The organism is Nocardia sp. NPDC052112, assembly GCF_040680135.1.
Lineage (GTDB): Bacteria > Actinomycetota > Actinomycetes > Mycobacteriales > Mycobacteriaceae > Nocardia.
This window is the reverse complement of record NZ_JBFAWD010000007.1, coordinates 1-226694: the sequence shown is the minus strand read 5'-3', so window position 1 is coordinate 226694 and position 226694 is coordinate 1. Positions and strand designations below refer to the sequence as shown.

228 protein-coding genes and 2 pseudogenes (1 of these 230 running past the window's edge) are annotated in these 226694 nt (G+C 65.8%); 126 read left to right on the top strand and 104 right to left on the bottom strand.

Going from position 1 to position 226694, the window contains the following annotated elements; genetic code table 11:
* The 7 genes in view from AB0L58_RS16150 to AB0L58_RS16120 are tightly spaced (at most 31 nt apart) and all read left to right on the top strand, a layout consistent with a single transcriptional unit that may run on beyond the window.
* On the top strand, window positions 1–176 hold the 3' portion of the coding sequence (locus tag AB0L58_RS16150; protein WP_364387148.1) for a ferredoxin. The gene continues 19 nt to the left of window position 1, outside the view; 176 of the gene's 195 nt are visible here — the last part of the coding sequence; its start codon lies beyond the left edge, outside the window; the stop codon is at window positions 174–176.
* An 11-nt stretch (window positions 177–187) separates the two neighbouring features.
* A complete protein-coding gene (locus AB0L58_RS16145; RefSeq protein ID WP_364387146.1) occupies window positions 188–1549 on the top strand; it encodes a cytochrome P450 in 1362 nt (453 codons plus the stop codon).
* A 20-nt stretch (window positions 1550–1569) separates the two neighbouring features.
* Window positions 1570–3228 (top strand): OB-fold domain-containing protein, encoded by a 1659-nt coding sequence (locus AB0L58_RS16140; RefSeq protein WP_364387144.1) that lies wholly within the window; start codon window positions 1570–1572, stop codon window positions 3226–3228.
* Window positions 3225–4211: an alpha/beta fold hydrolase gene (locus tag AB0L58_RS16135; protein WP_364387142.1), complete on the top strand. Its 987-nt coding sequence runs from the start codon at window positions 3225–3227 to the stop codon at window positions 4209–4211. The genes AB0L58_RS16140 and AB0L58_RS16135 overlap by 4 nt, the downstream gene beginning before the upstream one ends.
* Window positions 4211–4714: a DoxX family protein gene (locus tag AB0L58_RS16130; RefSeq protein ID WP_364387140.1), complete on the top strand. Its 504-nt coding sequence runs from the start codon at window positions 4211–4213 to the stop codon at window positions 4712–4714. Before AB0L58_RS16135 ends, AB0L58_RS16130 begins: the two co-directional genes overlap by 1 nt.
* 31 nt (window positions 4715–4745) lie before the next feature.
* A complete protein-coding gene (locus AB0L58_RS16125) occupies window positions 4746–5564 on the top strand; it encodes an NAD(P)-dependent oxidoreductase (protein WP_364387594.1) in 819 nt (272 codons plus the stop codon).
* Window positions 5564–6358, top strand: coding sequence for an NAD(P)-dependent oxidoreductase (locus AB0L58_RS16120; protein ID WP_364387138.1), 795 nt, complete (start codon window positions 5564–5566; stop codon window positions 6356–6358). Before AB0L58_RS16125 ends, AB0L58_RS16120 begins: the two co-directional genes overlap by 1 nt.
* Before the next feature lie 110 nt (window positions 6359–6468).
* On the opposite strand, the gene AB0L58_RS16115 is transcribed toward AB0L58_RS16120, so the two are convergent.
* Window positions 6469–7914 (bottom strand): MFS transporter, encoded by a 1446-nt coding sequence (locus tag AB0L58_RS16115; RefSeq protein WP_364387136.1) that lies wholly within the window; start codon window positions 7912–7914, stop codon window positions 6469–6471.
* 117 nt (window positions 7915–8031) lie between these two features.
* Here AB0L58_RS16115 and AB0L58_RS16110 point away from each other — a divergent pair, with 117 nt between their 5' ends.
* Window positions 8032–8499, top strand: coding sequence for a MarR family transcriptional regulator (locus tag AB0L58_RS16110; protein WP_364387134.1), 468 nt, complete (start codon window positions 8032–8034; stop codon window positions 8497–8499).
* Window positions 8500–8504: 5 nt separating this feature from the next.
* On the opposite strand, the gene AB0L58_RS16105 is transcribed toward AB0L58_RS16110, so the two are convergent.
* The 3 genes from AB0L58_RS16105 to AB0L58_RS16095 all read right to left on the bottom strand — a co-directional run bounded on the left by AB0L58_RS16105 (window position 8505) and on the right by AB0L58_RS16095 (window position 11641).
* Window positions 8505–10049, bottom strand: coding sequence for an AMP-binding protein (locus tag AB0L58_RS16105; protein WP_364387592.1), 1545 nt, complete (start codon window positions 10047–10049; stop codon window positions 8505–8507).
* 111 nt (window positions 10050–10160) lie between these two features.
* On the bottom strand, window positions 10161–10349 hold the full coding sequence (locus tag AB0L58_RS16100; protein ID WP_364387132.1) for a ferredoxin: 189 nt from the start codon (window positions 10347–10349) through the stop codon (window positions 10161–10163).
* Window positions 10346–11641 carry a cytochrome P450 gene (locus tag AB0L58_RS16095; RefSeq protein WP_364387130.1) on the bottom strand — a complete coding sequence of 432 codons (1296 nt, stop codon included), beginning with the start codon at window positions 11639–11641 and terminating at the stop codon, window positions 10346–10348. The genes AB0L58_RS16100 and AB0L58_RS16095 overlap by 4 nt, the downstream gene beginning before the upstream one ends.
* A gap of 199 nt (window positions 11642–11840) precedes the next feature.
* Between AB0L58_RS16095 and AB0L58_RS16090 the strand changes: the two genes are divergently transcribed.
* Genes AB0L58_RS16090 through AB0L58_RS16080 form a run of 3 tightly spaced genes read left to right on the top strand, consistent with a single transcriptional unit; the run spans window position 11841 to window position 15049 of the window.
* Entirely contained in the window at window positions 11841–12971 is a 1131-nt protein-coding gene (locus tag AB0L58_RS16090; protein ID WP_364387128.1) for an acyl-CoA dehydrogenase family protein, read from the top strand.
* The gene (locus tag AB0L58_RS16085) at window positions 12968–14194 is read left to right on the top strand and encodes an acyl-CoA dehydrogenase family protein (protein ID WP_364387126.1); all 1227 of its coding nucleotides are present in this window, start codon (window positions 12968–12970) and stop codon (window positions 14192–14194) included. Before AB0L58_RS16090 ends, AB0L58_RS16085 begins: the two co-directional genes overlap by 4 nt.
* A gap of 3 nt (window positions 14195–14197) precedes the next feature.
* Complete coding sequence (locus tag AB0L58_RS16080; RefSeq protein ID WP_364387124.1) at window positions 14198–15049, top strand: SDR family oxidoreductase; 852 nt, start codon at window positions 14198–14200, stop codon at window positions 15047–15049.
* Here the strand turns inward: AB0L58_RS16080 and AB0L58_RS16075 are convergent.
* Complete coding sequence (locus AB0L58_RS16075) at window positions 14991–15686, bottom strand: TetR/AcrR family transcriptional regulator (RefSeq protein ID WP_364387122.1); 696 nt, start codon at window positions 15684–15686, stop codon at window positions 14991–14993. The genes AB0L58_RS16080 and AB0L58_RS16075 overlap by 59 nt on opposite strands.
* A gap of 34 nt (window positions 15687–15720) precedes the next feature.
* On the opposite strand from AB0L58_RS16075, the gene AB0L58_RS16070 reads away from it, so the two are divergent.
* Window positions 15721–16488 (top strand): tyrosine-protein phosphatase, encoded by a 768-nt coding sequence (locus AB0L58_RS16070; protein ID WP_364387120.1) that lies wholly within the window; start codon window positions 15721–15723, stop codon window positions 16486–16488.
* 165 nt (window positions 16489–16653) lie between these two features.
* Here the strand turns inward: AB0L58_RS16070 and hydA are convergent, their stop codons facing one another.
* Genes hydA through AB0L58_RS16050 form a run of 4 tightly spaced genes read right to left on the bottom strand, consistent with a single transcriptional unit; the run spans window position 16654 to window position 20570 of the window.
* Window positions 16654–18069 carry a dihydropyrimidinase gene (hydA, locus tag AB0L58_RS16065; RefSeq protein WP_364387118.1) on the bottom strand — a complete coding sequence of 472 codons (1416 nt, stop codon included), beginning with the start codon at window positions 18067–18069 and terminating at the stop codon, window positions 16654–16656.
* A complete protein-coding gene (locus AB0L58_RS16060) occupies window positions 18066–18452 on the bottom strand; it encodes a gamma-glutamylcyclotransferase (RefSeq protein ID WP_364387116.1) in 387 nt (128 codons plus the stop codon). The genes hydA and AB0L58_RS16060 overlap by 4 nt, the downstream gene beginning before the upstream one ends.
* Window positions 18449–19624: an FAD-dependent oxidoreductase gene (locus AB0L58_RS16055; protein WP_364387114.1), complete on the bottom strand. Its 1176-nt coding sequence runs from the start codon at window positions 19622–19624 to the stop codon at window positions 18449–18451. The genes AB0L58_RS16060 and AB0L58_RS16055 overlap by 4 nt, the downstream gene beginning before the upstream one ends.
* Window positions 19617–20570 (bottom strand): dihydrodipicolinate synthase family protein, encoded by a 954-nt coding sequence (locus tag AB0L58_RS16050; RefSeq protein ID WP_364387112.1) that lies wholly within the window; start codon window positions 20568–20570, stop codon window positions 19617–19619. The genes AB0L58_RS16055 and AB0L58_RS16050 overlap by 8 nt, the downstream gene beginning before the upstream one ends.
* Window positions 20571–20718: 148 nt before the next feature.
* Between AB0L58_RS16050 and AB0L58_RS16045 the strand changes: the two genes are divergently transcribed.
* From AB0L58_RS16045 to AB0L58_RS16030, 4 genes are all read left to right on the top strand, one after another.
* Window positions 20719–21822 carry a LacI family DNA-binding transcriptional regulator gene (locus AB0L58_RS16045; protein WP_364387110.1) on the top strand — a complete coding sequence of 368 codons (1104 nt, stop codon included), beginning with the start codon at window positions 20719–20721 and terminating at the stop codon, window positions 21820–21822.
* A 150-nt stretch (window positions 21823–21972) separates the two neighbouring features.
* Window positions 21973–22830, top strand: a complete 858-nt coding sequence (locus AB0L58_RS16040) for an ABC transporter substrate-binding protein (protein ID WP_364387108.1) — start codon at window positions 21973–21975, stop codon at window positions 22828–22830.
* Window positions 22831–22879: 49 nt separating this feature from the next.
* A complete protein-coding gene (locus AB0L58_RS16035; RefSeq protein ID WP_364387106.1) occupies window positions 22880–23590 on the top strand; it encodes an amino acid ABC transporter permease in 711 nt (236 codons plus the stop codon).
* Entirely contained in the window at window positions 23587–24369 is a 783-nt protein-coding gene (locus tag AB0L58_RS16030) for an amino acid ABC transporter ATP-binding protein (protein WP_364387104.1), read from the top strand. Before AB0L58_RS16035 ends, AB0L58_RS16030 begins: the two co-directional genes overlap by 4 nt.
* A 234-nt stretch (window positions 24370–24603) precedes the next feature.
* Here the strand turns inward: AB0L58_RS16030 and AB0L58_RS16025 are convergent, their stop codons facing one another.
* Complete coding sequence (locus AB0L58_RS16025; RefSeq protein WP_364387102.1) at window positions 24604–25863, bottom strand: aromatic ring-hydroxylating dioxygenase subunit alpha; 1260 nt, start codon at window positions 25861–25863, stop codon at window positions 24604–24606.
* 185 nt (window positions 25864–26048) lie between these two features.
* On the opposite strand from AB0L58_RS16025, the gene AB0L58_RS16020 reads away from it, so the two are divergent.
* Together AB0L58_RS16020 and AB0L58_RS16015 are read left to right on the top strand one after the other, a co-directional pair.
* The gene (locus AB0L58_RS16020; protein WP_364387100.1) at window positions 26049–26636 is read left to right on the top strand and encodes a helix-turn-helix domain-containing protein; all 588 of its coding nucleotides are present in this window, start codon (window positions 26049–26051) and stop codon (window positions 26634–26636) included.
* 234 nt (window positions 26637–26870) lie between these two features.
* Complete coding sequence (locus AB0L58_RS16015) at window positions 26871–28316, top strand: ATP-binding protein (protein WP_364387098.1); 1446 nt, start codon at window positions 26871–26873, stop codon at window positions 28314–28316.
* A gap of 298 nt (window positions 28317–28614) precedes the next feature.
* Here AB0L58_RS16015 and AB0L58_RS16010 read toward each other — a convergent pair whose 3' ends face one another.
* From AB0L58_RS16010 to AB0L58_RS15970, 9 genes are all read right to left on the bottom strand, one after another.
* Entirely contained in the window at window positions 28615–28791 is a 177-nt protein-coding gene (locus tag AB0L58_RS16010; protein WP_364387096.1) for a hypothetical protein, read from the bottom strand.
* Window positions 28788–29078 (bottom strand): hypothetical protein, encoded by a 291-nt coding sequence (locus AB0L58_RS16005; protein WP_364387094.1) that lies wholly within the window; start codon window positions 29076–29078, stop codon window positions 28788–28790. Before AB0L58_RS16005 ends, AB0L58_RS16010 begins: the two co-directional genes overlap by 4 nt.
* Entirely contained in the window at window positions 29050–29391 is a 342-nt protein-coding gene (locus tag AB0L58_RS16000; RefSeq protein ID WP_364387092.1) for a hypothetical protein, read from the bottom strand. Before AB0L58_RS16000 ends, AB0L58_RS16005 begins: the two co-directional genes overlap by 29 nt.
* Before the next feature lie 392 nt (window positions 29392–29783).
* On the bottom strand, window positions 29784–30038 hold the full coding sequence (locus tag AB0L58_RS15995) for a hypothetical protein (protein ID WP_364387090.1): 255 nt from the start codon (window positions 30036–30038) through the stop codon (window positions 29784–29786).
* Between the two features lie 16 nt (window positions 30039–30054).
* Window positions 30055–30399 carry a hypothetical protein gene (locus AB0L58_RS15990; protein ID WP_364387088.1) on the bottom strand — a complete coding sequence of 115 codons (345 nt, stop codon included), beginning with the start codon at window positions 30397–30399 and terminating at the stop codon, window positions 30055–30057.
* A complete protein-coding gene (locus tag AB0L58_RS15985) occupies window positions 30399–30764 on the bottom strand; it encodes a hypothetical protein (RefSeq protein WP_364387086.1) in 366 nt (121 codons plus the stop codon). The genes AB0L58_RS15990 and AB0L58_RS15985 overlap by 1 nt, the downstream gene beginning before the upstream one ends.
* Window positions 30765–30828: 64 nt before the next feature.
* Window positions 30829–31458: an AAA family ATPase gene (locus AB0L58_RS15980; RefSeq protein WP_364387084.1), complete on the bottom strand. Its 630-nt coding sequence runs from the start codon at window positions 31456–31458 to the stop codon at window positions 30829–30831.
* Window positions 31455–32078, bottom strand: coding sequence for a 3'-5' exonuclease (locus AB0L58_RS15975; RefSeq protein WP_364387082.1), 624 nt, complete (start codon window positions 32076–32078; stop codon window positions 31455–31457). Before AB0L58_RS15975 ends, AB0L58_RS15980 begins: the two co-directional genes overlap by 4 nt.
* Window positions 32075–33241, bottom strand: coding sequence for a radical SAM protein (locus AB0L58_RS15970; protein WP_364387080.1), 1167 nt, complete (start codon window positions 33239–33241; stop codon window positions 32075–32077). Before AB0L58_RS15970 ends, AB0L58_RS15975 begins: the two co-directional genes overlap by 4 nt.
* Before the next feature lie 157 nt (window positions 33242–33398).
* Here AB0L58_RS15970 and AB0L58_RS15965 point away from each other — a divergent pair, with 157 nt between their 5' ends.
* From AB0L58_RS15965 to AB0L58_RS15950, 4 genes are all read left to right on the top strand, one after another.
* Window positions 33399–34175: a helix-turn-helix transcriptional regulator gene (locus AB0L58_RS15965; RefSeq protein WP_364387078.1), complete on the top strand. Its 777-nt coding sequence runs from the start codon at window positions 33399–33401 to the stop codon at window positions 34173–34175.
* A gap of 19 nt (window positions 34176–34194) precedes the next feature.
* Entirely contained in the window at window positions 34195–34758 is a 564-nt protein-coding gene (gene cyaB, locus AB0L58_RS15960) for a class IV adenylate cyclase (protein ID WP_364387076.1), read from the top strand.
* Window positions 34759–34873: 115 nt separating this feature from the next.
* Window positions 34874–35665, top strand: a complete 792-nt coding sequence (locus tag AB0L58_RS15955; RefSeq protein WP_364387074.1) for a hypothetical protein — start codon at window positions 34874–34876, stop codon at window positions 35663–35665.
* Window positions 35662–36345, top strand: a complete 684-nt coding sequence (locus tag AB0L58_RS15950) for a hypothetical protein (RefSeq protein WP_364387072.1) — start codon at window positions 35662–35664, stop codon at window positions 36343–36345. Before AB0L58_RS15955 ends, AB0L58_RS15950 begins: the two co-directional genes overlap by 4 nt.
* On the opposite strand, the gene AB0L58_RS15945 is transcribed toward AB0L58_RS15950, so the two are convergent.
* A complete protein-coding gene (locus tag AB0L58_RS15945) occupies window positions 36296–37294 on the bottom strand; it encodes an aminoglycoside phosphotransferase family protein (protein WP_364387070.1) in 999 nt (332 codons plus the stop codon). The two genes, AB0L58_RS15950 and AB0L58_RS15945, sit on opposite strands and share 50 nt — an antisense overlap.
* A 10-nt stretch (window positions 37295–37304) precedes the next feature.
* Between AB0L58_RS15945 and AB0L58_RS15940 the strand changes: the two genes are divergently transcribed.
* Window positions 37305–37721, top strand: a complete 417-nt coding sequence (locus tag AB0L58_RS15940; RefSeq protein WP_364387068.1) for an NUDIX domain-containing protein — start codon at window positions 37305–37307, stop codon at window positions 37719–37721.
* Between the two features lie 86 nt (window positions 37722–37807).
* Here AB0L58_RS15940 and AB0L58_RS15935 read toward each other — a convergent pair whose 3' ends face one another.
* The 5 genes from AB0L58_RS15935 to AB0L58_RS15915 are packed head-to-tail and all read right to left on the bottom strand — an operon-like array spanning window position 37808 to window position 44024.
* The gene (locus AB0L58_RS15935) at window positions 37808–39502 is read right to left on the bottom strand and encodes a class I adenylate-forming enzyme family protein (protein ID WP_364387066.1); all 1695 of its coding nucleotides are present in this window, start codon (window positions 39500–39502) and stop codon (window positions 37808–37810) included.
* Between the two features lie 19 nt (window positions 39503–39521).
* Complete coding sequence (locus AB0L58_RS15930) at window positions 39522–40724, bottom strand: MaoC family dehydratase N-terminal domain-containing protein (protein WP_364387064.1); 1203 nt, start codon at window positions 40722–40724, stop codon at window positions 39522–39524.
* Between the two features lie 25 nt (window positions 40725–40749).
* Window positions 40750–41733, bottom strand: a complete 984-nt coding sequence (locus AB0L58_RS15925) for an MDR family oxidoreductase (protein WP_364387062.1) — start codon at window positions 41731–41733, stop codon at window positions 40750–40752.
* Window positions 41734–41760: 27 nt separating this feature from the next.
* Window positions 41761–42531: an SDR family oxidoreductase gene (locus tag AB0L58_RS15920; RefSeq protein ID WP_364387060.1), complete on the bottom strand. Its 771-nt coding sequence runs from the start codon at window positions 42529–42531 to the stop codon at window positions 41761–41763.
* Window positions 42528–44024 carry a class I adenylate-forming enzyme family protein gene (locus AB0L58_RS15915; protein WP_364387058.1) on the bottom strand — a complete coding sequence of 499 codons (1497 nt, stop codon included), beginning with the start codon at window positions 44022–44024 and terminating at the stop codon, window positions 42528–42530. The genes AB0L58_RS15920 and AB0L58_RS15915 overlap by 4 nt, the downstream gene beginning before the upstream one ends.
* A gap of 107 nt (window positions 44025–44131) precedes the next feature.
* On the opposite strand from AB0L58_RS15915, the gene AB0L58_RS15910 reads away from it, so the two are divergent.
* The 4 genes from AB0L58_RS15910 to AB0L58_RS15895 all read left to right on the top strand — a co-directional run bounded on the left by AB0L58_RS15910 (window position 44132) and on the right by AB0L58_RS15895 (window position 48307).
* Window positions 44132–45280 (top strand): CoA transferase, encoded by a 1149-nt coding sequence (locus AB0L58_RS15910; protein WP_364387056.1) that lies wholly within the window; start codon window positions 44132–44134, stop codon window positions 45278–45280.
* On the top strand, window positions 45277–46545 hold the full coding sequence (locus AB0L58_RS15905) for an acetyl-CoA hydrolase/transferase C-terminal domain-containing protein (RefSeq protein WP_364387054.1): 1269 nt from the start codon (window positions 45277–45279) through the stop codon (window positions 46543–46545). The genes AB0L58_RS15910 and AB0L58_RS15905 overlap by 4 nt, the downstream gene beginning before the upstream one ends.
* Window positions 46545–47312, top strand: coding sequence for an enoyl-CoA hydratase-related protein (locus AB0L58_RS15900; RefSeq protein ID WP_364387052.1), 768 nt, complete (start codon window positions 46545–46547; stop codon window positions 47310–47312). The genes AB0L58_RS15905 and AB0L58_RS15900 overlap by 1 nt, the downstream gene beginning before the upstream one ends.
* Window positions 47313–47521: 209 nt before the next feature.
* Window positions 47522–48307, top strand: coding sequence for an SDR family NAD(P)-dependent oxidoreductase (locus AB0L58_RS15895; protein WP_364387050.1), 786 nt, complete (start codon window positions 47522–47524; stop codon window positions 48305–48307).
* An 82-nt stretch (window positions 48308–48389) separates the two neighbouring features.
* On the opposite strand, the gene AB0L58_RS15890 is transcribed toward AB0L58_RS15895, so the two are convergent.
* The 6 genes from AB0L58_RS15890 to AB0L58_RS15865 form a co-directional block, all read right to left on the bottom strand.
* The gene (locus AB0L58_RS15890) at window positions 48390–49028 is read right to left on the bottom strand and encodes a Uma2 family endonuclease (RefSeq protein WP_364387048.1); all 639 of its coding nucleotides are present in this window, start codon (window positions 49026–49028) and stop codon (window positions 48390–48392) included.
* Window positions 49029–49112: 84 nt separating this feature from the next.
* The gene (locus tag AB0L58_RS15885; protein WP_364387046.1) at window positions 49113–50249 is read right to left on the bottom strand and encodes an acyl-CoA dehydrogenase family protein; all 1137 of its coding nucleotides are present in this window, start codon (window positions 50247–50249) and stop codon (window positions 49113–49115) included.
* Window positions 50246–51448: an acyl-CoA dehydrogenase family protein gene (locus AB0L58_RS15880; protein WP_364387590.1), complete on the bottom strand. Its 1203-nt coding sequence runs from the start codon at window positions 51446–51448 to the stop codon at window positions 50246–50248. The genes AB0L58_RS15885 and AB0L58_RS15880 overlap by 4 nt, the downstream gene beginning before the upstream one ends.
* A gap of 91 nt (window positions 51449–51539) precedes the next feature.
* Window positions 51540–52322, bottom strand: coding sequence for an enoyl-CoA hydratase/isomerase family protein (locus AB0L58_RS15875; RefSeq protein WP_364387588.1), 783 nt, complete (start codon window positions 52320–52322; stop codon window positions 51540–51542).
* Between the two features lie 5 nt (window positions 52323–52327).
* Window positions 52328–53305: an acyl-CoA dehydrogenase family protein gene (locus AB0L58_RS15870; RefSeq protein WP_364387043.1), complete on the bottom strand. Its 978-nt coding sequence runs from the start codon at window positions 53303–53305 to the stop codon at window positions 52328–52330.
* 232 nt (window positions 53306–53537) lie between these two features.
* Complete coding sequence (locus tag AB0L58_RS15865; RefSeq protein WP_364387041.1) at window positions 53538–54707, bottom strand: acyl-CoA dehydrogenase family protein; 1170 nt, start codon at window positions 54705–54707, stop codon at window positions 53538–53540.
* 121 nt (window positions 54708–54828) lie between these two features.
* Between AB0L58_RS15865 and AB0L58_RS15860 the strand changes: the two genes are divergently transcribed.
* Window positions 54829–55635, top strand: coding sequence for an FCD domain-containing protein (locus tag AB0L58_RS15860; protein WP_364387039.1), 807 nt, complete (start codon window positions 54829–54831; stop codon window positions 55633–55635).
* 26 nt (window positions 55636–55661) lie between these two features.
* On the opposite strand, the gene AB0L58_RS15855 is transcribed toward AB0L58_RS15860, so the two are convergent.
* Window positions 55662–57110 (bottom strand): aldehyde dehydrogenase family protein, encoded by a 1449-nt coding sequence (locus AB0L58_RS15855; RefSeq protein ID WP_364387037.1) that lies wholly within the window; start codon window positions 57108–57110, stop codon window positions 55662–55664.
* A 58-nt stretch (window positions 57111–57168) separates the two neighbouring features.
* Complete coding sequence (locus AB0L58_RS15850) at window positions 57169–58095, bottom strand: SDR family oxidoreductase (RefSeq protein WP_364387035.1); 927 nt, start codon at window positions 58093–58095, stop codon at window positions 57169–57171.
* A gap of 152 nt (window positions 58096–58247) precedes the next feature.
* On the opposite strand from AB0L58_RS15850, the gene AB0L58_RS15845 reads away from it, so the two are divergent.
* The 15 genes from AB0L58_RS15845 to AB0L58_RS15775 all read left to right on the top strand — a co-directional run bounded on the left by AB0L58_RS15845 (window position 58248) and on the right by AB0L58_RS15775 (window position 75624).
* Window positions 58248–59537 carry an amidohydrolase family protein gene (locus AB0L58_RS15845; protein ID WP_364387033.1) on the top strand — a complete coding sequence of 430 codons (1290 nt, stop codon included), beginning with the start codon at window positions 58248–58250 and terminating at the stop codon, window positions 59535–59537.
* 119 nt (window positions 59538–59656) lie between these two features.
* Complete coding sequence (locus tag AB0L58_RS15840) at window positions 59657–60934, top strand: TetR/AcrR family transcriptional regulator (RefSeq protein ID WP_364387586.1); 1278 nt, start codon at window positions 59657–59659, stop codon at window positions 60932–60934.
* Window positions 60935–61002: 68 nt separating this feature from the next.
* Entirely contained in the window at window positions 61003–62076 is a 1074-nt protein-coding gene (locus AB0L58_RS15835; protein ID WP_364387031.1) for a dihydrodipicolinate reductase, read from the top strand.
* Between the two features lie 189 nt (window positions 62077–62265).
* Window positions 62266–63876, top strand: coding sequence for an SMP-30/gluconolactonase/LRE family protein (locus AB0L58_RS15830; RefSeq protein ID WP_364387029.1), 1611 nt, complete (start codon window positions 62266–62268; stop codon window positions 63874–63876).
* A 7-nt stretch (window positions 63877–63883) separates the two neighbouring features.
* Window positions 63884–64738, top strand: coding sequence for an SDR family oxidoreductase (locus AB0L58_RS15825; RefSeq protein ID WP_364387027.1), 855 nt, complete (start codon window positions 63884–63886; stop codon window positions 64736–64738).
* A 27-nt stretch (window positions 64739–64765) separates the two neighbouring features.
* Window positions 64766–66136, top strand: a complete 1371-nt coding sequence (locus tag AB0L58_RS15820) for an aromatic ring-hydroxylating dioxygenase subunit alpha (RefSeq protein WP_364387025.1) — start codon at window positions 64766–64768, stop codon at window positions 66134–66136.
* Between the two features lie 46 nt (window positions 66137–66182).
* Window positions 66183–68006, top strand: coding sequence for an NAD(P)/FAD-dependent oxidoreductase (locus tag AB0L58_RS15815; protein ID WP_364387023.1), 1824 nt, complete (start codon window positions 66183–66185; stop codon window positions 68004–68006).
* 29 nt (window positions 68007–68035) lie between these two features.
* Complete coding sequence (locus tag AB0L58_RS15810; RefSeq protein WP_364387021.1) at window positions 68036–68953, top strand: SDR family NAD(P)-dependent oxidoreductase; 918 nt, start codon at window positions 68036–68038, stop codon at window positions 68951–68953.
* A gap of 2 nt (window positions 68954–68955) precedes the next feature.
* Window positions 68956–70662 carry a thiamine pyrophosphate-binding protein gene (locus AB0L58_RS15805; protein ID WP_364387019.1) on the top strand — a complete coding sequence of 569 codons (1707 nt, stop codon included), beginning with the start codon at window positions 68956–68958 and terminating at the stop codon, window positions 70660–70662.
* Window positions 70662–72095 (top strand): aldehyde dehydrogenase family protein, encoded by a 1434-nt coding sequence (locus AB0L58_RS15800; protein WP_364387017.1) that lies wholly within the window; start codon window positions 70662–70664, stop codon window positions 72093–72095. The genes AB0L58_RS15805 and AB0L58_RS15800 overlap by 1 nt, the downstream gene beginning before the upstream one ends.
* Before the next feature lie 9 nt (window positions 72096–72104).
* Complete coding sequence (locus AB0L58_RS15795) at window positions 72105–72932, top strand: TauD/TfdA family dioxygenase (RefSeq protein ID WP_364387015.1); 828 nt, start codon at window positions 72105–72107, stop codon at window positions 72930–72932.
* A complete protein-coding gene (gene fabG, locus AB0L58_RS15790; protein ID WP_364387013.1) occupies window positions 72929–73690 on the top strand; it encodes a 3-oxoacyl-ACP reductase FabG in 762 nt (253 codons plus the stop codon). Before AB0L58_RS15795 ends, fabG begins: the two co-directional genes overlap by 4 nt.
* 24 nt (window positions 73691–73714) lie before the next feature.
* Window positions 73715–74314: a carboxymuconolactone decarboxylase family protein gene (locus AB0L58_RS15785; protein ID WP_364387010.1), complete on the top strand. Its 600-nt coding sequence runs from the start codon at window positions 73715–73717 to the stop codon at window positions 74312–74314.
* Window positions 74315–74325: 11 nt separating this feature from the next.
* A complete protein-coding gene (locus AB0L58_RS15780; RefSeq protein WP_364387008.1) occupies window positions 74326–75225 on the top strand; it encodes an acyl-CoA thioesterase domain-containing protein in 900 nt (299 codons plus the stop codon).
* A 15-nt stretch (window positions 75226–75240) separates the two neighbouring features.
* Complete coding sequence (locus tag AB0L58_RS15775) at window positions 75241–75624, top strand: DUF427 domain-containing protein (protein ID WP_364387006.1); 384 nt, start codon at window positions 75241–75243, stop codon at window positions 75622–75624.
* Window positions 75625–75632: 8 nt separating this feature from the next.
* On the opposite strand, the gene AB0L58_RS15770 is transcribed toward AB0L58_RS15775, so the two are convergent.
* From AB0L58_RS15770 to AB0L58_RS15745, 6 genes are all read right to left on the bottom strand, one after another.
* A complete protein-coding gene (locus AB0L58_RS15770; protein WP_364387004.1) occupies window positions 75633–76964 on the bottom strand; it encodes a 2OG-Fe(II) oxygenase in 1332 nt (443 codons plus the stop codon).
* A gap of 279 nt (window positions 76965–77243) precedes the next feature.
* Window positions 77244–78104: a mycofactocin-coupled SDR family oxidoreductase gene (locus AB0L58_RS15765; protein ID WP_364387002.1), complete on the bottom strand. Its 861-nt coding sequence runs from the start codon at window positions 78102–78104 to the stop codon at window positions 77244–77246.
* A gap of 113 nt (window positions 78105–78217) precedes the next feature.
* Complete coding sequence (locus AB0L58_RS15760; RefSeq protein WP_364387000.1) at window positions 78218–79006, bottom strand: CbbQ/NirQ/NorQ/GpvN family protein; 789 nt, start codon at window positions 79004–79006, stop codon at window positions 78218–78220.
* Window positions 79003–80622: a VWA domain-containing protein gene (locus tag AB0L58_RS15755; protein WP_364386998.1), complete on the bottom strand. Its 1620-nt coding sequence runs from the start codon at window positions 80620–80622 to the stop codon at window positions 79003–79005. Before AB0L58_RS15755 ends, AB0L58_RS15760 begins: the two co-directional genes overlap by 4 nt.
* Before the next feature lie 146 nt (window positions 80623–80768).
* A complete protein-coding gene (locus AB0L58_RS15750) occupies window positions 80769–81905 on the bottom strand; it encodes a spirocyclase AveC family protein (protein WP_364386996.1) in 1137 nt (378 codons plus the stop codon).
* Between the two features lie 4 nt (window positions 81906–81909).
* A complete protein-coding gene (locus tag AB0L58_RS15745) occupies window positions 81910–83022 on the bottom strand; it encodes an ABC transporter substrate-binding protein (RefSeq protein ID WP_364386994.1) in 1113 nt (370 codons plus the stop codon).
* A 314-nt stretch (window positions 83023–83336) separates the two neighbouring features.
* Here AB0L58_RS15745 and AB0L58_RS15740 point away from each other — a divergent pair, with 314 nt between their 5' ends.
* The 3 genes from AB0L58_RS15740 to AB0L58_RS15730 are packed head-to-tail and all read left to right on the top strand — an operon-like array spanning window position 83337 to window position 86800.
* A complete protein-coding gene (locus AB0L58_RS15740; protein ID WP_364387584.1) occupies window positions 83337–84512 on the top strand; it encodes a cytochrome P450 in 1176 nt (391 codons plus the stop codon).
* Between the two features lie 6 nt (window positions 84513–84518).
* A complete protein-coding gene (locus tag AB0L58_RS15735) occupies window positions 84519–85676 on the top strand; it encodes an acyl-CoA dehydrogenase family protein (RefSeq protein WP_364386992.1) in 1158 nt (385 codons plus the stop codon).
* Entirely contained in the window at window positions 85673–86800 is a 1128-nt protein-coding gene (locus AB0L58_RS15730) for an acyl-CoA dehydrogenase family protein (RefSeq protein WP_364386990.1), read from the top strand. The genes AB0L58_RS15735 and AB0L58_RS15730 overlap by 4 nt, the downstream gene beginning before the upstream one ends.
* On the opposite strand, the gene AB0L58_RS15725 is transcribed toward AB0L58_RS15730, so the two are convergent.
* The 9 genes from AB0L58_RS15725 to AB0L58_RS15685 form a co-directional block, all read right to left on the bottom strand.
* A complete protein-coding gene (locus AB0L58_RS15725) occupies window positions 86758–88002 on the bottom strand; it encodes a TetR/AcrR family transcriptional regulator (RefSeq protein ID WP_364386988.1) in 1245 nt (414 codons plus the stop codon). The genes AB0L58_RS15730 and AB0L58_RS15725 overlap by 43 nt on opposite strands.
* 72 nt (window positions 88003–88074) lie before the next feature.
* Window positions 88075–88284, bottom strand: a complete 210-nt coding sequence (locus AB0L58_RS15720; RefSeq protein WP_364386986.1) for a ferredoxin — start codon at window positions 88282–88284, stop codon at window positions 88075–88077.
* A 14-nt stretch (window positions 88285–88298) separates the two neighbouring features.
* A complete protein-coding gene (locus AB0L58_RS15715; protein ID WP_364386984.1) occupies window positions 88299–89069 on the bottom strand; it encodes an SDR family NAD(P)-dependent oxidoreductase in 771 nt (256 codons plus the stop codon).
* 28 nt (window positions 89070–89097) lie between these two features.
* Window positions 89098–90366 carry a cytochrome P450 gene (locus AB0L58_RS15710; RefSeq protein WP_364386982.1) on the bottom strand — a complete coding sequence of 423 codons (1269 nt, stop codon included), beginning with the start codon at window positions 90364–90366 and terminating at the stop codon, window positions 89098–89100.
* A gap of 199 nt (window positions 90367–90565) precedes the next feature.
* Complete coding sequence (locus tag AB0L58_RS15705; protein ID WP_364386980.1) at window positions 90566–91114, bottom strand: helix-turn-helix domain-containing protein; 549 nt, start codon at window positions 91112–91114, stop codon at window positions 90566–90568.
* 295 nt (window positions 91115–91409) lie between these two features.
* On the bottom strand, window positions 91410–92372 hold the full coding sequence (locus AB0L58_RS15700; RefSeq protein ID WP_364386978.1) for a carbohydrate kinase: 963 nt from the start codon (window positions 92370–92372) through the stop codon (window positions 91410–91412).
* Window positions 92359–93153, bottom strand: coding sequence for an ATP-binding cassette domain-containing protein (locus tag AB0L58_RS15695; RefSeq protein ID WP_364386976.1), 795 nt, complete (start codon window positions 93151–93153; stop codon window positions 92359–92361). Before AB0L58_RS15695 ends, AB0L58_RS15700 begins: the two co-directional genes overlap by 14 nt.
* Window positions 93150–94148 (bottom strand): ABC transporter permease, encoded by a 999-nt coding sequence (locus AB0L58_RS15690; RefSeq protein WP_364386974.1) that lies wholly within the window; start codon window positions 94146–94148, stop codon window positions 93150–93152. The genes AB0L58_RS15695 and AB0L58_RS15690 overlap by 4 nt, the downstream gene beginning before the upstream one ends.
* Window positions 94149–94373: 225 nt before the next feature.
* Entirely contained in the window at window positions 94374–95393 is a 1020-nt protein-coding gene (locus tag AB0L58_RS15685; RefSeq protein WP_364386972.1) for a sugar ABC transporter substrate-binding protein, read from the bottom strand.
* A 133-nt stretch (window positions 95394–95526) separates the two neighbouring features.
* Between AB0L58_RS15685 and AB0L58_RS15680 the strand changes: the two genes are divergently transcribed.
* From AB0L58_RS15680 to AB0L58_RS15670, 3 genes are all read left to right on the top strand, one after another.
* Window positions 95527–96582, top strand: coding sequence for a LacI family DNA-binding transcriptional regulator (locus tag AB0L58_RS15680; RefSeq protein ID WP_364386970.1), 1056 nt, complete (start codon window positions 95527–95529; stop codon window positions 96580–96582).
* Window positions 96583–96896: 314 nt separating this feature from the next.
* The gene (locus tag AB0L58_RS15675; protein WP_364386968.1) at window positions 96897–97316 is read left to right on the top strand and encodes a hypothetical protein; all 420 of its coding nucleotides are present in this window, start codon (window positions 96897–96899) and stop codon (window positions 97314–97316) included.
* 263 nt (window positions 97317–97579) lie between these two features.
* A complete protein-coding gene (locus tag AB0L58_RS15670; RefSeq protein WP_364386966.1) occupies window positions 97580–97714 on the top strand; it encodes a hypothetical protein in 135 nt (44 codons plus the stop codon).
* 166 nt (window positions 97715–97880) lie between these two features.
* Here AB0L58_RS15670 and AB0L58_RS15665 read toward each other — a convergent pair whose 3' ends face one another.
* Genes AB0L58_RS15665 through AB0L58_RS15655 form a run of 3 tightly spaced genes read right to left on the bottom strand, consistent with a single transcriptional unit; the run spans window position 97881 to window position 99537 of the window.
* Window positions 97881–98708, bottom strand: coding sequence for a helix-turn-helix transcriptional regulator (locus tag AB0L58_RS15665; protein WP_364386964.1), 828 nt, complete (start codon window positions 98706–98708; stop codon window positions 97881–97883).
* Window positions 98705–99250 (bottom strand): DUF6879 family protein, encoded by a 546-nt coding sequence (locus AB0L58_RS15660; RefSeq protein ID WP_364386962.1) that lies wholly within the window; start codon window positions 99248–99250, stop codon window positions 98705–98707. The genes AB0L58_RS15665 and AB0L58_RS15660 overlap by 4 nt, the downstream gene beginning before the upstream one ends.
* Window positions 99238–99537 (bottom strand): hypothetical protein, encoded by a 300-nt coding sequence (locus AB0L58_RS15655; RefSeq protein ID WP_364386960.1) that lies wholly within the window; start codon window positions 99535–99537, stop codon window positions 99238–99240. The genes AB0L58_RS15660 and AB0L58_RS15655 overlap by 13 nt, the downstream gene beginning before the upstream one ends.
* A 270-nt stretch (window positions 99538–99807) precedes the next feature.
* On the opposite strand from AB0L58_RS15655, the gene AB0L58_RS15650 reads away from it, so the two are divergent.
* Genes AB0L58_RS15650 through AB0L58_RS15635 form a run of 4 tightly spaced genes read left to right on the top strand, consistent with a single transcriptional unit; the run spans window position 99808 to window position 101260 of the window.
* The gene (locus AB0L58_RS15650) at window positions 99808–100107 is read left to right on the top strand and encodes a hypothetical protein (protein ID WP_364386958.1); all 300 of its coding nucleotides are present in this window, start codon (window positions 99808–99810) and stop codon (window positions 100105–100107) included.
* Window positions 100104–100295 carry a hypothetical protein gene (locus tag AB0L58_RS15645; RefSeq protein WP_364386956.1) on the top strand — a complete coding sequence of 64 codons (192 nt, stop codon included), beginning with the start codon at window positions 100104–100106 and terminating at the stop codon, window positions 100293–100295. Before AB0L58_RS15650 ends, AB0L58_RS15645 begins: the two co-directional genes overlap by 4 nt.
* A 20-nt stretch (window positions 100296–100315) precedes the next feature.
* A complete protein-coding gene (locus tag AB0L58_RS15640; protein WP_364386954.1) occupies window positions 100316–100744 on the top strand; it encodes a hypothetical protein in 429 nt (142 codons plus the stop codon).
* Window positions 100745–100768: 24 nt separating this feature from the next.
* On the top strand, window positions 100769–101260 hold the full coding sequence (locus AB0L58_RS15635) for a hypothetical protein (RefSeq protein WP_364386952.1): 492 nt from the start codon (window positions 100769–100771) through the stop codon (window positions 101258–101260).
* A 62-nt stretch (window positions 101261–101322) separates the two neighbouring features.
* Here AB0L58_RS15635 and AB0L58_RS15630 read toward each other — a convergent pair whose 3' ends face one another.
* The 6 genes from AB0L58_RS15630 to AB0L58_RS15605 are packed head-to-tail and all read right to left on the bottom strand — an operon-like array spanning window position 101323 to window position 108140.
* Entirely contained in the window at window positions 101323–102879 is a 1557-nt protein-coding gene (locus AB0L58_RS15630; RefSeq protein ID WP_364386950.1) for an MFS transporter, read from the bottom strand.
* A 12-nt stretch (window positions 102880–102891) separates the two neighbouring features.
* Window positions 102892–103728 carry a mycofactocin-coupled SDR family oxidoreductase gene (locus tag AB0L58_RS15625; protein WP_364386948.1) on the bottom strand — a complete coding sequence of 279 codons (837 nt, stop codon included), beginning with the start codon at window positions 103726–103728 and terminating at the stop codon, window positions 102892–102894.
* A 9-nt stretch (window positions 103729–103737) separates the two neighbouring features.
* Window positions 103738–104421, bottom strand: coding sequence for an SRPBCC family protein (locus tag AB0L58_RS15620; RefSeq protein ID WP_364386946.1), 684 nt, complete (start codon window positions 104419–104421; stop codon window positions 103738–103740).
* The gene (locus AB0L58_RS15615; RefSeq protein ID WP_364386944.1) at window positions 104418–104903 is read right to left on the bottom strand and encodes a (2Fe-2S)-binding protein; all 486 of its coding nucleotides are present in this window, start codon (window positions 104901–104903) and stop codon (window positions 104418–104420) included. Before AB0L58_RS15615 ends, AB0L58_RS15620 begins: the two co-directional genes overlap by 4 nt.
* Entirely contained in the window at window positions 104896–105771 is an 876-nt protein-coding gene (locus tag AB0L58_RS15610) for a xanthine dehydrogenase family protein subunit M (RefSeq protein ID WP_364386942.1), read from the bottom strand. Before AB0L58_RS15610 ends, AB0L58_RS15615 begins: the two co-directional genes overlap by 8 nt.
* Window positions 105768–108140, bottom strand: coding sequence for a xanthine dehydrogenase family protein molybdopterin-binding subunit (locus tag AB0L58_RS15605; RefSeq protein ID WP_364386940.1), 2373 nt, complete (start codon window positions 108138–108140; stop codon window positions 105768–105770). The genes AB0L58_RS15610 and AB0L58_RS15605 overlap by 4 nt, the downstream gene beginning before the upstream one ends.
* Window positions 108141–108460: 320 nt before the next feature.
* Here AB0L58_RS15605 and AB0L58_RS15600 point away from each other — a divergent pair, with 320 nt between their 5' ends.
* The 14 genes from AB0L58_RS15600 to AB0L58_RS15535 all read left to right on the top strand — a co-directional run bounded on the left by AB0L58_RS15600 (window position 108461) and on the right by AB0L58_RS15535 (window position 122857).
* The gene (locus AB0L58_RS15600; protein ID WP_364386938.1) at window positions 108461–109579 is read left to right on the top strand and encodes an XdhC family protein; all 1119 of its coding nucleotides are present in this window, start codon (window positions 108461–108463) and stop codon (window positions 109577–109579) included.
* Between the two features lie 35 nt (window positions 109580–109614).
* Complete coding sequence (locus tag AB0L58_RS15595; RefSeq protein WP_364386936.1) at window positions 109615–110331, top strand: TetR family transcriptional regulator; 717 nt, start codon at window positions 109615–109617, stop codon at window positions 110329–110331.
* 375 nt (window positions 110332–110706) lie between these two features.
* On the top strand, window positions 110707–111039 hold the full coding sequence (locus tag AB0L58_RS15590; protein ID WP_364386934.1) for a 2Fe-2S iron-sulfur cluster-binding protein: 333 nt from the start codon (window positions 110707–110709) through the stop codon (window positions 111037–111039).
* A 22-nt stretch (window positions 111040–111061) separates the two neighbouring features.
* Complete coding sequence (locus AB0L58_RS15585; RefSeq protein WP_364386932.1) at window positions 111062–112357, top strand: cytochrome P450; 1296 nt, start codon at window positions 111062–111064, stop codon at window positions 112355–112357.
* A gap of 19 nt (window positions 112358–112376) precedes the next feature.
* Window positions 112377–113678, top strand: coding sequence for an MCE family protein (locus AB0L58_RS15580; protein ID WP_364386930.1), 1302 nt, complete (start codon window positions 112377–112379; stop codon window positions 113676–113678).
* On the top strand, window positions 113675–114712 hold the full coding sequence (locus tag AB0L58_RS15575; protein WP_364386928.1) for an MlaD family protein: 1038 nt from the start codon (window positions 113675–113677) through the stop codon (window positions 114710–114712). The genes AB0L58_RS15580 and AB0L58_RS15575 overlap by 4 nt, the downstream gene beginning before the upstream one ends.
* 5 nt (window positions 114713–114717) lie before the next feature.
* A complete protein-coding gene (locus tag AB0L58_RS15570) occupies window positions 114718–115770 on the top strand; it encodes an MCE family protein (protein WP_364386926.1) in 1053 nt (350 codons plus the stop codon).
* A complete protein-coding gene (locus AB0L58_RS15565; RefSeq protein ID WP_364386924.1) occupies window positions 115767–116879 on the top strand; it encodes an MlaD family protein in 1113 nt (370 codons plus the stop codon). Before AB0L58_RS15570 ends, AB0L58_RS15565 begins: the two co-directional genes overlap by 4 nt.
* Window positions 116876–117988: an MlaD family protein gene (locus tag AB0L58_RS15560; protein WP_364386922.1), complete on the top strand. Its 1113-nt coding sequence runs from the start codon at window positions 116876–116878 to the stop codon at window positions 117986–117988. Before AB0L58_RS15565 ends, AB0L58_RS15560 begins: the two co-directional genes overlap by 4 nt.
* Window positions 117985–119265, top strand: coding sequence for an MlaD family protein (locus AB0L58_RS15555; protein WP_364386920.1), 1281 nt, complete (start codon window positions 117985–117987; stop codon window positions 119263–119265). Before AB0L58_RS15560 ends, AB0L58_RS15555 begins: the two co-directional genes overlap by 4 nt.
* 30 nt (window positions 119266–119295) lie before the next feature.
* Entirely contained in the window at window positions 119296–119898 is a 603-nt protein-coding gene (locus tag AB0L58_RS15550; RefSeq protein ID WP_364386918.1) for a hypothetical protein, read from the top strand.
* A 1-nt stretch (window position 119899) separates the two neighbouring features.
* A complete protein-coding gene (locus AB0L58_RS15545) occupies window positions 119900–120745 on the top strand; it encodes an ABC transporter permease (protein ID WP_364386916.1) in 846 nt (281 codons plus the stop codon).
* Window position 120746: 1 nt separating this feature from the next.
* Window positions 120747–121601 (top strand): ABC transporter permease, encoded by an 855-nt coding sequence (locus AB0L58_RS15540; RefSeq protein WP_364386914.1) that lies wholly within the window; start codon window positions 120747–120749, stop codon window positions 121599–121601.
* Window positions 121602–121681: 80 nt separating this feature from the next.
* Window positions 121682–122857 (top strand): amidohydrolase family protein, encoded by a 1176-nt coding sequence (locus AB0L58_RS15535; protein WP_364386912.1) that lies wholly within the window; start codon window positions 121682–121684, stop codon window positions 122855–122857.
* On the opposite strand, the gene AB0L58_RS15530 is transcribed toward AB0L58_RS15535, so the two are convergent.
* Window positions 122843–123304 carry a VOC family protein gene (locus AB0L58_RS15530; RefSeq protein ID WP_364386910.1) on the bottom strand — a complete coding sequence of 154 codons (462 nt, stop codon included), beginning with the start codon at window positions 123302–123304 and terminating at the stop codon, window positions 122843–122845. The two genes, AB0L58_RS15535 and AB0L58_RS15530, sit on opposite strands and share 15 nt — an antisense overlap.
* A gap of 97 nt (window positions 123305–123401) precedes the next feature.
* On the opposite strand from AB0L58_RS15530, the gene AB0L58_RS15525 reads away from it, so the two are divergent.
* Genes AB0L58_RS15525 through AB0L58_RS15510 form a run of 4 tightly spaced genes read left to right on the top strand, consistent with a single transcriptional unit; the run spans window position 123402 to window position 127930 of the window.
* Window positions 123402–124703, top strand: coding sequence for an acyl-CoA dehydrogenase family protein (locus AB0L58_RS15525; RefSeq protein ID WP_364386908.1), 1302 nt, complete (start codon window positions 123402–123404; stop codon window positions 124701–124703).
* Between the two features lie 29 nt (window positions 124704–124732).
* Window positions 124733–125728: a phosphotransferase family protein gene (locus AB0L58_RS15520; protein WP_364387582.1), complete on the top strand. Its 996-nt coding sequence runs from the start codon at window positions 124733–124735 to the stop codon at window positions 125726–125728.
* Window positions 125725–126915 (top strand): enoyl-CoA hydratase-related protein, encoded by a 1191-nt coding sequence (locus AB0L58_RS15515; protein ID WP_364386906.1) that lies wholly within the window; start codon window positions 125725–125727, stop codon window positions 126913–126915. Before AB0L58_RS15520 ends, AB0L58_RS15515 begins: the two co-directional genes overlap by 4 nt.
* Window position 126916: 1 nt before the next feature.
* A complete protein-coding gene (locus AB0L58_RS15510) occupies window positions 126917–127930 on the top strand; it encodes an NADPH:quinone oxidoreductase family protein (RefSeq protein WP_364386904.1) in 1014 nt (337 codons plus the stop codon).
* Between the two features lie 940 nt (window positions 127931–128870).
* Here the strand turns inward: AB0L58_RS15510 and AB0L58_RS15505 are convergent.
* The 9 genes from AB0L58_RS15505 to AB0L58_RS15465 form a co-directional block, all read right to left on the bottom strand.
* Window positions 128871–129296, bottom strand: coding sequence for a hypothetical protein (locus AB0L58_RS15505; protein WP_364386902.1), 426 nt, complete (start codon window positions 129294–129296; stop codon window positions 128871–128873).
* Between the two features lie 77 nt (window positions 129297–129373).
* Window positions 129374–129994 carry a TetR family transcriptional regulator gene (locus AB0L58_RS15500; protein ID WP_364386900.1) on the bottom strand — a complete coding sequence of 207 codons (621 nt, stop codon included), beginning with the start codon at window positions 129992–129994 and terminating at the stop codon, window positions 129374–129376.
* A gap of 93 nt (window positions 129995–130087) precedes the next feature.
* Complete coding sequence (locus AB0L58_RS15495; RefSeq protein ID WP_364386898.1) at window positions 130088–131236, bottom strand: acyl-CoA dehydrogenase family protein; 1149 nt, start codon at window positions 131234–131236, stop codon at window positions 130088–130090.
* An 11-nt stretch (window positions 131237–131247) separates the two neighbouring features.
* Window positions 131248–132393 (bottom strand): thiolase family protein, encoded by a 1146-nt coding sequence (locus AB0L58_RS15490; protein WP_364386896.1) that lies wholly within the window; start codon window positions 132391–132393, stop codon window positions 131248–131250.
* Window positions 132386–133225, bottom strand: coding sequence for an enoyl-CoA hydratase-related protein (locus tag AB0L58_RS15485; RefSeq protein ID WP_364386894.1), 840 nt, complete (start codon window positions 133223–133225; stop codon window positions 132386–132388). Before AB0L58_RS15485 ends, AB0L58_RS15490 begins: the two co-directional genes overlap by 8 nt.
* Window positions 133219–134457 (bottom strand): CaiB/BaiF CoA-transferase family protein, encoded by a 1239-nt coding sequence (locus AB0L58_RS15480; RefSeq protein ID WP_364386892.1) that lies wholly within the window; start codon window positions 134455–134457, stop codon window positions 133219–133221. Before AB0L58_RS15480 ends, AB0L58_RS15485 begins: the two co-directional genes overlap by 7 nt.
* Window positions 134457–135224, bottom strand: coding sequence for an SDR family NAD(P)-dependent oxidoreductase (locus AB0L58_RS15475; RefSeq protein ID WP_364386890.1), 768 nt, complete (start codon window positions 135222–135224; stop codon window positions 134457–134459). The genes AB0L58_RS15480 and AB0L58_RS15475 overlap by 1 nt, the downstream gene beginning before the upstream one ends.
* Window positions 135225–135244: 20 nt before the next feature.
* Entirely contained in the window at window positions 135245–136411 is a 1167-nt protein-coding gene (locus AB0L58_RS15470) for an acyl-CoA dehydrogenase family protein (protein ID WP_364387580.1), read from the bottom strand.
* 40 nt (window positions 136412–136451) lie between these two features.
* Window positions 136452–136760 (bottom strand): hypothetical protein, encoded by a 309-nt coding sequence (locus AB0L58_RS15465; protein ID WP_364386888.1) that lies wholly within the window; start codon window positions 136758–136760, stop codon window positions 136452–136454.
* Between the two features lie 109 nt (window positions 136761–136869).
* On the opposite strand from AB0L58_RS15465, the gene AB0L58_RS15460 reads away from it, so the two are divergent.
* The 9 genes from AB0L58_RS15460 to AB0L58_RS15420 all read left to right on the top strand — a co-directional run bounded on the left by AB0L58_RS15460 (window position 136870) and on the right by AB0L58_RS15420 (window position 143377).
* Window positions 136870–137340 carry a pyridoxamine 5'-phosphate oxidase family protein gene (locus AB0L58_RS15460; protein ID WP_364387578.1) on the top strand — a complete coding sequence of 157 codons (471 nt, stop codon included), beginning with the start codon at window positions 136870–136872 and terminating at the stop codon, window positions 137338–137340.
* A 71-nt stretch (window positions 137341–137411) separates the two neighbouring features.
* Complete coding sequence (locus AB0L58_RS15455) at window positions 137412–137942, top strand: carboxymuconolactone decarboxylase family protein (RefSeq protein WP_364386886.1); 531 nt, start codon at window positions 137412–137414, stop codon at window positions 137940–137942.
* 5 nt (window positions 137943–137947) lie between these two features.
* Window positions 137948–139216 (top strand): aromatic ring-hydroxylating dioxygenase subunit alpha, encoded by a 1269-nt coding sequence (locus tag AB0L58_RS15450; protein ID WP_364386884.1) that lies wholly within the window; start codon window positions 137948–137950, stop codon window positions 139214–139216.
* Window positions 139200–139544, top strand: coding sequence for a hypothetical protein (locus tag AB0L58_RS15445; protein WP_364386882.1), 345 nt, complete (start codon window positions 139200–139202; stop codon window positions 139542–139544). Before AB0L58_RS15450 ends, AB0L58_RS15445 begins: the two co-directional genes overlap by 17 nt.
* 2 nt (window positions 139545–139546) lie before the next feature.
* Window positions 139547–140764: an amidohydrolase family protein gene (locus AB0L58_RS15440; protein WP_364386880.1), complete on the top strand. Its 1218-nt coding sequence runs from the start codon at window positions 139547–139549 to the stop codon at window positions 140762–140764.
* Window positions 140751–141167, top strand: coding sequence for a nuclear transport factor 2 family protein (locus AB0L58_RS15435; protein ID WP_364386878.1), 417 nt, complete (start codon window positions 140751–140753; stop codon window positions 141165–141167). Before AB0L58_RS15440 ends, AB0L58_RS15435 begins: the two co-directional genes overlap by 14 nt.
* A 2-nt stretch (window positions 141168–141169) precedes the next feature.
* Window positions 141170–142258 (top strand): acyl-CoA dehydrogenase family protein, encoded by a 1089-nt coding sequence (locus AB0L58_RS15430; RefSeq protein WP_364387576.1) that lies wholly within the window; start codon window positions 141170–141172, stop codon window positions 142256–142258.
* 60 nt (window positions 142259–142318) lie between these two features.
* On the top strand, window positions 142319–143053 hold the full coding sequence (locus tag AB0L58_RS15425; protein WP_364387574.1) for an acyl-CoA dehydrogenase family protein: 735 nt from the start codon (window positions 142319–142321) through the stop codon (window positions 143051–143053).
* Window positions 143054–143083: 30 nt separating this feature from the next.
* Window positions 143084–143377: a hypothetical protein gene (locus tag AB0L58_RS15420; RefSeq protein ID WP_364386876.1), complete on the top strand. Its 294-nt coding sequence runs from the start codon at window positions 143084–143086 to the stop codon at window positions 143375–143377.
* A 49-nt stretch (window positions 143378–143426) separates the two neighbouring features.
* On the opposite strand, the gene AB0L58_RS15415 is transcribed toward AB0L58_RS15420, so the two are convergent.
* The 4 genes from AB0L58_RS15415 to AB0L58_RS15400 all read right to left on the bottom strand — a co-directional run bounded on the left by AB0L58_RS15415 (window position 143427) and on the right by AB0L58_RS15400 (window position 145679).
* On the bottom strand, window positions 143427–144413 hold the full coding sequence (locus AB0L58_RS15415; protein ID WP_364386874.1) for a hypothetical protein: 987 nt from the start codon (window positions 144411–144413) through the stop codon (window positions 143427–143429).
* A 69-nt stretch (window positions 144414–144482) separates the two neighbouring features.
* Window positions 144483–144989 carry a hypothetical protein gene (locus tag AB0L58_RS15410; protein ID WP_364386872.1) on the bottom strand — a complete coding sequence of 169 codons (507 nt, stop codon included), beginning with the start codon at window positions 144987–144989 and terminating at the stop codon, window positions 144483–144485.
* A gap of 154 nt (window positions 144990–145143) precedes the next feature.
* Window positions 145144–145455 (bottom strand): hypothetical protein, encoded by a 312-nt coding sequence (locus AB0L58_RS15405; protein WP_364386870.1) that lies wholly within the window; start codon window positions 145453–145455, stop codon window positions 145144–145146.
* On the bottom strand, window positions 145452–145679 hold the full coding sequence (locus AB0L58_RS15400) for a hypothetical protein (RefSeq protein ID WP_364386868.1): 228 nt from the start codon (window positions 145677–145679) through the stop codon (window positions 145452–145454). The genes AB0L58_RS15405 and AB0L58_RS15400 overlap by 4 nt, the downstream gene beginning before the upstream one ends.
* 173 nt (window positions 145680–145852) lie before the next feature.
* On the opposite strand from AB0L58_RS15400, the gene AB0L58_RS15395 reads away from it, so the two are divergent.
* The 3 genes from AB0L58_RS15395 to AB0L58_RS15385 all read left to right on the top strand — a co-directional run bounded on the left by AB0L58_RS15395 (window position 145853) and on the right by AB0L58_RS15385 (window position 148239).
* A complete protein-coding gene (locus AB0L58_RS15395) occupies window positions 145853–146707 on the top strand; it encodes a DUF5919 domain-containing protein (protein ID WP_364386866.1) in 855 nt (284 codons plus the stop codon).
* Window positions 146704–147501 (top strand): inositol monophosphatase family protein, encoded by a 798-nt coding sequence (locus AB0L58_RS15390; RefSeq protein WP_364386865.1) that lies wholly within the window; start codon window positions 146704–146706, stop codon window positions 147499–147501. Before AB0L58_RS15395 ends, AB0L58_RS15390 begins: the two co-directional genes overlap by 4 nt.
* A gap of 111 nt (window positions 147502–147612) precedes the next feature.
* Window positions 147613–148239: an AAA family ATPase gene (locus AB0L58_RS15385; RefSeq protein ID WP_364386864.1), complete on the top strand. Its 627-nt coding sequence runs from the start codon at window positions 147613–147615 to the stop codon at window positions 148237–148239.
* A 192-nt stretch (window positions 148240–148431) separates the two neighbouring features.
* Here AB0L58_RS15385 and AB0L58_RS15380 read toward each other — a convergent pair whose 3' ends face one another.
* Genes AB0L58_RS15380 through AB0L58_RS15370 form a run of 3 tightly spaced genes read right to left on the bottom strand, consistent with a single transcriptional unit; the run spans window position 148432 to window position 151033 of the window.
* Window positions 148432–149496 (bottom strand): dihydrodipicolinate reductase, encoded by a 1065-nt coding sequence (locus AB0L58_RS15380; protein WP_364386862.1) that lies wholly within the window; start codon window positions 149494–149496, stop codon window positions 148432–148434.
* Between the two features lie 19 nt (window positions 149497–149515).
* Window positions 149516–150334: an acyl-CoA thioesterase domain-containing protein gene (locus tag AB0L58_RS15375; RefSeq protein ID WP_364386860.1), complete on the bottom strand. Its 819-nt coding sequence runs from the start codon at window positions 150332–150334 to the stop codon at window positions 149516–149518.
* A 45-nt stretch (window positions 150335–150379) separates the two neighbouring features.
* A complete protein-coding gene (locus tag AB0L58_RS15370) occupies window positions 150380–151033 on the bottom strand; it encodes a TetR/AcrR family transcriptional regulator (protein ID WP_364386858.1) in 654 nt (217 codons plus the stop codon).
* Between the two features lie 178 nt (window positions 151034–151211).
* On the opposite strand from AB0L58_RS15370, the gene AB0L58_RS15365 reads away from it, so the two are divergent.
* The 4 genes from AB0L58_RS15365 to AB0L58_RS15350 are packed head-to-tail and all read left to right on the top strand — an operon-like array spanning window position 151212 to window position 154834.
* The gene (locus tag AB0L58_RS15365) at window positions 151212–152210 is read left to right on the top strand and encodes an acyl-CoA dehydrogenase family protein (protein ID WP_364386856.1); all 999 of its coding nucleotides are present in this window, start codon (window positions 151212–151214) and stop codon (window positions 152208–152210) included.
* The gene (locus AB0L58_RS15360; RefSeq protein ID WP_364386854.1) at window positions 152194–153369 is read left to right on the top strand and encodes an acyl-CoA dehydrogenase family protein; all 1176 of its coding nucleotides are present in this window, start codon (window positions 152194–152196) and stop codon (window positions 153367–153369) included. Before AB0L58_RS15365 ends, AB0L58_RS15360 begins: the two co-directional genes overlap by 17 nt.
* 11 nt (window positions 153370–153380) lie before the next feature.
* Window positions 153381–154163, top strand: a complete 783-nt coding sequence (locus AB0L58_RS15355; RefSeq protein ID WP_364386851.1) for an enoyl-CoA hydratase — start codon at window positions 153381–153383, stop codon at window positions 154161–154163.
* A gap of 23 nt (window positions 154164–154186) precedes the next feature.
* The gene (locus AB0L58_RS15350; RefSeq protein WP_364387572.1) at window positions 154187–154834 is read left to right on the top strand and encodes a TetR family transcriptional regulator; all 648 of its coding nucleotides are present in this window, start codon (window positions 154187–154189) and stop codon (window positions 154832–154834) included.
* A 134-nt stretch (window positions 154835–154968) separates the two neighbouring features.
* Here AB0L58_RS15350 and AB0L58_RS15345 read toward each other — a convergent pair whose 3' ends face one another.
* The 6 genes from AB0L58_RS15345 to AB0L58_RS15320 are packed head-to-tail and all read right to left on the bottom strand — an operon-like array spanning window position 154969 to window position 160912.
* The gene (locus tag AB0L58_RS15345; protein ID WP_364386849.1) at window positions 154969–155781 is read right to left on the bottom strand and encodes an SDR family NAD(P)-dependent oxidoreductase; all 813 of its coding nucleotides are present in this window, start codon (window positions 155779–155781) and stop codon (window positions 154969–154971) included.
* 40 nt (window positions 155782–155821) lie between these two features.
* Window positions 155822–156964: a thiolase family protein gene (locus tag AB0L58_RS15340; RefSeq protein WP_364386847.1), complete on the bottom strand. Its 1143-nt coding sequence runs from the start codon at window positions 156962–156964 to the stop codon at window positions 155822–155824.
* Window positions 156965–156994: 30 nt separating this feature from the next.
* The gene (locus AB0L58_RS15335) at window positions 156995–157411 is read right to left on the bottom strand and encodes an OB-fold domain-containing protein (protein WP_364386845.1); all 417 of its coding nucleotides are present in this window, start codon (window positions 157409–157411) and stop codon (window positions 156995–156997) included.
* Between the two features lie 11 nt (window positions 157412–157422).
* Window positions 157423–158337, bottom strand: coding sequence for a GTP-binding protein (locus AB0L58_RS15330; RefSeq protein WP_364386843.1), 915 nt, complete (start codon window positions 158335–158337; stop codon window positions 157423–157425).
* 3 nt (window positions 158338–158340) lie between these two features.
* Complete coding sequence (locus AB0L58_RS15325; RefSeq protein ID WP_364386841.1) at window positions 158341–159486, bottom strand: thiolase family protein; 1146 nt, start codon at window positions 159484–159486, stop codon at window positions 158341–158343.
* The gene (locus AB0L58_RS15320; protein ID WP_364386839.1) at window positions 159479–160912 is read right to left on the bottom strand and encodes an AMP-binding protein; all 1434 of its coding nucleotides are present in this window, start codon (window positions 160910–160912) and stop codon (window positions 159479–159481) included. The genes AB0L58_RS15325 and AB0L58_RS15320 overlap by 8 nt, the downstream gene beginning before the upstream one ends.
* A 53-nt stretch (window positions 160913–160965) precedes the next feature.
* Here AB0L58_RS15320 and AB0L58_RS15315 point away from each other — a divergent pair, with 53 nt between their 5' ends.
* The 4 genes from AB0L58_RS15315 to AB0L58_RS15300 all read left to right on the top strand — a co-directional run bounded on the left by AB0L58_RS15315 (window position 160966) and on the right by AB0L58_RS15300 (window position 164302).
* Window positions 160966–161730: an SDR family NAD(P)-dependent oxidoreductase gene (locus tag AB0L58_RS15315; RefSeq protein WP_364386837.1), complete on the top strand. Its 765-nt coding sequence runs from the start codon at window positions 160966–160968 to the stop codon at window positions 161728–161730.
* Entirely contained in the window at window positions 161727–162491 is a 765-nt protein-coding gene (locus tag AB0L58_RS15310; protein WP_364386835.1) for an SDR family NAD(P)-dependent oxidoreductase, read from the top strand. The genes AB0L58_RS15315 and AB0L58_RS15310 overlap by 4 nt, the downstream gene beginning before the upstream one ends.
* A gap of 309 nt (window positions 162492–162800) precedes the next feature.
* Entirely contained in the window at window positions 162801–163451 is a 651-nt protein-coding gene (locus AB0L58_RS15305; protein ID WP_364386833.1) for a helix-turn-helix domain-containing protein, read from the top strand.
* Window positions 163452–163492: 41 nt separating this feature from the next.
* Window positions 163493–164302: a methyltransferase domain-containing protein gene (locus AB0L58_RS15300; RefSeq protein ID WP_364386831.1), complete on the top strand. Its 810-nt coding sequence runs from the start codon at window positions 163493–163495 to the stop codon at window positions 164300–164302.
* Window positions 164303–164613: 311 nt separating this feature from the next.
* On the opposite strand, the gene AB0L58_RS15295 is transcribed toward AB0L58_RS15300, so the two are convergent.
* On the bottom strand, window positions 164614–165642 hold the full coding sequence (locus tag AB0L58_RS15295) for a ferredoxin--NADP reductase (RefSeq protein ID WP_364386829.1): 1029 nt from the start codon (window positions 165640–165642) through the stop codon (window positions 164614–164616).
* Between the two features lie 76 nt (window positions 165643–165718).
* On the opposite strand from AB0L58_RS15295, the gene AB0L58_RS15290 reads away from it, so the two are divergent.
* The 4 genes from AB0L58_RS15290 to AB0L58_RS15275 are packed head-to-tail and all read left to right on the top strand — an operon-like array spanning window position 165719 to window position 169888.
* Entirely contained in the window at window positions 165719–167167 is a 1449-nt protein-coding gene (locus tag AB0L58_RS15290) for an AMP-binding protein (protein ID WP_364386827.1), read from the top strand.
* Complete coding sequence (locus AB0L58_RS15285; RefSeq protein ID WP_364386825.1) at window positions 167145–168047, top strand: acyl-CoA dehydrogenase family protein; 903 nt, start codon at window positions 167145–167147, stop codon at window positions 168045–168047. Before AB0L58_RS15290 ends, AB0L58_RS15285 begins: the two co-directional genes overlap by 23 nt.
* Window positions 168034–169122: an acyl-CoA dehydrogenase family protein gene (locus tag AB0L58_RS15280; protein ID WP_364386822.1), complete on the top strand. Its 1089-nt coding sequence runs from the start codon at window positions 168034–168036 to the stop codon at window positions 169120–169122. Before AB0L58_RS15285 ends, AB0L58_RS15280 begins: the two co-directional genes overlap by 14 nt.
* Window position 169123: 1 nt before the next feature.
* The gene (locus AB0L58_RS15275; protein ID WP_364386820.1) at window positions 169124–169888 is read left to right on the top strand and encodes an enoyl-CoA hydratase/isomerase family protein; all 765 of its coding nucleotides are present in this window, start codon (window positions 169124–169126) and stop codon (window positions 169886–169888) included.
* Window positions 169889–170132: 244 nt separating this feature from the next.
* Here the strand turns inward: AB0L58_RS15275 and AB0L58_RS15270 are convergent, their stop codons facing one another.
* The 6 genes and pseudogenes from AB0L58_RS15270 to AB0L58_RS15245 all read right to left on the bottom strand — a co-directional run bounded on the left by AB0L58_RS15270 (window position 170133) and on the right by AB0L58_RS15245 (window position 175418).
* Window positions 170133–170531, bottom strand: coding sequence for a serine hydrolase domain-containing protein (locus AB0L58_RS15270; protein WP_364387570.1), 399 nt, complete (start codon window positions 170529–170531; stop codon window positions 170133–170135).
* A gap of 77 nt (window positions 170532–170608) precedes the next feature.
* On the bottom strand, window positions 170609–171034 hold the full coding sequence (locus AB0L58_RS15265; protein WP_364386818.1) for a group 1 truncated hemoglobin: 426 nt from the start codon (window positions 171032–171034) through the stop codon (window positions 170609–170611).
* 176 nt (window positions 171035–171210) lie between these two features.
* Window positions 171211–172269, bottom strand: a complete 1059-nt coding sequence (locus AB0L58_RS15260) for a CoA transferase (RefSeq protein ID WP_364386816.1) — start codon at window positions 172267–172269, stop codon at window positions 171211–171213.
* Window positions 172266–173222: an LLM class F420-dependent oxidoreductase gene (locus AB0L58_RS15255; protein WP_364386814.1), complete on the bottom strand. Its 957-nt coding sequence runs from the start codon at window positions 173220–173222 to the stop codon at window positions 172266–172268. Before AB0L58_RS15255 ends, AB0L58_RS15260 begins: the two co-directional genes overlap by 4 nt.
* A 247-nt stretch (window positions 173223–173469) precedes the next feature.
* Window positions 173470–173841: pseudogene (locus tag AB0L58_RS15250) on the bottom strand (cobalamin B12-binding domain-containing protein); the annotation flags it as partial.
* Complete coding sequence (locus tag AB0L58_RS15245; RefSeq protein WP_364386812.1) at window positions 173841–175418, bottom strand: methylmalonyl-CoA mutase family protein; 1578 nt, start codon at window positions 175416–175418, stop codon at window positions 173841–173843. The pseudogene AB0L58_RS15250 and the gene AB0L58_RS15245, both read right to left, overlap by 1 nt.
* Before the next feature lie 87 nt (window positions 175419–175505).
* Here AB0L58_RS15245 and AB0L58_RS15240 point away from each other — a divergent pair, with 87 nt between their 5' ends.
* The 4 genes from AB0L58_RS15240 to AB0L58_RS15225 are packed head-to-tail and all read left to right on the top strand — an operon-like array spanning window position 175506 to window position 177859.
* Complete coding sequence (locus AB0L58_RS15240; RefSeq protein ID WP_364386810.1) at window positions 175506–176339, top strand: SDR family oxidoreductase; 834 nt, start codon at window positions 175506–175508, stop codon at window positions 176337–176339.
* A 22-nt stretch (window positions 176340–176361) separates the two neighbouring features.
* On the top strand, window positions 176362–176757 hold the full coding sequence (gene pcaC, locus AB0L58_RS15235; protein ID WP_364386808.1) for a 4-carboxymuconolactone decarboxylase: 396 nt from the start codon (window positions 176362–176364) through the stop codon (window positions 176755–176757).
* Window positions 176750–177640: an NAD(P)-dependent oxidoreductase gene (locus AB0L58_RS15230; protein ID WP_364386806.1), complete on the top strand. Its 891-nt coding sequence runs from the start codon at window positions 176750–176752 to the stop codon at window positions 177638–177640. The genes pcaC and AB0L58_RS15230 overlap by 8 nt, the downstream gene beginning before the upstream one ends.
* A gap of 9 nt (window positions 177641–177649) precedes the next feature.
* Window positions 177650–177859 (top strand): hypothetical protein, encoded by a 210-nt coding sequence (locus AB0L58_RS15225; RefSeq protein WP_364386804.1) that lies wholly within the window; start codon window positions 177650–177652, stop codon window positions 177857–177859.
* A 16-nt stretch (window positions 177860–177875) separates the two neighbouring features.
* On the opposite strand, the gene AB0L58_RS15220 is transcribed toward AB0L58_RS15225, so the two are convergent.
* The 8 genes from AB0L58_RS15220 to AB0L58_RS15185 all read right to left on the bottom strand — a co-directional run bounded on the left by AB0L58_RS15220 (window position 177876) and on the right by AB0L58_RS15185 (window position 187393).
* On the bottom strand, window positions 177876–179747 hold the full coding sequence (locus AB0L58_RS15220; RefSeq protein WP_364386802.1) for a nitrate- and nitrite sensing domain-containing protein: 1872 nt from the start codon (window positions 179745–179747) through the stop codon (window positions 177876–177878).
* A gap of 83 nt (window positions 179748–179830) precedes the next feature.
* Window positions 179831–180547 (bottom strand): 3'(2'),5'-bisphosphate nucleotidase CysQ, encoded by a 717-nt coding sequence (locus tag AB0L58_RS15215; protein ID WP_364386800.1) that lies wholly within the window; start codon window positions 180545–180547, stop codon window positions 179831–179833.
* A gap of 7 nt (window positions 180548–180554) precedes the next feature.
* Complete coding sequence (gene cysN / locus AB0L58_RS15210; RefSeq protein ID WP_364386798.1) at window positions 180555–182477, bottom strand: sulfate adenylyltransferase subunit CysN; 1923 nt, start codon at window positions 182475–182477, stop codon at window positions 180555–180557.
* On the bottom strand, window positions 182477–183412 hold the full coding sequence (gene cysD, locus AB0L58_RS15205; RefSeq protein ID WP_364386796.1) for a sulfate adenylyltransferase subunit CysD: 936 nt from the start codon (window positions 183410–183412) through the stop codon (window positions 182477–182479). Before cysD ends, cysN begins: the two co-directional genes overlap by 1 nt.
* A 31-nt stretch (window positions 183413–183443) precedes the next feature.
* Entirely contained in the window at window positions 183444–184214 is a 771-nt protein-coding gene (locus tag AB0L58_RS15200; protein ID WP_364386794.1) for an SDR family oxidoreductase, read from the bottom strand.
* A gap of 86 nt (window positions 184215–184300) precedes the next feature.
* Window positions 184301–185365: a hypothetical protein gene (locus tag AB0L58_RS15195; RefSeq protein ID WP_364386792.1), complete on the bottom strand. Its 1065-nt coding sequence runs from the start codon at window positions 185363–185365 to the stop codon at window positions 184301–184303.
* Window positions 185366–185391: 26 nt separating this feature from the next.
* Window positions 185392–186519 (bottom strand): sulfotransferase, encoded by a 1128-nt coding sequence (locus AB0L58_RS15190; protein ID WP_364386790.1) that lies wholly within the window; start codon window positions 186517–186519, stop codon window positions 185392–185394.
* 1 nt (window position 186520) lies between these two features.
* A complete protein-coding gene (locus tag AB0L58_RS15185) occupies window positions 186521–187393 on the bottom strand; it encodes an SDR family NAD(P)-dependent oxidoreductase (RefSeq protein WP_364386788.1) in 873 nt (290 codons plus the stop codon).
* A 171-nt stretch (window positions 187394–187564) separates the two neighbouring features.
* Between AB0L58_RS15185 and AB0L58_RS15180 the strand changes: the two genes are divergently transcribed.
* Together AB0L58_RS15180 and AB0L58_RS15175 are read left to right on the top strand one after the other, a co-directional pair.
* Window positions 187565–188518, top strand: a complete 954-nt coding sequence (locus AB0L58_RS15180) for a LysR family transcriptional regulator (protein WP_364386786.1) — start codon at window positions 187565–187567, stop codon at window positions 188516–188518.
* 133 nt (window positions 188519–188651) lie between these two features.
* On the top strand, window positions 188652–189566 hold the full coding sequence (locus AB0L58_RS15175) for an LLM class F420-dependent oxidoreductase (protein ID WP_364386784.1): 915 nt from the start codon (window positions 188652–188654) through the stop codon (window positions 189564–189566).
* Between the two features lie 7 nt (window positions 189567–189573).
* Here the strand turns inward: AB0L58_RS15175 and AB0L58_RS15170 are convergent, their stop codons facing one another.
* On the bottom strand, window positions 189574–190290 hold the full coding sequence (locus AB0L58_RS15170; RefSeq protein WP_364386782.1) for an enoyl-CoA hydratase/isomerase family protein: 717 nt from the start codon (window positions 190288–190290) through the stop codon (window positions 189574–189576).
* 147 nt (window positions 190291–190437) lie between these two features.
* Here AB0L58_RS15170 and AB0L58_RS15165 point away from each other — a divergent pair, with 147 nt between their 5' ends.
* Window positions 190438–191970 carry an AMP-binding protein gene (locus tag AB0L58_RS15165; protein ID WP_364386780.1) on the top strand — a complete coding sequence of 511 codons (1533 nt, stop codon included), beginning with the start codon at window positions 190438–190440 and terminating at the stop codon, window positions 191968–191970.
* On the opposite strand, the gene AB0L58_RS15160 is transcribed toward AB0L58_RS15165, so the two are convergent.
* The 5 genes from AB0L58_RS15160 to AB0L58_RS15140 form a co-directional block, all read right to left on the bottom strand.
* Window positions 191971–192429, bottom strand: a complete 459-nt coding sequence (locus AB0L58_RS15160; RefSeq protein ID WP_364386778.1) for a MarR family transcriptional regulator — start codon at window positions 192427–192429, stop codon at window positions 191971–191973. It lies immediately after the preceding gene.
* Window positions 192430–192648: 219 nt separating this feature from the next.
* On the bottom strand, window positions 192649–194748 hold the full coding sequence (locus AB0L58_RS15155) for a glycosyltransferase family 39 protein (RefSeq protein WP_364386776.1): 2100 nt from the start codon (window positions 194746–194748) through the stop codon (window positions 192649–192651).
* 25 nt (window positions 194749–194773) lie between these two features.
* Window positions 194774–196885 carry a glycosyltransferase family 39 protein gene (locus tag AB0L58_RS15150; RefSeq protein WP_364386774.1) on the bottom strand — a complete coding sequence of 704 codons (2112 nt, stop codon included), beginning with the start codon at window positions 196883–196885 and terminating at the stop codon, window positions 194774–194776.
* Window positions 196886–196954: 69 nt separating this feature from the next.
* Window positions 196955–198499 carry a HAMP domain-containing sensor histidine kinase gene (locus AB0L58_RS15145; protein ID WP_364386772.1) on the bottom strand — a complete coding sequence of 515 codons (1545 nt, stop codon included), beginning with the start codon at window positions 198497–198499 and terminating at the stop codon, window positions 196955–196957.
* Window positions 198477–199181, bottom strand: a complete 705-nt coding sequence (locus AB0L58_RS15140; protein WP_364387568.1) for a response regulator transcription factor — start codon at window positions 199179–199181, stop codon at window positions 198477–198479. Before AB0L58_RS15140 ends, AB0L58_RS15145 begins: the two co-directional genes overlap by 23 nt.
* A 215-nt stretch (window positions 199182–199396) precedes the next feature.
* Here AB0L58_RS15140 and AB0L58_RS15135 point away from each other — a divergent pair, with 215 nt between their 5' ends.
* The 4 genes from AB0L58_RS15135 to AB0L58_RS15120 all read left to right on the top strand — a co-directional run bounded on the left by AB0L58_RS15135 (window position 199397) and on the right by AB0L58_RS15120 (window position 202733).
* The gene (locus AB0L58_RS15135; protein WP_364386770.1) at window positions 199397–200074 is read left to right on the top strand and encodes a hypothetical protein; all 678 of its coding nucleotides are present in this window, start codon (window positions 199397–199399) and stop codon (window positions 200072–200074) included.
* A 126-nt stretch (window positions 200075–200200) separates the two neighbouring features.
* Window positions 200201–200488 (top strand): hypothetical protein, encoded by a 288-nt coding sequence (locus AB0L58_RS15130; protein WP_364386768.1) that lies wholly within the window; start codon window positions 200201–200203, stop codon window positions 200486–200488.
* Window positions 200489–200786: 298 nt separating this feature from the next.
* Window positions 200787–201365, top strand: coding sequence for a DUF2165 domain-containing protein (locus tag AB0L58_RS15125; RefSeq protein WP_364386766.1), 579 nt, complete (start codon window positions 200787–200789; stop codon window positions 201363–201365).
* Window positions 201366–201491: 126 nt separating this feature from the next.
* Entirely contained in the window at window positions 201492–202733 is a 1242-nt protein-coding gene (locus AB0L58_RS15120; RefSeq protein ID WP_364387566.1) for an MFS transporter, read from the top strand.
* Window positions 202734–202740: 7 nt separating this feature from the next.
* Here AB0L58_RS15120 and AB0L58_RS15115 read toward each other — a convergent pair whose 3' ends face one another.
* Complete coding sequence (locus AB0L58_RS15115; RefSeq protein ID WP_364387564.1) at window positions 202741–203028, bottom strand: MFS transporter; 288 nt, start codon at window positions 203026–203028, stop codon at window positions 202741–202743.
* 133 nt (window positions 203029–203161) lie between these two features.
* Entirely contained in the window at window positions 203162–203899 is a 738-nt protein-coding gene (locus AB0L58_RS15110; RefSeq protein ID WP_364386764.1) for a GntR family transcriptional regulator, read from the bottom strand.
* A gap of 191 nt (window positions 203900–204090) precedes the next feature.
* Between AB0L58_RS15110 and iolC the strand changes: the two genes are divergently transcribed.
* The 13 genes and pseudogenes from iolC (at window position 204091) to AB0L58_RS15045 (ending at window position 216860) form a co-directional block, all read left to right on the top strand.
* A complete protein-coding gene (gene iolC / locus AB0L58_RS15105) occupies window positions 204091–205056 on the top strand; it encodes a 5-dehydro-2-deoxygluconokinase (protein WP_364386762.1) in 966 nt (321 codons plus the stop codon).
* Window positions 205053–206003, top strand: a complete 951-nt coding sequence (locus AB0L58_RS15100; RefSeq protein WP_364386760.1) for an aldolase — start codon at window positions 205053–205055, stop codon at window positions 206001–206003. The genes iolC and AB0L58_RS15100 overlap by 4 nt, the downstream gene beginning before the upstream one ends.
* A 5-nt stretch (window positions 206004–206008) precedes the next feature.
* On the top strand, window positions 206009–206890 hold the full coding sequence (iolB, locus tag AB0L58_RS15095; protein ID WP_364386758.1) for a 5-deoxy-glucuronate isomerase: 882 nt from the start codon (window positions 206009–206011) through the stop codon (window positions 206888–206890).
* Between the two features lie 58 nt (window positions 206891–206948).
* A pseudogene (locus tag AB0L58_RS15090) lies at window positions 206949–207464 on the top strand (thiamine pyrophosphate-dependent enzyme); the annotation flags it as partial.
* On the top strand, window positions 207461–208426 hold the full coding sequence (locus AB0L58_RS15085) for a sugar phosphate isomerase/epimerase (protein WP_364386756.1): 966 nt from the start codon (window positions 207461–207463) through the stop codon (window positions 208424–208426). The pseudogene AB0L58_RS15090 and the gene AB0L58_RS15085, both read left to right, overlap by 4 nt.
* A 256-nt stretch (window positions 208427–208682) precedes the next feature.
* Window positions 208683–209771, top strand: a complete 1089-nt coding sequence (locus AB0L58_RS15080) for a radical SAM protein (protein ID WP_364386754.1) — start codon at window positions 208683–208685, stop codon at window positions 209769–209771.
* On the top strand, window positions 209761–211014 hold the full coding sequence (locus tag AB0L58_RS15075; protein WP_364386752.1) for a hypothetical protein: 1254 nt from the start codon (window positions 209761–209763) through the stop codon (window positions 211012–211014). The genes AB0L58_RS15080 and AB0L58_RS15075 overlap by 11 nt, the downstream gene beginning before the upstream one ends.
* Window positions 211002–212264 carry a hypothetical protein gene (locus AB0L58_RS15070; RefSeq protein WP_364386750.1) on the top strand — a complete coding sequence of 421 codons (1263 nt, stop codon included), beginning with the start codon at window positions 211002–211004 and terminating at the stop codon, window positions 212262–212264. The genes AB0L58_RS15075 and AB0L58_RS15070 overlap by 13 nt, the downstream gene beginning before the upstream one ends.
* A 6-nt stretch (window positions 212265–212270) precedes the next feature.
* On the top strand, window positions 212271–213059 hold the full coding sequence (locus AB0L58_RS15065; RefSeq protein ID WP_364386748.1) for an SDR family oxidoreductase: 789 nt from the start codon (window positions 212271–212273) through the stop codon (window positions 213057–213059).
* Window positions 213046–213624 (top strand): histidine phosphatase family protein, encoded by a 579-nt coding sequence (locus AB0L58_RS15060; protein WP_364386746.1) that lies wholly within the window; start codon window positions 213046–213048, stop codon window positions 213622–213624. The genes AB0L58_RS15065 and AB0L58_RS15060 overlap by 14 nt, the downstream gene beginning before the upstream one ends.
* A complete protein-coding gene (locus tag AB0L58_RS15055) occupies window positions 213621–214832 on the top strand; it encodes an MFS transporter (protein WP_364386744.1) in 1212 nt (403 codons plus the stop codon). Before AB0L58_RS15060 ends, AB0L58_RS15055 begins: the two co-directional genes overlap by 4 nt.
* 265 nt (window positions 214833–215097) lie before the next feature.
* Window positions 215098–215976 (top strand): hypothetical protein, encoded by an 879-nt coding sequence (locus tag AB0L58_RS15050; protein WP_364386742.1) that lies wholly within the window; start codon window positions 215098–215100, stop codon window positions 215974–215976.
* Between the two features lie 317 nt (window positions 215977–216293).
* Complete coding sequence (locus AB0L58_RS15045; RefSeq protein WP_364386740.1) at window positions 216294–216860, top strand: DUF3558 family protein; 567 nt, start codon at window positions 216294–216296, stop codon at window positions 216858–216860.
* Between the two features lie 194 nt (window positions 216861–217054).
* On the opposite strand, the gene AB0L58_RS15040 is transcribed toward AB0L58_RS15045, so the two are convergent.
* Window positions 217055–217831 carry an NAD(P)H-dependent oxidoreductase gene (locus AB0L58_RS15040; protein ID WP_364386738.1) on the bottom strand — a complete coding sequence of 259 codons (777 nt, stop codon included), beginning with the start codon at window positions 217829–217831 and terminating at the stop codon, window positions 217055–217057.
* Between the two features lie 140 nt (window positions 217832–217971).
* On the opposite strand from AB0L58_RS15040, the gene AB0L58_RS15035 reads away from it, so the two are divergent.
* The 7 genes from AB0L58_RS15035 (at window position 217972) to AB0L58_RS15005 (ending at window position 226620) form a co-directional block, all read left to right on the top strand.
* Window positions 217972–218823: a helix-turn-helix transcriptional regulator gene (locus AB0L58_RS15035; RefSeq protein ID WP_364386736.1), complete on the top strand. Its 852-nt coding sequence runs from the start codon at window positions 217972–217974 to the stop codon at window positions 218821–218823.
* A 58-nt stretch (window positions 218824–218881) separates the two neighbouring features.
* Complete coding sequence (locus AB0L58_RS15030) at window positions 218882–219730, top strand: tryptophan 2,3-dioxygenase family protein (protein WP_364386734.1); 849 nt, start codon at window positions 218882–218884, stop codon at window positions 219728–219730.
* A 220-nt stretch (window positions 219731–219950) separates the two neighbouring features.
* Window positions 219951–220814: a PaaX family transcriptional regulator C-terminal domain-containing protein gene (locus AB0L58_RS15025; protein ID WP_364386732.1), complete on the top strand. Its 864-nt coding sequence runs from the start codon at window positions 219951–219953 to the stop codon at window positions 220812–220814.
* Between the two features lie 559 nt (window positions 220815–221373).
* The gene (gene gndA / locus AB0L58_RS15020; protein WP_364386729.1) at window positions 221374–222819 is read left to right on the top strand and encodes an NADP-dependent phosphogluconate dehydrogenase; all 1446 of its coding nucleotides are present in this window, start codon (window positions 221374–221376) and stop codon (window positions 222817–222819) included.
* 222 nt (window positions 222820–223041) lie between these two features.
* Window positions 223042–224421, top strand: coding sequence for a hypothetical protein (locus AB0L58_RS15015; RefSeq protein ID WP_364386727.1), 1380 nt, complete (start codon window positions 223042–223044; stop codon window positions 224419–224421).
* Between the two features lie 22 nt (window positions 224422–224443).
* On the top strand, window positions 224444–224899 hold the full coding sequence (locus AB0L58_RS15010; protein ID WP_364386725.1) for a YbaB/EbfC family nucleoid-associated protein: 456 nt from the start codon (window positions 224444–224446) through the stop codon (window positions 224897–224899).
* A 62-nt stretch (window positions 224900–224961) separates the two neighbouring features.
* Entirely contained in the window at window positions 224962–226620 is a 1659-nt protein-coding gene (locus tag AB0L58_RS15005; RefSeq protein WP_364386723.1) for a hypothetical protein, read from the top strand.
* The last annotated feature ends 74 nt before the right edge of the window (window positions 226621–226694 follow it).

The window sequence follows — 226694 nt, the reverse complement described above, 5'->3', positions numbered from 1 at the left end:
CCGAACGCTGTCAGGGGCACACGCTGTGCGCGATGATCGCCCCGAAGGTGTTCGAACTCAGTGAAATCGACGGACATTCGTCACCGGTCAGCGAAGACGTTCCCGCCGATCAGCAGGACAACGTGCGCGAGGCCGTCCGGTCCTGCCCCGAACGGGCGATCTCCAGCACCGAATAGAGGAACCGCCGATGACCGTGGAAGATATCGCATCCGAGGCCGAGCGCAGACGGCCGGAGTTTCATTTCGATCGACACACCCCGCAATATCGCGAACAGTTCGTCGATATCACCCAGCAGATGCAGAGCAGCTGTCCGGTGGCCTGGACCGAAACCTACGGCGGGCATTGGGTCGCCGCGGGTAACCGCGAAGTGTTCGACCTGGCCCGCTGCCCGCACATCTCCAATGACAACGACCCCAACGGGGAACGCCGTGGCTACAAGGGGATTTCCATTCCGACACCGGAACGCGGGCAGGGCATTCGCGCGGGCATCCTGGAAATGGACCCGCCCGAACAGCGGGAGCTGCGGGCGGCGCTGAACCCGTATCTGTCCCCCGCCGCGGTGCAGCGCTGGATCCCGTTCGTCGACGAAATCGTGCGCGCCGGCATCGACGAGCAAATCGAAAGCGGCACCATCGATTTCGTCGACGAATTGGCGAATATCGTGCCCGCGGTGCTCACCCTCGCGATGCTCGGCATCCCGCTGGACAAGTGGACCATCTACAACGAGCCGGCGCACGCCTCGGTGTACACCCCACCGGATTCACCGGACACCCCGCGCATCGCCGAGATGCACCGCACCATGGGCCTGGACCTGCTGACGAATTATCTGGAGGTCAAACAGAATCCGCGGCCGGGCATGCTGCACGCGGTCGCCGAGGCCACCCTGAACGGCGAGCCGATCTCCGATATGGACGCGCTCGGCATGCTCAGCCTCATTATCGGCGGTGGTTTCGACACCACCACCGCACTCACCGCGCACGCACTGGAATGGCTGTCGGAGAATCCGGACAAGCGCGAATTGCTCAGCCGGGAACGCGATCTCATCCTGGATTCCGCGACCGAGGAGTTCCTGCGCTACTTCACGCCCGCACCGGGTGACGGCCGCACCTTCGCCCAGGATTGCGAAGTCGGCGGCAAGCGGTTTGCCGAGGGTGAGCGGCTGTGGCTGTCGTGGGCGATGGCCAATCGGGATCCCGAGGTGTTCGACAACCCCAATGAGATCGACATGGAACGACGGGGCAATCGGCACTACAGCTTCGGCCTCGGCGTGCATCGCTGCATCGGCTCCAATATGGCGCGCATGGTGTTCAAGCGGATGCTGCTCGCGGTGCTGGACCGGATGCCGGAATATCGCTGCGATCCCGAGCGCGCCGTGCACTACGACACCATCGGCGTCATCCAGGGCATGCGGCATCTCCCGGCCACCTTCACCCCCGGTCCCCGGTTGGGCGCCGGATTGGCCGAAACTCTGGCGAAACTGCAGCGCGTCTGCGATGAGCAGCGGCTGGCCGAACCGGTCACCGTGCGCAAGGGCGACGCCCAGATCTGACGAAAGAGCGAGGAGGCGATATGGGCGAAGCATCGGGACGTCCGCTGCCGTTGCTCACCCTCGAAAACGAGTTCTTCTGGACTTCGGGGAGCGATGGCACGCTGCGCATTCAGGAATGTGAATCCTGTGCGGCACTGATCCATCCACCGCAGCCGGTGTGCCGGTACTGCCGTGGACACGAGATGGGGGTGCGCGCCGTCTCCGGCTTCGCCACACTCGCCGGTTTCACCGTCAACCATCGTTTCGGTGTGCCGGGGCTGCCCGCGCCGTACGTGGTGGCGCAGGTCGCGCTCGAGGAGGATCCGCGGGTTCGGCTCACCACCAATGTGATCGACTGCGAGCCGGACGACCTGGTCCTCGGCATGCGACTCGAGGTGGTCTTCCAACAGGACGACGATGTCTGGCTGCCGCTGTTCCGGCCCGTCGAAACACAGTCGGATCCGGCTCCGCTGCCGGTGGACGCTATTGCACCACAAGAATTTTGGCGGCACGTGCGGCCGATGGTGCGGTCGGACAAATTCGAGGATCGGGTCGCGCTCACCGGTATCGGCATGTCGCCGATCGGGCGCCGGCTGCAGGTTCCGCCGCTGCGGCTGACCATCCAGGCCTGCGAACGCGCGATCGCGGACGCCGGACTGGCGATGGCCGATATCGACGGCCTGTCGACCTATCCCGGCGGCGGTAATCTGGGCGGATTCAGCGAAGGCGGCGTCACCGCCCTGGAGGCGGCCCTCGGCATCCGGCCGACGTGGCACAACGGCGGGATCGAAACCTTCGGCCCCGGTGGGTCGGTCATCGCGGCCATGCTGGCGGTCGCGGGCGGGCTGGCCCGGCATGTGCTGTGTTTCCGCACCGTGTGGGAAGCCACCTTCAACGATCTGATGCGCACGGGCCGGATCCAGCCGTCCGGTGGGCGCACACCCGGTTGGATGGCCCCCTTCGGCGCCACCTCGGCGGCACATACCCTGGCGCAGAACGCGCAACGACACTTCCATCGCTACGGCACCACTCGGGAAACTCTCGGCTGGATCGCGCTGAACCAGCGCGCCAATGCCGAACTCGAGCCGACCGCGATCTATCGAGATCCGCTGACCATGCAGGACTATCTCGAGGCGCGCACGATCACCACGCCGTTCGGGCTCTACGACTGCGATGTGCCCTGCGACGGCGCGATCGCGGTGATCGTCTCCAGCGTGGAGGCGGCACGTGATCTTGCCGAACCACCCGTGTTGGTGGAGGCGGTCGGCACCCAGATCATCGAGCGGATCGAATGGGATCAGAGCACCCTCACCCATGAACCGCAGGTGCTCGGCCCGGCCGCGCATCTGTGGACCCGAACCACCTTGCGCCCCAGCGATGTCGACGTCGCCGAACTGTACGACGGGTTCACCTTCAACTGTGTGTCCTGGCTCGAGGCCCTCGGCTTCTGCGGTATCGGCGAGGCCAAGGACTTCCTCGACGGCGGCAAGAACATCGCCCGCGACGGCCTGCTGCCGCTCAATACCCACGGTGGCCAGCTCTCGCACGGCCGCACCCACGGCATGGGACTGCTGCACGAGGCAATACTGCAGTTGCGCGGTGCGGCCGGCGCGCGACAGGTGGCGGGCGCGCGCGTCGGTGTGGTGTCGAGCGGCGGGCTCACCCCGGGTGGCGCGCTGCTGCTGCGGAGTGATTCATGACGATCACCGAATCCGATTTCTCCCTGCTGACCGGAGACGACCCGATTCCGGTGGTCACCGAGGTCGACGGCATCCCGATGTCCGGGCTGCTGGCCGAGACGCCGACGCCGCGGGCGGTCGTGCTCGCCGTGCACGGCGGAGCCACCACCTCGGTATATTTCGACTGCCCCGGCCACCCGAGACTGTCCCTGCTGCGGCTGGCCGCCGCGGCCGGATACACCGTGCTGGCCCTGGACCGGCCCGGATACGGCAGCTCGGGCACGCACGCGGACGAACTCGCCGATCCACATCGCCGCGTCGATGTGATGTACGCGGCGGCCGAGCAGCATCTCGGGTCGCGGCCCCGCGGCGCGGGCACCTTCCTGCTGGCGCATTCCGCGGGCAGTGAACTGGCGCTGCGGATGGCGGCCGACGAGCGCGGCCGCGAGTTGCTCGGCCTCGAATTGGCCGGGACCGGGCTGGAACATCAGCAGGAGGCCTACGACATCCTGTGGGGACCGGACCCGCACGGGCGGCGGCGCATCCGCCGCGACGGCGTGCCGGGCGGGGTCACCGACCTGCTGTGGTATCCGGCCGGTCTGTACCCGCCCGAATTGGTCGGCGGTGCGCGGATCGGCTCCTATGGCCCACGCTACGAAGGGAATTCGGTCGAGGACTGGCCACAGGTCACCTTCCCCACCCTCGCCGCCGAAGTGCGGATTCCGGTGCGGTTCACCGTCGGCGACCACGAACGCGTCTGGCGCAACGACCCGGCGGCCCTTGCCGAGGTCGCCGCCCGGTTCACCGCCGCACCCCGGGTCGTGCTCAATATCCAGCCCAACAGCGGCCACAACCTGAGCATCGGACATACCGCCGCCGCCTACCACCTCGGGCTGCTCGCCTTCGTCGAGGAGACCGCCGTTGCCCGTGCGATCGGCGAATTCACCGGACCGTCAATACAATTCAACGGCGCTACCGCGGCAGCGAATCAGGAGGACAACTGATGGACGTCGTCGACGTGGCCATCGCACTCGTACGACTCGTCGTGGGCGGCACCATGATCGCCCACGGGGTCAATCACTGGGTGGGCGGCGGCAAGATCGCGGGCACCGCGCGCTGGTTCAGCGGCCTCGGACTGCGCGGCGGTGTCCTACACGCCTGGCTGAGCGTCGTCACCGAAATCGGTGCGGGCGTGCTGTTGATCGTCGGGCTGCTCACTCCGCTGGCATGTGCGGCGATCATCTCGGTGATGGCGGTCGCGGGTCTGCTCGCCCACCGCACCAACGGATTCTTCGTATTCAAGGAGGGTTACGAGTATGTGCTCGTGCTCGCGGTCGTTTCGCTGGCACTGGCACTGCTCGGTCCCGGGTGGCTGTCCATCGATCACGCCGCCGATATCGAGATAACCGGGTGGGCCGGTGGCGGCATCGCCCTCGGGGTCGGCCTGGTCGCCACCGCGGGCCTGCTCGCCGCATGCTGGCGGCCCGAAGCGAAAGTATCAGCATGACAATAGGTTTCAGCGTGGAAAGCGAAATGTGATGCGGGTCGGATTCATCGGACTGGGCAGCCAGGGTGGGCCGATGGCGCGTCGGATCGTCGACTCCGGCTACGAGACGACGCTGTGGGCGCGGCGGCCCGCCTCACTCGAGCCGTTCGCCGATACGGCGGCGAAGCTCGCCGCGTCACCGGCCGAATTGGCCGCCGCGAGCGATCTCGTCTGCCTCTGCGTCGTCGGCGACGCCGACGTCCGCGAGGTCGTGACCGGTACCGATGGCGTGCTGGCGGGTATGTCGGCGGGCACGATCCTGGCCGTGCACAGCACGGTACACCCCGACACCTGCCGCGATCTCGCCGATATCGCGGTGGCACAGGGAGTTTCGATCGTCGACGCGCCGGTCAGCGGTGGCGGTGCGGCGGCCGCCGACGGCCGGTTGCTGGTGATGGTCGGCGGCTCGGCCGATGTCGTCGAACGCTGTCGCCCGGTCTTCGAGACCTACGCCGATCCCGTCGTACATCTGGGCCCGCTCGGCGCCGGACAGACCACCAAACTGCTCAACAATCTGCTGTTCACCGCGAATCTCGCCACTGCGGCAAGCACTCTCGCACTCGGTACGGCAATCGGCATCGATCCCACCCGCCTCGGTGAGGTGATCTCCCACGGCACCGCCGACAGCTTCGCCCTCGGTCGGATCGTGGCCGGGGGCGGCACCCTGGACCGGCTCGCCGCGCACGCCGGTGCACTGCTGCGCAAGGACGTCGGACTGATCGCGGACCTGGCCGCCGCCGCGGACGCCGAGCCCGGCATCGTGCTCGACGCCGCGGACGCCACCCTCGCGATGATCGATCATCCGCGCTGATGCGCATCGGATTCCTCGGCGCCGGGCGGATGGGGCGTCCCATGGTGGAGCGGCTGGTCCGGTCCGGACATGAGGTGTGCGCGCTCGGCCGGTCGCTCGAAGCACGCAGGGCCCTCACCGAAATCGGCGCGCAGGCGGTATCCGCCCCCGCGGCCGTCGGGTGCAGCGCCGATCTGGTCGTCGTGTGCGTCTTCACCGATGAACAGGTTCGGGCGGTCTGTCTCGGCACACCACTGCTGGCCGCCATGCCATCCGGGTCGACGCTCGTCCTGCACACCACCGGCAGTCCGGACACGACCGCGGCCATTGCCGCCGAAGCCATTGCCTCACACGGCATTCAGGTGCTCGACGCCCCGGTCAGCGGCGGCCCACCCGATATCGCGGCCGGACGGCTCACCCTCTTCGTCGGCGGGCCGGCGCAGACCCTGGACCGGGTCCGGCCCGCGCTGGCCGCCTACGGCGACCCGATTCTGCACGTCGGTCCGCTCGGTGCGGGCCAGCGGGTCAAGTTGGTCAACAATGCCGTATTCGCGGCACAGCTCGGAATACTCACCGCGGCAGTCGATCTCGGGAAACAGCTCGGTGTCGCGGAGGCCACCCTGCTGGCCGCACTACCGCACGGCAGCGCCGCCAGTCGCGCGCTGACCGGTGTCGCGGGCCGAGGTTCGGTGGCTGAATTCAGCGCATCGGTCGGCGAATTCGTCGGCAAGGATGTCGCGGCGGTCCGGTCGATCGCCGCCGAACTGGGCACCGATCTCGGCCTGCTCGACGAGGCGATCGGCAACCGGCACTGAGGCTGCGACCAGATCCGCGCCGGCGCCCCGAACCTACTACCTGAGCAGGTTCGGGGCGCCGTTCCCACCGCGCCACGCTGCGCGGACGAGCGCTATCCGCCGTCGCGGTCTCAGACCCGCGCGGGCACCTCCGCTTCGGCCTGCTCGGCCGGGTGGACGACGATCGCACGCCGGACCGGAATGGCCATGGCGATCAATGCCGCCAGCACCGATACGCCACAGCCGATCAAGAATGCGATGCGGAAGCCGTCCTCGGTGGGGATGCTGTGACTACCGACCGTAACCGTCAACTGCGCGAGCACCGCGCCGACCACGGCGGCGGAGATCGAGGTGCCGATCGAGCGCATCAGGGTGTTGAAGCCATTGGCGGCGGCGGTCTCCGACTGCGGAACCGCGCCCATGATCAGGGCGGGCATGGCGCCGTAGGCGAAGCCGACACCGGAGCTGCAGATGATATTCACGATGAGCAGGCCCCAGGTGCTGCCCATCAGGACCTGCGCGGATCCATAGCCGATGGCCATGACGACGGCGCCGATGACAAGGGTGAACTTCGGGCCGCGTAATGCCGACAGCTTGGCGCCGACCGGGGAGATCAGCATCATCATGATTCCGGCGGGGGCCATCCACAGGCCCATCGCCATCATCGACTGGCCGAGACCGTAGCCGAGCGAGGACGGCAGCTGCATCAACTGCGGCACACTCAGCTGCAGCGCGTACATACCGACGCCGATGGCGACCGTCGCGATATTGGTGACGAGCACCTGCGGTCGCGCGGTGACCCGCAGGTCGACCAGCGGCTCGACGGTCCGCAGCTCCCACCAACCCCAGACCAGCAGCAGCGCTACCGCCGCGATGAACAGGCCGAGGATGCTGCCGCTCGTCCAACCCCATGCCGCCCCCTTGGACACGGCGAGCAGCAGCGATACCAGGCCACCGCCGAGCAGTACCGCACCCAACCCGTCGAAGCGACCGGATGGACCTTCGGCAATACCCTCCGGAACGATCAGCGTGATCAGCGCGGTGGCGATCGCGACCAGCGCCGCCGCCGCCCAGAACAGCACCCGCCAGTTGCTGTACTCGGTGACCGCCGCCGCCAACGGCAGCCCGAGCGCGCCGCCGATGCCGAGCGAGGAGCTGATCAGCGCGATGGCCGAGCCGAGCCGCTCCGGCGGCAACACATCCCGCAGGAGCGCGACGGCCAGCGGGATGGTGCCGAAGCCGAGGCCCTGCAGGCCCCTGCCGATGAGCATCGGCAGCAGCGAACCCGCCATGGCGCAGACGACCGAGCCGAGGATGAGCGGCACGGTCGAGGCGATCACCATTCGGCGCTTGCCGAACATATCGCCGAGGCGACCGGCGACCGGGGTGGCGACCGCACCCACGAGCAGGGTGACCGTAACCACCCAGGACGTATTGGTCGCCGAGGAATTCAGTATCTGTGGCAATTCGCCGAGCAAGGGCACCACGAGCGTCTGCATCAGCGACGCGACGATGCCGGTATAGGCCAGCACCGCCAAGATGGCGCCCGGCCGAACGGCGGAATCAGGCTTGTCCACGCAAATCTCCCTCGGACTCACAACTATCAGCGTGTATCGTACACTATATGTGTATCATGCATTAAACGTGAGCAATACACGCAGCATGTGTGATGCACATCTCCGAGGAAGGAAGGCATGGATAAGCGCATACAACTGATCGAGTTCGAGACCTTGCTACTCGGCCACTACCGGCTGAGCCCGCAGCACCGGCGCACCGACGACCCGCTGGAGCGCAGCTCATATCTGCTGCTGAGCCGGCTGCGCATCCAGGGACCCATGTCGCTGCGGCAGCTCAGCGACGCACTGGCATTGGATGTGTCAACGCTGCATCGGCAAACCGCCGCACTGCTGCGCACCGGATTCGTCGAACGCATTCCCGACCCCGAGGGCGGCATCGCGCGCAAGTTTCGCGTCACCGCGGCGGGCGGCCAGCGCCTCGATCGGGAGCGCGCGGTCATCGTCGACGTACTGGCAGCGGTAACGCGGGATTGGACCGCCGCGGAGCGCGCCGAATTCGCGCACTACCTGGGGCGTTTCAATAGTGATATCGAGCGGCTGTACGGGCGGAGCTGGCCGCGCCCCGCGCCCTCGCCCACGCGGTAGGCCACTCAGCTGACCAACGTGTCGTGGCCTTCCCAATACTGGGCACGCAGTTGGCGTTTGTAGAGTTTGCCGCTGGGATCACGCGGCAACTCGGTGACGAAGTCGACCGTGCGCGGGCATTTGTAGGCGGCGAGTTCCGCACGGCAGCAGGCGATCAGCTCGGCCGCGAGATCGGCACCGGCGGCGGCTGGATCGACCAACTGGACAACGGCTTTCACCGCCTCGCCCATTTCCTCGTCCGGTACCCCGAGCACCGCGGCGTCGGCAACCGCGGCATGTGCCGCGAGGACGTTCTCGGCCTCCTGCGGGTAGATATTCACCCCACCGGAAATGATCATGTGGGCTTGCCGATCGGTCAGATACAGATAGCCGTCGGCGTCGAGGTAGCCCATATCGCCGAGCGTGCGCCAGCCCTTCGCGTGGGTCACCGACGCCGTCTTCGCGGCGTCGTGGTGGTATTCGAACGGCCGTCCTCCACCGAAATACACCACGCCGACCTGGCCCGGCGGCAACTCCGCGCCATCCGCGCCGACAATGTGGCATTCCTGCGCCGGTCTACCCACCGAGCCCGGATGTGCCAGCCACTCCTCGGCACCGATGTAGGTGTTCCCGACATCCTCTGTCCCGGAGTAGTACTCACCGATGATCGGTCCCCACCACTGCATCATCTGCCGCTTCACCGGCACCGGGCACGGCGCCGCCGAATGGACCACATCGACCAGACTGGAGATGTCGTAGCTTTCTCGTTCGGCCTTCGGCAACCGGAGCAGGCGCACGAACATCGTCGGCACCAGCTGCGCGTGCGTGACCCGATGACGCTCGATCAGCTCCAGACAGTGCCGGGGGTCGAAGCGTTCCATCACGATCACGGTGGCGCCGATTCGGTGCCATGACATCGAGAACACCAGCGGCGCACCGTGATACAGCGGCGCGGGCGACAGATACACCGCAGCGTCACTGGCGCCGCTCACCAGCAGACCCCGCGCGATCTGCACCGGCGCCGACGCCGGGTCACCGAGCGGGACTGCGGGCAGCGGTTTGCGAACCCCCTTCGGCCGCCCGGTAGTTCCCGAGGAGTACAGCATCTCGCGCCCCTCGCATTCGTCGGCGCCGAGCGGCCGCGGCGAGGCCGCCGCCAGCACATCGTCGTATCGCTCGAAACCGACCAGCTTCCCCACCGCCGCGATCCGCACCGGGATGGCGGAGAGGTCGAGATCGGCCACCACCTCGGCCATGGACTCGCTGGTCACCAGTGCGGTGGCACCGCAGTCGTCCAGGATGTACTGCACCTCACCGGGTTTCAGATGCCGGTTGATCGCGGTGTAGTACAGACCGCAGCGCTGCGCCGCCCACGCGATCTCGAGAAACGGGCGATTGTTCTCCATGAGAATCGCGATGTGATCGCCGACGGCCAGCCCGCGCGCACGCAGCGCCCTGGCGAACCGGATCGACCGCTGCTCCAATTGGGCATAGGTCACCACCTCGCCGCTGGCCGCCAGCACGATCGCCGGGCGATCCGGTGCTCGACCGGCATGCCAGCCGGGCGTCATCGGTGCGGCGGCGCCCGCCACCGGGTCACCTGATTCGGCAATATGACTGTCGGCCATGGATTAACGCTCTTCCTCGAACAAGATGCCGGTCGGCTGACTGGATGGCGCCGGTCAACTCGCGGTGATGGCATGCTCCGGACAGGCCGACACGGCCACCAGCACGGCACCGGCGGAATCGGCCGGAACCTCAGGGGTCAGCACCTCGGCGTAGCCGTCGTCGTTGAGGGTGAACACCTCCGGGCACAACGACAGGCACACACCGTGTCCGCGACAGCGGTCGGAATCGACCGAGACCTTCATCGGGTACCACCCTCCGGGATATCGAATTCCAGATGCAGCGCGGTCAAACCGCGCAGGACGAAGGTCGGCACATACTCGTACTCGCGCGCGTCGGCGGTGCCGTGTACCGCTTCGTCGATGCGGATATCGGTCGTGCGGTCCAGCAGCCGCTCGATGGCCACGCGCGCCTCGGCCCTGGCCAGCGGCGCACCCGGGCAGGTGTGGATGCCGCGGCCGAAGGCGATGTGAGTGCGGGAATTCGAGCGCTCGGGATCGAAGGTCGACGGGTCCTCGAAGCGACGCGGATCCCGGTTGGCGCCGCTGTTCACCACCATCAAGGTGCTACCGGCGGGCAGGTCCACCCCGCCGACGCTGACCGGCACCCGCGACAAGCGGAAGTCACCCTTGACCGGACTCTCCATGCGCAGCACCTCCTCGATGAAATTGGGTATGCGCGAACGGTCCTCGCGCAGCCACCGTTGCAGTTCGGGCTGTTCGGCGAGCAGTTTCAGCGCGGAGCTGAGCAGTCGAACCGTCGTCTCCTGACCGGCCGAGAACAGATTCGTGGCCACCCGAACGACATCGAGCACCGTGGGCTCGGAGCCGTCGGGGAACATCGTGGTCGCCATGCTGCCGAGCACATCACCGCGCGGCTCACGCCGGCGGTCCTCGATGTAGTCGGCGAACCTGCCGTAGAGGAATTCGATGGGGTTGTGGTGCATGGATTCCCCCTCGGTACTGCCGAGGGTGGCGCCTTCCCGGTGCGGGTCGCGCTGCAATGCCTGGAGGAATTCCGCCTGGTCGGCCGTGGGCACACCGAGCAGATCGGCGATGACGTACAAGGTGAACGGACCGGCGAAGTCGCGGATGAAGTCACCGCGTCCGGGTGCGAGGTAGTCGTCGAGCATCCGGTCGGCGAGCGACCACATCGCGTCCTCGTTCTCCTTGAGGCGCTTCGGGGTGATCAGACGCATCAGCAATCCGCGATGCTGGGTGTGCACCGGCGGGTCCAGGGTGGGCAGCTGATCGCTGAACGGCAATTTGTCGCGGTGCTCGGCGATCAGCGCGTCGATATCGCCCTCCAGCGGGACCGGGAAGCCGGGGAACGGACCGGTCACCGAGGTGCACGAGGAGAAGTGCTCGGTGTCGTTCAGCACCTCGAGCGCCTCGTCGTACCCGGTCACCATGTACACGCCGTGGTGGTTCTCGCGCGCCACCGGGCACTGCGCGCGCATGGCGTCGAAGTACGGATACGGATCCGCTATGAGCTCCCGGCCGAGAAAGAAATCGATCTCCTCGAAGTCGTTCACCACTGATGGCTCCCTTCGGCACCGCGCGCTCGCCACGGACCTACCGACCGGCACGCGAGAATGCTACTCTCATTAACTGATGAATCCGATTCTCACATCGGTATGGGAGACCGTCAAATAGGAGACGGCGGCGCGCGGTTCCCAACAGCGCGTCTCAGCCCGGTGAGCAGGTGCTCAGCGGTTGATTCGGAGGACCGAGAACATGAGTATCGAGCCGACCGCCGAGCAGCGGTTGTTCCAGACGACGACCCGCGAATTCCTCGACCGCACCGTCCCGATCGAGACCGTCCGCGAACTCGGCGATGCCGCAACGGGTTTCGATAACCAATGGTGGCGACGGGGTGCGGAATTGGGCTGGACGGCGATGCTGGTGCCCGAAAGACTCGGCGGCGGCTCGATTTCCGGCCAGCCGCTGACCGAACTCACGCTGGTGGCCGCGGAGTTCGGGCGCACCTGCGCGCCCGGCCCGCTGATCCCCACCAGCGCGGTACTCGCCGGACTCGCGGCCGCCGGCGATCGGTTCGCCGGCGTGATCGCCGAGATCGTCGCCGGCGACAGCGTCGCCGCATGGGCGCTCTACGAGCCCGGCCACGGTTTGGATCTCACCGCCCCGGACACCCGCGCCGAACCCGACGGCACCGGCTATCGGCTGACCGGATCGAAGGACCGGGTCGAAGCCGGTGACCGCGCCGACCTGTTCCTCGTCACCGCACACGGCCCGGACGGCCCGATCCAGCTCCTGGTGCGCGCCGATACCCCAGGCGTGACGGTCACGCCGACATGGACGCTCGACCTGGTTCGCCGTACCGCGAGGGTCGAATTCGCGAATGTCTTCGTCGGCGCCGAGGCGGTGGTCCAGCAGGGCGAATCCGCCGCCGCGGCAACACAATCGCAACTGCATATCGCCGCGGCGCTCACCGCGGCGGAATCGGTCGGCGCCGCGCAGCGCGCCTTCGACGCCACCGTGGCCTGGATGTTCGATCGCTACACCTTCGGCCGCCCGCTGGCCTCCTATCAGGCCCTCAAACACCGCATGGCCGATAACAAGACCTGGTTGGAGGCCTGCCACGCGACCGCCCGTGCCGCGGCCGCGGCCGTCGACGAAAACCCGTCCACGGCAGCCGAATTCGTCAGTGTCGCCAAGTCCTATGTCGGGACGAAGGCCCCGGTGATCGTCCAGGACTGCGTCCAGATCCACGGCGGCATCGGCGTCACCTGGGAACACGACCTGCACCTGTTTCTGCGGCGCGTCACCTACGGTCGGGCCCTGTACGGCACGCCGGAGGAGCACCACCGCCGCATCACCGACCTACTCGTCCGGAGTGCCGCATGACCACCGATCTCGAACCAGTCGACAGCTTCCGCGACCGCGCCCGACGCTGGTTGAAGGAGAACCTCCCGCCCACCACGCAGACCTACACCGGTGTGGACAGCGAGGAGGTGTGGGATCGTGCGCGCGAGTTGCAGCGCACACTCTCCGATGGCGGCTTCGCCGGTATCTGCTTCCCGAAAGCCTATGGCGGCCAAGGGCTCACACCGGCCCACCAGCAAGCCTTCACCGAAGAGGCGCTCGGTTACGAGATGCCGCTGGTGCTGAATGTGCCGACCCTCGCGATCTGCGCGGCCACCCTGCTCGACCTGGGCACCGAGGAGCAGAAGCGCACACATCTGCCCGCGGTGCTGCGTGGCGAGGAGATCCTGGCCCAATTCCTGTCCGAACCGCGCGGCGGCTCCGATCTGGCCGGACTGACCACCCGCGCCGATCGCGACGGTGCGGAGTGGATCCTCAACGGCTCCAAGATCTGGAGTTCGGGCGCCTACGCCGCCGACTACGGACTGTGCCTGGCCCGCACCGACTGGGATGTGCCCAAGCACAACGGGCTCACCCTATTCCTCGTCCCGGTCGGCGCTCCGGGCGTGACCATCCAGCGGATCAAACAGGTCACCGGATCGACCGAGTTCTGCCAGGAGTTCTTCGACGATGTCCGGCTGCCCGCCGACACCGTGATCGGCGAGGTCGGCGGTGGCTGGGCGGCCGCGTCGCGGCTGCTGGTACACGAACGGGCCGCGATGGGCGGCACCTCGCCCTACACCAGCGGCCAGCGCCCCCATCTCGGGACGGAGGCCACCGCGCTGGTCGACCTGGCCCGCGCGACCGGTCGGCTCGACGATCCGCGAGTGCGTGAGGATATCGGGGCGGCCAGGGCCATGATCGTGGTCCGCAACCAGCTCATCGCGCATATCTCGCACGCCATCGGCACCGGCGCCCTCTCGCCGGCGGCCGGGTCCATCGTCCGCCTGTTCAGCGCCGAGAATGCCTGGCTGCAAACCGATTCCGCGGTCACCATAGCGGGCGCGGCGGCGGTGACCGGCGACCCGGACGGTCCCGGCATCGGCCAACTCGGCATCGACTACCTGTTCCGCAACGCCTGGAGCCTCGCGGGCGGCAGCACCGAAATGGCCCGCAACATCATCAGCGAACGCGTACTCGGCATGCCCCGCGAGCACACCGCCGACCGCGACGTGCCGTTCAACAAGGTCGAGCGGGGTCGTTGACAAGTGACGGACTGGTTCGAACAGCGCGGCGCCCTCGACGGCACAGTGGCTGTGATCACCGGTGGCGCAGGCGGTCTCGGGCAGGCGATCGTGCACGATCTGGCGGCCAACGGTGTCCGCACCGCGGTGCTCGACCTCGACACCGAAGCCGCCGAGGCCTTGCGGCGCACCATGGCCGAGGATGAGCGCGACGGTCTGGTGCAGGTCGGTGACGCCCGAGATCCCGATACGCTGGCAGCACTGTTCGCCGCCGTCGACGAGCGCTGGGGTCGGCTCGACACCCTCGTCAATGTCGTCGGCGGCACCTTCCGTGCGCCGTTCACCGACACCACCCCCAAGGGCTGGGACGCACTGCTGCGCACCAATCTGGTGCATGTATTCCATGCGTGTGCTCTGGCAGTGCCGCGGATGCGGGCCGGTGGGCGCGGCGGCAGCATCGTCAATATCACCACCATCGAAGCGCACCGTGCCGCACCGGGTTTCGCCGTCTACGCCGCCGCGAAGGCGGCCGTGGAACAGTTCGGCCGCACCCTCGCCGTCGAACTCGCACCGGACCGGATCCGGGTCAACAATGTGGCCCCGGACTTCGTGCCGACCCCCAACCTCGCCAGGTTCTCCCACGGCGACGGTGCCATGACCGATCCGGTCGGGGCTCGGGTCGCGATCCCCCTCGGCCGCCCCGGACAGGTCACCGATGTCTCGAACTGCGTGGTCTTCCTCGCCTCGGCCCTGTCGGCCTACCTCACCGGCACCACCCTGCACCCCGACGGCGGCACCTCGGCATCGGCGGGCTGGTTCAACTGGCCGGATTCCGGTTGGGCCAATTACGCTCCGCTGCGCTATCTGCAGAGTTGATCGGGGTGATCGCGCGCAGGCAGAACGCGGTCGTGCGGTCGATATCGGCGGCGGTCGGGTCCACCCGGCGCCAGAGGTAATCGGTCAGACTGCCCACCGTCGCGTGTGCGACCAGCGCGGCATCGAATTCCGGGTCCTGACTGCCCAATTCGGCGAAGGCGCCGTGCAGCAGGGTGGCGAGCCGATCGCTCGGTGTCGGCGATCCGGCATCGATATCCGGGGCCGACCCACCCCCGTTCCACAGCACCGCCCTGGTCAGCATCGCCGTGCTCCCGGTGGCCTGGAACAGCACCGCCTCGACCCAGCGGCGGACCTGGTCCTGTGGTGTATCGGCCGTGCGCATTCGCCGGGCGGCATAAGCCACCACGCGCTCGGCTCCGTCCTCGATGAGGGCGGAAATGAGTGCGTCCTTCGACGGGAAGTGCCGGTAGAAGGCATCATTGGACAGACCGGCGGCCGCGACGATGTCGGCGACGCGCGGTCGCGACGCGGTTCCGCTGGCGCGGATGACGGCCAGCGCGGCATCCAGCAGCCGGCGCACCTCATCGGCATAGGCTGCCTCCCGTTTGGCGAGAGCCCGCGCTGCGATGCGCCCCACCACATCCACCTCGGGGCCTGCAAGGCTATTCTCACTCACAAGAAGAGTATTCTCACTATGAGGAGTCGGCGCAATGCCCGAGCGTGTCCTCGCCCTACACGGAGCGACGAACTTCCGCGATCTCGGCGGCTACCCGACCGTCGACGGTGGACGCACGCGCTGGGGGATGGTCTTTCGGTCCGACGCTCCGCATCGGCTCAGCACCGCCGATCTCGCCGTCGTCGAGCGCCTCGGCCTGCTGGTCGCCTACGATCTGCGCACCGACGAGGAACGCGACCGGTCCCCCTCGGCCCTCCCCGCCACTGTGCGTCGGATACCACTCACCATCGGCGGCACCGCCGCCCACACCCGGGCCAATGCCGAGATGATCCGCACCCGGCCCGCCGACATTCCCGACGACTTCCTCGCCGAAATGTACCGCCGGATGGCCGATTTCGACGCCGATGTATTCGGCCGGATATTGACCGGCCTCGCCGATGCGGATGGTACCCCGGCACTGATCCATTGCACCGCGGGCAAGGACCGCACCGGTGTCACCGTCGCATTACTGCTGGCGGCACTCGGCGTCGACGAAGCGACGATCCTCGACGACTACGAACTCAGCGCCATCCACTTCACCGACCGGCACCTGCCCCGCCTACTGGCCCGCCTGCCCGAAGATGTGGACCCCGCCCGCTACCGCGCGGTATTCGGCGCGCCACGGACGGCGATGTACACCATGCTCACCACACTGCGCGATCGACACGGGAGTATCGAGAACTACCTGCGAACCCGGGCCGGTCTTTCTCCCGCAACGCTCACCGCGCTGCGAGACCGGTTGGTCCGGCAATCCGCTTCGTAACTCCGCCCGGCAGTCGCAACGTTTGCAAAGTACTTCGCCACGAAATCGGTGTTGACCTGTTTGTGCAGATGCCGTACTTCAGGCGGGGGTGCGACGTGCCGCGACCGTCGACGGCGTATGCCCTCGAGACTCCGCGCTCCACCACCGTCATTCGGGCCGACAGCGTCAGGCCATCGGAATGCAGCCGATCGCCATCTCACGGAAGTCGAGCGGGTTCGCCTCGATATGTCGGCCTCGGGGAGTGGCGTCGACGAGCTCTCCGTGGTCGACGACCACGTGCCCGCCGACGAGCACGGTGGTCGGTCGACCCTTCAATTCCATGCCCTCGTAAGGCGTGTAGTCCGTCGCCATATGTAGTTGGTCGACACCGACTGTCCATCGGGTTTGTGGGTCCCAGATCGCGATATCCGCATCGGCCCCGGGCATGAGCGATCCTTTTCGCGGGTACAGGCCGTTTGTTCGCGCCGGATTCGTGGCGCTCAGTTGCACGAACCGGCTGGCGGACAGGCCACGGTCGTTCACGTACCGGGAGAAGATCACCGGTAGCCGCGTTTCAACGCCCGGAAGGCCGTTCGGCATGGCTCGTACGTCGTGGCGATGTGACTGCTTCTGGCCCAGGTCATAACAGCAGTGATCGGATCCGATCGTAGTGATGTGACCGGTGAACAGATGCTCGCCGAGCGCCTCGACTGCCTCAGCAGACCGCAACGGCGGGCAGCAGACGAACCTTTCGGGCTCCTCGCCGGTGTAGGCACGGTCATCGAGGACAAGATGGTGCGTCACCGATTCCGTGAATGCGACCAAGCCACGCTTGCGGGCGTCGGCCACCAGTTCCACCGCCTCCGCGGTCGACTGATGCACGAAATAGACCGGCGCATGCTGGGACTCGGCAATCGCCAGAATCTCCGCAACCGCGGCTGCCTCCGCAATCTCCGGCCGTGTGCACGCCATGTGCGCGGCGTCGATTCCTGCGGCGCCCGCGGCTCTGGTCTGTGCGTCGACGACGATGGCATCGGACTCGCAGTGGATGATCACCATGCCACCGAGATCCCGAGTGGTCTGCATCGTGCGCAGGATGGTGTGCGCGTCGGCCATGCTCTCGCCCGCGTAGGTGGTGAACATCTTGACCGTTCTGATGCCGTTGTCCGCCATGGTCTTCAGCTGATCCGCAGTGGTGTCGTCCCACTCGACGACGCACCCGTGCAGCGCGGAGTCGCACAGACCTTCAACCGCCTTCGCCCGCTGTGCAATGGCCGCATCGAGCGGGCGCTGGCCGGGGCGGGGAATCGCGAAGTCGACGATCGTAGTGGTGCCACCGCAGACAGCTGCCGTCGTGCATTCCGCGTAGGAGTCCAGCGACGTGAACTCACCGGAGGTGAAACCCACGTGACAGTGCGGATCAACCCCACCCGGCAGCACGAGCTTGCCGACGGCGTCGATGGTCTGGACAGTCGGATCCGCCACGACGGCACCGGGTTCCAGGAGAGCCGCGATCTTCCCGTTTCGAATCAGTACGTCCGCGGGACCACTCCACGACGCCTCGACAACTGTGCCGCCACGAATCACCGACGACGCGTTCATGCGATCGCCTCGAGGTACGCGATCCAGCCGCCGCGGTCGCTGATGTCCGATACTCCCGGTAGGCTCACCGACTCATCGCGCATCTTCATCGAGAACGAGCCGGAACCGTCTTCGAGTTCGATAACGGTCAACTCCAACTCCGAAGGCTCCCGCGGAAGTAGTTTCTCGCGCAGCACCTCGTACGACACCTCGTACACCTCACCGGGTACCGCGACCCCGCCGGACGCAACGGGGTGTAGACCTGGGAACTCATCGCGGACCGTGTAGAAACGGTAGCGCGGAGCTGTCTTCGCCTCGCCGATCAATCGGGCACCCTCGAGCGCGTCGTTGAGGCTGCCTCCGGACAGCGCCTGTCCGTTGACGAACATGCGGACGGTGGTCATAGCGATTCTCCTTGGCGTAGGTCGGCGCGGGAAACGGCGGCGAGTCGGCGCGGTCCGAAGTCTGTGACGTCGAGCGCGAACTCTTCCCCGCACACCAGCGATGTGACGACCTCGGCCCATACCGGTGCGAATGTGAAGGAGTACGTGCCGCCCGCGACGAACATCCCCGGTGCGGAGTCCAATTCGCCGACAATCGGCATCTCGTCCGGTGTCGTGATCACGGGGCCGGTCCACGCAGCCCCGATCGCGTGATCGGCGAGCTCGGGCAACAGTCGCGACACCTGCGCCAGGTTGCCCGCGATGCTCGCGGCGTTCACCGGAGCCGACATTTCCGGGTCGAAGGGCCCACCTGGCCACCCACCGCCGATGACGATGCGGTCGGTTCGATCCTGCTTTACCGAAATGCCTTCCGCGACATGCTGTACCAGGTATGGAAGTGTTCCGGGCGCTGCGGACATCGCGTGCATTTGCAGCACTGCCGGGCGCAAGTTCAGCTCAGCGCCGGCCAGGCGGGCAATCTCCGCCATCCACGGCCCCGCCGCGTTGACAACCTTCGACGCGCGCCAGGCTTCGGATCCGGAACGGACCAGCCACGTGCCTGCGCAGCCCTCGATACCCGTCACTCGGGTATACGGACGCAGTTCGGCACCGGCGGCGACTGCCTGCGACAACACGGCGGGCGCTGCCAGGTGTGGTTCGGCGTACCCGTCCAGTCCGCACCAAGTCGCCGCCTGCACGGTCTCCCCCAGGAGCGGCAATTCTCGGCGTACCGTGTCACCGTCGAGGACCTCAGAGGCGATACCCGCCTCGATCTCCCACGCGTGCTTCTCCCGCAATGCGGCTACCTGTTCATCGGTTTCGGCGACCATGAATCCGCCGCATCGCACCAAACCCAGATCTGGACCGACGTCCGCTGCCAGCTCGTCCCACAGCTGGCTCGCTTTCCGCTGGAAAGGCACGAGCTTGCGCACATCGACAGGCACGTCCTGGCCGGGTCTGCGGGTATGGATCGTCTGGATGTGGAGGTTGCCGGCCGTTGCGGCGGAACCCTGGGTATTGGGCGCGGATCGATCGAGAATTGTGACGCGTCGGCCGGCACGTGCAAGGCGCAGCGCGGTCACTGCTCCGACTATCCCCGCCCCGATCACGACCACGTCAGACGTTCTAGACATCGAGTGCCCCCGCGCCCTGCGCCGCCTCCGCGATCCCGGACTCGGCGACGACGCGTTCGAGCGCGGCAAAATCGCCGCTGAAAGGCAGCAGCGGAGCGCGAACGTGCCCGCCGGGCTGGCCGAGAATCGACATGACGGCCTTCAACTGGGGGATGGGTGACGCGAAGACTCCGCTGTAGTCCGGGCGAATCAGCTTGCCCGACAACAATTGGTACTTGTCCGCCCACATCGACGCCGCGCCGCGATCCCCCGCGAACGCCGCCTGGTAGTACGGGACCGCGAACGGGGCGCCGATACCACCGCCATCGATGTTGCCGTCCCCACCGATGTTCTGGAGTACCGCCAGGCCACGTCGGTGCAAGAAGCTGCCGAACACGCGGACTTCGGGCGAGAGCTGTTCGACCGTGTCGAGCATGCCGAGCCAGTTCCCCGTACTGTCCTTGATCGCCACCACTCGGTCCAGTTCTGCCAGCCGGTGAAACAACCCGGGAGTGGCCCCCATATCGACCGCGACACCGCGTGGCCAGTTGTACACCATGAACGGAAGGCTCGTCGCCGAGGAAACCGCCCGGTAGAACGCCACGATCTCGTCCGGGGAGGGATGCACGTACGGAGGCGGCGTGGCCAATGCTCCGTCCGCTCCGATCTGTTCGGCGTGCCGAGCGAGCGCAATCGACTCGTCCGGCGTGTAGGCGGTCACGCCGATCACCACGGGGAAGCGTCCGGCGACCGTCTCGACAGCAATCCGAGCGACCTCGCGACGCTCATCGAGGGTTTGGCTGAACCATTCTCCGGTACTGCCGTTGATCAAGACCCCGTTCACACGGTGCCGGGCATACAACTCCACCAGCGACGCCAACGCAGCACCGTCGAGCGCACCGGTCACTGTGAACGGCGTGGGAGCCGCGGGCCAGTAACCGGACCACGCAACATCATTTCGATTCATGGAAACCTCTCGCGAGGAGCAAGTAGCACATACGATGGGATCGATCCCAAACCTTGCCGAGCTGGAGCGGACGTAGTCAAGCCGGAAACAATCTCTTAACGCGAAGGCGGCACCATCTCCCCGAGGCGACCCGAGCGCCATACGACCGATGACGGAGCGATCCGCACTCTGCCCGAGCATCTACAACCGAGGATTCATGACCGTTACCCTGCTCGACGTCGCAAGAGCTGCCGGAGTCTCCCGCAGCACGGCTTCCCGCGCGCTCAGCGGCTCCACGTTGATCTCGCCCCAGACCCGCACCGCCGTGGAGGAAGCCGCGCGGCGCCTGCAGTATCGCCCGAATCGTGCCGCGAGCACACTCCGATCCCGACGCTCGCATCTACTCGGGCTGGTGATGAACAACCTGGTCAACGCCTCGTTTCACACCGTTGCCGAGGTGGTGCACAAGCGGGCCGCGGAAGCCGGATTGCAGGTCATCCTGTGCATCACCGACGCCGACAGCGGACGCGAGGCAGACGTGCTCGCCATGCTGGCAGAACACGGTGTCGACGGCGCCATCATCATCGGCACGGGAACCAACCCCGGGGCCACCAACGCGCTGATGCGACAGCACTGCGCCGTGGTCAACCTGATCCGCTCGGTAGACGACTGCGAGGCCCCCGCCGTGCTCGCCGACGACTACAACGGCGCCTACGACGCGACCCGGCACTTGCTGCGGCTGGGGCATCGGCAGATCGGCTATCTCGGCGGCTATCCGACGGCAACGTCGGGACGCGAACGGTTCGCCGGGTACCGCCAGGCCCTCGAAGACGCCGGACTCGAAGTAGACCCCACATTGGTGCGGAAAGGTCCATTCACCACGGACTTCGGCGCGCAGGCGGCGAAATCCCTGCTCGACGGTTCGGATCGGATCACCGCCCTGTACGCCGCGAACCACGAGGCCGTGTTCGGAGTGCTGCCGACGTTGGTGCATGCGGGCGTCGCACTCCCGGACGACTTGTCGCTCGTATGCCACGAGGACATGCCTTGGCTGGCCATGTGGCGGCCGGCGGTCACGGTGATCGACAACGGCGCGCAGCAACTGGCCGAGATGGCGATGAACCTGGTTCTGCAACAGATGAACTCGCAGGATCGCGGCGAGTCGGTCCTCGGCAGGACCTACCGGGTCGGCGCCCGACTCATCGAACGCGACTCGTGCGCCCGCTATGACGCGCCCCATGCTCAGAGCTCGAATTCTCTGGCTCCCGGTTAACAATCCGTTACGTCGGTTTAGGAGACGTAAAGCAGGTTGACCCTCGCGGAATCGGCCACTTAGCATCCATGCAATCGATCCCATCGAATCCCATTCGGTGCATCCAGACCTTTTTCGGAGCACTGCATGAGTGACTGAAAGGTCTCCCCCATGCGCAAGATCGTCGGTCTCACGGCCGCAGCGGCCATCCTCGTGTTCGGCGCCGCGTGCAGCTCGTCGAGCGAGCAAGCCGCGCCCACGAATTGCACCCCGACCCTCGGCTCAGCCGATCTCACCGCCGAGGGCGCACTCACCATCGTCACCAACGCGACACTCCCGCCCATGCAATACGTGGACCAGTCGGGCAACCTCGCCGGAATGCGCATAGACCTGGGCAAGGAAGTCGCCAAACGGCTCTGCCTCGCAGCACATTTCGTCAACACCGAGTTCGAAGCGCAGATACCCGGCGTGCAGAGCCGGCGCTGGGACATGATCGACACCGGCATGTTCTACACCGAGAAACGCGCCGAGACGATCGACCTGGTGCCCTACGAGGTCCAGGCGGTGTCCGTCTCGGTCCCCTCGGGAAACCCCGAGCACATCTCCTCGGTCGACGATCTGGCCGGTAAAACCGTCGGAGTGGAAGCTCCTGGTTACGAGTTCGACACATTCACCGCCCTCGCGAAGAATCTCGCCGCTCAGGGCAAGCCGACGTTGACGGTGCAGACCTTTCGCACCAACGCCGACGCCTACCAGGCGCTTTCGGCCGGACAGGTCGATGGAGTCTCGATCGTCGAATCCGTGACTTCCTACTATCAGACCGGCGGACGGTTCGAGACCGCGGTCAAAGGCATCAACCGGGCCCCACTGGCACTCGGGTTCGGGAAGAACAGCAAGGCCTCCGGAGAGGTCGCACGCGTCGTCAACGCGATGCGTGAAGACGGCTATCTGGCAACCTTGTTCACCAAGTATGGGGTGACGGCGTACGCGGGCCCGATTGCGGTCAGCACCGGGCCACTCTCGAGCTGAAACCCATCTGAAGGGCTTACACATGTGGTCTTGGGACGCATTCTTCTCCATGCTCACCAGCACGCAATTGCTGAAGGGGGCGTGGGTCACCGTATGGATGACGGTGGTGAGCATGGCGCTCGGACTGGTTCTCGCAGTGATCGTCGCAGCGGCGCGCTCGTCGCGGTTCATCGTCTTGCGAGGCATCACCGGGTTCTACGTCTGGCTCATGCGGGGAACGCCGCTATTGGTCCAGCTCGTGATCATCTATACCGGGCTGCCGCAAATCGGCATCAAGCTGGGGGTAATCGAAGCCGCGATACTCGGCTTGGTGCTGAACGAAGCCGCCTATCTCTCCGAGATCGTGCGCTCCGGACTGATGGCCGTCCCCACAGGTCAAACCGAAGCGGCTCGCGCACTCGGGATGTCCCCGCTCAAGGTATTTCGCGTCGTCGTCCTGCCGCAGGCGCTGCGGGTCATGATCCCGTCACTGGGCAATAGTTTCAACGCACTGCTCAAGACGACGACTCTGCTCTCGGTGATCTCGGTTCAAGAGTTGCTGCGTGAAACGCAGTTCGCTGTGCAACTCAACTTCCGGGTCCTGGAAGGGCTCGTCGCGGCGGCGATCTATTACCTGGCCCTCACCACTCTGTGGGGATTGATCCAACGGGCGCTGGAAAAGAAGTTCGGACGCGGATACGACCGCAACTACCGGCGCAAGGCCACACAAGGAGCTGGCGTCGGCCAGGCAGCCGAGCTGACGGAAGCGGTGAACCGATGACAAATAGTGTGATCGACCGGACAGCCATGATCGACGTGCGCAACGTCTGGAAGTCGTTCGGCGACCTACAAGTACTGAAGAATGTCGATCTCACGGTGCACAAGGGTGAGGTGGTACTCCTACTCGGACCTTCGGGGAGTGGAAAAAGCACCCTGCTGAGAACTCTCAACTGCCTCGAGACGGTCGACTCCGGCACGATTTCGGTGTGCGGCGAGACGATGGGTTACACAGCGAGCGGCGGTGAGCTCCGCCCAGCATCGCAGACGGAGATCGCGCGGCAACGGCACAACACCGGAATGGTGTTCCAGAGCTTCAACCTGTTCCCTATGATGACGGCACGCGAGAACGTCGCGGCCGGACCCCGGCACGTCCGCGGCACGTCCAAGGCCCAGGCTGCCGACGAAGCTCAGGAACTACTCGCCATGGTCGGGCTCGCGGACAAGGGCGACAACTATCCGTCGCAGTTGTCCGGCGGCCAGCAACAACGCGTTGCCATCGCTCGTGCCCTGGCCATGAAGCCCCAGGTCATGCTGTTCGACGAACCGACCTCCGCGCTCGACCCCGAGATGGTCAAGGAGGTGCTCGAGGTGATGATCCGGCTTCGCGAGGAAGGTATGACCATGGTGGTGGTCAGCCACGAGATGGGCTTCGCGCAGGCCGCCGCGGACCGCGTCGTCTTCATGAGCGACGGGGAGATCGTCGAGCAGAACTCGCCGAACGCATTCTTCTCGGCGCCGAGTCATCCACGTTTGCAGCAATTCTTGAGTCGCATTCTCTGACCTCGATCTTTCGCCAGCCCGCGGCGGACGTCACCGGTCCGGCAGCGGTAGCCGGGTTCGGCGCCCGCGTGAGATGTAGCAGAGAGTGATTCCGTTCGATCGACTGTTTCCCAGGGCGGCCGAGCGATCGGTGTGTGTTGTTCTTCTGCGGCGACTGGTGCATGGCACTGCTGACACCCACCGGTACTACCGGCCTTTGCATCGACGGAGGCCGAGCGTCGCGACTCCGCTCGGTCAGTCACGCCGGTACCCGGTCACATAGTCGGCGGCCTGCTTGTGCAGATGCCGCAGCAGGATCTCCTGGTCATTGAGCGGGAACTCGGTGACCGCCCGTGATTCGAGCATGGTCTGAGTGGCCTCCAGAGTATTGCAGTCCTGCAGGCCGAATTCCTTGAACGTGAGGGCGGCCAGTTCCTGACGCAACCGGTCGGTGGCGTTGCACGCCGGGGCGAAATAGAGGGTGCCCTCGAAGATGTGCCGGTTGTAGGCGGTCGGCCAGTAGTGATACGTCAGGTACCAGCCGGGTGCCCACACGACGATCATGAAATTCGGGAAGAAGACGTAGGAGTCCAGGCCCCATGACCGGTGCCGGGCGGGGTTGAGGCCGGGTGGCAGATTGTCCAGCGCCGGGATGTCCGGGCGGTCCCAGGCGCCGAAATTGCCGCTGCGCAAGGCCCTTTCGATCGGCTTGACCATATTCAGGTCCTTCGGCGGGGCCATGCCGCCCCAGGACGACACCATGCCGTGCGGTCCGTCCAGTTCGTAGTGCAGCGCTTCGAAACCGAAGTCCGACAGCTTCTGTGACTCACCGGCCACGTACTGCTTCGCATGCAGGATGGGCGCGTGGTAGAACTCGGCGAAGGCGTCGATATAGAGCTTCCAGTTGCTGCCGACCTCGGCCCGGTACTTGTACACCTCGGTCATCTCCCCGAACGGGTAGCCCGCCAGCCCCGCGGCGAACTTGCCGAGATAGTCGGTCAGCGGCGCGGCATCGTCGTCGAGGTTGACGAAGATGAATCCCTCCCACACTTCGCAGCGCACCGACTTCAGCCCGAATCGGCTCTTGTCGAAGTCGAAGAACTCCCGCTCCTGCTGCACGAAGGTGGCCTCGCCTTCCAGGCTGTAGCGCCAGGCGTGGTACTTACAGGTGAACTGTCGGCAGGTACCGGCGGTCTCCTGACCCGGATAATCGTCCCAGACCAGCTTGTTGCCCCGATGGCGACAGACATTGTGCAAAGCGCGGATTTGCTGGTCGCTGTCCTTGACGATGATCAGCGACGTGTTCACCACCGCAAGCTCTTTGGTGAAGTAGCTACCTATGCGTGGAAGCTGTTCGACCCGACCGACATTCAGCCAGGTCCGCGCGAAGATCGCCGTGCGCTCGAGCTCGTAGTGCTCCGGCGAGATCGAGTCCTCGAACGACACCGGTCCGGTGCCGAGCTCCGGATAGTGCTCCGTCCACGACCCCTCCGCGGGCTTCGCGAAATGCGGCATCTGTAGCTCCCGTCCTATCGACCACCGCGACCAACAGGCCGCCGACACCGGAGAATGCTAGTCGTTCGTAAAGTGTATTGCTAGCCACTCGTAAAGCAAAATCCTTGCTGGTCGTAAAGTACAGGCCTTGCCGATCGTCAAGTACAGTCGTATGCACGACGATGAACTCACCGGAAAGGAAAGGTATGACCACCGCAACCGAGGCAGCTGATGTCGCACGCGAAATCGACAGTCGGCAGCGCCTTCTCGACGTCGCGGTGGCACTGTTCATCCGGCACAGCTATGCCGGCACCTCGCTGCAGATGATCGCCGATGAGCTCGGCTTCACCAAGGCCGCGATCTACTACCACTTCCGCACCCGCGAACAACTGCTCCTCGCCGTACTGCACCCACTGCTGCAACAGCTTCGGTCGGTGATCGAGACCGCCGAACGACAACGCACCACGCGCGCCCGCGCGGAATCAATGCTGAACGGCTACGCCGAACTCGTCGCCGCCAGCCGATCGATCGCCGCCGTCGTAACCACCGACCCCAGCGTCATTCGCGTGGTACGCGAGCAACCGGACTGGCGCGATGTCATCGACCGCCCGGTCGCGCTCCTGGCAGAACCCACCTCGGGGCCAGCGGGTGTTATCGCGGCTACCGCGGTGCTGACCGGCCTGGCCGGTGCCGCATCCGGCGCGCCGAGCGAGGTCGACCAGGACACGCTGCACCGCCAGCTCCTCGACATCGGTCGCCGCATAATCGGACTGCGTAAACCGCGAAACCCGTGACACCGCAACGTATTCAACAAAGTACCGGGCAACCGTCGGGTCCGCTCGAGTACCGCCAGCTTCCCGGCCGCCTCGACAACTTCCGAGCGCCGGTTATGGATCCGAGTTCACGGAAGAGATTGCTTCTCGGCACCCCTCCGCGTCGGCATATGGAGATCGTAGATTTGTAGGGATACAGTTCTATAAACTGTATCCCTACAAATCTTGGGGAATGCCATGCGGAAACCTGCGGACATGTTCGACCGTGACTACGAGTGGTCTGCGCTGACCCGTTTTGTCTCGGACGAGCAGCCCGGCACGACGCTCGGCGTGGTCTCCGGTAGGCGTCGGCAAGGCAAGACCTTCTTGCTCGAGGCGATCTGCCATGCAGCGGGAGGCTTCTACTTCGGTGCGACAGAGGCGACCGACGCCGAATCGCTGCGGCGCATCAGCGCTGCCTTGACCGCCCATGCCCGGCCGGCCAGCCCGTTCCATTTCCACGGTTGGGCGGAGGTGATCGACACGCTGCTCAGCTTGGGTGCTGAACGGCCGGTTCCCGTGGTCATCGACGAGTTTCCGTATCTGGCGAAGGCGAATCCGGAGCTTCCCTCGATAATCCAGGAGGCCCTGCGGCCGCTGCGTGCGCAGCGGATGAACTCGCGCACCCGGTTGCTGTTGTGCGGATCCGCGTTGTCGTTCATGGGTCGGATATTGTCCGGCAGCGCACCTTTGCGTGGGCGCGCTGGGCTCGAGCTGCTGGTCCGTCCGCTCGACTATCGTCTTGCGGCGGAATTCTGGGGAATCACCGACCCGCGGCTGGCGCTGCAGGTGCATTCGATCGTGGGAGGTACTCCGGCGTATCGGCGGGAGTTCGCGCGTGGGGACGCGCCGGCCGGACCAGACGACTTCGATGACTGGGTAGTTCGCACTGTGCTTAATCCGGAGACACCGCTGTTTCGGGAGCCGCGCTATCTGCTGGCCGAGGAGCCCGAGTTGCGTGACACCGCACTGTATTTGTCCGTACTGGCCGCCGTCGCCGAGGGTAACGCCACCCGCGGCGGTATCGCGAGCTATTTGGAACGCAAAGCGCCTGACATTGCCCATCCCATCAATGTTCTGGAGGATGTCGGGCTGCTCTACCGCGACGCGGATGTCTTCCGAGACAACCGGTCCACCTATCGCATCTCGGAGCCGTTGATTCGGTTCTACCACGCCATAATGCGCCCGGTCTGGGACCAACTGGAGCGTCCCGGAAGCGCTGACCGGGTATGGCGCGCCAGCGGGCGCAGGTTCGTCAGTAACGTCTTGGGGCCACATTTCGAGCAGGTGTGCCGAGATTGGACGCTGCACCATGCCGATCCCGCACTGTTCGCCGATCTTCCGGCCAAGGTGGGTCACGGCGTAGTCCACGACAGCAGTACCCGGCTCAGTCACGAGATCGACGTTGCGGTAATCGGCATTTCGGACGGCGGCAAGCCGCCGCTGCTGGCAATCGGCGAGGCAAAGTGGAACGACACCGTGGGAGAAGGCCACGTAGATCGCCTCCGGCGCATTCGGGATGTCATCACCCGCAACGACCGGTACGACACCAGTCGAACCCGGCTGCTGTGCTTCAGCGGTGCCGGTTTCAACGACAAGGCCCGAACCGCCGCGGAGTCGGATGAGGTCACACTTATCGACTTGTCGATGCTCTACGAATGACCTGATCTTCGCCACGCTCCCACAGGTAGCGCTCGGCGACAAACCTGCACGGGCAAGGCCGGGTGCGCTCTTGGCGTACTCGGACTGCGTAAACCGCGAAACCCATGACACCGCAATGCATTTCGGAGGAACCTCGATAAACTTCCCTTCGCCGCTGGCGTCGGGACGCTGCTCGCGGCGTTCGTCGCAGGTTGGTTCCTCTTGCGCAACAGCTGGAAGACGCCGTATGACCAGCTGGAGTTGCTGACGAAGGCATGTGCCGACCGGCCCACCGATGACCCTGACGGGCTCGCTTCCATCAACAGATCGATTGCCTTCCATGTTCGGGGCGTTCGTCCTCTACCCGCTGCCGAATCGCTTCCATCGTGCGCTCTTTCGGGATGCGCTCGGGCCACAGGATCACCGCGACCCCGACCGCCAATGGCAGACCGATCACGGCCACCCACCCGAGCGTGATCCATCCGTCGCCCGTCATCGAATCTCGTTGTCCTGCAGGAAGATCAGCTCTATGTCGATCACTGATGGCATAGACAGAAGGCCACGGCGGACATCGGCCAGAAGGTCTACATCGACCGGTGCGAACGTCACAGCGGCAATCGGGGCAGTGGCATCGGCGTGGAGTTCTTCAGGATCGACCCGCCACCCGTCATCACCGACCAAGGACCATGACCCGTCCTCATGCTGGAGGTAGCCATGGCCGCCCTCCGGGACAAGCGCCAGTTTCCGAGCGTCTTCATCGTCGCGACGCGCGAGTAGATCCATCTCCGCCCCTTCCGACGTCCTCGGGCGGCAAGCGCCCGCCGCCGAGCTGCCGGCAGGTCCAGGCACTCACAGCAATCGTTACGCCCTGCTGGGTGCCACCACTGGATCCGTGGCCGCGCAACGAGAAACGCAGCACGTCGAACCCCGTTTCGGCCGCGCGGTCGGCGAGCCGAACGAACATCGAATCCTCGTCCATATCGACGGTGATGCCGTGCACCAGCAGCAACGTGCCGCGAGCAGTCGGCGCGCTGCCGGGGTGGGCTGCGGCGTCCAAACTGATTCCGCCCACTGAGATCAATTCGACGCGCTGCACACGCCATCTCCGTTCACTCGACAATCGGCGACCACAAGAAGTCCATCGCCTTGTGCGACAGTCCGCCGGACCATTCGACTCCGACGCGAAGGCCATGTTCACGATCGCGCGCTACCGCGCCTGAGTCGATGTAGCCGGACGCCGTTATCGGTGAGCCAGTACACCGGCTCGCGGTGTCGCCCTCCGGTGTGCGATGTTCCGGACGCGGCATATCCTCCGTCCAGCAGCCAGCGCAGCGCGGCGATAGTCGGTCCGAGACGAAAGCCGCCCGCGAGATTACGGGCCGAGATCGGCTTTCCGATCAACCCGAGCGCACGAACTGTTCGTATCAGCCCGCGTGACAATTCCGCTTTACCCGCAGGATCCGATACTCGATCCATTCCGCCCTTCCGTTAGATCGTTCCCCGTGAATTCTCTTGAGCTGTAAAGAATTCTGCCCAGTACTCTCGACGGATCGCATCCCACAACCCTGACAGTTTCGGGAACCGTTCACGCATCTCCGCCAAGTCGGGGACAGCGGCGAGCACGGCAGCCGAAAACAAAGGTTGTGTCTCGGATTCGTTACCCACCAGCATTATTCGAACATGGTGGTGATCGAGTAGCCAGTGTGCGACCCAGCCGTCCACTTCCGTGCAGCGCTCGCTCATATCAGCCCCTCGAAAGTTATTGATTGCCTTCGCCGCCGGGAGTGCTCGCGCTCGGGGCAGGTGATGCCAACTCCGAAAGCTTGCTCAACACTTCGTGGATCGTCTGTGTCGTCGGCCCGTTGTGTACGTACGACTGGCTGTCCAGTGGCGGGAACGCGATTCCTCGCGCGGCGGCGCGCTCGCGTGGGCTCGAAGTCTGCGGTGCGAGTCGGCCCGCGTCCACCAACGTGTGGTACGCTGCCGCTTTCCATAGGCAGTGGGCGACCCGGCAGGCGAGATGACGTTGCATCTGCTTGTGTGCCAGTTCGACATCGGCGTTGTCGCAGACCTGCGAGGGCGTCACGATCACGGTCCTGTTCATCACGCCGCCCCCGTTTCGATCGGTGCCGGGTACATGACCCGCGCCCAGGTTTCTGGCGGGCACACGGTTTCCAGGTTGAAGTCTTCGCAGACACGCGCTGGTTGGTTATCGACGTGGGCCAGGTCGTACACCACGATCGCCGCCGCACCCAGCCCTGCCGCGATACCCAGCGCGTAGCCGATCGGGTCGGTAGCCCCTTGTGGGGGCCGCACCGTGTAGAGGTAGCGCAAGCCCAGCGATCGGGCGTGCCGCTCAATCGCAAGCGCGTGTCGGGGCGCGTCGAGTCCGGAGACGGCTCCGCGCACGAATCCGATCGCTTTCGGTCGGCGGTCGCCGTCTGGGATGTCAGGTTCTGCGGGTTGCATGCTCTCACCACCAGTAACTGTCAGTTGCATTGCGAGTGAAGGGGAATAGGGAGGATCAGGCCGCTCACGCGGTGGCACTGGCCGGGCTGGGGATCGCGTCGTCACCGAGTTGTTCGGCGACGAAACCAGTCGCCAGTGCCAGCGCAACCTCGTGGCCGTCGGCGGTCAGAGGCAGCCATGGGAGCGCCAACTCATTCAGCACCGCCCCGACGTGGTAGTCGGCCAGTGTCCGGAATTGCTGGTTGCCATCGCGGGTCTTGTTGGTGCCCAACGGAATATCCGGGTCGAGCTGCGTGCGGAAGACGAGGTGATAGCGGTCGCTATGGGCGCGAGCCAGCGTCTCCAGATATGACCATCCCTCCGGGTCCGGGGTCTCGCCGCGATAGTCCAGAGCGGCCCGGTAGTAGCCCAGCGCGTCGGGGACCGCGCGGTCGACCAGCACGACATCACCGTGCAGCCACGCCTCGAGCTCGTTGCTGATCCCGCGCGTCATGATCCACAACGTGGAGGTCCACGTGTGATTCCACAGGATCGGCAAGCCCAAGCGTTGCGCTTGTTCGCCCAGGTCCGCGACCGTGGAGACTTGCAGGCCCGTCCGGCGTAGCTCGTGAGCCAGCCTGGCAAGGAAGGTGCTCTTGCCGGTGGAATGAGTGCCGACCACCGCGATGGTGACCGGCTGATCGAAGGAATTCACCACAAACCTCCTTCGGGTTCTGGGAGAGGCAGGAACTCGGGAAGGCCAGCCGCAGTGACCAACTCGAGCCAGTCCAGTTCGCCATCAGCGATCAATGCGCACAGCAACTGCCACGCGGCCCAGGTGTCGTATCCGGCGCGGTGGTAGCCCTGCCCGGCAACGGTGTTGGTGTCGAGTTGGCCGCGTTCGATGAGTTTGTCCAGCGCATATGAATCCAGCCCCTGCCAGACCGTCTTTGCCAGCCGCAGCGTGTCCAGAATCAGCGGCGGGTTCCAGTCCGGCAGATGCGCTGTGAGGACCTTGCGCTCGACAGTGGCGTTGTGGGCGACCAGTACCCGCCCGCACAGGGCTTCGTCGATCTCGTCGGCAACCTCTCGCCAGGGCGGGCAGTCGGCGAGATCGGCGTTGGTGATTCCGTGGACCTTGCGCGTGACGATCGGTGTCACCGGCTGTTGCGGCTGGATCAGCCACGACCGCAACGCATCCGGGGTCGGCGGCCCGTCCACCAGCAACACCGCGATCTCGATGATCTCGGGTGGGTTCTGCCCGTTGCCCTCCACGTCGACCACGGCCAATTGCCGCTCGTGCAGGGTGTTCGGGAACGGAATCGGGGTCGTCATGATGGCGTGTTCTCCCTCGTGGTGGGCCAGCCGAGATCGGCGCGGCCGTGCCGGTTGTGGTGGTGTGGCTTGTCGATGTCGTGGACCTGGTAGCCGTGACCGTGCTGGAGGCAGTAGCGGCGTTGCTCGTCCAACCCGGCCACGACCACAGCACGGTCGTTGACCTCTACGAGGGTGCCGCCCAGGTCGGCGGCCTGATCGGCGACATGCCGTTCATCGGGGCGTCGCCACGCCCGAGCGCACCGCTGTAGCTGCGCGACCGGGCAGATGTCGCACAGTTCGCGGATACCGTAATGGCCGTTGTAGTCGGCGATTCCGTGCGCGTAGGCGACCGCGCAACTGGTCTTGCGGAACAACGGAGAACCCGGCTGACCGGTGTCGACAGCATCGAGAATCCGTCGTTCCAGCGCCTCGGGGAACACCTTGCGCCGGGCACCGTCCGGATACGGTTCGGGCAGCCCATTCGCCCGGTAATAATCGCGGATCTGGTCTTTGAAGAACAGGCCAGTGAACACCGTCGCGTGTGCAAGGTGGCTCAGCGCGAGCGCACGGCGTAGATGCTCGTCCGAGTCGTTGAGACCCGGCACGATCGGCCGCCAATACAACACCACCCGATACCGGTCCGCGCGCTCGAACGCGGTCGCCAGCGACCGCGCCGCGATCGCGGAGTCCACCGGCTCTACACGGGGGTCATCGATGCCCGAATGTGTCACCAGCACAGTGACTTTCAGATTCTTGATCGAGTTCAGGACCGCACAGTCCTCCGGCTCGATCCGCCACCGGGTGATCACCAGAACGTGGTTGGTCAATCCGCGCGCATCCAGCAATTTCAGCATGGTGAAGATGTGCTGCTTGACCCTGGGCAACATCGGGTCGGTCGCCCGGTTCAGCAGCTGGATCGGTGTCACGTGCGGCCTGAAGTACCGATGACCGGTCAGCAGGTCGGCGGCCTCCTGGTCGTCCATCAGCGCTCGCGGAACCTTCATCTCGAAGTTGTCGAACAAATGCCGCACGCAATACCCGCAATCCAGCGGGCACCCCACAATCCAGTTCAAACTGAGCCCGGACTTGCGGTACTCGATCACATCCAGCAGTTCCGGCCGCATCCTCGCTCGCTGCGCCACGTCCAGCAGCGGAACACCGTGGCGGGTCGTCGTTCTCATGGCCTGCGCCTCCCACTCGATTCCAGGCCACCGGATTTGCGGTGCCTACAACGAGCAGACCGCCGCGCCCGCAGGGCAAGTAAGGTGGCAAATCGCCGAAAAGCCGACTTGCCATCCCCGCTCGGTGAGTCAGAATGAATCCATGAGCAGGGGGACGATGACGAATAACCCGATCACCGAGCCTGCCCGGCAACCGGCGACCGTTGCCGACGAGCTGGCGCGCGAAATCAAGCGAGTGCGGCTCGAGGTCGGTATCAGCCAACGTGCACTGGCAGCCAAGATCGGGTACTCACGCCAGTACGTCTCCATGGCCGAGTGGGAGAACAGCGATCTTCCTTCAGCAGAGTTGATCCGCGCCATCGACACAGCCCTCTGCGCAGGTGGCGAATTGGTGGCGTTGCGTGCCAAGGCGGGATCTCGCCAACGAGCTGAGATCAGCACGACTTACCCCTCCCAAGCTGAGGCCACTAAGGAGATCCGTGACCTGACGGTCGACGCTGGCGCGATCGACGTCATGGCGATCAGAGGACTCGGCATTCTCGGTCTCAACGATTCACTGCTGCGTGATTCGCTACCGGCACATGCAAGGCTTCGTGTGCTGTTGATGGACCCCGAATCTGAAGCAGTAGCCACACGAGCTCAGGCCATCGGAGAGTCCGCTGATTCTTTTGCAGTGGGCATACGACTGTCGATTGCGCGCATCAAGGAACTAGCGGATGCGGGAAGACCTGTGGAGATTTACACCTATAGCCAGGTTCCGGTGTGGCGGATCATCAAGATCGATGACGTTCTTTTCGTATCGGCGTTCACCATGAATCGCGAGGGCCATACATCACCCACACACCGCTTCGACCCGAATGACCAAGGCGTCCTGCATCATGCGTTCGTCAGCACTTTCGAACAAGCAGTTTCGAGCGCGACCCGAATCGTCTGAAGCAATTGGAGCCGAATAGATGATCGAAGCTGAGTACAAGGCGCGTCTTACGAAACCTGATGCGGTTCGAGCGAAGTTGAGGGAACGAGCGCATTCCGATGAGGTGTCTTATCGAGATGTCTATTTCGACACCGGGGACAACAGGCTTGGACGAGCTGATCGAGAATTTCGGCTGCGAACCATCAGCGGCGTTGGCGGGACGCGCCATCTACTGACCTTCAAGGATTCCGCCGTTGACGCCGAGACAGGTTCCAAGCCCGAGTTCGAGACCGTAGTCAGCGAGCGAGAACCATTGGAAGAGATCATCGCACGGCTCGGGTACACGCCCATGATCGAGCTGACAAAGCACTGTGAGAACTTCCGGTTCGTCAGCGCGGGCCACGATGTACTGGCAACAGTCGTAACGGTGCCTGAGATCGTCGGCACGTTCCTTGAGTTGGAAACGCAAGCCACGGAGGAGGATCTTCAGGCAGTACTGGCAGATCTGAGGACGGTGCTGGCCGAACTCGGTGTGCCGGAAGACGAGCTGACCACCGAACTCTACACGGATGCTGTTGCGGAAGCGCGCAAACGGCCGAAGTGAATCAGAACCAACCGGCCATATATTGAGTGGCAAGCTGGAAGCAAACTGCAGGGTGAGACGTATACGAAATCTAGTTTCCGGAATATTAACTACGAATCGGCCGTGACAGCTGGACTTGTCCAGCCCTGACTACTGCGCCATCCTGCTGCCGGAGTGGACGTATGACCACGTGGTCGATACTGGGCCAGGAACCATCGCAGTCACCGCCGTCGACGACGATACTGCCGCGCGGATCGGAACCCGAGTGGTGCGACAGCTGATCATGCGCCGCATCGAAAGTCGTGGCGGCATTGGACTACATGCAGGCACGGTCGCGATCAACGGCGACGGAGTGCTCGTTGGCGGGCAGGCCGGGGCAGGGAAGACAGCCATGCTTACCGCGTTGCTCGAACACGGCGCGGCCCCAGTGTCCGGGGACCGGACCATGGTCATGACGCACAGCGAGAGTTGGCTGGCAGTCGGGGTACCCATGGCATGGCGAATTACAGCGGAAGGAATGGCCCGCTCGCTCCCGCTCGCACAGGCGTGGCGGGACCTCACACCAGCACGCGGGCGAAACCTTGTGGAAGGCAAGGTTGAATTGACGCCGCTCGAGGTCGCCGAAATCTTCGGCACTCGGCCTGCGGCGCACGCGGCCGTCGGCCGGATCGTCGTCATGCAACGTTCACCGGAACCGCCGCCGCGCGTTGTCGACGGCCCGTTTCTGTGCCGACATATGGACTTCGGCCGTGGCGACTCACTTGGCGGCGACTGGTTGAATCTGTTCCCGCATGCTGTTAGCCATACGGCACAACATGATTGGTGGTCGCGGCTCGCGGCGGCGATGCCTGTGCTCGCGTTGACGTGGACCGATCCCGCCCAACTGCCGAGCCTGGCCGACAGGATTCGTCGCTGGATCCGCTCATGAGAGGCTGTGTACTTGCCGGTGTCTGGGGAGCGGGCAAAACGACTGTCTACCAACGCATCCTGGCGCATCTGATCGACGCGGACTGTCAATCGGTGTTCGCGCTGCCGCAGGCAGCGACCATCACCACCCACACATACACGGCTGGTAGCGCCGTGGACCACACTGCCGAGATCCTGTCATGGCTACACACGTTGACTGGATTCCTCGAGGACACCGACCGCCGGTTCCATGCCAGCACGCTGCCCGGTCATCGGTGCGCGCCCCAATGGACACCGACGGCGGTCCTGGAGTGTTTGGCGTTCGACCTGCCCGTCTATCGATTACCCGCCAGCCGCGATGAACTGCTCGACCATGAGCGGAGTCTCGCCGATCTCGGCCTGCACCTCATTGTGCTCCGGGTACCGGAAACGCGGATCCAAACCCAGTGTGTCGAATCCACACGACAGCATCGCGGCGTGAGGTGGGCTCGCTACCTCGAAGGATTCGGTGGCACCGACCGGCTACGAGCGGAGTACGTGTGCCACGCGCAACGCCGTCTGATGGCTTGGGTGAGCACATCGCCGCTGCCGTGCACGGTCATCGACGTCACCGGCGACGACTGGGACAGCTACGCCGCGCGCGCCACCGACATCATTCTCGCTGGATCCTCGACCACGCATGCTCGGAGCCACCCGAGCTGACCCAACCATGCAAGCGGCGCGAGTAGTCATCGAACATGTCGCGGGCGTTGACCCGTGCCCAGTAATCGACACCGCTGATCAACTCGAGTCCGGTGGCTACCGACATTCGCTGCTCCCATGTGTCCGGCCAACCCGCCACTGCCGCATACCCTTCCGCAAACGCATGCGCCCAACTCGGGCGCTGCTCGAACATCCACATGGCTGGCTTCACGAAATCCATGACAGGGTCGACCCATCGAAGATGTTCGAGGTCCAGCAGCCGTAGAAATCGGCCTTCGCTGTCGACGAGGATATTCGGTAGAAACACATCCAGATGAGTCGCAGCGGGTCGAACCATCGTCAACTCAGCCGCCACCTCACACACCACATCCGATGCCGAACGCAACAGCGCTGTCGAGCCGGAATCCATTGTGGTCGTGGCCAACAGATGCCGAATACGTTGCTCAACGACCTCGGGCCACGTCCGCGGACCAGCGCCCAGCCCCGTAACCGCATCCCCGAATCCTTCGACCGGAACTCGGTGTAGCCGAGCAACGGCCGCACCAGTAGACCGCATCACCTCCACCATGACTGCCGGATCGAGCGATGGTGCTGCCTCTTCAGCGTCGATTCCCTCCAGATAGTCGAGCACTACCAGCGGCAGGCGACCGACAGCAGGGCATGATTCAGCAAACGCCACAAGCGGCACAATCGGGGCATGGTGCTCGCACAGCCGGTGATGCTCGGCCAAACGCTCGACCAGCGCTGTCCCGACTCCCACCAGCACCTTGCAGACCAACAACCCACGCGAGGATGACATCACCCACGACACATGATTGCGGCCTCGGCGCAGCGGCCGCAGCGGCCGCACCTCCCCGATGCCGGCAACAACCTGCCCCACCCCGACCGCTACATCCTCGCCGGTAAGCTCCGAAATCACCTCACACACACTAAAAGGCATCTCTGACATGGAGGGCACCATGAGCGCCGCGACCGAAATCATTGCCCGAGCCGTCATCCGCGACGGCGACCGGCTACTCGTCGCACGCGAACGTGGCAAGAAATGGGCCTTCCTCCCCGGCGGGCACGTCGAACCCGGCGAACCTATCGAATCCGCGCTCATCCGCGAACTGATCGAAGAACTCGGGACCAGTGGCAGAGTCACCGGCTTCGCCGGCGTCGTCGAGCATGGGTACATCGACGACAACACAGCCCATCACGAAGTCAACCTCATCTTCGATGCCGAACTCGACGGCGCACCGGTCAGCCAAGAAGACCACCTCGAATTCGACTGGCTACCAATCGATCAGCTCCCAACCACCGACCTTCGCCCGAGCGCAGTCAAAGGAGTCATATCGAGCGGCGCGCACTCGTTCTGGCACGGATGGCGGGGCTAATCGCGGCCACCTCGGATCGACTGGGAAACATTGGGGGTCCAACGTTCGAAGATGCCGCGCACCCTGGCACCGAGTGGCGAGGTCGACTACTGCGCCAGGCGCTCGGCCGCCAATTCGCGGAGGTCGCTGGACTTGATCTTGGCGCTGCCGGTGAGGGTGAGGTCGGCCTCGTCGAAGAACAGCACTGCGCGGGGGACTTTGTAGCTGGCGAGTCGCGCTTTGGCGAAGGTGCGGATCTCGTCGGGGTCGAGGGGTGTTCCGGTATGCGGCACGATGCATGCGACCACGAGTTCGCCGAGGGTTTCGTGCGGGACTCCGACGGTTCGGGCGATCTTGACTCCGGGATAGGCGGCCAGTATTTCGTCGACTTCGAGCGGTGAGACGTTGGCGCCGCCGGTCTTGATGATGTCGGTCAGTCGGCCTTCCCAGAACAGTCGATCGGCGTCGTCGAGATATCCGCCGTCGCCGGTGTGGAAGAACCCTTCGGTGTCGAGCGTTTCGTCCAGTGGCGTACCGAGGTAGCCCAGCATGAGCGTGGGGCCCTTGACGCAGATCTCGCCGCGTTCACCGCGGGCTACGACGGTCCCGTCGACCGGGTCGGTGATCTTGATGGTGGCGCCGGGCAGCGGTACGCCGCTGCTGCCCGCGTGTATTTCTTCGGGTGTGTTCGCGGGGAAAGCTGTTGTGATGGTGAATGTTTCGGTGTTTCCGTAGGCGTGGCCCGGCTCGTCCCAGCGGCTCGACACCGTGGGGTGGCGCGCGAAGGGGCTGCGGCGGTCGACGAACCGCATGCTGTGCAAATCCACGCTCCCCCAATTGGGTGCGGCCGCCAGTTGGGCCCACTGGTGCGGCCAGGCGAAGGGGAAGTTGACCCGCTCGGCCTGCATGAGTTCCAGTGCCGCAACGGCATCGAAGGTCGGCTGCAGCACGATGGCACCGCCACTGGCCAGCGTCGCACCCAGCGCCAGGGCGAAATTTCCGGACCAGAAGAATCCATTGGCGGTCCAGCAGCGGACATCGTCGGCCGGGCCGAATCCGTACATGCGCCGGAAGCGCCACATCTGAATAGTGACACCGCGATGCGCGCTCAGGATGCCCTTGGGGCGGCTGGTGGAACCGGAGGAGAAGAACAGCACGGCGGTATCGCTCGGGCGCACCGCCGCCGCGGTCGCATCGATCACCTCGGCCGGTTCGGTGTGGCCGTGCGCCAGGAAGGAGTCCCAGGTCTCGACGGCATTGTCCGGCTCACCGACCGTGACAAGACGGCGCAGGAAGGGAAATCGGACCGAGTGCAAACTGCCGGGCGCGGCCGTACCGATCCGCGGTTCCAACTCGGTCAGGACGGCGGCGAAATCCCTTGCCGCCACGTGGCGTTCGAACAGCAGCACCGATACGCAGGACTCGTCGAGCAGGTACTCCAGCTCGTCGGCCGTCGAGAAGGTACTCAGCGTGACCGCCACACCCCCGGCGAGGGAGGTGCCGAATACCGCCGCGATCCACTCGGGACGATTGGTCATCAGCACACCGACGCGGCCGCCGTGCCCGACCCCGGCGGCGCGCAGTGCGCGGGCCACCTCGACCGCGCGCTCCCACAGGTCGTGGTAGCTCCACCGGAGGTCGTGCCCGACCACCGCCTCACGGTCGCCGTACCGCCGCGTCACCTCGCGCAGAAAGCCCGGCAGGGTGCGTGCGCCGAGACCGGGCTCCTCGTCGAGCGGCGGCCCGGCGGCAATCGAAACAGACTGTGCGGATTCGGATATCACCATCGGTGGCTCGCTCATCACTATCTTCTCGGCGCCGTCACAACGGCAGTTCGACCTCGGCGATGCTGTCCACCAGCACCCCGCCGTCCTGATTGGTCAGCCGCAGCTTGATCTGCACCAGCGGTACGCCCCATGCGGACATGGCATCCTTGCCGACGACCTCGGCATCGAAATAGGTCACATCTCCCTCGAAGGCGGGTCCGCGGAAATCCGATTTGATGTGGCGCACCAGACCGTCGTTGCCGGCCCAGTAGGCCAGGTAGTCGGTACACCAGGCGCCCATGGTCGCGCCGTAGCCGTAGGCGCGTGCCATGCCGACCGCACCCGCCTTGTCACCATCGATATGGCCGCGCGACGGACCGACATACAATCCGTCGCGCTTGCGCGGATCGATCTTGGCGCCCTCCTCGTCGAAGGCGAAACCGTCGGTCCAGCCCGGATCCTGGTAGACCCACGGATCCGCGACCCCCTCGGGCGTCACCCAGCCGAACGTGCCCCAGATATTGAAAAGGAAGGCCCGGTATTCGGTGGTGAAGCTGGCGATGCTGTGCGGTCCGAGCACCCGCCGCGGCAGCGTATCGCCGACCTCGACCTCGTCGAAATGCGGTGAAACACCGTGGCGGTTGGTCATCAGCCACTCGTGGCGCAGGGCGGCGATCCCGGTCAGCTCCGCGTCGGTCCAGCGCTTGACCTCGCCGAGTTGGTTCTCGTACATACCGCGTCTATTCGCCTCGGCGGCGAGATACCGGATGGAGGTGGACCGTTCGCGCGCCACCAGGGTGCCGTGCTGATTGCGATGGGTGGTATCGCCGCGCTGGAACATCGTCGGCCCGGCGAATTTCGTCTGGACCACCTTGTAGTCGTGAAAACGCCGGTCCTGGAACAACTTGTCGCCGGGCCGTACCGCGGCGCCGTAGAACCACCATTCCTCGCCACCGAAGATCAGGTGGCTGCCCGGAATGCGCCCGACGCACGCGGGGGCGCAGCCGTGTCCGTAATCCAGTGCCACCGCGATGGATTGCGGTGCGATGATGCCGCCATAACGGGATTCGCTGGCGAATTCGTGATCCCAGTGCAGCGGATTGGGATAGTCCATCGCCATCACCCAGCGGCGAATGTCGGAGGCGCTGCACGGCTCCCACAGTTGTCCGCCGCCGATCGGTTGTCCGACCCGGGGCTCCACATCGGACAGGTCGAGTTCGACGACCTCGGATTCGGTTCGGATTGTCTTGGCGCTCACTGCTTCTCCTGAATATGACGGCGGATTACCGATTGACATCGACGACGATGCGGCCCCGCACCGTGCCTGCTATGAGCTGATCCGCGGCGTCGATCGCATCCCCCAGCGCGATCTCGCGGGTGATCGCCGCCAGCGCGGTCGCATCCACCTCGCGCGCCAGGCGGCTCCAGGCCGCGAGACGTCGCTGTTTGCTCGCCTGCACACTGTCGATGCCGAGCAGGGTCACCCCGCGCAGAATGAACGGTGCGACCGTGGACGGAAAGTCCATGCCTCCGGCGAGGCCGCAGGCGGCGACCGCGCCGCCGTATCTGGTCTGGGCACAGGCATTGGCCAGGGTGTGACTGCCGACCGCGTCGATGACGCCCGCCCAGCGCTCCTTCTGCAACGGCTTGCCGCCGGTCGCGAGTTCGGCGCGGTCCACCACCGTGGCGGCGCCGAGCTGCTGCAGGTAGTCGACCTCCGCGGTCTTGCCGGTCGCGGCGGCCACGGTGAAGCCCGCCTTGGCCAGCAGGGCGATCGCGACGCTGCCGACACCGCCCGTCGCTCCGGTCACCAGGATTTCGCCCTGGTCCGGCCGCACGCCGTGGTCCCACAACCCGTCCACACACAGGCTCGCCGTATAACCGGCCGTGCCGATGGCCATCGCCTGCCGGGCGGTGAATTCGGCGGGCAGCGGCACCAGCCAGTCCCCGTCCACTCGGGCGCGCTGCGCCAAACCGCCCCACTGGGTTTCGCCGACACCCCACCCGTTGAGCACGACATTGTCGCCGGTCGCCCAGGCACTGTGGGTGCTCTCGGTGACAACCCCGGCGAAATCGATGCCGGGCACCATCGGGAACTTCCGGACCACCGGCGAGGCGCCGGTGATGGCCAGGGCGTCCTTGTAATTCAACGTGGAGTACGCCACCTCGACGGTGACGTTTCCGTCGGGCAGGCGACTCTCGTCCAGGCTGGTCGGCGAAACCGATTGCCCGGCCTCACCTTTCTCGATGAGAAGTGCGGAAAACATTGGTGGAGAGGTCCTTTCTGGAATCCGTCATCGTGCGGTCCAGCCGCCGTCGACGACGATGGTCTGACCGGTGACGTAGCTCGCGGCATCGCCGACGAGCCAGACGATGGCGCCGACGATGTCGTCGGCGGTCGCGTGCTCGGGTAATGGGGTGTTGCGGCGCAGATACTCGGCACCGCGCTCGCTGTCGTAGAGCGAGTCGGTGATCTCGCTGCGGAAAAAGCCGGGTGCCACGGTATTGACCCGGATCGAATACCGGGCCCACTGCACCGCCAGTTCGGCGGTCAGGCCCGACAGGCCCGCCTTGGCCGCCGCGTAGGATGCCTGCGGGATGCCGGGGACGCCGACGCGGCCGCTGATGGACGAAACATTGACGATCGAGCCGCGCCCGACGGCGCGCATATGTGGAAATACCTGCTGTGCCAGCATAAATGGGGCAAGCAGATTGAGATCCACGGTGTCGCGCACCGCAGGAAGTGCCTCGGATTCGGCGCGTTCGGTGGTGAACCGGTTTCCGGCGGCATTGACCAGGATCTCCGGTGGACCCAATTGTTCGACCACCGACGACACGACGCCGCCCGCGCGCTCGAGGTCGGACAGATCGCAGGCGACGGCGATGCCGTCGATGCGCTTCGCGAGTTCGGCCAGCCGGTCGCCTCGGCGGGCGACCACCGCCACCCGCGCACCCAACGATGCCAGCGATTGCGCCGCTGCCGCGCCGAGGCCGGAGGAGGCACCGGTGACGATCGCGACCCGGCCGTCGAGATCGAACATTCGCGTGGCGCTGTTCGGTGTCACCTGGTCTCCCCGGTGCCGCGATGCCGGTCGACGAGTTCGCCGAGGCGGGTGCGGTCGATCTTGCCCATGGCATTGACCGGCAGGGCATCGACCCGGCACCAGATCTCCGGCACCTTGTAACCGGCGAGCGCCGTCCGGCACGCGTCGGTCAGGGCCTGGAAATCCATGGTTTCACCGGCTGATTCGACCAATGCGGCGACCCGCTGCCCGAGCCGGTCGTCGGGTACCGGGCAGACCGCGACCTTGGCCACGGTCGGGTGGGCGCCGATGACACGCTCCACTTCCAGCGGGTAGACATTGGCCCCGCCCCGGATGATCACCAACTTCTTGCGATCCAGCACCGTCAGCCATCCCTCGTCGTCGACGGTCCCGATATCACCGGTGGCGATCGGGCCGGATTCGGGTGGCCGGAGACCACCGGACTCCCAGTACCCGAGCAGCGGCCGCCACCGATGCGCCCACGGGCCGTTTCCGGCTGCGCACAGCCGCAATTCGCCGAGTTCGCCCGCGGGGAGGCGGTGTCCCTCGTCGTCGTAGGCCGCGACGTCGTATTGCGGCAGCACCCGGCCGCTCGAGCCCGGTCGCCAGGCACCGTCGACGGGGTCGATCGACACCACGGTCGGCGCCTCGGTGAGGCCATAGGTGGCTCGGGGTACGACGCCGTGCACGGCGGCGAAGGCCGCACGCAGCTGGTCCGGAGTGTCGCTGCCGCCGCTCCACACCTCCCGCAGCGAGCTCAGCTCGAGCTCCGGACGGTGGGCCAGGTCGAAAAGCTGTGCGGGAGCACCGTTCCAGACCGTCACCCGGCGCGTGGCGATCCACTCCGCCACCCCGTCGACGTCGCGGCGATCCATGATGACCGCACAGCCACCGGCCTGTGCGGTCAGCAGGGTGGACAGCACCATCAGGTTGAGGATGGTCAGCGGGAAGCTGTCGCCTTTGCGCAAGTCGGGTCCCCAGCCGCGGGTCGCGACCAGTGCGGCGCCCGGCAGTAACAGATTGCGCTGGCTGTGTACGACGGCTTTCGGCCGCCCCGAGGTACCACTGGTGAAGGCGATGGCGGCGGGTGCGTCGATCGCGGGGTCGACCAGGGGCGCCGCCTCGGCCCGAGCGATGAGCTGTGTCCAGCGCGCGCTGTCGACGCACTCCGGTGTGGTCAACCGGCAGCGCGGGCCCGCGAGGACCACCGCCGGTTCGCACAGTTCGTACAGGTGCCGTTGTTCACTCTCGGACAGCGCCTCACCGATACCCGCCCACACCGCGCCGATCCGTTGCGCGCCATGGAAAGCCGCGACGATCGTCAGGTCGTTAGACAGGCACGCGGCCACTCGGTCGCCTGGCCGCACGCCGAGCGACCACAGTGCGCCCGCCGCCCGCCGCGCCTGGTCGTCGAGTTCCGCATACGACCAGATACCCGCGGCCGCCTCGATCGCGGGCGCGTTCGGGCGGGTGGCAAGCGCGGTGTCGAGGACCCGCGCGATGCTACTTTCCACGTCCTCTTGATATCAGCATCTTTGCTATCCTTGCAAGGATTAATCTTATAGTCTGTCGACGCCCGCGGTGCTCTGGGGACCGCGCCGAATCGTGGAGGCTGAGGCAGATGCAACATTCGGGTCCGTTGTCCGGGGTGCGGGTCGTGGATCTCACGGCCATGGTCATGGGGCCCTATTGCACCCAGATCATGGCCGACATGGGCGCGGACGTGATCAAGATCGAGCCGCCGGCCGGGGACAACACCCGTTACATTTCGGTCGGACCCGAATCGGGTATGGGTGGGGTTTTCGTCAATGTGAACCGCGGAAAGCGCAGTGCGGTGCTGGACCTGCGGTCCGCGGACGGAAAGACCGCACTGCGTGAATTGATCCGCACCGCAGATGTTTTCATCCATTCGATGCGCGCCAAGGCGATCACCGACCTCGGTTTCGACTACGACGCGGTCGTCGCGCTCAATCCGTCGATCGTCTACACCAATTGCTACGGGTACGGCCGCCGCGGACCGGATGCGAATCTCACCGCCTACGACGACACCATCCAGGCCGAATGCGGCCTGCCGTTCGTGCAGGAGCAATTGACCGGTGCGCCAGGCTATGTCGGGACCATCATGGCCGACAAGGTGGCCGGTCTGACGGCGTTGTACGCCACGGTCATGGCGCTGTTCCACCGCGAGCGCACCGGTGCGGGCCAGGAGGTGGAGGTCGCCATGTTCGAGACCATGGCGGCGTTCCTCTTGGTCGAGCACGCCAACGGCGCGTTGTTCGATCCGCCGTTGGGCACCGCGGTATATCCCCGTGCGGTGACGCCGAATCGGAAGCCGTATCGGACCAAAGACGGTTATCTCTCCGCATTGGTGTACAACGACAAGCAGTGGTCGGCCTTCGTCGAAGCCGTGCAACCGCATTGGGCGAGTACGGAATTCGCCACCCTCGAGCAGCGGGCCCGACGCATCGATACCGTCTATGCGCTCCTGGGCGAGACCTTCCGGGAACGTTCGACGCGGGAGTGGCTGGAATTGCTGCGGTCCCTGGATATTCCCGCCGCGCCGGTCCGCACCCTCGACGAACTGTTCGACAACCCGCACCTGCGGGCGACCGACTTCTTCGAGACGGTCGAATCCGCCTACGGCACCGTGTGTTTCCCCGGTCCGCCGACCTGGTTCTCCCGGACACCCGGTCGTATCGCGGGTCCGGCGCCCCGACTCGGGGAGCACACCGCCGAGATCATCGGCGAGATCGGCGCGGTGGGCGCATGAAGGTCATCGCCGAGTCCGACCTGGATGTGCGCGAATTCCTGCGCCCCGGCGATCGCATCGTCATCGGTCAGGCCTGCGGCGAGCCGACCACCCTGATCGAGGCGCTGATCGCGGGCGGCGGCGATATCGGCGGGCTGTCGGCATTCATCGCGACCAGCTTCTCCGGCCTGTTCACCGAGGCCGCGGCACAAAGCTTTTCGCTGTCGAGTATGGGGGCGATCGGTGCGCTGCGCGCACTGGCCGCCGCCCACCGGCTCAGTGTGATTCCCTGCCATGTCAGCCAGGTCGCCACGCTCATCGCGGACGGGATCATCGGCTGTGATGTGGCCTTCGTTCAGGTGGGTCCCGCGGACGCGCGCGGCAACCACAGCTTCGGCCTGATCAGCGACTATGTGCGGGCGGCCGTGGCACGGGCCCGCGTGGTGGTCGCGGAGGTCAACGAGCAGGTGCCATGGACTCACGGCGAGCTGCTTCCCGCGTCCGAAATCGACTATGCCGTCGAGGTTTCGCGGCCGCCCGTGCGGGTGCCGCCCGCCCGGATCGGTGCGACCGATACCGCGATCGCCGCACACGCCGCCGCATTCATCGAGGACGGATCGGTCGTGCAGACCGGAGTCGGCGCGGTGCCGGATGCCATCCTGCGCCTGCTGCACGACCGCCGGGATCTCGGCGTACATTCCGGCATGATCGGTGACGGGCTGGTCGATCTGGTCGAGGCCGGAGTCGTCACCAATGCGCGCAAGCGCATCGACCGGGGCGTATCGATCACCGGTGCCCTGATCGGCACCGAGCGGCTGTACGAATTCGCCCACCGCAACCTCGGTATCCGCATGTGCCCCACGTCGTACACCCACAATCCGGAAGTGCTTGCCCGACTGGACGAATTGGTGACGATCAATTCGGCACTGGAGGTCGATCTCACCGGTCAGGTGAATGCGGAGCAGAGCGGTTCGGCCTACCTCGGCGGTACCGGCGGTCAGGTGGATTTCGTGCGCGCCGGGACGCGCTCGCCGGGTGGGCATTCCATTATCGTGCTGCCCGCCACCGCCAAGGACGGCACCATCAGCCGGATCACCGTTGGCCTCTCTGGTCCGGTCACCACCGCCCGCAGTGATGTAGACGTGATCGTCACCGAATTCGGCGCGGCCGAGTTGCGTGGCCGGACCCTCGCCGAGCGCGCTCGCCGACTGATCGCGATCGCCCATCCCGATTTTCGGGATGACCTGGCGCGGGCCGCCCACACCATTGCGCGGAGAGGATTTTGATGAGCGACGCAGTGCTTTTCGACGCCCGCGACGATGGCATCGCCGTGATCACGCTGAACCGACCGGAGATTCGCAACTGTCTGGCCGCCGAAGTGCGGGCGGGACTGGCCGCGGCCTGGGACCGGTTCGAGCGAGATCCCGCCCTGCGCATCGCGATTCTCACCGGCGCCGGTGACCAGGCCTTCTGCGCGGGCGGCGATCTCAAAGAGATGGTGGAAACCGGTATGCGGGTGCCACCGCGCGATATGTTCGCGCTCCCGTACGACACGATCGAGCTGTCCAAGCCCACCATCGCAGCGGTCAACGGCATTGCCTACGCGGGCGGCTGGATGATCGCCCAGGCCTGCGATCTGTGCGTCGCGAGCACCACCGCGCGCTTCGCGATCACCGAGGTGAAGGTGGGCCGGAGCGCGCCGTGGGCGGCACCGCTGATTCATATGATCCCGCAGCGGGTCATGATGGAAATCCTGCTCACCGGCAAGCCCATCACCGCCCGGCGCGCCTACGACATCGGGCTGGTCAATCGCGTCGCCGAACCAGCCGAATTGCTCACGACCGCAATCGAATTGGCTCGCGAAGTCCTGGCGGGCGCTCCGCTATCGGTGCGTGCGGCCCGAGAAACGGTGATGCTCTCGACCGAAATGGGCCGTTCGGCCGCTCTGCGATCGGCACGGCATGCCGCCGAATACTGCTACTACAGCGAAGACGCGCAGGAGGGGCCGCGCGCCTTCGCCGAAAAACGTTCCCCGCGTTGGCAGGGACGATGAGCCGCTCCCGGCACCGCGCCACCGGGCAGCCTCGAGCTCGCGCAGGCAACGACCAAGCCGAACTCGACAACTGGCTCGACACCGATAGCGCGGCAGATTCGCGGCGCGACCCGACGCCTTCCGCCCGATGGAAGGCAGACGGCCGGTCGGCACGATCATCCGATATAACGAAGCGAGATCGTCAGTGGGAACATGGAATTGAGGCTGGATTGAGTATCGGCGACTTCGAAGACAGGTATGGACCGGTCGCGCTGGTTACGGGGGCGTCATCGGGCATCGGTAAGGCGTTCGCCGAGGTGCTGGCGGCGATGGGGCTTGACCTCGTGCTGGTCGCGCGTCGACTCGACCGGCTGGAGGAGTCCGCCGCCAAGCTGTCGCAAGAACATGGTGTTCAGGTGCGGGCCTTACAGATAGACCTGTCGGCACCGACCGCCACACAGCAGATGCTCGACGCCACCGGCGCGCTCGATGTCGGGCTGGTTGTCAGCAATGCGGGCTTCGGCATGAAAGGTGCCCACGTCGACAATGATCCGCAAGCGATGGCGGACATGTTGATGGTGAATTGTCATGTGCCGATGCAGTTGGCCCACGGTTTCATCCCGCGCCTGCGGCGCCGCGGCCACGGCGGCCTGATCTTCACCAGTTCGGTCGAAGCCTTCATGGGCTGCCCGTATTCGGCCGCGTATTCGGCCAGCAAGGCGCTGGTGAAAGCGTTGGGCGAAGGGCTGTGGGCAGAGCTCGAGCCCGAAGGGATCGATGTCCTGACGCTCTGCCCCGGCGCAACAGAATCCGAAGCCGCGGCCAACCAGGGCATCGACACGTCGGCGCTGCCCGAGGTGATGTCGGCCGAGGAAGTGGCGCGACTCACCATCGAGAATCTCCCTGACGGTCCCGTCTTCGTCAGCAGCGACTACTACCGCGCGACGTTCGAGACGCTGCTCTCGATGCCCCGGCGCGATGCGCTGATGGCGATGGCAGGGCAAATGAAGCGCTGACGGCGGAGCCGGGACCTGCACGGCTCCCGAACGGATCTTGCGACATGGACTGTTTCCAAGCCGCCGCTCTGGACCGGACGCGTCAGTCCAGACCGAGATCGAGCTGATTCCAGCTGATGGTCACGTCGAGCGGGTCGGCAACGTCGACCGCGACCGCATCGCCACGGGCTCGCAGTGACATGTTCTCCCGGACATAGGTGCCGTCGGTGGTGAGCCGCAGCATCTCGATCGATGTCACCGGGCCGTCGTCCTGCACCATGCGCACGATCCAGTAGTGCGCGATGCCCAGCCGCGCATACTCCGCCCGCTTCTCCACCAGATCGGCGGTCACCGTGTTGGGAGATACGACCTCGACGACCAATAGCGTGTCCGATGCCATCGGCTTGGTCTTCCATTTGCCGCGCGGCTCATCGATGCGGCGGTACACGATCGCATCGGGCCGCTTGTAGTGGAAGGGCACCTCGGAAACCAGCATGTCGAGTTCGCCGCTGGCCCGCAGACAAGGTGCCTCGCTGGGATGCTTGGACACCGCCTCGCGCAGCGCACCCTTGATGTTGTCGCTGATCGCCACGTGGTTCGGCGACGGGGATTCGCAATGCACGATCAGGCCGTCACGGATCTCGACGGTCCGCGCGATATCTTCGGGCATGCCCAGGTACATGTCCACATCGACAACCGGGATCGGTTGACGTAGCCATGACCAGTCGACTGGCTCACGCATGCCGTAAGGCTAGCGTCACCGCTGGTCCCGCCACTCGATCCGCCTCGCGAGTCCGTGGCTGATGCCGAGGCAGTCCCCCGCGGATCAGCGGTAGCGAGTGGCCAGGTGGTGACGGTGGGTGGTTGGAGAGCCGAATAGGGAGCGGTTCAGGGTGGCTCGTTTCAAGTAGCGGTGGATTCCGCTGTCCCAGGTGTAGCCGAAGCCGCCGTGCAATTGCATTGCCTTGCCCGCGATTTCGACCGCGGCGGCGCAGGTGTAGGACTTGGCCATCGCGGCGGCGATCGCCACGTCGAGCTCAGCAGAATCGCTGTGCCGCACTGCGGCAGTGTCGGGCCGGGATCGGTCGGCGGCTGCCAGCTGTCGCACTGCGGCCCCGACCAACTGCCGGGCGACGGTGAGTTGTACGAGCATGTCCGCGCAGGCGTGCTTCACGGCTTGGAACGAACCTATCGGTCGGCCGAACTGGGTGCGCGTGCCCGCGTAAGCAACCGTGGCCGCCAACATGGCCTCGCCGAGGCCGAGGCTATCGCAGGCGATCGCCACGGCAGCCCGATCGCGCAGCCGCTGGATCGCGGCGGACGGGTCGCCGTCGAAGCGCCACACCGCATCCTCCGGCACGGCGATTCCATCGGCGGTCACGACGCCGAAGCTCCGTGTCTCGTCGAGCACCGGCTGGCCCGAGCAGACCAGACCGGCCGTGTCCGCCGCGACGGCAACGAGGACCGGGACACCATCGGGATCCGCGGCGAGCAGCAGCAGTCGATCGGCACCGACCGCGTCGGGAACGAATTCCGCACGGCCGCAAACCCTCAGCTGAGCCGCGGCACTCTCGATCCGGAACGGCGGCGTGGCGTCGCAGTCGTCTGCGAAGGCGGAAAACGCCACCGTGGCCTCAGCCGTACCAGCCGCCAATGCGGAGAACAACTCGCCCCTGTCGGGCGCGGACGCGAACAACCCGCAGACACCTACAGCCAGCGCACCCCCCAGGTAGCCACTGTCGGCCGCCGCGCGACCCAACTCCTCCAGCACGATCGCGACCTCGCCGAAAGTGGCTCCGGCACCGTCGAACTCCTCCGGCACCTCCAACCCCAGCCAGCCTTGGGCAGCCAGCACGCGAGTCTCGATGCGCTCCCCCGGCCCGACCGCAGCGAGCAGTGCGCGGGTCACCGCCCGCAGTTCATCATGGATTTCGGTGAAATCCGGTTCGGTACCCACTGTCACATCACCACCGGCTCGCGGGGCAGTCCGAGCCCGCGTTCACCGATGATGGTGCGCTGGATCTCGCTGGTCCCACCCGGAATCGTCCACTCCCACGAGCCGATGAAATCGAGCACCCACGCACCGGACTCCCAGCCGCCCGATATCGGTTTGCGCAGCACGGTGTGGGCCGCAACGCCCCCGATCTCCGTGCCGAAATCCATTATCCGTTGCAGCAATTCGCTGTAGAACAACTTCACGATCGAGGCGTCGGCAGGACCGACGGTCCCGGCGTCGTGGCGTTGCACCAGATCGCGGCACAGTGCGCGCAGACCGGTGATCTCGGTTTCGAACCCGGCCAGCCGATCGGCGACCACGGGATCATCGATCGGACACCGCCCCGTCGCGTCCGGTTCGGCACACGCCTGCAGCAACCACCGGAATCCGGCATTGCCCAGCCGTTCGGCCAACTCCAGCATGGTCAATCCGCGCTCGGCGCCGAGGGTCTGCTGCGCCACCTGCCAGCCCGCGTGCTCGGCACCGACCAGTTGGGTGGCGGGAATGCGCACCTCGTCGAGAAAAATCTCGCAGAAGTGTGATTCGCCCGTGGCCTGCCGGATGGGCCGTACATCGATACCCGGGGTGCGCATATCCAAGAGAAGGTACGAAATACCCTGGCGTTTGGGTGCTTTCGTATCGGTTCGGGCCAGCAGCAGGCACCAGTCGGCGTACTGCGCGCCGCTCGCCCATACCTTCTGCCCGGTGACGAGATAGCCGTCGCCATCGCGCTTCGCAGTGGTGGCGAGCGCGGCCAGATCGGATCCGGCCGCGGGCTCGGAGAAACCCTGCACCCAGATTTCGCCGTCGAGAATGGCGGGTAGGTGTCTGCGGCGCTGCGCGTCACTGCCCGCCGCGAGCAGCGTCGCCGCCGCATGGTGGACAGCGACGAAGGCCAATACCAGCCGCGGCGCGTCGTGCGCGGCCAACTCCTGGTAGAGCACTATCTGCTCGGCGACCGGCATCCCGCCGCCCCACGCCTGCGGCCAGTGCGGCACCGCGAACCCCGCACCACGCAACTGCTGGAACCACCACTGTTGGAATGCCACGAATTCCGCTGCTGCACAACCGGTTTGCGCCTGTCGCCAATCAGCGGGGACGTGCTCTCGGCACCAGTCTCGCACCTCGGCCCGGAAATCGGCCGGATCGCGACGTGCCGCCGTCATCGGGCGACCCATGTCGACGCATCGGCACCGACCTGGCCCCGCACGCACGATCTTCCCGGCGTGCTGGCCGGTTTGCGCCCAACCGCCCTGGTCATCGCCGCGTCGCTCGCTGTCGTAGCGCCGATAATCGGTCACGATGTTCCGTGGACCGCATGGTCACCACCTCGGCGGCGAATCCAGCCTGCAGCGGACCGCCGAGCGCCTGCGAAAGGTACATATTCACAACGCGTTTGGTATTACGCAGGGCCTCCACCGGCTGGGCGGCCAACCGTTCGGCGAGCAGGCGGGCTTCGCCGAGCAGCTGCTCGGGCGGCACGATACGGGTGGCAAGACCCAGTTGGACCGCGGTTGCCGCGTCGATGCGATCGCCGGTGAACAGGTATTCCCTGGAACGCAGGATCGGGGTGAGCAGCGGCCAGAATGCGGCGCCGCCGTCACCGGCGACCAGCCCGACCGCGACGTGCGGATCGGCCAGATACGCCTGCTCCGATATCAGCACCACATCACACAGCGCGGCCACGCTCGCGCCCAGCCCGACCGCCGCGCCGTTGACGGCGGCGATCACCGGCAGCGGAAAGCGCAGCAACTCCTCGACGATCTGCGCGCCCTCCCGAATGCTTTCGTCACGCGCGGCCGAATCGTCGAGAAATGAAGTGATCCAATCCAAATCGCCACCGGCACTGAATGCCCGCCCGGCACCGGTCAAGATCACCACCCGCGCCTCCCGATCCGCCGCCAGCTGTCGCCAAACATTGGCCAGCGCCCAGTGCAGCGCGGCGTCGACCGCATTCAGCTCCGCAGGCCGGTTCAGCACAACCGTCCGGATCGGCCCATCGCATTCGACCGTCAGCGCGGCCGGTAGGTCGTATCGCACGTCGCTCACACGCCCGTCGGGTCGGAATACAGTCCGGCCAGGCCGACGCGATCGATGCTGCGGCTCAGCAGATCCTCGGTGGCCGAGCGGCCCAGCGGCAGGCGGCGGATCGGCCCGCTGTATCGCGACAACCACGACAGTGCCGACTCATCGCAGAAGCCGAGTGCGCCGTGCAACTGGTGGGCGACACGGAAGACGATATCGGCGGCCGCCAATGCGGCCAGCCGCAGCGCGAGCGCATCGTCGACGGCGGCGGTGCTACCGGTATCGATGCTCCACAACGCGTACCGAGCCAGCATCTCCACCCCCCTGCGCTCGACCTCCGCATCGGTCAACTGGAACTGCACCGCCTGGAACTGCGCGAGCGGACGACCGAACTGTTCGCGTGCCAGCACATGTGTGCGCGCGAGATCCATTGCGCGATCCAGCATTCCGAGCAACGTCCAGCACGGGAGCACCAGCCCCAAAGCGAGCTCCTTCGCGCTGTCCTGGCCGGAGTCGTCCCAGCCTGAAGGGCCCTTGCTGTCGAGTGGGTGCACTTCCAGCCGCGCAACGAACATCGACTCACGCGGCGACGAATCCGGTTGCCGCACCGACACAGGTCCGCGTGCACCATCCAATGTCACTGCTCCCCAACGCAAGTCGAGATTCGCCACCGGTGCGGCCGGTTCGCGACCGGATACCACGACCAGCCCGTCGACGTCCACACCGACCGGCCGTGCCAACCGCTCCGCCACCGGATACGGCAGCGCCCAATAGCCCGCACTGCGGCACAATGCGGCAGCGGCTTCCAACTCCGCGGTATCGCGCAGCGGCTCGAGTTCCCAGGCGCCGAGTTCACCGAGCACCGACGCGATCAGCGTCCGCCGCAGCCCGGGCTCTCCCTCGGCCCGGCGCACCAGCTCGTCTCCTCCGGCGGCCTGCAGCGCCCGCGACACCTGTCTCCCGAATTCCTGCGCCTCCGCGCATAGTTCGATATTCACGCCGCCTCCCCCACACAGCCGGGCGCCCCGGCACCGCCCCGTCGTCCCTGACCACCTGCAACGCGCGCAGTACCTGCCCACCGAATACCAGCGCCTCCGAACACAGTTCGATATTCACGCCGCCTCCCCCACACAGCCGGACGCCCCGGCACCGCCCCGTCGTCCCTGACCACCTGCAACGCGCGCAGTACCTGCCCACCGAATTCCTGCGCCTCCGAACACAGTTCGATACTCATGCCGCCTCCCCCGCCCGGCCGGAGGTCCGCAGCATCGACCGTGCCAGCAGAATGCGTTGCATCTCGATACTGCCCGAGGCGACCGTCGCGGCGTTCGCGTATCGCCAGTGATCGTCCACCGCACGACGGAACCGCTGTTGCGCTCGGTCGTCCGCGGCAGCGAAAGCGGCGATCTCGGACAACACCGCGGCACTGTCCTGATCGAGCCGCGTCACCGCGATCCGATAGGCCGCGGCGTCGCCGGGCGCGACCTGCCCGGCGCTTTGCAGCGAAAGCACCTGGTAGGCAAGTAGGCGAGCGCGCCTGCAGTGCGTGAGCACGCGCGCCCAACTGCCGCGCAGCTCGCTGGGCAGCTCCGCCCAGCGCTCGCCCAATACCGTAGGCGCGGCCTGTAGCAATCGTTCACAGCGGGCATATCGAGCGATGCCGACCCGCTCGAAGGCCAGCACCTCCTGCACCACCGGCCAGCCGTCGCCGACCCGGCCGAGTACATCGGCCTCGGTGGCCCGGACACCGTCGAAGAAGACCTCGTTGAGGTGATGGGGCCCGAGCATCGATCGGATCGGTCGCACCTCGATACCCGGGTCCGACATCGGCAGCAGGAAAACGGTCAGCCCCTGCTGTTTGCGTTCCCCCTTCGAGGTCCGCGCGAGTAGGAAGCACCACTGCGCCATGGTGGCGTAGGAGGTCCAGATCTTCTGACCGGAGATCCGCCAACCGTCTCCATCGCGGCGGGCCGCGGTGCGCAGCGACGCCAGATCGGAACCGGCATCGGGCTCGCTGAAACCCTGACACCAGATCACCTCGCCGCGCGCGATCGGCGGCAGATGTTTGCGCTGCTGTTCCGGGGTGCCATGGCGCATGATGGTCGGCCCCACCCAGTTGACGCCCATATATTGCGCACCCCGCGGCTCGTGATGGGCCCACATCTCTTCCCGGACCACGGTCTGTTCCCATACCGAGGCGCCGCGACCGCCGAATTCCTCCGGCCAGGCCAGACAGAGGAGGCCGCGGTCGGCGAGGAGGCGGGAAAACCGCTGGGCGACAGCGAGATCGGCGGGATCGTCGGTGAAAGCGCCGAGAAAATCCGCGGAGACCTCGGCGGCAACCAGCCGGCGCAGTTCACTGCGTAGTTCGGCGGCGGCCTCACCCATCGTGAAGTCCATACGGCGGACATTACGTCAATCCTCATAAGGATAGCAATATTTGAATGGTCACGGTGCTATGAGTAAACTCCCCGCATGGACGAAAGGCGGCTGGCGTGAGGATGGACGAGAGGCGGTCCGCGTGACCAACGCCAGGCGCGGCCGGATACCGCAACGCCGCATCGCGGAGAGCGTCGCCGCGGAGCTGCGCGCGCGCATCCTTTCCGGCGATGACGACTACCGACTCCCCACCCAGGATCAGCTGGTGCAGGATTTCGGTGTCAGCTACCCGTCGATCCGGGAGGCATTGCGCATCCTGGAAACCGAGGGCCTGGTCACGGTTCGTCGTGGCAATGTCGGCGGCGCCGAGGTGCATCGCCCGGACGAATCGTCGGCGGCATATCACCTGGGTCTCGCGCTCCAGGGCGCCAGGGTCACGCTGGGCGATCTCGCCGCGGGCCTGCGGACACTGGAGCCGATGTGCGCCGCCGAATGCGCCCGCCGCGAAGACCGCGCCGAAGTGGTCGTGCCCGCACTCGAAGCCAATATCGCGGCCTCCGCGGCCTTGATCGGCGAGGGGCTGCCCTTCACCCACGCCGCACGCGACTTCCACGATCTCATCGTTTCGTTCACCCCGAACGCGACGATCCGCTATGTGGTCAGCAGCCTTGTCGCGCTGTGGTCGTCGCAGGAGGAGGCCTGGGCCGAGGTACTCACCAAACGCGGTGAATACCCCTCCGAGGCCGAATCCGAGGAATCGGTTCGCACCCACCGCCGCCTCCTGAAGGAAATCGCGGCCGGGCGGGCCGAGGCGGCGGAGCGGCTCTATCGAGCCCACCTCACCGCGACCCAGAAACTGGTGCTGGAACGATTCGACAACGGTATCGTCAACGCCACCTCCGCCATGGCGCGTCAGGCGATCCAGTCCAGTCGGGGGCCACGGATCTAGCATTCCCCCGACTCGTTCGCAGCCGATCACCGCGCGGGATACGCAATGGATTTGATCTCGGTGTACTGGTCGAATCCGGCGACGCCGTTCTGACGGCCCACACCGCTGGCCTTGTATCCGCCGAACGGAGTGTCGGCGCCGTAACCCGCGGTGCCGTTGATGCCGATGAAGCCCGCACGCAACCGTGCGGCCACGGCCAGTGCGTGCGCAACGGATCCCGACATCACATTGCCCGCGAGGCCGTACGGGCTGTCGTTGGCGATGCGAACCGCATCGTCCTCGTCCTCGTAGGGGATGACGACCAGCACCGGACCGAAGATTTCTTCCCTGGCGATGGTCATCGAGTTGTCCACATCGACGAAAAGCGTTGGCTCGACGTAAAATCCCCGGTCGAAACCTGCCGGTTGCTCGGCACTGCCGACGAGCAGCGTCGCGCCCTCGTCGATACCGGTCCGGATATAGCCGCGAATGCGGTTGCGTTGCCTGTCGGAGATAACCGGACCACACAGTGTGGCCGGATCCTGCGGGTCACCCGGTGCGATGCCCTCGTACATCGCCCGCAGGATCGCGACACCCTCGTCGTACCGCGACCGCGGCAGCAACAGTCGGGTGGGGTTGGCGCAACCCTGACCAGCGTGCATACACGGCGCGATACCCATCATGCAGCCCAAGGCGAGATCGGCATCCGCCAGCACGATGGTCGCCGACTTGCCGCCGAGTTCCAGGAACAGACGCTTCATCGTCGCCGCCCCCTTCGCCATGATCCGCTTACCAACGGCGGTGGAACCGGTGAAGGAGATCATGTCGACCTTCTCGGACAGCGTGAGTTCCTCGCCCACAAGATGGTCGGATGCGGTGACGATATTCACCACACCCGGTGGGATATCGGTCTTTTCGGCGATCAGCCGTCCGAGCCGCGTGGCGTTGAACGGGGTGTCCGGCGCCGGTTTCAGCACGATCGTATTGCCGGTCGCCAGTGCTTGGCCGACCTTGTGGATGGTGACCTCGAACGGAAAGTTCCACGGCACGATCGCGCCGACGACGCCGACCGGCTCACGCCAGACCTGCCTGGTCGTGTGTATACCCGTGACCGACACCAGGGCAGCACCGAGGGAGGTCTGCCAGGGATAACTGTCGATCAGCTCGGCCGGAAACCTGAGCGCATCCGACAGCGGTGCGTCCAGTTGCGGACCCGTCGTGATCGCCCGTGGGCAGCCGACCTCGAGAATGAGTTCCTCGCGCAGTTCCTCCCGCTCGGACTCCAAGGCTTCTTGCAACTGCAGCAGACAGCGCTGTCGGAAGGAATGACTGGTGGACCAATCGGTTTCGTCGAAGGCGCGGCGGGCGGCATCGATGGCCGCCCGCATATCGAGTTCCGACGCGTCGGCGACCGCGCCGAGCACCTCCTCGGTAGCCGGATTGATGTTGTCGAATGTGCCCGCCCGGCCGTCGACGAGTTCCCCGTCGATCAACATCCTCGGTTCGAACCGAACCGGTCCCCGGGGATGGCAGCCAGCTTGGGTAACCGCAGTGTCAGGCATTTGTCTCGCTCTCGCGCGAAGGGAGGTCCGAACTCGGCCGCGGGGCGCGGCTCGCGGCACCCGATCGTGGGATGCCGAGCATCAGGCGGGTCAGGTGGTGCAATACCGCGGCGGGCAGAATGCGACTGGCGATCAACAGCATTCGCGCATCGGGGCCCACCGCGCGGCGGACGAACGGTGCGGTGCCCTCGAGCGCTCCGGCGAGTCCGGCGGCGAACCGTTCCGGTGAGCGGGCCGCGTACTTCATCGCTGCCCGCCCGCGCCGGTCCATGGTGCGGTGCTGGCGGGCGTACGGCCCGTCGAGATCGCGGCAATCGGTGGTGCCCGCATCGGTGATGATGTCGGTGTCATAGGTGCCCGAGACCAGAACCGTGACACCGACGCCGAACGGCGCGACCTCGATGGCCATCGATTCACCCCACCGCTCGAGCGCGCCCTTCACCGCGGAATACGCTGCCGTCGCGGGCATTCCGCGCACACCGGCCTGGCTGGATACCAATACGATGCGCCCCCGGCCAGCCGCCCGCATCGCGGGCAGCAGCGCCTTGGTGAGTGCCACCGGGCCGAACAGGTTGGTCGCGAACATGCGCTCCCATACGCTCGCCGGTGTCTCCTCGACCATTCCGGCCGCGGAGATACCGGCGTTGTGCACCACCGCGTGCGGAGCACCGACCGCACCGACGATCGCGGCCGCCGCCGCCTCGACAGAGGACGGTTCGGTCAGATCCAGCGGAATGCCGATCAGACGGGGATCATCGTGTCGCGCACCGGTTTTCGCACGTAGCCGGTCTAGCCCGGTATCGACCGAGCGCATGGCCGCAACAACCCGCCAACCCCGCCGGTAGAGGTATGCCGCGGCGGCCAATCCGAGACCTCTCGAAGCGCCCGTGATGACAACGCTGCGCGATTCGGTTGACATGGAACCTCCGTGTCGTTCGTATACACGATCATGCGCGAGTACAACCTAACTTTTGTTCGGATCGTAACCCGCAGCGATAGACCACGTAAGTCGTTGACCAAATATCTGTTCAGAGCTACAGTCCGAGACGAGCGGCAGACAAGGAGCACGGTATGGACATGAACGACTTCGTACTCGTCTCGGTCGACGACCATCTCGTCGAACCGCCGGACATGTTCGACAACCACATCCCGGCCAAATACAAGGACGACGTGCCCGAGCTCATTCAGCGAGCCGACGGCACCGATGCCTGGGTATTCGAGGGGCAGGAAGCCACCAATGTCGGTCTGAACGCGGTCGCGGGCCGACCTCCCGACGAGTACGGCGCCGAACCGACCAAACTGAGCGAGATCCGCGACGGCTGCTACAACATCCACGAGCGCATTCGCGATATGAACGCCAATGGCGTTGCCGCGGCGCTGAATTTCCCGTCCTATCCGCAGTTCTGCGGGCAGTACTTCGCCCGCGCCAAGGATAAGGATCTGGGCCTTGCCGTACTGCGGGCCTACAACGACTGGCATATCGACGAGTGGTGCGGCGCCTACCCGGGACGCATGATCCCGCAGGCGCTGCCCCCGATCTGGGATCCGGAACTCATGGCCGAGGAGGTCCGCCGGGTGGCGAAGAAGGGCTGCCACGCCGTCACTTTCTCGGAGAACCCGACCAAGCTGAATTATCCGTCACTGCACGACCCGCACTGGGATCCGTTCTGGCAGGCCTGCAGCGATACGAACACCGTGGTCAATCTGCACATCGGCTCGTCGTCGAGTGTGGTCATCACCTCGGTCGACGCCCCGGTCGACGTGATGATGACCTTGCAGCCGATGAGCATCGTGCAGGCTGCCGCCGACCTCATCTGGTCACCGATGCTGCGGAAGTTCCCGGATCTGACCTTCGCACTGTCCGAGGGCGGGATCGGCTGGGTGCCGTACTTCCTCGAACGGGTCGACCGGGTGTACAAGATGCACCGGGCGTGGACGCACCAGAACTTCGGCGACCGGCTGCCCAGCGAGGTCTTCCTCGAGCGCATCGCGCTGTGCTTCATCGACGACGGCTTCGGCGTCGAGAATCGGCACGAACTCAACCTCGACATGGTCGCCTGGGAATGCGACTACCCGCATTCGGACTCGACGTGGCCGCTGGCTCCGGAGACCCTGGCCGCCTACCTCGACGGTGTGCCCGACGACGAGATCGACAAGATCACCCACGCGAATGCGCTGCGGCTGTACTCCTTCGACATGTTCGAACATCTGCCCCGGCAGGATGCCACGGTCGGCGCGCTCCGGGCGCAGGCGGCGGACGTCGACCTGGGATTCCGTTCATCCGAACGCCTCAAGAAGACCGGCACCGATACCGTCACCGTCCTCGATCTGGCCCGGCAACTGCCCACGCCGTCGGCTTGAGACCCTCTGCTACCGTTGAACAAACATTGGGTAGCCCAGGTTGTCAGGGGCCCATAACGGCGGCGAGGCGTCGGGGAGGTGTTGTGGCTCGTGGGCAGGGCAAGTCGGCGCAGCGCGACGTGCGGCCGCGCGCCATCGCCGCCGATATCGGCCACGCCTACGACGACGGCACCCGGCGCACCGAGATCCTGCAGACCGCCGCAGCACTGATCGCGAGCTCCGGGCTGCGCACCTCGCTGCAGGAGATCGCCGATGCGTGCGGAATCCTCCCGGGCAGCCTGTACCACCATTTCGAGTCCAAGGAAGCCATCCTCGTCGAACTGCTGCGCCGGTATCACGCGGATCTGGACCAGGTCGCGCAGCGCGCTCAGGACCGATTGAACCATCCGGACGCGCGCGCGCCGTTCGACCGAATCGTCGAGCTCGGTGCGGCGATCGCGCAGTGCGCGGTGGCACATCGTGCCGCACTGCAGATGTCGTTCTACGAGGGCCCGAGCTCGAAACCCGAACTCATCGAATTGTCCAGGCAACGACCGACCGCCGTGCTCGAGGCAATGCTGCAAACTCTGCGCGCCGCGAGGTGGAGCGGCTATCTGAGAGCCGATGTCGATCTGGCGATACTGGCCGATCGGATTTGTCAGACGATGTTGCAGGTCGGTCTGGACGTCATTCGGCACAAGGCGTCGACGGATCAGCTGGCCACCTTGTTCTGCCGAATCCTGTTGGAGGGCCTGGCCACTCGGCAGCCGACCGATGCCGAGCTCGACCGGTCCGCCGCATTTCTCGCCGCCGACGAAGTGGTGCGGACCTGGTCGGCGGAGAGCGAGCCCGATAACAAAGCCGCCCGGGTACGCGCGATCGCGCGTGCCGAATTCGGTCGCCGCGGATATGAGAATACGACCGTCCGCGATATCGCGTCGGCCGCGGGACTCGGCACCGGAACCGTGTACTGGCTGATCGGCTCCAAGGAGGAACTGCTCGCCTCGATCATGCAGTCCTTCGGCGAGAAGATCGCCGTCGGCTGGACGAATGTCCTTCGTTCGGATGCCTCGGCGATCGAGAAGCTGGATGCGCTCAGCTGGATCAATACCAATGCACTCGACCGTTTCGGCGACGAGTTCCGCATCCAACTGGCGTGGATGCGGCAGTCGCCGCCCGATACCCCGAATCCGGGCTGGCTCTTCGCCAAGCGGCTGCGGCAGATGAAATCGCTACTCGCCGAAGGCATTCGATCGAACGAGATCGAAATCGACAGTCCGTCGAACGAGATGCTCGCCCGCTGCGTGATCGGCGTCGGCTGGATACCGGAGAACATCCTGCGGGAAATCGGGACCCGCGCATCCCAGATTCACGTCCGGGACACCGTATTGCGCGGCGTCATCGACCGCGCGGGTTGATCCGTATACAACCGCGGCACGCCGCGTTGTCAGGTCAACTCTGAACAAATTTTAGGCTAGGAGTCTTCGTGACAACTCCCCTTCGAACGGTTGTCTGGTCGACCGGCGGTGTCGGCTCGATCGCCATCGCCGCCATCGGTCGGCGGCCGGATCTCGAACTCGTCGGCGTCTGGGTCCATTCCGAGGACAAGGTGGGCGCCGATGTCGGCGTATTGATCGGCGGCGAGCCATCGGACATAACGGCCACCGACGACGCCGACGCCCTGATCGGGCTGCGGCCCGACTGCGTCGTCTACGCGGCGAGTGGACCCGAGCGCGACGCCGGTGCGGTTCCCGACTACATCCGATTGCTCGCGGCCGGAATCAATGTCGTGTCGACGACATCCACCAGTTTGGTGTACCCACCGGCGTACTACTCGCCCGAATGGCGCGACCAACTCGAGGCCGCCGCGAAGTCCGGCAACGCGTCGTTCTATGCGTCCGGCATCTTTCCGGGATTCGGGTCGGATCACCTGGTGCTGCTCTTGGCCACGCAGTCCAACAAGATCCGCCGCGTCACAGCGACCGAAGTCGCGTTGAACGACCACTACCCGGTGGCGGACGTGATGATGGACGGCATGGGTTTCGGCAGGCCACTGGACTTCGAACCGATGCTCGCGACGCCGGGATTCATCGAAATGGCTTGGCGGGCACCGATCCACCTGATCGCCGCGGGCCTCGGCGTGACAGTGGAGCAGGTGCACGGAGCACTCGACCGGCAAACCACGCGGCGAGATATCGAAGTCGCCTTCGGCACGATCGCGGCCGGAACCTGTGGCGCCGTGCGCACCCGAGCCGCGGGCATCGTGCACGGCCGGGAAGCGATCGTGATCGAGCACATCATCCGGATGTCTCGCGACGTGGCGCCGGATTGGGCGACATCGGAATTCGACGCCACCTACCGGGTCGATATCGAGGGCGATCCGGACATCCACTGCGCGATGAACCTGGGCGCCGCCGCGGGGTACGGGGCAGGACACGCGGCGATGACGGCGACCGCGATGCGCGTGGTCAACGCCATCCCCTTCGTCGTGGACGCGCGGGCCGGCCTGCTCAGCTCCCTCGACATGCCGACCACCCTGCCGCGGTACGCATTCGACTGAGCGCGTCGGCGCCGGTTGAGAACAATATTCTCGAAATGAGGGAGGAAGACTAGCGAAATTCGACAGTCAAGTATTGCTATCCTTATGAGGATTGAAGTAGCGTGAGCCCACGAAAAGTGGCCTGCGTCACGACCACCGACCCCGGCCCGGCGTGCCGCACCACCTCGTGGACATCGACCTTCTCTTCGCATGGGAGGCCCCGCCTTGATTCAAGGGGCGCGCTACACCAGCACCGCACCAGTGACTCTCGCCGCAGGCTGGAGCCTGGAACGACTCACACCGCCGAGCCGACTGTTCGGCGCCAACGGATTACGCACCGGTCCCGACGGCCGCATCTACGTCGCCCAGGTGACCGGCAGCACGATCAGCGCCCTGGACGTCACCACCGGACAGGTGGAAACCATCAGCGCCAAGGGCGGCGACATCATCGCCCCAGATGACGTCGCCTTCGACGACGCGGGCAATCTCTACGCCACCGAAGTAATGGACGGCCGGGTCAGTGCGCGCGGCGCCGACGGTCGCACTCGGCTGCTGCGCGACGACCTGCCCAGCGCCAACGGCATCACCGTGCATCAGGGACGGCTGTTCGTGAACGAATGCCGGGTCGGCGGGCGCCTGATGGAACTGCCGCTCGACGGCAGTGCACCGCGCATTCTGGCCGAGAACATCGCGATGCCGAATGCCATGGAGGTCGGCCCGGACGGCCTCCTGTACTACCCGGTGATGGGGAGCAACGACATCTGGCGCATCGATCCCGAAGGCGGCGCACCCGAACGCGTCGTCGGCGACCTCGGCGTCCCGGACTCGGTGAAATTCGATGCCGACGGCTTCATCGTCTCCACTCAGGTGGCCAGCGGGGAGGTGCTGCGCATCAACCCACGCAATGGCGAGCGCCAGGTGCTGGCCGCCCTGACACCCGGGCTGGACAACTGCACCTTCGTCGACGGCCGGCTGTTCGTTTCGCACTTCACCGGCGCCATCACCGAAATCCTCGGTGGCGGCGAAACCCGGGAAACCCTGCCGGGCGGTCTGAATTGGCCGCTCGATCTGACCGTCGGCCCCGACGGAGTCCTCTACGTCGCCGATGGCACCTACTTCTACGCACTGACGCCCGGCGGTGCACCGCGAACGGTCGGGATGCTCTTCACCCCCGGCTACCCAGGCTTCCTGCGCGGCGTAATCGCAGTCGGCCCAGGCGAATTCATCGTCACCACCGCCAACGGTGAGGTCGGTCGCTACCTGACCGGTCCGTCCGAGACCGAGGTGCTGGCCGAGGGATTCGACCAACTCTACGGTGTGGCGCTGGCCCCCGGTGGGGCCGTCGTGGCAGCCGAACTCGGCCGGGGACGGGTGCTGTCGATCCGGTCCGGCACGGTCGAGGTGCTGGCCACGGGATTGCACGAGCCGCTCGGCGTCGCCTTCGGCCCGGACGGCGTCTGCCTGGTCTCCGAATCCGGTGCGGGACGGATTGTTTCGGTTACCGGCGCCGGGACCGATACGGTGGTCGACGGCCTGGACAAACCGCAGGGCATCCTCGTCCGCGACGGCGAGCTGTTCGTGGTCGACACCGGATCCAAGACACTGATCAGCGTCGATCTGAGCACCGGTACCCGCCGGATCATCGCCCGTGACCTGCCGGTCGGCGCGCCGCCCGGAGTGACGCCCAAACCGCTGCACGGTCTGCCGCCGTTCTCCGGACCACAGGGGCCCTTCGCCGGTATCGCCGCCGGTCCGGACGGCACGCTCTACCTCTCCGCCGATGCCGAGGGCAGCGTGATGGCGCTGCGCCGGACCGAATGAGCCCGCTATGACCAACGCGGACAACGACTTCTTCGGCCTCGACGGACGCATCGTCATCGTCTCCGGCGCGGGCGGCGGCGGTATCGGCACCGCGGTGACCCGCATGGTCGCTCGCGCCGGGGCCACCGTGCTCGCGGTGAGCCGATCCGAGGACAACCTCGGCAAGCACATCGAACCGCTTGCCGCCGAAGGACTTCCGGTCCTGCCGGTGGCGGCCGACGCGGCCACGGACAGCGGCGTCGCCACGGTGCTGGAGCGCGCGCGGCAGCTCGACGGCGAACTGTACGGGCTGGTCAATGTGGCCGGCGGCGCAGCACCGTCGACCTGGATGCCCTCGACCCGGGTGACCCGCGCGGACTGGCGTGCCCTGTTCACCCAGAACCTCGAAACGATGTTCTTCATGAGCCAGGCGGTCGCGGCGGAGCTGAAGTCGCGGAGCCGCCCGGGATCGATTGTGTCGATCTCATCGATCAGCGGTATGAATACCGCACCGTTCCATATCGCTTACGGCACAGCCAAAGCCGCGCTGGTGGCGGCCACCCGGACCATGGCCGTCGAACTGGCGCTGGCCAATATCCGAGTCAACGCCGTCGCCCCCGGGGTGACCGAAACGCCCGCCTCGGGCGCCTATGTCGGCGTGGATGTCGAGCGCGACCGCCGCGCCATCGCCATGGGCCGCCGCGGCCGGCCACACGAGCAGGCGGGGGCGATCCTATTCCTGCTGTCCGAGCTGTCGAGCTATATCACCGGGCAGACCCTGCTCGTGGACGGCGGTCTGAATCTCAAATGGCCCCACCTGGGCGCCGACAATACCTCCCTATTTCTCGAGGACGAGTCGTTCCGCGCGGCAATCACCCACTGACACCCGCAGATTCACCAGGAGAATGCCATGACAGAAACCGTCGAGAACGCACAAGCGACGGCCGAGCAGTTGTCGACCCCGATGACGATCGGCGTGGCAGCGTATCTGTCCGAGCAGTACGCCCGCGCCGAACGGGACAGGCTGTGGGCCAAGGTGTGGCAACAGGTCTGCCGCGTGGAAGAGATCCCACGGGTCGGCGATTTTCTCACCTACGACATCCTCGACGACTCGTTCATCATTCTGCGCACCGCGCCCGACACCATTCGCGCGTACTACAACGTCTGCGCCCACCGGGGCCGCCGACTGATCGACACCCCGCCGGGCGCGCACGACGCCCGCGGCAGCCGCAAGCAGTTCACCTGCGGTTTCCACGGGTGGCGGTACAACCTGGAGGGCCAGAACACCTTCGTCCCCGAACGCGCGGACTGGACCTGCGGGCTGACCGAGCGCAACGACGGACTGCAGCGGGTCGCCATCGATACCTGGGGCGGCTGGATTTGGATCAATATGGATCCGGAATGCGAACCGCTGCGGGCGTACCTGGAACCCGCGGCCGGTCTGCTCGACCCGTTCCACCTGGAGAATATGCGCTACCGGTGGCGGCGGTGGCTGACCTTCGACTGCAACTGGAAGGTTGCCTTCGAGGCGTTCATGGAGACCTATCACGTCCCCTACACCCACCCGGAGTTCATGAACTTCGGCAACTTCCTCGGCTGGGGACGGGCCCAGGGCAAGCACAGCAATATCGGCTACGACGCGCCGAAGGGCATGGAGGAGAACCAGGGCAAGCTGCGGATCGGCAGCGGCGCGGACGCCCGACTGTCCACCGCCCAGCTGCAGAACTTCACCTGGGACAACGCCAATACCAACACCACCGAGTCCATGGTCGCCGTCGCCAATCGGCTGGCCGACGAACTGCCCGAGGGCACGCCACCCGGCGAGGTGCTGCGGTATTGGCTGGATACGTGTCGGCGCGAGGATGCCGAACGCGGCGTGATCTGGCCGACCGTCGACCCCGAAACCGTCGCGAAAAGCGGTACGGCCTGGCAGATCTTCCCCAATTTCCAGATCGGCCATGCGCTGAACAACATGCTGTGCTACCGATTTCGGCCCTACGGCTACGACCCCGACAAGTGCATTTTCGAGGCCGCGGTGTTCGAACTCTTCCCGCCGGGCGAGGAACCGGAAACGGAGTGGATCTACACACCGGTCGGCGATAAGGACTGGCGGACGGTGCTGCCGCAGGACTTCGACAATATGGCCGCGGTCCAGCAGGGCATGAAATCGCGCGGTTTCTCCGGGCCCAAACCCAACCCGTATCGGGAACGCACCATCGTCAACCTGCACCACAACCTGGCCCGGTACATGGGCACCGGCGAACCACACGAGTTGCACTGACTCCCGCCTCCCGATTCGAATCATCTTCAGTAACAAAGGAATTGGCATGCAAGACTGCGCACCCACGCAGACCCCGGACGTCGATAAGGCGGCCCTGAGAGCGAAATACCTGGTCGAGCGGGACAAGCGCCTGCGCCCCGACGGCGGGAACCAGTATCTGCAGGCCGAGAACGAATTCGCGGAATTCTACGAGGGCGATCCACATCTGCCGGTGGTGCCGCGGGAACCGATCACCGATGACCTCGAGGTGGTGGTCATCGGTGGCGGTTTCGCGGGTCTCATCACCGCACACCGCCTACAGCAGGCCGGTGTCGCCGACTTCCGCATCATCGAATTGGGCGGCGATTTCGGCGGTGTCTGGTACTGGAACCGCTACCCGGGCATTCAGGTCGATTCGGATTCCTATTGCTACCTCCCGCTGCTCGAGGAAACCGGCTTCATGCCGAAGGAGAAGTTCTCCCACGGCGACGAATGCTTCGAACACGCCCAGCGCATCGGCAAGCACTTCGGCCTCTACGAGAAGGCGATCTTCCATACCCTGATCCGCTCGCTGGCATGGGATGAGCAGATCAAGCGCTGGCGTATCGGCACCAACCGCGGCGATCAGATCCGCGCTCGCTTCGTCGTCATGTGCCAGGGTCCGTACAACCGGCCGAAACTGCCCGGCATCCCCGGCATCAACGACTTCAAAGGACATACGTTCCACACCGCACGCTGGGACTACGACTACACCGGCGGCGACCTGCACGGTGGGTTGGACAGGATCGCCGATAAGCGGATCGCCGTCATCGGCACGGGCGCCAGTGGCGTCCAAGCGATCCCGCACCTGGCGCGCGGCGCCCGGCATCTCACCGTATTCCAACGGACGCCGTCCTACATCTTCGAGCGCGACAACCACCCCACCGATCCCGAGTGGGTGCGCACACTGCAACCCGGCTGGCGGGCCGAGCGGCAGCGCAACTTCCACAACGCGGCCTTCGCCTTCTACTCCCCCGGCGAACCGGACTTGATCTGCGATGGTTGGACCGAGGTCGCCCGCAACTTGGCCGCCAAGCTGAATCGCGGCAATCGCTGGACGGAGCTGACGCCCGAGAAGTTCATGGAGTGGAAGGAAGACGAGGATTACCGGGCGATGGAACGGCTCCGGCGGCGCGTCGAGGAGATCGTCGAGGATCCGGAGACGGCCGAGAAGCTCAAGCCGTACTACCGCAATATGTGCAAGCGACCGGTCTTCAACGACGAATACCTGCCGACCTTCAATCGCCCGAATGTCACGCTGGTCGATGTTTCGGCGACCAAGGGTGTCGAACACATTACCGAAAAGGGCATTGTCGCAGGCGGTTTCGAATACGAGGTGGACTGCATCATCTTCGCGAGCGGCTTCGAGATCACCACCGCCCTCGACCGCCAGCTCGATATCGAGCCGTTCGCGGGCCGTGCGGGCAGGTCGCTCTACGAGCACTGGGGCAAGGGTTTTCGCACCCTGCACGGTGTGATGGCACATGGGTTCCCCAACCACTTCGCGACCGGCTTCATCCAGGGCGGCGTGACCGCGGCTACCACGCTGATGTTCGAACAGCAGGCCGATCACATCGCCTACATCATCAAAGAGGCCCAGAACCGTGGTGCCGCCATCGTGGAGCCGACCGCGGAAGCCGAGGCGGAGTGGGTGCGGACGATCCGGGCGAATGCCTTCGACAACAGCACCTTCGTCATGGAATGCACGCCCGGCTATTACAACGGCGAGGGCGAGCCGAACGGGCGGTCGTTCCTCGGTGATCCCTTCTGGGGCGGCTTCTACGTGCTCGAGGAACTGCTGCAGGCTTGGCGCGATGCGGACGACCTGCAGGGCTTGACGCTGAGCGAGTGATCGATATCGATCTCGGGAGAGGAAACCCATTGTCGGAATTGAGATTCGACGATCGTGTCGCCGTAATCACCGGTGCCGGGCGCGGTTTGGGGCGCGCGTACGCCGAACTGCTCGCAGCCCACGGCGCGAAGGTCGTGGTCAACGATGTCGGAGGCACGATGCGCGGCGATGGCTTCGTCGAGGGCGATGTCGCGGCCGAGACGGTGCGGGCGATCACCGCGGCCGGTGGTACGGCGGTCGCGTCCACCGATTCGGTCGCCACACCCGCGGGCGGCCAGGCGATCATCGATACCGCGTTGAATGCCTACGGCCGCATCGACATTCTCATCCACAACGCGGGCAATGTCCGCTACGGCTCATTGACCGAACTGAGCTACGAGGATTTCGACGCCGTCGTGGATGTGCACCTGCGCGGCGCCTTTCACGTGGTGCGGGCGGCATTCCCGTCGATGAGCCAGGCGGGCTACGGTCGGGTGGTGCTGACGTCGTCGATCGGCGGCATCTACGGCAATCTGGCGGTCGCCAACTATGCGGTGGCCAAGGCCGGTGTGATCGGTCTGTCCAATGTGGTCGCGCTGGAGGGCGCCGAGACAGGCATCACATCGAATGTCATCATCCCGGCCGCGCTGACCCGGATGGCCGAGGGCCTGGACACCTCCGCCTATCCCGATATGCGCCCCGAACTGGTGGCACCGACCGTGGGCTGGCTGGCCCACGAATCCTGTTCGGTCAGTGGGGAACTGCTGGTATCGATCGCCGGACGAGTGGCGCGCGCCTATATCGCCGAAACACGGGGGGTGTATCAGCCGTCCTGGACCGTCGACGAGGTCGCCGCGCGCATCGATGAGATCCGCGACACCGAGAACTCCTGGGTACTGCCGCCGGTGCCGTCCGCCTTCGGTGAACACATCGGCCGCAGCTTCGCGATGGCGACGGAATGGAAGTGAGCATGAGAGTCAAGGTTTACGAACGCATCCTGGACCTGTTCGAGGCCGAGGGCATCAATACCCTGTTCGGCATCCCGGACCCCAACTTCGTGCACCTGTTCCACCGCGCCGAAGAGCGCGGCTGGCAGGTGGTCGCACCGCACCACGAGGAATCCGCCGGTTTCATGGCCGAGGCGGTATCGCGGATGACCGGTAAGGCCGCCGTGTGCATCGGCACGCTCGGCCCCGGCGTCGCCAATCTGGCCGGCGCCATGATGTGCGCCAAGGTGGAGAACTCGCCGGTCATCTTCCTCGGCGGACAGCGCGCCCGCATCACCGAGCAGCGGGTACGTCGCGGGCGCATACAGTTCGTCAAACAGTCCGGCCTGTTCGAACCATCGGTCAAGTATGCGGCGAGCATCGAATACGCCGATCAGACCGACGAAATCATTCGGGAGGGCCTGCGCAAGGCACTCAGCGGGACCCCGGGCCCGGTCTATATCGAATATCCGTCGCACATCGTCACCGAAGAGCTCGACGTCGCACCGGCCCTACCGCCGCAGATGTATCGTCTCGTCGGGCAGACCGCGGGACCGGACAAGATCGCCGCGGCCGTCGAACTGATCCGTGCGGCGCGCCAGCCGGTCCTGCTCGTCGGCCACGGTGTGCACACCGCCCGCGCGGGTGCATCGGTCAAGGCACTCGCGGATCTCATGGCAGCACCGGTCATCCAGACCTCCGGCGGCACTTCCTACATCGACGGTCTCGAGGACCGCACCTTCCCGTACGGCTTCTCACCGTCGGCGGTCGAGGCGGTGGTGCAATCCGACCTGGCCCTGGCCATCGGCACCGAACTCGGTGAGCCGGTGCACTACGGCCGTGGCCGACACTGGGTCGCGGGCGAGGCGGACCGCAAGTGGATCCTCGTCGAGCAGGATCCCACCGCGATCGGTGTGAACCGACCCATCGATGTGCCACTGGTCGGTGATCTGCGCGCAATCGTCCCGCAATTGGTTGCGGCACTGCGGGATTCACCGCGCACAGCCGCTCCCGAGCTGGCGGGCTGGATCGAGCGGGATGCGGCCCGGCTGGCCGAACTCGCCGAGACCGCCCCCGCCGGCACCAGCCCCGTCCATCCCGCACGCCTGATCGTCGAGGCGACAAGGGTGTTCCCGCCCGACGGCATCATGGTCCGGGACGGTGGCGCCACCACGATATTCGGCTGGACCTATTCCCAGGCCAAACCTCACGACGTGATCTGGAACCAGAACTTCGGACATCTGGGCACCGGCCTGCCCTATGCCGTCGGCGCATCGGTGGCCGACGGCGGCAACCGACCGGTCATGCTCATCACCGGAGATTCGTCGTTCCAATTCCAGATCGCCGAGTTGGAAACGGCGGCGCGCCTGCGGCTACCCCTCGTTGTCGTCGTCGGCGTCGACTACGCCTGGGGTCTCGAAGTCGGCGTCTACAAGCGCACTTTCGGCCATGGCTCGCTCGAGACGGGCGTGCACTGGAGCACGGACACCCGCCTGGACAAGGTCGCCGAGGGCTTCGGCTGCTACGGCGAATACGTCGAGCGCGACGAAGATATCGCCCCGGCGATCAAACGGGCCTATGCCAGCGGCAAACCGGGCGTCATCCATGTCGCGGTGGATCCGAAGGCGAATTCGGAGGAGATGCCGAGTTATGACGAGTTCCGCACCTGGTACGCGGAGGGAATGCAGTAATGGGTAGGTATTCGAAGTTCTATATCGACGGACAGTGGGTCGACGCGGCCCAGGCGGGAACATTCGATGTCGTCAACCCCGCGACCGAAGAAGTCTGCGGCACAGTCGCACTCGGCTCGGCGGCCGATGTCGACCGTGCCGTCGCGGCCGCCCGCGCGGCATTTCCGACCTGGTCGCAGACCGGTGTGGCCGAACGACTGGATGTGCTGCGCGCCATCGCGGATGCGCATCAGAAGCGGCGTGACGACCTCGGCGCGGCGCTGACCGAGGAGATGGGCGCGCCGGTCGGGCTGGCCAACGGTTTCCAATTGGATCTCGGGGCCGGTCACCTCGCCAAGGTGATCGAGGTGCTGGAAACCTTCGCCTTCAGCGTGCAGCGCGGACAGACTCTGATCGCGAAGGAGCCGATCGGGGTCTGTGGCCTGATCACACCGTGGAACTGGCCGTTGAATCAGATTGCGGTGAAGGTATTTCCGGCGCTGGCGACCGGCTGCACCACGGTGCTCAAGCCTTCGGAGCAGGCACCGTTCACCGGGCAGATCTTCGCCGAAATCCTCGATGCCGCAGGGGTTCCCGCCGGTGTGTTCAATCTGGTGCAGGGCGACGGCCCGAGCGTCGGCGTGCCGCTGTCGGCGCATCCCGATGTCGATCTGATCTCGTTCACCGGCTCCACGCGCGCGGGCATCGAAATCGCCCGCAATGCCGCGCCGACGGTCAAACGGGTAACCCAGGAACTCGGGGGCAAGAGCCCGAATATCATCCTCGACGACACCGACTTCGCCGCCCATGTCGGCAAGGGCGTAGCGGGGGTGATGCTCAACTCCGGTCAAACCTGCAGTGCCACAACGCGCATGCTGGTCCCGCACCGCCGCATGGCCGACGCCGTCGCGGCCGCACGCGCCGCGGCCGCCCAGGTCACGGTGGGTGATCCGAACGGCGACGCCACGATCGGACCGGTGGTGTCCGGATCGCAATTCGACAAGATCCAGGCGCTGATCCAGCGGGGCATCGACGAGGGCGCCACGCTGGTTATCGGCGGCACCGGTCGCCCCGAAGGACTGGACCGGGGCTACTACGTCAAACCCACCGTCTTCGCGAATGTCACCAATGAGATGACCATCGCCCGCGAGGAGATCTTCGGTCCGGTGCTATCGATCCTCGGCTACGCCGATATCGACGACGCCGTGACGATCGCCAACGACACGGAGTACGGGCTGGCCGCAAATGTGGCGGGCACGGACCTCGACCAAGCCCGCGCCGTCGCCCGCCGCATTCGCGCCGGTTGGGTATCGATCAACGATGCCTTCGATTTCGCCTGCCCCTTCGGCGGTTATCGCAAGAGCGGCAACGGTCGCGAATGGGGTGAGTTCGGTTTCGACGAGTATCTGGAAACCAAGGGCATTCTCGGATACGCGTCCGATGCGGATCGGTAGGAGCGACGGATGGGCACGCTTGTCACGAAGAAACTGAGTGCCACGGTCGGCGTGGAAATCCTCGATGTCGATGTCGAGCGACTACTCGGCGACGACGATCTGCCCGCGCGGTGTCTGGAACTGCTCGAGCGGCACAGTGTCTTGCTGTTTCGCGAGTTGCACCCCGGTGACGATGCCCAGGTGGCGTTCTCCCGGAAGTTGGGGCCGCTGGCGCGATTCCCCAATTATCCGAATCCGAACGTCATGATCATCAGCTTCGACCCGGACAATCCGAATGCGAAGTACTACCCCAGCAACGACTACTGGCATATCGACGGAGCCATGGACGAGGTCCCCGCCAAGGCCTCGATCATGAGCGCCCACGTGATCACCGACAAAGGCGGTGAAACCGCATTCGCCAGCACCTACGCCGCCTACGACGCACTGTCCGATGCGGAGCGTGAGCGCTTCGCCGACCTCCAGGTGATCCACCGGATGGCCCGGATCCAGCGCCTCACCTACCCGAATCCGACCCCGGAGCAGCAGGCGGACTGGGCACGGTGGCCCGACCGCACCCATCCGCTGGTGTGGACCCACGAATCGGGCCGAAAGTCGTTGGTATTCGGTGCTTCCGCCTCACATATCGTCGGGATGGACCCCGCGCGGGGACGAGCACTGCTGGACGATCTGACGGCGCGCGCCACCGCACCGGACCGGGTGTACCAGCACACCTGGTCGGTCGGCGACATGGTGATCTGGGACAACACCGGCCTGATCCATCGGGCCTGCGAATTCGACCGGACCCTGCCACGCCGGATGCACCGGTCCACCGTCGTCGGCGAGGAGTCGATCAAATGAGTTCTCGCAGCAGCGTTCCCGCCCGCACGGCCATCGTCACCGGGGGCGCCTCCGGTATCGGCGGCGCCACCGCCCGCCGCCTCGCGGCCGACGGCGCCCAGGTGGCGATCTTCGATCTCGACGGCGCGGCGGCCGAGGCCGCGGCAGCCGCGATCGAGAGGGCCGGTGGCCGGGCCATCGGTCTGTCCGTCGATGTGGCCGACCGCACCGCCATCGATGCCGGTGTCGCCGAGGTCCGCGACCGGTTGGGCACACCGACCATCCTGGTGAACAGCGCCGGAGTCACCATCGCGGGACCTTTCCTCGACATCACCGCCGAGACCTGGAACCGGGTGCTCGCCATCAATCTCACCGGCACCTTCGACTGCTGTCAGGCGGTGCTGCCGGACATGATCGACGAGGGCTGGGGTCGCATCGTCAATATCTCGTCGTCGAGCATGCATTCGGGCGTCCCCGGTATGGCGGCCTACGTATCGTCGAAGGCGGGTGTGGTCGGCCTGACCAAGGTGCTGGCACTCGAATACGGCCGAAAAGGCATTACCGTCAATACGATTCCGCCCGGCTTCATCGAAACCCCGATGATGCGCGAGAGCCTGCGACGCGGGGTATTCGACCTGGACAAGCAAGTGGCCGCGACCCCGGTCGGCCGCATCGGCCGGCCCGAGGATATCGCCGCCACCTGTGCATTCCTGGTGAGTGCCGAGGCCGGATACATCACCGGTCAGGTCATCGGTGTCAACGGTGGCCGCAATACCTGACCGACTCGAAAGGATTCCACAACAATGGCTCGCATCGCACCGGTGCCCCGCGCGGAATGGTCGGCGGATATGACGGCATTCATTGCCAGCTTCCGCAATTCGGTCATCGGCGAGGAACCGAACGACAACCACCAGAGCGGTACCAATCTGCTCGGCACACTGGCGGGCTATCCGGCCCTGACCAAGCCGTTCCTCAGCTTCAACCGGCACCTGCTTGCGGAAAACACCTTGTCGGCCAGGCAACGCGAGTTGGTCATCCTGCGCGTCGCGCATCTGCGGCAGTGTGCCTATGAATGGGCACAGCACGCGATCCTCGCCGCGCGCGCCGGTATATCACCCGAGGAGATCACGCGCTTGGCACAGCGGCCGGACGCACCGGACTGGCCGCCGGGCGAGCGGTCGCTACTGTGCGCGACCGGCGAATTACTCGCCGACGGCACGATCGGCGAGGACACCTGGCGCGTTCTCGCCGACGAGTTCGACGAGAAGCAGTTGATGGATCTGGTATTCACGGTCGGCACCTATGCCATGGTGGCCATGGCATTGCGCTCGTTCGGCGTCGAGCCCGAAACCGAACTCCTCCCCCATCTTCCGAACAGCCCCTATCTCGGGAACGGCCACTGAATGCGAGCCCCATGCTGAGTGACGAATTCGATTCGCGGGCAGGCATCGCCGCACCCGCCTGGACCCAGGCGGAACTACAGCGCCTGCTTGATGTCCAGCCGTGCGGTGCGGGCCGATATCGGGCCCCCGCCCACGGTCCGACGGCCCGCGACGTGGTCGAGGCCGGACAAATGCTCGGCGATGCGGTGGTGGCGGCGGCCAAACATGTACCACGCCAACGTGTTACCTCGGCATCGATGATCTTCTCGCGGGCCGCCGCGCATACGGCTCCGCTCGACATCGAGGTCGATGCGCTGCGATCCGGGCGCACCTTCACCACCGCACAGGTCACTATCCGCCAGCACGATGCGCCGCGCTGCGCCGGGATCGTGCTGCTCGATTCCGGTGCCCCCGACCTGATTCGCTCGGCGGCCCCGATACCGCGTGTCGATCCGCCGCATCGGCTGCGCCCACTCGCGATCCCGGGGGCGGAGGTGGACGGCCGCGATATGCGGGTGGTCGACGATGCCTACGATCCGGATCCGAATCGGGTCGGCCCGCCGGAATTATTCGTCTGGACGCGATTTCGCGACGCACCGGAGCACGACTACCTGCATGCCGCGCTGCTGACCCAGTCCAGTACCCACTGGACGGTGGCCGCCGCGCTGCGCCCACACGCCGGTTTCGGCGAGGCGATGGCGCATCGGTCGATCTCGACCGGAATCACGATGGCCACCATCACTTTCCACGACGACGTGGACGTCACGCGGTGGCTGCTCTACGCCACCCGCGTGACCTACGCCGGGCGTGGCCATGCCCAGAGCGAAGGCCAGGTGTATACCGAGGACGGCGCTGTGGTCGCCTCCTACAGCGTGCATGCGATGGTGCGCGGCCTGGAACCACGTGCCACGACCGCCGACACCCTGCTCTGACCCACAGGAGACCTCTTGGAGCCATCGGGCTATCTCGACCGGCCGGACTACCGTGTCGATATCCGGCGCATCCGCAATCTGGTCCGGGTTACCTTCGGCGACCGGGTAGTCGGCGAGTCGACCGCGAGTCTGCTTGTCGCGGAACAAGATCATGGGATCGTGTTCTATCTGCCCGCCTCCGATGTGCGGTTCGACCTGCTCGTCCCCGACGAGCTGACCTCGCGCTGCCCGTTCAAGGGCACTGCACGGTACTGGCGTCCGGCCCAGGGGCCGGACCCGATCGCCTGGGCCTACGAACAGCCCTATCGCGAGGTCGCGATATTGAGCGGCCATATCGGCTTCTATCAGGATCGGGTCCGTGTCGAGGTCGGCGTGGCGACCCCGGCGGTCAGTCGGTAACCGTGCTATCAACGGGGCCGGACGATGATCGCCGCCCGCTTGTACCAGAAAATGGCGGTGTTTCCATCATTGCCCATGTAACCCGCGATTTCCGACGCGAACGGCTCCAGCGTCGACTTCGATGCGCCCGTACACAACTCCTCATCCCAAACCTCGCGAACCGCGGGCTCACCGGCCGCTCCTGACCGGTCGATCAGCCACGTCAATGTGATGTTCGACCAGCGCAGCTCGCCGAGATCTTCCGATCCCGGGGCCAAAGGAAGGCTGGAGCGCACTGGAAAGCTCTCGGGGTCATCGGGCACGGGATCGACCATTTCCCCGTCTTCATCGAACTCCACGTCAGAGCTTTCGACGCTTTTCCACCCGTCCTCGACGCGCTCCCAACGCTGACGATGGATCATCATGTACGAGGTGTAGTCCTCGTCGTAGGAGTCCTCGACCTCCGCGAGCGCCAGCGACGTGTTGTATCCCGCGATGTCGGCCGCCGCGAGCATCATCCCGGCACGGGCAGCATCGCCGCCCTTGAGCTGATCCCACCCGAATCCGTGCTGGGAATATTGATGATCCAGCAGGTAGACGAGTTGATGAGGTGGCCGTTTCTCCGGCTGGTCGTGGAAAGACTCCGCCGGCAATTCCATCGGTGTGGTGAAATGCGTGCGTAGCTGCTCGGCCAGCAACGCGACCGACGGATGCGTGGCGAAAGCGGCGGCGTCCGGGCCGGTACGCCCCTTCGCCACCAGGTTGTAGGTCAGCGTGATCCGGAAACCGTCGGTGACCGGCAGCACCTCATGCTCGCAGTCGCCATAGAACGCGACGAAGGACAGCTCCTTCGGCGAACCCTGGTCGGTGACCTTCGTCCCCTGCTGCTCGATCACCAACTCCCCGCCGGTGAACGCCGAAGGCAGAGTCACCACCAACGTGCCGATCATGCCGTCGGCCTTCTCCGAATCCTGATGGCGTTGAAAGAATTGTCCCGGCTCATACACCAGCATCGAATGCAGCTCCGCCGACAACTCGCAGTCCGGCGCCAGACCTAGCTCGGCCCGCAGTATGTCCAGCATCGGCAGCAACGTCTCGCGCCACTGCCGCTCGTCGACCGCTACCCGGTCCCGCGGAACCTCCCATGTGTCGCGCACATTCGCGTCCAACAGGGTCTGCTCGCGCAGACCATACCGCGCAGGCCGCGCGACCTCGCACAGTCGCCGCGCCTGAGCCGGCGTCACCGGCAACCGGATCGGCCCCACCTCATCTACCTCGATCACCAGGTTCTCCGCCGAGCCCGTCCGACGCGCAGCAAATGAACCCGTCGACGGCGCCGAACCCATGAGCTCGCCGATCACCCGTAAAGTCTTGTCCGTCATGCACTTCTCCCATGTTCGACAACATTCGCCGGGCATCCTCTCAGGGCCCACCGACGATCCAGCCCCGATGCCGCACTTCGGAACATCGGAGACTGTGAGTCGGCCGGGCCCCCGGGCCGGTCTATGGCCGTACGCAGGTAAGCCACTACCGCACTACAAAGGCCTGGTCAGTGCGCAAATTCCGACCCCAGGATCGGGTCCGCGTCGAGGTCGGCGTGGCGACCCGGCGGTGCGTCGGTAACCCCGAGGCGCAGGGCGTCAGATGTGGTAGTCGTACCACCTGAGGTAACCACCGGCATCCACCCGCATCTGCATACCGGTCACGTAGCGTGATTCGTCCGATGCGAGGAATACCACCATCTCGCTGATGTCCGCGGGCTCCACATAAGGCACCGGCATCACCTGCTGCACCGGGAACGCCAACTCGGCGTCCGCCCGCGTCGGATTTTCCAGATCCGGACGGAACGCTCGATACATGGGCTCGCTGTGCAGCATCGGTGTATTGCAGTTGGTGGGGTGAATGACATTGGCACGGATCTTGCGCGGGGCGAACTGCGCCGCGAACTCGTGCATGTATTGCGACAGCAGACGTTTGGACAGCGGGTACGCGATACCACCCGGATCGCTGCCCGGGACGTCCAGTTTCTTGGTGTCCATCAAGCCCGCGGTGGAGCCGGTCGCGATCACCGATGCGCCCTCCCGCAGATGCGGCAGCGCCGCCTGCACGGCATTGATCGTGCCCATCAAATTGGTGGCGATCACGTCGCACCACGCCTGATCCTGGGGTTCGCCCCGCATTCCGGCGATACCCGCCTGCGCGACCACAATGTCGAGCTTGCCGAATTCGGCAATCCCGCGCTGCACGGCCTGACGCATCTGTTCCGGGTCGCGCACGTCGGCCTGGATCGGCAGGACGCGCCCACCGGCTTTCTGCACCAGCCGCGCGGTTTCGTCCAGATCTTCCGGTCGCGCCAAGGCGTATCGTATCGTCTCGATATCGCGACACAGATCGACCGCGACGATATCGGCGCCCTCCTCGGCCAGTCGCACCGCGTGACTGCGCCCTTGCCCGCGCGCCGCACCCGTGACGAATGCGACCTTGTCTGCAACACGTCCCATCTCGATTCCCTTCGTACAGTTTGGATTTCGATGACCGTATGACACTTCAGCCTACGGAACGAATATTCGGTTCAGCCACAGAACAGCGAAAGAACCGCGGCTGCGAACGGTGATCAACTACCGAGGTAGGCGTCGACGAGTTCGACGAGTCCGGCCGTCACGGCGGGATCATCGCTGAGCGGACCGGCAATCGCCGCCAGCGCGGCAGTTCGCGGGTCCAGCCCCGCGGCAATGAGTCGGCCCGCCGTGACCAGCACTCGGGTCGAGGCGACCTCACGGAGCCCGACGCCGTCGGCGCGGCGCACGGCGTGACCGATCTGCACGAGCCGGGCGGCCGTCCGCGCATCGACACCCGCTTCGGCGACGACGATCTTCTCCTCGAGCTCGCTCGGCGGAAAGCCGAGCTCGATGGCGACCATGCGCTGGCGCGTCGAGTCCTTCAGATCCTTCAGCACACTCTGGTATCCGGGGTTGTAGGACACCACCAGACAGAAACCCTCGGCGGCATCGAGTGTGACCCCCAGTCGATCGATGGGGAGCTGCCTGCGATGGTCGGCGAGCGGATGGAGCACGACCGTCGTGTCCTGTCTGGCCTCGACGACCTCGTCGAGGTAGCAGATGGCGCCCGCGCGCACAGCGCGCGTCAACGGTCCATCGACCCAACGGGTTTCGCCGCCATGCAGTAGATACCGGCCGACCAGATCGGCGGTGGTCAAATCGTCGTGGCAGGCGACGGTGACCAGCGGCCGCCCGACGGCGTGTGCCATCGCCTCGACGAATCTCGTCTTCCCACAACCGGTCGGCCCCTTCAGCATGACCGAAAGGCCCTGCCGGAAGGCCGCCTCGAAGACCTGTTCCTCGGTCCCGACCGGCACATAGTAGGGACGTACCGACACTGTCATGAGGGCCTCCTCGAGTTCACCTGCGGCCGATGAGTGCGCTGCCGGAGATCCGCCGCGCGCAGTGCGTCGCGCAGAAGTGGACCGATTACCGGCACCAGATCGTCCGGCCGGGGCACGGTCGCATGTGCCGCGGTTCCGAAGACCCGGCGAAGTGCCGCGAGCTCGGTCCCCGCGCCGACGCTGAGGCACAGGCAGCCGGTGCCGTGCGCGCGCGCCTCGGCCAAGGCACGTCGCGCGTCGGCCTCCGCATACGGACCTTCGTAACCGTGGTCGTAGGCGAATCCGTCGGAGAGCACGACCAATATCCGGCGACTCGTCCCGCCCGAGGTCTCCAAAAGTGCTGCGCCGTGCCGAATCACCGCACCCAGCCGGGTATACGCCCCCGGCACGAGTGCGCCGAGACGGCGCATCGCCGAAAGGTCGAGGCGATCGTCGAAACTCTTCACCCGCACCAGGCGGACAGCGGATCGCCCCTGGGAATAGAAGCCGTACAGCGCGATCCGATTCCCAAGACCGCCGAGCGCGGTGGTGAGCGCCGCGGCCGCGGCCCGCTGGAGTTCGTGCACCGACGCGCCGCCGGTACTCGGCTCCGCCGTCGAACCGGAGACATCGAGCAGCACCAGGACCGCGAGATCGTGTCTGCGCCTCACACTTTCGATATAGACCGCACCGTCGGGCATCGCACCGGCCAGGGCATCGACCCGCTCCTCGACCGCCGCGTCCACGTCCAGATCGTCACCTTGTGGTCGTCTGCGGCGGTGCTCCAGGCTCAGTCCGAGCCGTGCCAGCGGTCGATACAGCCCGGTGCCGCCGACGCCCACCGGTGTGCCGAGATCGCGCGGATCCGTTTCGATCACTGTGCACCAATTCGGACGGTAGCGCCCACGGCCGTGATCCCATTCCGGGTACGCGACACCGCGATATCGCATACCCGGTACCGCAGCGCGCAATGTGGCGGTACCGATCACCGGTCCGGTGCCACGCAGACGCGCCGCGGCGACCCGCATAACCCGTGGCCGGTCCCCAGCGGTGACGCCGCTGTGCGACGTGCGGCCGAATCCGATCATGCGCTCGAACAGCCTCGATAGTGCCCCTCGACCGCCGACCAGGTCGATGCTCAACGATGGGGCTGCCGAATCGTCCTCGGTTTCGGATTCGGGCATGCGGCGAGCGGTTTCGTCGTCGACCGGACGTTGCCCGAGAGCCGCCGCGCCGACCGGAGGGCTTTCCGAGGCGACCGTCAAGCATTCGGGATGGATAGCACCGAAGCTCCGGGGCGGATCAGGCAGCGGGTCGGCTCCACGCGCGACTGCCAACGATGCCTCAGCCGAACCGACGCGCCCAGCCAGTTCAACGTCGACGAGCGACTGCACCGACCATGGCAGCGCGAGCCTGTTGGCAGCCAAGGCCCGATGGCCCTCGATCGCCAGGTATCGCCGAGCGAGCGCGGGCCGACGGGCCAGTGGCCGAACGACTTCGGGCGCGAGGCTACCGGCGGCGAGCAACGATGCCTGCACGGCGACAGCCGTGATCTGCTCCCGGATCGGGGCAGCCGAATCGAGGTGGACGCGGCTGCCGTCGATCCAGGCGAGTTCGCCGACCTGTGCCGCGGCCACTTCTAGCGGCCGGCCGGCAATAGCTGAAGCGAGCAATCCGAATCGGTCCGGGTGCCGCCCTGGATCAGGGCCGTCCGCGATCATCCGATTCCCACGGCTCGTCCCGCCGCCGATACGAATTCGGCAGGCCGAGTTCGCCGCTGACCTCAGCCATTGTCCGCTCCGCAGCGTCCGCCATCCGCGGGCGGGGTCACGGCGGGCCGGCCGGATTGCGCGCTCTCCCAGCCCGACCAGATCCCCGCGGCGTACGGGCCCGGCTGTCCGGCCTTCTCGTAGAAGCCCTGCGGGTCATACACTTTCGCCTCCGGGAACGGCCATGGACAGGCCACCGATGTGGCAATTCGGGTGTCGCGAATAATCGTGAAACCCGCGCCGTAGCAGAAATAGGCGACATTCACGATCACGAACATCACCGCGAACGCACCCAGCGCGGGCCTGCCCCGGAACAATCGCACCCGCTGCGCCAACTTCTCGGCGACGGTACGGCCGGTGTCGTCCCGGTAGAGCAGCACGCCCGCCGGGATCATCACCACCGTGACGAGCGCCGACTCCCAGATCAGCGGAAACTGGTACGGCTCACCGGCGAAGACCGAACCGAACGGAATGACCTGCGAGTAGATGTACAACTGGGTCCGGACCAGAAAGCATTCCAGCAGCGCGTCGAAGACGAACCCGATGGCAAGGATCAAGGCGGCCAGGCAGATCAGCGGATGCCGCCAGCTGAAAGAGCCGGGCGCCCGACGGGCCTGAATTCGCCGCAGCAGCCAGATCGCCGGAAAGAACGGGCCGAGATAGAAAGTCGCGTAACCGATGACGATGAACGGCTCGACCGTCGGCGACAGCGATACCAGCGGCCAATGCACCGGCCAGTGCCACAGCTGCGGGTTGTAGACGGCGTACGGCGCCCAATTCATGATCGGGTCCTGCCATACGATCGCCGTCGTCACCAGCACCATCAGCAGCACGGGATGACGCGGACGGCGCCGCCACACGACCACAACCGCCGTGATCAGCGCGACCATCATGACGACGGTCCCGATCTCGTGCAGCGTTATCCAATGGTCCCAGCCGAACAACGGCCGCACCGGACGCGGCGCACCGCTCACCGCCGGATCAGCGATGCGCGGATCGTCGGCACCGCGGCGGGCGTTGGCGGCGATCAGCCCGATGACGACGATGATCACCGCCACCACCGCGACCGACAGCCACCTCCGTGCCGCGCCTGCGATGGGATCCGGTGTACCGAACGAGGTTTCGCGTGTATCCGATTTCGACGACGTCATGGCGTCAGTCCTCACCGAACCGGGCGACGAGATGCGAATTCTGTCCGTCCGGATCCAATCTGCGGGCAACGAGATAGCCGGCACCCATCCAGCCCCGCCGAGTCCACTTCCCGAAGGAGAGCCGGGTCCCCGGCGCGCCCGCGGCGGCGGGGAGCATCTTCACCCGCTCCATGGCCTCCCGCACCCCGCGCGGTGACAACGGATGAGCGTCGGCGAATGCGTGCAGCAGCACGGTCGCGATGTCCCGATTCATTACCGGCACGCAGTACTGCGGACGACGTCCGTAGGCGGTCTCGTAGTCATCCAGGAACCGCTGGCCGACCGCATTTCCCTCGTCGTACTGATCCACTCCGGTCCAGCCGAGAAATGCCTGCCACAACAGTGGATTGATCCAGGCATTCTGGAATGCGGTGCCCATGAAGCGGGGCGGGTCCCAGTCCAGCGCGTGCAGTGCGGGCGAGACCATGGCAACCCCGAAACCGAAGCCGCAGTGCACAATCGCGCTCGCCTTGGCGTCCTGTAGCGTGCGCACCGCGGCACCGATGTCCTGTGCCGTCTGCGGAATCTGCGCCTCGGCCACGATCCGGATGCCCTGCTCCCGGCATGCGCGGCGAAAGTTCTCGAGGTAGCTCGCGCCGACCAGCGACTGTTCGACGAGTGCGCCGACCTCGGTATGTCCGCCCGTGGCGAGCAGATGCGCCCAGAACACCGGCTCATCGGTCATCGAGCCCTGTGGCAGCGCGAATGTCCACTCGCCGAGCCAGTCGTCGCTCCCGGACACATTGATCGCCGGCACCCGGAATCTTCGTTCGATCTCCTCACGGGTGGGAACCGCGTTGTCTGTGATGTGCGGTCCGAAGACAGCCAGGCAACCCGCGTCGACGAGTTCGCCGTAGGCATCGATCACCGCCTTCACCGTGCCCTTCGGCAACCCTTCCACCTCACGGAACACGATCTCGACGGGGCGATCGATGATCCCCTGTCGGCGGCCCTGTTCGAAGACCAGATCGAACGGGCGGGTCAGATCCGCGCGCATCTCGGGCGGGTAGCCGTCCGGGAGGCGGAAGTCGAACAGATAGCCGAGTTTGATCGGCTCGGCGGTGCTTTCGTAGGCCACGTCACTCTCCGTCCGCACGGCCATTCTCAGACCGAACCTAAAATTCGTTCAGAATGTTACGTAGCTGTCCCGGCGTCGTCAACGGATCGATCAACCTTGCCCTACAACCCTTCTCGAAGATCGCACTTACCCTGGTCGTAAGCCCGAATCAACCATCGGAGACCGTTGACGACACCATTCGGCTCACCTACGCTAGCCCGGAACGAATATTCGGTCAGATGCGAGGAGAAGCCGTGGACACGCCGGTTCGGACCACGACCGACAATGCGAATGCCGACCAGGACCGCCGCGCCGGAGACGACAGCGACTTCGAGGTGTTCGACGATGCCGTCGCGGGGGACGTCCGCGACCCTTATCCGGAACTCGCCCGCGCCAGGCAGACCAATCCGGTGCAGCGGCTGGATACGTCGAATATGCCGCACGCCGACGATCAGGCGGTGTTCTTCGTCTACGGCTACGACGACATACTCGAGGTGTTGCGCGACGGAGCGACATTCTCCTCCGGCCACATCATCGACATGCTGCTCGGCGACATCATGGGCAAGCACATCATGCTCGGCATGGACGATCCCGAACATCGCCGCTACCGCGGGCTGGTATCGACCGCGTTCCGGCAGAAGGCGTTGGCGCGCTGGGAAACCGAACTCGTCGCCCCCATCGCCGACGAACTCATCGACGGCTTCGCCGACCGTGGGCGCGCCGAACTGGTCAAGGAATTCACCTTCCCGTTCCCGACACAGGTGATCGCGGGCATGCTCGGTCTGCCGCGCGCGGATTACAAGCAGTTCCAGCGCTGGTCGATCGCCATCCTCAGCTTCCACACCCAGCGCGAACGGGCGGTTGCGGCAGCGCAGGAGGTCAAGGAATACCTCGCCACGATTCTCGACGAGCGGCGCCGCGCGCCGCGGGAGGATTTGATCAGCGATCTGTCCCGAGCCGAACTGGACGGCGAGCGCCTGACCGACGAGGAGATCTTCTCGTTCGTGCGCCTGCTACTGCCCGCCGGTGTCGAGACGACCTACCGCTCCACCGGCAACATGCTGCTGACACTGCTGTCGCGTCCCGCCGAGCTCGATGCGATCCGCAGCAATCGCGCACTCGTACCGCGGGCGATCGAAGAGGTACTGCGGTATGAGACCCCACTGCTGAATATCACGCGCTTGGCCACCCGCGACACGGTGTTGTCGCGTGTACCCATTCCGGCAGGGTCGACGGTCATGCTCATGCTCGCCGCGGCGAATCGGGACGAGACCCGCTGGCCGGACCCGGACCGCCTCGATATCGTCCGCGCCTCGCGGCCGCATATGTCGTTCGGCCAGGGTGCGCACCTGTGCCTCGGAATTCACTTGGCGCGCACGGAAATGCGGGTGGCACTCAATCGGTTGCTCGATCGCCTGCCCGAGTTGCGCCTGGATCCGGACGGCGACGACCCGCATATCCGCGGTCAGGTATTCCGCTCCCCCACCGCACTGCCGGTGCTGTTCGGGTAGGTCCGCATGGACTTCTCCCTGCCCGCGCGGGTCGAGGTGTTCCGAGACGAGCTGCGCACCTGGTTGGCCGAGCATTTGACCGACGATATCGTGGCGGCGGGGCGGCATATCGCCGACGATCCCGCCGCATTCGAGATCGTGCGCGGCTGGAATCGCACCATGGCCGACGCCGGGTGGGCCGCGGTGTCCTGGCCGGTGGCGTACGGCGGTCGTGGCGCGGGCCCGCTGGAGCAGCTCGTCTATGTGGAAGAAACGGTGCGTGCTCGGGCTCCGTTGCCCCTCAACATCATCGGGCTGAACAATATCGGCCCGGCGATCATGCACTACGGAACACCGGAGCAGCAGCGCACGCTACTGCCCCGCATGGTCCGCGCGGACGATATCTGGTGCCAGGGCATGTCCGAACCCGACTCCGGCTCGGACCTCGCATCATTGCGCACCCGTGCGGTGCGCGAAGGTGCCGAGTTCGTGATCACCGGCCAGAAGATCTGGACCTCCCTGGCCCAGCGCGCCCACTGGTGCCAGCTATTCGTCCGAACAAATCCCGAAGCCCCCAAACACCAAGGCATTTCGTGCCTGATCGTGGATATGACCCGGCCAGGCATCCAGGTGCGCCCGCTGGCCACGCTGACCGGCGAGGCCGAGTTCGCCGAGATATTCCTCGATGAGGTACGGGTGCCGCACACCGCCCTACTCGGTCCGCTGGACCAGGGCTGGCAAGTCGCCACCACCACGCTCGGCCATGAGCGGGCCAATGCCGCCCGACTGTATTCGGAATTGCAGGTCCGGCTCGACGATCTCGTCGCCGACCTCGACGAGACCGGCGTCGACGGCAACGCGCCACTCGACGATCCGACTACCCTGCACCGGCTCGGGGAGTTGGCGGTCCGAATCTCTTTTCTCGAAGACCTTTGCCGCCGAACGGTTTCGGCCGCGCTGGCCGGTCACGACGCGATCGGTTCGGCCAGCCTGGCCAAGACGGTGTGGGGCGAGCTCGGCCAAGACCTGGCCACCTTCGGTTTCGATGTGCTCGGTCCGCACGCCGCCGACGGCCGGTGGGCGAAATTGCGGCTGGCCGCCCGCGCACTCACCATCGCGGGCGGCACCACACAGATCAACAAGAACATCACCGCAACTCGCGTCCTGGGACTGCCGCACCGATGAACCTGGAATTCACCACAGAACAAGTGGCATTGCGCGATCTGGTTCGCCGCTTTCTTTCGGAGAAGGCGCCGATCACCGAATATGTGCGCGCGATGCTCGACCATCCCACCGGCACCACACAGCAGGTGTGGCAAGGCCTCGTCGATCTCGGCGCGACCGGTCTGCTCGTCCCGCCGGAGTACGGTGGCGCCGGTGCCACCATGGTGGAAGCCGGGATCGTGCTCGAAGAGATGGGCCGCGCACTGCATCCGGGGCCCTGGCAGTCCACCGCGGTCGCCGCGCCCCGCGCCCTGGCCCGACTCGATGGCACCGAGCATGCCGCCGATGTGCTGACCGGTATTGCCGACGGATCGGTGACGGCCACGGTGTGCCTGCCTCAGGGACAAAACTTCGCCACGGCTGACACGCATTCGTCAGTGACCGGCACATTCGACGCGGTACCCGATGCGGCGGCCGCGAACGTGCTGCTGGTCCCCGCCACGACGGCCACACACACATCCTTGTTCGCCGTCGAAATGCCCTCGGCCGGAGTGGAAATCACGTCGCAACCCACCGTGGACGGGGCGCGCAGACAATTTCGGGTGTCTCTGGTGCACACGCCCGCTCAGCACCTCGGCACCGGATCGCCGACGGCGCTGGCGGCGGTGATCGACGACATTCTCATCGCATCGGCCGCCGACGCACTCGGTGCGGCACAACGCATCCTGGAACTGAGCATCGACCATGCCGGAACCCGTCGGCAGTTCGGCCGCCCGATCGGTGCGTTCCAGGCGGTGCAACACCTGTGCGTCGATATGTTCGAAACCGTGGAATTGGCCCGCGGCGGCGTGCTCCGCGCACTGTGGGCCGCCGACTGTGCCTCGGACGAGCACCGGCATCTGGCGGCGATCCGGACCAAGGCCTTCGCGGGCCGACTCGCGACGGTCGGTGAGGTCGCGATGCAGATCTTCGGCGGTATCGGCTTCACCTGGGAACACGATGCCCACCGCTATCTCGAACGGCTGCTGAGCTGGAGCGCGTTCCGTGGCGGACCCGACCGGTACCTGCGGGAGATCGGTTCCGCTGTCGCCCGACGGGCCGATCAGCGGACAGCTACCCCGCGCAGGACGGTATCGCGGGCGTGAATGAGCGCGGCGCGCTTACCTATGCGACGGACGATGCCCTCGGGCATCCAGGTCAACTCCAGGACGCATCGCGCGGTCAGTTCGGCGGACGGATTTGCCAGACGGATCTCCCCCTGTTCGGCACCGGTGCCGAGCAGGTTCCGCAACTGCCGAAGCACCGCCGGAAACGACATTCCGGGATTGCTCACCTCGGGCGGCGATTGACGTAGCCAAGTCAATTGGATCTTGAACTCGTCATTGAACCGGTCCACGACATTGATGTGCAGCCAGGCCAGGGCGTCGAGTTTCTGGACGGCGGTCGAATCGGAGCCGAGCGCGGCTTCCCAACCCGCGACGGTTTTCCTGGAAAACGAGCTCATGATCGAGGCGAGCAGCTCCTCCTTGGAGCCGACCATCCGATAGACGGTGCCGATGCTCATGCCCGCGGCGGCGGCGATATCGCGGATCGTGGTGATCTCGTAGCCACGGCGACCGAATTCGGTACGCGCGACCTGGCGGATCAAGGCGAGCTTGCTATCCGCGTCGGCTTCCTCCGTCTCGTTCCACATCCGGATGACCCGATCGACCGCGACCAACGCGTCCGACCGATCCAATTCGCTGTTGTCCGGTGCTGCCGTAGCCGCGCCGTGCAGCAGGATCTCGCAGAACAGGTCGGACACGCGATCGACCGCCGTATAGCGGTGGAACAAATACAGACCTACGTGCAAAAACGTCTGGCACATGCGATCGGCGAGGGTGACCAGATCGATTCCAGGACGAATGAACCCATTCGAACGTCCGGCCCGCAGCGTCTCCAGCATCGCGAATTCGATCGCCGTCGCACCGCGGCTGGTCAACCGCACCAGTTCGAGTCCGGCACCGGCCGACGGCTCGTAGAAGGTGAACTGCAGGGCCGCACTGTTTCGGGCGGCGCATTGTGCGATCGCCTTACCCAATTCGACGATATTGTCGGGCGAGAACCGGGAACCCGAACCTTTCAGTTCCGCGAGAGCCGTCTCCGCCACGCGATCGATTTCGGCGTGATAGCGCTGAACCAGCTCGACGACAATGGCTTCTTTCGAGCCGAAATGATGATAGAGACTCTGCGGTTTGATACCGCACGCATCTGCTATTTCCTGGAGCGAGGTCCGCAGGCCGGAGGAGGCGAACAGGCGAGCTGCCGTATCGAGAATTTCGTCCTTGCGGCGTCCATCTGTCGACAACGCACCGACACTTGTTTTGCCCCCGTGCCCGACTCTCACTTGTCCGAGCCTACCGGACGGCGATTGTGACTCCTACTCCCGATCGGCCACGTCATACGATGCGGTAATGGCAAGTGTGGGACAGGAAGACACCGCCGCACGGATGTCCGGCCAGAACTTCTCGGCGGGTGCCGGATCGATGACTCTGGACAGGTCGTCCGCGCCGACTTCGAACACCTTCGGCGCGATAGCCGCGCACAGCGCATGTCCTTCGCATTTCTGCGGATCGACAAATATTTTCATATATATCTCCCAGCTCAGATGTACAAGCCGCCATTGACGCCGATGAGTTGCCCGGTAATGAAGCCGGCCCGGTCGGAGCACAGGAATTCACATGCGGCGGCGACGTCTTCGGGGGTTCCGGCGCGACGCACCGGAGTTACCGCGGAAATGGCTGCCAAACCGGGAAACCAGCCCGCTTTCGTCGCCTGCCGCGCCATTGGTGTGTCTATAATGGATGGCGGAATCGAGTTGACCGTAATCCCTTTCGGCGCCAACTCCGCAGACAATGCCTTCGTCAAGGCGATCACACCGCCCTTGGACGCAATATAGTGCGCCATATTGGCGGCGCCGGATTGGGCGCTGGACGACGAAATCGTGACAATCCGCCCCCATCCTGCCGCGATCATATCCGGAACGACGGATTGAATACACGCGAAGGTACCGGTGAGATTGACCGCGATAATTCGCTCCCACTGCGTTCTCGTGATCTCGGTGACCGGAGTGTGCTCCTGGATACCCGCGCTGGTGACGATTATCTGCACCGGCCCCAACTCGCTCCGCACGTTCCCGATCGCCTCGGCGACCGAATTCTCGTCGGCGACGTCCACCGCATAGGTCGATACCTCGATATCGATGAACCGCAATTCCGCGGCGACCTCGCCGAGCGCCTCGACATCACGGTCGAACAATGCCATTCGATGCGGCCCCGCGGCCAATTGGCGGGCCACCGCAGCACCGATCCCGGACCCGGCTCCGGTCACAATGGCGACTCGCTTATCGGCGGCCGCATCGACCTTCCGCCTCATCACTGCTCCGCACCAGTGTGAAACACGATCATCCGACCGGAGTGAATTCGACATGCAACGCACTGAGTCCGCGCAATATGTATGTCGGTTCATATGTGTAGCGCCGAGCATCGGCCGGACCGTGCGCGGATTCGGAAATCCTGATATCGCGCCAGCGTTGCAGGATTCGTTCGAAACTGATGCGCGTCTCCATGCGGGCGAGTGGGCCACCGGGGCAGGTATGGATGCCGCGCGCGAACGCGATGTGCTCGCGCGCGTTCGCCCGGTCGTAACGGAACTCGTGCGGATCCTCGAACCGGTTCGGTTCCCGGTTGGCGGCACCGGGCGCCACCATGACCATGGTGCCCGCCGGAAGGTCGACGCCGCCGAGTTTCGTTGTCGTGCGAGCCAATCGGAAATCACATTTCACCGGTGCCTCCATGCGCAGGCACTCCTCGACGAATCCCGGAATGGTCGAACTGTCCGCGCGCAGTATCCGCTGCAGATCCGGCCGTTCGGCGAGTATGCGCAGACCCGATGTCATCAGTTTGGCGGTGGTCTCCTGACCGGCGGCGAACAGGAAGGCAGCCAAATGGACGAGTTCGTCGACGGCGGGCAGTGTGCCGTCCGGGAATTTCGCGGTGGCCAACGCGGTCAGCACATCACCACTCGGGTTGCGTCGGCGCGCCTCGAGGTAGGACGTGAACCGGTCGGCGAGAAATTCGAGGGGATTGCCGACCAGGACCTCGTCTTCGATGGCGCCCGGAGGTGTCTGCGCGGCAAGTGCCTGGCGAAAGTCCGGATAGTCGCGTTCGGGTACGCCGAGCAGATTCGCGATCACCAGCATGGCGAGCGGCTGTGCGTATTCGCGCAGGAATTCGAGTTCGGTGCGGGCGTCGAATTCATCGAGCAGCTGATCGGCCTGCCGCCACATGAATTCCTCGTTCTCCTTCAGCCGCCGCGGCGTGAACAGGCTTTTCAGCAGATCGCGGTGTGCGGTGTGCTCGGGCTGATCGAAGGTCACCATGTGCTCGTGCAGGGGGAATTTCTCCCGATGCTGTTCGATCAGCGACCCGATATCGTCACCGGCCGGCTCGAACGGCAGCGGCGGGAAGGGACCGGTCGGCGCGACGCAACTCGAGAAGACCTGGTGGTTGCGATACACCTCCACCGCTTCGTCGTAGCCGGTCACCGCAACGACACCGTGGTGTGGCTCGCGGAATACCGGACATTGCGCGCGCAACGCGTCGAAGTAGGGGTGCGGATCGACCACGGTCGACATGTCGGTGAAGAAATCGATTTCGTCGGACATGCTCACGGCAGGCTCCTAGCGAGGGGAAGCACCGCACGGCCACCGGACATCACGGGACGACTTCGCGTCATCCCCGCCGCTCGACGCCGCGCTAACCAAGTGCTCAGCATTCATTGCTGAGCACATGCTTAGCATGCGGGTAGCCCCCAGGTCAAGGCATGGATCCGACACAGCCGGGCCGCTATCGACAATTACTGAGCGGGGGTTACTCGGATTCGACAGGCAGGGGCCCGAAGCGGCTCAGCTGCTGTTCGACGAACTCGGTCATCGCCGCATGCGCGCTCGTCATCCCGAACCCGTTCTCGAGGACCATGGTCCTGGACACGCTCGCCATCACGAATGCCACTACGGCGGCTGGCCACTCGGCGGTGTCGACCCCGTAGCGCTCCAGCAACTGCCCCATTGCCGCGACCTCCGCCTCCCGAAAGCGCCTCGAATAGTCGGCGAGCGCGGTGCGCACCACTTTTCGATGATTGGCCAGCGCGACGAACTCCGTCGTCAGCGCGCCACTGGCCGCCGCCTCCAGGTTGAATTGCCACAGCGCACGCAAGGGATCCGGCGACTGCAAGGCGGCCGCCTGGCGCTTCAATCCCTCTTCGGCCCGCCGCTGGAAAACCGCGAGGAACAGATCGTCCATCGTGCGGAAGTAGTAGTAGACGAGCTGGTATTTCAGCCCGGCCTTGCGCGCCACACTGCGCGAACTCACTGCGGCATAACCTTCTTCGAGCATCAACTGCTCGGCCGCGTCCAGCAATACAGCGCGATTCTTCGCGTCGGGCGTACCGATCCTCCTCGGCGCTGTCATCCCATAACCTCCGTAACGTCGACCTCGCCCGCACCCGTTGACCACGCCGGGCCGCGCATGCTGACCATAGGCTCAGCATTCTTTGCTGAGCACTTGATTAGCACATGGTAGGTCGGCGGTGGCCACCGTACGCGAGGAGGAACAATGCGACACCGCCGAAACACGGAGCATTCCGACTACGTCTTCGCAGCGGTCGCGGACGAACGGCGCGAAATCGCGGATCTGCTCGACCGGCATGGGCAGCTCAGGCCGGCTTCCGGCAGACCTCCGACGCCGTGGGCGGGTCGGCCCCGCGACGTGCGCAGGTCATCGCCGCGACGGTGGTGGCGTGATCGAGGACATCGATCAGCTCCGATTTCGCGATGTCGCGCAAGGCATTCCGCCGATCGGCACCGAGCAGATCGCGCCGGTACAGGCCGGCCAGCAACCCGGCCGCGAAGGCGTCACCGGCGCCAACGGTGTCGACTACCGGAACTTGTTTGCCCGACCGGTACATCGGCGTCGGGTCCGCGCCGGTCGCGGCGAGGCAGCCGTCGGGGCCGAGGGTGACGACGACCAGGGCGGGTCCCCGCGCGGCCCAGTCCACCAGGATGTCCTCCGGCGCGGTGTGCGGATACAGCCAGCCGAGATCCTCGGCGCTGACCTTGATCACGTCGGCGAGCTGCAGCAGCACCTCGATACGCTCGCGGGCGATAGTTCGAGCCATCAAGCGCGGCCGGAAGTTCGGATCGTAGGAGATCGTCGCCGTCCGCCGGGCCCGTTCCACCAGGCGCAGCAGCGCCGCCGCACCGGGCGGAAGCATCATTGCCAGCGAACCCGTGTGCAGCGCTACCACCGCATCGTCCACGGCGTGCGCCAATTCGGCGTCGGTCCACTGCCAGTCCGCGGTGGCGTCGATGCGGAAGTCGTAGTGCGCCGTACCCATCGCATCCACGTCGACCACCGCCAGGGAGGTCGGTTCGGCCGCGGCCACGACATGATCGAGTCTGATGTCGTTGTCCCGCAGGTATTCTCGAATCCGCCCGCCGAGCGGATCCGTGCCGAGGCGAGCCAGCATACGCACCGGCGTGCGCAACCGCGCCAGACCCACCGCGACATTGGCCGGACTGCCGCCCGGCACCGCTTGGAACTGCCCCGGCACCCCGGTCGGCATCAGGTCGACGAGCGCCTCACCGGCAACCGCGACGATCCGCTCAGCTGCGGACACGGTGCGTGTCCACCTCGGTGCCGGCCATCGCCCCGGTCATGATCGCGACCGCATCGGACATGGAGAATTCGTGTGGTTCGATCACCGCCACCCGGCGGCCGAGTCGCTGAATGTGCACGCGGTCGGCGATCTCGAACACATTGGGCATATTGTGGCTGATCACGATCACGGCCAGGCCGCGGTCTCGGACCTCGTGAATCAGGTCCAACACCATGCCGGTCTCCTTGACCCCCAGCGCCGCAGTCGGCTCGTCCATGATCACGACATGCCGGGCGAACGCCGCACTGCGCGCGACCGCCACGCCTTGCCGCTGTCCACCGGACAGCGTTTCCACGGCCTGCTTCATGGACCGGATGCCGATCTTCAGATTCGCCATGTGCTGCTGGGATTCTCGCACCATGCGGTCCTTGTCCACCATCCGGAACACCGATCCGAGGATGCCGCGGCGGCGCACTTCCCGGCCCAGGAACAGATTGTCGGCGATGTCGAGCGCGGGCGCGACCGCCAGATCCTGGTAGACGGTTTCGATGCCGGCACGGCGAGCATCGATGGGCCGCCGGAAACGCACCCGCTTGCCGTCGAGGTAGATCTCGCCCTCGTCCGGGATCAGCGCACCCGACAGCGCCTTGATCAGGGTGGACTTCCCGGCGCCGTTGTCGCCTATCACCGCGAGAATCTCGTTCGGATACAGGTCGAAATCCGCCCCGTCGAGGGCGGTGACATGGCCGTAGCGCTTCACCAATCCCTTCGCCCGCAACACCGGAGCCTGCTGTTCACTCACTTCTGCCTCCCGCGGTTGAACTGGTCCACGGCCACCGCCGCGATCACCAGGATGCCGGTGATCAGGGTCTGATAGATCGACGGAACTCCCATGAGCTGCAGCCCGTTTCGGATGATGCCGACGATCAGCGCGCCGAGCAGTGTGCCGATGACGCTACCGCGCCCGCCGAACAGGCTGGTGCCGCCCAACACAACCGCGGTGATCGAGTCGAGGTTGTCGGTCTGCCCCGCGTTCGGGTCGCCGACACCGGTACGCGCCACCAGCAGCAGCGCCGCGAGGCCGTAGATCAGCCCCGCCGCGGTATATACGCCCAGCAGCACTCGCCGCGTGTCGATTCCGCTCAGCCGTGCCGCCTCCGGATTGTTACCGACGGCGTAGACGTGCCGCCCCGCCGCGGTCTGGCGCAGCACGTACCAGGCGACGGCGAACAGCACCAGCATCGCCACGGAACCGTAGGTGATGTCGGTGTCGCCCAGCGGGAACGTCTTGTCGAAGTAGGTGAGCGTGTGGGGCAGACCGGAAATCGTCTGCTCGCCGGAGTAGATGTGCGTGAGGGCGAACGCGATGCCGTAGGTGCCGAGGGTCACGATGAACGGCGGCAGCTTCACCAGACTCACCAAAGAGCCGTTGAGCAAACCGAATCCGGCCGTGAGCGCGAGCCCGAGCACGATCGCCACCAGTGGCGGCAGCCCGGAGTCGACGGCCAATTTGGTGATGGCGATATTGCCCAGCGCCATCACCGCGCCGTTGGACAGGTCGATGCCCGCGGTGAGGATGATCAGCGTCTGGCCGATGGCCAGCGTGCCGACCACCATCACCTGCTGCACGATCAGCGAGAAGTTGCCGCCGGTGAGGAATCGATCGGACTGGGAGGCGAAGAAGACGACGGCGATGACGATCGCCGCGATCGGCCCGAAGTTGGGGACGGCGAGCAGGCGGGTGAGGGCCGACGGTTTCGGCTGCGGCGGTGCCTGCGAGCTGGTGGCGGTGCTCATGTGAATCCTTGCTGCTCCTTGCGGTTACGACGGCGGAGAGGTGACCCCGGCCGATGGCGTGGTGGGGATGACGGTGCCTCCGCCGTGCCGGGTGACGCCCGCAGCTGGGACGTGCTGCGCGCTGGCGTCCCGCCCCTCGTCATGCCGGGACGCCAGCGCTCGGTCGTTGTGCCGGGGCGACAAGGCGCGACTCGTCATCTCGGCACGGGTTCGGCGCCGCGGCACTCACCCCCAGCAGTTGTCCAGGCCGTACTGCACATCCTTGGAGTCCACGCCCGCTTGCGGTTTCGCGGTGATCAGCGTGACGCCGGTATCGGTGTAGCCGCTGACCTTCTTGCCGTTTTTGGCGTAATCGACGACCGCCTTGACACCCTCGCTGGCCATCTTCAGCGGGTACTGCTGTGAGGTCGCCGCGATCTTGCCGTCCTTGACCGCCTGCACACCGCTGCAGCCGCCGTCCACCGACACGATCAGGGCGTTGTTCTCCTTGCCCGCGGTCTTCAGCGCGGTGTACGCACCCAGCGCGGACGGCTCGTTGATGGTGTAGACGAGGTTGATGTCGGGATCCTTCTGCAGGCAGGTTTCCATGGCGGTCTGCGCCTTGGCCTGGTCGCCCTGGGCGGGTTGCGCGCACACCACATTCGGCGCGGTGACGTCCTGGGTCGTGTCCTGGGTGGCTTGGGCGGCGCCGTAGCCGGACAGGAAACCGTTGTGCCGCAACACACCGACAGTGACCCCTGGGTTGAGGTCGATCATGGCGATCTTCACCGGCTTGTCGCCCTCGACGGCCTTTGCGTACTTGCCGATCAGCTGCCCCGCGGTGAAGTTGTTGGTTGCGAACAGGGCGTCGACGGCGCTCTGCGGGTCGGTCGGGGTGTCCAACGCGATCACCTGCACCCCCTTGGCGCGCGCCTTCTCGACGGCCGGCACGATCGCCTTGGTGTCGCTGGCGGTGATCAGAATGCCCTTGGCGCCGGCGTTGACCATGTTCTCGATCGCCGTCACCTGGCTGGCATTGTCGCCGTCGAATTTGCCGGCGGCGGTCAGCAGTTTGACACCCGCGGCGTCGGCCTCCTTCTGGGCGCCCTCCTTCATTTTGACGAAGAAGGGGTTGGTGTCGGTCTTGGTGATCAGGCCGACCGTGATCTGCCCGGAACTGGAGTCCTTGCCGCAGGCGGTGACAGAGAGGGCGAGGGCGCTGACGGCCAGACAGGCGGCGGCGAGGCGGACGGCACGAGAGGACATCGATGTGCTCCTGCGGTACTGAGATGACAACGTTGTCATGACGATAGAACGTGATCGAGCTCACGTCTAGGGGAGTCTTTTAAGATGTTGGCGGAGAACAGCAGCGTTCCGCGACACACAGGAGAAGGTGGCGATGTCAGCGTTGTCAGACCGGTTGCCGCGCCGGGCCGCCACCATGCGCGAGGTCGCCGCGCTGGCGGGGGTCAGTATCAAAACAGTGTCGCGGGTGGTGCGCGGCGAGGGCGGCGTTTCGCCGGAACTGGCCGCACGGGTGACCGATGCCGCCGCGATGCTCGACTATCGGCACAATCTCGCCGCCAGCACGCTACGCGGCCACGGCCAGAAGACGGCCGCGATCGGCCTCGTCCTGATGGATGTCGCCAACCCCTACGCGTCGGCGCTGCATCGCGCGGTCGAGGATTTCGCGCACGGCCGTGGCACTTTGGTGTTCGCGGTCAGCAGCGACGAGGATCCCGACCGGCAGCGCGAAGTCCTCGACGCCCTGCTGTCCCGGCGCGTGGACGGACTGATCGTGATGCCGGTGGGCGCCGACCACGGCGCGCTGCTGCACGAGCAAAGGCGCGGCACGCCCATCGTTTTCGTGGACCGCGCGCCGGCCACCGCCGAAATCGACAGTGTCACCGTCGACAACCATGACGGCGCGCGTCGCGCGATCGAGCATCTGGCCGCCCACGGGCACCGGCGGATCGCGTATCTCGGTGACCTGCAGACGATCTGGACCGCCGCCGAACGCTACGCGGGCTACGTCGAGGGGCTGGCCCGCACGGGAATCCCGTTCGACCCCACCCTGATCTGCGCCGACCTGCACTCACCGGAAGTAGCCGAGGCCGCCGCGGACGCCGTGCTGGCTCGCCCCGATCGCCCGACCGCATTGTTCAGCGCGCAGAACCTGGTCACCGTCGGCGCGCTGCGCGCCATCCAAAAGCGCGGCCTGCAAACCGAAATCGCGCTCGTCGGCTTCGACGACCTCCCGCTGGCCGAACTCCTCTCCCCTGCCCTGACCGCGGTCACCCAGGACCCATCGAGCATCGGCCGCACCGCCGCCGAAATCCTGTTCACTCGCCTCGACGGCGACATCTCCGCACCCCGGCACGAGGTGATCCCGACTCGTCTTCTCGTTCGCGGGTCCGGGGAAATAGCGGCGCCCGGTATTCGGGCCGACGACTAGGCGGCGTTCCAGCCCCGCGATACGCGTGCCCCGCTCAATGATCCAGGCCGTCAACGCGGCTATCGCCGCGGCCTGGGCAACCACCAACTCGGCGAGTCGCCCCATAGGTCGGCTGCGCCATAAACGCAGTGTGCCGCAACGAAATACGCCCGCCACGTCGGCCGGACCGTCACCAATTACAATCTTCCTTTCCGCTGTCCGGCAGCATTCAGGAATCGAGATACACATTCGCTTCACCTTGTCGCCCTCGTGCACCACGAGCTATAATTATAATTACATTTTGTGGATATATCAGGAAATGAAAGGAGAGAATCATGACGAAGATTTCGGAAAAGGTCCAAGAACTTAAGAACCACGCGGAGCACGCGGAGCAGGAGATAACGGCGGCCCAGAAAGAAACTGGGAAGAAAGTGGATGCCGCTATCAACTCCGCCAAAGCGGAAGCAAAAGTCAGGCAGGATAAATTCAAGGCGAATGTCGCAGCCAGGAAGGCCGCCGCAGCTTCCGACTGGGAAACACTCCAGGTGGAGCACAACAAGCGGGTCGAGAAAATCAAGAACACTATTGCGACCAAGAAAGACGCGCACGACCTGAAGGTCGCAAATCGCCGAGCCGATGACGCCGAGGGCTATGCCTCGGCTTCGATAGACTATGCCCTGATGGCAATTGACGATGCCGAGATCGCCACCCTGGAAGCCATTGACGCTCGGGCTTTCGCAGATTCGTTGTCCTAGTGCCGCGTCAAGCAACGCACGGTAGGTAATTCGGCAGTCGGATTTCGGAGTCTACGGCGAAGTCGCGTTTGGGTTCGGTGTTCTGATCAGATGTGGCTGGTCGCCTGATCCAGGGCGCCGAGCAGGTAGCGTACGACCCGGGTGCGACGGTTGGTCGCGCCTAGCCGCTTCAGCTTACGACAACGCTGCCAGCCCCGACCGGGCTGCGGCTGCAGGGTTCAGGAGCCCGAATTCGTCGACACATATCACGCGCCCATCATCGGGTGGGTTGTCCGGACGAGCGGCGGCGGATTCCGAATCTGCTCAACTTCCTGACCGGCCCCTGGCAGATCGGCTTCGTACCATTCGGCCGACTGCGCGGAATTCGCCTGCGCGCCACCGACATCGATCGGATGTGAGAGCAAGGCGCCGAAGTTCGTGGGTCGGCGGCCATTTCGCTGCGGCGCGTCGGTGGCCGAACGGCACTGCTACACCGACTCGACGGCCCCGGCGTGCCTCCCCCGCACCGCCGGCGGCCCCTCGCCCAAAGGACGCGACAACACGACAACACGACGCGGACAGCTCTCAGACGCCGATCCGCGCAATCAAATCCACAGCCCCCGCACCATGCCGGGCCAAACCGTGCATGATCGCGAAAGCATCTGCGTAGATCGCGATTTCCGACGGGCGAGTGATCGTCAGCTCCGCTGAAATGGTCTCGACCATCACACGCTCGGCGTCGAAGATCGCGAACCCGTGCGAGCCGACCGACGCATCGACAGTAGCCGGGACGATCCCCAAGTCGATCCGCGGATTCGCTGCGTGCTCGATCAGTGCGCGACGCTGCTCGACCATGATCTCCGACGATCCAACCGTCTGATGCAAGGCAGCCTCGCCGATGACGAACGAGAATCGGCGTCGACCTGTGCGCAGCACACGCTGTCGGGACATCCGTACGGCGACCGCTTCAGCGATGTCGTCGCGCCCACCGGGGACGAGCGCGCGGCAGGTCGTGAGCATCGCCGCCGCATACTCCGGTGTCTGGAGCAGTCCGGGCACAACCCACGATTCGAACCACCTGATGTATTGGGCACGACCCTCGATCTCGAGGGATTGCCGCTGTCGGTGGGCGCGGCCGGACGCGACGACGCGCCGCCACTCGAGGTACATGGATTGCAGGTTGCGGAGAGTGGCGACCAGGTCGTCGTAGACGAGAGGGGAATCGGTGGCGCGGCACCAGGCGAGTAGGTCGTCTTCGCTGGGTTGCTGCTTGCCGAGTTCGATGCGGGACACCTTCGCGGGATGCCACCCGCACGCTTCGGCGAGTTGCTTGCCGGAGAGGCGGGCGTCCCTGCGAAGCTCGCGCAAGCGAGCCCCCAGAGCCGCCCGTGCCTGCCCGACGCCGTTGCTCACTGTGCCGCGTATTCCGACCGGTAGGCGGCGTGGTCGATCCCCTGCTCCCACAGCCGCCGCCACCCGGCACCGGCTACCGCGACGATGCCCGGATCCGTGGTGATGGCGAGCCCGACCGCGTCGCCTGTTTCGTCGACCGTGTTGAACGCGACTCGTTCGTCATCGAATAGCCAGTAGTCGTCCTGCGGGATGTGGCCGTTCGCGAGATGCCGAGGAAGCCACCGGATTTCCTCACCCGCTGCGGCATTCGGCGCGCACGCATCGAGCAGCCACGCCGTGTACTCGCTGTGCGGCACCGACACCACTCGCACCCGCGCCACGGTCACCCCGCGCGCAACCGTTTCGGCGACCAGGGCGCACCACTGGCGACCGCCGTCGGTCTCGACGATCTCGCGGGACTCACGCCACCGCACCAGCGGTTCGTACTCGTCCGGCACCTGGTAAGAGTCCTGCACCTCAACATGCACGGCAGAGACCTTCGCCGCCCGAAAGTACTCGGCGTAGATACCTTCGCCAGCAAGTTCGCCGCTCACTGCGCGCATCGCGGAACCTCCACAGCGGTCTCGTCGGGATCCAGGGTGAGCTTCGCACGGATGCTGTCGGGCACAGGGGTTCCGGCGATGAGCAGCAGGCCGGGGGTGTCGGTGGTTTCGACACGCAATGCGGCTCCGGGCTCAGCCCAGTCGAGCAAGGTATGGGGCACGAGGACGGCGTGACCGTCGCGGGTGTGAAGCCCTTGGACGATCAAAGCGTCTGGGCCGAGCGCATACAACGCCGGGCAACCTCCATCTTTCGATCCCGACCCGAGCAATCGCAGTTCGTTGGTCATCGCCTACTCCTTGTTCGCGCAACTCCACGTGTGTGCATTCGCAATTCTCCCTAGTCACCCTGGCGATTGCAGAGATTTGCCGCGCAATCTGCCGCAATTCTGTATCGCCGCTGTTTGCCTGCGCCATAGCGTCTTTCGTGGCCCCGCCGTCGGGTCGACGCCACACCGCCCCCTTCATCCGGTGAACCACTCGCCCGCATGGGATGGCCCGAGTGGGCGGCAGTCCCCGGCGGCGGGTGCTCACCAACCGGACGACTGAAGGGGCGGGAAATGAACCTTCCCGTACGACGCGACGACGAAGACGCTCGAAAACTGGCGCTTGCCCCGGAGGGCAGCCCGCGCTACCTCCAGCACGACGACGGATCATGGGACCTGGTGGGCGAAGACGGGTGGCTGGTCGATCCCGAAGAATTCGCCGAACTCCACGCCGACGCCGAGGCCGCGATCGCCGCTGCGACGTTCGCACCGATCGACGAAGACCTACTGACCGAAGTCCGCCAGGGCCTCCTATCCATGCCTCCAGTGATCGACATACCGCTGATCTCCTTGCGAGACAACGAGGTTCGATGATCGACGACGAGTCGATCATGCTCGGGCTGATGCTGGCAATCGGCCTGCCGCTGGGGGTCCTGGTTGCGGTGATCGTGTGGCCCGAGCGCATCCCGAAAGACCGGACCGTGGACGCCATCCGGGCGCGGGTCGAGGCAGAGGAATCCGACCGGCCGACAGCGATTTCTGACCTCCGCAGACAGCGGTAAGTAGATAGATAGGGGAAGTGATGAGGAACCTGATCAGGGTGGCGCTCCTTACCGGATTCGGCATCGGCTCAACGCTCGTCGGGGGTGGCGCTGGTACCGCGTCGGCTGACAACATCACGTGTTTCATCCACGCGATCGAGCCATGGAAAACCGACCACAACTCGATCGCCCCAATCAACTTCGGGTTCAAGGTGCACTGCACCGGAAAGCCCGCGTTGCGCAACGTGACCACGAAGCTGTGGCGCTACGACCCGAAGGACGGCAAGCAATATGTTCACTCCGAACGCAACGACAACACCACCGACCCCGACGTCGAAACGCTGTACTCGGCATCATGCTCCTCGGCCGGGATCCTCTACCAGTTCCACACCGAGGCGATCGTGAACGCGTTTAATGGCAACTGGGACCGCGAACCCGACAACAGCAGCACCATCGCGGCAATCTGTTGACAACAACGAAAAGGGCGTAGCCGAATGACGGCTCTCGAGCAACACCCAGCGGTCGCAGTGGCAACCCGCGCCCTCGCGGGCCATGACCGGGACCTGAGCCCGGTCACTGCCGTCATCAGGGACGATGTCGCCGCCGTCCTCATCGACGGCGTGCAGGGCCGTTGGATCGTGTTCGCCGATCCGCGTGACGGCGAATGGTTCGTGGAGGGCACCACGTTCGGTGCGCCGCGACCGGCCGGGCCGCGTAGCGACCGCTCCCCGGATCACATGCCGCTCCAACGTTTGCGAATCAGGTTCCACAGTGCGGGCGGCGAAGGCTGGTTAGCCGTGACCGGTCTCGCCGCCTATGACGCGGTGTCGGTCTCGGTGGCCTCCGGACTCGACGAAGCCGTCGCATCCGTCACCGATGACGGTCTCGTCTTCGCCGTCATTCGAGCGCGCGCCGATGACGATCCGAGCGTCTTCGTGAACACCCGCGACGGACGGCGTATATCGGCCGTGCCGCGCGAAAGCTGAGAGGATCCCGATTCTGACCGCCGATAACCTGCCCTGGTCGCGGCGTCGAGCCGGTTATCCGGCTAGTCCGGCTCGGCCACCCGGGTTGGACTCGGTGCGGCAGCGTGCGGTGTCCGGCCCCGGCGCCGCCCTGGTGCCAATGCACTGATGGCGAGCGCGGAGGCCAAGGTCAGAGCGCCGAGAATGGCCGCCGCTTGGCGGACACCGTGGACGAATGCGACCTTGGCGGCGTCGGCGAGCGGTTGGGCTTGCGGCCCCAAATGCTCGGCCACAGTCAGTGCGCCGACCAGTGAGCCCGAGACCGGACCACGTAACTGTTCCGGGAGCATCGGCAGGATCGCAGCGACCCGGTGGCTGTAGCCCGCCGCGAGAACGCTACCGGCCAAGGCTATTCCGATCGCGGCGCCGACCTCGCGCGCCACGTCGTTCACGGCCGCCGCCACGCCGTGCTGGTCGGCAGGTACGCCCGCCATGATCGCGGTCGTGGCGGGCGCCGCCGACAGACTGATGCCGAAGCTGACGATCAGCAGCGGCCATACGACATCGACATAGGTGCCATCGACCGACAAACGAGCGACCGCCAGGAGCCCGATGCCCAGCAATGCGAGGCCGCAAAAGGTCTGCAGCCGCAATCCGATTCGCTCGGCGAGCCACGGTGAGATCGGCGAGATGGTCACGAAGGGGATCGTCATCGGCGCCATGGCCAGCGCCGAAATCAGCGGACGGTAGCCGAGAATCAATTGCAGGAACTGAACGACGAGCATGAACATGCCGAACGAAACCAGGAACTGAATCGCGACGGAGGCGGTGCCGGTGCCGAATCGACGGTCGGCGAACAACCGGATGTCGAGCAGCGGATGCGCCACCCGCGATTCGATCAGCACGAATGCCCCGACCGCCACGACTCCACCGATTGCGGCGCCGACCACCAGCGGATGTGACCAGCCGAGCCGCGGCGTCTCGGTCGCCGCCGCCACGATCATGCCGACGCCGATCGCGGAGGTCACCGTTCCCCACGGGTCGAAACCGGGCCGCGACGACGCGATCGATTCGGGGATAACGCATCCCGTGGCGGCCAGCAGCGCGCTGCACACGCTCATCGCCGTCATGATCGAAAGCCAGGACCAGAACTGCAATAGCAGGCCGGAACCGAGGATCCCGCCCACGGCGCCCATGCCCACCGCACCGGCCCACATGCCGACGGCGACGCCGCGCCTGTGCTCCGGCAATCCGGCGGTGAGCAGCGACAGCGTCGACGGCATCACCAGGGCGGCGCCGACACCCGCAACGGAACGAGCGGCGATCAGCCATATCGGACCGTCGAGCACCAGGGGCACGGCGGAGAACAGCGCGAAGATCCCCAGACCGATGAGCAGCGTCCTGCGGCGTCCGTACCGGTCCCCCAATGCGCCGCCAGGCAACACCAGACAAGCCAACGCCAGGGTGTAGCCGTCCACGATCCAGGTCAGCTGCTGCTGGGTGGCACCGGTGGCCGCGGCGATCTCGGGTAATGCGGTATAGAGCGCGGCCATCGATGCGACGACCAGCGCCACCGCGGCACACGACAGCAGCAGCGCCCACCGCTGCAGGACGGACAACCGTGTCGCGGTGGAGTCCATGGACTGCCCGCCCTACTTGAGCATCATGCCGCCGTCGACCGGCAATGCCACACCGGTGATATAGCGGGACTCGTCGGAGGCCAGGAATAGCACCGCGTTGCTGATATCTTCCGGCTCCACCCAGGCGATCGGCAGTACGTGGAACATCTTCGCGACGGGGATGAAGTCGTCGACGGTCGGATTCTCCAGATCCGGCCGGAACATCCGGAAGGTGGGCTCGTTCAGCAGCATCGGCGTCGACACATTCGTGGGACAGATCGCGTTGACGCGAATGCTCTTATCTCCCACCTCCATTGCCAACGAGCGCATAATGCCGATGACACCGTGCTTGGCGGTGGCGTAGTGGCCGATATTCGGGACGGCGCGCAGGCCGCCGATCGAGCTGGTGAGCACGATCGACCCGCCACGACCGCCCGCGACGATATGCGGCACCGAAACCCGGGTGGTCATCCAGACACCGGTCATATTGACATCGATCATGTCGCGCCAGGTCTGTTCGCTCATCTTGTCCATCGCGGCGCCATCGCTGGCCAACCCGGCATTGGCCACCACGATGTCGAGGCGACCGAATTGCTTGACGCCGTCGTCGACCACGGCCTGCATGGTGTCCAGATCGCGCACATCGGCCTCGACGGCGATGATGCGCCGGCCCGTCGCCTGGACCAGCGCGACCGTTTCGGCCAGGTCGTCCGGTGTCGACATCGGAATGGTGACACCGTCGAGCTGTTTACAGACATCGACAGCGATGATGTCGGCGCCCTCCTGTGCCAATTTCACGGCATGGCTGCGCCCTTGGCCGCGCGCGGCCCCCGTGATGAAGGCGACCTTGCCCGCTACCCGTCCGGTCATCGGTATCACTCACTCCCTGGATTCGTGGCCGCCGCCGACCCGGTGCCGACGGCGAAGCAACAGCAGAACTGTCAGCAGCACAGCGGCGACGGCGATCGCGCCGTAGCGCGCCGCACCGCTCATACCGCTGGCCGCGAGCAGGTCGATCGGTGCGGCGGACCTGCGCGGCTCGGTGACCGCGGCGTACTCGGCGCTCGACGTGTGCTCGACTTCCCCATCGGCGGACGCGGATTCGGGCTCGGTGTGCGCGCCGGCGGTGATCTCGGCCGCGAGGTTGGTGGCGAATGTGCCGATAAGCGTGCCGGCGACCTCGGCGAGCGCACCTCGGCCGAACTGGGCCGGTTTGCCCGTGACCGCCAGGTCGGTGTCGACGAAAACATCTGTCACGCCAGCGGATTCGACGAGTCGGCAGGTGATCGTCGCCTTCGCGGTGCCATTACCGCGCGCCTCCCGCCCGCCGCCCTCGAGCACCGCGATCCCGGCCGCCTCGTCCTGCGCGGCGATCTTGATGGTGCCCGTATAGGACAGTGTCACCGGACCGAGTTTGACCTTGATCTTGCCGCGGTAGTCGTCGCCGTCGCGCCCGGTGATGGTGGCTCCAGGGACGCAGGGCGCGATCCGCTCGAGGTCGAGCAGCACCCGCCAGGCTTGTGCGGCCGGGACGGGGATACTGAAGCTGTTCTCCAGCTTCATGCGGACTCCTTCGCGATCGATTCCGCCGCCGCGCGAACCGCTTTCACAATTCCCTGATAGCCGGTGCAGCGACATAGATTGCCGGACAGGGCTTCTCGGATCTCCGCATCGGATGGATCCGGAGTGTCCCGCAGGAACGCGGTCACACTGGTGATGAAACCCGGAGTGCAGAAACCGCATTGAAGTCCATGACAGTCACGGAAAGCGGCCTGCACCGCAGATAGGCGGCCGTCCGGCGATGCGATCCCCTCCACGGTCGTGACATCCGCACCGTCGGCCTGCACGGCCAGTACCAGACAGCCGCGCACCGCCTGCCCGTCCAGCAATACCGTGCACGCACCGCACACGCCGTGCTCGCAGCCCAGGTGGGTTCCGGTCAGCCCGCATACTTCGCGCAGGTAGTCGGCCAGCGTCAACCGGGGTGGCACCCGATGGCGGCGGGCCCGCCCGTTGACCCGCACCTCGATGTCGACGTCAGTCATTAGTCGCCTCCTCAACGGCGCGGCGCCAAGCGCGCGCCACCATCACGGCCCCGACTCGTTTGCGGTAGTCGGCCGTGCCGTGCAGATCGGACGGCACCGCATCCAACGGTTCCGTCGCCGCACGGCCGACCTCGTGGAGGTCGACCTCGGCGCTGTTGCGGCCGATCAGTTCTGCCTCGAGGTCGGTGGAGCGGATCGGGGTGGGTCCGAGTCCGAAAAGACCGATACCGCACCGGTCTATGTGGGAGTCGGCGTCGAGACCGACGGCCACGACAGCGCCCGCCAACGCGAAATCGCCACTGCGGCGGGCGAATTCCTCGATCGCGAAACCACATCGGCCACGCCGCGCCGGAAAGACGATCCCGGTCAGCAGTTCGTCGGCGGCCAGTTCGGTGCTCCACATGCCGGTGAAGAAATCCGATGCGGACAGGGTGCGACGCCCGCGCGGCGACAGCGTCTCCAATTGCGCGTTCAGCACCAGTGCCACCGCGGGGTATTCGGCCGCGGCATCGGCATGGGCGACCGAGCCGCCTAGGGTGCCGCGGTTGCGGATCTGGGCATGACCGATCAGCGGGGTGGCCCGAGCCAGCAGCGGCACCGCACGGTTGATCTCCGCCGACCGGCCGACCGTGGTGTGCGTTGTTCCCGCCCCGACCCACACCGAATCGACCCGCGACTCGATACCGCACAGTCGCTCGACGCGGCGCAGGTCGACCAGATGCTCGGGAACCGCCAACCGCAGCGCCAGCATCGGCATCAGACTCTGCCCACCAGCGATGACCTTCGCTTCGTCACCGAGCTCGGCGAGCAGCTCGACGGCCGCCTCGGTGGAGGCCGGTGCGTGATATTCGAACGGTGCGGGTTTCACGCCGACACCGCCCCGGCTAGACCGGTGCGCGCCTGGTCCACCAGTGCCACGATCGCCGCAGGCGACAGCGGCAGCTGGCGTGCCTCCACGCCGAACGGTGCGAGGGCATCGATCACGGCATTGATCACCGCGGGCGCGGACCCGATGGCGCCGCCCTCGCCGACCCCCTTGAACCCGCCGGGGCCGGGACTCGGTGTCTCGACATGTCCGACCTCGATGGTCGGCACCTCGGTCGCGGTGGGCAGCAGGTAGTCCATAAAGGTTGTGGCGACCGGATTCCCGCTGTCGTCGTAGGCCATGTGCTCGTAGAGCGCGCCGCCGATGCCCTGTACCGTGCCGCCGAAGATCTGGCCCTCCACCACATCCGGATTGATCATCGGCCCGCAGTCCTCGCTGACGATGTAGCGCAGCAGTGTCACCGCCCCCGTTCGGATATCGACCTCGCACGTGCACACATGGGTCGCGTTGGCCCAGATCATCATGTGCGGCGTCCGATAACGGCCGCTGGCCTCCAGGCCCGCGGGCACGCCCGGCGGGAGGTCATATCCGTTGAAATAGGCGATATCCGCGATCTCGGCCAGCGTGATCGCCGCATCGGGTACGCCACGGACCCGCGCCCGACCGCGCGTCAACTCCACGTCATCGACGGCCGCACCGAGTTTGTGCGCGGCGATCGCCACTATCCGCTCGCGCAGTACCGCGGCCGTCTCCGCGATCGCGCCCGCCAGCATGGAACCCGACCGGCTGCCGCCGGTGCCGCCGCCGAACGGAGTCAGTGCGGTATCGCCCTGAATGGTGTGGACATCGGCGATGTCGACACCGAGCGCATCGGCGGTCAGTTGAACGACGGTGGTCTCCAGGCTGTTTCCCGACGATCCACCCGACACATACACATTGACCTTCCCGGAGGGTTCGATCCGAATGGTCGCGCCTTCGGTGCTGTGCAGCGGCGTGCCGCCGGTGGTCGGCTCGAGGTAGGTACAGGTGCCGACCCCGAGATAGCGTCCGTCCACTCGTGCGCGCCGCTGCTGGTCGCGGAAGGCGTCATAGTCGAGCATGGTGAGTGCCTGCTCGAAGGTCTCCGAGGGTGACACATCCGAGTACGGCATGCCGTTGGGATTGAACGTCGGAAACTCGTCCCGTCGCAAGATATTTCGTCGTCGCAGCGCCACCGGATCCATCCCCATCCGGCGCGCCGCGGTGTCCAGCAGCACCTCACGGGCCACCGACTCGAACTGCCAGGGACCGCGATAGGCGACACGTCCCACGGTGTTCGAATACATGAGCCGCACATCGAAGGTCGCGGCCGGCACCCGGTACGGTCCCGGGAACAGCATCCCGACCGGGATGGCAGCCGTCAGCGGCGATGGGGTCGGATAGGCACCGACATTCTGCACATAGTCGATGGCGGCGGCAAGGATGGCGCCGTCGGCGTCGAAGGCCATGCGCACGTCACCGTGTTCGTGCCGGGCCATCCCGCCCGCCATCAGATTTTCCTGCCGATCCTCGATCCATTTCAGCGCCACCGGCAGTTTCCGGGCGGCCAGCGTGACGCAGGCCTCCTCACGCAACGGCGCGGCCTTGAGCCCGAAGCCGCCGCCGGTATCGCGCATGATGACCCGTACGCAGTGTTCGTCGATGCCGAGCAGCCGCGCGCAGAAGCCGCGGATCTCATGCGGTACCTGGGTGGATGCCCAGACCGTCAGCTCCCCGCTCGGCGCCGACCATTCCGCGATCAGGCCGCGCGTCTCCATCGGCACCGGCGCGTACGCCTGCTGAAAGATCTGCTGCCGCACCACATATGCCGCCGAATCGAAGATCGGGTCCAGCTCCGCCACGGGCCGCCCGCTCAGCGCACCGGCCAGATTGCCCGGACAATCCGCATGCACCAGTTCGGTGGTTTCGTGCGCCGTGCGGTAATCGACGACCGGCTCGAGCGGTTCGTAGTCGACGACCACCAATTCGACCCCGTCCTCGGCCACATACCGATCGATGGCGACCACGAGCGCGACCGGATCACCGACGAAACGCACCTCGTCCTCGGCCAGCGGCGGCCGCGACACCGACGGCAGACCGGGAGCGTCCAGCGAGTACGACAACTGGTGCACGCCGGGATTCAGGTCGGCCGCCGTGAACACGGCATACACTCCGTCGAGCGCCAAGGCCGCCGCGGCATCGATGCCGACGATGCGACCACGCGGAATCGGACTTCGGACGAAGCAGGCGTGCAGCATGCCTGGCCGATGCACATCGTCGACAAAGCTGCCCGCACCGGTCACCAATCGGAGGTCTTCGACCCTGGGCACCCGGGTGCCGACGAATCCGGCCGACGGAGCTTCCGTCACCCGACGAAGCCCGATATCTGTCATCAGGCCGCCCTCCCATTCATTGTGTGAAGCGTTTCCGCCACCATCGGGTAAGGGTGTTCGGAAACGCTCCTCCGGAAGAAATATGCACTACGGGGATGAAAATCTGGGAGCAGGGAAAAAGGGCATAGCATTCCGTTCGTGATCAACGCGATCCGGCACCCTCGGAGCCACTCATCGCCGCTGAGGAATTGTCTAGCACCGCGCCTATAACGGTGTCAAGAGTGTAATATGTCTGAACTGAGAATCATGATCTTATGTTGGACACTTATGATTCTTCCGAGGCACCTACCGCCGCGCCGATGTCGTCGAGAGGGTCGAGCATGCGGGAACTCACCGCGTCATTACTGCGCTGGCATGCGACCGATACGCCATACGCGGTCGCGACCATCGTCGAGGTGACCGGCAGCGCGCCCCGACCGGCCGGCGCCACCCTCGCCGTCGATGCCGCCGGAACCGTCGTCGGCAGCATCTCGGGCGGCTGCGTCGAGGCCGCCGCGTACGACCTGTGTCGACAGGTCCTGCGATCGGGCACACCGATGCGAGCGAGTTTCGGATACTCCGACTCCGACACCTTCGCGATCGGCCTGACCTGCGGCGGCACCATCGATGTTTTCGTCCATCGGGTAAGCCGGGTCGACCAGCCGATCGTCGAGGCGGCACTGCGACCACCGAGCTCGGTCGCGCTGGTCCGCGATCTCGACAGCGGGGCGATGACCGCGGTCGATCCGCACCGGACGGTCGGAGCGTTCTTGGACGACGCCGCCGTCGCCGAGGTCCGCGCCATGTTGGACATCGGCGCCACCGGCGTACGCAGGATCGGCTGCGACACAGGGGAATCGACGATATTCGTCGAGTCCTTCGCGCCACCACCACGGATGATCGTCTGTGGGGCAACCGATTTCGCCGCCGCGGTATGCCAGGTGGGTAGCCTGCTCGGCTACCGCGTCACACTGTGTGATGCACGTGCGGTGTTCGCGACCCGCGATCGTTTTCCGGATGCCGACGAGATCGTCGTCCGCTGGCCGCACCGATACCTCGCGGACACTCCGACCGACGCCAGAACCGTGGTCTGCGTCCTCACCCACGACCCGAAATTCGATATCCCACTGCTGGAGATCGCGCTGCGACTGCCGATCGCCTACGTGGGCGCCATGGGTTCGCGGCGCGCCGACGCCGACCGCCGGACCCGGCTGCGCGCGGCCGGGGTCACCGATACCGAGCTGGCTCGCCTGCATTCCCCGATCGGACTGGATCTGGGTGGGCGGACCGCAGCCGAGGCCGCCGTCGCCATCGGAGCCGAGATCGTCGCGGTCCGGTGCGGCGGCTCGACCCGACCGCTGCACGCCACCGACCAACCGATCCATCCCACCACCGGGCCGGGTCGAGGGCGACCGAATACCTCGAGATTCGATCTCGAAAGCGTTCCATCGAGTCAGTAACACGGTTACCATAGTAACCGTGTTACAGTTCTCGCGTGAGTCGGACAGCAGCTCGGATTCCGTCGAAGAAGATCATCAAGACCGTGCTCGCACTGTTGCAGACCGACGGCTACGACGCCGTCCAACTGCGCGAGGTGGCGCGACGCGCACACGTGTCGCTCGCGACTGTGTACAAGCTGTTCCCCACTCGGGACGCATTGATCATCGCCGCGGTCCACGAGTGGATGGCCACCAACACCTATCCCGATATCGCCCCGCCCACACCCGAGGAATCGATCGGCGACGGCGTGATACGGATTCTGCGACATGTATTCCAACCGTGGGAGCGCAACCCCACCATGCTCGAAGCGTTCTACCGGGCCAGCTCGGCCCCGGGCGGCGCACGCCTCAGCATCGACGGGTTCGCCACCGTGCTTCCGGTAGCCGCGCAGATCTTCGAAGGTGCCGATCCCGATTACATCGAGGACATGACACTCATACTGCCCAACATGGTCTACGCCCTGATCGGGCGGGTCGCGGACAAGACGCTCGATGTCGACGAGATCCTGCCGATACTCGAGCGCACCGTGCGGCGGCTCACCGCGGACAACCAGGCCCAGGACCGGGCCGTACGCGAGCGGCGCAGCGCCACCGACCAGCCGGAGCCGTTGGTGCTGGGCCCGGAGGTCGCCGCGCCGTTCATATACGACCGGAACACGGACGCATCGGCGACGGCGCAGGATGGCGCCGCACATCGCCCGAACGCGGGCTAGCAGGTCCCGACCACCGCCCCACCGTCCGCCGGATCGCCGCGACAACGCGACCCGACGGCAACGGGGGGTGGTATTTCTGATCGGAAATCCGATCACCGAACAGAAATAGAAATTATCGTGAACGGGTGACCGAAATTATCGGCGCCCGAATTCGATGCACCCTTCGATTATCTAGCCGTGAGGGTGCGACCCCGCATGCCCGAAATACGAATCGGCAGCCGCGGAAGATATTTGCTCGCACCTATTGACCGAATCTGTGACCACGCGCACAATCATCGGCGTAGCGAATCGGATCGGAAACTCGGATTCGATATCGAGCAGCTTTTCTCCGCATTGTGCTGCCACCAAGATCCCACGAAAGTGATTTCGCGATCGATGTTGATCCCGCATACTCCCGCGCCTGCCGAACCCGGGCTGACACCCGATGCGGTGGCAAATGGAATTGTGACAATTCACTTGGACGGCGCCACGACGTCACAGCCCGGCCGAGCCGGGGATACCGTGCTCGAAACCGCGCGCCGGGCCGGGTTGACACCACCGTTTTCCTGCGAGGCAGGCAACTGCGGCACCTGTATGGCCACCCTCGTCGACGGGCGAGTCGTGATGAAGGTGAACGACGCGCTGACCGACGACGACGTCGCCGCCGGCTACATCCTCACCTGCCAGGCCGTTCCCCAGACCACCTCGATCACCGTGCAGTACCCGTGATTTCGCGACCCAGGAGCCGACGATGACCGATTTCGACACCATCGACTACTTCACCGATCCGGCACTCGTGCCCGATCCCTATCCGTACTTCGATCACCTGCGCGCCAAGTGCCCGGTGACGCGGGAGCCGCACTACAACGTCCTCGCGGTGACCGGATACGAAGAGGTCGCCCAGGTAATGCGCGACGCCGAGACGTTCTCCTCGTGCATCGCGGTAGGCGGCCCGTTCCCCCCGCTGCCGTTCGAGCCCGAGGGCGAGGACATCAGCGCGCAGATCGAACAACACCGCACCCAGCTGCCCATGTACGAACACATGGTCACGATGGACCCGCCGCAGCACACCTATGCCCGATCGGTGCTCAACCGGCTGTTGACACCGGCGCGGCTGAAGGAGAACGAGGAGTTCATGTGGCGGCTGGCCGACCGCCAGCTCGACGAATTCCTGGAAAACGGCCGCTCCGAATTCGTCGCCGAGTACGCGAAACCGTTCTCGCTCTTGGTGATCGCCGACCTGCTCGGCGTTCCGGAGCAGGACCACCAGGAGTTCCGCGTCGTGCTCGGCGCCGACCGACCGGGCACCCAGGTCGGGGCCCTGGACAAGGTATCGGTCGGCATAAATCCCTTGGAGTGGCTCGACGAGAAGTTCAGCGCTTACATCACCGATCGGCGGCGCGAGCCGCGCGACGATGTGCTGACCTCGCTGGCGCTGGCGAAGTATCCGGATGGGTCGACCCCCGAGGTCATCGATGTGGTCCGTTCGGCGACCTTCGTATTCGGCGCGGGGCAGGAAACGACCGCCAAGCTGCTCGCCGCCGCCGTGCGCGTACTCGGTGACGACCCGGAGCTGCAACGAACGCTGCGCGCCGATCGCAGCCGCATCCCGGTATTCATCGAGGAGACGCTGCGCATGCACGCGCCGGTCAAGAGCGGCTTCCGGCTCGCCCGCCGGGCCACCGAGGTCGGCGGGGTGGCGGTACCGGCCGGATCCACGCTCATGGTCTGCCCCGGCGCGGCCAACCGCGACCCGGGCCGGTTCGAAAACCCGCACGAATTCCGCATGGACCGCGCTAACTTCCGGGAGCACATGGCCTTCGGCCGCGGTGTGCACTCCTGCCCCGGAGGTCCGCTGGCGCGGGTGGAGGGTCGGGTATCGCTCGAACGCATCCTCGACCGGATGCTCGACATCACGATCGATGCGGACGAGCACGGTCCCGCGGACGACCGCCGCTACCGCTACGAGCCCACATACATCCTGCGCGGGCTCACCGATCTACATATCCGATTCACGCCCCGAGACGAATCCGCGCCGCGAGCGTGAGTGGGCTTTCGTGTCGATCATGTTCGAACCCGACGGCCGAGGTCCCTCCTCGGTGCGCCTCCTGGTGACCGGCATCTGTTGCGTCGTCGTCATCGCGGCCGCCGCCACCGTGATGGTCGCGAATTCCCGAGGGGCACTCCGCAAGACCGTGCCGGTGACCGCCGTCATGGCCAATGTGGGCGATGGACTGCCCACCAAGTCGGATGTGAAGTTCCAAGGGGTTCGCGTCGGGTTGGTGACGGCGGTGACACCCGCCGCCGAAACCGGCATGAACGAGGTTCGTATCGAGTTGGATCCCCATTTCGCGCCGGCGATTCCGGGCACGGTGACCGCTCGGGTGGTGCCGAGCAACGTATTCGCCGTGCCCTCGGTACAACTGGTCTACAACGGTGCGGCGCCATCGCTGACCACGGGCGCTCGAATCAGCCAGGACCACAGCCTGGCGACCGTGCGCCTGCAGACCTCGCTCGATCAACTGCGGCGGATCATCGCCGCGGTCGGTCGGGCGGAATCCGACAGCGCGGTGGGCATGTTGGCGACCCTCGCCGAAGCCACCGAAGGGCGCGGCGCCGGTATCGAGAATGCGGCGACCCGGCTGCGCGATATCGTCGTCGAACTGGACAAGGTCGTCTCGGTGCAGGCGGCCCCGTCCACCATCGACTCGCTCTCGGCCGCGATGCGTGAACTCCAGTCGGCGGCACCGGATCTGCTCGACGCCCTGCACCACGCGATAGTGCCGCTGCGGACGCTGGCGGAGCAGCGGGCGAAACTCACCGCGCTGCTGTCCGGCGGCCTGCACACGTTCGGCACCGTCGGCACCGCACTCGACAACAACACCGACAAGATCATCGATATCACCACGCACATGTCACCGGCCCTAGGCGCGATCGGTGACGGCGCGAGCAAGTTTACCCAGATCAGCGTTTCGCTCACGCGCATGACCGGCCGCTTCGACGAGCTGTGGAATCCGCAGACCCAACGGCTCAACGCGCGGGTCATCCTGCAGCTGACACCCAACCGGCAGTACACCTCGGCGGACTGCCCCCGGTACGGCGAGCTGGCCGGTCCCAACTGCGCGAGCGGTCCGGCGACCCCCGCCCCCGCCGAGGGCCTGCCGCCCGGCTTCGATCCGCGCCGCTTCCAGCCACCGAACTCCCTGCTGAGCGCCGATATCGGGCCGGTCGGCAGCGCCGCAGAACAGCAGCGGATCGCGGGCATCCTCGGCGGCGAACCCAATGCCGCCGCGGACATCCTGTTCGGCCCGCTGGCCCGCGGCGCCACCGTCACGATTACGCCGGACCCGAACGGAGGCACCCGATGAGCTACCGAGGATCGCTGGTCGTGCTGATCGCCTTTCTCATCAGTTCGGCGCTACTCAGCTGGTCGGTCGCAGTCACCCTCGAGCGCGGTATCAGCGGCCGGACCACCAGGTACTCAGCACTTTTCACCAACGTATCCGGACTGCGCGTCGGCGATGACGTCCGGATGGCCGGGGTGCGGGTCGGCCGCGTCGAATCGGTCGAGTTGGCGGGCACGCTCGCGCGCGTGGGTTTCCGCATCCACAGCGATCAGGTGCTCACCGGGAACACCACCGTATCGGTGACGTATCAGAACCTGATCGGTCAGCGCTATCTCGGTGTGGCCATGGGAAACCACGGCGACCCCACCGTGCTGAAACCCGATGCCGAAATTCCCGTCGACCACACCGAGCCGTCATTCGATATCTCCAAACTGCTCAACGGTTTCGAGCCCCTGTTCGGCACGCTGGACCGGACCGCGGTCGACAACATCACCGGCGCCCTGATCAAGGCACTGCAGGGCGACAACGGTTCGGTCACCACGCTGATCGCGGAGACGACCCGGCTGGCGGAATCGTTCGCCGGGCCGGACGAGGTACTCGGCCAGGTCATCTCGAACCTCGCCACCATCGTGGGCAATCTCGCCCAGCAGAGCGGCAATCTGACCACGGTGATCGATCAGATGCGAGCCGTTTTCGCAGGCCTGCAACAGAATCGGCAAGCGCTGTTCGATTCCGTGGACCAGATCGCGACAGTGGTCGGCCGGGCCTCGCAGATCATGGCCGCCGACCAGCCCACCCTCGTCGAATTCCTCAATCGGGAACCAGGATTCGCGCAGCACTTCCTGGACAACAAGGCCAAGTTCGAGTACCTCGGCTACAACCTGCCCTTCGTCCTGAAAGGGCTGGCCCGAATATCGCAGGCAGGCGGCTACATCGACGCCTACGTCTGCGATGTGACCCTGTCGATCGTGCCGGGCCTGACACCGCTGATTCCGGAAATAGTCGACGCGGTGACCCCCGGCGGGGTTGCCCAACACACCGCCAAGTGCAGGTGAGGCGCATGCGCACACCCTGGAATCGCCACGGCCGCACGCGAACCGGGCGGCGGCAACTCGAAGATCTCAGCAGGCCATGGCTCGGATTCACGGCGATTGCCCTGCTGGTCGTCGCGGTCGTCGCCGCACTGGTCGTCAATTCGCTCGATATCGGTGAGCGACGCCTGGAGGCGGATTTCGCGCAGGCCGCCCAGCTCGGTGCCGGCGACCAGGTGACCGTCGCGGGCGTGCCGGTCGGCCATGTCGTCGGCCTGCGGTTGGCCGGAGACCACGTGACGGTAACGCTGAGCATCGCCGACAACGTCGCACTCGGCCCCGCCACGACCGCGGCGATCAAACTCACCACATTGCTGGGCAATCGGTATGTCGAACTCGCACCGGCCGGTTCCGGCGCCTTGCCCAATGGCCGAATCCCCTTGGCGCAGACCAGTGTTCCCTATGATCTGCAGTCGGCCCTCGCCGATGCCACGACCACCTTCGATCAGGTCGATGCCGACAAGGTCGGGCAGGCGCTCACCGAATTGTCCACCCAGTTGCACGGTTTGCCGCAGCTGATTCCGTCGGTGATGCAGAACATTACGACGCTGTCCGGTGTGATCGCCGAACGGCGCGGACAGATCGGCACACTGCTGACCAGCACCGGCCAACTCACCACGGTCATCGAGAATCAGCGCGCGGGCCTGGGCGTGCTGGTCGACCAGGGCCGCGACCTGCTGCGAGAGGTGGCGGCCAAACGGCAGGCCATCGCGGCCCTCATCGCGGCCACCAGCAATGTGGTGCGGACACTGCAGCCGATCGTCGTGGACGACCAGCCCGAAATCCAATCCCTGCTCGACAATCTCGGCCAGTTGGTGCAGATGCTCAGCCGGCACGACGACCTGCTGCGCAACATATTGCAGATCCTTCCGGTGCCCTGGCGCAGTTGGGCGGATGTGACCGGCTCCGGCACCGAACTGGATGCCAATGCGTCCTCGGGAGCGTTCCTCGACTCCTTCATGTGTGCGCTGGTCGGCCGCGCGCAGGTCCAGCTGCCCCCTTATTCGGAGGACTGTCGATGAGATCGTTACCCCGCGCGGTCAAGCTGATTCTCGTGCTCGCGGTGGCCGCGCTGATCGCGGGCGCGGCCAGCACTCCGCTGGCCCGGCTCAATCGCGAAACCATCACCGTGACAGCGCATTTCGACAGCGCCGCCGGTGTCTTCGTCGGAAATCCGGTGGCTGTGCTCGGCATGCGGATCGGCAGGGTGGCCAGCATCGCGCAACGCGGCTCATATGTCGAAGTGACGATGAGTGTGGACGCCTCCGTGCGGATTCCGGCCGATGTCTCGGCGGTGACCGTCTCGGATTCGGTGCTGACCGACCGGCACATCGAACTCACTCCGGTCTACCAGGGCGGACCGACCCTGCCGGATGGCGCGACGCTGGGTACCGAGCGGACGAAGACCCCGGTCGAGTTCGACAGTCTGCTCGCGATGGCGGACAAGCTGTCCACGTCCTTGCAGGGCGACGGGCAGGGCCACGGCCCGATCGCCGATGCGGTCGATGTCGGCGCGGCGGTGGCGAGCAACAACGGCGACGAGATCAAGACGGCACTCGATCAATTGTCCAGAGCGCTGCGCATGGGCGACGATCACGGCGCCGCCACCAAGAACGCCATCACCACCCTGGTACACAACCTGGACTCGCTGACCGCCGCGGCCGCGAACAACGACCAGACGATTCGCGAATTCGGTGCCGGGGTCCGCCAGCTGAGCGACCTGCTCGCCCAACAAAACCTCGGCACCGGCGACACCGGCGCGAAATTGAACGAAATCCTCACCCGGACCACTGATCTCATGCAACGCAATCGCGGCGCCCTGGCGAGTACCGCGGGCGGAGCCAATGTCATCTTCCAGAGCCTGTCGGACTACAACCGCAACGTCGCCGAATTCATGGACCTGTTCCCACTGGTCGTCGACAACGCCTACGCCGTGATCGACCCGAATGTGGGCGCGGGCCGGGTGCACGTGAACGTGGACAAGGTCGTATTCGACGGCCAGATGGTGAAGCAGGTATGCAACATGCTCGACCTGAAACAACTCGGCTGCAATACCGGGAAGATGTCCGATATGGGGCCGGACTTCGGCATCGTCGCCATGCTGGCCGGAATCGCGGGTCTGCCGAAATGACCACCGGGAAAGCAACATTCACCGCTGCCGCGGTCGTGCTCCTGGCCATGGCAGCGGCGAGCGGGTGTTCGGTGGGGCTGGACCGGATGCCGCTGCCCGCACCATCGGTCGGCGCACACAGCTTCGCGCTGACGGCCACCTTCGCCAATGCGCTCAATCTCCCCACCAAGGCCAAGGTAAAGGTCGACGGCGCCGATGTCGGGGAGGTCGAATCCATGACGGCACGCGATTACGCCGCCGTCGTCACCCTACGGATCCGTTCCGAGGTCGCGCTGGCCGTAGGCACGACCGCCGAACTGCGGTCGGCCACACCACTCGGCGATGTATTCGTCGCACTGAACCCGCCACCGAATCCGGCTCCCGGCGCCGATGTACTGCACGATGGGGACAGCATTCCGCAATCGTCGACCTCGGCGGCGGCCACCATCGAGGAAGTGCTCACGCGCGCGGCATTGCTGGTCAACGGCGGCGTGATCCGCGATCTGACCAAGGTGATCAATGGTCTCGGCGCCGAATTCGGCGGGCGGGGTGACCGCATGGGTGAGCTGATCGCTCAGATGACCGCATTGGTCCGGACGCTCTCGGCCCGGTCGGACCAGATCCGGGCGGTGGTCCACGACACCGCCACACTGACCGCAACCGTTGCCGCACAACAGTCGACAGTGAACGACGCGGTGGCCGCCGCGGGCCCGGCTCTGGATGTGGTGGCCGCCAGCACGCAGGACATCGTGGATATCGTCGCGCAGTTGAATCGGATCGCCGGTCAGCTCAACAAGTTTCCGTCGATCAACGGCACCGGAAAGCGCAGCCTGATCACCGACATCAATAATCTCGCCGCCGGACTCGATACCGCCGCGACCGATCCGAATGCCAACCTCGATGGGCTGAATTACGCACTGGCCGTTGTCGGTGGCAAGGTGGCCAACTCCACCGCCGCCACCGCCGATGCCGATATCTATCAGATTGCGCTCGGAGCGGTGCCCGACCCGAACTTCCCGGGCAATCCGGAAGCGCGAGTGCCCGACCAGACGGACTGGGCCAACTTCGCCGGTTCGCTGGCATATACGTTGGGTCGGTTGTACGGCCGAGTGATCGGACCGGGACGATGAGCCGCCCCTTCGAGATCCGCTTGGAGTCGGCGGCGAGCGTCGCCCTCGCGATTACCGACCGATTGGTCCGTCATCGACTCGTCGTCTCGTTGATCGCCCTGGTGGCCACACTGATTGCGGGCGCTACCCATGTCGTGTTCGGATCGCTCGAGCTGAATCCGTTCGCCTCGACCTATCAGATCCGGGTCCACCTGGCCCAGTCCGGTGGTCTGCTGCCCGACCGCGATGTCACGGTCCGCGGTGTCCACGTCGGCCGGGTGTCCTCGATCGATCTGGTCGACGGTGACGTGGTCGCGGTCGCATCGATCGATGCGGGCACCAGGATCCCGACCGACAGTACGGTCCGGGTGGCCGGACTTTCACCGGCCGGCGAGCAGTACCTGGATTTCGTCCCCGCGACCTCCGGCGGCCCGTACCTCGCCGCGGGCGCGGTCATCGGCACCGATCGGACCACGGTGCCGGTGCAACTGGCACAGTTGCTCGGCGACCTCAACGGCACCATCGCCCAACTCGATCCGGACAAACTCCAGGCGATCGTGCGCGAATTGGGCGCGAGTTCGGCGGCGCCGGAGAAGCTGGCGGCGATCATCGACGGTGGCGCCTTCCTGATCACCACACTCGGTGCGGTACTCCCGCAGACCGTCAGCCTGCTGCGCAATAGCGAGGTGGTGCTCGGCACCGCCCGTGAGCTCGGTCCGGGTCTGGCGGCAACCGCGGCCGATCTCGAACGCACTCTCGCGGGGGTGGATTCGATGACGGGCGGGTTCCGAACCCTGCTCGATACCGGGCCGGAGATGTTGCGGACGATGGACCAGATCATCGCCGACAACTCCCCGACCATGGTGCAGTTGCTCGGGAATCTCGCGACCGTGGCCCAGATGTCGTACGTGCACGTTCCGGCCATCAACAATCTGTTCTTCCCCACGCAGCGAGCCGGTTCCGCCGCCGACGCGTTGGGCACGGCATTCCACGACGGCGCGGTATGGGCGATCGCCAGCATCTATCCACGAAAGCAGTGCGATTACGACCTGCCTCGCCTGCCCGTCACCGTCGCGAACCATCCCGAACCCTACTTGTACGCCTACTGCACCGACCCGGATCCGACGCTCGTGCCGCGTGGTGCGCGCAACGCGCCACGGCCCTCCGGTGACGACACCGCACACCCACCGCCCGGAGTCGATCCGCTGGCGACCGCCGATCCGACGCCGCAGGGCCCGCTGTCGATCCCGAAACCCTATGGCGGCGCACCTGTTCCGGGATATGTGCCGCCGAAGTAGCAAATCAACAACGAAGGCCAGGAGGTTTCGATGAAGCAATCGGTGCTGGACACGGAAACCGCAACCGAGACAACCGATACCGAGACATCAGATTCGGACTCGGTGGCCGACGACTCGGCCGCGAACGAGACGGCGGCACCGCCCTCCTGGCGTCGGTGGGCACCGCGCGCCGCGGTCGGCGCCATTGCTGTCGTCGCGATATCGGCATCGGTGCTCGCGGGCATTCTCGGCTGGAAGCAGCACGACCGCGACGAGGTGGATGCCGCGGCAAGACAGGCCACAACCACCGCACAGAACTACGCGATCACGCTGACCAGTATCGATTCCCAGCACATCGACCAGAACTTCACCGCCGTCCTCGACGGTGCGACCGGTGAATTCAAAGATATGTACAGCCAATCCAGTAATCAGCTCAAGGCACTGCTGGTGGAACACCAGGCGGTCAGCAAGGGACGCATCGTGGACTCCAGTATCAAGTCGGCGACCAAGGACCACGTCCAGGTCATGCTGTTCGTCGATCAGGAGGTCACCAACTCGGTGAGCCCCGATCCGCGGATCGATCGCAGCCGCATGGTCATGACCATGGAACGGGTGGGCGAGCGCTGGCTGGCCAGCAAAGTGGAACTGGTGTGATGTGATCGATCAATCGTCGGCACCGTCGATCACGCGGATCAGGAACTGGGGACGCGGCTATCTGCACCGTCATCCCGTCGCGTCGCTCGATACGGTCGGCGCCCAGTTCGTACTGGGTGTGCGTGCCGTGCAGTATCTCGTGATCGACATAGTCACAGGCCGTTTCGCATTTCAGGAGTTCGTGCGGCAGGCCGCTTTCATGATCAAAACCTCCTACCTGCCGACCATTGCGGTCGCATTGCCGATCAGCGCGACCCTTTCGATTCAATTCGGCTTGATCGCGGGTCAGGTCGGCGCGACCTCGCTGGCCGGCGCGGCCAGCGGTCTCGCTGTCATCCGCCAGGCGGCACCCGTTGTCACGGCGATGCTGCTCGCGGCAGCGGTCGGCTCGGCCATCTGCGCCGACCTCGGTTCCCGCACCATCCGGGAAGAGATCGCCGCGCTCGAGGTGATGGGGGTCTCGGTGCTGCGCAAGCTGGTGGTGCCGCGGGTGGCCGCCGGGGTGGTGGTCGCGGTCGGGCTGACCGGGCTGAGCGCCTTCGTGGGATTCCTCGCCGGATATTTGTTCAATGTCTACGTCCAGGGCGGTACGCCCGGCAGCTTCATCGCCACCTTCTCCTCGTTCGCGCGCATCGGCGATATGTATCTGGCGGTGGTCAAAGCTGTGGTGTTCGGGCTCATCGTGACCGTTGTCGCGTGCCAGAAGGGATTGAGCACCAAGGGCGGTCCCGGCGGGGTGGCGAATTCGGTCAATGCCACCGTGGTGGCCTCGATCGTGCTGCTCATGGTGGTGAACGTGGGCTTCACCCAGATGTACACAATGCTCTTCCCACGGCAGGCACTCTGAGATGGCGGCGCCGTACTATCCGCTGCGCATCGGACAGGTGCTGCGCGTTGCCGACGCACCGTTGCGCGGAGCCATGCGCCTGGGGCATATGGCCATATTCTTCCTGCGCGCGATCACCTCCATTCCCATTGTCCTGCGCCACTACCGCAGGGAACTGCTGCGCCTGATCTCCGACATCACCTGGGGCAATGGGTCACTCATCGTCGGCGGCGGGACGGCGGGCATCATTGTCGTGCTCGGCGCGAGCGGCGGCGCGCTGGTGGGGATCGAGGGCTACAGCGCACTGAAATTGCTCGGCATCGGACCGGCGACCGGGCTGGTCTCGGCGACGGCCTCGACCCGCGAACTGGCCCCGATCATGGCCTCCATCGCCTTCGCATCCCAGGCGGGCTGCCGATTCACCGCCCAACTCGGTGCCATGCGCATCGCCGAAGAGATCGATGCGATGGAGACACTGGCCATCCGGTCCATCCCCTACTTGGTGACAACGCGGCTCATGGCCTCGGTGGCCGCCATCGTTCCGCTCTATCTTGTCTGTCTGGCAATGAATTTCGTCGCGGTCGAGGTGGCCATCGGCCTCGCGGGCAGTCAGTCACCCGGCACCTACGACCATTACTTCCGCATGGTGCTCAGTGCGACCGATGTCGGGTACTCGTTGGCGAAGGCGGTCGTCTTCGTCGTGATCACCACAACCATCCAGTGCTATTTCGGCTACTACTCCGCGGGCGGTCCGGTGGGCGTCGGCGTCGCCGCCGGTCGCGCGATGCGCGCCAGCATTACCGTCATGATCTGCGTCAATCTGCTGATGACGCTGGCACTGTGGGGCTTCGACTCGGGCGCGCGGATCAGCGGCTGACCGCCGTTCATTGTAATCCTTGACAGGATTGGACAACCCTTCGGAGAATAAGATTCTCCCACAACGTTAAGGATAATTTCATGGCCCAGCGGGATCTGCCCTATCAGCTGTTCGACGCCGACAACCACCTCTACGAAACCAAGGAGGCGCTGACCAAATTTCTGCCGAAGCAGTATCAGGGCGCGGTGAAGTATGTCGAGGTCGACGGTCGCACCAAGATCGCCATTCGCGGCCAGATCAGTGAGTACATCCCCAACCCCACCTTCGATGTGGTCGCCGCCCCCGGCGCCATGGAGGACTACTTCAAGAACGGCAATCCGGAGGGTAAGAGCAAGCGCGAGATCTTCGGCAAACCGATCCGCGCTACCCCCGCCTTCCGTGAGCCCGGCCCTCGGCTCGAACTCATGGACGAGTTGCAGATCGAGCGAGCCCTCATGTTCCCGACTCTGGCCAGCCTGGTCGAGGAGCGCATGAAGGAGGATCCCGAACTGATCCACGCGGTCGTCCATTCGCTCAACGAGTGGCTGCACGAGACCTGGTCGTTCAATTACAAGGACCGGATCTTCACCGTGCCGGTGGTGAGTCTGCCCATCGTGGACAAGGCGATCGAAGAACTGGAATGGGTCGTCGAGCGCGGCGCCAAAGCCATCCTGGTGCGCCCGGCTCCAGTGCCCGGCTTCCGTGGACCGCGCTCGTTCGCGCTGCCGGAATTCGACCCCTTCTGGAAGCGGGTCGTCGAACTCGACGTACTGGTCACCATGCACTCCTCCGACAGCGGCTATGCGCGGTACGCCTCGGAGTGGGACGGCGTCCAGCAGGAGATGCTCCCGTTCGTCACCAATACCTTCAAAATGGTCAACCAGTGGCAGCCGATCCGCGACGCGATGGCGTCCTGGGTGTGCCACGGCGCGCTGTTCCGGTTCCCGGAATTGAAGATCGCGGTCATCGAGAACGGCGCGCAGTGGCTACCCGGATTGCTCTCCGACCTCGCCGATATCTACAAGAAGGCGCCCGAGGGCTTCCCGAGTGATCCGGTGGAGATGATCAAGAAGATCTACGTGAGTCCCTTCTGGGAGGAGGATCTGATCGAACTGTCCGGGCTCATCGGCCCCGACCACGTCCTGTTCGGGTCCGACTACCCGCATCCGGAGGGCCTGGCCGAGCCCGCCCGCTATATCGACGAGATCAAAGAACTGCCCGTGGCGGACCAGGCGAAGATCATGGGCGGCAACCTGGCACGGCTACTGAACGTCTGACGGCCGCACCCAGCAGCGAACCAGACTCGGTTCCGCCGCCCGATCGACCAGTTCCACCCGGAACCCGTTGACGCCGCACAGAAATGCGAAGAACAGCCGCCCGGCGTCGGCGGCCCGGGTGGCCTCGATCAGATAGCCGTGGCGCTCGAGTTCGGCAACGTCGGCGGCCACGTCGTCGGACCAATAGCCGATGTGATGAATCCCGGCGTCGCGCACCGGTTCCCACAGCGTGCCCGCCACGCTGCGTACGACCTCCAACCGCGGCACGGTCGTCGAGTACCGGCATTTCAACTCCACGACGGCTTGTTCGCCATCGGGCAGCCCCACCGCCACCGGCCCGCCGATCTCGGGTCCCCACTCGCTGCCGAGCACCGCGGACAACGTCGCCAGGGTGGCCTCGAAGTCCGTAGCCACGATCCCGATATGGAACTGATCCTCGGCCTTCACGACGCGACCTCCAGGTATCGATCCGACTCCACCAGCCCGGAAAGAATTGCGTTCTTCATCATGAGAAGGATATTCTCACCAAGCGAGAGGAGATGCAATGGCGTGGGATTTCGAGACCGATCCGGAGTACCAGCGGAAGTTGGACTGGGCCGATGAATTCGTGCGCGCGGAGGTCGAACCACTCGACCTCGTCTGGGAGCACGAGCAGTTCGTGCCACTGGATGGCGCGCGGCGCAAGGCGATCCAGCCACTCAAGGAGGAGGTGCGGCGACAGGGCCTGTGGGCGACACACCTGGGCCCGGAGTTGGGCGGCCAAGGTTACGGACAGCTGAAACTGGCGCTACTCAACGAGATTCTGGGCCGTTCCTCCTGGGCACCGATCGTATTCGGCTGCCAGGCGCCCGATACCGGCAATGCCGAGATCATCGCCCACTACGGCACCGAGGAACAGAAACAGCGCTACCTGCGGCCCCTGCTCGACGGTGAGCTGTTCTCCAGCTATTCGATGACCGAACCGCAGGCGGGCGCCGATCCGACCCGGTTCGAGACCAGGGCGGTGCGCGACGGCGACGACTGGATCATCAACGGCTGGAAGTTCTTCTCCTCCAACGCGAGAACCGCGGCCTTCCTGATCGTCATGGCCGTGACGAATACGGAAGTGAGCCCGTACCAGGGCATGTCGATGTTCCTGGTCCCCACCGACACCCCCGGTATCGAGATCGTGCGCAACGTCGGGCTCTACGGCGAACCGATGAACGACGGCAGCCACGCGCTCATCCACTACCAAAACGTGCGGGTGCCCAAGGAATCCCTGCTCGGCGGCGAGGGCCAGGCCTTCGTCATCGCACAGACCCGCCTCGGCGGCGGCCGCATCCACCATGCGATGCGTACCATCGGGCTCGCGCAGAAGGCCATCGACATGATGTGCGAGCGGGCCCTGTCGCGTACGACCGCGGGCAGCCGGTTGGCCGATAAGCAGTTCGTACAGGGCTATATCGCCGATTCCTACGCCCAACTGGCTCAGTTCCGGCTCTTCGTACTGCACACCGCCTGGAAGATCGACCGGTACAACGACTACAAGAAGGTCCGCAAGGATATCGCCGCGGCCAAGATCGTCATGCCGACCGTCCTGCACGATATCGCTTGGCGCGCAATGCAAGTGCACGGCGCCCTCGGCACCACCAACGAGATGCCGTTCTTCCGGATGATCCACGGCGCCGGTGTCATGGGTCTGGCCGACGGGCCGACCGAGGTGCACAAGACCACGGTGGCCAAACAGGTGCTGCGCGACTACCAACCCGCCGACGGCATGTGGCCCACCGAGTGGATTCCGGCAAAGCAGGAAGCGGCCAGGGCGAAGTTCGCCGAATACCTCGAACACGAAGTAGGAAACCTGTGACGATCGATAACGCGCGACTCGCCGAATGGATGGACCGCCAGGGCCTGCCCGGTAAGGGTGAGCCGCTGGTGGCCCGATTCCTGTCCGGCGGCACGCAGAACGAAATCTATGAGATCCGCCGCGGCGAACACGTCTGCGTCATCCGCATCCCACCCGCCGACGCACCCGCCGACCGCGATGCGGGCATCCTGCGCGAGTGGCGGATCATCGAGGCCCTCGACGGCACCGATGTCCCGCATACCGCCGCCATCGGGGTGTGCACCGACAAGTCGATCCTCGGCCGCACCTTCTATCTGATGGGCTTCGTCGACGGCTGGTCGCCGATGGACCATCGCGGCGTCTGGCCGGAGCCGTTCGATTCCGACCTGCGGGCACGGGCCGGACTCGGCTACCAGCTGGCCGAGGGCATCGCATTGCTGTCCAAGGTGGATTGGCAGGCCAAGGGTCTGCAGGATCTGGGACGTCCGGACGGCTACCACGAGCGCCAGGTATCGCGGTGGCTGAACTTCTACGACAAGATCGATGGCGCCCGCGTGCTCGACGGCATGGACGTGGCCACCGAATGGCTGCGCACGCACCGCCCACTGGACTACATCCCCGGCCTGATGCACGGCGACTACCAGTTCGCCAATGTGATGTTCCGATACGGCGGACCGGCACGGCTGGCCGCGCTGGTGGACTGGGAGATGGGGACCGTCGGCGATCCGAAGCTCGATCTGGGCTGGATGCTGCAGGGGTGGCCGGAGGACACCAGCGACCCGGCCGTGGCCACCAAGGGCTACGCCAATATGCAGTACATGCCTTCGCGCGAGCAGATGCTCGCGCACTACGCCGAGGTGTCCGGACGGCAGGTCGACGATATCGACTACTACCTGATCCTGGCCAAATGGAAGCTGGCCATCGTGCTCGAGCGCGGCTTCCAACGCGCCAAGGGCGACGTCAAACTGGCGGCGTTCGGACCGATCGTCGTCGACACCATGCACGCCGCCGCCGAATTGGCCGAAAGCACGGAGTACAAATCATGAGCGAGCGCAGCGAGCGAGCAATCGACACCGCCGAGCCCAGCAAGGGAGCAATCGACACAGCCGAGCCCAGCAAGGGAGCAATCGACACAGCCGAGCCCAGCAAGGGAGCAATCGACACAGCCGAGCCCAGCAAGGGAGCAATCGACACCGCCGAGCCCAGCGAGCGAGCAATCGACACCGCCAAGCCCAGCAAGGGAGCAATCGACACAGCCGAGCCCAGCGAGCGAGCAATCGACACCGCCAAGCCCAGCGAGCGAGCAATCGACACCGCCAAGCCCAGCGAGCGAGCAATCGACACCGCCAAGCGCAGCGAGCGAGCAATCGACACCGCCAAGCGCAGCGAGCGAGCAATCGACACCGCCAAGCGCAGCGAGCGAGCAATCGACACCGCCAAGCGCAGCGAGCGAACCACAGACACCGCCGATGCGGAGTTCGTACTCGACCGGCACGGTTCGGTCATGGTCGTCCGGCTCAACCGCCCGGATGCGCGAAATGCGTTGACCGGCACCATGATGCGCGGGATCGGTGCGGCGATCATCGCGGCCGAGGCCGATCCGCTGGTGCGGGCGGTCGTACTCGTCGGTGCCGGTGATCGCGCCTTCTGCTCCGGAATGGACCTGCGCGCCTTCGCCAGTGGCGAGGACTTCGGCCGCGGTGCGGAAGCCGAGGCCTACGGCAGGCTGGCCAAGGGGCAGGTGCACGTACCGGTGATCGGCGCGGCCAATGGCAGCGCCGTCGGTGGCGGACTGGAACTACTGCTCGGCTGCGATGTCATCGTGGCCTCCGCGGCGGCGAAATTCGGCTTCCCCGAGGTCAAGCGTGGACTCTTCGCGGGTGGCGGCGGAACCTTCATCGGCACCAGAATCCCCCTCGGCATCGCGCTCGAACTGCTGCTCACCGGCGATCTCATCGACGCCGCGCGCGCCGAACGGATCGGGCTGGTGAATGCGGTGACCGAGCCCGACGCGGTGTTCTCGACCGCACTGGCCATGGCCGAGCGGATCGCCGGCAATGCGCCCCTCGGACTGGCCGCCTCGAAAGAGCTGGCCCGCCTTGCGGTTTCGGATGCCGCCGCGGCAACCGAACGGCTCGGCGCGTGGCAGGCGCTGGTATTCGGCAGCGAAGACGCCAGAGAGGGCGCTCGCGCCTTCGCCGAGAAGCGTGCGCCGAACTGGCGGGGCCGGTGATATGCGCGCCGTGATCTGCCCGGCCTACGGGCCGCCGGAGATCGTGCGCATCGAAGAGCGCCCGGCGCCCGCACTCGAATCGGGACAGGTTCGAGTGCGGGTCGGCGCGGCCGCGGTCAACTTCCCGGACGTGCTCGTGATCGCTGGCGAATATCAGATCAAGGTGCCGACACCATTCGTACCCGGCAGCGAATTCGCCGGAACCGTCACCGAAACCGCCGGCAATGTCACCGAATTCGCCATCGGTGACCGGGTCACCGGCACCGGGATCGCCGGGGCGTTCGCGGAAGAGGTCGCCGTGCCCGCCGCGGGGCTCGGCCGCATCCCCGACGGAATCGATGACCATTGTGCAGCGGCATTCGGAGTCGCCTACCGGACCGCGTATCACACCCTGCGTTCGGTCGCCCGGGTGCGGCCCGGGGACCGGCTGCTCGTCCTCGGCGCCGGTGGTGGGGTCGGTCTTGCGGCGGTGCAACTCGGGGTGCGGTTGGGTGCCGAGGTCACCGCGGTCGCATCGTCAGCCGAAAAGCTCAGCGCCGCAGCCGATCATGGTGCCGGCGGGCTGATCGACCACACCGCCGGTGACCTGCGCGCGGCGCTGAAGGAGGCACTGCCCGACGGCGCACATGCCGTCGTCGACCCGGTCGGCGGCCCACTATCCGAGCCTGCGCTGCGATCGTTGCGCCGCGGCGGGCGGTTCGTCACCGTCGGCTTCGCCTCCGGCGTGATTCCGCGGATTCCCCTGAATCTCGTGCTGGTCAAGGGAATACAGGTACTCGGCTTCCAATTCCAGGATCTGGACCCGGCCGAATTCCGCCGCAACGAGGACGAACTGCGAGAACTACTGACCACCGGATGCGTCCGCCCGCATATCAGCGCGGTGTATCCGCTGACCGAGGCCGCCACCGCACTGCGACAGGTCGCCGACGGGCACGCCATCGGCAAAATCCTGCTCGATCCGAAGCCATCGCCCGACGCATCGAAACCTGTCGACCACCAACTCGAGCCGCACTAACCAAGTCGATGACGGGATCGAGACGTGCCACGGTCCGTATCCGCATGCCGATCAAGATCAGGTGGCACTGGTGGCGCAGGCTTCTTGGGCTATGCCGCAATAGGTTCCACGTGATCACATGTCCAGCGGGACAGGACCGCTGGACATTAGGACGCATCTTTGGATCTGTGTGATGCAGTGGTACTGGCTGACCAACTCGTGCGACTGTTCGAGGTAGCTGACGTCGTAAACAAACCGGGAAATTCTTCCCCGGGCTGGGAATGTCACAGATGAGGCGAGTGGAACGGGCAGTCGCACAATGTATTTCGGGAGTCGACGGCTCGCCTGGCGGGTGGATCATCAAGCGGGCGATCCACCCATGATCGGCGGCGGTGCCCGCCGCCGCGGCTTCCGGGTCCATGTACCTTCGCCGATCGGGCATTGGTCGTCGTCGAGTTCGTAGCGCAGCGGGATACCGGTGGATGTTGAGACCGGCGACATTCTCGTCGGAGGTGTCCTCGAGATGCTTGACCAGGGCACGCATGGAATTACCGTGCGCGGCGACCAGAACGGTCTTTCCGGCCACCAACTCCTTGGAGATCGTGGACTCCCCGCACGGATCGTGCGTGCCACGACATCCCGCAGCGTTCGGTCCGCGGGACCTCGACGCCGACGTAGCGCGGGTCGCCGCCTGGGAGTACTCGTTGTCGTCCCCGATGGGCGGCGGGGTGTCTATACCAGACACCAGCGGTCATCGGCATGAGCGAGCAGTCTCGAAAGGGTTCCGCCGTTGCCGCGTCAGCCTTGAGACCAGCCAGTTCCTGCCATGATCTTGACTCGAGAAATTCTCGACAATTCCACGTGACGCCCTTCGACTCCCAGATCGGGAAATCCTGCTCGACGTCTCGGCGTCAGCCGTCACCAGCGCCCGATGCGAATACACCGGGCGCTCGGCCATAGCTCACCCCACCGGAAGCAGATCCGCCGCCAAGTGATCCGGGGTTCCGCTGCAGCGGAACATCTCCGCATCCTCGAGCACATCGACCGGTTGCCCCAACGCCGCCAACGCCCGCGCCTTGAACGCGCGCGCGGCTACGCTCAGCCGGTGCTGCACTCCCTCGGTCCGGCAATCGAGTTCGCTCGGACAAGCGGCACCCCAGACCGTCACCTCGAACGACCGATCCTCGATATTCCGCAGCACCCCCTGGCGGACCCGCGGATCGGATTCGAAGACCTTGGCGGCGATCGCCATTCCATCCGGCCATACGCCCGCATCCGTTTGCGACGACAGCGAGGTCTCCAAATCCAGCACGGTCGCCCCGAGGATCCGCAATGGCCGGATATCGGCGAGCTCGCTGACGCAGACCGTGACCTCCCACCCCGCCATCACCCGATCGAATAGCCAACCCCCCGAGTACCGCACCACATCGGCGACATCGGGGGCGATGACCGCCAGCCGATATCTCAGAGGGTGCTTGCGGGCATGAGCTCGCGCTCGAGCGAGCGGACGTATTCCGTGAACACCCGGTTCAATGGAATCGAGGGGTCTAGCAGCCATGAGGTTTCCATCCCGTTGAGAAAGGCGACTATCTCCACAGCCTTGACGGCAGGGTCCAGATCGGTGCGGTACCGGCCATCGCGCTGGCCGCGTCGGATGCCGCCGGCAATGGTGGCGACGGCGGCTCGGTACCGACCGAGCAGGCGATCGTGCAACGGTGCGTCCGGGTCGAGATTCTCGATGAGCAGCACGGCGAACATGCCGACCAGATCCGGCGAACGCCGGAACCGGTCGACGACGTTTTCGAGCTGTTCGATCAGATCGCCTCGGCGGTCGGAATGGAGTTCGTCATCGGTGTCGCGAGCCTCGAGCACCGCGTGCAGCAACTGCTCCTTGGACTCGAAGTGGTGCAGCACCCCGGCCGTACTGACTCCGGCCTCCCGCGCGATCTGCGCCAGCGTGGTGTTACGCCAGCCGTTGCGCGCGAGCAGTCGCTGTGCGACGGCGAGAATCTGCAGCTTGCGGTACTCGCCCTTGGCGAGCAACGTCTCATATGGCCGAGGGGTGCCGGTTTCGGAATCGGACACCGAACTCCTTCGTTCGATCAACCTACTGAAGACACAGTAGGTTGGTTTCGAGACTGTGACAAGGGTCTCATGTGGTCCAATTTTTGTGCTGGATCACAGCCCGAGTGATTTGGCTATGATCATTTTCATCACCTCACTGGTACCGGCATAGATGCGGGCGACACGCGCATCGGCGTAGAGCCGGGCAATGGGATATTCCGTCATATAGCCGTAGCCGCCGAACAGTTGTAGGCAGCGGTCCACCACCCGTGCCTGTACTTCGGTGCAGAACAGCTTGACCCGTGCGGCATCGGCACCCGAGAGCTGCCCCTCGACCAGTTCCAGCACCGCGCGATCGACCATGGTCTGGGCCGCCTCCACCTCCGTCGACAGCGCGGCCAGCTCGAATTTCGTGTTCTGGTAGGCGGCCACCGGCTGGCCGAAAACCTTGCGCTGCTGCACATATTCGATGGTCGCGGTGATCGCGGACTTGGCCTGCGCCACCGATCCGACGGCGACCGTTATCCGTTCCTGAGCGAGATTGTGGCCGAGATAGGTGAACGCCTCCCCCTCGGCGCCGAGCCGGTTCGCCACCGGGACGCGCACATTGTCGAATGCCAACTCGACCGTGTCCTGCACCTTGCAGCCCAGCTTGTCCAGCACCCGGCCCTTGGTGAATCCGGTTCGGCCGCTTTCCACCACGATCAGGCTGAGCCCCGCGCGCCGGTTGTCCGGATCGGACGAAGTGCGCGCCACCACGATCACCAGATCCGCGAGCAGACCACCGGTGATGAATGTCTTGGCGCCGTTGAGGATGTACTCCCCGCCGTCACGAACCGCGGTGGTGCGCACACCGGCCAGATCGGAGCCGGTGCCCGGCTCGGTCATGGCGATCGCGGTCAGCAGCTTGCCGCTGGCCAGACCCGGAAACCAGCGGTCGCGTTGCTCGGCATCGGCGTATTCCAAGAAGTAGGGCAGGATCACGTCGATCTGGGTGCGGACGGTGCTGAGCGTGACGAGCGCGCGGTAGGCCTCCTCCTGCAGCACGGCGTTGAATCGGTAGTCGCGCATGCCGCCGCCCCCGTACTGCTCGGGGATGGCGGTACCCAGCAAACCGAGTTCACCCATCCGCTCGAAGATTTCGCGCGGCATGCGCCCGGCCCGCTCCCAGTCCGGGTAGTGCGGCACCACCTCTTTGTCGATGAATTCGCGAGCCAGCTGCCGGAATGCGTCGTGGTCCGCGGTGAAGATGTCTCGGCGCACGGTCGGCTCCTTCAGTGCACGAGTTCGACGACGGTGGCATTGGCGGTGCCGCCGCCCTCGCACATGGTCTGCAGGCCGTAGCGAATTCCGTTGTCGCGCATGTGGTGGATCATTCGGGTCAGCAAGATGGCGCCGGAGCCGCCGAGCGGGTGGCCGAGAGCGATCGCGCCGCCCAGCGGATTGAGTAGATCCGGATCAGCGCCGGTTTCGGCCAACCAGGCCAGCGGGATCGGGGCGAATGCTTCGTTCACCTCGAATACGCCGACCTCCGACAGACCGACACCGGCCTTGCGCAGCACCTGCTCGGTGGCCGGAATCGGACCGGTCAGCATGAGTACCGGATCGGCACCGGTAACCGCGCCGGCCCGATACCGCACCAGCGGCGTCAGCCCCAACTCGCGTGCCTTGGCCGGGGTCGTCACCAGCAGGGCCGCGGCGCCGTCGGAGATCTGCGAGGAATTACCGGCGTGGATCACGCCATCGGCCTGGAAGGCGGGTTTCAGCCCGGCCAGCTTCTCGACCGTGCTGCCGGGTCGGATGCCCTCGTCGGCGATCACCGTCCCGGAATCGGTTGCGACGGCGACGATCTGCTCCTCGAACGCGCCGCGGTCCTGCGCGGCGGCGGCCCGCTCGTGCGACAGCACCGCGAACTCATCGAGCCGGGTGCGGCCGAAACCCCATTTCTGCGCGATCAATTCGGCGGAGATGCCCTGGTTGAACGAGAAATCGTCATAGCGGGCAATAACTTTGGGGCCGTAGGGCATGCCGTCGGCGCGCGCGGAACCCAGCGGCACCCGGCTCATCACCTCGACGCCGCCGGCGACCACGACCTCCTGGTATCCCGACGCCACGGCCTGCGCGGCGAAATCCAGGGCCTGCTGGCTGGATCCGCAGGCGCGGTTCACCGTGGTGCCCGGAATGGTTTCCGGCCAGCCCGCGGCGAGCACCGCGTAACGCCCGATATTGGCGGACTGGTCGCCGACCTGGGAGACGCAACCCCAGATGACGTCATCGATGCGCGACGGATCGATGCCCGTGCGGCCCACCAGCGCGTTGAGCACGATCGCCGACAGATCGGCGGGATGCGTACCCGACAATCCGCCATTGCGTTTACCGACCGCGGTCCGCACCGCCCCGGCGATGACTACCTCAGGCATCTGCTGTACTCCCCTTTTCGGACCGGTCCGCGTCGCGGATCGGTGGTCTGTGCACGGTCCAACGACCGTCGAACTGTGGTTCCCGTTTCTCGGCGAAGGCCGCGAACGCTTCCGGAGCGTCCGAGGTGGCGAAATTGAGGCCCTGTGCGGCGGCCTCGCCGGCGAGCGCTTCACGCAGGGTGTGATCGGCGCCCGCGTTGAGCAGGGCCTTGGTCTGCGCCAGCGCGACCGGCGGCCCTGCCGCCAGCCGCGTGGCGAGATCGGTGACGTAGGAGTCGATTTCGTCCGCGGGAATCACCCACGTCACCAGATTCAGGTCCCGCGCCTGTTCGGCGTCGATCATCTCGCCCAGCAATGCCAACCGCTTGGCCTGTTGCAGCCCGACCAGTTTGGGTAGCAGCCACGAACCGCCCAGATCCAGCGAAAGCCCGCGCCGGGCGAAGATCTGCGAGAACCGAGACTCGGGCGTGGCCACCACCAGATCGCAGCCGAGTGCCAGATTCCAGCCCGCGCCGACGGCGACGCCGGTCACCTTCGCGACCGTCGGCATCGGCAGTTCGTGCAGCAGCAACGCGACATCGGTGAGTGCCCGCATGCGATAGATCGGATGTCCGTTATCGGGCACCGAAATGTCGGCACCGGAACAGAACGCACCACCGGATCCGGTGAGCACCAGCGCGCGCACCGCACGATCGGCCGCGGCGGCGCGCAGCGCATCCGCCAGCGCCTGCCACAGTTCGGCATCGATCGCGTTCTTGCGATGGGGCCGGTTCAAGGTCAAAGTCCGGACGCCGTCATGATCGCGCGATAGCAGCGACCCCGGCGTCAGCATGTCCGCTCCGCGGGCTGCCGGTAAGCCGCCCCGACCGCGCCCGCCGCACGGAGTCGATCGATTTCGCCAGCGCCGCAGCCGATTTCGGACAGTATCGCGTCCGTGTGCTCACCGAGACCGGGAACCGCGCCCATGGGCGGATCGAACCCGTCGACGATGGCCGGTGGCAGCAGCGACGGGATCGGACCGGCCGGGGTGTCGATGGTGCGCCACCGATCGCGGGCCGACAGCTGCGGGTGGTCGAGGACCTCGCTGGGCAGGTTGTATCGGGAGTTGCCGATTCCGGCGGCGTCGGCGAGTTGCTGAATCCGCGCGAGATCGTGTCGGGCGCACCAGGATCCGATTGCTTCATCGAGAAGATCGCGGCGCTTACAGCGATCCGGATTGGTGCGCAGGCGGTCGTCGTCGGCCAGATCGGGGCGCCCGATGACGTCGCGGGCCAGCCGCTGCCACTCCCGATCGTTGGTGGTGCCGAGCACCACAGTCTGCCCATCCGCGGTGCGGTAGGCGCCGTAGGGCGCGACCGCCGCCGAGCTCATACCCAGCGGTTGCATATCAATTCCGGAGTGCCTGGCATAGGTGAGGTGATAGCCCATCACATCGGCCATGGTGTCGAACAGGCTGACCGCGATCGTGGCACCCACATCGGATGCCCGGCGCTGCCGTCCACACAGCGAAGCCAGAATCGACAGCGCCGCGTACAGTCCCGTGGTGACATCGGCCATCGGCGGGCCCGGTTTCGCCGGGGCATCCGGATATCCGGTGACCGCGCACACTCCCGATTCGGCCTGCACCAGCAGGTCGTAGGCGCGTTTGTGGGATAGCGGCCCGCCCGAGCCGAATCCGTCGATCGATACCGCGATCAGATCCGGATGTCGCGCGGCCAGATCCGCCGGTGCGATGCCGAGCCGATCGGTCGCGCCGGGCGCCAGATTCGACACCAGTACCTCGGCCCGATCCAGTAGTCGGTGCAGGATCGCCACGCCCGCAGGCGTTTTCAGGTCGAGGGTTACCGATTCCTTGCCACGGTTGACCCAGACGAAATGCGCCGCCTGCCCCTCGACCACATCGTCGTAGTAACGGGCGAAGTCGCCACCCTGCGGATTTTCGATCTTGATCACGCGGGCGCCGAAATCGGCGAGCGTGCGGGTGCACATCGGCGCCGACACCGCCTGTTCCAGGGCGACGACGGTAATACCCGCCAGCGGTCCCGCCTGCGCCGTATCGGGCATCACATCACCATGCCGCCGTCCACCGGCAGCACCTGCCCGGTGACGAACGAGGCGGCATCGGAGGCGAGGAAGACGAAGGCGCCGGCCACCTCCGCCGGATCGGCCCAGCGCCGCAACGGAATTCGGTTCAGCATCTGCGCCGCGAACTTGTCGTCGGTGCGAATGGTTTCGGTCATCGGCGTGGCGGCCAGCGGCGCCAGCGCGTTCACCAGAATGTTCTTGCGCGCCAATTCGCGAGCCAGGGATTTGGTGATGCCGATGATGGCCGCCTTGGCCGCGGAGTAGTTGACCTGTCCCAGCGTGCCGACGAGCCCGGCCGATGACGTGACATTGATGATGCGACCGGTGCCATCGGTCGGCAGGTACGGCAAGGCCGCCTGCGAGCAGTTGAAGGTGCCCAGCGTGTGGATCTCGAACAGTCGCCGCACCGACTCGACACTGGTATCGGCGAACATGTGCGGATCGGTGACCCCGGCATTGTTCACCACGATATGCAGTGTGCCGCTGGCCAATTCGGCCGCCGCGGCCGCGGCGGCATCGGCGGCCGCCCGATCGGACACGTCGAGGGCGAAACTCGCCGCGCTACCACCGTTTCCGGTGATCTTCTCGGCGACGGCCGCGGCCGCGGCCGCATCGACGTCGGTGACCAGCACCACCGCCCCCTGTGCCGCGAGGGCCTGCGCCACGGCGGAGCCGATACCGCCGGCCGCGCCGGTGACCATCGCGGCCCGCCCGGTCAACTCGAAAAGTCCGTTCTTGGCTGCCATTCGGTAATTTCCTGCCTCTGCTAATAGCTTCTGGGTAGTCCCAGCGTGTGGGAGCCCAGGTAGTTCAGAATCATTTCCTGGCTGATCGGGGCGATCCGCATGACGCGGGCCTCCCGGAAATAGCGGGATACGTTGTATTCCTCGGCGTAACCCATGCCACCGTGGGTCTGCAGCGCCCGGTCGGCCGCGGTGAACCCCGCATCGGCGCACAGGTATTTGGCGGTATTCGCCTCGCGTCCACACGACTTTCCGTTGTCGTAGAGCCAGGTCGCCTTGCGCAGTATCAATTCCGCCGCATCCAGGTGGGCCAGCGAATCGGCCAACGGGAATTGGATGCCCTGGTTCATGCCGATCGGCCGGTCGAATACCACTCGCTCCTTGGCGTATTTCACGGCCCGGTCCAGCGCGACCCGGCCCAGCCCGAGTGCCTCGGCGGCGATGAGCATGCGCTCGGGATTCAGACCGTCGAGCAGGTACCGAAATCCCTTGCCCTCCTCCCCCACTCGATCCTCGACCGGGATGCGCAGCCCGTCGATGAACACCTCGTTGGACGTGACGGCGTTGCGGCCCATCTTCGCGATCGGCCGGATATCGACGTGTGCGCGATCGAGATCGGTGAGGAACAGCGTCATGCCGTCGGTCTTCTTGCTGACCTCGTCGTAGCGCTGGGTGCGGGTCAGCAGCAGGATCTTCTCCGACTCCATCGCCTTGGAGATCCACACCTTGCGGCCGTTGACGACATAGTGGTCGCCGTCGCGGCGCGCGAAGGTGCTGATGTGGGTGGTGTCCAGGCCCGCACCGGGTTCGGTGACGCCGAAGCATACGTGCAGATCACCGGTGGCGATGCGCGGCAGCGTCCGCTGCTTCAATTCCGTGGATCCGTGTACGACCACCGGATGCATACCGAAGATCGACATGTGAATAGAGCTGGCGGCATTCATACCACCGCCCGATCGGGACACCTCCTCGGCCAGCAGCGTGGCCTCGGTGATGCCCAATCCGTGGCCGCCGTATTCCTCCGGAATGGTGATGCCGAGCCAGCCGCCCTCGGCGATGGCGTTATAGAACTCGGTCGGGAACTCGTGCGCCTGGTCCTTTTCCATCCAGTACTGGTCGTCGAACTTGCGGCACAGTTCGGCGACCGTGCTGCGGATCAGCCGCTGATCCTCGGTGAGCTCGAAATTCATGCCTCGCGTGCTCATGTCGTCGCGCACCGGGCAACCCCTTTCAGTCGGAGGCAGGCAGCGCTTTGGCGGCCTTCAGGGTCATCGCGACGCCGTTACAGGTCAGCTCGCCGGTGCCCGAACTGGTGCACAGCAGCTCGACGGTTTCCGCGGCGTCGACATAGCGTTTCCCGATCAGCGTGACCGCATCCGCCCCGGCCGATTTCCCGGGCGGGACCGAGGCCGCGGGCACCATGGGCGCGCCACCGCACGCGATTTCCGGCCGAGCGTCGGCGGGCGCTCGGACCACCACCACCCGTGTGCCGCATACGGTGCTGGCGAACTGTTCACCGGGACGAATCGGCGCCGTCATGGTGAATCTCCTTTCCACTCGGGCTGAAACCGCGCTAGTCATCACGCTCTCGTTATCAGAAAACTATATTCTCATCTTCGGAGAATCAACATTCGATCGGAAGATGAACATGACCGAGCAGCGACGAGCGCGAGCGATAGCGATGAGCGCCACCGAACGCGACGCATTCCTGCATGACCAGCCGATTTGCCGGGTGGCCACCCTCGGCCCCGGCGGACACCCGCATACGAGCCCCCTGTGGTTCGCCTGGGACGGCACGTCCCTGTGGCTCAACTCACTGGTACGCAGCCAGCGGTGGACCGACATCACCCGCGATCCACGAATCAGCGCGATCATCGACGACGGCGGGACCGACTTCGGACAGTTGCGCGGCGTCGAACTGCGCGGACGCGTCGAAGTGGTCGGCGAAACGCCGCGGACCGGCACACCGGTCGAGCAGCTCACCACCCCGGAGCAGCTGTTCGCCGACAAGTACATGGGCGGGCAACCGTTTCGGTATGACGGCCGCCACGGCTGGCTGCGGCTGACACCGGACCGCGTCATCAGCTGGGATTTCGCCCGGTTATCGCGCCGACGTTGACTATCGCATCAGTCCATGGAAATCTAGTCTTCAGTTTTGGAGAATCTAATTCTCATGAAAGGAGGACAGGAATGCGTCTGCCGCCGTTGCCCGCGGACCAGTGGGACGACCGGACCCGCGACGCCTTCAAGGCACTACTGCCGCGCGCGCTCCGCAATGCGGACGGTGCCGGCCCCGCGATGGGGCCGCTGGCCCGGCACCCGGACCTGACCGAGGCCTATCTCGGATTCAGCGTCCACCTGCTGTTCCGGTCCACCCTGCCGCCGCGGGTGCGCGAGTTGACGATCCTGCGGGTCGCCCACCGGCGCGGCTGTGCCTACGAGTGGGCCCATCATCTGCAGTTCGGCCAAGAAGCCGGACTGACCCTGGACGAGATCGATGCCGTCACCCGCGGCGAGGCGGACGACGACTTCGACCGCCTCGTCCTCACCGCCGTCGACGAACTCGACGACAAATCCGAACTGTCCGACCAGACCTGGGCGGCACTTGCCGAGCGACTCGATGAAAAGCAGCGCATGGACCTGGTTTTCACCGTCGGCGGCTACATCCTGCTGGCCATCGCGCTCAACACCTTCGGCGTACAGCCCGACCCTGAAAGGTAAATCCCTTGCCACACTTCACCAAACCGACGGCGGGCAGCTGGACGGAGAACTATCCCGAGCTCGGCACCGAGGTGGTCGACTTCACCGACTCCACCGATCCCCAGTTCTACAAGGACGAGCAGGAAGCCATCTTCAAGAAGAGCTGGCTCAATATCGGCCGCGTCGAGCGGCTGCCGCGAGTCGGCAGCTATTTCACCAGGGAGCTGGCCTGCGTCAACGCCTCGCTGATCATTGTCAAGGACCACGATCAGCAGGTGCGGGCGTATTACAACATCTGCAGGCACCGCGGCAACAAACTGGTCTGGGACGACTTTCCGGGCGAGGAGACCGCCGGTACCTGCCGACAGTTCACCTGTAAGTACCACGCCTGGCGCTACAGCCTCGAGGGCGAGGCCACCTTTGTCCAGCAGGAGAAGGAGTTCTTCGACCTCGACAAGAGCAAGTTCGGACTCAAGTCGGTGCGCTGCGAGGTGTGGGAGGGCTTCATCTTCGTCAACCTCGACGACAACGCCCAGCCACTGGAGGGGTATCTGGGCGCGTGGGCGAAAGGCCTGGAGGGCTATCCCTTCCACGAGATGACCGAGGTCTACAGCTACCGGGCCGAGATCGGCAGCAACTGGAAGTTGTTCATCGATGCCTTCGCCGAGTTCTACCACGCGCCGGTGCTGCATATGAAGCAGGCGGTGAAGGACGAGGCCGACAAGCTGTTGAACGTCGGCTTCGAGGCACTGCACTACGAGTGCTGGACCCCGCATTCGATGGTGTCCTCGTGGGGCGGTATGGCTCCGCCCAAGGACATCAATATGGTCAAACCGATCGAGCAGCAATTGCGCAGCGGCCTGTTCGGTCCGTGGGATCGGCCCGATATCGATGGCCTGGATCCGCTGCCGCCGGGTGTCAATCCGGCTCGCCACAAGGCTTGGGGCATTGACGAATTCGAGGTTTTCCCCAATTTCGGCATCCTCATCTGGGCGCCGGGTTGGTACCTGACCTACCACTATTGGCCGACCGCGGTGAACAAGCACATCTTCGAGGCGAATCTGTACTTCGTGCCGTCGAAGACCGCCCGTGAGCGGCTCGGCAAGGAACTGGCGGCGGTGACCTTCAAGGAATACGCACTGCAGGACGCCAACACCCTCGAAGCGACGCAGACCATGCTCGAGACCGGCGTGATCACCGAATTCCCGCTGAACGACCAGGAAGTTCTGCTGCGCCACCTGCACCTCACCGTCCAGAAGATCGTCAAGGAGTACCGCGATGCCCGAAACAACTGAGCCCAAGGCGCTGCCCGCCGAATTCGCCGACCTGGACCGGTTTTCGGACTGGATCCTGGCCACCGAGCCACAGCGTTACGCCAAGCGGCTCGCCTCCTCGATGGCGGAGATGCAGGACCTGTACGACACCGTATTCCCGCGCCTGCAGGCGGCACTGGACTACTGCGACAAGTTCGAGTGGAGTGAGCTGCCCGACGATGCCAGGCACCTGTTCCACCTGCTGCAGTCGCTGGTGATGGTGTCGTTCCCGATCGAGGTGTGGAAGCAGCCGCGGGTGCCCGACTCCGGCGCAGCCTATCTCGATGTGCTCGAGGAGCCGGTGGTCTAGCCATGCTGACCCTGCAGGCGGCCGGTCTACTCGATATCGATACCGGCGAAATAATCCGCCCCGGCATCGTTCGGATCGACGGCGATCGGATCGTCGGTCTCGGCGCGACCGCGGACGCTGCCGACGAGGTCATCGATCTCGGTGATGTCGTGCTGCTGCCCGGTCTGATGGATATGGAGGTCAACCTCCTGATGGGCGGTCGCGGCGAGACCGGCCTGGCCTCCAGTGTGAAAGACGATCCGGCACTGCGCATGCTGCGCGCGGTGGGCAATGCCCGCCGCACGCTGCGCGCCGGTTTCACCACCGTGCGCAATCTCGGGCTGTTCGTGAAGACCGGCGGCTATCTGCTGGATGTGGCGCTCGGCAAGGCGATCGACGCGGGCTGGATCGAGGGCCCGCGGATCGTTCCGGCGGGACATGCGATCACGCCCACCGGGGGCCACCTGGATCCGACGATGTTCTCCGCCTTCGCTCCCGACGTGCTGAAGCTGACCCTGGAGGAGGGCATCGCCAATGGCGTCGACGAGGTGCGCAAGGCGGTGCGGTACCAGATCAAACACGGTGCGCAGCTGATCAAGATCTGCGTCTCCGGTGGTGTCATGTCGCTCACCGGAGCACCTGGGGCACAACATTATTCGGATGAGGAACTGCGCGCGATCGTCGACGAGGCGCACCGGCGCGGACTCAGGGTCGCCGCTCATACACACGGTGCGGAGGCGGTCAAACATGCCGTCGACGCCGGGATCGACTGCATCGAGCACGGCTTCCTCATCGACGACGAGGCGATCAAGATGATGGTGGCGGCGGGCACCTGGTTGGTGCCGACTACTCGGCTGGCCGACGCCATGGATGTGTCCAAAGCGGATCCGGCCTTGCAGGCCAAGGCCGCCGAGATGTTCCCGAAGGCCCGCACGTCGGTCCGGGCGGCCTACGAGGCCGGGGTGAAGATCGCCGTCGGCACGGACGCGCCAGCGATTCCGCACGGCCGCAACGCCGACGAATTGGTGGCCTTGGTCGAACGCGGTATGAGCCCGATCGACGTGCTGCGGGCGGCCACCGTGCGCGCGGCCGAACTGATCGATGTCACCGACCGCGGGCGGCTGGCCGAAGGACAGTTGGCCGACATCATCGGTGTACCGGGAAATCCGGTGCGCGACATCACCGTCACCCAGAACGTGCGGTTCGTCATGAAAGGCGGCAAGGTCCATGTCCAGAAATGATGATCTGCTGGAGATCCAGCAACTGCTGGCCCGCTACGCCGTGACGATCACCAAGGGCGATATCGATGGCCTGCTCGCGGTGTTCACCCCCGGCGGCACCTACAGCGCATTCGGTGACACCTACACCCTCGATCTGTTCCCGGATCTGGTCGCGGCCGCGCCGAAGGGGCTATTCCTCACGGGCACACCGGTTCTCGACATCGATGGCGATACCGCCGCGGGCACCCAGCCGCTGTGCTTCATCGACCACAGCACCCACGATATGCGCATCGGCTACTACACCGACACCATCGTGCGAACGGCTGAAGGATGGCGGCTGAAGACCCGCCGGATGACCTTCATCCGCCGCAGCGGCGTCCACGATTCGGGTATCCCACACGCCTTCGAGAACACCCGCCGATGACCATGGACGCGTCCGAATTCCGGTCCGGCGTACGGGCCTGGCTGGACGAGCACGATCTGTCCCCGGGTCCGGATCACTCGCTGGACGGCCAGGTCGCCCAGCTGGCGCGCGTGCGTCGCGCCCTCTACGACGCGGACTGGATGCGCTACGGCTGGCCCGCCGCGATCGGTGGTCTCGGTGGGCCAGCCATGCTCCGCGCGATTCTCGGTGAGGAGGTCGCCACCCGCGACCTGGCCGAGCCCGGACTCTATTCGATGGTCGAAGTGCTCGCACCCACGATGATTTCGTATGCGCGCCCGGATCTGGCGGCGCAGATGGTGCCGTTGCTGCTGTCGGGCCGCGAGCAGTGGTGCCAGGGCTTCTCGGAGCCGGGCTCGGGCAGCGACCTCGCCTCGCTGACAACAAAAGCCGTTGCGCGCGGCGATGATTGGGTAATCAACGGGCAGAAGGTGTGGACCAGTCTCGCCCAGTACTCGGCCCGCTGCGTCCTGCTGACCCGCACGGCCCCCGGCCACGACGGGATCACCGCGTTCTTCCTCGATATGGACTCCCCCGGTATCACGGTGCGTCCGTTGCGGACGATGCACGGCGTCGACGAATTCGCCGAGGTGTACTTCGACGATGTCGTGGTGCCCGGCGACCGCATGCTGGGGCGGCCCGGTGATGGCTGGCGGGTCGCGATGGATCTGCTCCCGCACGAGCGCTCCACCTGCTTCTGGCACCGTGGCGCCTACCTTTTCACCCGGCTCGACCGATTGGCGGCCGCGGCCACGGTGGCCGACGATGCCGAACTCGGCGCCGCCTTCCTGGCGTTGCATACATTGCGCTGCCGCTCCCGGCTGACCCAGCAGCGGTTGGCCGCCGGTGCGCACCTCGGACCGGAAACCTCGATCGACAAGGTGCTGCTGGCCGGTGCCGAACAGCAACTGTTCGACACCATCCGCGACGTATTGCCCGGCGCGGTGGAACTGACCGATCCCGAATTGCGCACCGAATTCCTCTATTCGCGCGCGGCCACCATCTACGGCGGCACGGCCGAGATCCAGCGCAATATCATCGCGCGCCGCCTGCTCGACCTGGGCAAGGAGTAAACCGTGACCAGCACCGATACCACCGAGCTCGAACTGCTCACCGAGACGCTGCGCAAGACGATGACCGCGGCCTCGGGACACCGACTCGATCGGGCGCTGACCGACCTCGGCTGGCCCGACCTGCTCGCCGAAATGCCGGACGTGGCGATACCGCTGGTGTTTCGCCTGCTCGGTGAGACCGGTGCGCACGCGCCGGTGCTCAACGATGTCATCGCCCACGCCGCCGGTGCGTCCCTCGGCACCACCCACCCATTGCCGTTCACCGGCGGATCGTGGGTCGTCTGGGACCGTGCCGACCGACCCGGCACCACGGTGGACGAGGAACTGCCTCTGCACGCGGTCCGGACCGGAACCGCGGTCGGGCTGGCGGCCGGTCGTCGCGCACTGGCCTGGTGGCTGCTCGGCAGCAGTCGCGCCATGCTGTCGCTGGCCCGCCGACATGCCTTGGACCGCAAGCAATTCGGCCGCCCCGTCGCATCGTTCCAGGCGATCCGGCACCGCCTCGCGGATACCCTGGTCGCCATCGAAGGCGCCGAGGCCACCCTCACGGCCGCCGACGACGAGTTCGGTGCCCTGCTGGCCAAGGCCGCCGCAGGCCGCGCGGCACTGATCGCGGCGCGACACTGTCAGCAAACGCTCGGCGGTATCGGCTTCACCGCCGAACACGACCTACAGCGGCACATCCGCCGCATCCTCATCCTCGATGGATTGCTGGGCAGCACACGCGAACTCACCCGCGATGCCGGCACCCGCATCCGCACCACGGGCACGGCACCGCGCCTGGTGCACCTGTAGACCGAATCCGCCGACTCCGAGGCATCCGCCATGAAATTCGTACCAACCGCGATCGGCTATCTCCGCAGCGATGTATCCGGAATACGACAAGAGTGGGACGAAACCCAGATCCGAAGCCTGGCCAGCCGACTCGGCTACAACCTCACCAAAACGGTTGCCTTCAGCGCCAAGACCGACGATCCGGTGGCACAACTGGTCGCGTTGGCCCGGAAGATGAACGCGGACGCGGTGATCGCGCCCGGCCTGACCCATTTCGGTGGTGCGATACCGCGCGAACTGGACCGGATCACGGCCGTGATCACCGTCGGACCGGACACCGTCTGACCCGCATACCGAAGAAATCCCGGGTCGCATTCTTCCGGTAGCGCCGAACTCACCACCGATCCCGTTCGATCCCGCGTGCCCGCTCGCGTTCCTCCCGCCCGCCCCGCGTCGATCCTGCTGACGGCGGTTCCCGATACGGCAACTCGAAACCCGGCGTGGGACGGCTGACCCTCAGCAGATCCGCTGCCTCGCGGCCGTCCATGGCGCGAACCTGACCGTTCGCTGCCGCTTCCCGCTCCCGCTGAGCTTGCTGCGCGAGCCGATCGGTTGCCTCCCGCTGCTGCTCGCGTTCCCGCTCCACGCGTTCACGTTCGGCTCGTTCAGCGGCTTCACCTCGCGCCGCCGCCGATCGTTTCGCCACATCGCCCCGGCCCACCGTCGCCCCGTCCAGGTACCGGCCCATGTTCCGCACCCGTTCACCACGGTCGTTCGCCTTCGCGATGACACGAATCTGCGGCAATCGTTCACGAGCGCGCTGCTTGACATGGGCTTCCCTTTCGTCACGCTCCCGCTGCTTGGCCCGCTCCTCGCGTTCGCGCGCCAGTCTCAACCGCTGCATTTGACGCGCCAGCACATCCCGCTGTTCGCGTTTGCGTTCCGCCTGAGCCCGCGTGATCGCCGCGTTACGTTGCTCCTTCGTCAACTCGGTGATGATGAAACGGCCGGGGAATTCCTTCGCCATCCGCTGCATCAAATCCCGCGCCGCTTTGTCGACGCGGGCACCTTTCACGGTGACCCATTCCTTCACCAGGGTAGGGTCCCGGCGAAGCTCCCGGCGGTCCTTCACTATTTGCGGCACAGCGTCTTTCGCTTTGATCCGGCCCGCCTTGGTTTCGGTAGCCTCTTTCACCCGTCCACCGACCACACGCCCGTAATCCCATTTACGGTCGATACGGCCGTCCGGTCCCCGGATCGGTATTTCCGTCCGATATTCCGGTCCAGTGTGACCACGGATCAACATCAATCCTTCACGGAAATCATTTCCGTATTCGCGGGGGCCGTGGCCGCCACGGGAAAAGTCGCCGGATTCGGGCATGATTCTCCCCCCAACGGTTTTCGATGTAACATCACAACGCCGTCGTAGCGGCGAAAGCGCGGGAGCGCGTCAGGCGAATAGCTCAGGCTTCCACTTCTTCAGCGCCTCCCCCGCGGGGCGTCCGGCCGCAACCCATTCCGCGTGGTCTTGCGTGTAATTGCCATACACCCACGCCACCGCTTCACGCTCCGGCCCCAATTCGATTTCGTCGCTCAATTGATGGGCGGGAATCACGTAACCGGGATAATCCCAGTCGAACCGCACGGCCGGAAACAGATCGGGCAAGCCCGCCATGTGATACGGGAAGTTGAACCAGCGGCCGTCGAAATTTCGGCGGAACACTTCTCCGATGAACCGGGCGAAAAGGTCTGCCGTTTCAGCGTTCTCGCTCACAGATTGGACGGTGGGAAACACGTCGTGCGCAACCGCCATCACCCGTTTCAATCCATCGGCAGTGTACGGATCGGCGGGCATATCCGGAACCAGCTCCGACAGTGCGGACAGTTTCGAATCCATGCATTCGAACCATTGCCGCCATATCGGCATGTTCTGCGCTTTCTCGTATTCGTCGTTCACGGTCTCCGCCTCCGCTTCCGTCGCTCCTCGTTTTCGATCCGCTCGCGAATTCCGTTGACGGACTTGTGTTTCGGAATCCGCTGCGGCCAGCACACGATGGCACCATATACCAGCGGGCACCCGACGAATACCGTGATCAACATCCAGACGGCACTCACCCGAGCCTCCCTGTCGCGATCGTCGCCCAACGCGCGAAACTCATTCGCGGACAGGCCGTTTCGACATCAGCAAGACACATCACAGCATGTAGCTGGATCACGTCCAGATGAGCAGGCGACGGGACGATCAGAGCGTCGACATCGGCGTTGCGCACCTGATCGACCAGTGGAATCAGACTCGCATCTCGCGGCCGGACCAGCACGTACCCGAGCCGTCGCGCCAGCCGCCGGACCTGGGCGGCATCCCAGTCCGGCGTGACCGTGACATCCAGATCGATCCAGCCCAGCGCAGTCGATCGCTGCCTCATCGCATCCCACTCAGCGTGACCAAGCCGCGGGGCGTGATGGAGTAGCGCGCCTGATACGGGGAGGCCATGATCAGGCCGCACGCCGATAGATGCCCGATCGCCCGCCGCGCCGTCCACGTCGTGAGCCGGGCCTGTGCCGTGATCTGGCTCGCGCTGAGCATTCCGCCCGGCGCAAGCACACTCAGCACAGCCGACTTTGCGAGCTTCCCGATCATCATGTTCATGAAACTCCCCTGGGTAAAATCCGGAAAACCTGCTCACCCAGGATGTTGTTTACGGAGATCTCGTCGCACCGCCGCCGATGTCTCAGCTTGTACGGAAAGGTCTCTTCTCTGTCTCTTCTTCGTGCTAGAGTCCCGCCGAGGCATTGGAACCACGTTGCAAGAAGGGGGACCCTGTGACCACTGTCCTCAAAGCCCTCCTCCAGCAGCGCCACCTTCAAACCGTTGCGGCGTTCAACCGCGAGTACGACCGGCTAGCCAAGAAGGTCGATCCCGATCTGGTGGGTTACGGCCCCAAACGGGCGCAGTTCTATCGCTGGCTCTCGGGCGATCTATCCGGCCTTCCGTACCCTGATCACTGCCGCATTCTCCAGCAGATGTTTCCCAACTGGACGACGGCAGAACTGTTTGAGCAATATTCTGGATCCCCAGATGAACTGAGGCGGACGCAACAGCCTGCATTGAGGCCGATCAGCGGCGTGCCTGAACTCGCAGGTGTCGAGGCGGTTTTCTCTAACCGGCTCGTATTCTTGAGGGCAATGCCACCACAAGAGCTACTGAAGACCGCCCGGAAGATCGACATGGCGGGCCTGTCGCTGAATATGCTGTGTCAGCAGTACTCGGATAGTGAAATCTTGAGACTGTTAGAGAACGGTTCGGTTATCAGGTGTCTATTTCTGGATCCCAACGGAAATTCGATTCGATCCCGAGAGGTCGAGGAAGGACATTCGGCCGGACTGCTCACGAACCTAACTGATACGAACATCCGCACCCTCGAGAGAGTCCGTGGGAGGATAGCGGCGGACGCATCCGGATCGCTTCAGATCCGAACGTACGATCAGCCCGTCAGGTTCAACATAACGATTATCGATTCGACTATATGCATAATGCAGCCGTATCTACCCATGGCCAGAGGTGTTGAATCACCAACCTTCGTAGCGCGAAAATCTGAAGGAACGGGGATATTAGAAATCTTCGCAGAAGTATTCGAGAGTATGTGGATAGGAGCCGAAGAAGGGAATCCCCGGTGACGAGCTTCCACGAACTGCTGAAGGTTGGGCGCGCAGCAGCCGAGGCAGGTTGCCGACTTCTGCGGACTGCTGAATCAGGGAAAGTAACGGCCAAAGGTGACCGTGATTTTGTTACGGATCTCGACTTGCGCATTCAGGAGAAAGTCCGCCAGTTTCTCGGTGGACGCACTCCGGACATCGGATTTGTCGGGGAAGAAGCCATCCAGAACGAGAAGCTCGACTACGGACAGCCCTATCGATGGATACTCGACCCCATCGACGGGACATCGAATTTCATTCACGGGATACCACTGTGCGCCGTGTCATTAGCTTTGGTGCACAACGATATTCCCGTGATCGGCATCATCAATGCACCATTTTTGGACCTGGAGTATCACGCGAGCGCGGGGCATGGCGCGTTCAGAAACGATATCCGAATATGGGCAAGTCGCACAGTCGCTCTCGAAGCTGCGATCGTTTCAATAGGTGACTATGCCGTCGGAGCCGATGCTTCCGAGAAGAATCGGCGACGCTTCGCTGTCACCACCGCGCTCGCGGGACGCGTCGAGCGAGTGCGCTTGCTCGGATCGGCAGCCTTGGATCTCGCCTGGGTCGCCGAGGGGCGCCTCGACGCATGCATCCTGCTGTCCAACAAGCCGTGGGACACAGCGGCTGGCGTTCTCATCGCACGCGAAAGTGGCGCTATCGTAACCGATTCCGACGGCAGCGAGCACAGCCTGACTGCCGCACATACCATCGCGGCAAGTCCGGTCATTGCTCCGCTTTTGCTCGATCTGATCGCGACCGCCCAGTAGCAACGCTGCGAGATCCGCGAGCGAGAACTCGTTCGTCCCCTCGGGACCGGCCAACGGTTCCTGCACAGTAGTCATCGGGTCCACCCTCGTCCGAACCCAAGGGAGCAGGTCATGAGTACAGCGGCGCAATCGACCAACCGACCCACGACCATCCTCGAATCGTCCGCGGCTTTCCACCTCGACCGCATCGCGCGAAGCATCGAGGCAGGAGTGACGATCGTGTGTGGGTTCCCAGCGTCAGGCAAGTCGACTGTGGCCCGCTACCTCGCCGAGCACATCAACGCAGTCCTTATCGACAAGGACACCTTCGCTCCAGGTCTCGAGGAGTCGGTAATGGCCGAACTGACCGGCAATGCACACGACCGGGACAGCGAGGTCTACATGCGCGTGGTAAATCCGCATGTCTACACCGCGTTCGTCTACGAAGCGTTCTCGGTCGGCCACCGAGTTCCGGTGATCGTCGACGCGCCATTCATCGGCCACATCCGGGCGGCCGCCGAGCAAGGGCGATCTCTTTCCGCCTACATCAGATCGACAGCAACCACGCCGGCTCCCTCGATGCAAACCGTCTGGATCTCGGCCGATCCCAATCAGATCCGTGAACGGATGGCACGTCGCGGAGCCCCTCGAGACGTCGGCAAATTAGCTAACTGGGAAGCCTATCGATCCGATGTCCTGGAGTCAGGGCTCGATGCCGACGCCAAAACCGTCGTCGACCACGTAGTTCGAAACACCTGAAGCATTGTCGTCGCGCATCACAATATCGAGCCTGGTGAGGACTTCAGATACCGGCTGCCAGTGCCCGGCGTCGATCAGGTTGCGACGAAAGGCGTTCCGCTACAACCAGAATTTGCTCCCGCAGACATTACCCTCGCCCGGCCGCGCGGATCAGTCGCTGCGGCAATAGATACCGCCTTGGGCGACAACTGCTCAGCTGAGCACGGCGGCGATGTGCGGCAAGTCGAGGGTCGACCGGATCCCGGGCTCGGCGGCACACACCGAGGGAATCGCATTGACCGCACGGTTGGCGGTATAGGCGGGGGATACAGCGGCCATTTGTTCAAGAGGGATCGGGAAGCGCAGGTCGACTTCCAGTGGCGCATCGCCGACTACCGATATGTGCCATCCGGTATCGCGTAGGTCCCAGGCGGGCTCGATATCGGTGGTGCAATACCAATTCGCGCGAAAGCTCAGCACCGGTTCGCCGGCCACCAGACCGGAGACCGTAGTGCGTTGGGCCGCAACGGTTCCCTGCTCGATCGTGCCCGCCGCGATCCGGGTGGTGGTGCGCGCCGTCGCCACCGAGCCGTGTGCCTCGATCGAATCCAGCGGACAGCCGAGTGTGTCGGCGACCAAGCGCAGCGACGGGCCGAAACTGGCGGCCAGATGATCCGCGCGGGCCGCATCGAGCGCACCCGGCGGCCGCCCGAAGCCCATGACGTCGAACAGCATCGCGGGTGAATCGCGTTGCGACAGATCGGCGTACTCGTCGATCATCATCCGGTCCAGTCGGCGCTGGATCGAGGACAACACCAGCGGCACCGCCTCGGTGATGAAACCCGGACTGCTTCCGGTGCTGTGGATCGAGGCGCCACCGAGCACACAGGCCTGCTGAATGCGTTGGCGCAGTATGGGATCCATACTCGACGGGTGGTGGAACAGACCGCACGTCGTCACCACATTGGTGCCCGAGGTGAGCAGGCGGATCACCACCTCCACGTCGAACGCGAGCGGCATGTACAGCACACAGTCGGCGTCGAGGTCGATGATCCGGTCGATGTCATCGGTGGCCACCACACCGGTGGCCGGGACATCGCAGAACTCACCCGCGTCGCGCCCGACCTTGTCCGCGCTGTGCACGAACAGGCCGACAAGTTCCATCTTCGGATGCTCGATCACGCCGCGCAGTGCACGCGCGCCGATCGTGCCCGTGGCCCATTGCACCACCCGGTGCGGCCGGTTTTCGGGTGCTTCGGACGATCTCTTGATCACCATTCGATTCACCACCATGTCCTCACCCGACTTCGGAGGGGAAGCGCACCATGGCTTCCTGGGCGTACGAGGCGACCAACCGGCCGTCCTCGGTGAGTACATCGCCACGGCCGAAACAGCGGCTGCCCGCCATGAGCGGGCTGTGCTGGCGCAGTAGCAGCCACTCGTCGGTGCGGAACGGCCGATGGAACCACACGCTGTGCGAGGTGACCGCCGAATGAAATGCGGTGCCGTTGCCGCGCTGGCACACACCCTCGATCGGCCGCAGCGCGGTGCCGATGAGATTGAGATCGGTGGCGTAGGCGGTGATCGCTGGGGCCAGCCGCGCATCGACATCCGGTGTGCGCATCCAGAACTCGAATTCCGATGGGGCGGAAGCGGTGTCGTCGAGATCGGCAGCAGATCGCGTTTCCCAGGGCAGCAGATCCCAGGCAACCTTGTGCTCGGCGCTCAGCAGCGGGGGCACGGAGGGCACGCTCTGATGCTCCGGTCCCTCCGCCACCGCGTGCAGCGACACCGACGCGGTGGCCACGACCCCGTAGGTCTGCTCGGCGACGATGGTCACGGTGGCGAAGGAACGGCCTTCGTGATGACGGCGCACCCGGTAGCGGATCGGCTCATCGGTCCGGCCCTCGCGTGCGAACAGTGCGTGCAGCGACTTGACCCTCTTCTCCGGGCAGGTCAGATCGGCGGCACGGATGAATTGGCCGAGCAACTGCCCGCCGAAGACGCGGTAGTACTCGAGCTGCTGATTGCGTCCCTCGTAGACGGATTCGTCGTCGAGGGACTGCCGATCGGTCAGGTCGAGACAGCCGAGAAGATCATTCCAGAGGTCGGGCATGCTCCCGAGTGTAAGTGAAACTCTCTGTGATTGAGAATAAGATTCTCAATTCTTGGCGAAGCCGTGCGAGCAGAAGTTCCAGACCTCGTTCGCGGTGATCGGATGGACGGTCTCCGCGTCGGTGCCACCGGCGGACTGGGCGGTGAACATGACCGTCTGCATGACCATCGCGGCGGTCCGCCGCGGGTTCGCATCCGCCCGCAACTGATCGGCCTCTTGGGCCTGCTCCATCAGGTCGGTGAACAATGCGAGCAGTGGTGCGTGCGCGACCTTGACCTGCGCCGGGTGCGTGACGAGCAGCTGCGGTGCGAAGTCGGTGAACAGCGGGCGTTGGGCGGCGGGATCCGGGCGAGACAATTCGAACAGCAGCTCGACGGTGACCTGCAGCCGCTCCAGTGGATCGGATTTGGCGTCGGCGGCGGCGCGCAGCTGGTCGGCGGTGCGCACGAGTGCGTCCTCGAACAGGGCTAGCAACAGCTCATGCTTGCCGTCGAACTGCAGATAGAAACTCCGCAGCGACTGGCGTGAGCGGTCGACGACCTCCTGCACGGTGAAGTCGGTGGTGCCCTTCTCGGTGATGATGGCCTGCGCGGCGTCGAGGAATCGCTGAACGCGCTGTTCAGCGCGCAGCTTCGCGGTTCGTAACGAGCGCTCGACAGCGCGCTGCTTCCAGGCTGGCTCTTCGCTCGGGCTGGTCACCGGCGCTCCGGTCCTCGGTCATGTAGAGAGAACATGGATGCACTGTACCGGAGAATCCGGTGTCTCCGTGTTGGCTGGACACCGTGTCAGTGAACAAATACGAGACTATTACTTTCCGAACTGGAGAATGATATTCTCGGCGATGACGTGTGTCCGAGTTGGCAAGGAGGCAGGCCGGATGCTTTTGGAGTTCGACTCCGATCAACTGCTGTGGCAGCAAACCGTCCGCGAGGTGGTCGCCAAGCAGTGCCCACCGACCCTGATCCGCGAGGTGGCCGACAAGGGTGCCGACGCCGATGCGCTGTGGCGAACCTATGCCGAGCTGGGGTGGACGGAGCTGACCGATCCGGCCGACGCGGTGGAACTGGCAATCGTGCTCGAGGAGCTGGGACGGGCCACCGACCCCACCCCGTATCTGGCCACCATGACCCAATTCGCACCGCTCGCACCGGCTTTCGTGCACTCGGGTGAACCGGGCGCCGCGGTGTACGACGGGGTGTCGGCACAGCGCGACCGAGATGGCTGGCTGCTGAGTGGCACCGCGAACCATGTGCTCGACGGCGATCGGGCGCGACAACTGGCGGTCGTGACCGAGGCCGGTGTCTTCGTGGTGCCCGCCACCGCCGTCACGGTGCGGCGGGTGGCGGTATTCGATCCGGTACTGCACGTCGCCGAGGTGAGCTTCGCCGAGGTACGGGTGCCGGACGATTGCTACCTGCGCATCGATCCGGAACCCGCGCGCCACCTGGCCACGACCGGACTGGCGCTGACCATGGTCGGCGCCTGTCGGCGGGTATTGGACCTGGTGCTCGATCATGTGCGCACTCGACAGCAGTTCGGAGTGCCGATCGGCTCGTTCCAGGCGGTCAAGCACAAGGCCGCCGATATGCATATCGCGATCGAAAGAGCCCGCGCCCTGGCGTATTTCGCGGCCATGACGATCCGGGAGAACGATCCGCGGCGGCGCCTGGCCGCGTCGATGGCCAAGGCCGCGGCGGGCGAATGCCAGTCGCAGGTGTTCGGCCGCGGCATGCAGTTGTTCGGCGCCATGAGCTTTACCTGGGAAAACGACCTGCAGTTCGCGCTCAAGCGAGCCAAAGCCGGCGAGCTGCTGCTCGGCGGCGCGGCCGAGCACCGGGCGCTGATCGCCGAGGAGTACCGTGCAGCTGACTTTTGATACCGAGGTCGAGGAGTTCCGGGCCGAATTCATCGCCTTCCTCACCGAATTCATGCCCGACGAGGCGGTGGCCGCCCTCGATCGGCCGATCTCCAGCGCGGAGGTCCCGCCGTGGGCGCGGGAATGGCAACAGGTGCAGTTCGACCACGGTTGGTTGCTGCCCGGCTACGCACCGGAATTCGGCGGCCGCAATGCCGGCATCCTGCAGCAGTACGTCCATCTGGAGGAACTGTCCAAGCGGCGCATCTATCACAGCTTCAATCCGCAGGGGCTCGGCATCATCGCCGCCTCGCTGCTGTCGTTCGGCAGCGCGGAGCAGAAGAAGCAGTGGGCGGTACGGATTTTGCGTGCCGAGATCACCGCGGCACTCGGCATGAGCGAACCGGGCGCGGGTTCGGATCTGGCCGGACTCCGCACTCGGGCCGTGCGCGACGGCGACCATTTCGTGGTCAACGGGCAGAAGGTGTGGACCTCCGGCGCACATGACGCCGATGTACTGCTCACCTTCGTGCGCACCGATCCGGATGCGCCCAAGCACAAAGGCATCAGCGTGCTGCTGATCCCCACCGACACTCCCGGCGTGACCCGGCGACCGTTCGCCTCCATCTGTGGACCACACGATCTGGACTTCAACGAGGTGTTCTTCTCCGACGTCCGGGTACCTGCGCAAAACCTGGTCGGCCCGCTGCACGGCGGGTGGGGTGTGGCCAACGGCTCGCTCGGACATGAGCGCACGCTGCTGTGGCTCAGTTTCGCCGACCGGCTGCAGGAGCTGATCGAGGACTTCCATCCGCGCACCGTCCTCGACCGCGACCGTTACGCGACGCTGGTCATGGATGCCCAGGCACTGCGGCTACTCGGGTCGGCGGCGCTGGCGCGCGAGGCTCGGGGCCAGCAGGACGTTGCCGCGCTGTCGGTGCTGAAGCTGCTCGGCTCGGAGGCGGTGCAGAACGGATCCGAACAGGCGCTCTACGCACAGGGCCCCGACGGCCTGATCCATCCGGCGCTCACCGCGCCGTTCAACCCGCTGAACAATGACAATTTCATCAGCAGTTGGTTCGAGCGGTATATCCGCAGCTTCGCCGGAACCATCGCCGGCGGCACCTCCGAAATTCAGCGCAATATCGTCGCCGAGCGGGTGCTCGGACTGCCCAGGTAGCGGAGCTCGCAATGCATATTCTCTACGCCGTCGCCGATAAGATCGCGACCATCACCCTGAATCGTCCAGAGGTCGCGAACGCGCAGAACGGTGCACTACTGGACGAACTCGACGCGGCATGGGCTCGGGCGGCGGCCGATGACGATGTATCGGTGATCGTCTTGCGGGCCGAAGGCAAGCATTTCTCCTCGGGTCATGATCTGCGTTCGGGCGGGCCGCTACCGGACAAGATCACCCTGGACATGATCTACAGTGTCGAGTCGCGCCGCTATCTGGAATATTCGTTGCGCTGGCGCAATGTGCCGAAACCAGCCATCGCCGCGGTGCAGGGGCGCTGTATTTCCGGTGGGCTGCTGCTGTGTTGGCCATGTGATCTGATCGTCGCCGCCGAGGATGCGCTGTTCTCCGATCCGGTCGTGCTGATGGGTATCGGCGGCGTCGAATATCACGGGCACACCTGGGAATTGGGGCCGCGCAAGGCCAAGGAGATCCTGTTCACCGGGCGTCCGGTCACCGCGCGCGAGGCCGAGCAGGTCGGCATGGTGAACAAGGTGGTGCCGCGGGCCGAATTGGATGCGCAAACCACCGCGCTGGCCACGCAGATCGCCAAAATGCCGCCGTTCGGGCTGCGTCAGGCCAAGCGTGCGGTGAATCAAACGCTGGACATACAGGGCTTCTACGCCGCCATCCAATCGGTATTCGATGTGCACCAGACCGGGCACGGCAATGCGCTCAGCCATGCCGGGCTGCCGATCCTGGCGTATCTGGACGAGATGAAGGAAAAGATGCAGTAGGTCGATCGCGCAGCGTGAGGGAGATTCGTGACGGGTCCGTCCGCAGGTCCGTTCGTGCCGAAGAGACGCGGCAGCTGATTCTGATTGTGGCGGAACGGCTATTCGCCGAATGCGGCCTGCTCTCGGTATCGAACCGGCAGATCAGCGAGGCGGCAGGACAAGGCAATAACGCCGCCGTCGGCTACCACTTCGGCGGCAAAGCCGATCTGGTGCGCGCGATCGCGAAAAGGCACCTCGACGCGGTCGAAAAGGCTCGCGGACATATGGTTGCGGCGGTCGCCGACTCAGCGGACGCGCGGGATTGGGTGTCCTGCCTGGTCCGCCCGCTGACCGAACATCTTGCCGCGCTGGGCGATCCGACATGGTTCGCGCGGTTCGCCGCGCAAGCGATGACCGATCCGAGGTTCCGGGAGATCATGATCGACGAATCGCTCGCCGCACCGACACTGTGGCGGGTGCTCGACGGTTGTCACCGCTGCCTGCCCGATCTCCCGAACCCGGTGCGGCTGGCACGCCTGGACCTGGCCAACCACCTGTTGCTGGCGGTCTGTGCCGAGCGGGAATACGCACTCGCCCATGGCCTGCCGACCTTGCGGACCAGCTGGACCGGCACCGCGTCGGGACTGATCGACGCGATAGTCGGGATTCTGCTGGCACCGGTCGCGCCGTGAGTCGGTGCGCCGGAACCGAAATCGGTTCAGACAGCGTCCGATACGACGGTGATTCGGTCCAGTTCATGCGGTATCGCGCCACCGAAGTGGGTTGGTATCGGGGCGATTACCGGCGTCCACGTTCATCTTTCGGGTCAGGCGACGGTGATGTCGGCCAGCAGTGCGTCCACCCGTGCCCGTGCTCGAGTGGCCACCCCATCACCCGGAGCCACGTGGACGCGACCGGCTTCGACAGCGGCGAGCGCGGACTCGGCGACCTCGCGCGGGGACAGGATGCCACCGCGCGCGGCAGCCAGGCTGCGCATCGAGGGTGCCGCGCCGTCACCGGCCGGTAGTTCGATTGCGCCCAGCGCGGCGGAGTTCTGTCCGAGCGGGGTGTCGACCAGGCCAGGGCACAGCACGGTGGCGCCCAGCGCGGGCGCCACCCGTTTGAGCTCGAGATCGAGTGTCTCGGTCAGACCGACCACTGCGTGCATGGTGCCGGTGTAGGGCGTGCGGCCGGGCAGCGGGGCGAGGCCGCCGGAAGATGCGGTGTTGAGGAAATGGCCGGTGCCCTGCGCGATGAGCAGCGGCGCGAATGCCTTGACGCCGTGGACGACACCGAGAATCTTGACCCCGATCATCCGCTGCCAGGTGCGCGCGTCCTGGTCCCACAGCGGTGCGGCCGGGCACACCACCCCAGCGTTGTTGCAGACCAGATCCACCCGGCCGTAGGCAGCCAGCGCGCGCTCGGCCAGCGCGCACACCGATTTCTCGTCGCTGACATCGGCCACCACGGCAGTGACCTCGGCGCCGCGCAACGATGCCGCCGCCGCGGTCAGGCCGTCCTCTCGGATATCGCCGAGGACGAGCCGAACGCCACGCGCGGCAAGCGCCTCGGCCAGGCCGTAGCCGATGCCACTCGCACCGCCGGTGATCACGGCGACCTGCCCCTTATGTATCCGCATCGGCTACTGCTCCTCGCCGGGTGGTGGGTCGAAAACACCGTCAGATACTGAGCACCGATGCCGCCGCGGTGCCGGGCGCCCCGTAGACCTGGGCATAACCGACGCGCGGAGTACCCGGCACCTGACGCGCACCGGCCTGGCCACGCAATTGCAGCACCAGTTCGTACACCTGCCGGATACCGGAGGCACCGATGGGTTCACCATTGGCGATGAGGCCGCCATCGGTATTCACCGGCAGCCGTCCGCCGATCTCCGTCGCCCCCTCGGCGAGCAGCTTCTCCTGGTCGCCGTCGGCGCAGAAACCGTTCTCCGCCATGTGGATCACCTCCGCGCCCGCGTCGGTGTCCTGGAGTTGGACCACATCGACATCCTCGGGCCCGATCCCGGCCGCCTCGAAGGCGGCCCGAGAGGCGTACACCGTCGGCGAGACGTCCTCGTCGATGGCCGCCCAGGTGCTGTGCACCTCGTACGCGCCGTAGCGGCGGGTACGGATCGCGGTCGAGCGCAGATACACCGGATCGCTACGGTAGCGGTGCGCGATATCCCCGCGGCACATGATCACGGCCGCGGCGCCCTCGTCGGGCGAGCAGAACATGTACTGCGTCAACGGATAGTTGAGCATGGTCGAGTTCAGAATCTCGTCCTCCGGAATCGGCTTGCGCCGGAAGGCATTCGGATTGAGCGCGCCATTGCGGAAGTTCTTCGCGGCGACCCTGGCCAGGGTGCGCTGGGAGATGCCGTGCTCGTGGATATAGCGGTTCGCCTTGATCCCGAAGAACTGGGTGGTGACGAACTGTCCGTTCTCCGCGTACCACGCGGGCAGGCCGAGTTTGGCCGGATCATCGGTGAAGGCGCCGCGGGGATGTTTGTCCATGCCGACCGCGATGCCGATGTCGTATCGTCCGGACCGGATCGCCTCCGCGGTCTGCTCGATCGAACTGGCGGCGGTGGCACAGGCATTGAACACATTGGTGAACGGAATTCCGGTCAGTCCGACCAGCCGGGTCACGGCGTCGGGATTGCTGACCTCATAACTGCCGCCGAATCCGAACTGGATGTCCTTCCACTCGACACCGGCGTCGGTCAGCGCCAACTGGATTGCGTCGGCGCCCATTTCGATGGCCGACTCGGCGAAGCGGCCGAACGGGTGCAGGCCGACGCCGATGATGGCAACGTCGTTCATTCAAATCTCCTAGGTGGCCGTAGTCGCTGTTCAGACCGGCGCGAAAGCGACCGTGACGACTTCGTCTCCGTCGTCGTCGACATAAAGGGGGACGAAGGCCAGTTCGACATCCATCCCGAAGCGCAGCTCGGCCGGTTCGGCCACGGTCAGCCGGGCTTCCACCCGCACGTCATCGCCCAGCTGGATCAGGCCGATCCCGAACGGCTCGAAGTTTTCGGCCGACTCCTTACCCGCGTACGGCAGTTTCGGAACGAAGCCCTGGGTGGTCCACGCGACGAGCGTGCCGCGACGGGGCAGCAGCCGTTCGGACATGTCCGGGCCGCTGCACCGCGGACACCGCGGTTGTTTGGGCCAGGTGACCGCGCTGCACGCGGCGCAGCGACTGCCGATCAACTGCGGATGTTCCGCCGGCCACGTCGAGACATCGGGCGCGAGCGCCTTTGCCATGCCGTCCTCCATCATGTGGAAATGTCATTCTCATAAACTGTATACGCTATTTCCGACGAAATGCGAACCGTGAGCAGCCGCTCGGCCGCGGTGTACGCGTCCAGCCGTCCGGCCGCGACCGCATCCGCCAAGTCAGCCAACGCCGGATCGGTCCGTAGGCGGGTCTGCGCCAGGGACAGGATCTGGGCCCGTGCCCGCGCGGTACGGCGGTCGACGGTGTCGGTGCGGTGGTGCGCGTCGATCGCGGCCACCAACTCGGCGATCCCCACCCCCTTGGCCGCGATCAGGGTGAGGATCGGGGCGACGGACTCCTGACGCAGATCGCGCACGGTCCGGTCCGCGCCCTCCCGGTCGGCCTTGTTGACGACGAGAATGTCGGCGACCTCGAGCAGTCCGGCCTTCGCGGCCTGAATCGCGTCTCCCGCACCGGGATTCAAAATCACCAGGGTGGGGTCGGCGATCGCGGCGATCTCGATCTCGGACTGCCCGACACCGACGGTTTCGAGCAGGATCAGCTCATGGCCCAGCGCGCCGAGCAGTTGGATGGCGGCGGGCACCGCGGCCGCGAGTCCACCCAGATGACCGCGGGTCGCCACCGATCGGATCAGCACATCGGGATCGTTGATGTGCTGCGCCATCCGAATCCGGTCACCGAGCAGCGCACCGCCGCTGTACGGCGACGACGGATCGACCGCGAGCACGGCCACCCGCAGACCGCGCTCGCGATAGGCGGCGACCAGTGCCGCGATCGTGGTCGATTTACCCGCGCCCGGCGGGCCGGTGACTCCGATGACCCGTACCGGGACCGGGTCGAGCAGTGCGAGCACCTCGTCGCGCCGCGCCCCCTCGACCGCGCTCAGCAACCGCCCCGTGGCCCGCACCGATCCGGCCCGCGCGGCGGCGATGAGCTCCGCTATGGTCCCCACGCGCTACGGAGCCGGAACCTCGATGACGGTGGCCGAACCCATCCCGCCACCCGCGCACAGCGCCGCGATGCCGAAACCGCCACCGCGCCGCCGCAATTCGTGCACCAAGGTGACGATCATCCTGGCTCCGGTGGCGGCGACCGGATGGCCGAGCGAGCAACCGCTGCCGCTGAAGTTGACCCGATCGGGATCGAGATCGAGCGCCTTGATCGCCGCGATCGGCACCGAGGCGAATGCCTCGTTGATCTCGTACAGACTCACCTCCGACAGCGAAATACCAGCCCTGGCAACGGCCTTGGTGATCGCCTCGATCGGGGCCAGCCCGGTGTCGTGCGGATCGACACCGACCGAGGCCCATCCGCGGATGATGCCGAGGGCGGGCAATCCGAGCCGGTCACTGGCAATGGCCAGGGCCGCGGCGCCGTCGTTGGAGCCCGACGCATTGCCCGCGGTAATGCTGAAGCCCTCGATCTCCGGGTGCAGCACCTTCAATCCGGCCAGCTTTTCCAGACTGGTGTCCCGGCGCGGGTGCTCGTCGACCGCGAACAGTCCGTGCGGAGTGTCGATCGGCACGATCTCCTCCTCGAGCCGGCCCTCGTCGATGGCGGCGATGGCATTGCGGTGCGAGCGCAATGCCCACCCGTCCATCTCCGCCCGCGAAATCCCGGACGCCACCGCGGTATTCCAGCCGACCGTGATCGACATGTCCAGGCAGGGCGCGTCGGGCCGATCCGGGTGGCTCGGCGCGACCCACGGGTCGATCCATTCGTCCGGGCCGACCCGGAAGCGCACCCGCGGCGCGGTGGATTCGGAATTCACGCCACCGGCGATGACGAGTTCGTCCATACCCGCGCGGATTCCGGCGGCCGCGGTCTGCACCGCGGCCATACCGGCGGCGCAGTGCCGGTTGTGCGCGAGACCGGCGACATTGGTCAACCCGGCGGTGATCGCCGCGTGCCGGGCCAGCACACCGCCGCCGTAGCGACCCTCGCCGAGGACGACGTCATCGATGCGGGTCGGGTCGAGTCCCTCGGCGGCCGCGGCTACCACGTGCTCGGCCAGGTCGAAGGCATTGGTATCGCGCAGCGTGCCCTTGCGGGCGGTTCCGATCGGAGCGCGCAGTGCGGACACGATGACGGCTTCAGGCATTGGTGTTCTCCATTTCGGTGACGAGGTTGCGGCGCAGCAGTTTTCCGGTCTCGGTCTTGGGCAGTTCGCGGCGGAAGACGACGGTGTCGGGCGTTTTCGACGACCGCAGCCGCGTGCGGACCCACTGTTTGATCTCGTCCGGCTCGCCGACGCCGACGAGCACCGCGACCAGCCGCTGTCCCCACTCCGGATCCGGCACCCCGATCACCGCTGCTTCGGTGATGCCCGGATACTCCAGCAGCACGTCCTCGATCTCGGCGGGCGCGATGTTCTCGCCGCCGCGAATGATGGTGTCGTCGGCACGCCCCTCGATGAACAGATAGCCGTCGGCATCCAATCGGCCCAGATCCCTGGTGGGGAACCAGCCTTCGGCATCCAGGGCGCTGCGGCCGCCGTATTCACCGGAGATCTGCTCGCCGCGCACGAACACCAGTCCGACCTCCCCCACCCCGGCGGATGCGCCGGACTCAGCGCGGATCTGGATCTCGATCCCGGGGAGCGGCTGCCCCACCGAGCCGAGCCGATCACGGACGGCTGGATCCTCGGATGCGAATGCCGCACGGTGATCGTCGGGTCCGAGTACCGCGATCGAGGACGCGGTCTCGGTGAGTCCGTACGCGTTGACGAAGCCGGTGTCCGGAAGTACCCGCAGCGCGTGCTCGAGCACCGGGCGCGGCGTGCGGGAGCCACCGTAGGCGAGACTGGCCAGCGTCGGCAGATCCGCGTCGGCACCGTCGACGGCCGCGACGATGCGCGCCAACATGGTCGGCACCAGCATGGCGTGGGTAATCCGTTCGCGCCGAACGGTTTCCAGCCACCCGGACGCGTCGAATGCCGCCAGGTAGACCACGCGGCGGCCGGCATAGAGATTCGACAGCAGATTCGTCAGACCCGCGATGTGATAGGGCGGCACCGATACCAGCGCCGCATCCGCCGGATCCGCGGCGCCGAACTCCACGGTGTTCAGCAGATAGGCCATCAGATGCCGATGCCGCAGCAGCGCCGCCTTGGGTTCGGAGGTGGTGCCGCTGGTGTAGATGATCGCGGCGACCGCGTTGCCATCCCACGGCACCTCGACGTCGGCCGCGTCGGACACAGCCACCTCCTCGATCAAGGCATCGAGGTCGTCGGGGCGCAGCACCAGCGCCCCCGGATGGCGATCGAGCAGCGTGGCCAACTGCTGTTCGCCGAGCCGGTAGTTCAGCGGCACGAAGGGCACCCCGGCCAGCGCCGCCCCGAAGAGCGCGACCGGATAGGCCAGGTGATTCGCGCCCAGATACAGCACCGCGGGGTACGGCTGGAACCGGGTGGCCGCGCGGCGGGCGTTGTCGAGCAGGGCGGCGGCGGTCAGCGAACGATCACCGACCGTGATCACGGTCCGATCGCCGGCCGACGCGGCCATGTCTAGGATCATGCTGATATTCATGAGAACATTATTCTCTCCATAGGAGAGTGTTAGTTGCAAGAGAGGATTGCGATATGCAGATCAGTGGGAGCGCTGCCATCGTCGTCGGCGGTACCGGCGGACTGGGCGAGGCCACCGTGCGCCGCCTGCACGCCGCCGGAGCGAAGGTGGTGGTCGCCGATGTCGCCGACGACAAGGGCAAAGAACTCGAAGACGAGCTCGGCATCCGCTACGTGCACACCGACGCGACCAGTGAGGAGTCGGTGCTCGCGGCCATCGCCGAGGCAGAATCACTTGGGCCGCTGCGCATTTCGGTCGACACCCACGGCGGCCCGGCCAGCGGCGGCCGCCTCGTCGGCAAGGACGGCTCGCCACTGGCACTCGACGGCTTCCGCACCACCATCGAGTTCTATTTGACCGCCGTCTTCAATGTGTTGCGCCTGTCGGCCGCGGCCATCGCCAAAACCGAGGCACTGGAGGAGGGCGCGCGCGGTGTGATCGTCAACACCGCCTCGATCGCGGGGTACGAGGGCCAGATCGGCCAACTCCCGTATTCGGCGGCCAAGGGCGGCGTCATCGGCATGACCCTGGTGGCGGCCCGCGACCTTTCCCCGCTCGGCATTCGAGTGGTCACCATCGCGCCCGGCACGGTCAACACTCCCGCCTACGGCAAGGCCGCCGACCAGTTGGAGGGCTATTGGGGACCCCAGGTGCCCTTCCCCAAGCGGATGGGCCGCTCGGTCGAATACGCGCAGTTGACCCAGTCGATCATCGAGAACGACTACCTCAACGGCGAGGTCATCCGGCTCGACGGCGCGCTGCGCTTCCCACCGAAATGACCGGGCATCCAGCGGGCGCGGCACTCAGCGGCAAGGTCGCCTTCGTGGCGGGCGCCAGTCGCGGCATCGGCGCGGCGATAGCCACGGGCCTGGCCGCGGCCGGTGCGGCGGTGGCCGTTGCCGCGCGCTCGGAAACCGAGGGCAGGCTGCCGGGCACCATCAATTCGGTCGCCGATCGGATCATCGCCGCGGGCGGCACGGCATTGCCCGTCGTATGCGATGTCACCAGCGAGGAATCGGTCGAAAAGGCGGTGGCCGCAACGGTTTCGACATTGGGCGGCATCGATATCCTGGTCGCCAATGCGGGCGTGCTGTGGTTGGGCCCGATCGAGACCACCCCACTCAAGCGCTGGCAACTGTGCATGGACGTCAACCTGACCGGTGTCTTCCTCGCAACCAAGGCCGTCATACCGCAACTGAAAGCCCGCGGCGGCGGTTCACTCATCGCGATCACCACCACCGGCGTCGATATGATCCGCGGCGCCAACGCGTACTGGGTATCCAAAGCCGCCGTCGAACGCCTCTACCTCGGCCTCGCCGCGGAACTCAAGGACGACAACATCGCGGTCAACTGCCTGAGCCCGACCCGGGTGGTATTGACCGAAGGCTGGCAGGCCGGTGGCGGTGGACAAAAGATTCCGCCGAGCATGGTCGAGCCACCGGAAACAATGGCCCGCGCTGCCGTGCTGCTGGCAAGCCAGGATGCCAGCGGTATCACCGGCACGGTGCAGCGCTCGGAAGTCCTGATTCCGCGGGGATGATCGGCACACAGGCCCCGAAGACGAACCGTCTTCGGGGCCTTGCGCGCACGTCGGCGACAAGGCTGAGCCCGGTTTCGGTCCCCACCGAAGACGTCGTGGCGAGGACGCCGAAAACGGCCACACCAGCGATCGCCGCTACCGCGTGCCAGGTGGCTGCCGGTCGCACGGGCATGGTGGTCGCCGCGCCAGCATCCACGAACCCCTTGATAGCGCTGTTCGAATCGGCCGCGCGATGACATATCGGCAGTTAGTAGAGTTTTTCAACTAATAAGTTGATTTTATGTACTTCAAGTGCGATATGATGTCGACATGCGGAGCTACGACCAGTACTGCTCGATCGCCAGGGCGCTCGACGTGGTGGGAGACCGTTGGACGCTGCTGATCGTTCGCGAGCTGCTCCTGCAGGGCCCGGCCCGATTCACCGACCTGAAGAACGGGTTGCCCGGAATCGCCGCCAACCTGTTGTCGACCCGACTGCGGGAGCTCGAGCAGGCTGAACTGATCAGCCGCGACGATGCACCGCCACCCGTGGCGACCACCCTCTACCGGCTCACCGAAACCGGTCTGGCCCTGGAACCCGCGCTGCAGGCGCTGGGACTGTGGGGACTTCGCTTTATGACCAGCGTGCGCCCCGAGGACACCTTCCGGGCGCAGTGGCTCGCGTACGCGCCGGAGTGGTTCGTCGCCGACAACGCTCCGGACGCGCCGCCCGCGACTATTCAGCTCAGCTCCGCCGATGCGCATGCCGTCCTCGAGGTCGGCGCGGGCCGGGTCAGCTCGCACACCGGTGCGGCCCCCGATCCCGACCTCGTGTTGGACGGTCCTCCGCATGCTGTGCTCGGATTGCTCACGGGCGTCATCGATTTCGAGCAGGCCACGCAGCTCGGACTGGCCACCCGAGGCCGGCGCGAGGTGCTCACCAGGCTCCGGCCCATCGGCCGGGCAGCGGGGAGTCCATGAACGACCAGGGCGCAGCCGCCGGAACAACCAGGGAGACCGACATGACCGACACCCAGATCCTGGAGCAATACGCGACCGGGACGTCCCGCAGCAATATCGAACAGGCACTCGTCGCCGCCGGGAAAGAACTCGACCGGCTCGAACCCGCCGATCTCGCGCTACTCGAGGATTTCCACACCGGTGGCCGCATCGCGACCTACCAGCTCGCGGACCTGGTCGCCCCGGCACCTACGACCGAGGTGCTCGACGCGGGCACCGGCATCGGCGGCACCGCACGGTACCTCGCGACCCGCTTTCGATGCCGGGTCACCGGGGTCGATATGGTCGCGGAATACTGCGACACCGCCCGCTGGCTCAATCACCTTGTCGGCGTGGACGATCGGATAGTCGTCCGCCAGGCCGACGTGACGGAACTCCCCTTCGCCGATGCCGCATTCCACGTGGTATTCAGCCAGCACGTCCAGATGAACGTGCTCGACAAGGAACGCCTGTATCGCGAGGCACGCAGGGTCACCATCGACGGCGGCCGACTCGCCGTGTGGGACATCGTGGCCGGTGACGGCAACGCACTCGACTATCCCCTGCCCTGGGCGGACGGCCCCGAACACAGCCATCTGGCCACACCGGCCGCACTACGCGCCACGATCGAGTCGGCCGGCTACACCGTCGAGCATTGGGCCGACCTTACTTCGGATGCTGTGACAACCATGCGCACCGTCCTCGCCCTTCCGCCCACCCCACTCGGACTGCACGCGTTCGTCCCCGACTTCCGCGAAAAGGCCGAGCACCTCACCAACGCCTTGACCGACGGACGCCTGCGAGCCATCCAGGCCGTCGCCACAGCATCCTGACAACCTGCTATCCGCCGCGTGTCGCCAAGATCTGCTTGTGACGCATGCATGCTGCCATGACCGACGGAACCCGCACGCCCAAGACCTGCGCCTATCCTGGCCCGCCGCCCCGGATCGCCCGTAAGCACTGAACCACCGCCTGGCTCAGACCGGGACGACGAGGAGAAGCGGTGTTGGTCGACCGATCACGTGGGACTGGTGGCGGTATCGGCCGAGAGAGTGCGCCACAGGTTCCACGTGATCACTTGGCCAGTAGCGCATCTCGCACCTTGCCCCTGTTCGGTGGGGCGGGGGCGGCGGGACGTGGGGTATTACTCGTAGTCGACGGTGATGGAGTCCGTATCGGGCACGGCCTGGCAGGTGAGGACATATCCGTCGGCGAGTTCGTCGTCGGTCAGTGCGTCGTTGCGGCGCAGAGTGGCGTGGCCCTTGGTCACCTTGGCCATGCAGGTGGCGCAGTTACCTGCCTCGCAGGAGAACGGGGGTGCCAGACCGGCGCGGCGGGCGCTTTCGAGCAGTGTTTCGCCGTCCTTGCGCGGGACCGACTTCTTCTTGCCCTTCAGGATGACGGTCACCGTGTTGTCGGTGGTCGCGACCGGGGTTGTGGCCCTGGGAGTTTCGACGGTCGCGGGGGTAGCGGGCAGCGCCGGGGCGGGCGCGCCGAATCGTTCACTGAACACCAGACCCGGTCCGGGCAGGGCGTTTTCGATCATCTCCATGAAGGCCTCGGGTCCGCAGACGTAGCAGTCGGCACCGCCGTCCGCGCCGACGAAATCTCGGACCGCTTCGGGAGTCAGGAAGCCGCGGTCGGAGTCCAGGTGGCGAATCACCTCGAGTCGTCCCGGATAGCGGCCGCTCAGTTCCGCGAGTACCGCCTCGAAGATCACCGACTCCCGATCGCGGTCCGCGCACAGTAGCCGCACCCGCCTGGCGGTGCTCGCCAGTGCGCTCTTGGCCAGCGACAGGATCGGCGTGATGCCGCTGCCGCCGCTGAAGCCGAGCAGCGCTGCCTCGGTCGGGCGCAGGCAGAACCGGCCCGCCGCCCTGGTCAGCTCCAGTTCGTCGCCCTCGACCACGTTGTCGTGCAGCCAGTTCGAGACCTGCCCCCCGGGCACCCGCTTGACCGTGGTCATCAGCTCACCGTCGGTTTCCGGCGCACTCGACATCGAGTAGGAGCGGTACAGGTCCTTGCCGTCCACCTGGACCCGGAACGTGCAGAACTGCCCGGATTGATAAGCGATCGGCCCGTCGTGCGGGGCGAGCACATAGGTGCGCGCGTCGGCGCTCTCTTTGACGATCCGGGTCACGGTCGCGCGCTGGAACAACGGGGGTCTCGCCATGGACTGCCTCCTCCTGGTATTAAGATTCTAATACAATGAGAATTGTATTCTCTCCAACGAGACAGGATCTTCTCAAATGGGGTCGAACGACAGCCGCGGTGCCACCCCTGCCGCGACCGCGCGCACCGAACCGGTTGCCCTCGCCTTCGAGTACCGGGAGTACACGCGCGGGCAGCTGGATCGACTGGCCGCGGGCCTGGCCCTGGAGTTGGTCGGACGGGGTGTGCGCGCCGGTCAGCGCGTGGCGCTGATGTCGTCGAACCGGCCGGAATTCGTCGTCGCCGTGCTGGCGACCTGGCGATTGGGCGCGACACCGGTGCTGATCAGTCCGGCCTGGAAACGTGCCGAGGTCGAACATGCCCTGGCGCTGACCGAACCGGTGTACGGGCTCGGCGATGTGCCGATATTGGCCGAGCTGCTGCCGACACGTCACCTCGACGAGCCGATCACCGCGCTGACGCGCACCTTCGGGCGACCCGATCCACAATCCGACGCGGTGCTCGTATTCAGTTCGGGCACTACCGGATTGCCGAAGGCGGTGCGGCACACCCACGCCTCCCTCGCCGCCGCGGTGCGGCACTGGACCCGGGTGCTGGAGCTGAACTCCTACGACCGCCTGCAGATCGTCACGCCGCCCTCACACATTCTCGGGCTGCTCAATATCGTCACCGTGCTGGAGGCGGGCGCCTGGATGCGGCTGCACCGCCGCTTCGATCTGGAACGGATGCTGCGGTGCATCGCCGAGGACCGGATCACGATCGAGATGGCCGTCGCGCCCATCGCATTGGCACTGGCCGCACAGCCCGAGCTCGAGTCCTATGACCTGTCCTCGTTGCGCTACATCATGTGGGGTGCCACGCCGGTCACCGCGGGCGTCGCCGCAACCGTCACCGCCCGAACCGGTGTCGGCTGGCTGCCCGCGTACGGGACCACCGAACTGCCGGTCATCGCGTGCAGTCCGATCGGTGACGTGCGGTACGACAGTGTCGGAAAAGCCGCACCGGAGGTGCGACTGCGGGTGGTGTCGGTGCTGAGCGGAGAACCGTTGGGCGCGGGCGAGATCGGTGAAATCCAGGCGCGGTCGCCGTCGCTGATGGCCGGTTATCTACCGGCCGAGGCGACCGGCGATGCCTTCGACAACGGCTGGTACCGGACCGGTGATATCGGCCGCATCGGTGCCGACGGCTGGGTCCAGGTGACCGACCGATCCAAGGAAATGCTCAAGGTCCGCGGCTTCCAGGTGGCGCCCGCCGAAATCGAGGCCGTACTGCACGGACATCCGGCGGTGGGCGACTGCGCGGTGTTCGGCATCGCCGACCCCGCCGACGGGGAGGCGATCGTCGCGGCAGTAACTCGCACCGCGCCGGTCACCGCCGACGAACTCATCGCACTGGTCGGCGACCGGCTGGCCGGCTACAAGCGACCGCGCCACGTGGTGTTCGTCCCCGAAATCCCGCGCCTGCCCTCCGGCAAGGTGTTGCGCCGAATTCTCAAGGAGCAGTATGGACGTTCGTCTCACGAGTGAACAGCGACAATTGCGGGACGCCGCCGCGAAATTGGCCGACGACCTCGGCCCCGGCTCGGTACTCGACCTCGACGACGCGGCCAGGGTCGCCCGGCTGGAGAAGGCGATCGACCAGACCGGCTGGCGGGCACTGCGCTCGGACGGCGCCTCCGGCGTCGAGGTGGCGATCGTGGCCGAGGAGTTCGGTCGCGGCCTGGTGGATGCGCCGTTCCTGGGGCCGGTACTGGCCGACGAGCTGCGCGGACGCCCGGCCGACGAGCATCGCTGGACCATCGCGGTTACCGACCGGGCGGTCGACGCGCACGGCGCCGACCGCGCCCTCGTGATCGCCGATGGCCAACTGCTTGTCAGCGGCCTCGGTGCCGAACTCCCCGGCGCGGATCTCACCAGGGTCGACGCGGAGCTCACCGGTCGGCGCGACTTGCTCGGCGAACTGAGCGCCGATCAAGTGACGCAGTGGCAGACATTGGCGCTGGTGGCCACGACCGCCGATCTGGTCGGTGTCGCCCGCGGCGCCCAGTCCCTCGCCGTCGAGTATGCGAAAGTCCGTGCGCAGTACGGCAATACGATCGGTTCGTATCAAGCGGTGGCCCATCTGCTCGCCGAGAGCCAGGCACTGATCGAGGGATCGATCAGTGTCGCGCGCCACGCGGCCTGGGCGGTCGACGAATTGCCGCACGCCGAATCGATGCGTGCGGCGCGGATCGCAAAGCTGTACTGCGCGCGGGCCGCGCGGACAGTGTGCGAGACCGCGATTCAGGTGCACGGCGGTATCGGCAACACCTGGGAATGCCTCGCGCACGTGTACCTGCGCCGGGCCCTCACCTCGACCGAGTTGTTCCCCGTCAGCCTGGAGGAGATCGACCATGGACTTTCGTGACGCACCGCAGGAGGCCGAATTCCGAAACCGGCTGCGCGCCTGGCTGGCCGAGGTCGCCGGAACCTTTCCGACCTCGGGTGACGAATACTGGGCACGGCAGGGCGAATGGCATCAGGCGCTCTACGCGGCCGGATTCTTCGGGCTGTCGTGGCCGCGCGAATTCGGTGGCCACGAGCTTTCGCCGGTCTACGACGTCATCCTGGACGAGGAGCTGGCGGTCGCGGGTGCCCCGCCCCGGCCCAGCCTCGGCTACCTGGTCGCGGGCCTGGGGCGGCACGCGAGCAAGGAACTGCAGCAGCGATTCCTGCCCGGCATGATCAATGGCACCGAGCGCTGGTGCCAGGGCTTCAGCGAACCGGGCGCCGGATCGGATCTGGCCGCGCTGGCGACCACCGCGACGCGCGCTGGCGACCATTACGTCGTCAACGGCCACAAGATCTGGACCAGCTACTCCGACGTCGCCGACTGGTGTCTGCTGTTGGCTCGCACCGATCCCGATGCCCCACGGCACAAAGGCATTTCGGCATTCATCATCTCGATGAAACAGCCGGGTGTGCGGCAGCGGCCACTGCGGATGATCAGCGGGGTGACCCGGGAATTCGGCCAGGTGGAATTCGACGGGGCGATCGTGTCGGCGGATCAGTTGGTCGGTGCGCCGGGCGAGGGCTGGAAGCTGGCGATGACCGTCGTCGGACATGAACGCGAGCCGTCCACCTTGGGATTCGCGGCTCGGTACGGAAAGCTGGTGCGTCAGCTGGCCACTCGCGTCGAGGGCAAGGTGCCCGAGGAACTCGCCTGGGCGGCAGTGCAGACCGAGATGCTGCGCCTGCACGTGCGGCGCCGACTCTCCGAACAGCTCGACGGCATCACCCACGGGCCCGATGGATCGCTGGACAAACTGCTCATGACCTGGGTCGACCAAGCGGTCGGCCATGCGGCGCTGGCCGTCGGCGGTACCCGCGATCCGGAACTGCTCGGGTCCTACTTCTACAGCCGCGCACAGAGCGTTATGGGCGGTACCTCACAGATACAGAAGAACATCATCGCCGCGCGCATCCTGGGATTGGGAGTTTGAAATGTATGACATGCCAGCCGAAATCGACGTTCGCGCCGAGGGCCCGGTCCGGATCATCACGCTGAACCGGCCCGATGCCCTCAATGCCGTCAACGATCCGCTGCACGCCGGGCTGGCCCGGTTGTGGCCGCGGCTGAGCGCGGACAGCGCGGCGCGGGTAGCGGTGCTGACCGGCGCGGGCCGGGCCTTCTCCGCCGGGGGCGACTTCACCTATCTCGAAGAACTCAGCCGCGACCGCGAGTTGCGCGCCAAGACGATCGCCGACGGCCGCGACATCGTGCTCGGCATGGCCCGCTGCCGGATCCCGGTGATCGCCGCGGTCAACGGTCCCGCGGTCGGTCTCGGCTGCAGTCTGGTCGCATTGAGCGATCTGGTCTACATCGCCGAAACCGCGTACCTGGCCGATCCGCATGTACAGGTCGGCTTGGTCGCCGCCGACGGCGGCCCGCTCACCTGGCCCCTGCACACGAGTCTGCTGCTGGCCAAGGAATACGCGATCACCGGTGCGCGGATCCCCGCCGCCAGGGCCCGCGAAATGGGCCTGGCCAACCACATTGTCGAAGATCCGGTAGCCGAGGCGCTGGCCTGCGCTCAGCGCATACTCGAACTTCCACAACAGGCGGTGGAGAGCACCAAGCGGGTCCTCAACCTCCAACTCGAGCGAGCGGTGCTGGCCACCCTCGACTATGCCCTTGCGGCCGAGGACCTGACGTTCCAAAGCGAGGACTTCCGGGCCAATATCGCCAGACTCACCGCCAAGCGCTGAGCATCCCCATGCCCCGGCCACCTCGACACGGCGCTGTCCAGCGCGACACAACGCCTGAGACCGGGCACCCCTTCTGGTAGCCGGGCATCCCCTGTCTCGGGTGCCCGGCTACGACACAGGGTGCCCGGATGTTTCGGTGCCGGTAGGTGTCAGGCTGTGAATCCGCCGTCGATGGTGATGCTGGTGCCGGTGATGAGGCGGGCGTCGGGGGCGGTGAGGTAGGCGACCATCGCGGCGAGCCTGGTCATCGATGAATCACATCCAGCCGCGGAAGCACTGCGGCTGTCGAAAGTGCTTGCGGCGCTGTCGGATCCCGCGCGCCTGGCGGCGGTCCGGGCACTGGCGGGCGCCGAGTAGGTGAGGCGAACAGCGGCTCGGCTGTCCACGCGGTGTCCCGGGGGTGGTCCAGCACGGCGAAATCCGGTGCGGGACCATATAACACCGTCAGCCGGTCGCGTTTGGCCTGCGGCACGGTAAAACTCGTGTCCACCATCCCGAGAGGCCGGAAGATCCACTCGCGCAAGACCGTTTCCAGCGATTGCCCGGCGACTCGGGCGATAAGCACGCCGAGGATGTCGGACGAGGTGTGGTAGCGCCAGATCCCGGGATCGGCGATGAGCGGGAATCCACCGACACGCCGCAGCCAAGCATCTGGAGCGAGCGTTTCGGCGCCCGGCAGTCCGATGGCGGTGGCGATCGGCTGCGCGGTCAGCGCGGTGACTAGGAGGCCGAGCCGGACGCGATATCGTCGGCCAGCGGGGCAACGGCCCCGATGATCTGTTCCACCAGCGCCGTCGGCACCCCGGCGGCGGTCAGCGCATCGGTCAGATGTCCGGCCACGAGGCCGAAATGGTCCATCGTGATGCCACGACCTTGATGGACCTGCTTCATCGGGGCACCGGTGTAGGGGCCGGGGCCGCCGAGCGCAGTGGAGAAGAACTCGACCTGCAGCCCCTTCAACCGCGACATATTCGTACCGGTGAAGAACGGCGCCAGCTGGTCGTCGGCGAGGACTCGTACGTAGAAGTCCTCGACTACCGCCTCGAGCGCCTCCTGCCCGCCGATCTGCTCGTAGATTGTGCCGGGCTCGGCGACCGTGGCCGTCCCCGCTGCGGACTTGGACCTGAACCATGATGTGATATCCATGCATTCAGGACAGCACCGGTCGGTTTCCGTCCGGTTAGTCGGTTGTCGCAGCCCGTTTTCTCTTCGTGGCCAATATATTTCACGGAACTCACACCGGGCTGCCGCACCTGTGAGCAATGTTTCGAACCCGACTCGTCCTGCGGAAACCGTACTCTCGGTGCCCACTCGGGCACCGATTACACATCGTGTTCTCCGAGCACCGGCGGTGGACCGTATCGCGGCTGGTATCCGGCGATCCGGATCGGACTGCCGATCAGCCGGAAATCGCCCACGGTGACGATGGTTTCGGGGGTGGCGGCCAGCGCTTCGGGCAGGGTGCGTACCGCAGCCGCCGGGATGCCGAGCGGGCGTAAGCGAGATTCCCAGCCGGATGCGGTATCGGTGGCCAAGGCCGCGGTCACCGCGGCGAGTACCTCGTCACGGTGCGCGGCCCGCTCGGCCATTGTCGCGAATCCGTCGACGCCCGCCTCGGCGGCGAAGACCTTCCAGAAGCCGTCGTGGGTGATGAACAGTGCGAGATGGCCGTCGGCGGTCGGAAAGAGCTGTGCCGGAACGTAATACGAATGTGCGCCGAACCTGCGGCGTTGCGGCTGTCTGCCGTCGTTGAGATAGGCCGACGCATGGTAGTTCAGCTGCGAGAGCATCACCTCGTACAGCGAGACGTCCACCTGCCCGCCGCGACCGGAGACTATCTGGGCGAGCAGGCCGAGCGCGGCGGTGAGGCCGGTCGAGTTGTCGGCCGAGGAATACCCGGGCAGCGTGGGCGGCCCCTGCGGATCGCCCGTCATCGCGGCGATACCCGTCGCCGCCTGGATCACATAATCGAAGGCGGGGTCGTCACCGCCGTCCAAGCCGAAGCCGGTGATCGCCACACAGACGATGCGCTCGTTGCAATGCCGGAGCGACTCATAGGTCAGGCCGAGGCGCCGGATCGCCGACGGCTTCAAATTCACCAGCAGCGCATGCGATTCCGCGACGAGTTCGGCCAGCCGACGCTGTCCGGCGGGGCTGGTCAATTCGAGTCGGATACTGCGCTTGCCGCGATTGAGGCTGGCGAAATAGGAGTCGCCGACCTGCCGCGAGATCTCCCCGTTCAGCGGTTCGATCTTGGTCACTTCGGCACCGAGATCGGCGAGCATCATCGTGGCGTAGGGACCGGCGAGCATGGTGCCGACCTCGAGTATCCGGATCCCCGCCAGCGGCCCCGCGGCCTCGCCGGAATCGCGGTCGCTCACCGCAATTCCTTCGCCAGTTCGGCGATCATCTCCCGGGTTCGGCGCTTGGAGGCGATGAGTTCGTCGCGGGTATCGCCGATGGGCAGCAGCCGCACCGACAGATCCGTGGCTCCCGCGTCGGCGAAGCGGCGCAGTCCCGTCGCGATCGCCCGCTCGTCACCCGCGACGCAGATATCACCGATATCGCTGGCCGCACCCTGTTCCAGCAGCCGCTGGTAGTTGGGCGAGACCTCGGCCTCGCCGAGAATCCGGTTGGCCCGCGCCTTCGCCGCATCGACCTCCGACGGCGCGCACAGGCACACCGGCAGCCCGGCGACGATGCGTGGTGCGGGTCGCCCGGCCTCGGCCGCGGCCTTGGTGATCTTCGGGACGACATGGTCGGCCACGGCACGCTCGTCGGCCATCCACAGAATGGTGCCGTCGGCCTGTTCCCCGGCGATGCGCAACATGACCGGGCCGAGTGCGGCGATCAGCAGCGGCACCGGCGCCACCGGGCCGAGGTCGAGCGGATTGTGCACGGTGAAGCTGTCGTTTTCGATATCGACCTGGCCGGGCCCGCGCAAACCGGCAGTGAGCACGTCCAGATAATCGCGGGTGTAGGCCGCCGGTTTGGCATAGGGCAGCCCGAGCATGTCCCGCACGATCCAGTGATGCGAAGGGCCGACACCCAGCGCGAGCCGACCACCGGCCGCGGCCTGCGCCGAAAGTGCTTGACGGGCAAGGGCGATCGGATGCTGCGCCTGCAACGGCACGACCGCCGTACCCAATTCGATACGGGTGGTTTTCCTACCCATCAGCGCGATGGTGATCAGCGCATCGAAATCGGTGGGTATCTGCGGAATCCACGCGGTATCCAGTCCCGCGCTTTCGGCCCATTCGATATCGTCGAGCATCCTGGCGAGCTTGCGCGCGGAGTCCCCCTTCTCCGGCCCGATCATCACTCCGATTCGCACGAATTCCTCCAGTTTCCAAGCTTTTTCACAGCACTGTGGCCCGACCGGATCACGACGGTGTCGCGGTTTCGGTCTCGGGGACGGCAGTCGGCGGAGCCGACGGGGTGGGTGAGCGCTCGGGGACGGTAGTCGGCGGAGCCGACGGGGTGGGTGAGCACTCGGGGACGGTAGTCGGCGGAGCCGACGGGGTGGGTGAGCACTCGGGGACGGTAGTCGGCGGAGCCGACGGGGTGGGTGAGCACAGCGCGCGGATCTCGGTGACCAGCGTCTCCAGCGCGGTCCCGGTCGGAAAGACCGCGGCCGCACCGGCTTCCAGCAGCCGCGGCACATCCGCCTGCGGGATGGTGCCGCCGACCACCACCGCGAGATCACCGGCGCCGGCGGCCCGCAGCGCATCCACGACGCGCGTCGTCATCGCCACATGCGTGCCGGAGAGGATGCTCAAACCGACCACGGCGACGTCTTCCTGCAACGCGATCGACACGATGTCCTCCACGCGCTGGCGGATGCCGGTGTAGATGACCTCGAACCCGGCGTCACGCAGCGTGCGGGCGACGATCTTGGCACCGCGGTCGTGACCGTCCAACCCCGGCTTGGCGACGAGTACACGCGCGGGCATCAGAACACCACCGGCTGCTGGAATTCGCCCCACACCGATTTCAGTGCTGCGGTCATCTCGCCGACCGTGCAGTACGCGTTGGCGCAGTCGATCAGATTGTGCATCAGATTTCCGTCTCCTTCGGCGGCATGCCGCAAAGCGGTGAGACCGGCGCGCACCGCGGCCGGGTCTCGTTCGGCCTTCACCCGAGCAAGGCGCTTCAGTTGCAATTCCCGCCCCTTGGCATCGAGTTCATAGGTGTCGATATCGGGCGCGGGCTCATCGGAGACGAATCGATTCACCCCGACCACCGGACGCGCACCCGATTCGACCTCCTGATGCAGCCGGTAGGCCTCATCGGCGATCAGCCCCTGCAGATAGCCGTCCTCGATGCAGCGCACCATGCCGCCGTGCTGCTCCAGATCGGTCATGATCTCGACAATGCGCGCCTCGGTGGCATCGGTGAGCGCCTCGACGAAGTAGGAGCCGCCGAGCGGATCGGCCACCCGCGTCACACCGGTCTCGTAGGCGAGGATCTGCTGGGTGCGCAACGCCAGCGTCGCCGACTCCTCGCTGGGCAGCGCGAACGGCTCGTCCCATGCGGCGGTGAACATCGACTGTACCCCGCCGAGCACCGAGGCCATCGACTCGTAGGCGACCCGCACCAGATTGTTCTGGGCCTGCGGCGCGTACAACGACGCGCCACCGGCGACACAGCCGAATCGGAACATCGACGCCTTATCCGTGCTCGCGCCGTAGCGTTCACGCACCAGGGTGGCCCAACGACGCCGACCCGCACGGTACTTCGCGATCTCCTCGAAAAAGTCGCCGTGGGTATAGAAGAAGAACGAGATCTGTGGCGCGAATTGATCGATCGTCATCCGGCCGCGCGCCACCACGGTGTCGCAGTAGGTCACGCCGTCGGCGAGAGTGAACGCCATCTCCTGCACCGCGGTCGCCCCGGCGTCACGGAAGTGCGCGCCCGCCACCGAGATCGCGTTGAACCGCGGGACCTCGGCCGCGCAGAACTCGATGGTGTCGGCGATCAGCCGCAGCGACGGTTCCGGCGGCCAGATCCAGGTGCCGCGCGAGGCATATTCCTTGAGGATGTCGTTCTGGATGGTGCCCGTGAGTTTTGCCCGCGGTACCCCCTTCTTCTCCGCGGCCGCCACATAGAACGCCAACAGGATCGCCGCGGTGCCGTTGATGGTGAAGCTGGTGCTGATCTTGTCCAGCGGTATGCCGTCGAAGAGCACCTCGGCGTCGGCGAGCGTATCCACGGCTACGCCGACCCGACCGACCTCCTCGCTCACCTCGGGGTCGTCGGAGTCGTATCCGCATTGCGTGGGCAGATCCAACGCCACCGACAGTCCGGTGCCGCCTTGTTCGAGCAGATACCGGTAGCGCCTGTTGGATTCCTCCGCGGTACCGAAACCCGAGTACTGCCGGAACGTCCACAACCGACCCCGGTAGCCGGAGGCGAAATTGCCACGCGTGAAGGGGTATGCGCCCGGCTGGGGCGGATCGGCACGCCGGTCTTCCGGTCCGTAGACCGGCTCGAGCGGGATGCCGGACGAGGTCTGCACTTGGTCGTTCATCAGTGAATACGCTACTTGCCAAAAAAGAGAATGCCAATACCATTTGAAGCGAGTGAGTTCTCACAACACGTCACATCGAGGAGCACGATGCCCGATCCGCATCGACCGTTGACCAACCGCACGATGGTGATCTCCGGCGCCAGCCGCGGTATCGGACTGGCCATCGCGGTCGCCGCCGCCCGCCGCGGCGCCAACGTGGTGCTGTTGGCCAAGACGGCCGAACCGCATCCACGGCTGCCCGGCACCGTCTACACCGCGGCCGCCGAGATCGAGGCCGCGGGCGGTAAGGCGGCCGCCGTGGTGGGTGATGTGCGCCGCGAGGAGGATGTACGGCGGGTCGCGGAAACCGCGCTGGAACGCTTCGGCGGCATCGATATCTGCGTCAACAATGCCAGCGCCATCGCGACCGAGCCGACCGAGCGGTTGTCGCCCAAGAAGTTCGACCTGATGGTCGACATCAATATTCGCGGCACCTTTCTGCTGACCCAGTCGTGTGTGCCGCACCTGCGCAACTCGGTCAACCCGCATGTGCTGACCATCGCGCCGCCGGTGAATATGAATCCGCGCTGGCTCGGCGCACATCCGGTCTACACGCTGTCCAAATACGGAATGACGCTGCTGTCACAGGGCTGGGCCGCCGAATTCGCCGAGGCCGCAATCGCTTTCAACTGCCTGTGGCCCGAGACCTTCATCGCCACGTCAGCAGTGGCCAACCTCGACGACGGCGCGAACCAGCTCGCGGCCGCGCGCAGTCCGGAGATCATGGCCGACGCCGCGATCGAGATCGTGTCCCAGCCCGCGCGGCAGATCACCGGCAACTGCTTCATCGACGCCGAGGCGTTGACCCGCTACGGCGGTGTCACGGACCTGTCCCGCTACGGCGGCGGCACGCACCCGACACCGGACCTGTTCCTCGACTGATCCGCCGAAAGGATTGCCGGATATGACAATCGATCCCGACCACCGGGCGCGATACGACGCCGGACTGCAGGTCCGCCGCGAGGTCGTCGGCGCCGACTACGTCGACCGGGCGCTGGCCGCCGCCACCGACTTCTCCGCGCCGCTGCAGGATCTGGTCACCGAATACTGTTGGGGTGCGGTGTGGACGCGCCCCGAGTTGGACCGCCGGGCCCGATCGATGATCACCCTGGCCATGCTGACCGCCCTCAACCGCGCCACGGAATTCGCCACGCATGTGCGGGCCGCATTGACCAATGGCGTCACCCCGGACGAGATCCGGGAGGTGCTACTGCATGCGACGATCTACGCCGGCGTCCCGGCCGGCGTCGAAGCCTTCCGAATCGCCGGACCGATCCTGCGGGAGCACGCCGATGTCTGAACGCGAAACCGGGCACATCGCCTTCCTCGGCCTCGGCACCATGGGCGCGCGCATGTCGCGGCGGTTGGTCGAAGCGGGGTTCGACGTCGTCGGATTCGACCCGTCCGAGACTGCCCGCGCGAGCCTGACCGCCGTCGGCGGACGGGTCGCGACCAGCGCCGCCGCGGCCGCCGCCGGAGCCACGCACCTGATTCTCATGCTGCCCAGCTCCCCCGTCGTCGAATCCGTACTCGGTGACGAACAGGTGCTGTCCACCTTGGGACCGGGCGCGATCGTGATCGATATGAGCTCATCCGAACCACAGTCGACGCAGCGGCTGGCCACGGTGCTGGCCGGGCGCGGGATCACGCTGGTCGACGCACCGGTGTCCGGCGGCGTGCGCGGGGCGGCGGCCGGTACCCTGACGATCATGATCGGGGGTCCGGAAGATATTGTCGCCCAGCTCGATTCGGTGCTGGCACCGCTGGGCAAGGTACGGCACATCGGTTCATCGGGCGCCGGTCATGCCGTCAAGGCGATCAATAATCTGCTCGCCGCGGTCAACCTGCTCGCCGCCGCCGAAGCAGTCGCGGCCGGACGTCGTTTCGGCCTGGACCCGGCCGTGATCATCGAGACCGTCAATGCCGCGAGCGGGCGCAGTGCCGCAACCGAACTCAAGTTCCCGCAGGCGATCCTGCCGGAAACTTTCGACTCCGGATTCGCCCTCGCGCTCATGCTCAAGGACATGCGCATCGCCACCGACCTGGCAGCCGCGCTCGGCATACCGGCCGCACTCGGCGAGCGTGCCGTCGAGCTGTGGACCCGCGCCGCCGCCGATCTGGGCCCGAGCGCCGACCAAACCGATATCGCGCGCTGGGCGGACGCGCCGTCCGCGAACCACTGAGGTCACACCATGCATGCGCCCATCCGATTCTCGGTCGTCGAGGTGCTCCACTACTTCGGCAAATGCCCGCGCTGCGGCTATCCCGCCAGCGCCGCATCGATGATCCGCACCTTCGCCGACGGTGCCACCGAATCGCAACTCGTCGCCACCTGCGGGCAGCCGTGCGGATGGAGCGGCCCGGTGGCGCTGACCACGATGACCGACGCCCGGTCCGATTGAATCGGAGCCACCTCGGTCATATGACGATCGGCGCGGCGATATCCGAGGCCAGCACAGCTGTCGGAATCACGACGCTGGCGCGAACTCCGCCGTAGTCGGATTCGGTCAGGCGCACCGAGATGCCGTGCCGAATCCCCAACCGGGCCACCACGAACAGCCCGAGCCGGGCATCCGCCGACAGCGTCGCGACACTGAAATCCGGCGGGTCGGAGAGCATTTCGTTGGCCCGTTCGAATTCCGAATCCGACATGCCCATGCCCTGATCGCTGATCACCACGACAACACCCTTATCGGTCGGATTGCCGGTGATATCCACGCGCGACTGCGGCGGCGAGTACCCGGTCGCGTTGTCGACCAGTTCGGCCAGTAGATGGATCAGATCGGCCACCACCGCACCGTTGACGAATACCGACGGCAGCCCGGCATTGGTGTACACCCGCGCGTATTGCACGGTTTCCGCGACCGCACTGCGGACGAGATCCCCGAGCGGAACCGGACGTCGCCACTGCCGACCCGGGCGACCGCCGCCGAGAATGATCAGATTCTCGGCATTGCGACGCCCGCGTGTGGCGAGATGGTCGAGCTGGAACAGGGTTTCCAGCAGTGCCGGATCCTCCTGCTGGCGTTCGGCCGCATCGAGAATCTCCAGCTGGCGGTGCACGACGACCTGGCTGCGGTGGGCGATATTGCTGAATACCGCCCGCACACCCTCGCGGGTGCGCGCCTCGGTGACCGCGGCCGCGACCGCCGCGTCGTGGGCCCGATTGAATGCCTGCGCGACCTGCCCTATCTCGTCGACACCGAAATCCAGCTGTGCGGCTTCGGTTTTCGGATCGATCCGCGCCCCGCTGTTCAGGCGCCGCATCGTCTCCGGCAACCGGACCTCGGCCACCGCAAGGGTTTCCGAGCGCAGCCGTTTCAGCCGCCCGATCAATTGGTTGGCCAGCAACAGCGACAAGAGGAACGCCAGCACTGCGACCGCACCGACGACACTCGCGGCCAGCAACAAGTTGCGGCCGCGCCGGGCACCCACATCGGCGGCTTGCTGTTGGCCCTGCTGGGCGTGCCCCACCCACAATGTCACCAATTGCTGACTCACCTCGTCCGCGGCCGCGCGCCACTGGGCGAGGCTCATCGGCAACTGCGGCGTACTTCCGGGTCGCACCTCGATGATGGCGTTTTCCATGGCGCTGACCTGCTGCCAACCCAGGGAAGCGGTGAGATCCTCGATGCGCTGTGCGTCGGCGGCGTCGAGTTCGGTTGCCAATCGTGCGATCTCGACGTGGTAGTAACTGACCAGGTTGCGGTATTCGGCGAACAGGGTCGGCGACAGCCCCTGCGGGCGGGCCGCTGCCGCGGTCAGCGCGCTGGCGCGCGACATGGATTCGACCACGTGCAACAGCCCGAGATTGCGGGTGAGTTCGGAGCCGATGGCCGCGTCCGGAGCAAATTGTCCGATCGTCGCCGAACCGTCGTCCATGCCGTCCAATAGTCGACAAAAGAAGTCATAGGCGTCGGCCAGCGGTAGCCGACCGGCATCGATCGCGCGGCGCAGCTCCGGCAACCGAGTCTTCAACTCGTCGAAGGCCGCCACCACATTTCCCATCGCGCTGCCGCCCACGCGTTGGAACGCGGCTTCGGTCGCTGCCAGCGAATTCAGCGCGGTGTCGAACCGCGTCCGGGCGGCGCCCAGCGCATTGGGGGCGACAACCTCGCCCGCCAACTCGGCCACCGATAGCAGTCGTTCTTGTTGCACGGCGAGGACCAATTCGCGCGTGGGCGTGAGGTGACTGTCCAGGGTGCGCGCGAAATCCTCGGCGTGCCGAGCGTCATCGAACAGATAGACCGAGGTACCCACTGCGACGCAGATCAGCAGCAGGCTGGGCACCAGCGCAATGATAAGAATCCTTGTTCGGATCCCGCGGAACCGAGCCTTCAACACCGCGACAATATAACTTACGCATTCGAGAATTACATTCTCTTCCGCAGTGCCGTCAACACGGTGTCGCGTAGTTCCGGACGACAGATGAGCAGATCCGGTAGGTAGGAGTCGGGGCGGTTGTAGCGCAGCGGTGTGCCGTCGAGGCGCGAGACGTGCAGTCCGGCCGCCGCCGCGACGGCGACCGGGGCGCACGAATCCCATTCGTATTGGCCGCCGGAATGGGCGTAGACGTCGGCGGTTCCGCGCACGACGGCCATCGCCTTGGCACCGGCCGACCCCATCGGGGTCGGCGTCGCCGACAGCGCGGTGATCAACCGCCCGACCTCTTCGGAGCACCGGCTCCGCGATACGGCCACCCGGATGGGACCGGATCGCGACGGCACAAGCGCGGGCGGATGCCCGGTGTGCAACACCAATCCGGCAGCGGGCAGCGCCACCGCCCCGACCACTGCTCGGCCGTCCACCGCGAGGGCGACATGTACCGCCCAGTCGTCACGCGGCGGTTCGCCGTACTCCCGCGTGCCGTCGAGCGGGTCGATGATCCAAACCCGCGAATGTTCGAGGCGGCTCGGGTCGTCCGGGCTTTCCTCCGACAGCACGGCGTCCTCGGGACGCGCCACCCGCAGCCGGTCCAACAGCAGGGTGTTGGACTTCCGGTCGCCGGCGGCACCACCTTCGTGGCGGATATCGAGCAGGAGTCGGCCTGCTTCCTCGGCCAGCGCCGCGGCCAGGGTGTGATCGTCCATATCTTCTCTACTGTCGGAGGGTGGGATCGAGAACGCCCGCCTGTCGCAGCCGCTCGATGACTTTATCGGCAAGTGCCTCGGGGGTCTGTGTACCGCTGGCATCCAGGTGCAGGTCCGGTGCGACCGGGGTCTCATACGGTGAGTCGATTCCCGTGAAGTTGACCAGTTCACCGCGGCGGGCCTTGGCATACAGTCCTTTTCGGTCGCGGGCTTCGACCACTTCCAGCGGCGCGTCGACGTGCACCTCGAAGAACTCCTCGGCACCGATACGCTCGCGCGCCCGTCGGCGTTCGGCCGCGAACGGCGCGATGAACGAGGCCAGCACGATGAGACCGGCATCGGCGAGCAACCGGGCGACCTCGACGACGCGACGGATATTCTCCACGCGGTCGGCATCGGTGAACCCCAGATCGGCATTGAGACCGTGCCGGACATTGTCACCGTCGAGCAGGTAGGTGTGGAATCCCTGCTCATGCAAACGCGTTTCGACCAGATTGGCGATGGTCGACTTGCCCGCCCCGGACAATCCGGTGAACCAGACGACCGCCGGTCGCTGCCCCTTGCCGCGAGCGCGCGCCTGCTTGTCCACTTCGACCGACTGCCAATGGATATTGTTCGCGCGGCGCAGCGCGAAGCGCAGCATACCGGCGGCGACGGTGTCCTGAGTGAAGCGGTCGATGAGAATGAATGCGCCCATATCCCGGTTCTCGGAATACGGATCGAATGGGATCTGCCGATCCAGATGCAGATTGGCAACACCGATCTCGTTCAATCCGAGCGTGCGGGCGGCAACATGTTCGAGCGTGTTGACATCGACGGCGTATTTCGGCTGCGCCACCTGGGCCACGGCCGTGGTGGTGGCAAGCTCTAGCAGATAGGTGCGCCCCGGCAGCATCCGCTCCTCGCTCATCCAGACCAGCTGACATTCGAACTGATCGGCCAGGCCGGGCGCATTGTCGGCGGCGGCCAGAACATCGCCTCGGCTGACGTCGATTTCGTCGGCGAGCACGATGGTGACGGATTGATCGGCCACCGCCGTCGCGAGATCGCCGTCGGCGGTGACGATCCGCGCCACGGTGCTCTCGCGCCCCGACGGCAGCACCCGCACCTGGTCGCCGGGATGCACTGTGCCACCGGCGATCTGGCCGGAGAATCCCCGGAAATCGAGGTCCGGGCGATTGACCCACTGCACGGGCATCCGGAACGGACCGCGCTCGCGCTCGTCGGTGACCTGGACCGTCTCCAGGTGACCGAGCAGGCTCGGGCCGGGGTACCAGGGGGTATTCGGGCTGGCCTGCAGAATATTGTCACCGCGCAGCGCCGACATCGGGATGCAGACGATATCGCCGAGGCCGATACTGTCACCGAATGCGCGGTACTCGGCTTCGATCTCGTCGAACCGCTGCCGCGAATAGTCGACCAGGTCGAGCTTGTTCACCGCCAGCACGATATGGCGAATACCCAGCAGTGACACCAGATAGCTGTGGCGACGGGTCTGCGGCAGCACACCCTTGCGGGCGTCGATGAGCACCACGGCCAGATCGGCGGTCGATGCCCCGGTGACCATATTGCGGGTGTACTGCTCATGGCCCGGGGTGTCGGCAACGATGAACTTGCGCTTTTCGGTGGCGAAGAACCGGTAGGCGACGTCGATCGTGATGCCCTGCTCACGCTCGGCGGCCAGGCCGTCGACCAACAAGGCGAAATCCAGGTCACCACCCTGCGTGCCAAGGGTTTTCGAATCCCGCTCCAGTTCGGCGAGTTGATCGGAGAACACCAGTTCGGAGTCGTAGAGCAGGCGCCCGATCAGCGTGGACTTACCGTCGTCGACGCTGCCGCAGGTAATGAACCGCAGCATCGATGTGCGTTCATGCCTGTGCAGATACTCCTCGATATCGGTGGCGACCAGATCGTTTGTGGTGTGCGCCATCAGAAGTACCCTTCCTGCTTTTTCTTCTCCATCGAGCCGGTCGAGTCGCGGTCGATGACCCGGCCCTGCCGCTCGGAGCTGGTGGTCAGCAGCATCTCCCGCACGATGGTCGGCAAGGTGGTCGCGGTGCTCGCCACCGCACCGGACAGCGGGTAGCAGCCCAGCGTGCGGAACCGCACCATCCGATGTTCCGGAGTTTCCCCGTGCCGCAACCGCATTCGCTCGTCGTCGACCATGATCAGTGCGCCGTCGCGCTCGACGACCGGACGGGATGCGGCGAAATACAGATCCACGATGGGGATCCGCTCGCGCATGATGTACTGCCACACGTCCAGCTCGGTCCAGTTCGACAGCGGGAACACCCGCAGACTCTCCCCCGGCTGCTTGCGCGCGTTGTACAACCGCCACAATTCCGGGCGCTGCCGCTTCGGATCCCAGCGATGCCGCGCGGAGCGCAGCGAGAACACTCGCTCCTTGGCCCGCGTCTTCTCCTCGTCGCGGCGCGCACCACCGAAGGCCAGATCGAATTGATATTTGTCCAGGGCCTGTTTCAGGCCCTCGGTTTTCCACAGCTCGGTATGCAATGCGGAACCGTGGTCGAACGGGTTGATGCCGCGGGTAAGGCATTCCGGGTTCTGGTACACGATCAGGTCCAGGTCATCCGCTGCCGCGACCTCGTCCCGGAAGGTGTACATGGCCCGGAATTTCCAGGTCGTATCCACGTGTAGCAGTGGAAACGGCAGCCGCGACGGGTAGAAGGCCTTGCGCGCCAGGTGCAGTAGCACCGAGCTGTCTTTGCCTACCGAGTACAGCAGCACCGGCCGTTCGCTCTGGGCGACCGCTTCCCGCATGATTTGGATGCTTTCGGCTTCCAACCGCTGCAGATGGGTCAATCCCACGGGGTGATCGGAATCATGTTGTGCCGCAATGGTCATCTCTTCTCCCTGTGACCGCACCTGGCCTCGCTCAGTTGCGCAGTTGCGCGCCGCCGCCGATGAACCACACCTGGCCGTTGATCCATTCGGCCTCGTCCGACAGCAAGAACGCCACGACGGCCGCCAGGTCACCCGGCTCACCAAGGCGCGTGGTACGGGCCGCGGCGAGGAACGCCTCCTGCAGTGCCAGATCGTTCTGGTTCCGCACGGTCTCCCCCATGACCAGCCCCGGCATGACGCCGTTGGATCGAATGCCCCGCTTGCCCCAGTTGATGGCGATGTGCCGAGTGAGCTGATTGACCGCGGCCTTGGACACGCCATAGGCGACCCGAGACGGATCGCCGCCCACCGAGGTCCCCGACGAGGTGTTGACAATGCTGCCGCCACCCTGTTCCAGCAGATGCGGCAGCACCGCACGGCTGGTGCGGACATAGCCGAGCAGGTTGACATCCAGGGTGCGCTGCCAGACGTCCAGCTCGGTCTCCAACAGGGTCTTGTCCCGTCCCAGGTTGCCGGGCGAGAGGTCCGCGCCCACGTTGTGCAAGCCGTGTACGGCACCGAATTCGGTGATCGTCCGGTTGACCAGCTCCTGGACCGATTTGTCGTCCGACAGATCGAATTCGACGCCGATGGCCCGCCCGCCCGCCCGTGCTATCCGCTCGGCTGTCGCCTCCGCCCCGGCGATATTGATGTCACCGACGGTGACGAACGCCCCCTCCTCGGCCAGCCGCTCGGCCGTCGCGGCGCCGATCCCGGTCGCACCACCGGCGACGATAAAAGTCTTCTCACGCAATCCACGCATAGTGTCTTCTCCACGAATTCTCTGTCCGGTTACCAAGATTCGCGGTCGCCGGGCTGCATACAGCGGTCGCCGCGAAAGCACCCGGGCTATTCCCGCGCGATCTTGTCGAGCGGATTCGACCGCTCGAGCATGCCGTAGGCCTGTTCGCCGTCCCAGCGGTACCGCACGCCGGCCTGCTGAACGGCCGGAAAGTCGGACTGTTCCTGTTTGAGCGACTTGATCGAATACGTCTTGTCGTTGTGGTGGACATCGTGGGTGGAGACCACCGTCTCCCCCTCGATGGACACCGTGCCATCGGCGGTTTCCAGCACGAGCGATACGTCCTCACCGAGTGCTTGCAACCGGGTCAGCCACGGCGCCCGCACCACTCGCGCCGGGATGAGATCTCCATCGCCGAGAAAGACGAAACCCTCATTGAACGTAGGCTTTCCGTCGGGCCTCGGCGGATAGGCCATATAGCCGAAGGCTTTTCCGCTGGGAAAAACCGCCGACTGCCAGCAGTGCCCCCAGAACTCGGCCAAACGGCGCACGCCCTGGCGGCGGATCCGCAGCCCGCTGCCGGTGAAACGCTGGTCGCTACCGTCGACGGTCACCGAGCCGGTCGCGCGAAACAGTTGCTCATATCGGGGTCCGCCCATGAGATCGCCCTCGACCGAATTCTTCAGCCGGTCACCGGCGTCGTTGCGCAGGGCGCCTTGCACCCACGGCGGCACCGCCATGGTGGCCTCGACCCGGAACTCGACATCGACCAGCGGGCCGTCGGTCTTCCCGGCTGCGAGGTCGAAAGACGAGGTCTGCACGGCCTTTCCCGCGTAGGTCATGACCCAGGTGCGAAACGGATCGACGCATTCGAACCGCAGCCCGCCCGCACCGAGCACCGTGGGCTTCCCGTCGGGTCCCACCGCAGGCAAGGCCGATGCTGTTTCGCGCAACCGGAATGCGCGCCCGTCCGGGAACGCGACGTTTACCTGGATATCGTGAGACGCCCAGTTGGCGCCCACCGCCTCGATCCCGATGCGCGGCAGGCCGAGTTCGCCGCGGTCGCCGGACACCCAGAAACTCACCGAGTCCCGCATCTCCGGATTCTCCGGGCGCTGCGCGAACACGTACTCGCGTGCCGGATCGATGCCACCGGTCAGCTCCACAGGCATGGAAATTCCTTTCGTATCAGCGTATTTCAGTGCGCAGTCCAGCGCGCGACGCATTCGACGTAACGCGCGAAAGCCGGGCGCACCCGATCCAGATCGATGCCGAACTCGACGGGATCGGCCTTGTGGCTGGGCTCGCGTTCGGCCGCGGCCGCGGTCCACCAGCTGTGCATCCGCCGTTCGAACTCGCCGGTCACGGGTTCGCCCAGCCAGGTGTACAGACCCTGCACCGCACCGACCGGATCCGCTTGCATGGCACGGAAATCGATGTCGTAGAACCGATCCTCGGCACCGGCCGCGCGAAATTCCAGCGCGCGGTCCATCCCCAACGTCCAATGCTCGACATTGAGCCTGCCGATATAGGGCCGGTCGATATGGTCGGTGAACCGACCGGTGATATCCGCGTACAGTTCGGCCACCGACAGGATCACGTCGGTCGGATCGCGATGGGTCATCACGAACCATGCATCGGGAAACACCCGGTCCAGGTGGTCGAGAAACAGGACGTGCGAGGGACATTTGAGCCGCCACGGCCTGGTCGGCTCACCCCACTGCAACAACTTCATCACCCGCCGCTGATACGCGAACGTCGAGGTGAGGTCGGCGTCGGTGACCAGCCAGGTCGAATAGGTCGGGATCTGGGCGAACGAATGGAAGATATGCGATTTGAAGTCGAGCGCCATCAGCTCATGGCATTCCATCGGCCCGTGCTTGTCGACGGGCACGTGATGGCGCGTCCCGACCATCTCGCCCTTGTCCGAGGGGATCCGCGGATCGACGCCGACCACAGTCGAAGGCGGCGGGCACGGTTGCGACGACTCCCAGCGTCGCAGATATCGCACCCCCGGGTCCTGCGCCAACAGCAGCGACAGCGCCGTGGATCCGGTGCGCGGCAATCCCAATCCGATCAGCGGCGCGACGATCGGCACCTCGTCGATCTCCGGATGCCGCCGGTACCAGTCCTCCACCTGCAGGCGCTGGCCCAGGTGCTTGACGATGCGGTCGTAGCAGAACTTCTCGCCGGTGGCGTTCAGTCGCGCTTCGTTCCGCAACGAGGCAAGCAGAATGCCGAGCCCCTCACGGAAGGAGTCGTCACCGAAATCGTCCGAACCCGCTTGTGCGACAGCGGCTTCCAGCACATCATTGGTGGTAACCATCTCAGTTCATCCATTGCCCGCCGGCGACATCGATGGTCTGGCCACACATATAGTCGGCCGCCTCGGAGGCCAGGTAGGCAACCATATTGGCGACCTCCTCGGGCAACGAGACCCGCCCGAGCTGCACCTGAGTGGTGATCGCTTCCATAATCGCATTGCGGGCGGCGAAATCCTGATCGCTTTGCGGATCGAGAATCCGCTGCCGCATATCGGGTTTGATCATGATGCCCGGGGCGACACCGAGCACATTGACGCCCCGCGGCGCCATTTCGTGCGCGAGATTACGGGTGAATCCGACCACGCCCGCCTTACAGGAGTTGTAGACGACCAGACCGCGCTGTTGAATACGACCGCCGACGGCGCCGATATTGATGATCTTCCCCGAACCCTGCGGCAGCAGATATTCCAGAGCGGCATGCGCGCAATACATCAACATGGTGAGGCTGCCGTGCACGGTCATATCGATCTGTGCCTTGGTGAATGCCTCGAACGGACCGGCGTGCACCATGACCGGGTTGTTGACCATGATGTCGAGTCCGCCGAGCGCATCGTGGCTCTCCCGCACGGCACGGTGGACCTGATCCCAATCGGACAGATCGGCCAGGATCGGGACGGCCTTGACGCCCCAACGCTGTTCGACCTCCTTCGCCCGGCGTTCCACCTTCTCGAAGGTGCGCCCGATCAGCGCGACGTCCGCACCACAGCCACCGAGTCGGTTGGCGATCGCCTGCCCGAGACCGTCGCCGCCGGCACCGGTCACGATCGCCTTCTTGCCGCTCAGATCCAATAGGTCGGCCACCCGCTTGTCGACGATGTGCGTGGGCAACCGGTCGAAGCCCATCACCTCGGCCACATCCTGCTCTCGGGGGTCCATGGGATCTCCTCTCACCGCTCCGCCATTGGAGCGCATCCAGATCAACAAGGCATCGCTTCGCGACTGCGCCTGTGTTCGGCAAGCGTATGACCGCGCCCTTTTCGCGATCCAATACGGATTTCGGCGTTCTGCCATATCGGATTGTTATGGCTTGCGTAGGATTCGCTCTCGATGGACACCCACCGGCTCAAGTACTTCCTGCGCATTGCCGACGAAGGCTCGATGACGCAGGCCGCGACCGTCCTCGGCATTGCCCAACCAGCGCTGAGCCGTCAGGTGCGCATGCTCGAGCAGGATCTGGGCGTCACCCTCTTCCGCCGGACCGCCCGTGGCGTCGAGCTCACCGAGGAGGGCGAACGGTTGCGCGCGACCACGGCCGGGCCGCTGCGACAGCTCGAACTCGCGGTCCAGTACATCGGGTCACCGCTGGCACGAGTCGAGCGCGGCCTGCACTTCGGCATCCTGCCGACCGCCGCTCCCACGCTGGCCGGACCACTGCTGGCGAGCCTCGGCGCGGCGTTCCCGAGGGTGAGTTTCCATGTGACAGTTGCCGGTACGGATCAGCTCGTCGAAGGCATGCTCAAGGGCGCGATCGATACCGCGGTGATCAATCCGGTGACCGATGATCGCCTGTTCTGCCGTGATCTGCTGCTGGAGGATCTGGTGGTCGTCGGCGGACCCGAATCCGGGCTGTCACCGAGCCACGCGATGACCTTCACCGAACTCGTCACCCGGCCGCTCGTGCTGCCCAGCTCGCACACCGGGATCGGCAGCACGGTCGAGAACACGGCGCTGCGACTGAAACTCAGAATTCACTCCAGATTCGCCACCGACTCGCTACCGGTCGCCATCGACCTCATCGAATCGGGTCTCGCCTTCGGGGTACTACCACTTTCCGCATGTAGCAAGGAAATTGCCGCCGACCGCCTGTGCTACGCACCATTGCGTGAACCGACGCCGACGCAACACCTCGGCGTTGCCGCGTCATCGCAATTGGCGCTCCCCCGCGAATTCGCCGTTCGGATCGGCGACATCCTGCGCGAGGAAACGGCACGACTGACCGCATCCGGCAGTTGGCCCGCGACGTTCTTGGCCGAGCAGCGCTGGGACCCGAACCGCGGGTAGCCCCTTGCGGGTAGCCAACTCCGGAGAGTACGGTTCTCATTTGCTGGAATGGCAATTCTCGCGGCGGCCCTTCGGTCGCGAACACGCACCCACCGCACACACCGACCGCAGGGCACAGGGAGGACCACCCACGATGCGATTCATCCTGCACTACCCCGAGACCACCGGGTACGACGGTGACATGCTCGACGTCGGCGCCCTGCGTGAGGTGGCGGTCGCGGCCGAGCGATCCGGATTCGACGGACTATCCCTGAGCGAGCATCCGATTCCGGGCGCGCGGTGGCTGGCTTCCGGCGGACATCAGACGCTCGATCCGTTCGTCGCACTCGGCTACGTCGCCGGTGTCACCGAACGCCTGCGCCTGATCACCTATCTCGCGGTCCTGCCCTACCGCAATCCGTTCCTGCTGGCGAAGTCGGCGGCGACGCTGGACAAGCTGTCGGGTGGGCGCGCGATCATCGGTATGGGCACGGGCTATCAGAAGAGCGAATTCCATGCTCTCGGAGTCGATTTCGATGAACGCAACGCACTGTTCGACGAGGCCCTGGAGGTACTGCCGCTGCATTGGAGCGGCGAACCGTTCAGCTACCAGGGCCGCCACTTCAGCGCCCGCGATGTGATCGCCCGGCCGCGGCCGGTGCAGAATCCGATCCCGATCTGGATCGGCGGCAATTCGAAGCTGAGCCGCCGTCGGGTCGCGGCGCGCGCTCAGGGCTGGATTCCGATGACCGGCGGCGCGGAGCTGAGCAGCACCGCACGCACACCGGAACTCGGCACGCTCGACCAGCTCGCCACGAAGATGGCCGAGGTGCGATCGGCGGCCCAGGACGCGGACCGGACCGACCATATCGATCTGGTGTACTCCTACCCGGATGCGAGCATCGGCACCCCAGCCGTCGATGCCGACCGGCACCGGGAAGCCTTCGCGGCGCTTGCCAAGGCCGGTGTCGACTGGATCGTCGTCTCCTGTCGCACGGGCGAGGCCGCCGCGACCTTCGACTTCATCGCGGAATTCGGCGCGATCTACACGATCGCGCCGGGATCGTAGCCGCCGATCACCGCGACCGGTTCAGCGCCTTATCCGCCGCCGCCCAGTGTTCGTCGGAAACCCATAGCCGCGCAAAGGCATTCACCGCGTCGTCCGCGGAAACCCCGGACAGCACGCGCTTGACCTCACCAGCGGAGGCAGTGGCCAGCGATCGAGCCAGCGCCAGCCAACCCTGCTCGAACGACGCCCGGGGCAGCACCCGGTCCACCAGACCGAGGCGTTCGGCCTCGGCGGCGTCGAGCACGGTTCCCGCACCCGCCAGCAGCAGCGCACGGCTCCGACCGACCAGCGCGCCGAGCCGCTCGGCACCGCCCCAGGCCGGCATGATCGCCAGCGCGACCTGGTTGAACGCGATCTTGATGTCGTCGGCGGCGACCCGAATATCCGCGGCGACCGCGACTTCGGCTCCACCACCGAAGGCGTGGCCGTTCAGCGCGGCGATCACCGGGGCGGGAAAGGCCGCGATGCGATCGCAGATGCCGCGCATCCGCCAGGCCATCTCCGCGGCCCCCTCGAGGGTACGAATCGCGCTGAGCTGCTTGAGATCTCCGCCCGAGACGAAGGCCTTGTCCCCGGCGCCACGGATAGCCAGCGCCCGCGCCCCCTCGGCCGCATCGAGTGCCTTCTCGAGCTGATCCATCGTCTCCGGCGCGATGGCATTACGTGCCTGCGGGCGATCAATGGTCACGATCGCGAGCCCGTCACTCAGCTCGAGCTCCACCATGGCGAGTTCTCCAATCGTGATATTGGCATTCTACTTCTTGGAGAATAATATATCCGCAGCGACAGCCCCGACACCCATCCGATAACCACCCGACAGCGCCGCGGGTGTGGCCGACTCGTGCCCGCGCGCCGGGTATTTGGAGTCCATATGCGCACAATCCCAGCCGAACTGGTCAAACGGTACGAAGACGAAGGGTGGTGGACCCGCGATTCCCTCGGCGACCTGCTGGCCCGCGGCCTGGCCGCGGCACCCGAGGCCCGGTTCCGCGTGCATTCGGCGGTCCGGCCGTATACCGGAACCTTCCGCGATGTCGAACTGGTCGCCCGTCGACTGGCCAAGGGCCTGCACAAACGTGGTGTCGGTCCCGGTGATGTGGTGGCCTTCCAGCTGCCCAATTGGATGGAGGCGGCCGCGACCTTCTGGGCCGCAACCTTTCTCGGTGCGGTCGTGGTTCCGATCGTGCACATCTACGGCCCGCGCGAGGTCGGCTACATAGTGGGCGCGGTGCGTCCGCGCGTCTTCGTCACCACCGACCGATTCGGTTCGATCACCTACGACCCGGCCGTCTACGCGGATGTGCCGATCGTCGGCGTTGTCGGGCACGGCTTCGACGATCTGCTCGAAGCGGAGCCCTTCAGCGGAGTCGCCGAGGTCGACCCGGCCGGTCCGGCGCTGATCGCCTTCACCTCGGGCACCACCCGCGCACCCAAGGGCGTGATCCACAGTCATCAAACGCTCGGCTGCGAGACCCGCCAGCTGGCCGAGCACTATCCGGCCGACCTCGGGCCCCAGATCACCGCCGCACCGGTCGGCCATTTCATCGGCATGCTCAATGCCTTTCTCATCCCGATCCGCGACGGCATCGCGGTCAATCTCGTCGACACCTGGAATCCGGAACAGATCCTGACCCTGATGACCACCTACGGAATCACCGTCGCGGGGGGTGTGCCGTACTACCTGACCAGCCTGGTCGACCACCCCGGCTTCACCGCGGAACATCTGCTGCACATGAAGTACGCGGGCATGGGCGGCGCCTCGGTGCCGAGTTCGGTCACCGAGCGGCTGACCGAGCTCGGCCTCATCGTCTATCGCTCCTACGGCAGCACCGAACACCCCTCGATCACCGCCTCCGACTGCACCGCCCCGGAGGGCAAGCGGCTCTATACCGACGGCGATCCACAGCCCGGCATCGAAATCCGGCTCACCGAGGACGGCGAAATCCTCAGTCGCGGACCGGATCTGTGTCTCGGCTACACCGACGAGGCGCTCACCGCGAAGGTATTCGACGACGACGGCTGGTATCACACCGGCGATATCGGCACGCTCGACGAGGACGGATTCCTCACCATTACCGACCGCACCTCCGACCTGATCATCCGCGGCGGCGAGAACATCAGCGCGCTCGAGGTCGAGGAAGTCCTGCTGACCATGCCCGCCGTCGCCGAGGCCGTCGCCGTCGCCGCGCCCGACATCCGGCTCGGCGAGCATGTGGCCGCGGTGGTGCGGCTGCATCCGGGATCGGACGCGCCGACGCTCGCGGATCTGCAAGCGCATTTCGCCGCGGCGGGGCTGGCCAAGCAGAAATGGCCGGAACAGCTCGTGGTGGTCGAGGACTTTCCGCGCACCCCGAGCGGGAAGGTACAGAAGTACCGGATCCGCGAGCGCCTGCGGGCGGCGTGATCAGGGGTTGACAGTGGAATGCCGCGGCCACGGACGGCCGTGGTAGCGCTCGATATCGGTGTTGAAACGTTCGAGATAGGCGGCGAAGGTGGCGACGTCGTCGGGTGTCCAGTCGGCGAGGATGGTGTCCAGATCGCGGACGCTTTGCGTACGGTCGGAGTCGAGTCGGCTGCCGCCCTCGGGGGTGATGCGGAACAGTCGAGCCATGCCGCCTTCAGGGTCCGGGATCCGCTCGATCAGGCCCGAGCGCATCATCGCGGCGGTCTGCCGACGCAGCGTCGACGCCTCCAACCCCAGCGCGTCGCTGAGCTGACCGATGGACATCGGCCCTTCGCCGTGCAGTCGGTTGAGCAGGGTGTACGCGCTACGGTCCATGCGGCTGGCACCACGCCGAGACGCCAGGCTGTACCGCCCGAGCAGCATGGTCTCGAACTCGATCAAATCCGTGGGCTTGTCCATCCCGACCCTTCTGCCGATGCGCGCGTCACCAATGACGCATGTGTATCACACAGGGCATGCGCCACACCCCAGTCATGCATATTACACGCATCATGTATGATACACGCGCAATGTCGCTGGAGCCGGCCCGTTTTCAACATCTTTCATAGCCCCTGACCAGAGCGCGGGAACACCGAATGGCGCGCCTGCCCGGGGCAGGCGCGCCTCGGTCGGGGCGGGTCAGGAGATGGGTTTGCTCAGGTCGTAGACCGTGGTGCCGCCGACCGTGATCGCGGTGTAGTGCGCCTTGACCCATGCGGTGATCTGGCTCGCGCTGCTATCGGATCCGCTGCCGGGGCCACCGCCCATGCCACCACCCGCGATGAAGTAGGCGATATCGCCGTTGGCGACGTACTGCTGGAATTGCGCCAGCGTCGGCGAGTTGTCGCTGCCGGTGAAGCCGCCGATCGCCATAATCGAAGCGCCGGTGGACAATTCGAGGCCACTCACCGACTGCGAGCCCACCGCCGCCGCGGCCCAACGGCTGTCGGTATTGCGCACCAACTCCTGCAGATCGGTATTGGACGAATTCGAGCCGCCCGGTCCGCCGCCGTCACGGTTGGCGGTCGCGTCGGTGCCCGACTGTTCGGTGCCCGACTGTTCGGTCCCCTGCTGTTCGGTGCCCGTCTGCTCGGTGCCCGTTTGTCCGGGTGGCGCACCGTCGAATGACGGTGCGGCGGTTTCTGATTCGCCGGAACCATCGGGAGCCGCTCCCCCGCCGCCACCCGGTCCGCCCATGCCCATTCCCTTGCCCGCGACGGCCGGGCCGGAGGTCGGAATGGAACCGGAATGCGCCGTCGCCGCGGTCTCGATCGCGTATGCGGTGGTCCCCGCGAGGCCGAACAGCAGCCCGGCGATGGCCACGATGGCGGTGAACCTGCCGAGCTGGTGTGCACCGACCGCGACGATGGCCGCGACAATGATCGAACCGATCAGCACGATCCAGCGCAGCGCGGGGTACCAGTCGGGTGTGCGATCGAGCAGGATGAAGTTCCAGATACCGGTCGAAGCGGCCATGGCCGCGAGTGCGATACGCGCCGTGACGAAGTGGCGGCCGCGCCACAGTTCGACCACCGCGATACCGACCAGCGCCGCGATCGCCGGGGCCAGGGCGACGGTGTAGTACGGATGCATGGTGCCCTGCATGTAGCTGAATACGACACCGGTCACGACCAGCCAACCGCCCCACAGCATCAGGCCCGCACGGGTGCGGCCGGTCCGCGGTGTGCGGCGGGTAAACCACAGACCTGCCACCAAGCCGATCAAGGCCGCAGGCAGCAGCCAGGAGATTTCGGTGCCCATCGAATCGCCGAACAATCGGGTGATCCCGGTGTTGCCACCGAAGCCGGTGTTGCCACCGCCACCGCCAGGGCCGCCACCGCCGCCGTTGCCCTCGCCGCCGAGGACACGGCCGAGACCGTTATAGCCGAGCGCGAGATCGAGCAGGCTGTTGTCGGTCGACCCGCCGATGTACGGGCGCGAGTCACTCGGCCACAGGCTGACCAGGGCAACGAACCAACCACCGGAGATCACCATGGCGACAAAGGCGCCGAGCAGCTTGGCGATCCGACGCCAGAAACCGATCGGTGCGGCGACCAGGAACACCAGCCCGAGCGCGGGCAGTACCAGGAAGGCCTGCATCATCTTGGTGAGAAAGCCGAATCCCACTGCCACACCCGACAATGCGAGCCAGCGCCCGCTGCCCCGCTCGGTGGCGCGGACCGTGCAGTACGCCGCGACTACGAGCAGCAGGATCAGCAGGGCGTCCGGATTGTTGAACCGGAACATCAGTGCCGCAACGGGAGTCACGGCGAGCACCGCGCCCGCCAGCAATCCGGCGGCCGGGCCACTCCACCGGCGCACCGCGGCGTACACCAGACCCACCGATGCCACGCCCATCAGTGCCTGCGGCAACAGCATCGAGAACGAACTGAAGCCGAGCAGCCGGCCGGACAAGCCCATTACCCACAGCGATGCGGGCGGTTTATCCACGGTGATGGCGTTACCCGAATCCAGCGAACCGAACAGCAGTGCCTTCCAGCTCTGCGTGCCCGCTTGGACCGCGGCCGCGTAGAAGTCGTTGGCCCAACCGGATTTACTGAGTCCCCACAGGTAGAGGACGGCGGTGGCCGCCAGCAGTGTCCACAACCCGGGGCGCGCCCACCGTGGCTGATCGGGCGGGCCGAACAGCCATCGAGTCGATCGTTTCGGTCGCGTGTCCGCATGCCGCGGACCCGCTGGTCGGGCGGGCCGCACGGGCGACGCTTCGGTCATGGTCATATCGAGTCCCTTCGTGTACTCATGGTCAGTGGGTGGCGGTGAGGTCGTAGACCGTGACGCCGTCGATCGTCTGGGCGGTGAAGTTGGCCTCGACCCAGGCCGCGATTTCACTGGCGGCCTGACTGCCGCCGCTCGCGGATCCGCGCATCCCGCCCATGATCTGGGCGCTGATGAAGTAGTGGATCTTGTGTTGGGCCACATAGTCTTCGAACTGCGACAGTGTCGGCGCCGGGTCGGTGCCGTTGAAGCCGCCGAGCGCCATGACCGGATCACCGGTGGCCAGCTGGTACCCGGCGGCATTGCTGGAGCCGACGACGGCCGCGACCCAGGTGTAGTCATCGGCGTCGGCGCTCAGTGCGGCGGCCAGGTTCGCGCCCGGCCTGACGCTGCCGAACATCCCACCCATCGGGGCACCGCCACCCGCGCCACCGTTGGTGCCGCCCGGCACACCCGAACCTCCGTCGGTACGACCCGACGTACCCGCACTCCCGTCGGTAGCACCCGGCGCACCCGCACCACTGGCGGTACGACCCGGCGTAGCCGTGCCACCATCGGCGCTACCCGACGCACCCGCACCTGTGCCGGTACCACCCGACGCACCCGCAACTCCGCTGATGCCACCCGGCGCACCGGTGCCAACGCCGGGTCGCCCGCCGCCCGGGAAGGACCGGCCGGCACCGGCAGGTCCCGCGGACGGGATCGCACCGCTGTGCGTAGTCGCCGCGGTGGCCAACGCATACGCACCGGGTGCGGCCAAGCCGACGGCAACGGCGACCGCGACGACACCGGCCGCGACGGCCCTCGGCAACCGCCCGATGACCAGCAGCAATGCCGCCGATCCGACACCGGCGATCGCGACCACCGGACCGAGCCACGGCAGCCAGTCCCGGGTGCGGGCGAGCAGGACGCAGGCCAGCACGACGGTCACCACCAGCGCGCCGGACAGCACCGCCGTCGCCCGAATATCGTTACGGCGCTGCCACAATAGGCTCGCGCCGACCCCGATGGCGCCCGCTATCGCTGGTGCCAGGGCCACCGTGTAGTACGGGTGCAGGATGCCGTTGGCGTAGCTGAACACCGTGCCGGTGACAATCAGCCAGCCCAGCCACAGCAGCAGTGCCGCCCTGGCCGGATCGGTGCGCGGGGCCCGGCGGGTGAACCACAGTCCGGCGCCGCCGAGGATCAATGCCGCGGGCAGCAGCCAGGCGATCTGACCGCCCATTTCAGAGCCGAACAAACGGGCCCAGCCGACATCGGAATTCAAGTTCCCGAGGCCACCGGTCTCGTTACCGGTCAACCGACCGAAACCGTTGTAGCCCAATGCGAGTTCGAGCACGCTGTTGTGCTGGGACCCACCGATATAGGGCCGCGACGACGCGGGCCAGAACTCGACCAGAGCCAGATACCAGCCCGCGGACACCACCAGCGCGAGTACGGCCGCGACCGATCGAACGATCCGGGTGCGCAGGGGCGCATGCGCGGCGAGCAGATACACCAGTGCGAAGGCGGGCAGTACCAGAAATGCCTGCAACATCTTGGCCAGGAAGCCGAAGCCGACCGCGACACCGGCCAGCGGCAACCACCAGGCGCCGCTGTCCTTTTCGATGGCACGCAGCACGCAATAGGCCGCGACGGTGAGCAGCAGCACCAGCAGCGCGTCCGGATTGTCGAATCGGAACATCAGCGTCGCCGCCGGTGTCAGCGCCAGCACCGCACCGGCGAGTATCCCAGCCCAGTGGCCGCTGACGCGCCGCACCGCCGCGTACAGCACCGCGACCGCCGCGACACCCTCCAGCGCCTGCGGCACCAGCAGACTCCACGAGTTGAAGCCGAACAACCGTGCCGAAATATCCATCACCCACAGTGCGGCGGGGGTCTTGTCCACGGTGATCGCATTGGCCGCATCACTGGAACCGAACAACATCGCCTTCCAGCTCTGTGATCCGGCCTGCACCGCGGCGGCGTAGAAGTCGTTGGCCCAGCCGCTGGCACCGAGATTCCACAGATACAGCAGTGCTGTCGCGATCAGCAGCACCGTGAGCGATACCCACCGCCACAGCGGGCCGCGCCCGGATGGCCGCCCATCCGACGGCTCGACCGCCGCGGCGGCAGGAGCTCCCAGCAATGTTGTTGTCATGCTTCGATCGTCGCGGCCCGATGTGGTCGCAGGCTTTGCCGTAACTGTGAGTTCGCTGTGTGGCGCGGCTCAGTTCGCCGCGGTGGCACCGGGCAGCCGCACGGTGAATTCGGTGCGGCCGGGCGTACTGTCCACCGAGATTTCGCCGCCGTGTGCCTTGACGACCGCGGCGACGATCGCCAGTCCGAGACCGGTGCTGCCCGCCCGTCGCGAGCGCGACGAGTCACCGCGTGCGAACCGCTGAAACACCATCGGCTGCAGGGTTTCCGGGATGCCGGGACCGTCGTCGGTGACCCGCCACACCGCCGCGCCGTCGCCATCGAACTCCAGCGAGGTGAGCACCGTGGTGCCGGGCCCGGTGTGGACGCGCGCGTTGGTCAGCAGGTTGGCGAGCACCTGATGCAACCGGGCCGCGTCACCCGTGGTCACCACCGGCTCGTCGGGCAGTTCCAGATCCCAGCGGTGTTCGGGACCGGCGATATGCGCGTCGCTCACCGCGTCCACCGTGAGCTGGGTCAGATCCACCGGCTCGTGTTCCAGCCCACGCCCGGAATCCAACCGCGCGAGCAGCAGCATGTCCTCGACCAGACCGGTCATCCGACGGGATTCGGAGTGCACCCGGCCCATCGCATAGGCCACCTCATCGGGCACCTCGGCCCGTTTGCGTTGCGCCAGTTCGGCATAGCCGCGAATGGCGGCCAGTGGTGTGCGCAGTTCGTGACTGGCATCGGCGAGGAATTGCCGGACCCGGGTCTCGCTGTCATGACGCGCCGACAATGCGCTGGTGATGTGATCGAGCATCCGGTTGACCGCCGATCCGAGCTGCCCGACCTCGGTCCGCGGATCGGCGTCCGCGGCCGGCACTCGCACGGGCAGTACGACTTCGCCGCGATCCAGTTCGAGATCGGCCACCCGTGCTGCGGTCGTCGCGACTCGATCCAACGGCGCGAGCGCGTGCCGGATGAGCCAGATACCCACCGTGATCGCGATGATCGACACGATCGCGGTGACGATCCCCAAGATCAATAGGACGCGCAGCAGCGTGGCATCGACGGCTGTCAACGGCATACCGGTGACAACGGTCTCGCCCGACCACGTCTTATCCGCGACCACCCGATAGCGGCCCTGACCGTCGAGATCGACACTGACCGGCTTCCCGTTGGCCGCTACCGCGACGAGTTGCTGTTGTGCGGCATGCGAGAGCGCATGCTGGGTCCCGTCCGCACTGATCCGCCCCGCCTTGGTGACGCTGTCCTCGTCGACGATGGCGCCGATCGTGTCGGCCTGGATGCCGCGCCGGTCGAGGAAGTCCGGTCCCGGACCGCCGCTCGATGGTGGCGGGGGTGGTGGCGGCATCGACGGCTGGCCGCTGGGGCGTGGCCCGAGACTCGGTCCGCCGCCGACATCGCCGAGTGAACGCTTCTGCACATCGATCAGTTCGGTGTCCAGTTGGTGCACCAGGAACTGCTGCAATGCGAATTCGGTCGCGGCGCCGATTCCGACGACCACGACTACCAGTAACAGCACCTGCCCGACCAGCAGGCGCGCCCGCAGCGACCAGCGCCGTGGCTTCAGCACCCGACGCGGCACCTCAGGCCGCGGGCTTGAGGACATATCCGGCCCCGCGCAGAGTGTGAATCATCGGTGCCCGTCCACTGTCGATCTTCTTACGCAGATACGACACATACAGCTCGACGATGTTGGACCGGCCGCCGAAGTCGTAGCTCCAGACCCGATCCAGGATCTGCGCCTTACTCAATACCCGCTTGGGATTGCGCATGAAGAATCGCAGCAGTTCGAATTCGGTGGAGGTCAGCACGATCAGCTCACCGGCCCGGGTGACCTCGTGGCTGTCCTCGTCGAGCACCAGATCGCCGACCACCAGCTGCGCACCGCTGTCCTCGGTGGCCACGCCGGTGCGGCGCAGCAGCGAACGCAGCCGCAACACCACCTCTTCGATGCTGAAGGGTTTGGTGACATAGTCGTCGCCGCCCGCGGTCAGCCCGGCGATGCGGTCCTCGACCGAATCCTTGGCGGTCAGCAACAGCACCGGCAGATACGGCTGGTGTGCGCGCAGCTTGCGCAGCACCTCGAGCCCCGTCATATCGGGCAGCATCACATCGAGCACCACCACATCCGGGCGGGCGTCGCGCGCCTTGGCGACGGCCGTACGACCATCGCCCGCGGTGGTGACCTCCCACCCCTCGTACCGCAGGGCCATCGACATCATGTCGGCCAGTACGGGCTCGTCGTCGACCACCAGCACGGTGATGGGGCTGCCGTCGGCACGGCGCATGACTACTCGTTCGGCCGGGCCGTTCCCGGCGCTCATCGCGGACATCGTCCTACCATGACCGCGCATGCTGGGGGGTAACTGTGCCGAATCTATGTATCAGCTGTGAGCGGGTACCCAGCGGATCCAGAACTCGCACACAGCCGACGCCAAGGTAGGCGGACCAAGGTCGGATCCAAGCAGTTATCCGGTCCGCACCGCGAGGAGCAGTCGATACCATGAGCCACCCCACTCAGCAGCCGCCATCGGAACCCGACACGGTCTGGGGCGCACCACAGCCCGAGCCGGCGGGCACTTGGTCCACCAAGAAGACCCTGGCCGCGATCGGGATCGCCGGGGCGATCGCCGCGGCGGGCGGTGGCGCCATCTACGCAGCGTCGTCGGCCGATTCGAATGACAGCCACGGCCAGGGCGGTCCCGGTATGTCGATGAACGGCGCCTCGGGTCGGTCCGGTCAAGCGGGCGGCCCCGGTTCCGGCAATGCCATGATGCCCGCGGCGCTGCACGGAGAGTTCGTCGTCGCCGACGGCAATGGCGGCTACACGACCGAGCTGACCCAAACCGGCACCGTCACCGCCGTGAGCGCCACCTCCATCACCGCCACCAGCAGTGACAACTACACCCAGACCTACACCATCTCCGGCACGACCAGCGCGTCGACGGTGCAGGCCGGGGATACGGTGAGCATCCGCGCCACCAAGACCGATGGCACGGCCACCGCGATCTCGATCATCGAAGGCAACGCCAGCACACCGGGCGGGATGAACGGCGGACCGGGCGGGATGAACGGCGCACCAGGCCAGCCGAGTGGCGGACCCGGCCAGGCAGGCGGTGGCCTAGGACAACCGGGCGACGGTATGTCCGGAGCGGGCAGGCCGGGCCGAATCGGCAACTGATCGGTTCACAGCTGGCGCTTAACTTCCGCCAACGATGGACAAATGTTGGGGCTCAACGATTCTCGGGTCGGTCCGGCGAAGCGGGCCGACGGTTTCGGATCTGATCCGACAACAGGAGGAACGCAGATGAGTTTCACATCGAAGCTGGCAGTGACCGCGGCGGCCGGTGCCGTCGCGCTCGGCATGCTCGGTATCGGAGCCGGTGTGGCGAGCGCCGACGGGCCGCAGGGACCGGTGCCCGGACAGCAGTGCCAGCCTCCTGGCGATCACCCGCAGGGCCCGCCGCCCGGCGATCACCCGGATGGCCCGCCGCCCGGCGACCACCAGGGCCCGCCGCCCGGCGACCACCCGGACGGCCCGCCGCCCGGCGACCACCCGCAGGGCCCGCCGCCGCAGTGCCAGCCCGGTCAGTAATCCACTGCGGCCCACCATATCCCGATAGTCGTCAGCACGGCGATGGACTCGACGTCCGCCGCCGTGCTTTCGTCGGTTCGGGCACCTGGTTGCGACGAGTTGGCCACCTGGCGAAGCGCAGCAACCACGCCGCCGGACTCGCAGCGGCGGCGAGATTCTCGGCCATGGGCAATCGACGGCGTGTCGAACCCTCTGGGAAACAAAGCATTTCGAAGCACGCAGAGTGAAGTACGATGGCCGGGCGGTCCTTCGAACAACATGCGGCCGTTTCTCGTGCCGGTCGACCGAGGTGGCGGATATGGGTCTGAGTGGTAAGCGGTTCCTCGATGTGGCCGGGAGCCGGGAAGCGGCTGTGACGGTCCTGGCATCGATCACCAGCTTGTACTATCTGATCGTCGCGGTCACCAATTGCATCGACACCGATACCAACCGGCGCGGTGTGCAAGCGGTGCTGTCGATGCAGGCCACGATCCACCACTCCGGTACCGACTGGCGCGCCGTCACCAACAGCACAGTCCTGCTCATCGCCTACATCCTGATCGTGATCTGGGAGTATCTGGTCGGCCTTGTGCTGCTCGCCGCGGCGGTAACGGGTTGGCGGGCACTGATCGGCCGGAACTCGGCCAGGATCGCGGTGGCGGCGAAGTTGTCGAGTATCGGCTGGACCATGGCGGTGCTGCTGTTCCTCGGCGGGTTCCTCACCATCGGCGGGGAATGGTTCCGGATGTGGGCGAACAAACAGGTGAATGCCTCGTCGGCCGCACTGCAGAACTTCCTGATCGCCGCCGTGGGACTGATCCTCGTGCACATGTCGAGCCGCTCCGAAACCCGAGTCGGCGCACCCAACGCGGAAAGCGATCCGGCTCCGCAGCAGTAGCAGCTCACTGCTGAGCTTGCCGGTCAAGCCTGGCGCGCCTCCCGACAGCGGATAGCGGGAACTACGCTGCGTAGGGTGCACACGACACGGGCTTATTGGATTTGGGGTGTCGGTGTTGCCGCGTACATGATCGCGGTATTGCAGCGCACATCATTCGGTGTCTCCGGTTTGGCTGCGGCCGAGCGGTTCCATGCGGGTCCCGCGACCTTGTCCGGATTCGTTGTGTTGCAGGTCATCGTGTATGCGGGGATGCAGATTCCGGCGGGGTTGATGCTCGATCGGTTCGGCTCGCGGGCGATGATCGTCGCCGGTGCCGCGATCATGGCGCTCGGGCAGGGCGTGCTGGCTTCCACGGAATTGCTGCCGTTGGCGATTGCGGGCCGGGTGCTGGTCGGCACCGGCGACGCGTTCACCTTCATTTCGGTATTGCGGCTGGTTCCACACTGGTTCGCACCGCGGCGAGTGCCGCTGATCTCCCAACTCACCGGCATACTCGGGCAGTTCGGCCAAGTGCTCTCGGCCCTACCGTTTCTGGCGGTGCTGCGCGCCGCGGGCTGGCCACCCGCATATCTTTGCGCCGCGGCGCTGGGCGTACTGTTCGCGGTCCTGGCGGCGGCGCTGATCCGGGACAAACCACCCGGCGAGACCACGATCGATAAACCGGCCGGACTGCGCGAGGTGGGTGCCCAGATCCGCGCGGTGTGGACGCATCCCGGCACCCGACTCGGCTTCTTCACCCATATGGGCACCCAGTTCTCCATCACCACCTTCGCATTGATGTGGGGTGTCCCGTATCTCATTTCGGCACAACGGTTGTCGCAGTCCAGTGCGGGTCTGCTGCTGACGGTTTCGGTGGGGGCGGCGATCGCCGCCGGACCGATACTCGGCGTCCTCAGTGCCCGCTATCCACTGCGCCGATCGTGGCTGGTGCTGACCATCATGTGCGCCAACGCCACGGTCTGGACAGTGGTGCTGATACGCGACGAACCCGCGCCGATCTGGCTGCTGGTGCTGCTGGTCGTGGTCATCTCGGTCGGCGGTCCGGGTTCGATGATCGGATTCGACTACGCCCGCATGTTCAACCCGAACACCGTGCTCGGCACCGCACAGGGCATGGTGAATATCGGCGGCTTCCTGGCGACCTTGCTGGTCATCGAGACCATGGGCATCGTGCTCGACCACGCGGGCGGATACGGCTTCTCGTCGTTTCGCCTGGCCTGGCTGGTCCAATATCCGATCTGGCTGATCGCCATCGCCGGTGTGCTGATCACCCGTCTGAAGACCCGCAGACACCTGGCCGAACGTGGCATCCACGTGACACCGCTGCGCGCGGTGCTGGCCCGAATCCGCGCCAACCGCGCTGACTGAGGTCAGTTCACGGAAACGGATTCGAGCCAGGTCGGGAATCCGATCGAGTCGTCTGCGCGTCACCATAGCGGTGGCAGAATTCGTGCTCCAGCGATTCCAGTGTCCGCCCCTTGGTTTCGGGCAGTAGCAGCCGGACGAATACCAAAGCGCCGCAACCGAAGACGAAGAATATGAAGAAGGTGGACGAGATGCCGAACCAGTGCACGAATTGCAGGAAGAAGAAGCCGACCAGGAAGTTCACCATCCACAGCAGGAAGCCGGTGGCGCCTAAGGCTTTGGCGCGCCGGTCCGCGATAGTCTTCGCGTCTCCGCGGCGATGCAGTTCTCACGGCGGTGCGGTCGAAGCCAGCATGGCCTGTCAGAGTATGTCCGTATGTTCGGACAAATTGACCGCTGACAGGACGGCGCAGATCAGCAGTTTTGGCAGGTCAGCGACTCAGCACCGTGGTATCGAAGAAATGCCGCGAGGCCCGGTACACATGCCTACCCATTTCGATCGGACGCCCGGAATCGTCGAAGGCGACCCGCTGCATGGTCAGCAACGGCGCATTCGTGCGCTCGTCCAGCAGTTGTGCCTCGGCCCGGGTGGCACTGCGCGCACCGATCCGCTGCCGCGCAAGCGCGATATGAATTCCCTTGGCCCGCAGGCATTCATAGAATCCGTGCAGTTCGAGTTGGTCGGGTGCGGGCGCGAATTCGGCGGGCACGTAATTGGTCATGACGGCCAGCGGCTCGCTCCCGGCCCGGCGTAGCCTGCGGAAGGTCACGAAGCGGGCGTCCTCTGGTACGCCGAGTTCCTTGGCGATATCGGGATCCGGGGCGCCGAGTTGGTAGTCGAGCAGTTCGGTGGTCGGTTCCTGGCCCGCGGTGAGCAGGTCGTCGTACAGACTGGTCAATTCGACCGGGCGATGCACCTGATTCTGCACCACCTGGGTGCCCACCCCACGCCTGCGCAGCAACAGCCCCTTATCGACCAGCGCCTGGATTGCCTGGCGCGTCGTCGGCCGCGACAGATTGAGCCGTTTGGCGAGGTCGAGCTCGTTCTCGAGGCGATCCCCCGGGGCGAGCCGACCTTCCAGGATCGCGTTCTCGATGCCTTGCGCCAGTTGGAAATACAGCGGGACCGGGCTCGTGCGGTCGATCGCGACATCCAGTGGCGCTGGCATCGTAGGCTCCTCGGGGCGAGCGGGCGCAGGTGAGCGCCGTTTCGTCCACTGTAAATCACTTCGAGCCGGCTTGGTTACATATGTCCGTAAGTCAGTATGTCCTGACAAAGTCTTGACAAGAGGGTATGACGGGGCGCACAGTCTGGATACGCGGCACCGCCCGTCCCCTAGGACCAATCTGGAGTCAGTCTGTGAACGCACAATTCGAGGTCGTGTCGACCGGTCGGGTCGGCGTCGACATCTATCCGCTCCAATCCGGAGTGGGGCTGGAAGATGTCGACACCTTCGGCAAGTTCCTCGGTGGCAGCGCCGCCAATGTGGCCGTCGCGGCGGCGCGGCTCGGCCGGCGCACCGCGCTGTGGTCCGGCGTCGGCGCCGATCCCTTCGGCCGGTACGTGCGGCGCGAACTGCTCCGGCTCGGCGTATCGGATGCCCTCTTGCAGACCAGCGAACGACTGCCTACACCGGTGACCTTCTGCGAAATCTTCCCACCGGACGATTTCCCGCTGTACTTCTACCGCCGCCCCAGCGCGCCAGACCTGCAGATCACCGCCGGCCAGGTGGACCCCGACCTCATCCGCGGTGCGGGCGTCTACTGGTCGACGGTCACCGGCTTGTCCCGAGAACCTTCTCGTACAGCGCATTTCGATGCCTGGTCGATCCGGGAACGGCGGCCGCTGACCGTACTCGATCTGGACTACCGACCGATGTTCTGGGCCGAGGAGAACCAGGCCCGCGCACAGGTGCGCGAGGCACTGCCCCGGGTGACGGTGGCGGTCGGCAATCGCGAGGAGTGTCGCATCGCCGTCGACGAGACCGATCCACAGCGCGCCGCCGACGCGCTATTGGATCTGGGTGTCGAACTGGCCATCGTCAAACAGGGCCCGGACGGTGTGCTCGGTAAGACCCGCCACGAATCGGTCGTGGTGCCACCGGCCACCGTCGAGGTGGTCAACGGCCTCGGCGCGGGTGATGCCTTCGGAGGCAGCCTGTGTCACGGGCTGCTGGCCGGATGGGATCTGGAGACCATCCTGCGCCGCGCCAATGCCGCCGGGGCCATTGTGGCCGGGCGGCTCGAATGCTCCACCGCCATGCCGACCAGCGCCGAAATCGACGATCTCGTCGCGCTGTCACTGACCGGAAAGGTCCAAGAATGAAGGTAGCGTCGCGCAACGATTCGTTGACGGGCGGGCCCGAAACCACACTGGCACCGCCGACGGTGGGAGTGCGGTCCTATGCCGAACTGACCGAGTTGCGTGCGGCCGATCCCGGCGCCATCGCCAGGGCCTTCGCCACGCGGACCCGCCGCGGTCTGGTACGCGGTGACGGCCGGTTGATGATCATCGCCGCCGATCATCCAGCCCGCGGCGCACTGTCCGCTTCCGGCAATCCCATCGCCATGAACAACCGCAAGGAACTGCTGGACCGGCTGGTCACGGCATTGGCCCGGCCCGGCGTAGACGGGGTGCTCGGCACCGCGGACATCATCGAGGACCTGCTGCTGCTCGGCGCACTCGAGGACAAGGTCGTCTTCAGCTCGATGAACCGCGGTGGCATCGCGGGCGCGGATTTCGAGCTCGACGACCGGATGACAGGATATACCGCGCGGGCGACCGCCACCGCCGGACTCAATGGCGCCAAGATGCTCAACCGGTTCGATCTCAGCGATCCGGGCACCCTGTCGATGATGACCGCGAGCGCCGCCGCCATCGATGAACTAGCCGCACTCGGCATGGCCGCGATGCTCGAGCCGTTCATATCGCGCCGGCCCGACGGGCCGGGGACCAAGGTGGTCAACGATCTGTCACCCGATGCGGTCATCAAGAGCGTGCATTTGGCGCAGGGATTGGGCTCCACCTCGGCCTACACCTGGTTGAAACTGCCCGTCGTCGCGGAGATGGAGCGGGTCATGGACGCGACCACCCTGCCCACCCTACTGCTCGGCGGCGATCCGCAGACCGGCCCCCACGAAACCTACGCACGCTGGGCGAAAGCTCTTGCGTTGCCCGGTGTTCGGGGTCTGATCGTGGGTCGGGCACTGCTTTATCCGCCGGACGGCAATGTCGCGGGTGCGGTCGATACGGCCGTATCGCTGGTGCGGTGATCGCGATGCACAGTAAGCATTACGTGCCCGCCGCTCGAACCTACCGCGCGCCGTACACGGTGGCGCTCACTCAGGAGGCGGCCGGGTGGGATCACACCAGCCTGCACGTGATCGAACTCGAACCGGGACAGTCGCATCGAACCCACAGCCGATCCGATGAGATCGTGGTGGTACCGCTCTCCGGTGCGTGCACCGTGGCCAGCGCCGGCGAGTCGTACGAATTGGCCGGGCGCGACAGCGTTTTCGACGGTCCGACCGATTTCGTCTACATCGGACGGGACCACTCCTACACCGTAACCAGTACCGGCGGTGGACGATTCGCGCTCGGTGGCGCCCACGCCCAGCGGCAGCTGCCGTCGCGCTACGTGCCTGCCGCCGAGGTGGCGGTCGAGTTGCGCGGTGCGGGCAATTGCAGCCGCCAGGTGCACAATTTCGCGACCGCGGACGCTTTCGAGGCCGACTCGATCATCGCGTGCGAGGTGATCACTCCTAGCGGCAACTGGTCGTCGTATCCGGCGCACAAACACGATGAGCTCTCCGATACGGAGACCCCGCTCGAGGAGATCTACTACTTCGAATTCGCCCGTGGTGCCGATGATTCGCCCGGCTTCGGCTACCACCGCGTGTACGGAACCGCCGAGCGGCCGATCGATGTGCTCGAAGAGGTCCGCGACGGCGATGTGGTGCTGGTGCCGCACGGCTACCACGGACCGTCCATCGCCGCGCCCGGCTATCACATGTACTACCTGAACATCATGGCCGGTCCTGGACCGGAGCGGGCCTGGCGGATCAGCGATGACCCGGCGCAGACGTGGCTGCGCGGCACCTGGGCGGATATGCCGATCGATCCGCGACTCCCCATGAACGCGAAGGAGACTCGACGGTGAGTCCGATCGACCGCACCACCGGTGGTCGCACCCCGAATGCCGAAAAACAGTGCATCTGGACCGCGATGTCATCGTGATGGTCGGCGACGGCAGCTATTCGATGATGGCCACCGAACTGGTCACCGCCGTGCAGGAGGGCATCAAGCTGATCGTGGTGCTCGTGCAGAACCACGGCTTCGCCTCCATCGGCTCGCTGTCGGAGGCACTCGGCTCACAGCGGTTCGGCACCGACTACCAGTTCCGTGACAATACCGGCCGCCTCGCCGGTGATGTGCTGCCGGTCGACCTGGCCGCAAATGTCGCCAGCCTCGGTGTCGAGGTATTGCGGGTGCACACCGCCGACGAATTCGCGGCCGCGCTGAAGGCGGCCGAGGCCGACTCGCACACCACGGTCATCCATGTCGAGACCGATCCGAAAATCGGTGCCCCCGATAGCAAATCGTGGTGGGACGTGCCCGTCGCCGCCACCTCGAGCCTCGGCTCTACCCGCGCCGCCCGCGCGGTCTACGACGCCTGGAAACAGATCCAGCGTCCGTTCACCCGACCGACCGACACCGAAAGGGATCTGCAATGAGCACAGCATCGCGCAGCGATTCGACGAGGGGCGATGGCAAGACGACGGGTGAGCGCGCATCGGTAATCCGGGTCGGGTCCGCACCCGACTCCTGGGGCGTATGGTTTCCGAGCGACCCCGATCAGGTCGGCGCCACCCAGTTCCTGGATGAGGTGGCCGCGGCCGGGTACCAGTGGATCGAACTGGGGCCCTATGGATTTCTGCCGACCGATCCGAACGAGTTGCGCGACGCACTGCAGGCTCGCGGGCTGTCCTTGTCGGCCGGTACGGTTTTCGAACATCTCCATCGGCCCGGCTCCTGGCAGGCGGTCTGGGACCAGGTCGCCGATGTCGCCGCGCTGACCGCGGCCGTCGGGGGCCGTCATGTCGTGGTGATCCCGGAAATGTGGCGCGACCCGTCGACCGGCGCGGCGCTGGAGGACCGCGAGTTGAGCCGCGACGCGTGGCGGCGCAAGACCGGCGAAATCGATCGGCTGGGCAAGGCCATGTTCGAGGAATACGGTGTGCGGCTGCAGTACCACCCGCATGCGGACAGCCACATCGGCACGCAGGACGAGGTCTTCCGGTTCCTGTCCGACACCGATCCGGAATACGTCAACCTGTGCCTGGATACCGGTCATATCGCCTATTGCGGCGGTGACAATCTCGCCATCATCGAGGCACATCCGGACCGCATCGGCTACCTGCATCTCAAACAGGTGGACCCGGCGGTGATCGCGAAGGTGGAGGCCGAGGATCTGCCGTTCGGCGAGGCCGTCAAGCTCGGCGCGATGATCGAACCGCCGCATGGCATTCCGGAAATGCCGCCACTGCTCGCGCGGATCGAAGAACTCGACGTGGACATCTTCGCGATCGTCGAGCAGGACCTGTACCCGTGTGCGCCCGGCGTTCCGTTCCCGATCGCGCAGCGCACCCGGAGCTACTTGGGCGGCTGTGGCATTCCGTCCGTCCGATTCCACTGAAGCGCAATCCGAGCGCGCGTGCTACCGCACTCGATCCCAGCCACGGCGGCCTGAACCTCGGCTTCCCACAGAACAACTGAGCGGCGAGCCCGCCGCATCGAGTTCTCACTGCGGGGAAGAGCCCGCGGCCGTCCGATGACGCACAATCTCTCCTGGCTCGAAAAGGGCCTGCCCCAATACTTTTGCGCCGCATCGCCCTAGCGTGTTGCCGGTTCGGGCAGATTGCGAAATCGACTCCAGGACAGGAGATGTCGTGATGGCCGCCGAGCGGGACAGATACCGCAAGTTCCGGGTCGAGAATTTCCCGCAGACCGACTTGGCCGGCTACCTTCCCGTCGACGGTGTCGAAGTCAAATTTCTCGATGGCTGCAATCGGTCGTGCATCTTCTGTGTGAACGAGGACTACATCGGGAAGCGGTTGAATCCGTTGGATGCCGGTCGCTTCGCGCAGTCGCTGTTCGACTGGATCGATTCGCCCACCGAGCCGGAACGGCCCGAGGCGGTCTATGGCACCGGCGGTGAGCCGCTGATGGCGCTGGATCTCGTCGAGGAGGTCTTCCGCCCGCTCGGCGAACGCGGCATCACCACGCGACTGGTGACCAATGGCACCTTGCTGGACGAGAAGCGGATCGCCCGACTGGTCGATATGAAATTGTCCGGGGTGAAGGTGACCTACAACACCGCCGACTCCGCTCGGCTGGCGGCCCTGATGAAGGGCTCGAAATCCGGTGATGCCGACCTGATTCTGCGCAATATCGGGCTGGCCAAGGCGGCCGGACTGTGGGTGTTCGTGCGAATCGGACTCGGCAAGCACAACTTCGACGAGGCACCGAAGATCTATCGCATCATGCGCGAGATCGGTGTCGATGTCGTGCAGATCAAGCCCTGGATTCCGTCCGGACTCGCGGCGGCCAATCAGACCGAACTGAGCCTGAGCCCCTCGGTACTGTTCGATCGGTTCACCGGAATCATGGAAGAGCTCTACGACGAAATCCAACAGCCCGGCGGTCCGGAGGTGACCGTCTCCTGCTATCCGCCGGCACGGAATCTGGGATTCACGGTCAAGGATTGCGCCAATGTGGCCAAGATCTACTGTGAGCCCTGCGGCCACGCGCTGGTGTGCAATTTCTCCGACGAATACCTGGGCAGCTGGTTTCCCGAGGACGGTGGCCTGCTCGCGTGCGTGCAGCGTCGCCGTGAGTTGTATCCGCGGATTATGGACGCCCACGGTGTCGCATCGTGCCCGGCCCGGTTGAACTGGTCGTCCCCGACCGGCGTGGTCAACCCCGCGCCCGAGTGGAAGCCCGCGATGCGGTTGCCGCTCGCTGTCGTCGATGTCGAATGAGCCCGCGCCGCAGCGGATCTTGCTCCTCTCGCGCAAACCGCTCGGCGAGCGCCCGCTGCACGAGTGGCTTCCGGAGGTCGTGACCGACACCGTTCTCATCACCGTGCCCGCGGCGTTGGCGAATATCGGCGCCGATGTGCGCGACCGGTTTCGCGACTGCCGGACCGTCTCGGATTACCGATCGTGGTCCACCGAGTGGCTGGCCGAATGCGCGGCGCGCGAATATCGAGTCGGTCTCATCGCCAGTTCGAGTGAGGATGACGTGCTGCGCAGCGCACGGCTGCGCGGTCGGCTCGGATTGCCTGGGCAGACACTGGAATCCGCACACGCCTATCGCGACAAGCTGATCATGAAGGATACGGCGGCGCGGGCCGGAGTAGCTGTCCCCCGGCGGCGGGCCATCGATCGGCCCACCGATCTGATCGAGTTCGTCGAGGAGGCCGGATTGCCCGTCGTGGTGAAGCCGCGTCGCGGCTCCGCGTCCATCGGGGTGCGCATCCTGCGCGACGGAGGCGATGTCACCGCATTCCTGGCATCGGGCGCATTGCCCGCGGCACCACAGCGTTGCGGCCGGTGGATTGCCGAGGAATACGTCGACGGCGAGTTCTTCCATGTGGACGGCATTATCGCGGACGGGGCGGTGGTGCACTGCTGGCCGAGCCAGTACAGCAGCGGCAATGCCGAAGCGGCGCTGAGAGAGTCCGAGTTGTCGAGTGTTCTGCTCGCCCCCGACGACCCGCGAACGGAGCTGCTGCAACACTTTGCCGCCGATGTCCATCGCGCATTGCCGAATCCAGCGTTCCCGACGAGCTTTCACCTGGAGGCATGGCTACCGGCGCATGGCAAGCCGGTGCTCTGCGAGGTCGCCTCGCGGACCGGCGGTGCTCTCATCGCACGCATCTATCGGGAAGCGTTCGGGGTGCATCTGTCCCGGGAGAATCTGCGCGGGCAGTGTGGACTGGGCCTCGAACTGACGCATCAACCCGCAGCGCCGCGGCGCGCCGGTGGCTGGGTGCTCTTCCCACCCGGACACGGGCGATTCGAGCCGCCATCGGACGCCTGTCCGGTTGCCGGGACCGACCTCGAATTGCAGATGGCCTCAGGCACTTTCGCGCATGGACCGGAGTACGCCGCACATTCGGCGGCGGCGGTCGCGGTGTACGCCGACACCGCCGACCAGGTTCGGGAACGAATCCGCGAGACGACGCGCTGGTGGACCGAGGTGGCGCGGTGGCGGAATTGATCCGCGAGCGCCCGCGCCGGGTGGCCGTGCTGTCGAAGAAGCCGCTGAGCACGCATCGCTACGACCGTTGGTTATCGGAATTCGGTGTCCAGACAACCCTTTTCGCGGAGGATACGCCCGCGAGTCGTACCTTTCTCGCCGAGACACATGGATACTCGGCCGCACCTCGGCTCTTCCCGAATTGGAAGCTCAATCGAGCTGTCGATCAAGCGGTGGTGGACGAACACGCCGAACAGCCCTTCGACCGGATTGTCGCGCTGAGCGAATGTGATCTCGTCCGAGCCGCCGAGTTGCGCGCCCACCTCGATATTCCGGGCCAGAGCCTGGCTTCGGCAATCGCATTTCGAGATAAGTCCCTCATGAAATCACTCGCGGGCCGGGCTGGGCTGCGCGTGCCGGACCACGCGCTCGTCGATTCGGTTTCCACCCTGATGGACTTCGCGGACAGCCACCCCGACGGTGTGGTGGTCAAACCGGTCGACGGGTCGGGATCGGTCGGCGTGGTCGCGCTGCGCGACCGGACCGCGATGGAGTCCTGGGTGCGGGCCCGCGCGCTGTCGGGTGACGAGCCCACCGACTACCTCGTCGAGGAATGGGTTGCGGCCCCGATGCTTTCGGTGGACGGATTGATGCGATCCGGACAGGTCCAGGCGGTAATGGTCGGGGCCTACACGCGGACCTGCCTGCACTCGCTGGTCGACCTGGCACCGCATGGCATTCTGCAGCTCGACGCCGACGATCCGCGTGGCGCGGCGGCCCGCGATTACCTCGCCCGGCTGCTGCGCGCACTGCCCGCTCCCGAGGAGACCATGAGTTTTCATTGTGAACTCTTCGATCACCCCGGCTACGGCCCGGTGCTCTGCGAGATCGCTTGCCGCACCGGCGGCGGCAATCTCGACCTGATCGCCAACGCGGCGCTCGGTATCGATCTGGAACAGGCTTCCTGTCTCGGGCAGGCAGGCATCGACGTGGCGGTCGAGCGCGCAGTGCCCGAATCCGGCCGCTGCTATGGGGATATCGTGGTGCCGCGGTCCCCGCAACCAGTCCCGCGTGGCCTGCGCTGCGATCTGCCCGGCGTCCTGCGCTTCCACAACCATCCGGATGACCGGCCAGGGCGAGCCGCGAAGGTGTCGGATTATGTGTTCGATGCGCTGCTGGCCCACGACGACCATGCCGGTGTGCGCGGCGTGTACGACTCGGTCATCGCGTGGCTGGACGAACACCTGGCACCCGCGCAGGGACGGTGCTGACCCGCGATGGATCTCGGACTGGCCGGACGCGCCTACTACGTCACGGGCGGTAGCCGCGGCATCGGACGCGCCGTGGTGACGCTGCTGCTCGCCGAGGGTGCTGTGGTCGCGACCTGTGCCAGAGACGTTGCGGCGCTGGAGCAAATGCGTGTCGCCCTACCACCAGACCACTCCGATCGGCTGCTGACCCACACCGCCGACGTTCGGGATACAGCCGCCCTCGAACATGCCGTCGGTCAGGCTCTCGAACGATTCGGACGGCTCGACGGTGTGCTGGCCAATGCGGGTGCGGGCGTCTCCGGCGGAGTGCTCACGACACCGGAGCCGGAGTGGCACAACCAATTCCAGGTGAAGGTGGGTTCGGTGCTGAATCTGGTCACCTCGGCACTGCCCGCGCTGCGCGCGTCGGATGCCGGACGGGTCGTGGTCGTCAACGGTGTCACCGCGCACGCACCCGAGGCGGATATGGCCGCCGTCAGCGCGATGCGCGCCGCCGTGGCCAACCTGACTCGGTCACTGGCCGTCGAACTGGCGTCATCCGGCATTCTCGTCAACGCGATCAGCCTGGGTGCGATCGCCACCGACCGCCAGCGCGCTCGGTATCTCGCCTCCGGAGCGGATGAGCCCTTCGCGGACTGGTGCGCGGCAGAGGCGAGCCGCCGAGGTGTACTGCTCGGGCGCTTCGGCACACCGCAAGAGGTGGCACCGGTTGCGGCACTGCTGCTTTCGCCGATCTGCTCGTACGTGACCGGCAGTTCCATCGATGTCTCGGGCGGGTCCGGTGGCCGCACCTGACTGGGAGATCGTCATAGCCAGGCACGGCCCGACCGAATGGTCACGAGCAGGGCGATTCAGCGGTCACACCGATATCCCGCTGTCGGCCGAGGGGCGGACCCGCGCGGCCGAACTCGGCCGGGCACTTCGGCGACCGGTCCCGGAGCACATCCTCAGCAGCGACCTGACCCGCGCGCAGCAGACCGCCGAAGCAATCGCCGGCGCCGCCGGGTTCGACCCGCGCCGAATCACCTTCAGCAGCGGGCTGCGCGAGGAATCGCTCGGATCGTGGGAAGGTCGCACCCGAACCCGGATCGCCAGTACCAACCGCGATGGCTACGCCCGCTGGCTCGCCGGCGACATCGGGGCGTTCGACGGCAGGGAAGGACTTGTCGCGGTGGCGCGGCGGGCCGTTCCCGTGCTGTTCGAGCATTGTGCCGAGCGGCCCCGCACCACTGGTCGGTTGGTTGTGGTCACGCACGCGAATACGGCGATGGCGCTCATCGGCGCACTCGCCGATATTCCGCCGGATCAGTGGGCGGATCTGCCGTGTCCCCGACCGGCGGACGCCATGGTTCTGTGGTGAGCGGACCCGCCCGGACGCTGGCCTGCGCGATACTGATCACCGCCATCGGCAACGGCCTGTATCTGGCCGGTGCGGTGCTGTTTCTGACCCGGTCGGTGGGGCTGAGCGGCACCGAGGTGGGGACGGGACTGACCATCGCGGGCGTGACCGGTCTCGGCGCGGGACCCGCCATGGGCCACCTCGCCGACCGCTTCGGTGCGCGCGAGGTCTATCTGGTCACGCTGAGCGCCGAGGCGCTGGCCACCGGCAGTCTTGCCCTGGTCCACAGCTTCGCGGCATTCGTGGTGGTCGCGGCCGTGGTCGGCAGCGCCGAACAGGGCAGCAGAGCGGTGCGTGGCGCGCTGATCGCACGGGTCGGCGGGCCGGAACGCGCGCGTCTGCGTGGCTATCTGCGATCCGTGACCAATATCGGCGTGGCGCTGGGTGCCGCCGGTGCGGGCCTGGCCATCCGATCCGATACCCGCACAGCATATTTGGCGCTGATCCTCGTCGATGCCGCGAGTTTTCTGCTCACCGCGCTGATTATCGCTCGGATTCCGCGACAGTCTCCGCCGCCGCGCAGCGACCGCGACCGCGACCGCGACCGCGACCACAGCGTGCGCCCCAGCCGGTCGGACCTGCCGTTCCTCGCCGTCACCGCGGTGTATGGCGTGCTGTCCCTGCAGTATGCGGTGCTGACCGTGGCGCTGCCGCTGTGGATCGTCACCCACACCGCTGCTGCGGCCTGGCTGGTCTCGCCGCTGCTGCTGACGAACACCGCGCTGGTCGTGTGTCTCCAGGTGCCAGCGGGCCGCCGCGTCGATTCGATCGCCGACGCGATTGCGATCACCCGCCGGGCCGCTGTCCTGCTGGCGCTGGGTTGCTTGCTGTTCTGCGTCAGCGGCGCGGTCTCGCCGGTATTCGCCGCGCTGGCGTTGACGCTCGCGGTGACAGTACACACGTTGGGCGAAATCGGCCAGGCCGCAGGCGAATTCGAAGTGAGTTTCGCGCTGGCACCAGCTCACGCACAAGGGCGCTATCAAGGAATCTTCGGCATGGGCACCGGAGTCTTCATCGCCGCTGCCCCAGCTTTGCTCAGCGTGATCTGCATCGATCGGGGCCCGGCCGGATGGATACTGCTCGGCGGCATACTCCTCACCGCCGGAGTCTGCAGCGGACCGATCACGCGCTGGGCGCAGCGCCGCGCCGCGCATCTGATCGATGCGTGAACCGAGCAGTGCTCTTCATCGCGAGCTACGAATGGCGATTGCGGCGGTGGATCAATGATCAGAGTTCGGATTGCGCCGAGGTGAAGCAATGCGGCAGCTGCGGGACGGCTTCGGCACACGGATGTCACCACGTGGCAAGAGTGACCGGGGCATCACCAGGGCGCCATCGAGTCGGTGGCGTGCATCGAACCCGGCACTGCGCTGGCATAGCTCGAGAAGCTCGGCATCTGGCCGATGTAGTGGTTGGGGCGGTATACCGGTGCTGGTGAGCGACGAATTGGTGACCGGTGAGTTGGCCGTTGACGGACTCGTGCGCGGTTTCGCCGTGCGTAGGCCGCGCGGGCAGGATGCGCCGTTGGTGTTGGTGCTGCACGGCAATCACTCGGGCAGCCCGCGGACGTATACCCGGCCGATCATGTACGACTGGACCAGTTTTGCCGCCCATGCCGACGAATGGGGCATTGCCGTCGCCTATCCCAATGGTCACGGTGGCTGCTGGGCCGATGGGCGGGGTGTCACGACGGCCGATGAGGCCGGGGTGGACGATGTGTCGTTCCTGCACGCGGTGATCGATTGGTGCGCCGACCGGCTCGGCACCATGCCGGATCGAACCCTCGTCGTCGGTATGTCCAATGGCGCGTTCATGTCGCACCGATTCGCACTGGCAGCCGCCGAACGAGTCCCGGTATTCGCGGCGGTCGCCGGTGGCTTTCCCGCGGCATTGCTCGATATCCGCCCAACCCACGCCGTGTCGGCAATGCTCATCAACGGCGACGCCGACCCGATTCAACCGATCACCGGCGGCCACTCGCGCCACCGCGGCCCCCATGGCGAACCTCGCGGCCGCACACTGGGATTGCTCGAAACCACCAAGCACTGGCAGACGCTCAACCGCTGCACCCACGACGGCGGCACGATCACCACCGAACACTCGAGCCGCCACACGATGACCAACGGCGTCGGCGGCACCCAGGTCACCGCATGGACAGCATTCGGCAGCGGCCACACCTGGCCCGGCACACCGGTCCCCGCAGAATGGGCCGACTCTCCCGCCGCAGCGGTGACCCTGGAATTCGATGCCGCAGAACAGATCTACCACTTCGCCCACCCCCTCCTCACCCCAGCCCGAGCCCGCAAACTCTGAATCCCCAGCCGCCTACCCCGCCGAGATGCGCTGGTGAAGGGGATCTCGGCGTTTGCCGCCGCTGTCGCATGATGATCCGGTGTCCAGCCCTGGACATCGTCAGGCGAACGTCAGGAGAATCCCTCGCTCGGTGTCACACAGCGCCGTGCCGGAGTCACCTGCCGTATCTGATGGCTCCCGCGTACCGATTTGCGCGCCACGCACCTTTTCGCCCTGCGACTACGTGCGCGGGAGCACGGATCCTGTCCGCGCGAACGCCATCGCGGGCTCGCCCCGCATAGGATCGGTCGCGTCAGCGCTCAGGGAGGGAGCCGGTCATGTTCGATCATTCACGTCATCTTGCATTCGCCACCATCGGGCTGCTCATGCTGCTCGGCACAACCAGTTGCGATACCCACGACCCGAGCTCACCCGCATCGCCGAGCAGCAGCTCGACGGCGGCGAGCCCGACCAGCAGCACGCCACACACCTTCGCCGAACTCGCAACTCACCCCTGCAATGCCCTCGATGCCGCGGATACCGCCGGATTCTCGGTCACCCGCCCCGGCGCCGAACAACCCGGCGCCGCGGGTGGATGCTTCTGGACGACACCCACCACGGGATTCAGTTTCTACCCCCACCCGTCATCCGATCTGACGACACCGCTGCCGCCCGCCCCGGGTGCGACGGCGATAACGGTGGCGCAACATCGAGCCGTCCAGATCCGCGAGTCCCTCCCGAACGGCAAGGAGGCGGGCTGCACCGTTACCGTCGCCGCAACGGGCGGGGGATCGTTCAACGTCGAGGTCGCCATCGCAGGTGCGGGCAGCGATACCGCCCCCATCGTCGACACCTGCGCGCTCGGAATCGATATCGCCACAACGATTCTCAGCCACCTGACATAGCGGACCGCGCGCTGCCGGGCTGTCGCACCGCGCGCGGTCGCGGGCTCTCACCGCATGGGCATTCGACGAGCGGGTATCGCCGCGGTGTCCTACCATGCCGCGCTCGACTGCTACCAGAGCGTCGGCAGTCCACGCGGGGGCGAAATCGCCACGGTCCTCGCCGATCGCGCCCCCGCGTGCCACAGACGGTCCGATCAGGCACGAATATGTAGCCCGAAACCCTTGCGGCCCTTGGCTTCCAGACCCTCACGAAGGCGCAGGGCGGGCAGTTCGTAGTCGCCGCCGTTCTGGGTGCGGAAGGCGATCGGGTCGGTCTGTTCGATCGACAGGAGGCGCTGCTCCCAGGCCTTCGCGGTGTCGGTGAAGTCTTCGGGGGAAAGGCGATCCGTGCCGTAGGTCACGAATGGGGGCAGCACGTCCATGCCGGGGTAGTAGAAGATGCCGTGCTGGATCGGGAAGAGGAGATCGTCGATGGGGCCGTTGATGCCGCGGTCGCTGTAATGCGGTTCGCGGCCGCCGATCGTCACCGACAGCATGGCTCGCTTGCCCGCGAGGGTGCCCTCGCCGTAGCGGTCGCCATAGCGGGTCTCGCTGTGTTCGCCTACGCCATAGGCGAAGTGGTAGGTGAAGACCCGGTCGACCCAGCCCTTGAGGATTGCGGGCATCGAGTACCACCACAGCGGGAACTGGAAGATCACGGTATCGGCCCAGAGCAGTTTCTCCTGCTCGGCCGCGATATCGGCGGTGAGTGTACCGCTGTCGTACGCGCGGCCGGAGGCTGCGGCCACGCGCAGTGGGCCGCTCGTAGCGCCGTAATCATCGGCGTCGACCGCCGACTTCCATCGCATCGCGTACAGGTCGCTGATCTGCACCTCGTGCCCAGCCTCACGCAGGGTGGTCACCGCGATATCCTTGAGCGCGCCGTTGAGTGACCGCGGTTCTGGGTGGGCGTGGACGATGAGTGTCCGCATTTGCTGCTCCTTCGGATCGGATGTATTCGATATTCGGCATCGCCGCGGCCACCGTTCAGGGACGCTTCTTCCATCGGACGGGACTTCCTGGTATCGGCAGGACCACCCTCGCCCCGCGAAATCGTGGCAATACTGGAGGGATGGACGAGCTCAGCGACTTCCTACGCACGCGGCGGTCCCTGGTGGATCCCGGATCCGTCGGCATTGCGACCGATTCGCGCCGCCGGGTGGCCGGCTTGCGCCGGGAGGAGGTCGCACATCTGTCCGGGGTGAGCGTCGACTATTACGTGCGCTTGGAGCAGGGGCGGGCCCGGCAGCCATCCGCGCAGGTCCTCGATGCGCTGGCCCGGGTGCTCGGCCTCGCCGAGGTGGAACGCGAGCATCTGCACCGGCTGGCCCGCCGTCCTCTGCGCCCGGCGAAGTCGGTGCCGAATGTCCGCATCCGCCCGGAGTTGCGGCGGGTGCTGGACCTGATCCCCGACGCACCCGCTTTCATCGTCGATCACCGCCTCGAGGTGATGGCGGGCAATCGGCTCGCGGAACTGCTGTACGGACACAGCCCGATGAAGGGCCTGAACATCGCTCGCCACATCTTCTTGGACGACTGCGGCGCGCGCTCGCTGTACGCCCAATGGGAGGTCTGCACTCGCGATGTCGTCGGACACCTGCGCCTCGCGGCGGGCAAGTATCCCGACGATCCGAAACTGTCGGCACTGATCGGGGAACTCGCCGTGCACAGCGACCGGTTCCGCAAGCTGTGGGCGCGCGCGGACGTCCGCTCGCGGACCCACGGCCGCAAGGCCTTCATCCATCCCTTGGTCGGCACCCTGGACCTACATCAGGAGAACTTCGCGCTGCCGGAGGAAACCGGCACCGAACTTGTCATCCTCTCCGCGGAACCCGGCAGCGAATCGCACGACAACCTGCGCCTGCTGGCCAGCCTCGGTGCGACGGATGTCGCCGCACCCGATCGGCATATGACACAATCATAGTGAGCGTCACGTTCATGTAATACGGTAAATCGGGCGCCACAGGAGAACGGAGCCGCTGATGACCATCCGACGTGACGCACTCGAACGGAATATCGTCACCGATTTCAGCTCTCGCATGAGCTACGGCGCGTACCTGGACCTCGACACCCTGCTGGGCGCGCAGCATCCGGTCAGCCGCCCGGAGCAGCACGATGAGCTGCTGTTCATCATTCAGCACCAGACCACCGAGCTGTGGCTGAAGCTGGTACTGCACGAATTGCGTGCCGCGCGTACGGCCTTCGACGCCGACGACATCGGTGTCGCGCTCAAATGCATTGCACGGGTGAAACATATCCAGAAGACGCTGACCGAGCAGTGGTCCGTGCTCGCGACGCTGACGCCCACCGAATACGCGCAGTTCCGCGACTTTCTGGGGAACTCGTCCGGGTTCCAGTCCTATCAGTACCGGGCCATCGAGTTCGCTCTCGGCAATAAGAACGCCGCCGTACTTCGGGTGTTCGAATCCGATCCCGCGGCGCATGAACTACTGGCCACACTATTGGGCGAACCGACCCTCTACGACGCATTCTGGCACCACCTGGCCCGCACCGGGCTCGCGGTGCCACGCTCGACGCTGAAACGGGATGTCACCGAGGCCCATACGCTCGACCCCGAATTGTTGGCCCTGGTGCAGTCGATTTACGAAGCGCCAGAAGAACATTGGTCCGTTTACGAGACATTCGAGGAGCTGGTCGACCTGGAGGAGAACTTCCAGCTGTGGCGGTTCCGGCACCTGCGAACCGTGCTGCGCGTCATCGGAAGGCGAGGCGGGACCGGCGGATCCAGCGGAGCCGGGTTCCTGCAGCGCGCACTCGAGCACACCTACTTCCCGGAACTGTTCGCCGTGCGTACCTGGACCGGACACTGACGCCCGAATCGCGATCGGAGCCGGACGCCGGCTCGACGCGCGCTGCCGACGACCATCGCCTCACTTATCGGAATGCCCGTCACACGATGACCACTCACCGATAGCCGTGCTCGCGGATGCGGTGCTCGACGACATCGAGCACGCCCCGGCAGCACGACCGCCCCACCCACCCGACGCTCGGCGCATACGTCCGCGACCTCGAAGGGATACCCGACACGCGATGACCACTGACCAACGGCCGTTCGCAGCCGCGGTGCTCGACGACTTCGATGCACGTCCTGGCAGCGCGACCTCGCTTACCCGAACGGTGCTCGGCGCATATGTCCGCGACCTCGGCGGATGGATCGCGGTGGCGGATTTCACCGAGCTGCTTGCCGTGCTCGGCATTCCGGCACCGAGCACGCGCACCGCGATCACGCGTTTGAAGAGCAGAGGTGTGCTGTACCCCGAAAGCCGCAGCGGGCGTGCGGGTTACGGACTTACCGACGCCGCGCTGGCCATGTTCGCCCGCGGCGACCGACGAATCTTCGGGTTCCGCCGGATGACCTCGGGCGATGCGTGGCGGCTGCTGTCCTACGGCATTCCGGAGTCCGAGCGCGCCGCGCGACACCAGCTTCGGCGCCGACTGTCCGCGATCGGCTGCGGCGCCGTCTCGGCGGGTCTGTGGATCTACCCGGAGTACCTCGCGGCCGAGGCAGCCGCCATTGTGACGGCCCTGGACCTCGACAACTACGTGACCTCGTTTCGCGCCACCGAGCCCACCGTACCCGGCACCCTGCGCGAGGCCGCCGCACAATGGTGGGATCTCGACGACCTCGCGGCCAGACACCGAGCCTTCTACGAAAAGCACCGCGGAATCCTCGACCTCGACAGCAGCCGCCGAAATGCCTTCGCACACTTCACCTTGATGCTCGACGAGTGGCGGATCATCCCCTATATCGATCCGGGCCTACCCGACGAAATGCTGCCGCACAATTGGCCGGGGCCTGCCAGCGTGCAACTGTTCGCCGAGGCCCGGCAGCGCTATCTGGAACCTGGTCGCCGATGGGCGCGAACGCTCATCGGTGACCGTTGTGCCCGGTGAGAAGTCGAGGAGGCAGGACAGCGCGTGCGGATCGAGCAGCATCCGATGGTGCCACTGAATACCGAAAGCCGACGCTGGGCAACCGTCCCGACGACACGGTCGTGCTGCTGATCGCACACAACATCGCGGCCCCCGGTCGAGCAGCGAGCGGTGCCGCCAAGCCATGCCGGTGCGCCGCGGTTTGCGTTCGATCGGTACCTGCGCGCTGTGGAGTCGGCGTTGACCGCTCGCCGAACCGACGCGTCGGTGCCGGTGCCGCGGTCGGGGGGCGATCTGAATCAACTATTTCAACCGGTGGAAGAAATCCGGGAACAACATCGTCACAGCACCCAGGTCCAGGAGCCCGCAGCACGAGCCCCGGTCATCAATGTCTGCCGACAGGAAGGCACTGACCCACACGTCCGTGTGGGTGAAACCGGTCCTGGTGATGCGGAAACACCGCACCAGTGTCAGTCGAGGACGTCCGAGAAGGACGGTGTTCACCAGCCCTCAAAGGGTTGGAAGACACTCTGTAGGCTGCTTGCGGTAGGTGACAACACCGAACGGAGAGGGCTGATATATGGCGTCCGCAACGGCATCCGCACAGATCGGGGTTACCGGCCTGGCGGTCATGGGTAGCAATATCGCCCGGAACTTCGCCAAGCACGGCTACACGGTGGCATTGCACAACCGCAGCATCGCCAAGACCGACGCACTGCTGGCCGAGCACGGTGGCGACGGCGACTTCGTGCGCACCGAGACGATCGAGGAGTTCGTCGCGGCGCTGGAGAAGCCGCGCCGGGTACTGATCATGGTCAAGGCGGGCGATCCGACCGATGCCGTCATCGAAGAACTCGCCGACGCGATGGAGCCCGGCGACATCATCATCGACGGCGGCAACGCGCTCTACACCGACACCATCCGCCGCGAGGCCGCCATGGCCGCGCGTGGGTTGAACTTCGTCGGCGCGGGCATCTCCGGTGGTGAGGAGGGCGCGCTCAACGGTCCCTCGATCATGCCCGGCGGCCCCAAAAAGTCCTACGAATCCCTCGGTCCGCTGCTGGAATCGGTTGCGGCGCAGGTCGATGGCACACCGTGCTGCACCCATATCGGCCCCGACGGCTCCGGACACTTCGTCAAGATGGTGCACAACGGCATCGAATACGCCGATATGCAACTCATCGGCGAGGCCTACCACCTGTTCCGCGACGCACTGGGCCTGGACGCCAAGCAGATCGCCGACGTGTTCACCCAGTGGAACTCCGGTGAACTGGAAAGCTACCTCGTCGAGATCACCGCCGAGGTACTCGAGCAGGTCGACGCGAAGACGGGGCAGCCACTGGTCGATGTCATCGTCGACGCGGCCGAGCAGAAGGGCACCGGTCGCTGGACGGTGAAGTCCGCACTCGATCTGGGTATCCCGGTCACCGGCATCGCCGAGGCGGTCTTCGCGCGGGCGCTGTCGGGTTCGCGGGCCCAACGCCGGGCCGCGGTCGGTCTGGCCGCGGGCAAGCTCGGCGAAAAACCCACCGACACCGCGCAATTCACCGAGGACATCCGCCAAGCGCTCTACGCGTCGAAGATCGTCGCCTACGCCCAGGGCTTCGATCAGATCGCCGCGGGCAGTGCCGAATACAACTGGGACCTGCACCCCGGCGATCTGGCCACCATTTGGCGTGGCGGCTGCATCATCCGGGCCCGGTTCCTCAACCGGATCAAAGAGGCCTACGACCAGAACCCGGCACTGCCGAGCCTGATCCTCGCACCGTACTTCCGCGAGGCCATCGAGACCGCCATCGACAGCTGGCGCCGCGTGGTCGCCACCGCCACCCTGCTCGGCATCCCGGTGCCCGCGTTCGCGTCCTCGCTGTCCTACTACGACGCCCTGCGCGCCGAACGGCTCCCGGCCGCACTCACCCAGGGCCAACGCGACTTCTTCGGCGCCCACACCTACGAGCGCATCGACGCACCGGGCAAGTACCACACGCTGTGGAGTGGCGACCGTAGCGAGGTTTCGGCCGACTGAGTCGTAAGCGAATAAGGGTGTCCGCGATCGTTGGCGCTGCGGGATCCGCGGTCCTTTCCGGCCGCGGTTCACCATCGTCACGATGGGTCGTGCATGAGATGCCGCCGACCGAATCGCGTGGCCTGCCGGACTGACAGCGTCACAACAGTCCCAGCTGTGGGAAGGCCTGACAATGAACAGCCAATATCAGGTTTATCGCGCTGGATCGAGGAGGACTGCTCGGTGGACGAACCCGGCAGCTCAGCCGCCGAGCAGCGGCTCGCCGACGCGCTGAAAGCACTCGGACCAACGGGCTGGCAGCAGGCGGATGCGGTGTTCGCGGTCACGGTGGCGGGTGAGGTCGGGCAACTCGCGTACTCCGTCGGCGATCAGGTTGTTCCGCTATCACCTCCGGAGTCGGTCCTGGCGCTTGTCCGGGAACTACGGATGCTCACGGCCCGATCCGATGGCGGACCGTGGTGGCGCATGCTGGTCCTGCTGGCCGAATCCGGCGCGATCGAGATCGATTACGACTACGGCGAGCAGCCGTTCCCGCCTGGGCAGCTGTTCGCTCCGGAGGCCTATCGCGCCGACCTCGAGGCATATCCGCGCAAGATACCGGTGTGGTTGGGCGCCTACATCGGCCACGGCGACCGGCAACGACGCACTCCGCAACAGGCCGCCGCCCAAGCGCGTGGCAATCGATCCCGCCAGGTGTGGGCGACGCTGGCGGAATACGAATTTCCTCCGTTCCCGCATATGTGGGCGCGCTGGACGACGATCGCCGCAGCGTTCGTCGCCGCCCGGTCGGAGCACGGTCCGCGCATGGAGCCGTGGACGGGAGTGTTCGAAGGCGCGGCATTGGACGGCGCGACGCTGCATGCGCTCCCCGCCGGACGGGCAGTGCTTTCGGGCGGGGTGTGGAATGCCCCGACCCTGGACGCGGTCTACAACGGCGGCGAGCCGATGCCGAATCTCTATGCCGGCGCACCGGAATGGGTGGCCGATCCAGTGCTCGACCCGCGCGCCGCATCGGGTCTGCTGTCGTTCTGCTACTGGTGGGAGGCCGGGCGCTGGTATCGCGGGGTGTCACCGTCGGCGGAGGATTGTGCCGTGGCGGTGCCGGGGGTGTGGACCAGGGAAACGGTGGTGGATATTGTCGCCGATCTGCTCGGCGGGGAGCCGAATCCTGGTGCGCGGGAAGCGATTGCCGCGCTGCTGGCCGCGGCCGAGACCGGCAGGGTCACGCGGCAGGAACTGCTCACGATTTTCGGCGCGGACGACCGATTCGATATCGACGGCGCGCTCTACCAATACTCGCTGGCCGGATTGGCGCCGCCGATGCCGGAACCGATGCCCGCCGAGGAGGCGATCTCCCGGGTGCGCGATTACATCATCGGGCGCGTACTGGACACCACGGGATATCCGCTCGACCAGCTCACCGCCGAACGATTCAGTGTCGGCTGGATGGTGCATGTGCCCGTGCCCGCGGGGATGGTCGCGACGGATCGGGCGATCTTCTATCTCGGCGACGACGGTCTGTTCGAGCAGTCGTCGACATCCATCGATCCGCCGGTCTACATCGCCGACTTCGAACGCCGATACGCCGCGCGCCACGGCTGATCCGGACCGAAGGAAGGTAGTCATGGATCGTTGGGAACGAGAAGGCTTGCGCTCAGCCAACTTCGGGATGCGCAATCAGGTCGAATACATTCTCGACGCACTCGCCGAGCAACGTACCAAACGGGACGAGGTCCAGCCGAAGTTGGACACCGCACGGGCCACCGCGACCTCGGCCGACGGCCTCGTGGAGGTGACCGTCGACAACTCCGGTGTCGTCATCGACGTGCGGTTCGCCGCGAATGCCGCACGTAGTACCCCGGAAAAGTTGGGCCGCTCGGTCACCGAGGCCGGGCGCGAGGCAGCCCGTAGCATGCGGGAACAGACCACACAGCTCCTGGCACCGGTTGCCGCGGCCGTCCACGCAATGCCCGACCTGCCCGATCTGGTGCTCGGTGCACCACACTTGCGCAAGCCGCGCGATGAGCAAACCCGCGACTATTCCCAACATCGGGAAGAAGATGGGCAGCGCCCGCAGTAGAATGCCTCGCCAGGCAAATCGCCTCCTCGGTTTCGCTGGTGAGGTCTGAAGGGTGACCGGGTATGGGCCAGTCGTTGCATATCGATCCCGACCGCCTCCATGCGCTCGTCACCCAACTCGCCGAAGTCGCCGAATCCGCACGCCAAGATCTCGCCGAGCTCAAAAACACCCTGAACCATGAGGGCAAGCCGTGGGGTGACGACGAGCCGGGGCGAATGGTCGCCGATAGCTATGAGCCACAGGCGAAGAAGGGGCTCGAGGGGTACCAGAACCTGGTCGACAATCTGCGCGAGTTGAGCAAGGGCGTCAGCGAGGCCGCAGACGCGCTCAAAGACCAGGATCAGGAAGGCGGCCAACAGATCAGCTCCACCGGCTCGGATCAGCCGGTCTCCGTTGCGCCCGACACGGCCTCGAGCGGTACCGATACGCCCCGAACCAGTTCGCCCACCACCGATTCCGGGTCGAACGCGGATAACGGGAACACGACGCCGACACAGTCGGGCGATTCGAATCCCACCTCGTCCACCCAGCCGAACACCAGCCCGAGTACCTACCCGCAACCGGGGACCACCGGCTACAACCCGAGCGGCGGCCCCACGCCCGCGGGTCAGCAGCCCGGGTACCCGGATTCGAACACATCGCAGACCGAGCCGGAAAGCCCGGCCGGTCAGGAAAACTCGCCCGAAGACGGCGAAAAGGCCGCATCATCGCCGGTCACGGACGATTCCATCCCGGCAACTCCCGGCGCGACACCGTCCGCCGGCGCGACGCCACGGACCGGTGATCCCGCGGTCGCCGAGAAGCCCGCGCTCGCCGAGAAGCCGGCGGGCACACCGTGGTCGAGAACGCCGGGGTTCCCGTCGGGCACCCCTTGGTCGGGAACACGCACCGGCGCACGCCAACCCGCAAAGGTCTTCGCGCCGCACCCGTCGGGTGCAGGGCGGCCAACCAAGCCGAAACGCGAGGACAAGAATCGCAAGAAGAAACGCGAATCAACCGACTCGGTGCTGATAGCGGTACCGACCGATGCTGCGGCACTGACCGCGGCCCAAGAACTCGCCGATCGACACCGACTGCGGATCGTGGGTTTCGAAACCTCGGGTATCGGCCGAGAGATGGTCGCCCAACTGGCCGCGGCGGTCGACAACATTCTCGGCAAATATCCGTTCATCGCTCTCGGTGGGATCGAGATCGGCGAACTGGCCGACGACCGGGTTTCCCGGCTGACCCGCGATCGCGGCGATGACGGGTCGGAATCGGCGAGCGCCGGGTCGTGGATCCTGCTCAACCGCGCCCTCGTCTCGAATCCCGCCAAATTCGGCGAAAAGGTCTACGCTGCAATACAATCCGGGAAATCTGTACCCGGATCCGAGGAGCGACCGATGTATTCGACGATCGTCGGCGACCTCGGGCGAATCCTGGTCGGCCAGGTCGACGAGCGCATACTGCGGCTCGCGCAGCGGTCCCTGCTCACCGAATATCGGCGCATCAACGGCCCTTGGGACGCCGAGGACACGCTGGCCCGCATCATCGGCGGCTACCGTCAGTGGCGAGACCAGTTGGGCGGCAACAGCATCGCCGAGGGCCGCTTCCAGCCGCACGCGGCGTTGGTTGCGGCATTCGCCGAGGTGGAGTTGCGTGGCGATGACGCGTGTGGTCCGGCACGCGTGCTGTATCGGTTGCTGGTCGAGGGGGCGAGAGGGCGGTCAGCGCCGCAGTGACTGTCACTATCCCGCCCGACTTCCCGGACTGGCTGACGCGTTGGGTGGTCGGTCGCATTCCGAAGGCGAAGATC

Bases quoted from the DNA above. Each gene is read 5' to 3' on its own strand.
- AB0L58_RS16145 (WP_364387146.1), top strand. From the start codon at position 188: ATGACCGTGGAAGATATCGCATCCGAGGCCGAGCGCAGACGGCCGGAG.
- AB0L58_RS16140 (WP_364387144.1), top strand. From the start codon at position 1,570: ATGGGCGAAGCATCGGGACGTCCGCTGCCGTTGCTCACCCTCGAAAAC.
- AB0L58_RS16135 (WP_364387142.1), top strand. From the start codon at position 3,225: ATGACGATCACCGAATCCGATTTCTCCCTGCTGACCGGAGACGACCCG.
- AB0L58_RS16130 (WP_364387140.1), top strand. From the start codon at position 4,211: ATGGACGTCGTCGACGTGGCCATCGCACTCGTACGACTCGTCGTGGGC.
- AB0L58_RS16125 (WP_364387594.1), top strand. From the start codon at position 4,746: ATGCGGGTCGGATTCATCGGACTGGGCAGCCAGGGTGGGCCGATGGCG.
- AB0L58_RS16120 (WP_364387138.1), top strand. From the start codon at position 5,564: ATGCGCATCGGATTCCTCGGCGCCGGGCGGATGGGGCGTCCCATGGTG.
- AB0L58_RS16110 (WP_364387134.1), top strand. From the start codon at position 8,032: ATGGATAAGCGCATACAACTGATCGAGTTCGAGACCTTGCTACTCGGC.
- AB0L58_RS16105 (WP_364387592.1), bottom strand. From the start codon at position 10,049: ATGACGCCCGGCTGGCATGCCGGTCGAGCACCGGATCGCCCGGCGATC.
- AB0L58_RS16100 (WP_364387132.1), bottom strand. From the start codon at position 10,349: ATGAAGGTCTCGGTCGATTCCGACCGCTGTCGCGGACACGGTGTGTGC.
- AB0L58_RS16090 (WP_364387128.1), top strand. From the start codon at position 11,841: ATGAGTATCGAGCCGACCGCCGAGCAGCGGTTGTTCCAGACGACGACC.
- AB0L58_RS16085 (WP_364387126.1), top strand. From the start codon at position 12,968: ATGACCACCGATCTCGAACCAGTCGACAGCTTCCGCGACCGCGCCCGA.
- AB0L58_RS16070 (WP_364387120.1), top strand. From the start codon at position 15,721: ATGCCCGAGCGTGTCCTCGCCCTACACGGAGCGACGAACTTCCGCGAT.
- hydA (WP_364387118.1), bottom strand. From the start codon at position 18,069: ATGAACGCGTCGTCGGTGATTCGTGGCGGCACAGTTGTCGAGGCGTCG.
- AB0L58_RS16060 (WP_364387116.1), bottom strand. From the start codon at position 18,452: ATGACCACCGTCCGCATGTTCGTCAACGGACAGGCGCTGTCCGGAGGC.
- AB0L58_RS16055 (WP_364387114.1), bottom strand. From the start codon at position 19,624: ATGTCTAGAACGTCTGACGTGGTCGTGATCGGGGCGGGGATAGTCGGA.
- AB0L58_RS16050 (WP_364387112.1), bottom strand. From the start codon at position 20,570: ATGAATCGAAATGATGTTGCGTGGTCCGGTTACTGGCCCGCGGCTCCC.
- AB0L58_RS16045 (WP_364387110.1), top strand. From the start codon at position 20,719: ATGACGGAGCGATCCGCACTCTGCCCGAGCATCTACAACCGAGGATTC.
- AB0L58_RS16040 (WP_364387108.1), top strand. From the start codon at position 21,973: ATGCGCAAGATCGTCGGTCTCACGGCCGCAGCGGCCATCCTCGTGTTC.
- AB0L58_RS16035 (WP_364387106.1), top strand. From the start codon at position 22,880: ATGCTCACCAGCACGCAATTGCTGAAGGGGGCGTGGGTCACCGTATGG.
- AB0L58_RS16030 (WP_364387104.1), top strand. From the start codon at position 23,587: ATGACAAATAGTGTGATCGACCGGACAGCCATGATCGACGTGCGCAAC.
- AB0L58_RS16025 (WP_364387102.1), bottom strand. From the start codon at position 25,863: ATGCCGCATTTCGCGAAGCCCGCGGAGGGGTCGTGGACGGAGCACTAT.
- AB0L58_RS16020 (WP_364387100.1), top strand. From the start codon at position 26,049: ATGACCACCGCAACCGAGGCAGCTGATGTCGCACGCGAAATCGACAGT.
- AB0L58_RS16015 (WP_364387098.1), top strand. From the start codon at position 26,871: ATGTTCGACCGTGACTACGAGTGGTCTGCGCTGACCCGTTTTGTCTCG.
- AB0L58_RS16010 (WP_364387096.1), bottom strand. From the start codon at position 28,791: ATGACGGGCGACGGATGGATCACGCTCGGGTGGGTGGCCGTGATCGGT.
- AB0L58_RS16005 (WP_364387094.1), bottom strand. From the start codon at position 29,078: ATGGATCTACTCGCGCGTCGCGACGATGAAGACGCTCGGAAACTGGCG.
- AB0L58_RS15995 (WP_364387090.1), bottom strand. From the start codon at position 30,038: ATGAGCGAGCGCTGCACGGAAGTGGACGGCTGGGTCGCACACTGGCTA.
- AB0L58_RS15990 (WP_364387088.1), bottom strand. From the start codon at position 30,399: ATGAACAGGACCGTGATCGTGACGCCCTCGCAGGTCTGCGACAACGCC.
- AB0L58_RS15985 (WP_364387086.1), bottom strand. From the start codon at position 30,764: ATGCAACCCGCAGAACCTGACATCCCAGACGGCGACCGCCGACCGAAA.
- AB0L58_RS15975 (WP_364387082.1), bottom strand. From the start codon at position 32,078: ATGACGACCCCGATTCCGTTCCCGAACACCCTGCACGAGCGGCAATTG.
- AB0L58_RS15970 (WP_364387080.1), bottom strand. From the start codon at position 33,241: ATGAGAACGACGACCCGCCACGGTGTTCCGCTGCTGGACGTGGCGCAG.
- AB0L58_RS15965 (WP_364387078.1), top strand. From the start codon at position 33,399: ATGACGAATAACCCGATCACCGAGCCTGCCCGGCAACCGGCGACCGTT.
- cyaB (WP_364387076.1), top strand. From the start codon at position 34,195: ATGATCGAAGCTGAGTACAAGGCGCGTCTTACGAAACCTGATGCGGTT.
- AB0L58_RS15950 (WP_364387072.1), top strand. From the start codon at position 35,662: ATGAGAGGCTGTGTACTTGCCGGTGTCTGGGGAGCGGGCAAAACGACT.
- AB0L58_RS15945 (WP_364387070.1), bottom strand. From the start codon at position 37,294: ATGTCAGAGATGCCTTTTAGTGTGTGTGAGGTGATTTCGGAGCTTACC.
- AB0L58_RS15940 (WP_364387068.1), top strand. From the start codon at position 37,305: ATGAGCGCCGCGACCGAAATCATTGCCCGAGCCGTCATCCGCGACGGC.
- AB0L58_RS15935 (WP_364387066.1), bottom strand. From the start codon at position 39,502: ATGAGCGAGCCACCGATGGTGATATCCGAATCCGCACAGTCTGTTTCG.
- AB0L58_RS15925 (WP_364387062.1), bottom strand. From the start codon at position 41,733: ATGTTTTCCGCACTTCTCATCGAGAAAGGTGAGGCCGGGCAATCGGTT.
- AB0L58_RS15910 (WP_364387056.1), top strand. From the start codon at position 44,132: ATGCAACATTCGGGTCCGTTGTCCGGGGTGCGGGTCGTGGATCTCACG.
- AB0L58_RS15905 (WP_364387054.1), top strand. From the start codon at position 45,277: ATGAAGGTCATCGCCGAGTCCGACCTGGATGTGCGCGAATTCCTGCGC.
- AB0L58_RS15900 (WP_364387052.1), top strand. From the start codon at position 46,545: ATGAGCGACGCAGTGCTTTTCGACGCCCGCGACGATGGCATCGCCGTG.
- AB0L58_RS15890 (WP_364387048.1), bottom strand. From the start codon at position 49,028: ATGCGTGAGCCAGTCGACTGGTCATGGCTACGTCAACCGATCCCGGTT.
- AB0L58_RS15880 (WP_364387590.1), bottom strand. From the start codon at position 51,448: ATGACGGCGGCACGTCGCGATCCGGCCGATTTCCGGGCCGAGGTGCGA.
- AB0L58_RS15865 (WP_364387041.1), bottom strand. From the start codon at position 54,707: ATGGACTTCACGATGGGTGAGGCCGCCGCCGAACTACGCAGTGAACTG.
- AB0L58_RS15855 (WP_364387037.1), bottom strand. From the start codon at position 57,110: ATGTTGATCGACGGGGAACTCGTCGACGGCCGGGCGGGCACATTCGAC.
- AB0L58_RS15850 (WP_364387035.1), bottom strand. From the start codon at position 58,095: ATGTCAACCGAATCGCGCAGCGTTGTCATCACGGGCGCTTCGAGAGGT.
- AB0L58_RS15845 (WP_364387033.1), top strand. From the start codon at position 58,248: ATGGACATGAACGACTTCGTACTCGTCTCGGTCGACGACCATCTCGTC.
- AB0L58_RS15830 (WP_364387029.1), top strand. From the start codon at position 62,266: ATGGGAGGCCCCGCCTTGATTCAAGGGGCGCGCTACACCAGCACCGCA.
- AB0L58_RS15825 (WP_364387027.1), top strand. From the start codon at position 63,884: ATGACCAACGCGGACAACGACTTCTTCGGCCTCGACGGACGCATCGTC.
- AB0L58_RS15820 (WP_364387025.1), top strand. From the start codon at position 64,766: ATGACAGAAACCGTCGAGAACGCACAAGCGACGGCCGAGCAGTTGTCG.
- AB0L58_RS15815 (WP_364387023.1), top strand. From the start codon at position 66,183: ATGCAAGACTGCGCACCCACGCAGACCCCGGACGTCGATAAGGCGGCC.
- AB0L58_RS15805 (WP_364387019.1), top strand. From the start codon at position 68,956: ATGAGAGTCAAGGTTTACGAACGCATCCTGGACCTGTTCGAGGCCGAG.
- AB0L58_RS15800 (WP_364387017.1), top strand. From the start codon at position 70,662: ATGGGTAGGTATTCGAAGTTCTATATCGACGGACAGTGGGTCGACGCG.
- AB0L58_RS15795 (WP_364387015.1), top strand. From the start codon at position 72,105: ATGGGCACGCTTGTCACGAAGAAACTGAGTGCCACGGTCGGCGTGGAA.
- fabG (WP_364387013.1), top strand. From the start codon at position 72,929: ATGAGTTCTCGCAGCAGCGTTCCCGCCCGCACGGCCATCGTCACCGGG.
- AB0L58_RS15785 (WP_364387010.1), top strand. From the start codon at position 73,715: ATGGCTCGCATCGCACCGGTGCCCCGCGCGGAATGGTCGGCGGATATG.
- AB0L58_RS15780 (WP_364387008.1), top strand. From the start codon at position 74,326: ATGCTGAGTGACGAATTCGATTCGCGGGCAGGCATCGCCGCACCCGCC.
- AB0L58_RS15765 (WP_364387002.1), bottom strand. From the start codon at position 78,104: ATGGGACGTGTTGCAGACAAGGTCGCATTCGTCACGGGTGCGGCGCGC.
- AB0L58_RS15760 (WP_364387000.1), bottom strand. From the start codon at position 79,006: ATGACAGTGTCGGTACGTCCCTACTATGTGCCGGTCGGGACCGAGGAA.
- AB0L58_RS15750 (WP_364386996.1), bottom strand. From the start codon at position 81,905: ATGACGTCGTCGAAATCGGATACACGCGAAACCTCGTTCGGTACACCG.
- AB0L58_RS15735 (WP_364386992.1), top strand. From the start codon at position 84,519: ATGGACTTCTCCCTGCCCGCGCGGGTCGAGGTGTTCCGAGACGAGCTG.
- AB0L58_RS15730 (WP_364386990.1), top strand. From the start codon at position 85,673: ATGAACCTGGAATTCACCACAGAACAAGTGGCATTGCGCGATCTGGTT.
- AB0L58_RS15720 (WP_364386986.1), bottom strand. From the start codon at position 88,284: ATGAAAATATTTGTCGATCCGCAGAAATGCGAAGGACATGCGCTGTGC.
- AB0L58_RS15715 (WP_364386984.1), bottom strand. From the start codon at position 89,069: ATGAGGCGGAAGGTCGATGCGGCCGCCGATAAGCGAGTCGCCATTGTG.
- AB0L58_RS15690 (WP_364386974.1), bottom strand. From the start codon at position 94,148: ATGAGCACCGCCACCAGCTCGCAGGCACCGCCGCAGCCGAAACCGTCG.
- AB0L58_RS15685 (WP_364386972.1), bottom strand. From the start codon at position 95,393: ATGTCCTCTCGTGCCGTCCGCCTCGCCGCCGCCTGTCTGGCCGTCAGC.
- AB0L58_RS15680 (WP_364386970.1), top strand. From the start codon at position 95,527: ATGTCAGCGTTGTCAGACCGGTTGCCGCGCCGGGCCGCCACCATGCGC.
- AB0L58_RS15675 (WP_364386968.1), top strand. From the start codon at position 96,897: ATGACGAAGATTTCGGAAAAGGTCCAAGAACTTAAGAACCACGCGGAG.
- AB0L58_RS15660 (WP_364386962.1), bottom strand. From the start codon at position 99,250: ATGCGCGCAGTGAGCGGCGAACTTGCTGGCGAAGGTATCTACGCCGAG.
- AB0L58_RS15655 (WP_364386960.1), bottom strand. From the start codon at position 99,537: ATGACCAACGAACTGCGATTGCTCGGGTCGGGATCGAAAGATGGAGGT.
- AB0L58_RS15650 (WP_364386958.1), top strand. From the start codon at position 99,808: ATGAACCTTCCCGTACGACGCGACGACGAAGACGCTCGAAAACTGGCG.
- AB0L58_RS15645 (WP_364386956.1), top strand. From the start codon at position 100,104: ATGATCGACGACGAGTCGATCATGCTCGGGCTGATGCTGGCAATCGGC.
- AB0L58_RS15640 (WP_364386954.1), top strand. From the start codon at position 100,316: ATGAGGAACCTGATCAGGGTGGCGCTCCTTACCGGATTCGGCATCGGC.
- AB0L58_RS15635 (WP_364386952.1), top strand. From the start codon at position 100,769: ATGACGGCTCTCGAGCAACACCCAGCGGTCGCAGTGGCAACCCGCGCC.
- AB0L58_RS15630 (WP_364386950.1), bottom strand. From the start codon at position 102,879: ATGGACTCCACCGCGACACGGTTGTCCGTCCTGCAGCGGTGGGCGCTG.
- AB0L58_RS15625 (WP_364386948.1), bottom strand. From the start codon at position 103,728: ATGACCGGACGGGTAGCGGGCAAGGTCGCCTTCATCACGGGGGCCGCG.
- AB0L58_RS15620 (WP_364386946.1), bottom strand. From the start codon at position 104,421: ATGAAGCTGGAGAACAGCTTCAGTATCCCCGTCCCGGCCGCACAAGCC.
- AB0L58_RS15615 (WP_364386944.1), bottom strand. From the start codon at position 104,903: ATGACTGACGTCGACATCGAGGTGCGGGTCAACGGGCGGGCCCGCCGC.
- AB0L58_RS15605 (WP_364386940.1), bottom strand. From the start codon at position 108,140: ATGACAGATATCGGGCTTCGTCGGGTGACGGAAGCTCCGTCGGCCGGA.
- AB0L58_RS15600 (WP_364386938.1), top strand. From the start codon at position 108,461: ATGCGGGAACTCACCGCGTCATTACTGCGCTGGCATGCGACCGATACG.
- AB0L58_RS15590 (WP_364386934.1), top strand. From the start codon at position 110,707: ATGTTGATCCCGCATACTCCCGCGCCTGCCGAACCCGGGCTGACACCC.
- AB0L58_RS15585 (WP_364386932.1), top strand. From the start codon at position 111,062: ATGACCGATTTCGACACCATCGACTACTTCACCGATCCGGCACTCGTG.
- AB0L58_RS15580 (WP_364386930.1), top strand. From the start codon at position 112,377: ATGTTCGAACCCGACGGCCGAGGTCCCTCCTCGGTGCGCCTCCTGGTG.
- AB0L58_RS15575 (WP_364386928.1), top strand. From the start codon at position 113,675: ATGAGCTACCGAGGATCGCTGGTCGTGCTGATCGCCTTTCTCATCAGT.
- AB0L58_RS15570 (WP_364386926.1), top strand. From the start codon at position 114,718: ATGCGCACACCCTGGAATCGCCACGGCCGCACGCGAACCGGGCGGCGG.
- AB0L58_RS15565 (WP_364386924.1), top strand. From the start codon at position 115,767: ATGAGATCGTTACCCCGCGCGGTCAAGCTGATTCTCGTGCTCGCGGTG.
- AB0L58_RS15560 (WP_364386922.1), top strand. From the start codon at position 116,876: ATGACCACCGGGAAAGCAACATTCACCGCTGCCGCGGTCGTGCTCCTG.
- AB0L58_RS15555 (WP_364386920.1), top strand. From the start codon at position 117,985: ATGAGCCGCCCCTTCGAGATCCGCTTGGAGTCGGCGGCGAGCGTCGCC.
- AB0L58_RS15550 (WP_364386918.1), top strand. From the start codon at position 119,296: ATGAAGCAATCGGTGCTGGACACGGAAACCGCAACCGAGACAACCGAT.
- AB0L58_RS15540 (WP_364386914.1), top strand. From the start codon at position 120,747: ATGGCGGCGCCGTACTATCCGCTGCGCATCGGACAGGTGCTGCGCGTT.
- AB0L58_RS15535 (WP_364386912.1), top strand. From the start codon at position 121,682: ATGGCCCAGCGGGATCTGCCCTATCAGCTGTTCGACGCCGACAACCAC.
- AB0L58_RS15525 (WP_364386908.1), top strand. From the start codon at position 123,402: ATGGCGTGGGATTTCGAGACCGATCCGGAGTACCAGCGGAAGTTGGAC.
- AB0L58_RS15520 (WP_364387582.1), top strand. From the start codon at position 124,733: ATGGACCGCCAGGGCCTGCCCGGTAAGGGTGAGCCGCTGGTGGCCCGA.
- AB0L58_RS15515 (WP_364386906.1), top strand. From the start codon at position 125,725: ATGAGCGAGCGCAGCGAGCGAGCAATCGACACCGCCGAGCCCAGCAAG.
- AB0L58_RS15510 (WP_364386904.1), top strand. From the start codon at position 126,917: ATGCGCGCCGTGATCTGCCCGGCCTACGGGCCGCCGGAGATCGTGCGC.
- AB0L58_RS15505 (WP_364386902.1), bottom strand. From the start codon at position 129,296: ATGGCGGGGTGGGAGGTCACGGTCTGCGTCAGCGAGCTCGCCGATATC.
- AB0L58_RS15490 (WP_364386896.1), bottom strand. From the start codon at position 132,393: ATGCCTGAGGTAGTCATCGCCGGGGCGGTGCGGACCGCGGTCGGTAAA.
- AB0L58_RS15485 (WP_364386894.1), bottom strand. From the start codon at position 133,225: ATGCTGACGCCGGGGTCGCTGCTATCGCGCGATCATGACGGCGTCCGG.
- AB0L58_RS15480 (WP_364386892.1), bottom strand. From the start codon at position 134,457: ATGCCCGATACGGCGCAGGCGGGACCGCTGGCGGGTATTACCGTCGTC.
- AB0L58_RS15475 (WP_364386890.1), bottom strand. From the start codon at position 135,224: ATGGCAGCCAAGAACGGACTTTTCGAGTTGACCGGGCGGGCCGCGATG.
- AB0L58_RS15470 (WP_364387580.1), bottom strand. From the start codon at position 136,411: ATGAATTTCGAGCTCACCGAGGATCAGCGGCTGATCCGCAGCACGGTC.
- AB0L58_RS15465 (WP_364386888.1), bottom strand. From the start codon at position 136,760: ATGACGGCGCCGATTCGTCCCGGTGAACAGTTCGCCAGCACCGTATGC.
- AB0L58_RS15460 (WP_364387578.1), top strand. From the start codon at position 136,870: ATGACCGAGCAGCGACGAGCGCGAGCGATAGCGATGAGCGCCACCGAA.
- AB0L58_RS15455 (WP_364386886.1), top strand. From the start codon at position 137,412: ATGCGTCTGCCGCCGTTGCCCGCGGACCAGTGGGACGACCGGACCCGC.
- AB0L58_RS15445 (WP_364386882.1), top strand. From the start codon at position 139,200: ATGCCCGAAACAACTGAGCCCAAGGCGCTGCCCGCCGAATTCGCCGAC.
- AB0L58_RS15440 (WP_364386880.1), top strand. From the start codon at position 139,547: ATGCTGACCCTGCAGGCGGCCGGTCTACTCGATATCGATACCGGCGAA.
- AB0L58_RS15435 (WP_364386878.1), top strand. From the start codon at position 140,751: ATGTCCAGAAATGATGATCTGCTGGAGATCCAGCAACTGCTGGCCCGC.
- AB0L58_RS15430 (WP_364387576.1), top strand. From the start codon at position 141,170: ATGGACGCGTCCGAATTCCGGTCCGGCGTACGGGCCTGGCTGGACGAG.
- AB0L58_RS15425 (WP_364387574.1), top strand. From the start codon at position 142,319: ATGACCGCGGCCTCGGGACACCGACTCGATCGGGCGCTGACCGACCTC.
- AB0L58_RS15420 (WP_364386876.1), top strand. From the start codon at position 143,084: ATGAAATTCGTACCAACCGCGATCGGCTATCTCCGCAGCGATGTATCC.
- AB0L58_RS15415 (WP_364386874.1), bottom strand. From the start codon at position 144,413: ATGCCCGAATCCGGCGACTTTTCCCGTGGCGGCCACGGCCCCCGCGAA.
- AB0L58_RS15405 (WP_364386870.1), bottom strand. From the start codon at position 145,455: ATGAGGCAGCGATCGACTGCGCTGGGCTGGATCGATCTGGATGTCACG.
- AB0L58_RS15400 (WP_364386868.1), bottom strand. From the start codon at position 145,679: ATGAACATGATGATCGGGAAGCTCGCAAAGTCGGCTGTGCTGAGTGTG.
- AB0L58_RS15385 (WP_364386864.1), top strand. From the start codon at position 147,613: ATGAGTACAGCGGCGCAATCGACCAACCGACCCACGACCATCCTCGAA.
- AB0L58_RS15380 (WP_364386862.1), bottom strand. From the start codon at position 149,496: ATGGTGATCAAGAGATCGTCCGAAGCACCCGAAAACCGGCCGCACCGG.
- AB0L58_RS15375 (WP_364386860.1), bottom strand. From the start codon at position 150,334: ATGCCCGACCTCTGGAATGATCTTCTCGGCTGTCTCGACCTGACCGAT.
- AB0L58_RS15365 (WP_364386856.1), top strand. From the start codon at position 151,212: ATGCTTTTGGAGTTCGACTCCGATCAACTGCTGTGGCAGCAAACCGTC.
- AB0L58_RS15355 (WP_364386851.1), top strand. From the start codon at position 153,381: ATGCATATTCTCTACGCCGTCGCCGATAAGATCGCGACCATCACCCTG.
- AB0L58_RS15345 (WP_364386849.1), bottom strand. From the start codon at position 155,781: ATGCGGATACATAAGGGGCAGGTCGCCGTGATCACCGGCGGTGCGAGT.
- AB0L58_RS15340 (WP_364386847.1), bottom strand. From the start codon at position 156,964: ATGAACGACGTTGCCATCATCGGCGTCGGCCTGCACCCGTTCGGCCGC.
- AB0L58_RS15335 (WP_364386845.1), bottom strand. From the start codon at position 157,411: ATGGCAAAGGCGCTCGCGCCCGATGTCTCGACGTGGCCGGCGGAACAT.
- AB0L58_RS15325 (WP_364386841.1), bottom strand. From the start codon at position 159,486: ATGCCTGAAGCCGTCATCGTGTCCGCACTGCGCGCTCCGATCGGAACC.
- AB0L58_RS15320 (WP_364386839.1), bottom strand. From the start codon at position 160,912: ATGAATATCAGCATGATCCTAGACATGGCCGCGTCGGCCGGCGATCGG.
- AB0L58_RS15315 (WP_364386837.1), top strand. From the start codon at position 160,966: ATGCAGATCAGTGGGAGCGCTGCCATCGTCGTCGGCGGTACCGGCGGA.
- AB0L58_RS15310 (WP_364386835.1), top strand. From the start codon at position 161,727: ATGACCGGGCATCCAGCGGGCGCGGCACTCAGCGGCAAGGTCGCCTTC.
- AB0L58_RS15305 (WP_364386833.1), top strand. From the start codon at position 162,801: ATGCGGAGCTACGACCAGTACTGCTCGATCGCCAGGGCGCTCGACGTG.
- AB0L58_RS15300 (WP_364386831.1), top strand. From the start codon at position 163,493: ATGACCGACACCCAGATCCTGGAGCAATACGCGACCGGGACGTCCCGC.
- AB0L58_RS15295 (WP_364386829.1), bottom strand. From the start codon at position 165,642: ATGGCGAGACCCCCGTTGTTCCAGCGCGCGACCGTGACCCGGATCGTC.
- AB0L58_RS15290 (WP_364386827.1), top strand. From the start codon at position 165,719: ATGGGGTCGAACGACAGCCGCGGTGCCACCCCTGCCGCGACCGCGCGC.
- AB0L58_RS15285 (WP_364386825.1), top strand. From the start codon at position 167,145: ATGGACGTTCGTCTCACGAGTGAACAGCGACAATTGCGGGACGCCGCC.
- AB0L58_RS15280 (WP_364386822.1), top strand. From the start codon at position 168,034: ATGGACTTTCGTGACGCACCGCAGGAGGCCGAATTCCGAAACCGGCTG.
- AB0L58_RS15275 (WP_364386820.1), top strand. From the start codon at position 169,124: ATGTATGACATGCCAGCCGAAATCGACGTTCGCGCCGAGGGCCCGGTC.
- AB0L58_RS15265 (WP_364386818.1), bottom strand. From the start codon at position 171,034: ATGGATATCACATCATGGTTCAGGTCCAAGTCCGCAGCGGGGACGGCC.
- AB0L58_RS15245 (WP_364386812.1), bottom strand. From the start codon at position 175,418: ATGAACGACCAAGTGCAGACCTCGTCCGGCATCCCGCTCGAGCCGGTC.
- AB0L58_RS15240 (WP_364386810.1), top strand. From the start codon at position 175,506: ATGCCCGATCCGCATCGACCGTTGACCAACCGCACGATGGTGATCTCC.
- pcaC (WP_364386808.1), top strand. From the start codon at position 176,362: ATGACAATCGATCCCGACCACCGGGCGCGATACGACGCCGGACTGCAG.
- AB0L58_RS15230 (WP_364386806.1), top strand. From the start codon at position 176,750: ATGTCTGAACGCGAAACCGGGCACATCGCCTTCCTCGGCCTCGGCACC.
- AB0L58_RS15225 (WP_364386804.1), top strand. From the start codon at position 177,650: ATGCATGCGCCCATCCGATTCTCGGTCGTCGAGGTGCTCCACTACTTC.
- AB0L58_RS15215 (WP_364386800.1), bottom strand. From the start codon at position 180,547: ATGGACGATCACACCCTGGCCGCGGCGCTGGCCGAGGAAGCAGGCCGA.
- cysN (WP_364386798.1), bottom strand. From the start codon at position 182,477: ATGGCGCACACCACAAACGATCTGGTCGCCACCGATATCGAGGAGTAT.
- cysD (WP_364386796.1), bottom strand. From the start codon at position 183,412: ATGACCATTGCGGCACAACATGATTCCGATCACCCCGTGGGATTGACC.
- AB0L58_RS15200 (WP_364386794.1), bottom strand. From the start codon at position 184,214: ATGCGTGGATTGCGTGAGAAGACTTTTATCGTCGCCGGTGGTGCGACC.
- AB0L58_RS15195 (WP_364386792.1), bottom strand. From the start codon at position 185,365: ATGCCTGTGGAGCTGACCGGTGGCATCGATCCGGCACGCGAGTACGTG.
- AB0L58_RS15190 (WP_364386790.1), bottom strand. From the start codon at position 186,519: ATGGTTACCACCAATGATGTGCTGGAAGCCGCTGTCGCACAAGCGGGT.
- AB0L58_RS15185 (WP_364386788.1), bottom strand. From the start codon at position 187,393: ATGGACCCCCGAGAGCAGGATGTGGCCGAGGTGATGGGCTTCGACCGG.
- AB0L58_RS15180 (WP_364386786.1), top strand. From the start codon at position 187,565: ATGGACACCCACCGGCTCAAGTACTTCCTGCGCATTGCCGACGAAGGC.
- AB0L58_RS15175 (WP_364386784.1), top strand. From the start codon at position 188,652: ATGCGATTCATCCTGCACTACCCCGAGACCACCGGGTACGACGGTGAC.
- AB0L58_RS15170 (WP_364386782.1), bottom strand. From the start codon at position 190,290: ATGGTGGAGCTCGAGCTGAGTGACGGGCTCGCGATCGTGACCATTGAT.
- AB0L58_RS15165 (WP_364386780.1), top strand. From the start codon at position 190,438: ATGCGCACAATCCCAGCCGAACTGGTCAAACGGTACGAAGACGAAGGG.
- AB0L58_RS15160 (WP_364386778.1), bottom strand. From the start codon at position 192,429: ATGGACAAGCCCACGGATTTGATCGAGTTCGAGACCATGCTGCTCGGG.
- AB0L58_RS15155 (WP_364386776.1), bottom strand. From the start codon at position 194,748: ATGACCATGACCGAAGCGTCGCCCGTGCGGCCCGCCCGACCAGCGGGT.
- AB0L58_RS15150 (WP_364386774.1), bottom strand. From the start codon at position 196,885: ATGACAACAACATTGCTGGGAGCTCCTGCCGCCGCGGCGGTCGAGCCG.
- AB0L58_RS15145 (WP_364386772.1), bottom strand. From the start codon at position 198,499: ATGTCCTCAAGCCCGCGGCCTGAGGTGCCGCGTCGGGTGCTGAAGCCA.
- AB0L58_RS15140 (WP_364387568.1), bottom strand. From the start codon at position 199,181: ATGCGCCGTGCCGACGGCAGCCCCATCACCGTGCTGGTGGTCGACGAC.
- AB0L58_RS15135 (WP_364386770.1), top strand. From the start codon at position 199,397: ATGAGCCACCCCACTCAGCAGCCGCCATCGGAACCCGACACGGTCTGG.
- AB0L58_RS15130 (WP_364386768.1), top strand. From the start codon at position 200,201: ATGAGTTTCACATCGAAGCTGGCAGTGACCGCGGCGGCCGGTGCCGTC.
- AB0L58_RS15125 (WP_364386766.1), top strand. From the start codon at position 200,787: ATGGGTCTGAGTGGTAAGCGGTTCCTCGATGTGGCCGGGAGCCGGGAA.
- AB0L58_RS15120 (WP_364387566.1), top strand. From the start codon at position 201,492: ATGATCGCGGTATTGCAGCGCACATCATTCGGTGTCTCCGGTTTGGCT.
- AB0L58_RS15110 (WP_364386764.1), bottom strand. From the start codon at position 203,899: ATGCCAGCGCCACTGGATGTCGCGATCGACCGCACGAGCCCGGTCCCG.
- AB0L58_RS15100 (WP_364386760.1), top strand. From the start codon at position 205,053: ATGAAGGTAGCGTCGCGCAACGATTCGTTGACGGGCGGGCCCGAAACC.
- iolB (WP_364386758.1), top strand. From the start codon at position 206,009: ATGCACAGTAAGCATTACGTGCCCGCCGCTCGAACCTACCGCGCGCCG.
- AB0L58_RS15085 (WP_364386756.1), top strand. From the start codon at position 207,461: ATGAGCACAGCATCGCGCAGCGATTCGACGAGGGGCGATGGCAAGACG.
- AB0L58_RS15080 (WP_364386754.1), top strand. From the start codon at position 208,683: ATGGCCGCCGAGCGGGACAGATACCGCAAGTTCCGGGTCGAGAATTTC.
- AB0L58_RS15075 (WP_364386752.1), top strand. From the start codon at position 209,761: ATGTCGAATGAGCCCGCGCCGCAGCGGATCTTGCTCCTCTCGCGCAAA.
- AB0L58_RS15065 (WP_364386748.1), top strand. From the start codon at position 212,271: ATGGATCTCGGACTGGCCGGACGCGCCTACTACGTCACGGGCGGTAGC.
- AB0L58_RS15045 (WP_364386740.1), top strand. From the start codon at position 216,294: ATGTTCGATCATTCACGTCATCTTGCATTCGCCACCATCGGGCTGCTC.
- AB0L58_RS15040 (WP_364386738.1), bottom strand. From the start codon at position 217,831: ATGCGGACACTCATCGTCCACGCCCACCCAGAACCGCGGTCACTCAAC.
- AB0L58_RS15035 (WP_364386736.1), top strand. From the start codon at position 217,972: ATGGACGAGCTCAGCGACTTCCTACGCACGCGGCGGTCCCTGGTGGAT.
- AB0L58_RS15030 (WP_364386734.1), top strand. From the start codon at position 218,882: ATGACCATCCGACGTGACGCACTCGAACGGAATATCGTCACCGATTTC.
- AB0L58_RS15025 (WP_364386732.1), top strand. From the start codon at position 219,951: ATGACCACTGACCAACGGCCGTTCGCAGCCGCGGTGCTCGACGACTTC.
- gndA (WP_364386729.1), top strand. From the start codon at position 221,374: ATGGCGTCCGCAACGGCATCCGCACAGATCGGGGTTACCGGCCTGGCG.
- AB0L58_RS15010 (WP_364386725.1), top strand. From the start codon at position 224,444: ATGGATCGTTGGGAACGAGAAGGCTTGCGCTCAGCCAACTTCGGGATG.
- AB0L58_RS15005 (WP_364386723.1), top strand. From the start codon at position 224,962: ATGGGCCAGTCGTTGCATATCGATCCCGACCGCCTCCATGCGCTCGTC.